169 protein-coding genes, 8 tRNA genes, 1 other RNA gene, 1 pseudogene and 1 other annotated feature are annotated in these 211,086 nt (G+C 54.7%); of the genes and pseudogenes, 122 read left to right on the top strand and 57 right to left on the bottom strand.

Annotated features, from left to right (window positions below):
• Together JWF83_RS24150 and JWF83_RS24145 are read right to left on the bottom strand one after the other, a co-directional pair.
• A partial coding sequence (locus tag JWF83_RS24150) for a DDE-type integrase/transposase/recombinase (protein WP_413647923.1) occupies nucleotides 1-773 on the bottom strand: 773 nt, incomplete at its 3' end.
• A gap of 135 nt (nucleotides 774-908) precedes the next feature.
• Nucleotides 909-1,808 (bottom strand): LysR family transcriptional regulator ArgP, encoded by a 900-nt coding sequence (locus tag JWF83_RS24145; RefSeq protein ID WP_413653039.1) that lies wholly within the window; start codon nucleotides 1,806-1,808, stop codon nucleotides 909-911.
• 194 nt (nucleotides 1,809-2,002) lie between these two features.
• On the opposite strand from JWF83_RS24145, the gene rpiA reads away from it, so the two are divergent.
• Together rpiA and serA are read left to right on the top strand one after the other, a co-directional pair.
• On the top strand, nucleotides 2,003-2,662 hold the full coding sequence (gene rpiA / locus JWF83_RS24140) for a ribose-5-phosphate isomerase RpiA (protein WP_413653038.1): 660 nt from the start codon (nucleotides 2,003-2,005) through the stop codon (nucleotides 2,660-2,662).
• 321 nt (nucleotides 2,663-2,983) lie between these two features.
• Nucleotides 2,984-4,222: a phosphoglycerate dehydrogenase gene (serA, locus tag JWF83_RS24135; RefSeq protein WP_413653037.1), complete on the top strand. Its 1,239-nt coding sequence runs from the start codon at nucleotides 2,984-2,986 to the stop codon at nucleotides 4,220-4,222.
• Between the two features lie 39 nt (nucleotides 4,223-4,261).
• Here serA and JWF83_RS24130 read toward each other — a convergent pair whose 3' ends face one another.
• The 3 genes from JWF83_RS24130 to zapA form a co-directional block, all read right to left on the bottom strand.
• Nucleotides 4,262-4,852, bottom strand: coding sequence for a 5-formyltetrahydrofolate cyclo-ligase (locus JWF83_RS24130; RefSeq protein WP_413653036.1), 591 nt, complete (start codon nucleotides 4,850-4,852; stop codon nucleotides 4,262-4,264).
• A gap of 65 nt (nucleotides 4,853-4,917) precedes the next feature.
• A non-coding RNA gene (gene ssrS, locus JWF83_RS24125) (6S RNA) lies at nucleotides 4,918-5,101 on the bottom strand.
• Between the two features lie 40 nt (nucleotides 5,102-5,141).
• Nucleotides 5,142-5,471: a cell division protein ZapA gene (zapA, locus tag JWF83_RS24120; RefSeq protein ID WP_017803516.1), complete on the bottom strand. Its 330-nt coding sequence runs from the start codon at nucleotides 5,469-5,471 to the stop codon at nucleotides 5,142-5,144.
• 171 nt (nucleotides 5,472-5,642) lie between these two features.
• Between zapA and JWF83_RS24115 the strand changes: the two genes are divergently transcribed.
• The 4 genes from JWF83_RS24115 (at nucleotide 5,643) to ubiI (ending at nucleotide 9,962) form a co-directional block, all read left to right on the top strand.
• Nucleotides 5,643-6,221 carry a YecA family protein gene (locus tag JWF83_RS24115; RefSeq protein WP_413653035.1) on the top strand — a complete coding sequence of 193 codons (579 nt, stop codon included), beginning with the start codon at nucleotides 5,643-5,645 and terminating at the stop codon, nucleotides 6,219-6,221.
• 78 nt (nucleotides 6,222-6,299) lie between these two features.
• A complete protein-coding gene (gene pepP / locus JWF83_RS24110; RefSeq protein WP_413653049.1) occupies nucleotides 6,300-7,571 on the top strand; it encodes a Xaa-Pro aminopeptidase in 1,272 nt (423 codons plus the stop codon).
• A complete protein-coding gene (gene ubiH / locus JWF83_RS24105) occupies nucleotides 7,568-8,746 on the top strand; it encodes a 2-octaprenyl-6-methoxyphenyl hydroxylase (RefSeq protein ID WP_413653034.1) in 1,179 nt (392 codons plus the stop codon). Before pepP ends, ubiH begins: the two co-directional genes overlap by 4 nt.
• Nucleotides 8,747-8,759: 13 nt before the next feature.
• Nucleotides 8,760-9,962, top strand: coding sequence for an FAD-dependent 2-octaprenylphenol hydroxylase (gene ubiI, locus JWF83_RS24100; RefSeq protein WP_413653033.1), 1,203 nt, complete (start codon nucleotides 8,760-8,762; stop codon nucleotides 9,960-9,962).
• Here ubiI and JWF83_RS24095 read toward each other — a convergent pair.
• The gene (locus JWF83_RS24095) at nucleotides 9,901-10,857 is read right to left on the bottom strand and encodes a hypothetical protein (protein ID WP_413653032.1); all 957 of its coding nucleotides are present in this window, start codon (nucleotides 10,855-10,857) and stop codon (nucleotides 9,901-9,903) included. The two genes, ubiI and JWF83_RS24095, sit on opposite strands and share 62 nt — an antisense overlap.
• 406 nt (nucleotides 10,858-11,263) lie before the next feature.
• On the opposite strand from JWF83_RS24095, the gene gcvT reads away from it, so the two are divergent.
• The 5 genes from gcvT to trhA all read left to right on the top strand — a co-directional run bounded on the left by gcvT (nucleotide 11,264) and on the right by trhA (nucleotide 17,352).
• Nucleotides 11,264-12,361 (top strand): glycine cleavage system aminomethyltransferase GcvT, encoded by a 1,098-nt coding sequence (gcvT, locus tag JWF83_RS24090; protein ID WP_413653031.1) that lies wholly within the window; start codon nucleotides 11,264-11,266, stop codon nucleotides 12,359-12,361.
• Nucleotides 12,362-12,390: 29 nt separating this feature from the next.
• Nucleotides 12,391-12,777 (top strand): glycine cleavage system protein GcvH, encoded by a 387-nt coding sequence (gene gcvH, locus JWF83_RS24085; RefSeq protein WP_413653030.1) that lies wholly within the window; start codon nucleotides 12,391-12,393, stop codon nucleotides 12,775-12,777.
• A gap of 73 nt (nucleotides 12,778-12,850) precedes the next feature.
• The gene (gene gcvP, locus JWF83_RS24080; protein WP_413653029.1) at nucleotides 12,851-15,724 is read left to right on the top strand and encodes an aminomethyl-transferring glycine dehydrogenase; all 2,874 of its coding nucleotides are present in this window, start codon (nucleotides 12,851-12,853) and stop codon (nucleotides 15,722-15,724) included.
• Between the two features lie 64 nt (nucleotides 15,725-15,788).
• Nucleotides 15,789-16,532: an SDR family oxidoreductase gene (locus JWF83_RS24075; RefSeq protein WP_413653028.1), complete on the top strand. Its 744-nt coding sequence runs from the start codon at nucleotides 15,789-15,791 to the stop codon at nucleotides 16,530-16,532.
• A gap of 166 nt (nucleotides 16,533-16,698) precedes the next feature.
• A complete protein-coding gene (gene trhA / locus JWF83_RS24070; protein WP_413653027.1) occupies nucleotides 16,699-17,352 on the top strand; it encodes a PAQR family membrane homeostasis protein TrhA in 654 nt (217 codons plus the stop codon).
• 41 nt (nucleotides 17,353-17,393) lie between these two features.
• On the opposite strand, the gene ygfZ is transcribed toward trhA, so the two are convergent.
• Nucleotides 17,394-18,374, bottom strand: a complete 981-nt coding sequence (ygfZ, locus tag JWF83_RS24065) for a tRNA-modifying protein YgfZ (RefSeq protein ID WP_413653026.1) — start codon at nucleotides 18,372-18,374, stop codon at nucleotides 17,394-17,396.
• Nucleotides 18,375-18,605: 231 nt separating this feature from the next.
• On the opposite strand from ygfZ, the gene sdhE reads away from it, so the two are divergent.
• The gene (gene sdhE / locus JWF83_RS24060; RefSeq protein ID WP_413653025.1) at nucleotides 18,606-18,872 is read left to right on the top strand and encodes an FAD assembly factor SdhE; all 267 of its coding nucleotides are present in this window, start codon (nucleotides 18,606-18,608) and stop codon (nucleotides 18,870-18,872) included.
• Nucleotides 18,853-19,263, top strand: a complete 411-nt coding sequence (locus JWF83_RS24055; protein WP_413653024.1) for a protein YgfX — start codon at nucleotides 18,853-18,855, stop codon at nucleotides 19,261-19,263. Before sdhE ends, JWF83_RS24055 begins: the two co-directional genes overlap by 20 nt.
• Before the next feature lie 83 nt (nucleotides 19,264-19,346).
• Here JWF83_RS24055 and fldB read toward each other — a convergent pair whose 3' ends face one another.
• On the bottom strand, nucleotides 19,347-19,865 hold the full coding sequence (fldB, locus tag JWF83_RS24050) for a flavodoxin FldB (RefSeq protein WP_413653023.1): 519 nt from the start codon (nucleotides 19,863-19,865) through the stop codon (nucleotides 19,347-19,349).
• Between the two features lie 76 nt (nucleotides 19,866-19,941).
• Here fldB and xerD point away from each other — a divergent pair, with 76 nt between their 5' ends.
• The 7 genes from xerD (at nucleotide 19,942) to JWF83_RS24015 (ending at nucleotide 27,539) form a co-directional block, all read left to right on the top strand.
• Complete coding sequence (xerD, locus tag JWF83_RS24045) at nucleotides 19,942-20,859, top strand: site-specific tyrosine recombinase XerD (protein ID WP_413653022.1); 918 nt, start codon at nucleotides 19,942-19,944, stop codon at nucleotides 20,857-20,859.
• Nucleotides 20,860-20,893: 34 nt separating this feature from the next.
• A complete protein-coding gene (gene dsbC, locus JWF83_RS24040; RefSeq protein WP_413653021.1) occupies nucleotides 20,894-21,598 on the top strand; it encodes a bifunctional protein-disulfide isomerase/oxidoreductase DsbC in 705 nt (234 codons plus the stop codon).
• A gap of 6 nt (nucleotides 21,599-21,604) precedes the next feature.
• Complete coding sequence (recJ, locus tag JWF83_RS24035; protein WP_413653020.1) at nucleotides 21,605-23,335, top strand: single-stranded-DNA-specific exonuclease RecJ; 1,731 nt, start codon at nucleotides 21,605-21,607, stop codon at nucleotides 23,333-23,335.
• A gap of 179 nt (nucleotides 23,336-23,514) precedes the next feature.
• Nucleotides 23,515-24,613 (top strand): peptide chain release factor 2 gene (prfB, locus tag JWF83_RS24030; protein WP_413653019.1). Its coding sequence is split into 2 segments (ribosomal slippage): nucleotides 23,515-23,589 and nucleotides 23,591-24,613, totalling 1,098 coding nucleotides; the frame shifts between segments, so codons are not numbered across the junction.
• A gap of 9 nt (nucleotides 24,614-24,622) precedes the next feature.
• The gene (gene lysS, locus JWF83_RS24025) at nucleotides 24,623-26,146 is read left to right on the top strand and encodes a lysine--tRNA ligase (protein ID WP_413653018.1); all 1,524 of its coding nucleotides are present in this window, start codon (nucleotides 24,623-24,625) and stop codon (nucleotides 26,144-26,146) included.
• Nucleotides 26,147-26,322: 176 nt separating this feature from the next.
• On the top strand, nucleotides 26,323-26,844 hold the full coding sequence (locus JWF83_RS24020; RefSeq protein WP_413653017.1) for a cupin domain-containing protein: 522 nt from the start codon (nucleotides 26,323-26,325) through the stop codon (nucleotides 26,842-26,844).
• Complete coding sequence (locus JWF83_RS24015) at nucleotides 26,844-27,539, top strand: amino acid racemase (protein WP_413653016.1); 696 nt, start codon at nucleotides 26,844-26,846, stop codon at nucleotides 27,537-27,539. The genes JWF83_RS24020 and JWF83_RS24015 overlap by 1 nt, the downstream gene beginning before the upstream one ends.
• 53 nt (nucleotides 27,540-27,592) lie before the next feature.
• Here JWF83_RS24015 and JWF83_RS24010 read toward each other — a convergent pair whose 3' ends face one another.
• A complete protein-coding gene (locus tag JWF83_RS24010) occupies nucleotides 27,593-28,219 on the bottom strand; it encodes a serine protease (RefSeq protein WP_413653015.1) in 627 nt (208 codons plus the stop codon).
• 494 nt (nucleotides 28,220-28,713) lie between these two features.
• On the opposite strand from JWF83_RS24010, the gene JWF83_RS24005 reads away from it, so the two are divergent.
• On the top strand, nucleotides 28,714-29,877 hold the full coding sequence (locus JWF83_RS24005; RefSeq protein WP_413653014.1) for an MFS transporter: 1,164 nt from the start codon (nucleotides 28,714-28,716) through the stop codon (nucleotides 29,875-29,877).
• On the opposite strand, the gene JWF83_RS24000 is transcribed toward JWF83_RS24005, so the two are convergent.
• On the bottom strand, nucleotides 29,874-30,794 hold the full coding sequence (locus JWF83_RS24000; RefSeq protein WP_413653013.1) for a LysR family transcriptional regulator: 921 nt from the start codon (nucleotides 30,792-30,794) through the stop codon (nucleotides 29,874-29,876). The two genes, JWF83_RS24005 and JWF83_RS24000, sit on opposite strands and share 4 nt — an antisense overlap.
• Nucleotides 30,795-30,909: 115 nt before the next feature.
• Between JWF83_RS24000 and lysA the strand changes: the two genes are divergently transcribed.
• On the top strand, nucleotides 30,910-32,163 hold the full coding sequence (lysA, locus tag JWF83_RS23995) for a diaminopimelate decarboxylase (RefSeq protein ID WP_413653012.1): 1,254 nt from the start codon (nucleotides 30,910-30,912) through the stop codon (nucleotides 32,161-32,163).
• A 67-nt stretch (nucleotides 32,164-32,230) separates the two neighbouring features.
• Here the strand turns inward: lysA and JWF83_RS23990 are convergent, their stop codons facing one another.
• Nucleotides 32,231-32,548, bottom strand: coding sequence for a PTS lactose/cellobiose transporter subunit IIA (locus JWF83_RS23990; protein ID WP_413653011.1), 318 nt, complete (start codon nucleotides 32,546-32,548; stop codon nucleotides 32,231-32,233).
• 185 nt (nucleotides 32,549-32,733) lie between these two features.
• On the opposite strand from JWF83_RS23990, the gene JWF83_RS23985 reads away from it, so the two are divergent.
• The 6 genes from JWF83_RS23985 (at nucleotide 32,734) to JWF83_RS23960 (ending at nucleotide 37,845) form a co-directional block, all read left to right on the top strand.
• A complete protein-coding gene (locus tag JWF83_RS23985) occupies nucleotides 32,734-34,068 on the top strand; it encodes a PTS sugar transporter subunit IIC (RefSeq protein WP_413653010.1) in 1,335 nt (444 codons plus the stop codon).
• Between the two features lie 11 nt (nucleotides 34,069-34,079).
• On the top strand, nucleotides 34,080-35,507 hold the full coding sequence (locus tag JWF83_RS23980; RefSeq protein WP_413653048.1) for a glycoside hydrolase family 1 protein: 1,428 nt from the start codon (nucleotides 34,080-34,082) through the stop codon (nucleotides 35,505-35,507).
• Nucleotides 35,508-35,517: 10 nt separating this feature from the next.
• Nucleotides 35,518-35,835 carry a PTS sugar transporter subunit IIB gene (locus tag JWF83_RS23975; protein ID WP_413653009.1) on the top strand — a complete coding sequence of 106 codons (318 nt, stop codon included), beginning with the start codon at nucleotides 35,518-35,520 and terminating at the stop codon, nucleotides 35,833-35,835.
• 117 nt (nucleotides 35,836-35,952) lie between these two features.
• Complete coding sequence (locus JWF83_RS23970) at nucleotides 35,953-36,726, top strand: FCD domain-containing protein (RefSeq protein ID WP_413653008.1); 774 nt, start codon at nucleotides 35,953-35,955, stop codon at nucleotides 36,724-36,726.
• Nucleotides 36,726-37,208 (top strand): GNAT family N-acetyltransferase, encoded by a 483-nt coding sequence (locus JWF83_RS23965; RefSeq protein ID WP_413653007.1) that lies wholly within the window; start codon nucleotides 36,726-36,728, stop codon nucleotides 37,206-37,208. Before JWF83_RS23970 ends, JWF83_RS23965 begins: the two co-directional genes overlap by 1 nt.
• 31 nt (nucleotides 37,209-37,239) lie before the next feature.
• Complete coding sequence (locus tag JWF83_RS23960) at nucleotides 37,240-37,845, top strand: YitT family protein (RefSeq protein ID WP_413653006.1); 606 nt, start codon at nucleotides 37,240-37,242, stop codon at nucleotides 37,843-37,845.
• Nucleotides 37,846-37,858: 13 nt separating this feature from the next.
• On the opposite strand, the gene galR is transcribed toward JWF83_RS23960, so the two are convergent.
• On the bottom strand, nucleotides 37,859-38,872 hold the full coding sequence (galR, locus tag JWF83_RS23955) for an HTH-type transcriptional regulator GalR (RefSeq protein ID WP_413653005.1): 1,014 nt from the start codon (nucleotides 38,870-38,872) through the stop codon (nucleotides 37,859-37,861).
• A 225-nt stretch (nucleotides 38,873-39,097) separates the two neighbouring features.
• Between galR and JWF83_RS23950 the strand changes: the two genes are divergently transcribed.
• The 13 genes from JWF83_RS23950 (at nucleotide 39,098) to JWF83_RS23890 (ending at nucleotide 64,309) form a co-directional block, all read left to right on the top strand.
• On the top strand, nucleotides 39,098-41,386 hold the full coding sequence (locus tag JWF83_RS23950; protein WP_413653004.1) for a molybdopterin guanine dinucleotide-containing S/N-oxide reductase: 2,289 nt from the start codon (nucleotides 39,098-39,100) through the stop codon (nucleotides 41,384-41,386).
• 304 nt (nucleotides 41,387-41,690) lie between these two features.
• The gene (locus JWF83_RS23945) at nucleotides 41,691-43,406 is read left to right on the top strand and encodes a penicillin-binding transpeptidase domain-containing protein (RefSeq protein WP_413653003.1); all 1,716 of its coding nucleotides are present in this window, start codon (nucleotides 41,691-41,693) and stop codon (nucleotides 43,404-43,406) included.
• 469 nt (nucleotides 43,407-43,875) lie between these two features.
• Nucleotides 43,876-45,012: an efflux RND transporter periplasmic adaptor subunit gene (locus JWF83_RS23940; protein ID WP_413653002.1), complete on the top strand. Its 1,137-nt coding sequence runs from the start codon at nucleotides 43,876-43,878 to the stop codon at nucleotides 45,010-45,012.
• A gap of 10 nt (nucleotides 45,013-45,022) precedes the next feature.
• Entirely contained in the window at nucleotides 45,023-48,154 is a 3,132-nt protein-coding gene (locus JWF83_RS23935; protein WP_413653001.1) for an efflux RND transporter permease subunit, read from the top strand.
• Nucleotides 48,144-49,571 (top strand): efflux transporter outer membrane subunit, encoded by a 1,428-nt coding sequence (locus tag JWF83_RS23930; protein WP_413653000.1) that lies wholly within the window; start codon nucleotides 48,144-48,146, stop codon nucleotides 49,569-49,571. The genes JWF83_RS23935 and JWF83_RS23930 overlap by 11 nt, the downstream gene beginning before the upstream one ends.
• Before the next feature lie 143 nt (nucleotides 49,572-49,714).
• Nucleotides 49,715-50,953 (top strand): MdtA/MuxA family multidrug efflux RND transporter periplasmic adaptor subunit, encoded by a 1,239-nt coding sequence (locus JWF83_RS23925; protein WP_413652999.1) that lies wholly within the window; start codon nucleotides 49,715-49,717, stop codon nucleotides 50,951-50,953.
• Nucleotides 50,950-54,129 carry an efflux RND transporter permease subunit gene (locus JWF83_RS23920; RefSeq protein WP_413652998.1) on the top strand — a complete coding sequence of 1,060 codons (3,180 nt, stop codon included), beginning with the start codon at nucleotides 50,950-50,952 and terminating at the stop codon, nucleotides 54,127-54,129. The genes JWF83_RS23925 and JWF83_RS23920 overlap by 4 nt, the downstream gene beginning before the upstream one ends.
• Nucleotides 54,126-57,224 carry a multidrug efflux RND transporter permease subunit gene (locus JWF83_RS23915; protein WP_413652997.1) on the top strand — a complete coding sequence of 1,033 codons (3,099 nt, stop codon included), beginning with the start codon at nucleotides 54,126-54,128 and terminating at the stop codon, nucleotides 57,222-57,224. Before JWF83_RS23920 ends, JWF83_RS23915 begins: the two co-directional genes overlap by 4 nt.
• Before the next feature lie 6 nt (nucleotides 57,225-57,230).
• Nucleotides 57,231-58,655 (top strand): efflux transporter outer membrane subunit, encoded by a 1,425-nt coding sequence (locus JWF83_RS23910; RefSeq protein ID WP_413652996.1) that lies wholly within the window; start codon nucleotides 57,231-57,233, stop codon nucleotides 58,653-58,655.
• Between the two features lie 80 nt (nucleotides 58,656-58,735).
• Nucleotides 58,736-60,286, top strand: coding sequence for a methyl-accepting chemotaxis protein (locus JWF83_RS23905; protein ID WP_413652995.1), 1,551 nt, complete (start codon nucleotides 58,736-58,738; stop codon nucleotides 60,284-60,286).
• A 145-nt stretch (nucleotides 60,287-60,431) separates the two neighbouring features.
• Nucleotides 60,432-62,588, top strand: a complete 2,157-nt coding sequence (aas, locus tag JWF83_RS23900) for a bifunctional acyl-ACP--phospholipid O-acyltransferase/long-chain-fatty-acid--ACP ligase (protein WP_413652994.1) — start codon at nucleotides 60,432-60,434, stop codon at nucleotides 62,586-62,588.
• Nucleotides 62,585-63,793: a lysophospholipid transporter LplT gene (gene lplT, locus JWF83_RS23895; protein WP_413652993.1), complete on the top strand. Its 1,209-nt coding sequence runs from the start codon at nucleotides 62,585-62,587 to the stop codon at nucleotides 63,791-63,793. Before aas ends, lplT begins: the two co-directional genes overlap by 4 nt.
• Nucleotides 63,794-63,868: 75 nt before the next feature.
• Complete coding sequence (locus tag JWF83_RS23890; RefSeq protein WP_413652992.1) at nucleotides 63,869-64,309, top strand: hypothetical protein; 441 nt, start codon at nucleotides 63,869-63,871, stop codon at nucleotides 64,307-64,309.
• A 37-nt stretch (nucleotides 64,310-64,346) separates the two neighbouring features.
• Here the strand turns inward: JWF83_RS23890 and JWF83_RS23885 are convergent, their stop codons facing one another.
• The 4 genes from JWF83_RS23885 to mutH form a co-directional block, all read right to left on the bottom strand.
• Entirely contained in the window at nucleotides 64,347-65,387 is a 1,041-nt protein-coding gene (locus tag JWF83_RS23885; protein WP_413652991.1) for an NADP(H)-dependent aldo-keto reductase, read from the bottom strand.
• Between the two features lie 163 nt (nucleotides 65,388-65,550).
• Nucleotides 65,551-65,766: a YgdI/YgdR family lipoprotein gene (locus JWF83_RS23880; RefSeq protein WP_413652990.1), complete on the bottom strand. Its 216-nt coding sequence runs from the start codon at nucleotides 65,764-65,766 to the stop codon at nucleotides 65,551-65,553.
• Between the two features lie 119 nt (nucleotides 65,767-65,885).
• Entirely contained in the window at nucleotides 65,886-66,596 is a 711-nt protein-coding gene (locus JWF83_RS23875) for a TerC family protein (RefSeq protein WP_413652989.1), read from the bottom strand.
• A 68-nt stretch (nucleotides 66,597-66,664) separates the two neighbouring features.
• A complete protein-coding gene (gene mutH, locus JWF83_RS23870; RefSeq protein WP_413652988.1) occupies nucleotides 66,665-67,351 on the bottom strand; it encodes a DNA mismatch repair endonuclease MutH in 687 nt (228 codons plus the stop codon).
• A gap of 687 nt (nucleotides 67,352-68,038) precedes the next feature.
• Between mutH and rppH the strand changes: the two genes are divergently transcribed.
• The 13 genes from rppH (at nucleotide 68,039) to JWF83_RS23805 (ending at nucleotide 86,776) form a co-directional block, all read left to right on the top strand.
• Entirely contained in the window at nucleotides 68,039-68,566 is a 528-nt protein-coding gene (rppH, locus tag JWF83_RS23865; protein ID WP_413652987.1) for an RNA pyrophosphohydrolase, read from the top strand.
• 12 nt (nucleotides 68,567-68,578) lie between these two features.
• Complete coding sequence (gene ptsP, locus JWF83_RS23860) at nucleotides 68,579-70,825, top strand: phosphoenolpyruvate--protein phosphotransferase (RefSeq protein ID WP_413652986.1); 2,247 nt, start codon at nucleotides 68,579-68,581, stop codon at nucleotides 70,823-70,825.
• A 219-nt stretch (nucleotides 70,826-71,044) separates the two neighbouring features.
• Nucleotides 71,045-71,917, top strand: coding sequence for a prolipoprotein diacylglyceryl transferase (gene lgt / locus JWF83_RS23855; protein ID WP_413652985.1), 873 nt, complete (start codon nucleotides 71,045-71,047; stop codon nucleotides 71,915-71,917).
• A 6-nt stretch (nucleotides 71,918-71,923) separates the two neighbouring features.
• Complete coding sequence (gene thyA, locus JWF83_RS23850) at nucleotides 71,924-72,718, top strand: thymidylate synthase (RefSeq protein WP_413652984.1); 795 nt, start codon at nucleotides 71,924-71,926, stop codon at nucleotides 72,716-72,718.
• Between the two features lie 196 nt (nucleotides 72,719-72,914).
• On the top strand, nucleotides 72,915-73,388 hold the full coding sequence (locus JWF83_RS23845; RefSeq protein ID WP_413652983.1) for a prepilin peptidase-dependent protein: 474 nt from the start codon (nucleotides 72,915-72,917) through the stop codon (nucleotides 73,386-73,388).
• A complete protein-coding gene (locus tag JWF83_RS23840; protein ID WP_413653047.1) occupies nucleotides 73,379-73,930 on the top strand; it encodes a prepilin peptidase-dependent protein in 552 nt (183 codons plus the stop codon). Before JWF83_RS23845 ends, JWF83_RS23840 begins: the two co-directional genes overlap by 10 nt.
• Complete coding sequence (locus JWF83_RS23835) at nucleotides 73,927-74,361, top strand: DUF2509 family protein (RefSeq protein ID WP_413652982.1); 435 nt, start codon at nucleotides 73,927-73,929, stop codon at nucleotides 74,359-74,361. The genes JWF83_RS23840 and JWF83_RS23835 overlap by 4 nt, the downstream gene beginning before the upstream one ends.
• The gene (locus tag JWF83_RS23830; RefSeq protein WP_413652981.1) at nucleotides 74,351-74,656 is read left to right on the top strand and encodes a prepilin-type N-terminal cleavage/methylation domain-containing protein; all 306 of its coding nucleotides are present in this window, start codon (nucleotides 74,351-74,353) and stop codon (nucleotides 74,654-74,656) included. The genes JWF83_RS23835 and JWF83_RS23830 overlap by 11 nt, the downstream gene beginning before the upstream one ends.
• 109 nt (nucleotides 74,657-74,765) lie before the next feature.
• Nucleotides 74,766-78,134, top strand: a complete 3,369-nt coding sequence (gene recC, locus JWF83_RS23825; RefSeq protein WP_413652980.1) for an exodeoxyribonuclease V subunit gamma — start codon at nucleotides 74,766-74,768, stop codon at nucleotides 78,132-78,134.
• A gap of 155 nt (nucleotides 78,135-78,289) precedes the next feature.
• Nucleotides 78,290-81,181: a pitrilysin gene (ptrA, locus tag JWF83_RS23820; RefSeq protein ID WP_413652979.1), complete on the top strand. Its 2,892-nt coding sequence runs from the start codon at nucleotides 78,290-78,292 to the stop codon at nucleotides 81,179-81,181.
• Complete coding sequence (gene recB, locus JWF83_RS23815) at nucleotides 81,178-84,723, top strand: exodeoxyribonuclease V subunit beta (protein ID WP_413652978.1); 3,546 nt, start codon at nucleotides 81,178-81,180, stop codon at nucleotides 84,721-84,723. The genes ptrA and recB overlap by 4 nt, the downstream gene beginning before the upstream one ends.
• Nucleotides 84,717-86,552, top strand: a complete 1,836-nt coding sequence (recD, locus tag JWF83_RS23810; protein ID WP_413652977.1) for an exodeoxyribonuclease V subunit alpha — start codon at nucleotides 84,717-84,719, stop codon at nucleotides 86,550-86,552. Before recB ends, recD begins: the two co-directional genes overlap by 7 nt.
• Nucleotides 86,553-86,560: 8 nt before the next feature.
• Entirely contained in the window at nucleotides 86,561-86,776 is a 216-nt protein-coding gene (locus tag JWF83_RS23805; protein WP_413652976.1) for a hypothetical protein, read from the top strand.
• Nucleotides 86,777-87,084: 308 nt separating this feature from the next.
• Here JWF83_RS23805 and argA read toward each other — a convergent pair whose 3' ends face one another.
• Nucleotides 87,085-88,431, bottom strand: coding sequence for an amino-acid N-acetyltransferase (gene argA, locus JWF83_RS23800; RefSeq protein WP_413652975.1), 1,347 nt, complete (start codon nucleotides 88,429-88,431; stop codon nucleotides 87,085-87,087).
• 214 nt (nucleotides 88,432-88,645) lie between these two features.
• Between argA and amiC the strand changes: the two genes are divergently transcribed.
• The gene (gene amiC, locus JWF83_RS23795) at nucleotides 88,646-89,896 is read left to right on the top strand and encodes an N-acetylmuramoyl-L-alanine amidase AmiC (RefSeq protein WP_413652974.1); all 1,251 of its coding nucleotides are present in this window, start codon (nucleotides 88,646-88,648) and stop codon (nucleotides 89,894-89,896) included.
• 121 nt (nucleotides 89,897-90,017) lie between these two features.
• Here the strand turns inward: amiC and JWF83_RS23790 are convergent.
• The 3 genes from JWF83_RS23790 to JWF83_RS23780 all read right to left on the bottom strand — a co-directional run bounded on the left by JWF83_RS23790 (nucleotide 90,018) and on the right by JWF83_RS23780 (nucleotide 90,357).
• Nucleotides 90,018-90,094 (bottom strand) — tRNA-Met (locus JWF83_RS23790).
• Between the two features lie 62 nt (nucleotides 90,095-90,156).
• Nucleotides 90,157-90,233: transfer RNA gene (locus tag JWF83_RS23785), tRNA-Met, on the bottom strand.
• A 47-nt stretch (nucleotides 90,234-90,280) separates the two neighbouring features.
• Nucleotides 90,281-90,357, bottom strand: a tRNA-Met gene (locus JWF83_RS23780).
• 207 nt (nucleotides 90,358-90,564) lie between these two features.
• On the opposite strand from JWF83_RS23780, the gene mltA reads away from it, so the two are divergent.
• Both mltA and tcdA read left to right on the top strand, forming a co-directional pair.
• Nucleotides 90,565-91,716 (top strand): murein transglycosylase A, encoded by a 1,152-nt coding sequence (mltA, locus tag JWF83_RS23775; RefSeq protein ID WP_413652973.1) that lies wholly within the window; start codon nucleotides 90,565-90,567, stop codon nucleotides 91,714-91,716.
• A gap of 94 nt (nucleotides 91,717-91,810) precedes the next feature.
• A complete protein-coding gene (gene tcdA / locus JWF83_RS23770; RefSeq protein ID WP_413652972.1) occupies nucleotides 91,811-92,617 on the top strand; it encodes a tRNA cyclic N6-threonylcarbamoyladenosine(37) synthase TcdA in 807 nt (268 codons plus the stop codon).
• Here the strand turns inward: tcdA and csdE are convergent.
• Nucleotides 92,614-93,051, bottom strand: a complete 438-nt coding sequence (gene csdE, locus JWF83_RS23765) for a cysteine desulfurase sulfur acceptor subunit CsdE (RefSeq protein ID WP_413652971.1) — start codon at nucleotides 93,049-93,051, stop codon at nucleotides 92,614-92,616. The genes tcdA and csdE overlap by 4 nt on opposite strands.
• Nucleotides 93,052-93,053: 2 nt before the next feature.
• Nucleotides 93,054-94,259 carry a cysteine desulfurase CsdA gene (gene csdA, locus JWF83_RS23760; RefSeq protein WP_413652970.1) on the bottom strand — a complete coding sequence of 402 codons (1,206 nt, stop codon included), beginning with the start codon at nucleotides 94,257-94,259 and terminating at the stop codon, nucleotides 93,054-93,056.
• A gap of 210 nt (nucleotides 94,260-94,469) precedes the next feature.
• Here csdA and JWF83_RS23755 point away from each other — a divergent pair, with 210 nt between their 5' ends.
• The 4 genes from JWF83_RS23755 (at nucleotide 94,470) to rlmM (ending at nucleotide 97,600) form a co-directional block, all read left to right on the top strand.
• Nucleotides 94,470-94,694: a YgdI/YgdR family lipoprotein gene (locus tag JWF83_RS23755; RefSeq protein ID WP_413652969.1), complete on the top strand. Its 225-nt coding sequence runs from the start codon at nucleotides 94,470-94,472 to the stop codon at nucleotides 94,692-94,694.
• Nucleotides 94,695-95,058: 364 nt separating this feature from the next.
• Nucleotides 95,059-95,976, top strand: coding sequence for a transcriptional regulator GcvA (locus JWF83_RS23750; RefSeq protein WP_413652968.1), 918 nt, complete (start codon nucleotides 95,059-95,061; stop codon nucleotides 95,974-95,976).
• A gap of 132 nt (nucleotides 95,977-96,108) precedes the next feature.
• Complete coding sequence (locus tag JWF83_RS23745; protein ID WP_413652967.1) at nucleotides 96,109-96,504, top strand: DUF423 domain-containing protein; 396 nt, start codon at nucleotides 96,109-96,111, stop codon at nucleotides 96,502-96,504.
• Entirely contained in the window at nucleotides 96,497-97,600 is a 1,104-nt protein-coding gene (gene rlmM, locus JWF83_RS23740; protein ID WP_413652966.1) for a 23S rRNA (cytidine(2498)-2'-O)-methyltransferase RlmM, read from the top strand. Before JWF83_RS23745 ends, rlmM begins: the two co-directional genes overlap by 8 nt.
• Nucleotides 97,601-97,649: 49 nt before the next feature.
• On the opposite strand, the gene JWF83_RS23735 is transcribed toward rlmM, so the two are convergent.
• The 4 genes from JWF83_RS23735 to queF all read right to left on the bottom strand — a co-directional run bounded on the left by JWF83_RS23735 (nucleotide 97,650) and on the right by queF (nucleotide 101,655).
• Nucleotides 97,650-98,117, bottom strand: coding sequence for a DUF943 family protein (locus tag JWF83_RS23735; protein WP_413652965.1), 468 nt, complete (start codon nucleotides 98,115-98,117; stop codon nucleotides 97,650-97,652).
• Between the two features lie 291 nt (nucleotides 98,118-98,408).
• Nucleotides 98,409-99,164 (bottom strand): flap endonuclease Xni, encoded by a 756-nt coding sequence (gene xni / locus JWF83_RS23730; protein ID WP_413652964.1) that lies wholly within the window; start codon nucleotides 99,162-99,164, stop codon nucleotides 98,409-98,411.
• A gap of 42 nt (nucleotides 99,165-99,206) precedes the next feature.
• Complete coding sequence (gene ppnN / locus JWF83_RS23725) at nucleotides 99,207-100,571, bottom strand: nucleotide 5'-monophosphate nucleosidase PpnN (RefSeq protein ID WP_413652963.1); 1,365 nt, start codon at nucleotides 100,569-100,571, stop codon at nucleotides 99,207-99,209.
• 238 nt (nucleotides 100,572-100,809) lie between these two features.
• Nucleotides 100,810-101,655 (bottom strand): NADPH-dependent 7-cyano-7-deazaguanine reductase QueF, encoded by an 846-nt coding sequence (queF, locus tag JWF83_RS23720; RefSeq protein WP_413652962.1) that lies wholly within the window; start codon nucleotides 101,653-101,655, stop codon nucleotides 100,810-100,812.
• A 121-nt stretch (nucleotides 101,656-101,776) separates the two neighbouring features.
• Between queF and syd the strand changes: the two genes are divergently transcribed.
• The 4 genes from syd (at nucleotide 101,777) to JWF83_RS23700 (ending at nucleotide 104,532) form a co-directional block, all read left to right on the top strand.
• Entirely contained in the window at nucleotides 101,777-102,319 is a 543-nt protein-coding gene (gene syd, locus JWF83_RS23715; protein WP_413652961.1) for a SecY-interacting protein, read from the top strand.
• A 646-nt stretch (nucleotides 102,320-102,965) separates the two neighbouring features.
• On the top strand, nucleotides 102,966-103,295 hold the full coding sequence (locus JWF83_RS23710) for a YqcC family protein (RefSeq protein WP_413653046.1): 330 nt from the start codon (nucleotides 102,966-102,968) through the stop codon (nucleotides 103,293-103,295).
• Nucleotides 103,295-104,074, top strand: a complete 780-nt coding sequence (gene truC, locus JWF83_RS23705; RefSeq protein WP_413652960.1) for a tRNA pseudouridine(65) synthase TruC — start codon at nucleotides 103,295-103,297, stop codon at nucleotides 104,072-104,074. Before JWF83_RS23710 ends, truC begins: the two co-directional genes overlap by 1 nt.
• Before the next feature lie 11 nt (nucleotides 104,075-104,085).
• Nucleotides 104,086-104,532 carry a flavodoxin gene (locus tag JWF83_RS23700; protein WP_413652959.1) on the top strand — a complete coding sequence of 149 codons (447 nt, stop codon included), beginning with the start codon at nucleotides 104,086-104,088 and terminating at the stop codon, nucleotides 104,530-104,532.
• Nucleotides 104,533-104,589: 57 nt separating this feature from the next.
• On the opposite strand, the gene garD is transcribed toward JWF83_RS23700, so the two are convergent.
• Nucleotides 104,590-106,149, bottom strand: coding sequence for a galactarate dehydratase (garD, locus tag JWF83_RS23695; protein ID WP_413652958.1), 1,560 nt, complete (start codon nucleotides 106,147-106,149; stop codon nucleotides 104,590-104,592).
• Between the two features lie 517 nt (nucleotides 106,150-106,666).
• Between garD and JWF83_RS23690 the strand changes: the two genes are divergently transcribed.
• From JWF83_RS23690 to JWF83_RS23660, 7 genes are all read left to right on the top strand, one after another.
• Nucleotides 106,667-108,013: an MFS transporter gene (locus JWF83_RS23690; protein ID WP_413652957.1), complete on the top strand. Its 1,347-nt coding sequence runs from the start codon at nucleotides 106,667-106,669 to the stop codon at nucleotides 108,011-108,013.
• Nucleotides 108,014-108,034: 21 nt separating this feature from the next.
• Nucleotides 108,035-109,372: an enolase C-terminal domain-like protein gene (locus JWF83_RS23685; RefSeq protein ID WP_413652956.1), complete on the top strand. Its 1,338-nt coding sequence runs from the start codon at nucleotides 108,035-108,037 to the stop codon at nucleotides 109,370-109,372.
• A 27-nt stretch (nucleotides 109,373-109,399) separates the two neighbouring features.
• Nucleotides 109,400-110,740: a glucarate dehydratase gene (gene gudD, locus JWF83_RS23680; protein ID WP_413652955.1), complete on the top strand. Its 1,341-nt coding sequence runs from the start codon at nucleotides 109,400-109,402 to the stop codon at nucleotides 110,738-110,740.
• A 48-nt stretch (nucleotides 110,741-110,788) separates the two neighbouring features.
• Nucleotides 110,789-111,559, top strand: a complete 771-nt coding sequence (garL, locus tag JWF83_RS23675; protein WP_413652954.1) for a 2-dehydro-3-deoxyglucarate aldolase — start codon at nucleotides 110,789-110,791, stop codon at nucleotides 111,557-111,559.
• A gap of 27 nt (nucleotides 111,560-111,586) precedes the next feature.
• On the top strand, nucleotides 111,587-112,471 hold the full coding sequence (gene garR, locus JWF83_RS23670) for a 2-hydroxy-3-oxopropionate reductase (RefSeq protein WP_413652953.1): 885 nt from the start codon (nucleotides 111,587-111,589) through the stop codon (nucleotides 112,469-112,471).
• Between the two features lie 75 nt (nucleotides 112,472-112,546).
• Nucleotides 112,547-113,692: a glycerate kinase gene (locus JWF83_RS23665; protein WP_413652952.1), complete on the top strand. Its 1,146-nt coding sequence runs from the start codon at nucleotides 112,547-112,549 to the stop codon at nucleotides 113,690-113,692.
• A gap of 166 nt (nucleotides 113,693-113,858) precedes the next feature.
• Complete coding sequence (locus tag JWF83_RS23660) at nucleotides 113,859-114,293, top strand: DoxX family protein (protein ID WP_413653045.1); 435 nt, start codon at nucleotides 113,859-113,861, stop codon at nucleotides 114,291-114,293.
• 21 nt (nucleotides 114,294-114,314) lie between these two features.
• Here the strand turns inward: JWF83_RS23660 and barA are convergent, their stop codons facing one another.
• Nucleotides 114,315-117,047 carry a two-component sensor histidine kinase BarA gene (gene barA, locus JWF83_RS23655; RefSeq protein ID WP_413652951.1) on the bottom strand — a complete coding sequence of 911 codons (2,733 nt, stop codon included), beginning with the start codon at nucleotides 117,045-117,047 and terminating at the stop codon, nucleotides 114,315-114,317.
• Between the two features lie 195 nt (nucleotides 117,048-117,242).
• On the opposite strand from barA, the gene rlmD reads away from it, so the two are divergent.
• The 7 genes from rlmD (at nucleotide 117,243) to queE (ending at nucleotide 127,972) form a co-directional block, all read left to right on the top strand.
• Entirely contained in the window at nucleotides 117,243-118,559 is a 1,317-nt protein-coding gene (rlmD, locus tag JWF83_RS23650; RefSeq protein ID WP_413652950.1) for a 23S rRNA (uracil(1939)-C(5))-methyltransferase RlmD, read from the top strand.
• Between the two features lie 46 nt (nucleotides 118,560-118,605).
• The gene (gene relA / locus JWF83_RS23645; RefSeq protein ID WP_413652949.1) at nucleotides 118,606-120,840 is read left to right on the top strand and encodes a GTP diphosphokinase; all 2,235 of its coding nucleotides are present in this window, start codon (nucleotides 118,606-118,608) and stop codon (nucleotides 120,838-120,840) included.
• 104 nt (nucleotides 120,841-120,944) lie between these two features.
• On the top strand, nucleotides 120,945-121,727 hold the full coding sequence (gene mazG, locus JWF83_RS23640; RefSeq protein WP_413652948.1) for a nucleoside triphosphate pyrophosphohydrolase: 783 nt from the start codon (nucleotides 120,945-120,947) through the stop codon (nucleotides 121,725-121,727).
• A 223-nt stretch (nucleotides 121,728-121,950) separates the two neighbouring features.
• The gene (pyrG, locus tag JWF83_RS23635) at nucleotides 121,951-123,588 is read left to right on the top strand and encodes a glutamine hydrolyzing CTP synthase (protein WP_413652947.1); all 1,638 of its coding nucleotides are present in this window, start codon (nucleotides 121,951-121,953) and stop codon (nucleotides 123,586-123,588) included.
• A 134-nt stretch (nucleotides 123,589-123,722) separates the two neighbouring features.
• Nucleotides 123,723-125,018, top strand: coding sequence for a phosphopyruvate hydratase (gene eno / locus JWF83_RS23630; RefSeq protein WP_413652946.1), 1,296 nt, complete (start codon nucleotides 123,723-123,725; stop codon nucleotides 125,016-125,018).
• Nucleotides 125,019-125,238: 220 nt separating this feature from the next.
• Nucleotides 125,239-127,125, top strand: a complete 1,887-nt coding sequence (locus JWF83_RS23625) for an acyltransferase family protein (RefSeq protein ID WP_413652945.1) — start codon at nucleotides 125,239-125,241, stop codon at nucleotides 127,123-127,125.
• Between the two features lie 175 nt (nucleotides 127,126-127,300).
• A complete protein-coding gene (queE, locus tag JWF83_RS23620) occupies nucleotides 127,301-127,972 on the top strand; it encodes a 7-carboxy-7-deazaguanine synthase QueE (protein ID WP_413652944.1) in 672 nt (223 codons plus the stop codon).
• Nucleotides 127,973-128,042: 70 nt separating this feature from the next.
• Here the strand turns inward: queE and queD are convergent, their stop codons facing one another.
• Nucleotides 128,043-128,402, bottom strand: a complete 360-nt coding sequence (queD, locus tag JWF83_RS23615; protein WP_413652943.1) for a 6-carboxytetrahydropterin synthase QueD — start codon at nucleotides 128,400-128,402, stop codon at nucleotides 128,043-128,045.
• Between the two features lie 293 nt (nucleotides 128,403-128,695).
• On the opposite strand from queD, the gene cysJ reads away from it, so the two are divergent.
• Genes cysJ through JWF83_RS23600 form a run of 3 tightly spaced genes read left to right on the top strand, consistent with a single transcriptional unit; the run spans nucleotide 128,696 to nucleotide 132,959 of the window.
• Entirely contained in the window at nucleotides 128,696-130,501 is a 1,806-nt protein-coding gene (cysJ, locus tag JWF83_RS23610) for an NADPH-dependent assimilatory sulfite reductase flavoprotein subunit (RefSeq protein ID WP_413652942.1), read from the top strand.
• A complete protein-coding gene (cysI, locus tag JWF83_RS23605; RefSeq protein WP_413652941.1) occupies nucleotides 130,501-132,213 on the top strand; it encodes an assimilatory sulfite reductase (NADPH) hemoprotein subunit in 1,713 nt (570 codons plus the stop codon). Before cysJ ends, cysI begins: the two co-directional genes overlap by 1 nt.
• Before the next feature lie 11 nt (nucleotides 132,214-132,224).
• On the top strand, nucleotides 132,225-132,959 hold the full coding sequence (locus tag JWF83_RS23600; RefSeq protein ID WP_413652940.1) for a phosphoadenylyl-sulfate reductase: 735 nt from the start codon (nucleotides 132,225-132,227) through the stop codon (nucleotides 132,957-132,959).
• A gap of 37 nt (nucleotides 132,960-132,996) precedes the next feature.
• Here JWF83_RS23600 and JWF83_RS23595 read toward each other — a convergent pair whose 3' ends face one another.
• Together JWF83_RS23595 and JWF83_RS23590 are read right to left on the bottom strand one after the other, a co-directional pair.
• On the bottom strand, nucleotides 132,997-133,281 hold the full coding sequence (locus tag JWF83_RS23595) for a YciI family protein (RefSeq protein ID WP_413652939.1): 285 nt from the start codon (nucleotides 133,279-133,281) through the stop codon (nucleotides 132,997-132,999).
• Complete coding sequence (locus tag JWF83_RS23590; RefSeq protein WP_413652938.1) at nucleotides 133,281-134,318, bottom strand: aminopeptidase; 1,038 nt, start codon at nucleotides 134,316-134,318, stop codon at nucleotides 133,281-133,283. The genes JWF83_RS23595 and JWF83_RS23590 overlap by 1 nt, the downstream gene beginning before the upstream one ends.
• Nucleotides 134,319-134,572: 254 nt before the next feature.
• Between JWF83_RS23590 and cysG the strand changes: the two genes are divergently transcribed.
• The 13 genes from cysG to rpoS all read left to right on the top strand — a co-directional run bounded on the left by cysG (nucleotide 134,573) and on the right by rpoS (nucleotide 145,905).
• The gene (cysG, locus tag JWF83_RS23585; protein WP_413652937.1) at nucleotides 134,573-135,988 is read left to right on the top strand and encodes a siroheme synthase CysG; all 1,416 of its coding nucleotides are present in this window, start codon (nucleotides 134,573-134,575) and stop codon (nucleotides 135,986-135,988) included.
• A 9-nt stretch (nucleotides 135,989-135,997) separates the two neighbouring features.
• On the top strand, nucleotides 135,998-136,906 hold the full coding sequence (gene cysD / locus JWF83_RS23580) for a sulfate adenylyltransferase subunit CysD (protein WP_413652936.1): 909 nt from the start codon (nucleotides 135,998-136,000) through the stop codon (nucleotides 136,904-136,906).
• Between the two features lie 11 nt (nucleotides 136,907-136,917).
• A complete protein-coding gene (cysN, locus tag JWF83_RS23575; RefSeq protein ID WP_413652935.1) occupies nucleotides 136,918-138,345 on the top strand; it encodes a sulfate adenylyltransferase subunit CysN in 1,428 nt (475 codons plus the stop codon).
• Nucleotides 138,345-138,953 (top strand): adenylyl-sulfate kinase, encoded by a 609-nt coding sequence (cysC, locus tag JWF83_RS23570; protein ID WP_413652934.1) that lies wholly within the window; start codon nucleotides 138,345-138,347, stop codon nucleotides 138,951-138,953. The genes cysN and cysC overlap by 1 nt, the downstream gene beginning before the upstream one ends.
• 147 nt (nucleotides 138,954-139,100) lie before the next feature.
• Nucleotides 139,101-139,421 carry a DUF3561 family protein gene (locus tag JWF83_RS23565; RefSeq protein WP_413652933.1) on the top strand — a complete coding sequence of 107 codons (321 nt, stop codon included), beginning with the start codon at nucleotides 139,101-139,103 and terminating at the stop codon, nucleotides 139,419-139,421.
• Nucleotides 139,422-139,683: 262 nt separating this feature from the next.
• The gene (ftsB, locus tag JWF83_RS23560) at nucleotides 139,684-140,001 is read left to right on the top strand and encodes a cell division protein FtsB (RefSeq protein WP_413652932.1); all 318 of its coding nucleotides are present in this window, start codon (nucleotides 139,684-139,686) and stop codon (nucleotides 139,999-140,001) included.
• A gap of 3 nt (nucleotides 140,002-140,004) precedes the next feature.
• Nucleotides 140,005-140,715: a 2-C-methyl-D-erythritol 4-phosphate cytidylyltransferase gene (ispD, locus tag JWF83_RS23555; RefSeq protein WP_413652931.1), complete on the top strand. Its 711-nt coding sequence runs from the start codon at nucleotides 140,005-140,007 to the stop codon at nucleotides 140,713-140,715.
• A gap of 10 nt (nucleotides 140,716-140,725) precedes the next feature.
• A complete protein-coding gene (gene ispF / locus JWF83_RS23550; protein WP_413652930.1) occupies nucleotides 140,726-141,205 on the top strand; it encodes a 2-C-methyl-D-erythritol 2,4-cyclodiphosphate synthase in 480 nt (159 codons plus the stop codon).
• Nucleotides 141,205-142,254 carry a tRNA pseudouridine(13) synthase TruD gene (truD, locus tag JWF83_RS23545; protein ID WP_413652929.1) on the top strand — a complete coding sequence of 350 codons (1,050 nt, stop codon included), beginning with the start codon at nucleotides 141,205-141,207 and terminating at the stop codon, nucleotides 142,252-142,254. The genes ispF and truD overlap by 1 nt, the downstream gene beginning before the upstream one ends.
• Nucleotides 142,235-142,996, top strand: coding sequence for a 5'/3'-nucleotidase SurE (surE, locus tag JWF83_RS23540; protein ID WP_413652928.1), 762 nt, complete (start codon nucleotides 142,235-142,237; stop codon nucleotides 142,994-142,996). Before truD ends, surE begins: the two co-directional genes overlap by 20 nt.
• Complete coding sequence (locus JWF83_RS23535; protein WP_413652927.1) at nucleotides 142,990-143,616, top strand: protein-L-isoaspartate(D-aspartate) O-methyltransferase; 627 nt, start codon at nucleotides 142,990-142,992, stop codon at nucleotides 143,614-143,616. Before surE ends, JWF83_RS23535 begins: the two co-directional genes overlap by 7 nt.
• 183 nt (nucleotides 143,617-143,799) lie before the next feature.
• Nucleotides 143,800-144,855, top strand: coding sequence for a murein hydrolase activator NlpD (nlpD, locus tag JWF83_RS23530; protein WP_413652926.1), 1,056 nt, complete (start codon nucleotides 143,800-143,802; stop codon nucleotides 144,853-144,855).
• Nucleotides 144,856-144,912: 57 nt separating this feature from the next.
• Complete coding sequence (gene rpoS, locus JWF83_RS23525) at nucleotides 144,913-145,905, top strand: RNA polymerase sigma factor RpoS (protein ID WP_413652925.1); 993 nt, start codon at nucleotides 144,913-144,915, stop codon at nucleotides 145,903-145,905.
• A 94-nt stretch (nucleotides 145,906-145,999) separates the two neighbouring features.
• Here the strand turns inward: rpoS and JWF83_RS23520 are convergent, their stop codons facing one another.
• From JWF83_RS23520 to JWF83_RS23455, 14 genes are all read right to left on the bottom strand, one after another.
• The gene (locus JWF83_RS23520; protein WP_413652924.1) at nucleotides 146,000-148,405 is read right to left on the bottom strand and encodes an SET domain-containing protein; all 2,406 of its coding nucleotides are present in this window, start codon (nucleotides 148,403-148,405) and stop codon (nucleotides 146,000-146,002) included.
• 324 nt (nucleotides 148,406-148,729) lie between these two features.
• Nucleotides 148,730-151,978, bottom strand: coding sequence for an SET domain-containing protein-lysine N-methyltransferase (locus tag JWF83_RS23515; RefSeq protein ID WP_413652923.1), 3,249 nt, complete (start codon nucleotides 151,976-151,978; stop codon nucleotides 148,730-148,732).
• A 111-nt stretch (nucleotides 151,979-152,089) separates the two neighbouring features.
• Nucleotides 152,090-154,498, bottom strand: a complete 2,409-nt coding sequence (locus JWF83_RS23510; RefSeq protein ID WP_413652922.1) for an SET domain-containing protein — start codon at nucleotides 154,496-154,498, stop codon at nucleotides 152,090-152,092.
• Between the two features lie 182 nt (nucleotides 154,499-154,680).
• Nucleotides 154,681-158,727, bottom strand: a complete 4,047-nt coding sequence (locus JWF83_RS23505; RefSeq protein WP_413652921.1) for a hypothetical protein — start codon at nucleotides 158,725-158,727, stop codon at nucleotides 154,681-154,683.
• Between the two features lie 139 nt (nucleotides 158,728-158,866).
• Entirely contained in the window at nucleotides 158,867-162,835 is a 3,969-nt protein-coding gene (locus JWF83_RS23500; protein WP_413652920.1) for a hypothetical protein, read from the bottom strand.
• Nucleotides 162,836-163,994: 1,159 nt separating this feature from the next.
• On the bottom strand, nucleotides 163,995-166,550 hold the full coding sequence (mutS, locus tag JWF83_RS23495; RefSeq protein ID WP_413652919.1) for a DNA mismatch repair protein MutS: 2,556 nt from the start codon (nucleotides 166,548-166,550) through the stop codon (nucleotides 163,995-163,997).
• Between the two features lie 397 nt (nucleotides 166,551-166,947).
• Nucleotides 166,948-168,099, bottom strand: a complete 1,152-nt coding sequence (locus JWF83_RS23490; RefSeq protein WP_413652918.1) for a porin — start codon at nucleotides 168,097-168,099, stop codon at nucleotides 166,948-166,950.
• Nucleotides 168,100-168,417: 318 nt separating this feature from the next.
• Entirely contained in the window at nucleotides 168,418-169,311 is an 894-nt protein-coding gene (locus tag JWF83_RS23485) for a DMT family transporter (protein WP_413652917.1), read from the bottom strand.
• Entirely contained in the window at nucleotides 169,308-170,675 is a 1,368-nt protein-coding gene (locus JWF83_RS23480) for an amidase (RefSeq protein WP_413652916.1), read from the bottom strand. The genes JWF83_RS23485 and JWF83_RS23480 overlap by 4 nt, the downstream gene beginning before the upstream one ends.
• Complete coding sequence (locus JWF83_RS23475) at nucleotides 170,675-170,887, bottom strand: hypothetical protein (protein WP_413652915.1); 213 nt, start codon at nucleotides 170,885-170,887, stop codon at nucleotides 170,675-170,677. The genes JWF83_RS23480 and JWF83_RS23475 overlap by 1 nt, the downstream gene beginning before the upstream one ends.
• An 11-nt stretch (nucleotides 170,888-170,898) precedes the next feature.
• On the bottom strand, nucleotides 170,899-171,915 hold the full coding sequence (locus JWF83_RS23470) for an ABC transporter substrate-binding protein (RefSeq protein WP_413652914.1): 1,017 nt from the start codon (nucleotides 171,913-171,915) through the stop codon (nucleotides 170,899-170,901).
• 2 nt (nucleotides 171,916-171,917) lie between these two features.
• Nucleotides 171,918-172,754 carry an ABC transporter permease gene (locus tag JWF83_RS23465; protein ID WP_413652913.1) on the bottom strand — a complete coding sequence of 279 codons (837 nt, stop codon included), beginning with the start codon at nucleotides 172,752-172,754 and terminating at the stop codon, nucleotides 171,918-171,920.
• 22 nt (nucleotides 172,755-172,776) lie between these two features.
• The gene (locus JWF83_RS23460) at nucleotides 172,777-173,559 is read right to left on the bottom strand and encodes an ABC transporter ATP-binding protein (RefSeq protein WP_413652912.1); all 783 of its coding nucleotides are present in this window, start codon (nucleotides 173,557-173,559) and stop codon (nucleotides 172,777-172,779) included.
• Nucleotides 173,552-174,469, bottom strand: a complete 918-nt coding sequence (locus JWF83_RS23455) for a carbon-nitrogen hydrolase family protein (RefSeq protein WP_413652911.1) — start codon at nucleotides 174,467-174,469, stop codon at nucleotides 173,552-173,554. The genes JWF83_RS23460 and JWF83_RS23455 overlap by 8 nt, the downstream gene beginning before the upstream one ends.
• A 137-nt stretch (nucleotides 174,470-174,606) precedes the next feature.
• On the opposite strand from JWF83_RS23455, the gene JWF83_RS23450 reads away from it, so the two are divergent.
• Nucleotides 174,607-175,266: a helix-turn-helix domain-containing protein gene (locus JWF83_RS23450; protein ID WP_413652910.1), complete on the top strand. Its 660-nt coding sequence runs from the start codon at nucleotides 174,607-174,609 to the stop codon at nucleotides 175,264-175,266.
• Here JWF83_RS23450 and JWF83_RS23445 read toward each other — a convergent pair whose 3' ends face one another.
• Entirely contained in the window at nucleotides 175,267-177,330 is a 2,064-nt protein-coding gene (locus tag JWF83_RS23445; protein ID WP_413652909.1) for an alpha-amylase, read from the bottom strand.
• Nucleotides 177,331-177,620: 290 nt separating this feature from the next.
• Here JWF83_RS23445 and JWF83_RS23440 point away from each other — a divergent pair, with 290 nt between their 5' ends.
• Nucleotides 177,621-177,959 (top strand): zinc ribbon domain-containing protein YjdM, encoded by a 339-nt coding sequence (locus JWF83_RS23440; RefSeq protein ID WP_413652908.1) that lies wholly within the window; start codon nucleotides 177,621-177,623, stop codon nucleotides 177,957-177,959.
• Nucleotides 177,960-178,009: 50 nt separating this feature from the next.
• Here the strand turns inward: JWF83_RS23440 and JWF83_RS23435 are convergent, their stop codons facing one another.
• Complete coding sequence (locus JWF83_RS23435) at nucleotides 178,010-179,188, bottom strand: alpha/beta hydrolase (protein ID WP_413652907.1); 1,179 nt, start codon at nucleotides 179,186-179,188, stop codon at nucleotides 178,010-178,012.
• Nucleotides 179,189-179,279: 91 nt separating this feature from the next.
• A complete protein-coding gene (locus JWF83_RS23430) occupies nucleotides 179,280-180,170 on the bottom strand; it encodes a dihydrodipicolinate synthase family protein (protein ID WP_413652906.1) in 891 nt (296 codons plus the stop codon).
• A 232-nt stretch (nucleotides 180,171-180,402) separates the two neighbouring features.
• Between JWF83_RS23430 and tam the strand changes: the two genes are divergently transcribed.
• From tam to luxS, 15 genes and pseudogenes are all read left to right on the top strand, one after another.
• The gene (tam, locus tag JWF83_RS23425) at nucleotides 180,403-181,188 is read left to right on the top strand and encodes a trans-aconitate 2-methyltransferase (RefSeq protein WP_413652905.1); all 786 of its coding nucleotides are present in this window, start codon (nucleotides 180,403-180,405) and stop codon (nucleotides 181,186-181,188) included.
• Nucleotides 181,189-181,334: 146 nt separating this feature from the next.
• On the top strand, nucleotides 181,335-181,841 hold the full coding sequence (pncC, locus tag JWF83_RS23420; RefSeq protein WP_413652904.1) for a nicotinamide-nucleotide amidase: 507 nt from the start codon (nucleotides 181,335-181,337) through the stop codon (nucleotides 181,839-181,841).
• 80 nt (nucleotides 181,842-181,921) lie between these two features.
• On the top strand, nucleotides 181,922-182,980 hold the full coding sequence (gene recA / locus JWF83_RS23415) for a recombinase RecA (RefSeq protein ID WP_413652903.1): 1,059 nt from the start codon (nucleotides 181,922-181,924) through the stop codon (nucleotides 182,978-182,980).
• A 373-nt stretch (nucleotides 182,981-183,353) separates the two neighbouring features.
• Entirely contained in the window at nucleotides 183,354-183,863 is a 510-nt protein-coding gene (locus tag JWF83_RS23410) for a regulatory protein RecX (RefSeq protein WP_413652902.1), read from the top strand.
• Nucleotides 183,864-184,001: 138 nt separating this feature from the next.
• A complete protein-coding gene (gene alaS / locus JWF83_RS23405; protein WP_413652901.1) occupies nucleotides 184,002-186,629 on the top strand; it encodes an alanine--tRNA ligase in 2,628 nt (875 codons plus the stop codon).
• Nucleotides 186,630-186,874: 245 nt separating this feature from the next.
• Entirely contained in the window at nucleotides 186,875-187,060 is a 186-nt protein-coding gene (csrA, locus tag JWF83_RS23400) for a carbon storage regulator CsrA (protein WP_026112062.1), read from the top strand.
• Between the two features lie 297 nt (nucleotides 187,061-187,357).
• Nucleotides 187,358-187,450 (top strand) — tRNA-Ser (locus tag JWF83_RS23395).
• A gap of 8 nt (nucleotides 187,451-187,458) precedes the next feature.
• Nucleotides 187,459-187,535 (top strand) — tRNA-Arg (locus JWF83_RS23390).
• 89 nt (nucleotides 187,536-187,624) lie between these two features.
• Nucleotides 187,625-187,701: transfer RNA gene (locus JWF83_RS23385), tRNA-Arg, on the top strand.
• Nucleotides 187,702-187,783: 82 nt separating this feature from the next.
• Nucleotides 187,784-187,860: transfer RNA gene (locus tag JWF83_RS23380), tRNA-Arg, on the top strand.
• 31 nt (nucleotides 187,861-187,891) lie between these two features.
• A tRNA-Arg gene (locus JWF83_RS23375) sits at nucleotides 187,892-187,968 on the top strand.
• A 325-nt stretch (nucleotides 187,969-188,293) separates the two neighbouring features.
• Complete coding sequence (gene yqaB / locus JWF83_RS23370; RefSeq protein ID WP_413652900.1) at nucleotides 188,294-188,860, top strand: fructose-1-phosphate/6-phosphogluconate phosphatase; 567 nt, start codon at nucleotides 188,294-188,296, stop codon at nucleotides 188,858-188,860.
• Nucleotides 188,857-189,288: a YqaA family protein gene (locus JWF83_RS23365; protein WP_413652899.1), complete on the top strand. Its 432-nt coding sequence runs from the start codon at nucleotides 188,857-188,859 to the stop codon at nucleotides 189,286-189,288. The genes yqaB and JWF83_RS23365 overlap by 4 nt, the downstream gene beginning before the upstream one ends.
• 31 nt (nucleotides 189,289-189,319) lie before the next feature.
• Nucleotides 189,320-190,923: pseudogene (gshA, locus tag JWF83_RS23360) on the top strand (glutamate--cysteine ligase).
• A gap of 152 nt (nucleotides 190,924-191,075) precedes the next feature.
• Nucleotides 191,076-191,591: an S-ribosylhomocysteine lyase gene (gene luxS / locus JWF83_RS23355; protein WP_413652898.1), complete on the top strand. Its 516-nt coding sequence runs from the start codon at nucleotides 191,076-191,078 to the stop codon at nucleotides 191,589-191,591.
• Between the two features lie 95 nt (nucleotides 191,592-191,686).
• Here the strand turns inward: luxS and JWF83_RS23350 are convergent, their stop codons facing one another.
• Together JWF83_RS23350 and JWF83_RS23345 are read right to left on the bottom strand one after the other, a co-directional pair.
• Nucleotides 191,687-192,973, bottom strand: coding sequence for an HlyC/CorC family transporter (locus JWF83_RS23350; RefSeq protein ID WP_413652897.1), 1,287 nt, complete (start codon nucleotides 192,971-192,973; stop codon nucleotides 191,687-191,689).
• 25 nt (nucleotides 192,974-192,998) lie between these two features.
• The gene (locus JWF83_RS23345; protein WP_413652896.1) at nucleotides 192,999-193,787 is read right to left on the bottom strand and encodes an inner membrane protein YpjD; all 789 of its coding nucleotides are present in this window, start codon (nucleotides 193,785-193,787) and stop codon (nucleotides 192,999-193,001) included.
• Nucleotides 193,788-193,956: 169 nt separating this feature from the next.
• On the opposite strand from JWF83_RS23345, the gene ffh reads away from it, so the two are divergent.
• The 5 genes from ffh to rplS all read left to right on the top strand — a co-directional run bounded on the left by ffh (nucleotide 193,957) and on the right by rplS (nucleotide 197,482).
• Nucleotides 193,957-195,318, top strand: a complete 1,362-nt coding sequence (gene ffh / locus JWF83_RS23340) for a signal recognition particle protein (protein WP_413652895.1) — start codon at nucleotides 193,957-193,959, stop codon at nucleotides 195,316-195,318.
• 148 nt (nucleotides 195,319-195,466) lie between these two features.
• Complete coding sequence (gene rpsP, locus JWF83_RS23335) at nucleotides 195,467-195,715, top strand: 30S ribosomal protein S16 (protein WP_413652894.1); 249 nt, start codon at nucleotides 195,467-195,469, stop codon at nucleotides 195,713-195,715.
• Between the two features lie 18 nt (nucleotides 195,716-195,733).
• Complete coding sequence (rimM, locus tag JWF83_RS23330; RefSeq protein WP_413652893.1) at nucleotides 195,734-196,282, top strand: ribosome maturation factor RimM; 549 nt, start codon at nucleotides 195,734-195,736, stop codon at nucleotides 196,280-196,282.
• Nucleotides 196,283-196,317: 35 nt separating this feature from the next.
• Nucleotides 196,318-197,088: a tRNA (guanosine(37)-N1)-methyltransferase TrmD gene (trmD, locus tag JWF83_RS23325; RefSeq protein WP_413652892.1), complete on the top strand. Its 771-nt coding sequence runs from the start codon at nucleotides 196,318-196,320 to the stop codon at nucleotides 197,086-197,088.
• 46 nt (nucleotides 197,089-197,134) lie between these two features.
• Nucleotides 197,135-197,482: a 50S ribosomal protein L19 gene (gene rplS, locus JWF83_RS23320; RefSeq protein WP_137230882.1), complete on the top strand. Its 348-nt coding sequence runs from the start codon at nucleotides 197,135-197,137 to the stop codon at nucleotides 197,480-197,482.
• Between the two features lie 943 nt (nucleotides 197,483-198,425).
• On the opposite strand, the gene JWF83_RS23315 is transcribed toward rplS, so the two are convergent.
• Nucleotides 198,426-198,941, bottom strand: a complete 516-nt coding sequence (locus JWF83_RS23315; protein ID WP_413652891.1) for a GNAT family N-acetyltransferase — start codon at nucleotides 198,939-198,941, stop codon at nucleotides 198,426-198,428.
• Nucleotides 198,942-199,279: 338 nt separating this feature from the next.
• Between JWF83_RS23315 and JWF83_RS23310 the strand changes: the two genes are divergently transcribed.
• Nucleotides 199,280-200,359 (top strand): 3-deoxy-7-phosphoheptulonate synthase, encoded by a 1,080-nt coding sequence (locus tag JWF83_RS23310; protein WP_413652890.1) that lies wholly within the window; start codon nucleotides 199,280-199,282, stop codon nucleotides 200,357-200,359.
• 3 nt (nucleotides 200,360-200,362) lie between these two features.
• Nucleotides 200,363-201,484: a bifunctional chorismate mutase/prephenate dehydrogenase gene (tyrA, locus tag JWF83_RS23305; RefSeq protein WP_413652889.1), complete on the top strand. Its 1,122-nt coding sequence runs from the start codon at nucleotides 200,363-200,365 to the stop codon at nucleotides 201,482-201,484.
• A 48-nt stretch (nucleotides 201,485-201,532) separates the two neighbouring features.
• Here tyrA and JWF83_RS23300 read toward each other — a convergent pair whose 3' ends face one another.
• From JWF83_RS23300 to bamD, 6 genes are all read right to left on the bottom strand, one after another.
• A complete protein-coding gene (locus JWF83_RS23300) occupies nucleotides 201,533-202,249 on the bottom strand; it encodes a substrate-binding domain-containing protein (protein WP_413652888.1) in 717 nt (238 codons plus the stop codon).
• The gene (locus JWF83_RS23295; protein ID WP_413652887.1) at nucleotides 202,249-203,301 is read right to left on the bottom strand and encodes an ABC transporter substrate-binding protein; all 1,053 of its coding nucleotides are present in this window, start codon (nucleotides 203,299-203,301) and stop codon (nucleotides 202,249-202,251) included. The genes JWF83_RS23300 and JWF83_RS23295 overlap by 1 nt, the downstream gene beginning before the upstream one ends.
• 108 nt (nucleotides 203,302-203,409) lie before the next feature.
• On the bottom strand, nucleotides 203,410-204,570 hold the full coding sequence (gene pheA, locus JWF83_RS23290; RefSeq protein ID WP_413652886.1) for a bifunctional chorismate mutase/prephenate dehydratase: 1,161 nt from the start codon (nucleotides 204,568-204,570) through the stop codon (nucleotides 203,410-203,412).
• 23 nt (nucleotides 204,571-204,593) lie between these two features.
• Nucleotides 204,594-204,718 (bottom strand) — a sequence feature (Phe leader region).
• Nucleotides 204,670-204,717, bottom strand: a complete 48-nt coding sequence (gene pheL / locus JWF83_RS23285) for a pheA operon leader peptide PheL (RefSeq protein ID WP_413653044.1) — start codon at nucleotides 204,715-204,717, stop codon at nucleotides 204,670-204,672. It overlaps the preceding feature by 48 nt.
• A 97-nt stretch (nucleotides 204,719-204,815) precedes the next feature.
• Nucleotides 204,816-205,148: a ribosome-associated translation inhibitor RaiA gene (gene raiA / locus JWF83_RS23280; protein WP_413652885.1), complete on the bottom strand. Its 333-nt coding sequence runs from the start codon at nucleotides 205,146-205,148 to the stop codon at nucleotides 204,816-204,818.
• Between the two features lie 268 nt (nucleotides 205,149-205,416).
• Complete coding sequence (gene bamD / locus JWF83_RS23275; protein ID WP_413652884.1) at nucleotides 205,417-206,148, bottom strand: outer membrane protein assembly factor BamD; 732 nt, start codon at nucleotides 206,146-206,148, stop codon at nucleotides 205,417-205,419.
• Between the two features lie 129 nt (nucleotides 206,149-206,277).
• Here bamD and rluD point away from each other — a divergent pair, with 129 nt between their 5' ends.
• The 3 genes from rluD (at nucleotide 206,278) to clpB (ending at nucleotide 210,687) form a co-directional block, all read left to right on the top strand.
• On the top strand, nucleotides 206,278-207,255 hold the full coding sequence (gene rluD / locus JWF83_RS23270) for a 23S rRNA pseudouridine(1911/1915/1917) synthase RluD (RefSeq protein ID WP_413652883.1): 978 nt from the start codon (nucleotides 206,278-206,280) through the stop codon (nucleotides 207,253-207,255).
• On the top strand, nucleotides 207,255-207,986 hold the full coding sequence (gene yfiH, locus JWF83_RS23265) for a purine nucleoside phosphorylase YfiH (protein WP_413652882.1): 732 nt from the start codon (nucleotides 207,255-207,257) through the stop codon (nucleotides 207,984-207,986). Before rluD ends, yfiH begins: the two co-directional genes overlap by 1 nt.
• A 115-nt stretch (nucleotides 207,987-208,101) precedes the next feature.
• The gene (clpB, locus tag JWF83_RS23260) at nucleotides 208,102-210,687 is read left to right on the top strand and encodes an ATP-dependent chaperone ClpB (protein WP_413652881.1); all 2,586 of its coding nucleotides are present in this window, start codon (nucleotides 208,102-208,104) and stop codon (nucleotides 210,685-210,687) included.
• Nucleotides 210,688-211,086: the final 399 nt, after the last annotated feature.

Raw genomic sequence — 211,086 nt, 5'->3', positions numbered from 1 at the left:
TTCAGCGAACGGTGCATCCGCTCATGCCGTCCGTTCTGCTCCGGGTGACCTTTCCTGATGCGCTCCGGCAGGATACCCAGCTTTATCAGCCACACGCTGAGCTGGCTCAGTCCGGCGATGCCTGAACCGGCGAAAGGCGCCCCGTTATCCGTACGCAGTACTTCCGGCAGCCCGCACTCCCTGAAGACCTTTTCCAGACAGGCGCGAACGAACACCGTACTTTCCGCCTGGCCAGCCTCGCATGCCAGCAGGTAGCGGCTGTGGTTGTCGGTCAGGGTAAAGGGACGGCAGTAGCTGCGGTCCAGTAGCCGGAAGCGGCCCTTGAAGTCAGCGCTCCAGACCTGATTAACGTGACGGATATCGGTCAGCTTCTGCACGTTGCCCGGTGTGCGTCTGCGCTTTTTACGGTCAGGTATTAAGCCTTCGCGTTTGAGGAGGTCACCGACAGTGCTGCCGGCCGGGACATCAAAGTTTACGTTGTGGTTCAGGAGCCACTGACGGATTTTACTGGCCCCCCAGTCCTGATGAGTGAGCCTGAGGTCGATGAGCTGCCGGGCGACATCGGGTGGGATGCGGTGCGGCTGCGTAAGACGTGCACGGGAACGGTCAGCCAGAGACAGGGGGTCATCGTGCTGAAAACGGTTAAGCCACTTGTATCCGGTTTTACGGCTGATGCCGAACTGGCGGCAAAGGGAAGCAAAAGAATGAGTGCCTGCATGGCAGGCACGGATGAATTCGAGGCGTTGCATGATAACAGTCTCAGTCCAGGGCATAGTGAGTCTCCTCCGCTATGCCAGTTATAACTGTTACCCATGTGCCCGGTCTAAAGTGTTACCCATGTGACCGGTTTGTACCTTTATGCCGCCCGTTCCTGACCCCCGGCTATCTGGAATAAGGCTGCGAGAGGCCTATTCCGTATCCTGACGCAGCACCCGATGGCCGTGAGCCAGTAGGGCATCGGTCACCCGACGCATCAGACGGCTCTCCGGCGCAAAGCGGTGCCAGTAGAGCATCCGGCGCTGCAACAGCCCCGGCGTCAAATCAATCAGCTCGCCGCTGGCCAGCTCCTTTTCGATTTGCAGATGCGGGATCATACAGCAGGTCGACCCCTGGCGCGCCAGTTGTACAAATGCTTCCGACGAGTTAACAATATGACAGGGTACGCTACCCGGCGACAGATCGAAGTTCTGCTGTAAAAAAGCCTGATGCATATCATCAAGGTGGTCAAATGCCACTGCCGGTGCTTTCAGCAGCGCTGAGCGCGTTACGCCATTGGGGAAATAGCGTTCGGCAAACTCTTTCGAGCCGACAAACAGATAGTCGAGTGCGCCCAGTTGATCGACCAGACAGCTCGGCAGCGGCTGCGGCTGAATCGACACGGCGCCCACCACCTCACCACGACGCAAACGCTCCTGAGTACGGGTTTCATCCTCCACCTGCAGGTTCAGCCGCACCGGCGAGTCAGTCAGCACCGTTTTCAGCGCCGGCAGCAGCCAGGTCGCCAGACTGTCGGCGTTGACCGCCAGCGACAGCAGCAGCGGGGTAGTGCCGCCATTTTCGTCACCCAGCCACTCCTCTTCCAGCAGCTCAACCTGGTGCAGCAGCGCCAGCAGCTTTTGCCCCTGTTCCGTCGGACGTGGCGGCACAGTTCGCACCAGCAGCGGCTGGCCAAACATATTCTCTAACTGCTTTATCCGTTGCGATACCGCAGATTGCGTAATACAAAGCTTTTGCGCAGCACGTTCGAAGCCACGCTCACGAATCACCGCATCCAGCGCCTGAAGCGTTCTGTAGTCCGGGCGTTTCATTGTTGTTATCTTCTCCTTCAGGGATGGAACCAGCACTATGCCATAAATTCTGGCGTTTGCCCTGACCTTACTAATCAATCACTTTGTGGGCTGGCTTACAGTCCTGCCAATCAAAACCAACAGAACAGGACATTTTGCGCGATGGTTGCTTTATACTACGGGCACACAGATGCAGCACAGGCATTAAACATATCATGACACAGGATGAACTGAAAAAAGCAGTAGGCTGGGCAGCGCTCGAATACGTACGGCCCGGTACCATTGTGGGCGTCGGCACCGGTTCCACCGCCGCGCATTTTATTGATGCGCTGGGTTCGATTAAACATCAAATCGATGGCGCAGTTTCCAGCTCTGATGCTTCCACCGCCAAACTCAAGGGCTTAGGTATTCAGGTGTTTGATCTGAATGAAGTCGATGCGTTATCGATCTACGTTGACGGTGCGGATGAGATTAACCCACAGATGCAGATGATCAAAGGCGGCGGCGCGGCGCTGACACGCGAGAAAATTATCGCTGCAGTTGCCGATAAGTTTATCTGCATTGCCGATCAGTCAAAACAGGTGGATGTATTGGGTAAATTTCCCCTGCCGGTGGAAGTAATCCCGATGGCGCGTGCTTTTGTCGCGCGCGAACTGGTCAAACTTGGCGGCCTGCCGGAGTACCGTCAGCATGTGCTGACCGATAACGGCAACATTATTCTCGACGTGCATAATCTGCAAATTGTCGATGCCATCGCCCTGGAAAAAGCGATTAATGCCCTGCCTGGCGTCGTCACCGTAGGTCTGTTTGCCAGCCGTGGCGCCGATATTGCGCTGATCGGCACCGCTTCCGGCGTGAAAACTATTGAGAAATGATCTGTCTGGCGTTACGACGCCAGCAGTTATTTCCTGAAAAAAAATATCTTTTCTTCACCTGGCTAAATTTGGTGACTTATGTCACATAAGTTCAGCCGGTTGCGCCATCGTTCTGAGATGGCGATGGCTATCGCTATAATCTGCCGCATTGTTCTGTCTGACGATGGCGCCGTGCTGGCGGCCAGGCAATCGTTTGTATTGCTGCCAGCGTATTTTTTGATATTTTGACAGAAGGCTGGCTTATACCCCCGTTTTTTGCACGCTGAAAGCGGCGGGGGATATATCAGTTACATCTGAAGTCTGCAAAATTAAGGTCGGGAAATGGCAAAGGTATCACTGGAGAAAGACAAGATTAAATTCCTGCTGGTGGAAGGTGTTCACCAGAGCGCGCTGGAAAACCTGCGTGCGTCAGGCTATACCAATATCGAATTTCATAAAGGCGCACTGGATAGTGAGTCGTTAAAAGAATCCATCCGTGATGCGCATTTCGTTGGCATCCGTTCGCGTTCCCAACTGACCGAAGAGATTTTTGCTGCGGCAGAAAAACTGATCGCCGTTGGCTGCTTCTGTATTGGCACCAACCAGGTGGATCTGAACGCGGCGGCGAAACGTGGCATTCCGGTGTTTAACGCGCCTTTCTCCAATACCCGATCCGTTGCTGAACTGGTGATTGGCGAACTGCTGCTGCTGCTGCGTGGTATTCCGGAAGCTAACGCCAAAGCACATCGCGGTATCTGGAATAAGCTGGCGGTAGGTTCTTTCGAAGCGCGTGGCAAAAAGCTCGGCATCATTGGTTACGGCCATATCGGCATGCAGCTCGGCGTGCTGGCGGAAAGCCTTGGTATGCATGTGTTCTTCTACGACATTGAGAACAAGCTGCCACTGGGTAACGCGACCCAGGTTCGTCATCTCTCCGATCTGTTAAATATGAGCGATGTGGTAAGCCTGCATGTGCCGGAAACCCTCTCCACGCAGAATATGATTGGCGCGGAACAGCTGGCGCTGATGAAACCGGGTTCACTACTGATCAATGCCTCACGCGGCACGGTGGTCGATATCCCGGCATTGTGCGCGGTGCTGGCGAATAAACATCTGGCTGGCGCGGCAATTGACGTGTTCCCGGAAGAACCGGCCACCAATACCGAACCGTTTAACTCACCGCTGTGCGAGTTCGATAATGTGATTCTGACGCCGCATATTGGCGGATCCACGCAGGAAGCGCAGGAAAATATCGGGATTGAAGTGGCGGGCAAACTGGCGAAATATTCCGATAACGGTTCAACCCTCTCTGCGGTTAACTTCCCGGAAGTGTCGCTGCCGGTGCATGGCGCTGCCGTCAGCCGTCTGCTGCACATCCATGAAAACCGTCCCGGCGTGCTGACCGCAATTAACCAGATCTTCGCTGAGCAGGGGATTAACATCGCTGCCCAGTATCTGCAAACCACCCCGCAGATGGGTTATGTGGTTATCGATATCGATGCTGCCGAAGATGTGGCGAACAAAGCGCTACAGCTGATGAAGGCGATTCCGGGTACTACCCGCGCACGCCTGCTGTACTGATGCAACGGGCGGCAGAAATGCCGCCCGTCTCTGTTCGGTTTACCACTGCCACAGGTTTGACGGCGTGATCATCGCCGCCAGCGGCACATCCCATTCCGCTACCGGCAGGCTATCCACCTGCTGACAATCATGCGCCAGCCCGACCGGCAAAAATTTTTCATGCTGCCAGTTCTGCAAGGTTCGGTCATAGAAGCCCCCTCCCATCCCCAGCCGGTGTCCGTTATGGTCAAAGGCCACTAATGGCATCAGCACCACCTCCAGCTCGCTTAGCGGCAGCAGATTAAGGATATTCAGCGCTGGTTCAGGAATACGCAGGCGGTTCGGCTGCAGAGGCGTCGTGGCATCGTAGCGGAAAAACAGTAACTGCCCGCGTGCGAAGGGATGCAATACCGGCAGATAAACCTGTTTTTTCTGCTGCCACAGTTTTGCAATCAGCGGACGGGTATTGAGTTCACCATCAACCGAGAGGAACAGCGCGATATGGTTGGCCTGACGGATAGGGGCAAAATTAAGCGCGCGTTCGGCGGCTTGTTCCGCAGCCTGTTGCTGTTGTTCATCACTGAGCGCCAGGCGCAGATGGCGAACATGGGTACGAATATCCTGACGATCTGACAATGAGATGGATGTCATAGGGAACTCGTTGCAGCTAATGGGGGCGCCCGAAGGCTGAAACGGTCTGGCCGTTTGAAGGGAAGGGAATCTCCGAGATGCCGCAGCAGGCTGTAACCCTTGAACCCTTGGTTCAAGGTGAGTATGCCGTCGCAACCATCAGGCTTCTCGGACGGACCGAGCATGCTCACAGGTTACGGAGCGTCACACTCTGTTGGTATGAAATATCGGCTCAGGGGACTGGCCCGCTTGCAAACATCTCAGAGAAAATTTACTTCACCGTCACTGTATCACAGCCAACCATGAAGTGTTATTCGAACTTTGCACCCTGACGATCAGATATGCGACCTTGCTCAAGTAATGCTTGCTCAATGGTCTGTTGCAGCATACGAATACGTTGTTCCATGTTGGCAGCATAGTCGCGTGTTTTGACTTTTTCCTGCGCCAGCTCATGACAAATATTCAATGCGGCAATGAACACCAGTTGCTCGGTATTTGTGACTCTAGTGCGAACTTTTAAATCTTGCAACCGTTGATTGAGGTCTTCCGCAGCCATGTTCAGCGCATCTTGCTGTTCAGGCGGACAATTCACTCTTAATGAACGGCCAAAAATTTGAATATCTACCGGTTGTGCAGACATGCCACCTTCCTGACTGATTACTGCGCCCGCTATTCACCCTTGCCACTCAAGGGCTTGGGAGGGGCGCCACTATATATACCCCAAAGAGAAGAAACAAGCCCTTTCTGGAATCGTCGAGGCACCTGGTGGTAGCATAACACGAACTTATCCTGCCAACGACGATGAATACGTATGTCTATACAGAACACAATGCCGGGTTATGACGCTCTGGCTTCAGCTCTCACACAGCAAGGCGTCGGTATGACGCCAGCGGAAATGCACGGTTTAATCAGCGGCATCATCTGCGGTGGCAGTAAAGACCGCAGCTGGCAAACGCTGGTCCATGATCTGACTAATGAAGGTATGGCGTTCTCTCAGGTGCTGTCCCAGCCGCTGCAGCAACTGCATCAGAGCGTAAGCGAGATGCTGGAAGACGATGGCTTCCTGTTTCAGCTCTATCTTCCCGAGGATGATGACATCACGGTATTCGACCGCGCCGACGCGCTGGCGGGTTGGGTCAATCACTTCCTGCTGGGACTGGGCGTGACGCAACCTAAGCTGGACAAAGTGACCGGCGAGACCGGTGAAGCGATTGACGACCTGCGCACTATCTCTCAGCTGGGTTATGACGAAGATGAAGATCAGGAAGAGCTGGAGAACTCACTGGAAGAGATCATTGAGTATGTGCGCGTTGCGGCGCTGCTTTGTCATGATACTTTTACCCATCAGCAGCCCACTGCCGTTGAGATGAAAAAACCGACCTTACACTAAACCAGGATTTTAACAGGGAGCCGTATTGTGGTTAATCTTTCCGCGTTTTTACAGCGCCGTCAGGCACTGTTAGCCAAAATGGCGCCGGCCAGTGCGGCGGTGATTTTTGCTGCGCCAGAAGCAACACGCAGTGCCGATAGCGAATACCCGTATCGCCAGAACAGCGATTTCTGGTATTTCACCGGTTTTAACGAGCCGGAAGCGGTGCTGGTACTGATTAAAAGCGATGAGACACATAACCACAGCGTGCTGTTTAACCGCGTACGCGATAAAACCGCCGAGATCTGGTTTGGCCGTCGGCTGGGACAGGATGCGGCGCCGGAAAAACTTGGCGTCGACCGTGCTCTGCCGTATGACGATATCCACCAGCAGCTGCACCTGCTGCTGAATGGTCTGGATGTGGTCTACCATGCACAGGGCGAGTATGCCAGCGCGGACAGCATTCTGTTCAGCGCGCTGGATAAGCTGCGCCGCGGCTTCCGGCAAAATCTGCAGGCTCCGGGCACGTTGACCGACTGGCGTCCCTGGGTGCATGAAATGCGGCTGTTTAAATCAGCGGAAGAGGTTGAGATCCTGCGTCAGGCCGGGAAAATCAGCGCGCTGGCCCATACCCGCGCCATGCAGCAGTGCCGTCCGGGGATGTATGAATATCAGCTGGAAGGTGAAATTCTGCATGAGTTTAACCGCCATGGCGCGCGCTTCCCCTCCTACAATACTATCGTGGGCGGCGGCGAAAACGGCTGCATTCTGCACTACACCGAAAATGAATCGCCGCTACGGGATGGCGACCTGGTACTGATTGATGCCGGCTGTGAGTTCCATGGCTACGCAGGTGATATTACCCGTACCTTCCCGGTGAATGGCAAATTTAGCGCGCCGCAGCGCGCGATTTACGACATTGTCCTGGCATCGTTGTCTCGTTCGCTGGAACTGTTCGCCCCGGGCGTCAGTATCCGTGAGGTGAATAACGAAGTGGTGCGTATTATGGTCAGCGGTCTGGTAAAACTCGGCGTGTTGAAAGGCGATGTTGATCAGCTGATTGCCGATGCCGCCCACCGCCAGTTCTTTATGCATGGCCTCAGCCACTGGCTGGGGCTGGATGTGCATGATGTCGGCCATTACGGCACTGCCGATCGCGGCCGCATTTTGCAGCCAGGCATGGTGCTGACGATCGAGCCGGGTCTGTATATTGCACCGGATGCCGATGTGCCTGCGGAGTATCGCGGTATTGGTATTCGTATTGAAGATGACATTGTGATCACCGCTGATGGTAATGAGAATCTTACCGACAGCGTGGTGAAAAATGCCGATGATATTGAAGCGTTAATGGCGGCAGCTAAAGCGTTATGAGCATTATTATCGCAGGCGGAGGTATGACCGGCGCCACGCTGGCGCTGGCGATTTCCCACCTTTCGCAGGGGCGGCTGCCGGTGACGCTGGTTGAAGCCAGCGCCCCGGGAAATGGCGATCATCCCGGTTTTGATGGCCGGGCCATCGCGCTGGCGGAAGGCACCTGTCAGCAGCTGGCGGCGATTAATATCTGGCCCTCTCTGCAGGAGTGCGCCACGCCGATCACCCATGTTCATGTAAGCGATCGCGGGCATATCGGTTTTGTGGCGCTGGATGCGCAGGATTACGCGGTATCCGCGCTGGGGCAGGTGGTGGAACTGCACGATGTCGGCCAGCGTTTGTTTCGTTTGCTAAAGCAGGCGCCAGGCGTCACGCTGCGCTGCCCGTCTGCAGTCACCGCCGTGAATCGTAGTCAGCAGCAGGTGACGGTAACGCTGGACAGCGGTGAACAGCTGGCTGGACAATTGCTGGTCGCCGCTGATGGTTCGCGTTCGCAGCTGGCTGCCGCTTGCGGTATCCAGTGGCAGACGGATGATTATCGCCAGCTGGCAGTGATCGCCAATGTTTCCACCCAGTTGCCGCACCATGGCCGGGCATTTGAGCGGTTTACCCGCGACGGACCGCTGGCGCTGTTACCGATGTCAGGCGGCCGCAGTTCGCTGGTATGGTGTCATCCGTTGGCAGATAAAGCGCGGGTGGATAGCTGGGGCGACGATGAGTTTTTACGCCAGCTGCAAAACGCCTTTGGCTGGCGGTTGGGTAAATTTACCCAGCTGGGGCGGCGGGTTAGTTATCCGCTGGCGCTACAAACCGCGACGCAAAATACCAGTCATCGTCTGGCGCTGGTCGGCAATGCGGCGCAAACACTGCATCCGATTGCCGGTCAGGGATTTAATCTTGGCCTGCGCGATGTGATGTCGCTGGCGGAAACCCTGGCGAGCGCCAGTCGTCAGCAGCAGGATCCCGGCAGTTTTGCCGTGTTGCAACGTTACCATCACCGCCGTCAGCCCGATCGACAAACCACCGTTGCGATTACCGACAGTCTGGTGCGGCTGTTTGCCAACCGCTATGCGCCGTTGGTGGCAGGACGCAATCTCGGCCTGATGGCCATGGACAATTTACCGCTGATGCGCCATATGCTGGCTGAGCGCACGCTCGGCTGGGTGAAGCGTTGATAAGAGGATTTGCATGCAAACATTTGACGTAGTGATCGCCGGCGGCGGTATGGTTGGCCTGGCGGTGGCTTGCGGATTGCAGGGCAGCGGGCTGCGCGTGGCGGTGCTGGAAAAATCCCAGCCGCAGGAGATGGCTGCCGGTGCGCCGCCGGGACTGCGTGTTTCGGCGATTAACGCCGCCAGCGAACGGCTGTTGCAGCATCTTGGCGTCTGGTCTTCGATCCTTGCACTGCGCGCCACGCCATATCACGGTATGCAGGTATGGGATCGTGACAGTTTTGGTCAAATCGCTTTTGATGATGAGCAGCAAGGGATGGCGCACCTTGGCCATATTATTGAAAATCAGGTGATTCACCAGGCGCTGTGGCAGAAAGCCAGCCAGCTGAGTGATATTACGCTGATTGCGCCGACCCGGCTGCAACAGGTGGCATTTGGCGACAATGAAGCTTTTATCACCCTGCAGGATGGCAATATGATGAGCGCCCGCCTGTTGATTGCCGCTGACGGCGCCAATTCCTGGCTGCGTAATAAAGCCGATATCCCGTTAACCTTCTGGGATTATCAGCATCATGCGCTGGTTGCCAATATTCGTACTGAACAGCCGCATGATGCGATAGCGCGTCAGGTGTTTCATGGTGATGGCATTCTGGCTTTCCTGCCGCTAAGCGATGCGCATCTGTGCTCAATTGTCTGGTCACTGGCGCCGCAGGAGGCCACGCGTCTGCAAGCGATGCCCGCCGATCTGTTTAACCAGCAGCTGTCGGTAGCTTTCGATATGCGGATGGGATTATGTCAGGTGGAAAGCGAACGTCAGACTTTCCCGCTTATGGGGCGCTATGCGCGCAATTTCGCCGCCCATCGCCTGGCGCTGGTGGGCGATGCCGCACATACCGTACATCCGCTGGCCGGGCAGGGGGTAAACCTTGGCTTTATGGATGCGGCGGAACTGATTGGCGAAATTAAACGTCTGCAGCAGCAGGGCAAGGATATTGGTCAGCATCTCTATCTGCGTCGCTATGAGCGCAGCCGTAAACACAGTGCGGCGTTAATGCTGGCGGGGATGCAGGGTTTCCGCGAGCTGTTTGCCGGCGAAAATCCGGCGAAGAAATTGCTGCGCGATGTCGGTCTGAAGCTGGCGGATACGCTGCCGGGCGTTAAGCCACGTTTGTTAAAACAGGCGATGGGGCTAAATGATCTGCCCGACTGGTTAAAATAGTTCCGCTGGGGCAGCTAACCACCGATCGCGGGGCGGGATTTATTCCGCCCGGCGTATCGCGTTTCAGGTATTCCCATGCAGGGGCGGGACTTATCCCACCCGGCGTATCGCGTTTCAGATATTCCCGTGTCGGGACGGGATTTATTCCGCCCGGCGTATCGCGTTTCAGATACTCCCGTGTCGGGGCGGGATTTATTCCGCCCGGCGTATTGCGTTTCAGATATTCCCCTGTAGGGGCGGGATTTATTCCGCCCGGCGTATCGCGTTTCAGATATTCCCCTGTAGGGACGGGATTTATTCCGCCCGGCGTATCGCGTTTCAGATATTCCCCTGTAGGGACGGGATTTATTCCGCCCGGCGTATTACGTTTCAGATATTCCCGTGTAGGGGCGGGATTTATTCCGCCCGGCGTATCGCGTTTCAGATATTCCCGTGTCGGGGCGGGATTTATTCCGCCCGGCGTATCGCGTTTCAGATATTCCCGTGTCGGGACGGGATTTATTCCACCCGGCGTATCGCGTTTCAGATATTCCCGTGTCGGGGCGGGATTTATTCCGCCCGGTGTATCGCGTTTCAGATATTCCCCTGTAGGGGCGGGATTTATTCCGCCCGGCGTATCGCGTTTCAGATATTCCCCTGTAGGGACGGGATTTATTCCGCCCGGCGTATTACGTTTCAGATATTCCCGTGTCGGGGCGGGATTTATTCCGCCCGGCGTATCGCGTTTCAGATATTCCCCTGTAGGGGCGGGATTTATTCCGCCCGGCGTATTACGATTCAGATATTCCCGTGTCGGGGCGGGATTTATTCCGCCCGGCGTATTACGTTTCAGATATTCCCCTGTAGGGGCGGGATTTATTCCGCCCGGCGTATCGCGTGACGCGGGATCCATCAATGACAGGACCTGCCTGACCCCCTTTGGTTTGACTTTAGAGACATCGCCCTGTTTTGGGGCACATTTGAAATATTCTAATTTTACCCGGATTTTCACATTATTTTTTCTCATGCATAATCCATTTTGCTAAAGTCATTTTTTATCCCCGCGACTGACAACTGGCCTTATTAATCTGCGTTAATAGCTTTTTGATATTAATTGTGTGCCTTATGGCGCAGTTTTTCAGTGAAAAATTCTGCAGAATCAGCGCGCATCGTTATTGTGCAACCCGGATTCGCCCTCGTATAGCTTATGGTTAATCCGCGCATTCAGTGGTAACTTCAGGGCAAAGGTAACGTTTGCGTTGCACCGTTTTGCCGGTAGGAAGCGCGAATCTACGAACAACTTGCTTATGCACAGGATAGATATGACTCAGCAGACTCCTTTGTTCGAACAGCATCAGGCCTGCGGCGCTCGCATGGTGGATTTTCACGGCTGGATGATGCCGCTGCATTACGGTTCGCAGATGGATGAGCATCACGCGGTACGCAATGATGCCGGTATGTTTGATGTGTCCCATATGACCATTGTCGATCTGCACGGCGTCCGCACCCGTGAATTCCTGCGTTACCTGCTGGCGAACGATGTCGCCAAACTGACCAGGCCGGGTAAAGCGCTTTATAGCGGAATGTTGAACGCTTCCGGTGGCGTAATTGACGATCTGATAGTTTACTTTATGACCGAAGACTTTTTCCGTCTGGTGGTCAACTCCGCCACGCGCGAAAAAGATCTGGCGTGGATTAGTCAGCATGCCGCTGCTTATGCGGTACAACTGACCGAACGTGACGACCTGGCGCTGATCGCCGTACAGGGCCCGCATGCTCAGCAGAAAGCGCAAAGCCTGTTCGATGACGCGCAGCGTCAGGCCGTTGCTGATATGAAGCCATTCTTTGGCGTGCAGTCCGGTGAGCTGTTTATCGCCACCACCGGTTATACCGGCGAAGCGGGTTATGAAATTGCGCTGCCGGTGGCACAGGCTGCCGGTTTCTGGCAGCAACTGCTGGCCGCCGGAGTAAAACCTGCCGGCCTGGGCGCGCGCGATACGCTGCGTCTCGAAGCGGGAATGAACCTGTACGGACAAGAAATGGACGAAACCATTTCCCCGCTGGCCGCCAATATGGGCTGGACTATCAGCTGGGAGCCTGCCGACCGTGATTTTATCGGCCGCGAAGCGCTGGAAAACCAGCGTGAGAAAGGTACCGATAAGCTGGTTGGTTTAATCATGACAGAGAAAGGCGTACTGCGTAATGAGTTGCCGGTACGCTTCAGCGATGACGCGGGCAATCAGTATCAGGGCATCATTACCAGCGGCTCGTTCTCCCCAACCTTGGGCTGCAGTATCGCGCTGGCGCGTGTTCCGGCGGCCATTGGTGATAAAGCAATCGTACAGATCCGCAACCGCGAAATGCCGGTGCAGGTCAGCAAACCTGTTTTTGTGCGCGCCGGTAAGCCGGTCGCTAAATAACCCGTTTATTTTTTCTGGAGAGTGTGGCGATGAGCAATGTGCCAAGTGAACTGAAGTATCGTGATAGCCATGAGTGGGTGCGTAAAGAAGCGGACGGCAGCTATACCGTCGGCATCACTGAGCACGCCCAGGAACTGTTGGGCGACATGGTATTTGTCGACCTGCCTGAAGTCGGCGCCACTTTTGCCGCTGGTGATGATTGTGCAGTAGCCGAATCGGTAAAAGCCGCATCGGATATCTACGCGCCGCTGAGTGGGGAAATCATTGCCGTCAACAGCGAACTGGAAGCCGCCCCTGAGCTGGTTAACAGCGACCCATACAGCGACGGCTGGTTATTTAAGATCAAAGCCAGCGATGAATCTGAACTGGATTCGTTGCTGGATGCCGATGCTTACCAGTCAGCTATTGACGAATAGTCACTCCCCTCTCACCCGCCATGCGGGGGGAGGGAGCAATATTTTCTTATGCCCGATGCAGGATTTACCGCTAATGACTCAGACTCTCAGCCAGCTTGAACACACCGGTGCGTTTATCGAGCGCCATATTGGCCCATCTCAGGAACAGCAGGATGCCATGCTGGCTGCCGTTGGCGCCGCTTCAGTTCCTGAACTGATCGCCTCGATTGTTCCCGCCGATATTCAGTTACCCAGCCCGCCGGCCATCGGTGACGCGTTAACTGAACATCAGGCGCTGGCCGAGCTGAAAGCGATTGCCAGTCAGAATCAGCTGTATAAATCCTGGATCGGTATGGGCTACACGCCGGTGCTCACGCCGCCGGTGATCCTGCGTAATATGCTGGAAAATCCGGGCTGGTACACCGCCTATACCCCTTACCAGCCGGAAGTATCACAGGGCCGTCTGGAAGCGCTGCTTAATTTCCAGCAGGTTACGCTGGATCTGACCGGACTGGATATCGCTTCCGCTTCGCTGCTGGACGAAGCGACCGCCGCGGCCGAGGCGATGGCGATGGCCAAACGCGTCAGCAAACTAAAAAATGCCAATAAATTCTTTGTGGCTGATGATATTCATCCGCAAACCCTTGATGTGGTGCGTACCCGAGCGGAAACCTTTGGTTTCGAGGTGCTGGTTGATAAAGCCGATAAGGTGCTGGATCACCAGGATCTGTTTGGCGCACTGCTGCAGCAGGCTGGCACCACCGGTGAAGTCCATGATTATCGTCAGCTGATTGCCGAATTAAAAAATCGCAAAGTGATCGTCAGCGTCGCCGCCGATTTTATGTCGCTGGTTCTGCTGGAAGCGCCGGGCAAACAGGGAGCGGACATTGTGTTCGGCTCTGCGCAGCGTTTTGGCGTGCCGATGGGGTATGGCGGCCCGCACGCGGCATTCTTTGCCGCCCGCGATGAGCATAAGCGTTCAATGCCCGGCCGTATTATTGGCGTATCCCGTGATGCTGCCGGCAATACCGCGCTGCGGATGGCGATGCAGACCCGTGAGCAGCATATCCGTCGTGAGAAAGCGAACTCCAATATCTGTACTTCGCAGGTGCTGCTGGCCAATATCGCCAGTCTGTATGCGGTGTATCATGGCCCGGTCGGATTGAAACGTATTGCCGGTCGTATTCATCGCCTGACTGATATTCTGGCGGCTGGCCTGAAACGTGGCGGTCTGACGCTGCGTCACAACAGCTGGTTTGATACCCTAACTGTCGAGGTGGCCGACAAAGCGGCGGTACTCGATCGCGCTCTGAGTTTTGGCGGTAACCTGCGTACCGATATCCATCATGCGGTGGGTATTACGCTGGACGAAACAACCACCCGTGAAGACGTGGCGATGCTGTTGGCGATCCTGCTCGGCGATAACCATGGTCAGGATATTGACGCGTTAGATGCGCAGGTGGCGGCTGACAGCCAGTCGATCCCGGCCGCTCTGCTGCGTCAGAGTGCGATTCTGACCCACCCGGTATTTAATCGTCATCACAGCGAAACTGAGATGATGCGCTATATGCACAGCCTTGAGCGTAAAGATCTGGCGCTGAACCAGGCGATGATCCCGCTCGGCTCCTGCACCATGAAGCTGAACGCCGCCGCGGAAATGATCCCCATCACCTGGCCGGAATTTGCCGGGTTGCATCCATTCTGCCCGGCAGAGCAGGCAAGCGGTTATCTGCAGATGATTGGCCAGCTGTCACAGTGGCTGGTACAGCTGACCGGTTATGATGCGCTCTGCATGCAGCCGAACTCCGGCGCTCAGGGCGAATATGCCGGTCTGTTGGCGATTCGTCGTTATCACGAAAGCCGTAACGAAGCGGGCCGTCATATCTGTCTGATCCCCAGCTCGGCGCACGGTACCAACCCGGCGTCAGCACAGATGGCGGGAATGGCGGTGGTCGTGGTGGCCTGTGATAAACAGGGCAATATCGACCTGCACGATCTGCGTCTGAAGGCGGAGCAGGCCGGTGAACAACTCTCCTGCATTATGGTGACCTATCCGTCCACCCATGGTGTCTATGAAGAGACCATCCGTGAAGTGTGCCAGATTGTGCATCAGTTTGGTGGTCAGGTGTACCTTGATGGCGCCAATATGAATGCGCAGGTAGGTATTACCACGCCGGGTTATATTGGTGCCGATGTCTCTCACCTGAACCTGCATAAAACATTCTGTATTCCGCACGGCGGTGGCGGTCCGGGCATGGGGCCGATTGGCGTGAAAGCGCATCTGGCGCCTTTTGTCCCGGGTCACAGCGTGGTGCAGATTGAAGGGGTGCTGACACAGCAGGGCGCGGTGTCTGCCGCCCCGTTTGGCAGCGCCTCTATTTTGCCAATTAGCTGGATGTATATTCGCATGATGGGCGCCGAAGGGCTGAAACAGGCCAGTTCGGTCGCCATCCTCAATGCCAACTATATCGCCAGCCGCCTGAAATCCGCCTATCCGATTCTGTATACCGGTCGTGATGGCCGCGTGGCGCACGAATGTATTCTGGATATTCGTCCGCTGAAAGAGCAAACCGGCATCAGTGAACTGGATATTGCTAAGCGCCTGATCGACTACGGTTTCCACGCGCCAACCATGTCATTCCCGGTGGCCGGGACTCTGATGGTTGAGCCGACCGAATCTGAGAGCAAAATCGAACTGGATCGCTTTATCGATGCGATGCTGTCGATTCGTATCGAGATCGATCGCGTCGCCGATGGAGAATGGCCGGTGGAAGATAATCCGCTGGTGAATTCACCGCATACGCAAATGGAAATCGTCGCTGAGTGGTCGCATCCGTACAGCCGCGAACTGGCGGTATTCCCGGCTGGCAGCGACAATAAATACTGGCCGACCGTGAAGCGCCTCGACGATGTCTTCGGTGACCGCAACCTGTTCTGTTCCTGCGTGCCGATCAGTGACTATCAGTAGTCATTAATTGCAGATTATCGTCATCATGGCCGGGCTTGCCCGGCCTTTTTTATGGGAGAAAAAGATGAAAATTGCTTTGGTGACCGGCGCCAGTCGCGGCATTGGCCGTGCTACGGCGCTACTGCTGGCGCAACGCGGCTATCAGGTGGCGGTAAACTATCATCAGCGTGCGCAGGCGGCTGATGAGGTGGTGCGACTGATTGAACAGGCTGGCGGCAGTGCCTTTAGTGTCCAGGCGAATATCGCTGACGAAGCGCAGGTGATGGCGATGTTCCGGCGCATTGATCAACAGCCGGGGGAACTCAGCGCGCTGGTCAATAACGCCGGGATTTTATTTCAGCAGGCAACGATTGAGCAACTGACCGCTGAGCGCATTAACCGGCTATTCAGCACCAATGTCACTGGCAGCTTTATCTGCTGTCGTGAAGCGATCAGACGTATGGCATGGCATCACGGCGGCAAAGGCGGAGCGATTGTTAATGTCTCTTCTGCGGCCGCCCGGCTGGGGGCGCCGGGGGAATATATTGATTATGCCGCGTCGAAAGGCGCGATGGATACGCTGACCAAAGGCTTATCGCTGGAAGTGGCGGCGCAGGGCGTGCGGGTTAACGGTGTGCGGCCGGGGTTTATCTATACTGAAATGCATGCCGATGGCGGTGAAGCGGATCGGGTCAATCGTGTGGCGCCAGCGATTCCGATGCAGCGCGGTGGTCAGGCGGCGGAGATTGCCAGCGCGGTCGTCTGGTTACTTAGCGATGAAGCATCGTATATCACCGGCAGTATTATTGATGCCGCCGGCGGGCGCTAGAGCGGCGGGCAGAAAATATGTGAGGCGGTTACACTTTAATTTTGGCTTACATGTGTACTCTGAAACTATTCTCAGTTACGCTGTCTCTGTACAAATCTGCGGCACTAAGCCGTTGATGCAGCCAGCTCGTATGGTGGCTTTTGATTCCGGGGGAGATCCTGCCTTTATGACGAATAACTCGCTGGCAGTAGAGGGTTACTCACTGGCTGAAGAGATTGCGAACAGTATCAGCCACGGCCTCGGATGTATCCTGGGTATTATTGGTTTAGTGTTACTGCTTAACCAGGCGATTGATGCGCGCGCCGGGGTGATAGCCATCACCAGCTACAGTGTCTATGGCGGCAGCATGATCCTGCTGTTTCTGGCATCAACGCTGTATCATTCGATCCCGCATCCGCGCGCCAAATACTGGCTGAAAAAACTCGATCACTGCGCCATCTACGTGTTGATTGCCGGCACCTATACCCCCTTTATGCTGATCGCGCTGAAATCGCCGCTGGCACACTGGATGATGGCGGTGGTCTGGAGTCTGGCGCTGGTGGGTATTGTGTTTAAGCTACTCTTCGCGCACCGCTTTCCGGCGATGTCGCTGGTCACTTATCTGCTGATGGGCTGGTTATCGCTGATTGTGATTTATCAGCTGGCGATGAAGCTGTTGCCGGGTGGCGTCTGGCTGCTGGCTGCTGGCGGCATTATCTATACGCTTGGGGTGATTTTTTACGCGGTAGAGCGTATCCCCTACAACCACGCCATCTGGCATGGTTTTGTGCTTGCTGGCAGCTTATGTCACTTTCTCGCCATTTACTTCTATGTGATGTAATCATCGGGCGGGGCATCACTGCCCCGCCGGCGCTGCTGATATCAGGTAATGCTATAAGGCAGTGGCTGAATCGCTAACTTGCCGCCTTCATCACCGTGCACCCGCAGCACGCTATCCGCTTCCAGATCGTTATTCAGTACCGCCTGAACCCAGACTTCGCCATTATCCAGCTGGGTTGCCGCCAGAACAGTCCCGGTGCGACGCCAGTTTTCACCCAGCTGCAATTCCAGTGAGTCACCGGCTTGCGGAACGTGACTGGCGCTGCCCGCCAGCCAGAACAACGCGCGCTTATTCGCGCCGCGGAACTTCGCCCGCGCCACCATCTCCTGACCGGTGTAACAGCCTTTTTTAAAGCTAATTGCATCCAGCGCCTGCAGGTTAGTGGCCTGCGGAATAAACTGGGCGCTGTTCTTGTCATCAATAACTGGCAAGCCCGCTTCAATATTCAGCGCCAGCCATTGCGCGCTGTCATTGAATTGCGCTTCACCCGCCAGTTTTTGCCGGATGGCCTCGGCCTGGGTTGCGCTGGTGACCAGCAGAAAACGCTCGGCCGGGTGGGCAAACCACAGCAGGGTAGTCTCGTCCTGCTGTACCACCGGCGTTGCGGCATCCGGCAGTTGACTAAACAGGCCGGCCAGCGCGCCGCGCGCCTGAAAACCAGCGACGCCAAGCAGCACGGACTCATCGTCGGCGGCAATAATCACTTTCGAGAACACCGCATATTTTTTTAATTCGGCGATCTGCGTCTCTCGCAGGCTGCGGCGCTCAATATAAGCGAAGCCTTCACCGCGATGAAACAGGCGCAGATTACTCCACATCTTCCCTTTGGCATCGCAGTGGGCGCAGGGAAGATGCTGTTCGGCAGTCAGTGTGGTGATATCGAGCGTCACCTGGCCTTGCAAATAACTGACGCTGTCCTGACCCTGTACGGTCGCCAGCGCCCAATCTTCGAGCGAAATCAGCGTGAGCGGCAGACGCGCTGAGGCCACAGGCTGACGGGGCGGTAAAGTAAAGGTTGGCATAGTTATATCCTGAATGGAGGGTTCAAAAGCCATCAATATGTTGCTCATGTTAAAAGAGCCCACTTGCATTGCAACCTGTTTTCAGGCAACGACGCACAAAACGCGTGTTATTCCTGCGTCTGGCTGGCTGCGCTTTGCGTGTTATGCCGCAGAGGCGAAATTTGCGTATCGCGCATTTTGCTTAAAAAGCGCTAAACTAGCGGCCATGTTTGGCTAACTAATGGTTGGAAAATGGATATTAACAACAAAGCACGCGTTCACTGGGCCTGCCGTCGCGGCATGCGTGAGCTGGATATCTCCATTATGCCGTTCTTCGAGTATGAATATGACTCGTTAAACGACGGTGAAAAGCAGGCATTTATTAAGCTGCTGGAGAGTGACGACCCGGATCTGTTCAACTGGCTGATGAATCATGGCGAACCTGCCGATCCCGAGCTGAAACGCATGGTTAAACTGATCCAATTGAGAAACAAACAACGTGGTCCTGTGGCAATCTGATCTGCGTATTTCCTGGCAAGCACAGTGGGTATCACTGTTGCTGCACGGCACGGTTATTCTGCTGCTGTTACTGGCGCCCTGGCCACCCAATTATACCGTGGTGTGGATGGTGCTACTGACACTGGTGGTACTGGAGAGTGTTCGCAGCCAGCGGCGTATTCGTCGTCGCGAAGGGGCGATTGCCCTGCTGAACCAACGGCGTTTGCGCTGGCGCCGGCAGGAGTGGGATATCACCCGGCGCCCGTGGCTGATTGGGCAAAGTATCTTATTGAGCTTGCGGGATAATAAAGGCCAGCGTGAGCGTTTGTGGCTGGTGCGTGACAGTATGGATGAAGCTGCCTGGCGTCAACTGCGGCAATGTTTGCTTAGCGGTACGGCTGATAAGCAATAAATGGCCGCCTGGCCCTGCGGCCAGCACTACGCTGTCCGCGCCAGGATTTGTCCCCGCTCGGGTAACGGCATTGTCGCTGCCCGTTACAGCAGATCGGCCATTTCCGTCAGTACCTGTTCACACCACTGTTCGATGCGTTCGTCGCTGACGTCATACTGATTCACATCGTCCAGCGCCAGGCCGACAAACTGTTTGCCATCGCTGGTGAGCGGTTTTCGGCTGGTAAACTCGTAGCCTTCCAGCGGCCAGTAGCCAATAAAGGTGACGCCCATCGGTGTCAGCAAGTCGTGCAGCATGCCGAGGGCATCAAGGAACCATTCGCCATAGCCGAGCTGGTCGCCCATTCCGTACAGAGCCACCACTTTGCCAGTTAAGTTTAGCGACGGAATATCGCTCCAGACGGCTTCCCAATCTTCCTGCAGTTCGCCAAAATCCCAGGTTGGAATGCCCATAATCAACAGGTCATACTGTTCCATCAGGGTGGGCGAATCATCTTTCAGATTGTGCAGCGTAACCAGTTCTTCACCGATAAAGTCACGCATTTTTTCCGCTGCCATTTCGGTATAGCAGGTACTGGAGCCGTAAAAAAGGCCTATTTTCATGCCGGGAAAACTCATTCTTAATGCAATTAGGCTGATTGTATCAGAACCGGGCAGGGATCAGGCATAATGAGCAGTAATGCTTACTGATAATGAGGCAGCAGTGCAGGATACCGATTTGATCGAGCAATTTCTGGATGCGCTATGGATTGAACGCAATCTTGCGCAGAACACGCTGACATCCTACCGTCTGGATTTGCAGGCGCTGACCGACTGGCTGCAGCATCATGAGCGTTCGCTGCTCAATGCTGAAGCGGTTGATTTGCAATCCTTTCTCGCCGAACGGCTGGAAGGGGGGTACAAAGCCAGTAGCTCAGCGCGTTTGCTGAGCGCTATGCGACGTTTGTTTCAATACCTCTACCGCGAGAAACAGCGCGATGACGACCCGAGCGCGCTACTTTCATCACCCAAGCTGCCGCAGCGTCTGCCGAAAGATCTCTCTGAGGCGCAGATTGAACGTCTGTTGCAGGCGCCGGGTACCGAACAACCGATTGAACTGCGCGATAAGGCGATGCTGGAGCTGTTGTACGCTACCGGACTTCGCGTCTCAGAACTGGTAGGCTTAAATCTGAGTGATGTCAGTCTGCGTCAGGGGGTAGTGCGGGTGATCGGTAAAGGCAATAAAGAGCGTCTGGTACCGCTGGGAGAAGAAGCGGTGTACTGGATCGAGCAGTTTATCGAGTATGGTCGGCCGTGGCTGATGAATGGTCAGACAAGTGATGTACTGTTCCCCAGCAACCGTGCGCAGCATATGACGCGACAAACTTTTTGGCATCGAATTAAGTATTATGCGACGCTGGCCGCTATAGACAGCGAAAAATTATCGCCGCATGTGCTGCGTCACGCCTTTGCTACCCATCTGCTGAACCATGGGGCGGATTTACGTGTCGTACAGATGCTGTTAGGCCATAGTGATCTGTCGACGACACAAATTTATACGCATGTCGCCACCGAGCGGCTGCGTCAGTTACATCAAAAGCATCATCCGCGTGCCTGAGGCGCCGGCGTGAAAGTTAGGATTAAGGACCAATATGAAAAAGCGTTTTATGCTGATATCACTACTGCTTGCGTCAGTCACTGGCGTTGCCCGGGCAGATGATGCGGCAATCCAGGCTTCACTAAAGAAGCTGGGTTTACAGCAAATTGAGATTCAGTCGTCGCCGTTAGCCGGTACTAAAACCGTACTGACTGAAAGCGGCGTGCTATATGTTTCCGAAGACGGTAAACACTTTATTCAGGGGCCGCTGTATGACGTCAGCGGCACGCAGCCGGTGAATGTCACTAATAAGCTGCTGGAGAAAAAAGTCGACGCGCTGACCAGTGAGATGATCGTTTACAAGGCGGCAAAAGAGCAGCATGTGATTACTGTGTTTACCGATATCACCTGTGGTTACTGTCGTAAACTGCACGAACAGATGGCCGACTACAACGCGCTGGGGATTACCGTGCGCTATCTGGCATTCCCGCGTCAGGGGCTGAACAGCCCGACGGAAAAAGAGATGAAGTCGATCTGGTGTACGGCGGATCGTAAGAAATCGTTTGACGCTGCGATGAAGGGTGAAGAGATATCACCTGCCGACTGTAAAATTAACCTTGATGAACACTACAAACTCGGCGTGCTGTACGGTATTCAGGGCACGCCTGCTATTTTGCTGGATAACGGCATCATGGTACCCGGTTATCAGGGGCCGCAAGAGATGAAGCAGATGCTTGATAGTCAGAAACGCGGTGGCTAAGTTTCAGTGAATAAACCAACTCAACTTCGTCGCCGTCAGGCGGCGGACGCAACGCAACTACCGGCAGAACTTCATCCGTTATTGCGCCGTTTGTATAGCCATCGCGGTATACAGCAGGCCAGTGAACTGGAGCGTGGGGCTAAATATCTGCTGCCGTTTCAGTCGCTGAACGGCATTCAGCGCGCCGTCGGGATTCTGCACCAGGCGCTGGCCAGGCAGCAGCGTATTATGATCGTCGGTGATTTTGATGCTGATGGCGCCACCAGTACCGCGCTGACCGTGCTGGCGTTACGCAGTATGGGTGGCCGCAATATTGAATATCTGGTGCCTAATCGTTTCGAAGACGGCTATGGCCTGAGCCCGGAGGTGGTGGAACAGGCGGCGGCGCGCGGGGCGGAACTGATCGTCACCGTGGATAACGGTATTTCGTCGCTGGCCGGCGTGGTTTGCGCGCAGCAGAAGGGTATCCCGGTGGTGATCACCGATCACCACTTACCGGGTGAAACCCTGCCGGCAGCGGAAGCTATTGTTAATCCTAATCTTGTGGACTGCACCTTTCCGTCACGCTCGCTGGCCGGTGTCGGCGTCGCGTTTTATCTGATGCTGGCGCTACGTGCGCATCTGCGTGAACAGGGCTGGTTTGAGCAGGGAATGGCGGTGCCGAATCTTGCCGAACTGCTCGACCTGGTGGCGCTGGGCACCGTGGCGGATGTGGTGCCGCTGGATGCCAACAACCGCATTCTGGTCTGGCAGGGGCTAAGCCGTATTCGTGCCGGTAAATGTCGGCCTGGCATTCGCGCCTTACTGGAGATTTCCGCGCGTGATGCGCGTCAGCTGGCGGCCAGCGACCTCGGATTCGCCCTCGGACCGCGTCTTAATGCCGCTGGCCGACTGGATGATATGTCGGTCGGCGTGGCGTTGCTGCTGACGGAGGACGTGGCGCAGGCGCGCATGCTGGCGCATGAGCTGGATGCGCTGAATCAGACGCGTAAAGAGATTGAGCAGGGCATGCAGGCGGAAGCGCTGACGCTTTGTGACCAGCTGGAACGCAACAGCGACGCATTGCCGCTCGGTATTGCCATGTATCACCCCGAGTGGCATCAGGGGGTGGTGGGCATACTGGCTTCGCGGCTGAAAGAGCGTTTCCATCGCCCGGTGATTGCCTTTGCGCCAGCCGGTGATGGCATACTAAAAGGCTCCGGACGTTCAGTGTCAGGATTACATATGCGCGATGCGTTAGAGCGTATTGATACGCTGCATCCGGGCTTAGTGCTGAAGTTTGGCGGCCATGCGATGGCGGCCGGGCTGTCGCTGCAGGAGGCGCGTTTTGAAGAGTTTAGCCAGCGCTTTGCCGAGCTGGTCGGTGAGTGGCTGGATGCCGACACGCTGCACGGCGTGATCTGGTCTGACGGCGAGTTAGCGGCGCAGGAGCTGACGTTGCCAACGGCGGAACTGCTGCGTGAAGCCGGCCCCTGGGGGCAGGCGTTCCCGGAGCCGATTTTCGATGGCAAGTTTAAATTGTTGCAGCAGCGGCTGGTGGGCGAGCGCCATTTAAAAGTGATGCTGGAACCCCTGGGCGGCGGTCCGCTGCTGGATGGTATCGCGTTTAATATTGATACTGCGCTCTGGCCCGATCCGAGTATCCGACAGGTTGAACTGGCTTATAAGCTCGACGTTAATGAGTTTCGCGGTAACCGTAATGTGCAGTTGATTATTGAACATTTATGGCCGCTATAATTGCGGGTCGCATAAATGCGCCCCCTGGATGCACTGAACACGTCTTTGACGGGTCGCATAAATGCGACCCCTGGATGCACTGAACACGTCTTTGACGTGTTCAGTGCTACAAACCGCGCGGTAATTCAGTTAAACTGCCCCGTTATATTACAGACATTCCTAAATAAAGATTCTTAACCATGTTTGAAATTAATCCGGTAAAAAACCGTATTCAGGATCTCACGGAGCGCAGCGACGTTCTTCGGGGGTATCTTTGACTACGATGCTAAGAAAGAACGCCTCGAAGAAGTAAACGCGGAACTTGAACAGTCTGACGTCTGGAACGATCCGGAACGTGCGCAAGCGCTGGGCAAAGAGCGTTCAACGCTAGAGGCTATCGTCGAAACACTCGACCAGATGTCGCAAGGTCTGGAAGATGTGGCTGGCCTGCTGGAACTGGCGGTCGAAGCCGACGATGAAGATACCTTTAACGAAGCGGTCAGCGAGCTGGATGGGCTGGAGAAAAAACTGGGCGAACTGGAATTCCGCCGCATGTTCTCTGGCGAATACGACAGCGCTGATTGCTATATCGATATTCAGGCCGGTTCCGGCGGTACTGAAGCGCAGGACTGGGCCAGTATGCTGGTTCGTATGTACCTGCGCTGGGCCGAAGCCAAAGGCTTCAAAACTGAAATCATCGAAGAGTCTGATGGCGATGTGGCCGGCACCAAGTCCGCGACACTGCGTATCAGCGGTGATTATGCTTTTGGCTGGTTACGGACCGAAACCGGCGTTCATCGCCTGGTGCGTAAAAGCCCGTTCGATTCCGGTGGCCGTCGCCATACCTCATTTAGCTCTGCCTTTGTCTATCCTGAAGTGGATGATGATATTGATATTGAAATCAATCCGGCAGACCTGCGTATCGACGTCTATCGCGCCTCGGGCGCCGGTGGTCAGCACGTTAACCGTACTGAATCCGCGGTGCGTATTACCCATATCCCGACCAATACCGTGACCCAGTGTCAGAACGACCGTTCTCAGCATAAGAACAAAGATCAGGCCATGAAGCAGATGAAAGCGAAGCTGTATGAGCTGGAAATGCAGAAGAAAAATGCTGAAAAACAGGCGCTTGAAGAAACCAAGTCCGATATCGGCTGGGGCAGCCAGATTCGTTCTTACGTCCTTGATGATTCACGCATCAAAGATCTGCGTACCGGTGTGGAAACACGCAATACCCAGGCGGTACTGGATGGCGATCTGGATCGATTTATTGAAGCAAGTTTGAAAGCAGGGTTATAAGGAACCGACATGTCTGAACAACAACCGCAGGGTGCTGCTGATGCCGCAGTTGAGCTTAACAACGAACTGAAAGCGCGTCGCGAAAAGCTCAGCGCGCTGCGTGACAATGGCGTGGCGTTTCCGAACGATTTCCGCCGCGATCGTACTTCTGACCAGCTGCATGCCGAATTTGACGGCAAACAGAATGAAGAGCTGGAAGAACTGAACATTGAGGTCAGCGTGGCGGGCCGTATGATGACGCGCCGCATTATGGGTAAAGCGTCATTTGTTACCCTGCAGGACGTTGGTGGCCGTATACAGCTGTATGTGGCGCGCGATGATCTGCCAGAAGGTCACTACAACGAGCAGTTTAAAAAATGGGACCTGGGCGATATCCTCGGCGCGCGCGGTAAGCTGTTCAAAACCAAAACCGGCGAACTGTCGATTCATTGTAGCGAACTGCGTTTACTGACCAAGGCCCTGCGTCCGCTGCCGGACAAGTTTCATGGTCTGGCCGATCAGGAAACCCGTTACCGTCAGCGTTACCTCGATCTGATTGCTAACGACGAATCACGCAACACCTTTAAAGTGCGTTCACAAATCATGGCCGGTATTCGCCAGTTTATGGTTGGTCGCGACTTTATGGAAGTGGAAACCCCAATGATGCAGGTGATCCCAGGCGGCGCTTCTGCGCGTCCGTTTATCACCCATCACAATGCGCTGGATATTGATATGTACCTGCGTATTGCCCCGGAGCTGTATCTGAAGCGTCTGGTGGTGGGTGGTTTTGATCGCGTATTTGAGATCAACCGTAACTTCCGTAACGAGGGTATTTCGCCGCGCCACAACCCTGAGTTCACCATGATGGAACTCTATATGGCGTATGCGGATTATAAAGATCTGATCGAACTGACCGAGAGTCTGTTCCGTACCCTGGCGCAAAATGTACTGGGTACTACGGTAGTGCCGTATGGCGATCAGCAGTTTGACTTTGGCAAGCCGTTTGAAAAACTGACGATGAAAGAAGCCATTCTGAAATATCGTCCGGAAACCAATCTGGCGGATCTCGACGATATGGCAAAAGCCTCCGCTATTGCCAGCGCTCTCGGTATCAAAATTGAGAAGAGCTGGGGTCTCGGCCGCGTAGTGACTGAGATCTTCGAAGAGACCGCCGAAAGCCATCTGATCCAGCCGACCTTTATCACCGAATACCCGGCGGAAGTATCGCCGCTGGCGCGTCGTAATGACGACAACCCGGAAATCACTGACCGCTTTGAGTTCTTTATCGGCGGCCGTGAAATTGGTAACGGCTTCTCCGAGCTGAATGATGCAGAAGATCAGGCTGAGCGCTTTGCCCAGCAGGTGAATGCGAAAGATGCCGGTGATGATGAAGCGATGTTCTATGACGAAGACTATGTCACCGCGCTGGAGCACGGTCTGCCACCGACTGCCGGTCTGGGCATTGGTATCGACCGGATGGTAATGCTGTTTACCAACAGCCATACCATCCGTGACGTAATCCTGTTCCCGGCGCTGCGTCCAACTAATAAGTAAGCGGACGCCACGCGCATAACGGTCAGCTGATGCTGGCCGTTTTTTTTGTCTTTTTTGGGCTCTTTACCCTGTGTGCCGGGTTGTAGTAGCTTATAAATGTAACAACCTGTCTACTTCCCCGGGGGGCGCATGACCAGTACCACTTATACCCGTCGCCACAGCGGAGGGGAAATCCGATGACTGTCAAACCTCGCCCCGATTTCATCCGTAACTGGCGTGAACTTGAGGGAGAAGATAATGAACACTATCCCGACAGTGATGAGCTGATGTCGATTAGCGCCACCCTGAGCTATCGGCTCGGCCTGACGCGTATCGGTATTCACCATGAACGTCTGCTGCCGGGCCGGCGGATGTCTTATCCCCACGCTGAGAGCGCCGAAGAGGAGTTCGTCTATGTGCTGGAAGGGCATCCGCATGCCTGGATCAATGGGGAACTGTTTGCGCTGCAACCTGGAGATGCGGTGGCGTTTCCCGCCGGTACCGGCATCTGCCATACCTTTATCAATAACAGCCAGCACGAAGCGCGACTGATGGTGATTGGTGAAGCCAGTAAAGTGGAAAACCGCATCTATTACCCGAAAAACCCGCAGTATGAAGCAAGCCGTGAAGATCGCTGGAGTGATGTACCCGAACAGCAATTTGGCGAGCATAATGGTTTGCCGGATAGCATAAAACCGGCGGGGAAAAAGGGCGCCTGATGAAAACACTGGGACTGATTGGTGGTATGAGCTGGGAATCAACCGTGCCTTACTACCGGATGATTAACCAGGGGATTAAACAGCGGCTGGGTGGCCTGCACTCGGCAAAGCTGGTGCTGTACAACGTTGATTTTCATGAGATTGAACGCTGTCAGTCCAGCGGCGACTGGCCACTGGCCGGGCAGATGCTGGCGGATGCGGCACTGGCATTAAAGGCGGCAGGAGCGGAAGGGATTGTGCTCTGTACAAACACCATGCATAAAGTCGCCGATGCGATTGTGCAACAGAGCGGTTTGCCGTTTTTGCATATTGCTGATAGTACCGCGCAGGCGATTCAACACGCGGGTATGACGCGGGTGGCATTACTTGGCACGCGTTATACCATGGAGCAGGATTTTTATCGGGGCCGGCTGACGCAGTTATCGGGAATTGAAACGCTGATACCTGATGCGGCCACCAGAGAAAAAGTTAATCAGATTATCTTTTCCGAACTCTGTCTCGGGCAGTTTAGTCCGCAGTCACGGCAGTTTTTCCAGCAGGCGATTGCCCGGCTGAAAGCAGAGGGCGCGCAGGGGGTGATTTTCGGCTGTACCGAAATTGGCCTGCTGCTGAATGAACAACAGAGTCCGCTAGCGGTATTTGACACCACGGCGATCCATGCCAGTGCGGCGGTGCAATTTATGCTCGATCATTGAGCATCAATCTGCAGGGGCGGCATTGATGCCGCCCGTGTCAGATAGCGTGCAAATTAAGATTTCAGTGTACTGTCCAGCCAGTCCTTAAAGCGGGAGTAAGGGACATACAGCGCCACATCTTTGTACAAGGTCTTGCCGGTTTTAATATCGTTAATTTCCCGACTATAGCCAACAATAACCCCGCCAATACTGTCATCTGAAGCGTTGTATACCGCACCGCCCGACATACCCTGCACCACACCTGCATTGGCAGCAACCACCACGCAGCTCAGTTTGTTCCAGTTGCTCTTCAGCCCGGTATTCACCAGATTGGTGCCGCTGGATGCCACCGGCATGGCAGAAATAAAACTATATCCATACAGATTTATCCGGTCACCCATTCTGCCGTTGCGAAAGTGAGGCTGCAGACTGGCTTCGCTGTTTTTGTGATAAACCACGGCCAGATCGCATTCCGGATGGTAGGCTTTCACGCGGTACATTGAAAACTTCGCCACGTGCGCTGCGGTAAGGCTGTATTCTGGTGTTAGCGGTATAGTCGTGCCTAATGTGCCAATCCCGAGTATGGTCGGGATCCCGGTCACAGTCATATCAACCCTTTTTTCAGCCTCACTGCTGTACTGATACTTCCCTACTGAGCATCCACTCAGCACAAATAACAATAAGGCTATAATCAGTCGCATTTTTTCTCCCCGACGTTGATTATCAAGCAACGTAACTTTTTTTACCCGGTACATTCCATGTGCAAGGTATCGGCTGAAAGGCCATATTCTTTAAAGCTGAATCTGCACCGAAGCCTAAAGAACTCAGACAGGATGACAATGTTAAATTTGCAAAACGATTAAAACTGGGATCAATCTTAACGCGTAATGTTACGAATGGATAAAGTTTAGAATGGAGATTAGAATAAAAATTCCATTAGCCTGCTATTCAGGCACCCTGATAAAAGTGAATAGTGACTCCTCTTTTTCCGATCGCCAGCGGTCGGGACTGTTGCCTCACAGGCAATACACCCTTGCGCCACGCGGGGTGTAACTGTATTGCCAGCTGTGTTATTAATAGCGTTGTGACAGAGATCAAAATTGTAATAGTGATTAAAACGGCGCTAAAAGCGGTTTTTTTTTCAGAAACATCCTACCTGCAAGATCAAACGATTTATTTTTTTGGAGAATGTGACATGCCTGTTTCATTACTGGCGTTGGCGCTAAGTGCGTTCGCAATTGGTACAACTGAATTTGTCATTATGGGATTGCTACCAGAAGTGGCGAATGATCTTCAGGTATCGATTCCTTCCGCCGGCTGGCTGATCAGCGGCTACGCGCTCGGCGTGGCGATTGGCGCGCCCATTATGGCGTTGCTGACCGCCAGACTGCCGCGTAAGCGTACGCTGGTACTTCTGATGTCGATTTTTATTATCGGCAATATTCTTTGTGCGCTGGCTTATAATTACCATCTGCTGATGCTGGCTCGGGTGATCACTGCCCTTTGTCACGGCGCCTTCTTTGGCATTGGTGCGGTAGTGGCGGCCAGTCTGGTGGCTCCCGGCAAACAGGCATCGGCGGTAGCGCTGATGTTTACCGGCTTAACCCTGGCTAACGTGCTGGGCGTACCTCTGGGCACCTGGTTTGGTCAGTTGTTTGGCTGGCGCGCCACCTTCTGGGCGGTTTCGCTAATTGGCGTACTGGCGTTTATCGGGCTGATTGTCAGTCTGCCGGTTAACAAACAGGAGAAACCGGTCCATCTGGCGAGCGAAATTGGTGCGCTGGCCAACGGTAAGCTATGGCTGTCACTGATGATGACCATGTTTTTTGCCGCGGCAATGTTTGCCCTGTTCAGCTATATTGCGCCGCTGTTGCTGCAGGTGACCGGCATTAGCGATCGGGGGGTTAGCTGGACGCTGTTCCTGATTGGCGGCGGTCTGACGGTGGGCAATATTCTTGGCGGCAAACTGGCGGACTGGCGTGTTTCATTCAGCCTGATATTAAGTTTCTCGCTGATTGCCATCTTCTCGCTGCTGTTTAGCTGGACCAGCCATGCGCTGTGGCTGGCGGAAATCACCCTGTTCCTGTGGGCGATGGCGACCTTTGCCACGGTGCCGGGCCTGCAGATTAACGTGGTGCGCCATGGTAAAGACGCGCCAAACCTGGTATCGACCCTGAATATTTCGGCGTTTAACGTTGGCAACGCGCTCGGCGCCTGGGTCGGAGGCGTGGTCATTGGTGGCGGCTATGGCCTGACGGCGGTGCCGGTAGCGGCAGCGGTGCTGGCAGCCATTGGTTTGCTGGTCTGCCTGATCACCTTCCGTGGTTCACGCGGTCAGCCGCAAACGGTCAACGCTTAAGCCAGTAACGCGTCAAGGCGCTGGCTGAACAGGCTGATATGCTGTTGCAGATGCAGGCTGAAGGCATCCACCAGCGCCGACGCCGGACGATGACGTGGCCGGATTAAGCTGACGGTAAAAGGGACCGCCACACTGAAGCGTCGGATCACCACTCCGCTGTCGGCATAATCGAGCGCCGTCAGCGGATTGACCACTGAGATACCCACCCCCGCTTTTACCATTGCACAGACCGAGGCCGCACTGTGCGTCTCCATCACCATCCGCCGCTGCACGCCATGTTCGGCAAACAGTTGATCCAGCAACTGGCGATAGCTGTCGGTACGCGACAGGCTGATATAGTTTTCGGCGGCGAAATCCTGTGGCTGAAGTTCGCTACGCGCCGCCAGTCGGTGCCCGCGCGGTAATACGCAGACTTCGTTGCGCGTCAGTAGCTCAATGCGATCGGTGCCCGCCGGGGTGAGGGTGGTTTCGGTTAATCCCAGATCGTGACGTTGCGCTGACAGCCACTCTTCCAGCAGCGGAGACTCCTGCGGAATAATATTCAGGCTAAGATCGGGATAGCGCTGCAAGAATGAGTGACACAGCAGCGGCAACAGTGACTGGGAAAATACCGGCAGGCAGGCGACAGACAGCTCGCCCTGACGAAACTGGCGCAGGCCTTCGGCCGCATTAATAATGCGATCCAGCCCGTACCACGAGCGCTGTACCTCTTCAAACAGACGTAAGCCCTGCACCGTTGGCTGCAGGCGTCCACGAACCCGTTCAAACAGGCGCAGGCCAATCAGTTTTTCAAAGCGCGCCAGCTCGCGACTCACCGTCGGTTGTGACGTATGCAGCATCGCTGCTGCTTCTGTCAGATTACCGCTGGTCATCACCGCGTGAAAAATCTCAATGTGGCGGAGCGTAATGGTGGCCATTTTCAGGTTCCGTCGGCTAAAGCCATATCATATTTGCATAGACATGGATTAAACAGATATTTTTCAGCAAGACTGGCCTGTGGCGTAATGGCGCGACAACATCAGGAGAATCGCCATGCCTCGTCCGCTTAATAACACCGAAACCGCACTGAATCACGACCATCTGCTCACTCTGGCACAGCAGTATGATTGCCCGGTCTGGGCGTATGATGCCAGTATTATTCAGCAGCGCATCGCACAGCTGCAGCAGTTTGATATCATCCGCTTTGCGCAAAAAGCCTGTTCCAATACGCATATTTTGCGTCTGATGCATCAGGCCGGTGTCAGAGTGGACTCGGTGTCGCTGGGGGAAATTGAGCGCGCCCTGGTGGCGGGTTTCCAGCCGGGCGGCGATGAGATTGTCTTTACTGCCGATGTGTTTGATACGCCAACCCTGGCGCGGGTGGTGGAACTGAATCTCCCGGTGAATGCCGGTTCGGTCGATATGCTGCACCAACTGGGCGCCGTGTCACCCGGACATCGCGTCTGGCTGCGTGTTAACCCCGGTTTTGGCCATGGTCACAGCCAGAAAACCAATACCGGCGGTGAAAACAGTAAGCACGGCATCTGGCATACCGATTTATCGCTGGCGCTGGCGGCGATCGCGCAGTACGGCCTGCAACTGGTGGGCATCCATATGCATATCGGTTCTGGCGTCGACTACACGCATCTGGAACAGGTCTGTGATGCCATGGTTAATCTGGTGATCGGTTTCGGCCAGGATCTGGCGGCGATTTCTGCCGGTGGTGGTTTATCCATTCCCTATCGTTTTGGCGAAGAGGCCATTAATACTGAACACTATTATGGTCTGTGGAATGCGGCGCGTGAGCGTATCGCCGCGCATCTTGGCCATGCGGTGAAGCTGGAAATTGAGCCGGGACGTTTCCTGGTCGCCGAGTCTGGCGTACTGATATCGCAGGTGCGCGCGGTTAAAGCGATGGGCAGCCGTCACTTCGTGCTGGTGGATGCCGGTTTTAACGATCTGATGCGTCCGGCGATGTACGGCAGTTATCACCATATCTCAGTGATCGCCGGCGATAATCGCCAAATTGATCAGCAGCAGACCATCGCCAGCGTGGTGGCCGGGCCATTATGCGAGTCCGGAGACGTGTTTACTCAGCTGGAAGGCGGCAAAGTGGAAACCCGTGATTTGCCTGCGGTGCAGGTGGGTGATTATCTGGTGTTCCATGATACCGGCGCCTATGGCGCATCGATGTCCTCAAACTACAATACCCGCCCGTTACTGCCGGAAGTGCTGTTTGAAAATGGCCTGCCGCGCGAAATCCGTCGCCGTCAGACCTTTGCCGAACTGCTGGCGTTAGAGGTGTAATGCCAGTCAGGCGGGTCGCCTGAAAGGCGATCCCGCAACCCGTTCAGCGGCGGCAGTGATGCTGCCGCTAGCCAGGCTGACTAAAAATCTCCTTTCTCAGCAACACAATCTCTTCGGCCAGATCGCGGCACAGCATCGCATTCATTAAATGATCCTGCGCATGCACCAGGATCAGCGTCACCGGTACTTTCCCCACCCCTTCATCGGCGCCAATCAGGCGGGTCTGGATATGGTGGGCGGCCTTTGCGGCTTCCACTGAGGCCGCCAGAGCCTCATCTGCGTTCTGCCACTCGCGCTTGCGGGCGAACTGGATGGCGCTCATCGCATGGGAACGCGCCTCGCCGGCATTAATCAGCAACTCCATCATGATTTGTTCAAAATCCATACTTACCTCAGTTATTGGTATGCCAAATAATGTAATTTCATCTTATTGGAATTCCAAAATAGGGTTCCGAGAGATGAATCACAGAAAATTAAATCAAACTGGTTAATTTTGGTATGCCAGGTGAGCGAAGTCTCACCACCAGGCCCATAACAGAATGCTGACCCTTTTACTTTGAGGTATCACTCATGTCTCTACAGGAACGTCTGATCGACTCTCTGGGGAGTTTCGCCACTAAATTCAATAGTTACCGCTATATCATGGCGATCAAGGCATCGTTTATTACCCTGATGCCGGTAATTATTGTCGGGGCCTTTTCCGTATTGATCTCCAATATGGTGCTGGACCCGAAAAATGGCCTGGCGAGTTTCTCCGCGCTCTCTTTCCTTGCTGAACTGAAACCGATTACCACCAGTGTTAACTACGCCACCCTCAGTTTCCTGAATATCGGCGCGGTGTTTCTGATCGGGATTGAGCTGGGCAAGATCAATGGTATTAAGACGCTGTTTCCCGGCTTACTGGCGATTATCTGTTTTATTGCCGTGACGCCAACCACGCTGCAGATGATGGTTGGTGGTCAGATGCAACTGGTGACCGACGTGCTGGCCAAACAGTTCTCTGATACCAAAAGCCTGTTCCTCGGCATGTTTATCGCCATCCTGTCGGTGGAGATTTACTGCCGGCTGGAAAATGTCAATCGCCTGAAAATCAAAATGCCGGATACCGTACCGCCGAATGTCGCAGCATCGTTTTCGGCGCTAATTCCGGCGATTATTACCGTCTCCGCCATTGCCACTCTGGGTTTTATCTTTCACCGCGTTACCGGCATGTACCTCTATGATGCGGTGTACAAAGTGGTACAGCAGCCGCTGGAGTCGGTGGTGCAGAGCCTGTGGGGCATTCTGCTGCTGATGTTTGTTGCCCAGCTGTTCTGGGTGATCGGCATCCATGGCAACCAGATGATCAAACCGATCCGCGAGCCGCTGCTGCTGGGGGCGATTCTGGTCAATATGAATGCCTTCGAGCAGGGCAAAGAGGTGCCTAATATCATCACCATGCCATTCTGGGATGTGTATATGAGCATCGGCGGATCCGGTCTGACTATTGGTCTGCTAACCGCGGTGATGCTGGCCACCAAACGTAAAGAGATGCGCGAAATCGCCAAGCTGTCGTTCGGACCTGGTCTGTTTAATATCAATGAACCGGTGATCTTCGGCATGCCGATTATGCTGAATCCGATCCTGGCGATCCCCTTCATTATCACCCCGCTGGTGACCGGCTCTATTGGCTACTTCGCTACCGTTACCGGTTTTGCCGGTAAGGCGGTGGTAATGGTGCCCTGGACGACGCCGCCGATTATTAACGCCTGGCTCTCTACCGCCGGTTCCATGGGCGCGGTGGTGACTCAGATAGTCTGCATTCTGACCTCGGTGGTGATCTATTTACCTTTTGTCAAAATCGCCGCGCGTCGTGCGCAGGCCGCTGAAGAAAAAGCGCTGCAGCCAGAAATGGCGCAAAACTAACAGGAGCTATGATGAGTAAGGTAACCGTCACCATACCGGATGACTTTATGCTCGGAGCTGCCGCATCTGCCTGGCAAACCGAAGGCTGGAGCGGTAAAAAACCGGGGCAGGAGTCGTATCTCGATGGCTGGTATCAGAACGATCGCCATGTCTGGCATAACGGCTATGGCCCGGCGGTGGCGACCGATTTTATTAACCGCTACCGGGAAGATGTGGCGCTGATGAAAGCCGCCGGGCTGACGCACTACCGCACCTCGATTAACTGGTCGCGCTTTCTCACCGACTACGAAAACCTGGTGGTCGATGAGGAGTACGCCCGCTATTACGACAATTTGATCGATGAGATGCAGCGGCAGGGGATTGAGCTGATGCTCTGTCTGGAGCATTACGAACTGCCGCTGGTATTGCTGGAAAAATATGGCGGCTGGGGTTCGAAAAAAGTGGTGGAGCTGTACACCGGCTATGCGGAAAAAGTGTTTGCGCGCTATGCCAATAAAGTGACGCGCTGGTTCACCTTTAACGAGCCGATTGTGGTGCAAACCCGGGTTTATCTCGATGCGCTGCGCTGGCCGTATGAACAGAACACCGCGAAGTGGATGCAGTGGAACCACCATAAAAATCTGGCGACCGCCAAAGTGGTCAGGCTATTTCGTGAAAAGGGTTATCCGGGCACCGTTGGCACCATCCTTAATCCGGAAGTGACCTATCCCCGATCCACTGCGCCTCATGATCTGCAGGCGGCAGAAATGTACGATCTGTTTTACAACCGGGTGTTTCTCGATCCGGCGATCAAAGGCGAATATCCAGCGCAGCTGATCGCCTTGCTGGCGCAGCATCAGGTGGCGTGGGAGTACGACGCCGCGGAACTGCAGCTGATTGCCGACTACCGCGTCGATGAAGTGGGGATCAACCTCTATTATCCCCATCGGGTAAAGGCGCCATCCCGCGCCTGGCATCCGTCCACCCCCTTCCATCCGGCATATTACTACGAACATTTTGAACTGCCGGGCCGCCGGATGAATAACTCCCGTGGCTGGGAAATTCGGCCGGAGATTATCTTTGATATGGCGATGCGCATTAAACAGGAGTACGGCAACATTCCGTGGTTTGTTGCCGAGAGTGGTATGGGCATCGAAAACGAGGCGCAGTTCAGAAATGCTGACGGACAGATTGAGGATGATTACCGCATCGGCTTTATTGCAGAGCATCTGTATCAGACGCTGAAAGCGCGTGAAGCGGGGGCCAACTGTCAGGGATATATGTTATGGGCGTTTACCGACAATGTTTCGCCGATGAACGCCTTTAAAAACCGTTACGGCTTAATCGAAATCGACCTGGCAAACCAGCGCCAGCGCCGGATGAAGAAATCTGCCCACTGGTATCGCAGCCTGCGAGACAGCCATCAGCTTACGCTGACGCTTGATGATGAATGGAAATAAGGAACTGAAAATGAAACGAATCGTTCTCGCCTGCGCGGCAGGTATGTCGACTTCTATGGTAGTGACCCGTATGGAGAAAGAGGCTACGGCACGCGGTCTTGAGTATCAAATTTATGCTATTGCGGAACAAAACCTGCGTGATGAACTGCAGAATTATGGCAACGAGGTGGTAGTGGTGCTGCTCGGGCCGCAGGTGCGCTTTAAACTTGATGAAAATCGCAAGCTTACCGATAGTTATCACATCCCGATTGCGGTAATTGATTCGGTAGCTTATGGCACGCTCAACGGCGCAAAAGTACTCGATCAGGCGCTGGCTTTGGTAGACTAGGGGCAATATCGTCGCAGATGGGCCAGACGCGGTGCGCTGGCCCGGATAACGTCACACCCCGAAGCGGAAGCGAGTCGGCGATATTATCAACATCGTCAATGGGTTAAGGGTGATTAAGTGGATAAGGGCGCACCTCCGCAAGAGAAGAAGCAGTATCAGGAAATTGGTCACGATCTGCGTCAGCAGATTATTGCCGGCCATTATCCGGTGGGGTCCCGCCTGCCGCCAGAACGTAATATCGCGGAAACCTGGGGCGTGAGTCGTACTATTGTGCGTGAAGCGTTGCTGATGCTGGAACTGGAAGGCACGGTCGATATTCGACAAAGTTCCGGGGTCTACGTAATGCGTATTCCTTCGGAAAGCGGTGATGAAGAAGAGGCGTTTTTCCGCAGCGACGTCGGGCCGTTTGAGATGTTGCAGGCGCGTCAGCTGCTGGAGAGCAATATCGCCGCCTTTGCGGCAAAAATGGCGACCAAAGCCGATATTGAAAACCTGAAGCGCACGCTGGAGCAGGAACAGCGCGCGATTGCGGTAAATGACTACAGCCAGGATAACGATAAGATGTTTCACCTGCTGCTGGCGGGCGCCACGCAAAACCAGATGCTGCTGGATACGGTGAACAGCGTCTGGCGTCATCATGAAAGCAGTCCGCTGTGGCAGCAGTTGCGCAGCCATATTGAAACCCGCAGCTATCGTCTGAAGTGGCTGGGCGATCACCAGACCATTCTGGCCGCCTTGCGGCGTCGCGATGTAATGGGATCCTGGCAGGCGATGTGGCAGCATCTGGAGAACGTCAAGCATAGCCTGCTGGAGCTGTCCGACGCGGATGCCCCGGATTTCGACGGCTACCTGTTTGAATCGGTGCCGATTTTTCAGGGGAAGCTGGTCTGATGGCGCTACGTATTGTTTCGCTGGCCGAGGTGCCGCAGCAGCGCGAGCTGATCACCGACTGGCTGTGGCAGGCGTTTGGCAGTGAAAACAGCCGCGACTTTTTTGCCAGTATTATCACCAGCTGTCTGAGCGGCGCCGATCTGCCGCTGACCTTTGTGGCGCTGGATGGCGCGCAGCCGGTGGGTACCGTCGGCGTCTGGCGCTGCGACCTGATTAGTCGTCAGGATCTGTTTCCGTGGCTGGCGGCGTTATATGTGGCGGAAGAATTTCGCGGTCGCGGCTTAAGCGAGCAACTGCAGCAGCATGTTATCGCCTGGTGTCAGGCACATAATTATCCGGGGATCTGGCTTTATTCCGCCTGTGCTGATTATTATGAGCGCTTTGGCTGGCATTACATTGGTGATGCGCTGGATTATCCGGATAAGCTGGTGCGTCTGTATCATAAAGATATCTCCGTTACGTCGGGGACAGGTGCTGCGTAAAAATATGCGTAATGAGAACAGGAAAGCAGGGATGATGGCGCCATCCATCTCCCATACCGCCATGGATGATGTGTATGGCCTCGCACTCGGGGTGATGTTTATCTCTATTGGACTGAATATACTGCATTTTTCCGGGATGGTCACCGGCGGAGTGGCCGGCATTGCGCTGCTGCTCTCGTGGTTTATTGATAAACCGATCGGCATCCTGTTTATTGTCACCAATATCCCGTTTATGTTTTTTTCCTGGTGGAAAATGGGCAGCGCGTTCACCTTTAAAACGTTAATGGTCAATGTGGCATTAATGGCCGCCTCACTGATCATTCCTGATCTGCTCAAAATAGACTATATCCATCCGCTGTTCTCTTCGCTGGTTGGCGGCACCATTATTGGTATGGGCATCTTATGTCTGGCTCGCCACAACGCCTCGGTGGGGGGCACCGGGGTGATCACGCTGTGGGGGCAGAAAGTGTATGGCGTTAATGCGGGTAAGACGCAAATGATGCTGGATGTCGTGGTATTTTTAATTGCGCTGGTGAAAGTGCCGGGTAACTTACTGCTGTGGTCAATCCTCAGTGCGGTGGCGATGAATGCGATGCTGCTGCGCTGGCATAAGCCGGGGCGCTATTCCGGCGCATAGTTTGGCGGCGGGATCAGTGCTGGCCCTGAGGCGGCGAACCCACCGAATGACGGCGCACCAGCGTCGGACTGAACATATTGGTCACTTCCGGCATCGGCGTGCCATTTGCCAGCGCCAGCGCCAGTGCGGCGGCCTGCTGCGCCATCGTGACAATCGGATAGCGCACCGTGGTCAGCCGCGGGCGCACATAGCGCGACACCAGCACATCGTCGAAGCCAATCAGTGACATCTCTTCCGGCACACGAATGCTGTTATCGCTCAGCACCGCCAGCGCGCCAGCGGCCATTGAGTCGTTATAACAGGAGACCGCAGTAAAGTTTTTGCCGCGGCCGAGCAGCTCGGTCATCGCCTGCTCTCCACCCAGCTCATCCGGTTCACCAAACGCCACTAACCGGTCATTACAGGGCAGATTGTGCTCGCGTAGCGCGTCGTAATAGCCTTTGAGTCGATCTTCAGTATCGGAAATGGTGTGGGTTGAGCAGATAAAGCCAATATGCTGATGACCCTGCTGAATTAAATGGCGGGTAGCCAGCCAGGAGCCATAACGGTCATCAAGGGCGATACAGCGCTGTTCAAAGCCGGCGAGGGAGCGATTAAGCAGTACCATGCCGGGCACCTGCTTCATTAATCCGGTCAGTTCCTCATCCGGAACTTTCTTGGCATGAACCACCAGCGCCGCGCAGCGATGACGCATCAATTGCTCAATCGCCTGGCGCTCTTTCTCTTCATTATGGTAACCGTTACCAATCAGTAAAAAGTTTCCCGTCTGCCAGGCCACTTCATCAACCGCTTTTACCATAGCGCCGAAAAAGGGATCGGAAACGTCACCGACAACCAGGCCTATGGTTTCCGTCGATTGCTGCGCCAGCGCGCGTGCATTGGCGTTTGGATGATATTGCAACTCCTCCATGGCGCTGTTTACCGCCAGTCGGGAGCTCTCACTCGCTTTCGGTGATTTATTGATCACCCGCGATACGGTAGCGACAGAAACCCCCGCCAGTTTTGCAACATCCTTTATGGTAGCCATCTGTTTAGTTACTTCCCGGGAAAACGTTTACACATGAATTCAGTGTTGCGGAAAATGCAGGCTGATTCAAGCTGAGAGAATGCCAGCGGTGTCGCAAAGCGTGAGGAAAGATGCTGCTTTGCACGCGGATTCGCCATAACATGCCCTTTGTCACATAGCGACTGACGGCAAACTAAAAAATGATATGCTGATAGCAGACTTTTTCACCTGCATGCCGGACAGCCTATGACAATTAAGAAAGTGCCACATCTCGCCCACTGGGGCGCATTTACTGCCGTAACCGACAGCGGCAAACTGACCGGCTGTGAGCCTTTTTTTGCCGATCAGGATCCGTCGCCGATGCTTAACAGCATCCCTGAGCTGGTCTACTCGGATAAACGTATCCGTAAGCCGATGGTGCGCCGCTCCTGGCTGAAGTCGCGTGAAAATAGCGATCGCACACTACGCGGGCGGGAAGACTTCGTCGAGGTTGACTGGGAGACGGCGCTGGATCTGGTGGCGGAAGAGAACCGCCGGGTGCGTGACCGTTACGGCGCGGCGGGGATCTTCAACGGTTCATACGGCTGGTCATCCGCCGGGCGTGTTAACCATGCGCGCACCCTGGTACGCCGTTTCTATTTTAGCGGCGGCGGCGGCGTTGATCAGCAAGGCAACTATAGCTGGGGCGCGGCGCAATTTTTCCTGCCGTATGTGATTGGCACCTATATGCCGCTCACCGGCCGTGTTACCGACTGGCCGAACGTCGTGGAACACTGCCAGCTGTTTGTCGCCTTTGGTGGCCTGGCGCTGAAAAATGCGCAGGTGGCTTCCGGCGGCGCCGGACAACATAGTCTGAAACCGGCACTGCTGAAACTGGCGGAAAAAGGGACGCCGGTGATCAATATCAGTCCGATGCGTGACGACTGTCCGGAATTTGTTAACGCCGAATGGATCCCAATCCGCCCGAATACCGACGTGGCGCTGATGCTGGCGCTGGGTTATGAGATTGAACGCCGTGGTGCGGTGGATAATGCATTTCTGCACAGTCACTGCGTCGGTTACCGCGAGCTGCGCACTTATCTTACCGGCGCCAGCGATGGCATTGCCAAAACGCCGGAGTGGGCCAGCGCGATTACCGGGGTACCGGCGACGCGTATTGCGCTGCTGGCGCAACAGTTGATCGGCGTGCGCAGTTTTATTACCTGTTCTTACTCGGTACAGCGCGCACATCGTGGCGAACAGCCGTACTGGATGATGATTGCGTTATCCTCAATGCTCGGCCAGCCCGGCTTAGCAGGCGGCGGTTTCTCCTTTGGTCATGGCTCGATGAATAGCGTCGGTAATCCGCGCGTGGAGGCGCCGGCGCCGTTAATGTCGACCGGTCCGAACCCTTCCGGGCTCTCGATTCCGGTGGCGCGCATCAGCGATATGCTACTCAATCCAGGCCAGCCGTATACCTTCCAGGGGGCAACCCACCACTACCCTGATATTCACCTGGTTCACTGGGCGGGCGGTAATCCGTTCCATCATCATCAGCAGCTGAACCGACTGGTGGCAGGCTGGCAGCGACCGGACACGGTGATTGTACAGGATATTGTCTGGACCCCGGCGGCGCAGATGGCTGATATCGTACTGCCGGTAACCACCACGCTGGAGCGCAATGATATCGGTGGTTCATCACGCGATCGTTACGTATTGGCCATGCATCAGGCGATTAAACCGCAGCATCAGGCGCGTAACGACTTCGATATTTTTGCCGATATTGCCGATCGCCTCGGCTATCGCGATAAATTCACCGAAAATCGTAATGAAATGCAGTGGATTGAGCATCTTTATCAGCAATGCGCCGTAGCCCATGCCAGTAAAGGCATACAGTGGCCGGAGTTTGCCGAGTTCTGGCAGCGTGGCTTTGTTGAGATCCCGCAGGGGGATAAGCCGTTTATCTTTATGGAAGCGTTCCGTAACGATCCCGTTGCCAACCCGATCAAAACCGCCAGTGGCAAAATCGAGCTGTTCTGCCAGACCATTGCCGGTTATCAGCTGGATGATTTTGCCGGACATCCGCAGTGGCAACCGCCAAAAGAGTGGCTGGGCGCGGAGATCAGCCGCGATTACCCGCTGCATATGATCTCGATTCAGCCGGGTGACCGTCTGCACAGCCAGCTGGATGCCACCCCGACGGTGCAGGCGAATAAAACCGCCGGACATGAAACGTTGTGGATGCACCCGCAGGATGCCTCCACACGTGGCATTAGCGATGGCGAGGAGATAAAAGTCAGTAACGCGCGCGGCGTGATGCTGGCCGGTGTACGCCTGACCGACGGCGTGACGCCGGGCGTGGTGCTGATCTCCACCGGCGCCTGGTTTGATCCGGGCTTTGGTAAAGCGCAGTGGCAACCGTACGATCGCGCCGGCAATCCCAATGTATTAACGCTGGATATCGGGACTTCATCGCTGACCCAGGGGCCGAATGCCATGAGCTGCCTGGTAGAGGTCGGGAGGATGACCGACGCAAGTATGACGGGTATTGCATAAGAACCTAATAATCACATAGCTGGTTACACTTTGCGGTTAACTGTTGCGAATCAGTGATAGCCGCCCATCAGCCGGACTTGCTAGATTTTAAGTCCCAGAGGTATTGATGGGTGAACATCAAAATTTTTTGCTTGATTACACCAACCTGCGCAGATGCGCAGGTTTTTTTTTGCGCTGAAAATGGTGCTAAATTAGCCGCCAGCGGGGGAGGGAATCACGAAATGAAACACAGTTTTCCTGTTAACTTCTCATCCTATTCTTTATAACTCTCAGTTAGTTATCATGAAAAAAACAGCGATGCCATATGCCGCGACTTAAAAAAATTCTGGGTAAAGATCAAATTAATGCCTCGTTTAACCCCTTTCGCTTCCGTTTAATCTGCCTGGGGGTATTGAGTTGTATGGTGCTACTGCTGGCGCGGGTGGCCGATCTGCAGCTGATTAATCATCCGATGCTGGAGCATGAGGCCGATCAACGCTCTCTGCGCACCATAACGCTGCCGACCAGCCGCGGCACCTTGCTGGACCGCAATGGCGAAGCGCTGGCGCTAAGCGTGCCCTCCCGCGATATCATTGCCGATCCGCAACGCGTACTGGAAGCGCACCCGGATTTTTCCGGCGCCAGGTGGCAATATCTCGCCAATGCGCTAAATATGTCGCCGGATCAGATCGCTGCGCAGATTAATGCCAATCCGCAACGCCGCTTTCTCTATCTTGGGCGCAAGATCGAACTGGGTATCGCCAAAGATATTACCCAGCTGCATCTGAAAGGCATCTCCACGCTGTATGACGACAGTCGTTTCTATCCGATGAGTGAGGCTACTGCGCCGCTGCTGGGAATTGTCGGTACCGATAATAAAGGGCTGAACGGGCTGGAGAATGGTTATGACAAAGTTCTGCAGGGCGAACCGGGTCATGAGCAATATCGTCAGGATGGCGATGGCAATATTATTGCGATGATCGACTATCAGCCGCCGCAACAGCCGCCAACAGTGCAACTGAGTATTGATAAGTTCGACCAGTACACGCTGTACACCAAATTGCGCGACGGCGTGCTGCTGAATAAAGCGGATTCCGGCGCGGCGGTGCTGATTAAGATCGACACCGGGGAAATCCTCGCTATGGCGTCCTACCCATCGTTTAATCCCAATAATTTTGCCGATGTGTCGCCCGCGCAGATGCGCAATTCGGCGATTAATGACAGCTTTGAACCTGGCTCAACGGTGAAGCCGCTGGTGGTGATGGAAGGGCTGGAGCGTAAGCTGGTGCGTCCGGACTCGGTGCTGGATACCACTCCTTACCGGGTCAATGGGCATCTGATTCGCGACGTTGGCCACTGGCCGCGTCTTACCATGACCGGTATTTTGCAGAAATCGAGTGATATCGGCGTATCGCATATTGCGCTGGCCATGCCGGCACAGGTGCTGGTGAACACCTTTAACAGCTTTGGCCTCGGTAAACCGACCGGACTGGGGTTAAGCGGTGAAAGCGTCGGCTACTTCCCGTTGCATCGTCAGCGCTGGGCGGACATTGAACGCGCGACCTTCTCCTTTGGCTATGGTCTGCGCGTGACGCCGCTGCAGATAGCACGTGAGTACGCGACGCTCGGTTCATACGGCATCTACCGGCCGTTATCGATTACCCGGGTTACGCCGCCGGTGTTGGGCACGCGGGTAGCGAATGCCGAAACGGTAAAAGCGGTGGTGCATATGATGGAGAGCGATGCGCTGCCGGGCGGCAGCGGGGTGCGCGCCGCAGTGCCGGGTTATCGTCTGGCAATTAAAACCGGTACCGCCGAGAAAATGGGGGCGGAAGGGAAATATGATGGTGGCTATATTAACTATACCGCCGGGGTTGCTCCCGCCAGTAACCCGGAGGTGGCGCTGGTGATTATGATTAACCATCCGACCGCCGGCGATCACTTTGGTGGCTCGGTTGCCGCGCCGGTATTTGGCAATGTTATCGGCGCGGTCCTGAAGCATATGAATATCGCCCCGGATGCGATATATGGCCATGGTTAAATTTACGGCTGGTGCAGATTATGGGGACAGGCGGCATAAATGCCGCCCTACGGTGTTTTAGGTAACTCCCGCCATCAGATAATTCCCAATAAAATCAAACTGTAACAACATGGCGAATTATTCACACCTGGTTTCACTTCGACGGACTCATTTGCTTTTTAGCGCTGGTCTCTACCGCGGCGGACTGCGAGGATAAAAGTCCCAGAGGTATTGATTGGTGAAAATGCAATCTATCCCGGTAGATTGACACCCTGTTCTGTTGCACCAACCCACGCAGCTGCGTGGGTTTTTTTTGTCTTTCAGCCCCTGTTCTGCACATTTCCCACACATTTCCCCCAGACGTAGTGTTTCGCAAATAAGCTTTACGCAAACTTAACACCGCCGCTTTGACGACCAACTTATAATGATTTTTTTTGAGAATGATCATTCTCGGATTTTTTCTATAATAACGTCAAATCGAGAGTTCACCATGCAACGTAAGCTCCTCTCCGCGAGTTTGATTTTTTTGCTGGCCGCCTGCGACCAGAGTTCATCACCAGGCTCCGCACCACAAGTTACCGAAGTTGGCGTGGTCACTATCAAGGCTGAACCGGTCACTCTGATGACCCAACTGCCAGGGCGCACCACCGCCGTAAGAACCGCTGAAGTTCGTCCCCAGGTGAGCGGCATTATCATTAAGCGACTGTTTACTGAAGGGGGCGAAGTCAGCGCCGGTCAGCCACTGTATCAAATCGATCCTGCCAGCTATCAGGCGGCTTATGACAAAGCGCAGGCGACGCTGACCAATGCCAATATGCTGGTGAAACGCTATAAACCGCTGGCGGAGGCTCATGCCATCAGTGGGCAAAGTTATGATGACGCGGTTGCCAGCGCGAAAGAAGCTCAGGCCGATCTGGAAACCGCCCGGGTCAATCTTAACTACACCCGGGTGCGTGCGCCGATCTCTGGCCATATTGGCCGCTCTCTCTCCACCGAAGGGGCGCTGGTTACCAACGGCCAGACCAGTTACCTCACCACTATCCAGCAGCTGGATCCGATCTATGTCGATGTCAGTGAATCGTCACAGGATTTGCTGCGTCAGCGCCGTGCGCTGGCAAGTGGTCAGCTGACGGCGGCCGGAGACAACGCCGCCGCCGTGAAACTGACGCTGGAAGATGGTTCCGAATACAGCCAGCAGGGCAAGCTGCAATTCTCGGAAGTCACGGTCACGGAAAGTACCGGGACTGTGACCATGCGCGCCGCGTTCCCGAATCCACACAATGAACTGCTGCCGGGTATGTTTGTTCACGCCAGCTTCCCGCAAGGGATTGCCGGGCAGGGGCTACTGGTGCCTCAGCAGGCGATTAGCCATGACGTGAAGGGTAAACCCTGGGTCTATGTTCTGAACAGTGACAGCACCGTGGCGCAGCGCACCATCACTACCGGCGAGATGATAAAGGATAAGTGGCTGGTGACCTCCGGACTGAAAGTAGGCGAAAAAGTGGTTATCAATGGTCTGCAGTCGATCCGCAACGGCGTAAAAGTTAACGCCAGACAGAGCGACGGCGACAGCAGCAGCACCCAGGCAACTGCCAACCTGACCACCACCGATCCATCAGCACAATAAGGGAAAGCAGATGTCGAAGTTTTTTATCGAACGCCCTATTTTTGCCTGGGTGGTGGCGATTATTGTGATGCTGATCGGCGGACTTTCCATCCTCTCCCTGCCGGTTAATCAGTATCCTAATATCGCGCCGACGGCAATTTCCGTCAGTGTGACCTATCCGGGCGCCAGTGCGGAAACCACGCAAAACACTGTGGTCCAGGTCATTGAACAGCAGTTGAGTGGGATTGATAACCTGCGCTATATCGAATCGCAAAGTAACAGCGACGGGAGCGCCAGTATTATTGTCACCTTCGATCAGGGCACCGATGCGGATATTGCGCAGGTTCAGGTGCAGAATAAGGTGTCGCTGGCCGAGTCGCAGTTGCCGACCGAGGTGACGCAGCAGGGCATCAACGTGCGTAAATATCAGGCCAACTTTATGATGGTGGTCAGCCTTAGCTCGCAAGACGGCAGGCTAAGTAACGGCGACCTCGCTAACCTGCTGGTCTCGAAACTGGAAGATCCTATCTCCCGTACCAAAGGGGTGGGCGACTTTATGGTCATGGGGTCCGAATACGCGATGCGTATCTGGCTGGATCCGGCAAAACTGTATAAGTATCAGCTGATCCCCAGTGATGTCAGTACCGCCATTACCCAGCAAAACGTGCAGATTTCCTCCGGTAAACTGGCGGGGCTGCCTACCGTGCCTGGGGCGAAAACCAGCGCGACCATTATTGGTAAAACGCGTCTGCAAACTGCCGAACAGTTTAAAAATATCCTGCTGAAAGTGAACAGCGATGGTTCCCAGGTGCGTTTAAAAGACGTGGCTAATGTTGACCTTGGTCCGCAGGATTACAGTATTTCCGCCACCTTTAATGGCAAAGCCTCTGCGGGTATCGCCCTGCGTCTTGCCAGCGGCGCTAACCTGCTGGATGCCACTTCCGCCGTGCGTGAGACGGTTAACAACCTCAAATCCAGTCTGCCTGATGGCGTCAATGTCGATTTCCCGTACGACACCTCGCCGGTGGTCAGCACTTCGATTGAAGAGGTAGTGAAAACGCTGTTTGAAGCGATTGCGCTGGTGTTTGTGGTGATGCTGGTATTCCTGCAGAACCTGCGCGCCACGCTGGTGACCACCATGGTGGTGCCGGTGGTACTGCTGGGCACTTTCGGCATTCTTGCCGCCTGTGGTTACTCGATCAATACCCTGACGATGTTCGGCATGGTGCTGGCCATCGGTCTGCTGGTGGATGACGCCATTGTGGTGGTGGAAAACGTCGAGCGCGTGATGCACGAAGAGCGGCTCGATCCGAAACAGGCCACCATCAAGTCGATGTCGCAGATCCAGGGGGCATTATTTGGTATTGCGCTGGTCCTGTCGGCGGTGCTGCTGCCAATGGCGTTTTTCAGTGGTTCTACCGGGGTTATCTACCGTCAGTTCTCGATCACCATTGTTTCGGCGATGGCGCTGTCGGTGCTGATGGCGCTGACTTTCACCCCGGCGCTGTGCGCCACTCTGCTTAAATCCAGCGCTGCTGAGCATAAAACTACCGGTCTGTCTGGCTGGTTTAATCGCAAATTTGACGCCGGCACGCTGCACTACACGCAGGGGGTGGGAACGGTTATTTCACGGCGCAATCTGTTCCTGGCGATCTATTTTGTGCTGGTGGCGACGACCGGTTATCTGTTTACCCGGGTGCCGACCTCTTTTCTGCCGGCAGAAGATCAGGGGGTGATGATGATGCAGGTGACCTTACCGGCCAATGCTTCAGCGGAGCGTACCCAGCAGGTACTGAATGAGATGAGCAGTTGGTTGCTGAAGAACGAGTCAGCCAGCGTCAGTTCGGTGTTTGCGGTCAACGGCTTCAGTTTCTCCGGACGCGGTCAGAGCAGCGCCATGGCGTTTGTGAAGTTAAAAGACTGGAGCCAGCGCGGCAGCGAACAATCGGTTGAGAAGCTGGCGCAACGCTCAATGGCGCACTTTGCCACGCTGAAAGATGCGAAGGTATTTGCGCTGGTGCCGCCAGCGGTAATGGAGCTGGGTAACGCCACAGGTTTTGACTTCTTCCTGCAGGACACCAAAAACCAGGGCCATGACCAGCTGATGGCGGCGCGTAACCAGTTTCTGCAAATGGCCGCTCAGGATCCGCGTCTGACCGCCACCCGTCCGAATGGCATGGAGGATGAGCCACAGTATCAGCTGATTATTGATGATGAACGCGCTCGCGCGCTTGGGCTGAGCCTGGATGATATCAATGACACCCTGTCGGCGGCCTGGGGGTCAAGCTACGTAAACCAGTTTATGTACCAGGGGCGCGTGAAAAAGGTCTATATCCAGGGGAACGCCGGTGCGCGCGTGACGCCGGAAGATCTGAATAAATGGTATTTCCGTAATACCAGCGGCGAGATGGTGCCGTTCTCCGCCTTTGGTAGCGGCCAGTGGGGCTATGGTTCACCACGCTTTGAGCGCTTTAACGGTGTCTCCTCGGTCGAAATTATGGGTTCTCCGGCCAGCGGCTATAGCTCCGGCGATGCGGTGACGGCAGTAAAAGAGATTGCCGCGAAATTACCTGCGGGCTACACGGTATCCTGGCATGGCGTCTCGTATGAAGAGCAGATGTCTGGCTCGCAAACCCCGGCACTTTATACCCTGTCGATTCTGGTGGTGTTCCTCTGTCTGGCTGCGCTGTATGAAAGCTGGGCGATCCCCTTCTCGGTACTGCTGGTTATCCCGCTGGGGGTACTGGGTACTATTGCCGCGGTGCTGTTGCGCGGTCTGGAAAACGATGTGTTTTTCCAGGTGGGCTTGCTTACCACCGTCGGGCTGGCGGCGAAAAACGCCATTCTGATCGTCGAATTTGCCAAAGAGTTGCACGAAAAAGAGGGCAAAGGGCTGGTTGAGGCCGCTGTTGAAGCGGCGAAAATGCGTATTCGTCCAATCATTATGACCTCGATGGCCTTCGTACTGGGGGTGCTGCCGTTGACGTTATCGCACGGCGCCGGCGCCGGTAGTCAGCACTCGATTGGTACTGCGGTCGTCGGCGGTATGATCACTGCGACTTTCCTTGCCATCTTCTTTGTGCCGATGTTCTACGTGGTGGTTGCCCAGCGTTTTGCCGGCAAGAAAAAAATGAATTCTGAGGTTAAAAACAATGCTGAATAAAACGTCTTCGTGGGGCAAATTCCCGGTTAAAAACCTCGCGCTGATAATCACCTTACTGTTAACCGGCTGTAGTTTGCAGCCTGCTTACCAGCGTCCGGCGCTGCCGGTGGATGGCCAGTATGCACCGACAAGCGGGCAGCAGCCGGGTAATGGCGCTGATATGGCCTGGCAGAACTTCTTTACCGATCCGGTAATGAAGCAGCTGATCACTCTGGCGCTGGAAAATAACCGCGATTTACGTGTGGCGGCACTGAACGTGGAAGTCGCACGTTCGCAAGTCCAGATCGATCGTGCGGCGCTGTTGCCGACGGTGGATCTCTCTGCCAGCCAAACGGCGACCCATCTGCCTGGCAATCTGTACAGTACCAAAAGCTCCGGACCGGTGACCTATCATCAGTTCGATACCAGCCTTGGCGTCACCTCATGGGAACTGGACTTCTTCGGTCGCTTGCGTAGCCTGCGCGATCAGGCGCTGGAGAGCTATCTGGCCACCGACGCCACCCAGCGCGCGACGCGTATCAGCCTGATTTCTGAAGTGGCATCCGGCTATCTGTCACTCTGCTCGGATAATGCGCTGCTGAAACTGGCGCAGGACACGGTAAAAAGTCAGCAGACGACCTACGATTTGACCAAACGCAGTTACGATGCCGGCGTCAGTAGCGATCAGGAGCTGGCGCAGGCGGAAACCTCGGTGCGCAGCGCGCAGGCGGATGTTGCCTCCTACAGCCGTCAGGTGCGGGTAGATATCAATGCGTTAACGCTGCTGGTGGGCACCCGCCTGCCGGGTAATCTGTTGGCCAGTGCTGAACTGAATAAAGCGTGGAATTTCCCGCCGACGCCGGCAGGTTTACCGTCTGATCTGCTGACGCGGCGGCCGGATATTATCTCTGCCGAGCATACGCTGAAAGCGGCTAACGCCAATATCGGCGCGGCGCGCGCGGCTTTCTTCCCGAGCATCAGTCTGACGGCTTCCGGCGGTTCGTCCAGCAGCAGCTTAGGCCATCTGCTGGAGGGCGGCACCGGCGCCTGGTCGTTTGGCCCGTCGATCAGCCTGCCAATTTTCGACGGCGGGGTGAATCAGGCCAATCTTGATGTGGCGCAGGCGGAAAAACGCATTGAAGTGGCGAACTATGAGAAAGCCATTCAAACCGCGTTCCAGGAAGTGGGGGATGCCCTCGCCGGTGAGGATACCTGGAAAGATGAGCTGAAAGCGCGTCAGCAAGATCTGGCGGCTAATCAGCGCTATTTCCACTATGCTGAAATTCGCTTCCATCAGGGAGTGGATAGCTATCTTAATGTGTTGGTGGCGCAGCGTTCACTGTATAGTGCGCAGCAGACAGCAATTACTGCGCAACTTGGCCAGCTAAACCAGCAGGTCACTCTGTATAAAGTGTTGGGTGGCGGCTGGAAGTCTTGATTGCTTGCATAATCCTTACACTCTGCGCATAGAAATTAATCGGCAATACAGATGATAATGTCTCGCAATTATCTGTGCTGATGTTGCGGATCGGGTTTACCCGATCCGTATTCGAGCTTTGTTTACCTGATTAAAAGAATCTCATGACCTTCACCGCAAAAAAATCCCTGTTTCGCCGCATCCTGCCGGTTGTGATCCTGTTATTGATTATTGCTGCGCTGGCATACCGTTTCTGGCCTTCCGGTCCGCAGATTGCCGGCGGTGCGCCGGGTGGACCCGGCGGCCCTGGCGGTCCCGGTGGTCCCGGAGGAATGGGGATGATGGCCGGTGTCAGCACGCCGGTGCATAGCGGCATGGTCACCGTCGCTGATGTTCCGGTTTATCTGAATGCGCTCGGCACCGTGATCCCCAATGCCAGCGTGACGGTCACCAGTCGGGTGGATGGTCAGCTGATCAAAGTGCTGTTTACGGAAGGGCAGAAAGTAAAAGCAGGACAGCTGCTGGCGCAAATCGATCCGCGCAGTTACCAGGCGACGATGGCGCAGTATCAGGGCACGCTGGCGGAGAACCAGGCGTTGCTGAAAAGCGCTGAACTGACGCTGACGCGTTATCAGAAACTGTATGCGCAGGATTCACTGGCGCGCCAGGATCTGGATAGTCAGATCGCCACCGTCGGCCAATATCGCGGCACGATCAAGGCTGCGCAGGCACAGATCGACGCAGCAAAACTGGATATTGAATTTGCCAGCATCACCTCGCCAATCAGCGGTCGCGCCGGTTTACGCCTGGTCGATGCCGGTAATATGGTGCACAGCAGCGACACCACCGGTATTGTCACCATCACACAAACCCAGCCCGCGGCCGTCACCTTTAGCGTGCCGCAAAGTTATATCCCGCTGCTGGCAAAAGCGCTGCATAACGGCCAGACGCTGCCGGCCACCGCGTTTGACCAGGACGGCAGTACTGCGCTGGAGCAGGGCGTGGTGCAGTTTATGAGTAACGAAATCAATACTGATACCGGCAGTGTGGCGCTGAAAGCGACCTTCGCCAATCAGGATGATGCACTCTACCCGAATCAGTTTGTTAATGTACGGCTGCAAACCGCGACGCTGAAGCAGGCGACGGTGATCCCGGCGCAGGCGTTACAGCTGAGCAGCGACGGCAACTTTGTCTATGTGATCAATCAGGACAACACCGTCAGCCGCACCGCAGTAAAAACCGGCCCGACCTTTGGGGAAGATCAGCAGACCATCCTTTCCGGCGTGAAAGCCGGGCAGCGGGTTGTCACCGAGGGTATCGATCGTCTGACCAACGGCAGTAAGGTTACGCTGGTCAGCACACAGCAAACCAAAGCAGCCGGCGGGAGCGCGCAGGCGCAATGAATCCTTCCCGCATCTTTATTGAACGCCCGGTAGCGACCATTTTACTGATGGTGGGGGTACTACTCTCCGGGCTGTTTGCTTATCGTTTTCTTTCCACCTCGGCTTTGCCGCAGGTGGATTACCCAACCATTCAGGTCACCACTCTCTATCCCGGCGCCAGCCCGGATGTGATGGCATCTTCGGTGACCGCGCCGCTGGAACGCCAGCTTGGACAGATGGCGGGACTCAGCCAGATGACCTCCAGCAGCTCCAGCGGCTCGTCGATCATTACGCTAAAGTTCTCACTGGAACTGTCGCTGGACGTGGCGGAGCAGGAAGTCCAGGCGGCGATCAATGCCGCTGATAGTCTGCTGCCGGACGATCTGCCGAACCCGCCCACCTATAAAAAGGTCAATCCGGCCGATAGCGCGGTAATCACCCTGGCCGCGACCTCAGATACGCTGCCGCTGACCAAAGTGCAGGATCTGGTTAATACCCGTATTGCGCTAAAGCTCTCGCAAATCTCCGGCGTCGGTATGGTGACGCTGGCAGGCGGGCAGCAACCGGCGATCCGCGTGCAGATGGATCCACAAGCGCTGGCGGCGCATGGTCTGACGCTGGAAGACGTTAACACGCTAATAAGTAACAGTAACGTCAATGGCTCAAAAGGGGGCTTCGATGGTAAATACCACTCGGTCACCATTGATGCTAACGATCAGCTACGTACCGCCAAAGAGTACGGCAACCTGATTCTGACATATCAGGATGGGGCGGCGCTCCGGCTGCGCGATATCGCGCAAATTTCAGAAGCGGCGGAAAATAGCTACCAGTCGGCATGGGCCAATCACAGCCCGGCGATTGTGATTAGCGTCCAGCGTCAGCCGGGCGCCAATGTGATCTCGGTGGTGGATAATATCAAAGCCCAGTTGCCGAAACTGCAGGAGGCGTTGCCGGATGGCGTGAAGGTGCAGATTTTATCCGACCGTACCCAGACCATCCGCGCGTCAATCAGCGACGTGCAGTTTGAACTGATGCTGTCGATTGCGCTGGTGGTGATGGTGACCTTCCTGTTCCTGCGCAATCTGGCGGCGACGCTGATCCCCAGTGTGGCGGTGCCGCTGTCGCTGGTGGGCACCTTTGGCGTGATGTATCTCTGTGACTTTAGCCTGAATAACCTGTCGCTGATGGCGCTGACCGTGGCGACCGGCTTTGTTATTGATGATGCCATCGTGGTGGTGGAGAATATTTCGCGGCGGCTGGAAGCCGGGGAAACTCCGATGCAGGCGGCATTAAAAGGGTCGGCGCAGATCGGTTTTACCATTATCTCCCTGACTTTTTCCCTGATTGCGGTGCTGATCCCGCTGCTGTTTATGGGCGATGTGGTCGGGCGTCTGTTCCGTGAGTTCGCCATTACGCTGGCGGTTGCGATTCTGGTTTCCATGCTGGTGTCCTTAACCCTGACGCCGATGCTGTGTGCTTATCTGCTGCGCCATATTCCGCAACATCGTCAGACACGTTTCTATCGTAAAGGCGGCGAGTTCTTCGATCTGCTGGTGCGCGGTTATGACCGGATGCTGACGGTGGTACTGAATCATCAGCGCCTCACCCTGCTGGTGGCGCTGGCAACACTGGTATTTACCGCGTTGCTGTATCTGGTGATCCCGAAAGGCTTTTTCCCGGCTCAGGATACCGGGCTGATTCAGGGGGTTACCGTCGCTTCGCAGGATGTCTCGTTTGGCGAGATGGCAAAGCGTCAGCAACGGCTGGCCGATATTATTCTGCAGAACCCGGCGGTGGATAGTCTCTCCTCGACGGTAGGGATTGACGGCAACAACACCAGCCTGAATAGCGGTCGTCTGCAAATCAATCTGAAGTCATTTGATCAGCGCGATCAGCGCGCCGATGCGATTATCGCCGAACTGAAGCAGGCGACACAGCAGGTACCGGGTATTCAGCTGTATATGCAGTCGTCGCAGGATTTAACCGTCAATGACCAGGTGACGCCAAGTCAGTATCAGTTCACCCTCGATGACGCCGACAGTGAAAATCTGGTGCAGTGGTCGCCGCAACTGGTGGCGGCGTTGCAGCAGCGTCCGGAGTTTAATGCCGTCGTCAGTAATCTGCAGAATCAGGGGCAGGTGGCGTGGGTCGAACTGAACCGCGATGCGGCGGCGCGTTACGGTATCACCGCGGCTGACGTCGATACCGCACTTTACAATGCCTTTGGTCAGCGCCTGGTATCGACCATTTTCACTCAGGCGAATCAGTATCGCGTGGTGCTGGAGGTGCAGCCGAAGTATCAGCAATCCCCGGCGTCATTTGACGATATCTGGCTGGCGAGCAGCGCCTCTTCGACCAGCAGCACCAGTAGTACCAGTAGCACCAGCAGCAGTACCAGTACCACCACCAGCACATCATCGACCAGCAGCGGCATGGTCCGGCTGACGGCGATTGCAAAAATCCAACAGCGCAGCGGTTCGCTGGTGCATATGCGTCTGAACCAGTTCCCGGCGGTCACGGTCTCTTTTAACCTTAACGATGGCTATTCGTTAGAGCAGGCGCAGCAGGCGATCGCCGATATCAGTAAGCAGCTGGCGCTGCCCGCCAGTATCACCCTGCGCTACCAGGGCGAAGCGGCGGCGTTTCAGAGTGCCACCGGCAATACCCTGTGGTTAATTCTCGCGGCCTTGCTGACTATGTATGTGGTGCTCGGCATTCTGTATGAGAGTTTTATCCATCCGGTTACCATTCTGTCGACACTGCCATCGGCAGCGGTAGGGGCGCTGTTAACTCTGATGCTGGCGGGTACGGAATTCAGCCTGATCGCGCTGATTGGGGTGATCCTGCTAATCGGCATTGTTAAAAAGAACGCCATTATGATGATCGACTTTGCGCTGGAAGCGGAGAATAAGCAGCATCTCAGCCCGCGCGAAGCGATTCATCAGGCCTGTCTGCTGCGTTTCCGTCCGATTATGATGACCACCATGGCGGCGCTGCTCGGTGCATTGCCGCTGATGCTGGCGCAGGGCTCGGGCGCGGAGTTGCGCCAGCCGCTCGGGCTGGTAATTGTCGGCGGTCTGATCTTCAGCCAGGTGCTGACGCTCTTCTCCACCCCGGTGATCTACCTGATGTTTGACGGTTTTTCACAGCGTGGTAAGCGCTGGCTGCGTAACACGCAACAGCGGAGAGACGAATGAATATCGTCAAACTGTTTATCTTCCGGCCGGTTGCCACCCTGCTGTTAACCCTGGCGCTGCTGTTGCTTGGTCTGCTGGGTTACCGGCTGTTGCCGGTGGCACCGCTGCCGCAGGTGGATTTCCCAACGATTATGGTTTCCGCCAGTCTGGCTGGCGCCAGCCCGGAAACCATGGCGGCGACGGTGGCAACCCCACTGGAACGCGCGCTGGGGCAGATCGCCGGCATTACCGAAATGAGCTCCAGCAGCTCACAGGGATCCACCAATATCATTTTGCAGTTTGAACTGGATCGCGATATTAACGGCGCCGCGCGCGATGTGCAGGGAGCGATCAATGCCGCGCGCAGTCTGCTGCCAAGTAGCATGGCGTCGCTGCCGACTTACCGCAAAGCCAACCCGTCCGATGCGCCGATTGTGATGCTGGCGCTTACCTCCTCGACCGTCAGCAATGGCGAGCTGTACGACCTTGCCTCCAGCAAAATTAAGCAAAAAATTGCTCAGGTGAAGGGGGTCGGTGAAGTTTCGCTGGTGGGCAGCGCCTTACCGGCGGTACGTATCGATCTGCAGCCGCAGCAGCTGAGCCATTTTGGCGTCTCACTGGATACCGTACGCAGCGCCATCGCCAACAGCACCACTAATCTGCCGAAAGGGATGCTGGAAGGGAATAACCAGTCGTGGGTAGTGGACAGTAATGGCCAGCTGGACAGCGCCAGCCAGTACCGCAATCTGGTGGTGAGTTATCAGGACGGTCGTGCGATCCACCTCAATGATGTGGCGACGGTCTATGACTCGGTGGAAGACAAATATAATGTCGGTTACTACAACCAGACGCCATCGGTGATGCTGGGCGTAACGCGCCAGGCCGGGGCTAATATGCTGGAAACCATTGATGATATTAAGGCGCAGTTGCCCGCCCTGCAAAAGGATCTGCCGGGTGGTGTCAGCCTGAAGATCGTGGTCGATCGCTCACCGAATATTCGTGCCTCGCTGTATGACACCGAAGAGACTCTGCTGATCGCTATCGCGCTGGTGATTGGCGTGGTATTCGTCTTTCTGCGCGATCTGCGGGCGCTGGCAATCCCGGCGCTGGCGCTGCCGGTATCGTTAATCGGCACCTGCGCGGTGATGTATCTGCTGGATTACAGCCTCGATAACCTGTCGCTGATGGCGCTGATTATCGCGACCGGCTTTGTGGTCGATGATGCGATTGTGGTGCTGGAAAATATCACCCGCTATATCGAAGAGGGCCTGAGTCCGGTGCGCGCCTCGCTGAAAGGGGCGCAGGAAGTCAGCTTTACGGTACTGTCGATGACACTGTCGCTGGTGGCGGTATTTATTCCGATTCTGCTGATGGGCAGCATTGTCGGTCGCCTGTTCCGCGAGTTTGCCGTCACGCTAACGGTATCGTTAATCATCTCGATGCTGGTATCCCTCAGTCTGACGCCAATGCTCTGCTCACGCTTATTGCGCCGCAAGCCGCCAGTCTCCGCGCGGCCCCACCCGCTGTATCAGTGGATAGAAAACCGGCTCAATGCGCTGCTGGCGGCCTATGCCCGCGCGCTGAACTGGGTGATGCGTCATCAGCGCCTGACCATGTTCAGCCTGATCCTGACCATCATTCTCAATATATTCCTTTACTCGGTGGTGCAGAAAGGCTTCTTTCCCAATCAGGATACCGGTTTGCTGATGGGCATGCTGCGTGCGGATCAAAACGTCTCGTTTCAGGCGATGGAACCGAAGCTGAAGACCTTTGCTAAAATGATTCAGCAGGATCCGGCGGTGGATGGCGTGATGTCGTCCATCGGCAGCGGGGCCTTTGGCTCGCGTAACAGCGCCAACTTTTTTGTCCATCTGAAGGATTTCGATCAGCGTGATGCTACCGCCAGCGAAGTGGCTAACCGGCTCAGCGCGAAAACCCGCAATATTCCCGGCGTCGAGCTATTCCTGATGGCCGCGCAGGATATTCATATCGGTGGCCGCAGCGCTAACGCGCAGTATCAGTACAGCCTGCAGGCGGACGATCTCGATACCCTGCGCATCTGGACGCCGAAAGTGAAAGCGGCGCTGGAGAATATCCCACAGCTGACCAGTGTCGACTCCGATTCGCAGACCGGCGGTCAGGAAGTGATGATCACTATTGATCGTGAACGTGCGACCCGGCTGGGCATCAATGTACAAATGGTGGATACCCTGTTGAATAACGCTTTCAGCCAGCGGCAGATCGCCACGCTATATCACACGCTGAATCAGTACCATGTGGTGATGACGCTGGATGCGGCTTACACCCGCGATCCGGCGCTGCTGGAGCAGCTGTTTGTGATTAATAGCAATGGCGATCAGGTACCGTTGTCCGCCTTCGCCAGCTTTAGCGGCGGCAATGCGCCGCTGTCGGTGGCCCATCAGGGGCAGTCAGCGACCAGCACTATCGCCTTTAACCTGGCGGATGGCGTTTCGCTGCAACAGGCGCAGACGCTGATCAAAGCGGCAATGGCGCAAATCGGCCTGCCGGATACGGTACAGGCAAGCTTCCAGGGCACAGCTAAAGCCTTTGCCGCGCTGACGGCGTCGATGCCGTGGCTGATTCTCGCCGCGCTGGCGGCGGTGTATATCGTGCTGGGGATGCTGTACGAGAGCTATATCCATCCGCTGACCATTCTCTCAACGCTGCCTTCCGCCGGGGTCGGGGCGCTGCTGTTACTGTTGCTGACTAACACCCAGCTGACGGTGATCGCCCTGATCGGTATTTTGCTGTTAATTGGTATCGTTAAAAAGAACGCCATTATGATGATCGATTTTGCGCTGGCAGCCGAACGCCAGCACGGTATGACGCCGCAGCAGGCGATTACCCAGGCCTGCCTGATGCGTTTCCGTCCGATTATGATGACCACTCTGGCGGCTTTTTTTGGCGCGCTGCCGCTGGCATTGGGCAGCGGCGGCGATGCCGATCTGCGCAGCCCGCTGGGGCTGGCCATCGCTGGTGGCCTGGCGTTAAGCCAGTTACTTACTCTGTTCACCACGCCGGTGGTGTACCTCTATCTTGATCGCGCCAGCCGCGCCACTAAACGTCAGTGGCAACGCCTGCGCCATGCTGAATAATTTGTGATGAAAACCAATATAGCGATATTACCTGCGTTAATTATGGCTCTGCTGCTGAGCGGCTGTGCCGTTGGGCCTGACTATCAGCGTCCGTCAGCGGCGGTGCCGGCCCATTATAAAAACGCCAAAGGCTGGCGCGAAGCGACGCCGCAGGATCACCTCGGCAAAGGCGCATGGTGGGCGGTGTATAATGACCCGACGCTGTCGGGCCTGCTCAGCCAGGTTCGTATCTCCAACCAGAATGTGGCGCAATACGAAGCGCAGTATCGCCAGGCGCTGGCGCTGGCGGCGGAGTCGCGCGCCGATCTGTTGCCGACGGTCACCGGCACCGCCAGTTCAACCCGCAGTGGCAGCAGTAGTACCAGCAGCAGCGGCAGCGTTCAGCAAAGCGTCAGCAATAGCCATTCGCTGCAGGCCAGCGCCAGCTGGGAGCTGGATCTGTGGGGTAAATTGCGGCGTACGCTTGAGGAGAATCGTGCCAGCGCCGATGCCAGCGCAGCTGAGCTGGCCAATATCACCCTGAGCGCGCAATCGACGCTGGCGCAGGATTACTTCCAGTTACGGGTGATGGATCAGCAGATTGCGCTGTATCAGCAGAGCGTTGCCGCCTATCAGCGCTACTTGCAGGTAATTGAAAATAAATATCAGGCCGGATCGGAATCCCGCGCCACTCTGGCGCAGGCGCAAACGCAGCTGGAGAGCGCCCGCGCCTCAGCCCTCGATCTCAGCTGGCAACGCGCGCAGCTGGAACATGCCATCGCCATGCTGATTGGCAAAACCCCGGCGGAATTTAGTCTGCCGGTTGCAACGCTGGCCGCCAGCTTGCCGCCGATCCCTGACGCGCTGCCGTCGCAGCTGCTGCAGCGCCGCCCGGATATCGCCTATGCCGAGCGCAATGTGGCGGCCGCCAATGCCGCGGTCGGCGTGGCGATTGCCGGTTACTATCCGGACTTAACCCTGAGCGCCAGCGGCGGTTTTTCCGGTTCGGCGCTGCATAACCTGGTTTCGCTGCCGAATCGTGCCTGGTCGCTGGGGCCGGAACTCAGCGGCACACTGCTTGATTTTGGCGCCACCTCAGCGAAAGTTGATCAGGCGCGCGCCGCTTATGATGCCAGTGTCGCCAGCTATCGCCAGGCGGTGCTGACCGGTTTCCAGGAAGTGGAAAACTATCTGGTGGAGCTGAATACTCTGCAAACAGAAGTGCTGGCGCAGCAGCGTGCGGCCGAGGCGGCAAAACAGTCAGCCCGGGTTACCTATAACCAGTATCAGGCAGGCATGATCGATTATCTCGATGTGGCCAGTACTGAGAACACCAGCCTGAGCCAGCAGCAGAACCTGTTGTCACTGCAAAGCACTCAGTGGGTAACCAGCGTTGAACTGATTGCGGCATTGGGCGGCGGCTGGAGTGCAATATCGTTAGCGGAGAAATAATTTCGTTGTGACTAAAGGTGATTCACATCACGCCGATAGATACAGCTGTGAGTTAATTCTGTTAACCGGGTGCTGTCACAATGAAAAACATTTCAATACGAACGGGTTTGTTGTCACTGCTTGCTCTGATGACCACGCTGTTGTTAATTGTCAGCGTGATGGGAATGGTGGCGATTAACAAGAGCTATCAATCACTGCTTGCCGTGAATAATACTCAGGGCGTGCAACTGGGTAATCTGGCCAGCAGTAACACCAATATGCAACGTATCCGCGTAGTTGCCTCGCTGGCGGTGCGTAATATCGAACTGAATAAACTTGATGATGGCGCCTCGGCGGCGCAGCGTGCCGCGACTTATGCCGATACTGCCGATCGGGAGCTCCAGCAATTCTTTGCCGCAGTGAAGGGCGATGAGCGTGCTGAGGCGCTGGCGCAGGAGATTAACAAGGCCTACCAGGATTATCGCCAGCAGGGATTAAATCCGATGATTAACGCGCTGAAACAGCGCGATCTGAAGACCTACTACGCGATGATTGATAGCCAACTGCGTCCGCTGGGTATCGCTTTTGATAAAGCGAATAAAAATTTCTTCGATTTTGCCCAGAACGTCGGGCAGCAGCAGCTGGAGAATGCCGGCAGCGACAAGACCATGATGATGGTGATGATTGCCTGTTGCGTGGTGCTGACGCTGGTGCTGATGATGCTGGCATGGATGGTGATGCGCATGATGCTGATTAATCCATTGCATCAGGCGGTCAGGCTGCTGGAGTATATCTCCGAAGGCGATCTTACTCAGCCGATCCCGGCAGCCAGCGCCAACGAACTGGGCCGCCTGAATGCCGGTCTTGGCGTGATGCAGCAGTCGCTGGTGGCTTCGGTATCGCGGGTACGGGATGCCAGTATGCAGATTGAAACCGGCAGTACCGAGCTGGCCAACGGCAACGATGATTTATCGCGGCGTACCGAAATGTCGGCCTCTTCACTTGAGGAGACGGCGGCCAGTATGGAACAGCTTACCTCCACGGTGAAACATAACGCCGAAAATGCCAAACAGGGCCATGAACTGTCGGAGAGCGTTTCTTCTACCGCGCAGTCGGGCAGTAAAGTGATGCTCGACGTGATGGAAAATATGAAAGAGATCGCCCGCAGTTCCGATCAGATTGCCCATATTCTGACGGTGATTGATGGCATTGCTTTTCAGACCAATATTCTCGCGTTGAACGCCTCGGTAGAGGCCGCGCGTGCCGGTGAGCAAGGACGCGGCTTTGCGGTGGTGGCGAATGAAGTGCGGGTGCTGGCGCAGCGCAGCGCGCAGGCGTCGAAAGAGATTCATGAGCTGATTTCCAATTCCCGCAACCGGGTGGAAACCGGCACGCTGCTTACCACCCGCGCCAGTGAGACGATGAATGAAATTGCCGGGCAAATTATTAATATTAATGTGCTGATGCGTGAAATTGCCATTGCTTCGAAGGAACAGAGCCTCGGCATCGATCAGATCAATCTTGCCGTCAACCAGATGGAAGATGTGGCGCAACAGAACGCCGCGCTGGTGGAACAATCGGCAATGGCCACCCGTTCGCTGGAGGAGCAAACCCAGCACCTGGTGCAGGCGATGGCCTCATTTAAACTGTAGTGAGCAGGCGGTCAGCGGGCATAATCCGCTGACCGCAGATGATATCAGCAGTAATAATTTCACCGTTTTGACTTATCGCGCATTGAGTTACGTCGCCATATCCTGCATCGTGATACGCAATATCTCTGGATGCTAAGGAGCTGGCATGCTGTTTTCGTTGTTCCGCTGTTTATTTCGCCTGATGTACCGCGCTGAACTGCGCGGCGATATTGCTGCGTTGTATAAAGAGCGGGTGTTGATCACGCCAAACCATATGTCTTTCCTTGATGGCGTGTTGCTGGCGGTGTTTCTGCCGGTTAAACCGGTGTTTGCCGTCTACTCCTCCATCAGTGAAAAATGGTATATGCGCTGGCTGAAATCGGTAATCGATTTTGTCCCCCTCGATCCGACTAAACCGATGGCGGTAAAACATCTGGTGCGCATGATTGGCCAGGGGCGTCCGGTGGTGATCTTCCCGGAAGGGCGCATCACGGTGACCAGCTCACTGATGAAAATTTATAGCGGCGCCGGTTTTGTCGCCGCGAAGTCGCAGGCGACGGTCGTGCCGCTGCGTATCGAAGGCGCGGAATATACCCCTTTCGGTCGTCTCGGCGGGGTGTTTAAACGGCGTCTGTTCCCGCGTATTACCCTAACGGTGCTGCCCGCCACCTCAATTCCGATGCCCGATGCGCCGCGTGCCCGTGATCGCCGCATTCTCGCCGGTGAGCATTTGCATCATATAATGATGGAAGCGCGGATGGCGGTGCGCCCGCGCGAAACGCTGTACGAAGCCTTTCTCAGTGCCCGCACCCGCTATGGCCATGGCAAAAACTGCATCGAAGATATCAACTTTACACCAGACAGCTATAACGGCCTGCTGAAGAAAGCGCTGGGGGTGGGGCGAATCCTCGAACGTTATACGCAACCGGGCGAATATATCGGCCTGCTGCTGCCGAATGCCACGGTGACCGCTGCGGCCATTCTCGGCGCGTCGATGCGCGGCCGTATTCCGGCGATGCTGAACTATACCGCCGGTGTGCAGGGGTTAAGCAGCGCGCTAAAAGCAGCCGAAGTGAAAACCGTGTTTACCTCGCGCCAGTTCCTCGAAAAAGGCAAACTGCAACATCTGCCGCCAGGTATTAGCCAGGTACGGTGGATCTTCCTCGAAGATCTGAAAGATAGCGTGACGCTGCAGGATAAACTGTGGATCCTCAGCCGCCTGCTGCTGCCGCGCAGCGCGATGCTGGCGCAGCAGCCGGAAGATGCGGCGATGGTACTGTTTACTTCCGGTTCGGAAGGTAACCCGAAAGGGGTGGTGCACTCGCATAAAAGCCTGCTGGCAAACGTCGAACAGATTCGTACCGTTGCCGATTTCACCCCGCGCGACCGCTTTATGTCGGCACTGCCGCTGTTCCATGCCTTTGGTCTTACCGTGGGGTTATTGGCGCCGTTGATGACCGGCGCCGAAGTGTTTCTTTATCCCAGCCCGCTGCACTATCGCATTGTCCCGGAGCTGGTATATGACCGCAACTGTACCGTACTGTTTGGCACCTCAACCTTCCTCGGCAATTACGCGCGCTTTGCCAATCCTTATGATTTTGCCCGTCTGCGTTATGTGGTGGCGGGCGCCGAGAAACTGCAGGAGAACACCCGCCAGGCCTGGCAGGACCGCTTTGGCATTCGCATTCTGGAAGGTTATGGCGTAACGGAATGCGCGCCGGTGGTGGCGATTAACGTGCCGATGGCGGCACGACCGCACAGTGTCGGACGTATTCTGCCGGGAATGGACTCGCGGCTGATTGCCGTACCGGGCATTGAGCAGGGGGGCCAGTTGCAGCTGCGCGGGCCGAATATTATGAAAGGTTATCTGCGGGTTGAGCGCCCTGGCGTCCTTGAGGAACCGCAGGCTGATAACGGCGAAGGGCAGCTGGAAGCCGGCTGGTATGATACCGGCGATATTGTCAGCTTTGACCAACACGGTTTTTGCCAGATCCAGGGACGAGTGAAACGCTTCGCAAAAATTGCCGGTGAGATGGTATCGCTGGAGACCGTAGAGCAAATTGCGCTGAAAGCGTCGCCAGAGAAGCAGCATGCGGCATCGATGAAAGCCGATGGCAGTCGCGGCGAAGCGCTGGTGCTGTTTACCAGCGACAGCGAACTGACGCGCGAACGGCTGCTGAGCGCGGCCCGTGAACTGGGCAGCCCGGAACTGGCGGTCGCGCGCGATATACGCTTTATGAAACAGTTACCACAGCTGGGTAGCGGCAAACCGGATTTTGTTACCCTGCGTAAAATGGCAGAAGAAGAGGCGCATACCGCATGAGCAATACCCTGACCGACGAACAACCGCTACTGTCGCGAGGCATGATGGCGGTCATCGCCGCCCAGTTTCTCTCGGCGTTTGGCGATAACGCACTGTTGTTTGCCACGCTGGCAGTGATTAAAAATCAGCTCTATCCGGACTGGAGTCAGCCGGTATTGCAGATGGTATTTGTCGCGACCTATATCGTCCTTGCGCCTTTTGTCGGACAGATTGCCGATAGCTTTGCCAAAGGGCGGGTGATGATGTTCGCCAACGGGCTGAAGTTGTTGGGAGCACTGGTGATCTGCTTTGGTTTTAATCCGTTTATCGGTTACAGCCTGGTGGGCGTTGGCGCGGCGGCCTACTCGCCAGCGAAGTATGGCATTCTCGGCGAAATCACCAGTGGGGAAAAACTGGTGAAGGCCAATGGCCTGATGGAGGCGTCCACCATTGCGGCGATCCTGCTGGGATCGGTCGCGGGTGGCGTATTAGCCGACTGGAGCCTGCTGGCGGCGTTGATCGCCTGTGTGCTGGCCTATGGCCTGGCGGTGGCGGCTAACCTGTTGATCCCGAAACTGGCGGCCGCACGCGCCGGACAGAGCTGGCATCCGCTCCGCATGTCGCGCAGTTTCTTCCATGCCTGCCGGGTATTATGGCGCAACGGCGAAACCCGCTTCTCCCTGGTGGGCACCAGTCTGTTCTGGGGCGCGGGTGTAACGCTGCGTTTTCTGCTGGTGTTATGGGTCCCGGTGGCGCTGGGCATCAGCGATAACAAAACTCCGACCCTGCTGAATGCGATGGTGGCGGTTGGCATCGTTATTGGCGCCGCCGCCGCCGCCAGGCTGGTGACGTTAAAAACCGTCGGGCGCTGTATGCCTGCCGGGGTGCTGATCGGTGTGGCGGTGGTGGTGTTTGCCGTACAGCACAGCCTGCTCAATGCTTATCTGCTGCTGGTGATTATCGGGATTCTCGGCGGTTTCTTTGTGGTGCCGCTGAATGCGCTGCTGCAGGAGCGTGGGAAAGCGACGGTGGGGGCGGGTAATGCCATTGCGGTGCAGAATCTCGGCGAGAACAGCGCGATGCTGATAATGCTCGGACTCTATTCGCTGGCAATTAAGCTGGGTGCGCCTGCGGTGGCGGCCGGGATCGGTTTTGGCGCGCTATTTGCGATCGCTATTGCGGTGCTGTGGGGCTGGCAGTTAGCGCAAAAAAGAAAGATCGGGTAAATTATCGCCACGGGCGCATTTATGCGCTCCGTTGGCCCACGGTTCCACTGGAGTTTTTTTGAAAAGGATAATCAAATGCTAAACAAAATCTTTCTTCTTGCGCTGTTATCTGTGGTCTCTCTAAGCGCGGTATCGGCCGATGCCCCACGTCCTGAAGTGGCGGAATCAGTCAAGGCCTGGACCGGTAATGAAGGGGTCAGGGTGTGGACTCTGCGTTATGGCAAGCGTGCGGATAATAAAGCACTGGTGCAGATCACCCATGCCGATCATGACTGGGACCAGAAGATACAGCTAATGGACGTGGAGAACAAAGGCGATCGTCGTGACTACAGTGTCAATGTCGATGGCAAAAAGTTTGTGGTACTCAACCTTAATAACGCCAACTCCGGCGAACTGACGCTGCCGGGTGAGGGCGTCAGCCGTCCGATCTCCTACAGCCAGTTACTGTCCGATGAGGGCAATGCGCAGTACTTGCTGACTGATTATCTGAAACAGGAAGGCAAGTTGCCGCAGTGATCGTCACGGGAGCCGCTAATGGCTCCCGTCCTGGTTTTTACGGCGCCGGATAGGTATAACGGCGATGAATCGCTTCCAGTCCCTGCATTACCTCTTCATTTAGCGTCAGATTAAAACTGTCGATATTGATCTGCAGCTGTTCCAGCGTGGTGGCGCCTAACAGTGTACTGGCAACGAAAGGTTGCTGACGCACAAACGCCAGCGCCATCTGCGATGGATCGAGATGGTGCTTTTTCGCTAACGCCACATATTCCGCGATCGCCAGTTGCGCCTGCTCACCGCTGTAGCGGGTAAAGCGGCTGAACAGCGTATTACGCGCGCCGACCGGTTTCGCCCCATGCAGATACTTACCACTCAGGGTGCCAAACGCCAGGCTTGAATAGGCCAGCAGCTCGACGCCTTCATGCTGGCTGATCTCCGCCAGATTCACTTCAAAACTGCGGTTTAACAGGCTGTAGGGGTTTTGAATGGTGACAATGCGCGGCAACTCATGCTTTTCCGCCAGTTGCAGATAACGCATCACGCCCCATGCGGTTTCATTCGAGACGCCGATATAGCGGATCTTGCCGGCGCGTACCTGTTCATGCAGCGCTTCAAGCGTCTCCAGCAGGGTGACCGGGACGCTGGCATCGCTGTATTCATAGCCCAGTTTGCCAAAGTAGTTGGCCGGACGCTGTGGCCAGTGCAACTGATACAAATCGAGATAATCGGTGTTCAGGCGTTTCAGGGAGGCTTCAAGCGCGGTGCGAATATTTTTACGGTCCAGCGCCTGCTGTGGGCGAATCGAGGCATCATTGCCGCGTGACGGCCCGGCCACTTTTGACGCCAGTACGATTTTATCGCGGTTACCGCGCGCTTTGATCCAGCTGCCAATATAGCTTTCGGTCAGACCCTGGGTTTCCGGGCGCGGAGGCACCGGGTACATCTCTGCGGTATCAATCAGGTTGATACCGGAACTTAAGGCCAAATCCAGTTGAGCATGGGCGTCGGCTTCGCTATTTTGCTCACCAAACGTCATGGTTCCTAACCCCAGCGTGCTGACTTCCAGTGTGCTATGGGGGATACGGTGATATTGCATTTGCCGGCTTCCTTTTTTCATTATGGAAAGGTTAAATCCTGGTTGCAGCTTTTTTGACTATAACCGCGCTGGCGGAGAGGGGGAAGAGGGGATTTAGTGGGAAATGCGCAGGAAAAGCCCGCTGCAGCTTTGCAAAGCGTGCAGCAGGTAAAATTCACGAGGATTAACGCTCTATAATGGTGGAGACTTCATCGCTGTTGATCTGCAACTCATGCCCTGACTTATCAATATATTTTACCAGTCCGGTCTCTTTATCGATAACGGGTTTGCCTTCGGTCATAATCATGCTGCCATCTTTGGTCGCCATCACGTAATCAGTGCTACAACCGCTTAGCAGCAGCGTTGCAGCGATCGCGGCTGCACTTAATATCCACTTCATCCATGCTCCTCCCCGGTTTTCTCTTCAGTTTACCAGTGTAGTAATAAACCTTTTACCGCGAGGCGTTAATCGCATGATTCTGAATTGTTATGGCGAGCACAGCTCGCCATTGACAAGGATTACAGCGGGTTTTTCTTATTACGCATCAGGTTCAGGCTCTCTACCGCCATTGAGAAGAACATGGCGAAATAAATGTAACCTTTTGGTACATGAACGTTAAAGCTTTCGAGGATCAGGGTGAAGCCAACCAGTATCAGGAATGCCAGCGCCAGCATTTTCACCGATGGATGGCGGTCAACAAACTCTCCTACCGCTCTGGCGGCAAACATCATCACGCCGACGGCAATCACGACCGCGGCCATCATAATAAACAGGTGATCGGAGAGACCGACGGCGGTAATCACTGAATCGAGGCTGAAGATAATATCCAGCAGCATAATCTGCACAATGGCGCCAAAGAAGGTGTGCACATTGGTTTTATGCTGTTCTTCACCGCCCTCAATGGTTTCATGGATCTCCATACTGGATTTCCACAGCAGGAATAGACCACCAAATAGCAGGATCAGATCGCGCGCCGAAAAGGAGTGGTCCATTAGCGTGAACAGCGGGTTAGTCAGGCGAATAACCCAGGCAATCGACGCCAGCAGTGCTAAACGCATCAACATGGCACCCGCAAGGCCCAGGCGTCGCGCTTTGTTCTGTTGATGTTTTGGCAGCTTAGACACGACCAGCGAGAGGAAAATAATATTATCAATACCGAGAACGATTTCCAGAATGGTTAGGGTTCCGAGCGCTAACCAGGCATTGGGATCTGCAATCCAGTCAAACATTGTGCCAGTGCATCCTAAACGAAAGTTAAACGGTGATTATACCGATCATTGACAGCGGCGGGGAAAATTTAAAGTAAAAAGTGCCGGGCCAGCAGCGGGCCGGTAAAGGTTTTCTTCAGATAAAAACCACGCGGCAGGGTCATAATCGGCTGACCGTTTTCACCAATCCCTTCGGTCAGTGCTTTGCTGTTGGCGGCTTTCGGGCGAATTTGCAGTACTTCGCCATGACGCGCGGTGATGCGCTCCACCTGACCAAGGACAATCATATCCATCAACTCTTCCCAGTCGCGTTGCAACTGCTGCTCCTCGGCGGCGTCTGGACTCCACAGCAGCGGGGCGCCGACCCGACGTGCGGCCAGCGGGATCGCCCGGTCGCCTTCAACCGGGATCCATAACACCCGGGCCAGTTTGTGGCGCACATGACTGGTCTGCCAGGTGACGCCACTGTTGCCGGTGAGCGGCGCGACGCAAACAAAGGTCGTCTCCAGCGGACGCCCGAGGCTGTCTACCGGGATGGTTTTCAGTTCAATGCCAATGGCGGCAAAGTCCTGTTCCGGCTTGCTGCCGGCACTGGCGCCGAGATGAATTTCCAGCAGTGTGCCAACCCAGCCTTTATCGCGTTTCAGGTCCGCCGGCATCGGTAATTGTGCTTTCAGTGCCAGTTCAGCCAGCGTATAGCCCGCCAGGGCCTGCGCACGCGCCAGCAAGGCGGCCTCATCTTCCGGCGGAAGAACAGGCGGAAAATCAACGGCCATAATAATTCCTGCGCTGAAGGTTAAAAAACAATCAGTTATGACGCAAGCCTGTTGCCGCGCCCCATCTAATGTGTAAAACAGCAATAATAGCATGATTACACGTGCTTTTTTATTTCATCCGCCGACCAGGGTTATTCACACCAGGCCGGGTTTTCCCAGCTTGTCATCGACAATGAACAGGATCTGCACCCCGGTTATCCACAGAAATGTGGGATAAGTCGCTTTTTAAAGGAATACTGTTTTGATTTACAGCCTTGACGACCGGGTGTTTTGCGCGAACAGCGCTTTTTGTGCGTAACTTACTGGCATAATCTGTGGATAAAAAGCGCAGCGTTCGATCTTTCGCCAGTTACCTGAACCGGGGGGATTTGCGGGGCGGAAACTTGCGGGAAAGCCTGTGATCAACTTTATCATCAGATTGATTCGTATAGCTTAATTTCTGCAGCGAAAAATGCTTTTTGCGCCGTCGCAAAAAGTTTTCCCCGGCTATGTACCGAGTTCTGCACAAAGCTATCCACAGAAAACGTGAATAAGATCGCGCTTTTCGGGGGGTATCTGTTCATAACTTTGATGATATCTGTGAGTTATCCCATTGTTATCCGTTGTTCACAGCCGCAACCAGTGGTTTACCGTCTGTAAGGAGTATGAAACAATCAGAACATCCGAGTTTTAGTTTGAGGTAGTCCGGTGATCGATGATGATGGCTACCGCCCGAATGTTGGTATCGTAATCTGTAATAAGCAGGGACAAGTGTTGTGGGCCAGGCGTTATGGACAACACTCCTGGCAGTTTCCTCAGGGAGGGATTAATCCTGGTGAAACTGCGGAACAGGCGATGTACCGCGAACTTTTCGAAGAAGTTGGTTTACACCGGAAAGACGTCCGTATTCTTGCTTCTACCCGTAACTGGTTACGCTATAAGTTGCCAAAACGTTTGGTGCGTTGGGACACAAAGCCGGTTTGTATCGGCCAGAAACAAAAGTGGTTTCTTCTGCAGTTGATGTGTAATGACGCGGATATCAATATGCAAACCAGCAGCACGCCGGAATTTGATGGCTGGCGTTGGGTGAGCTTCTGGTATCCGGTGCGCCAGGTGGTTTCTTTTAAACGTGATGTCTACCGCCGCGTGATGAAGGACTTTTCTGGCGTGGTAATGCCGTTGCAGGAGAGTTCTGTGCAGCGCAATGCGCCTGCTTATCGACGGAAAAGAGGTTAAGCCACGCAGATTATGCTCACTCAGTTGCGCGATATTGTTGAGAAAGTAGCGGGGGCTCCGCGCATAAATGAGTCGCTCGAGATCCTGGTTAACGAGATTTGCCTGGCAATGGATACTGAGGTCTGCTCGGTTTATCTCGCTGACCATGATCGCCGCTGTTACTACCTGATGGCAACGCGCGGGCTGAAAAAGCCGCGCGGGCGCACGGTCACGCTTGCATTTGACGAAGGGATCGTCGGTCTGGTCGGTCGCCTGGCTGAGCCGATTAACCTTGCGGATGCGCAAAAACACCCCAGCTTTAAATATGTGCCGGCGGTTAAGGAAGAACGTTTTCGCTCTTTCCTTGGCGTGCCGATTATCACCCGCCGTCAGTTACTTGGCGTACTGGTGGTACAGCAGCGTGAACATCGTCAGTTCGACGAGAGTGAAGAGTCCTTTCTGGTTACCCTTGCCACGCAAATGGCAACCATCCTGTCGCAGTCGCAACTTCACCAGCTGTTCGGCCAGTTCCGACAGACGCGTATTCGCGCACTGGCGGCGGCGCCGGGCGTAGCGGTGGCGCCGGGCTGGGTCGACACCACTCAGCCGTCGCTCGATCAGGTTTCTGCCGCTTCAACGCTGGATACCCATCGTGAACGCGAACGTCTGCAACTGGCGATGGCCGAAGCCTCAAGCGAGTTTCGACGCTTCAGTAAACGTTTCACCGCCAGCGTGCAGAAAGAGAGTGCGGCGATCTTCGATCTCTATTCGCACCTGCTGAGCGATGCGCGGCTGAAGAACGACCTGTTTGCCGAGATCGATGCCGGATCGGTGTCCGAATGGGCGGTGAAAACCGTTATTGAGAAATTTGCCGCGCAGTTCGCCAACCTGCAGGATACCTATCTGCGCGAACGTGCCGGCGACCTGCGGGCTCTCGGGCAGCGCCTGCTGTTTCATCTCGACGATAGTCTGCAGGGCACCAATGCCTGGCCGGAACGTTTTGTGCTGGTGGCCGATGAGTTAACCGCTGCCACGCTGGCGGAGCTGCCGCAGGATCGTCTGGCGGGGGTGGTGGTGCGCGATGGCGCGTCCAACTCTCATGCCGCCATTCTGGTGCGCGCAATGGGCATTCCGACGGTGATGGGCGCCGATATTCAGCCGGAGTTGCTCAATAAACGCTTACTGATCGTCGATGGCTATCGCGGCGAACTGCTGGTCGATCCTGAGCCGGTGCTGGTCCAGGAGTATCAGCGTCTGATCAGCGAAGAGAACGAGCTGAGCAAGATGGCGGAAGATCTTGTTGAGCAGCAGGGCGCGCTGAAAAGTGGTGAACGGGTGCAGGTGATGCTGAATGCCGGTCTTAGCGCCGAGCATGAGCAGGCGCTGGGTAGCTGGGTGGATGGCGTCGGCCTGTACCGTACCGAAATCCCGTTTATGCTGCACAGCGGCTTCCCTTCGGAAGAGGAACAGGTCGCGCAGTATCAGGGGATGTTGCAGCTGTTCCTGAATAAGCCGGTAACCCTGCGTACGCTGGATATCGGCGCCGATAAACAACTGCCCTATATGCCGATTAGCGAAGAGAACCCTTGCCTCGGCTGGCGCGGCATCCGCCTGACGCTCGATCAGCCGGAGATCTTTCTGGTGCAGGTCCGGGCGATGCTGCGCGCCAATGCGGCGACCGGCAATCTCAGTATTCTGCTGCCGATGATCACCAGCATTGAAGAGATTGATGAAGCGAAACGGCTGATCGAACGTGCCGGTCACGAAGTGGCGGAAATGTTGGGTTACGCCATTCCGCAACCGCGCATCGGCATTATGATCGAAGTGCCGTCAATGCTGTTTATGATCCCGCACCTGGCGGGGCGTATCGATTTTGTCTCGGTCGGCACTAACGACTTAACCCAGTATCTGCTGGCGGTGGATCGCAATAATACCCGGGTCGCGAGCCTGTACGACAGCCTGCATCCGGCGATGCTGCATGCCCTGCAGAGCATCGCCTTACAGGCGGAACGCGCGGGAATTGAACTCTGCCTGTGCGGCGAAATGGCGGGCGACCCGATGTGTGTGGTGCTGCTAATCGGTCTGGGCTATCACCATCTCAGTATGAACGGTCGGAATGTGGCGCGGGTAAAATACCTGCTGCGCCATATCGATCGTGAAGAGGCGGAAAAACTGGCGGAACACAGTCTGCTGGCGCAGACCGCGAGCGAAGTTCGCCAGCAGGTCGCGGCATTTATGGAGCGTCGTGGTCTGGGGGGCTTGATCCGCGGCGGTCGTTAAGCATAGCCGCGCCCGGTGAAAGCACGTTTGGGAAAAGGCTTTATTAAAGTTTACAAGTTCCGGACCCCGCATTAATTCGGGCTGTGATATGATTCGCAGCCTTAATTACCCTTCGTACAGGGCTGCACGGTAGCAAGAATACGAAAGGTAAGCGCTTGTGCGCACTGGTGTAATCATTCAGCCGCCCATCGTTCGGGGCAGAAAATTTTATGGTGAAAGATGAATAACGGCTACCTGACGTTCCCTCAATTCGACCCGGTGATCTTCTCTATCGGGCCGGTTTCTCTTCACTGGTACGGCTTGATGTATCTGGTGGGTTTTGTCTTTGCCATGTGGCTGGCGGTACGCCGGGCCAATAAACCAGGCAGCGGCTGGACGAAAGATGAAGTTGAAAACCTGCTGTATGCCGGTTTCCTCGGCGTGTTCCTCGGTGGGCGTATTGGCTATGTGTTGTTCTACAATATGCCGCTGTTCCTCGATAACCCGCTGTATCTGTTTAAAGTCTGGGATGGCGGTATGTCATTCCATGGTGGTCTGCTGGGTGTGATCGGCGTGATGTTCTGGTTTGCGCACCGCACCAAACGCAATTTCTTCCAGGTGGCGGATTTTATTGCTCCGCTGATCCCGTTTGGTCTCGGCGCCGGTCGTCTGGGCAACTTTATCAATGGCGAACTCTGGGGCCGCGTGGCGCCTGATTTGCCATGGGCGATGCTGTTTCCGGGCTCACGCAGCGACGATATGGTACTGGCGGCGACGCATGCGGAATGGCAGCCGCTGCTGGCTACCTACGGCGTGCTGCCGCGTCATCCGTCCCAGGTGTACGAACTGCTGCTGGAAGGGGTGGTGCTGTTTATCATTCTCAACCTGTTTATTCGCAAACCACGGCCGATGGGCGCCGTCTCCGGCCTGTTCCTGATTGGCTATGGTGCGTTTCGTAGCTTTGTCGAGTTCTTCCGCCAGCCGGACGCGCAACTCGGCCTGTTCGATGGCGTGATCAGTATGGGGCAGATTCTGTCGGTTCCGATGATTCTGGCCGGTGTGATTATGATGATTTGGGCGTACCGTCGTCGCCCGCAGCAACAAATTTCGTGAGGAAAAATGAAACAGTATCTGGATTTAATGCAGAAGGTGCTCACTGAGGGCACCGCGAAAAACGATCGTACCGGAACCGGCACGCTGTCGATTTTCGGTCATCAGATGCGTTTCAACCTGCAGGAAGGCTTCCCGCTGGTGACCACCAAGCGCTGCCATTTACGCTCGATTATTCATGAGCTGCTATGGTTCCTGCAGGGGGATACCAATACCGCTTATCTGAAACAGCACAACGTCTCAATTTGGGATGAGTGGGCGGATGAAAACGGTGATTTAGGCCCGGTCTACGGCAAACAGTGGCGTAGCTGGGGCGCGGCCGATGGCCGCCAGATCGACCAGATCAGCAAAGTGCTGGAGCAGCTGAAACAGGATCCGGACTCACGCCGTATTATTGTCTCTTCATGGAATGTTGGCGAACTGGATCAGATGGCGCTGGCTCCCTGCCACGCATTTTTCCAGTTCTATGTCGCTGACGGCAAGCTCTCCTGCCAGCTGTATCAGCGCTCCTGCGACGTGTTTCTTGGTCTGCCGTTTAATATCGCCAGCTATGCGTTGCTGGTGCATATGGTGGCGCAACAGTGCGATCTGGCGGTAGGTGACTTTGTCTGGACCGGTGGCGATACCCATCTGTACAGCAACCATCTGCAACAGACCGATCTGCAACTGTCGCGTGAACCACGCCCGTTACCGAAACTGGTGATTAAGCGTAAACCCGCATCAATTTTTGATTATCGTTTTGAAGACTTTGACATCGAGGGTTACGATCCTCACCCGGCGATTAAAGCCCCGGTAGCCATTTAACCGCGGGTCGCGGTGGTCAGTCACTGACCACCGCGCATCGCTGCCTGGTCCCGCGATCCCCCCGCGGGTAAATCCGCGATCCACCTCTGAAACGGCATGTTACTGACGGCAACGGCGTCAGTTTTATTTCGCGCCATGCCGATAACGGCGTCACTGCCGCTGGCATCCTGTGTTACGCCCGCTACTCTCTCTGGTTATGAAAAACCACAATACGCAAGGCTATACCTTGCCGGAACTGCTTATGGTACTGGTGATTGTTGGCATTCTCGCTGCCAGCGGCATGGCGGGCTGGTTGCGCTGGCAACAGCAGCAACGACTGGCGCAGACGGCACAGCAGATTCACTCCTTTCTGCATCAGTTGCGCGCCTGGTCTCACTGGCACAATAGCGAACAGGTATTGTGGCTGAAAGCGGGGGATCGCTGGTGTCTCGGCAGTGGCGTTATGCCGGACGCCGCCTGTGAGACCGGGCGCCGCGATCAACTAATTGCCCCTCATCCTGATGTGCAGGTACTGAGTCTGACGCCGGGCATGGGCTTTTACGGTAAACGTAACGCGGCGCGTGCCGGTCATATTGAGTTGGCTAATGCTGCGGGTTCCGTACGCATTATCGTTTCAGCGCGGGCGCGTATTCGCCGCTGCAACGGTGAACATCAGGATAACTGCCAGTGAGAGCGCCAGGGTTCAGTCTGATCGAGATGATTATCGCTATGGCGATCGGCGGTGTATTGCTGTTGGGGGCGATGCGGCTGTTGCCGCAACTACAGGGGCAGAATCGGCAATTGCTGGCGCAGTTACAGCTTGATGAAGAGCTGCAGCAAATGATGATGACGCTGGAAAAAGCGCTGCGGCGCGCCGGTTACTGCCATGGTCAATGTGGCGGCGAAGGGCTGCAGATTGCCGCAGGCGGGCAGTGCGTGCTGATCCAATGGGATGAAAATAGTAATGGTCGCTGGGAAGCGCCCGGCGATGAGGAAAGCGAGTTTTATGGTTATCGCCTGCGCAATAACAGTCTGGAAATGCAGCGCGGCGTCAGTAGCTGTGATGGCGGCGGCTGGGAGCGGCTTTCCGACCCGCAGAGCGTCATCGTGACCCGGTTCCAGGTACAGCGCGACAGCCGCATCATTAAACTTACCCTGAGTGCTTACACCCCGACATTTCCCGGGCGTATACAGGTGCTGGAACAGTGGGTACGCGGAATGAATTTGCCATGAGCCGACAACAGGGAAGTGGGGTATTGAGTATGGTGGTGGTGGTGCTACTGCTGGGGACCGCGCTATTGAATGCTACGCGCCAGCAGCTGGCGTCGGCGTTAACGCTGGTGGCGCACGAACGGCAGCATATTATCGATTTTTATGCCGCGCAGGCGGCGCTGGCCTGGGGCAGCAAACTCTCCTGGCCGGCAAGCCACGGCTGGCAGTGTCAGACTGAGCCGCAACAGCAGTGGCGCGCCTGCCTGCATCGCGTTGAGCCAGCGCGCGGATTACTGCGCGGCGAGCATCGTGGCTCTGCGCTTCCCGCGCTGGCACTCTGGCAGTGGGTGCAGGCGGATCCAGACGAACCTGGGGTGCGTCCGCTGGCTCATGGCTGGATTGATTTCTGTCCGCTGGCCCGGCTGGCGGAGTGCGCGCCCGATGCGCGCTAAGCGGCAGCGGGGCTTCAGCCTGCCGGAAGTGATACTGGCGCTGCTGCTATTTAGCCTTAGTTTAACCGCGCTGTTGCACTATCAGCGGGTACTGACCGAAGGTTTTGCCCGACAGTGGCAGCAGCGTCAGGCCTGGCGTTACGCCGCACAGCGCATTGAAGGCCATGTGGTTGACGGCTGGCAGACACAGCTGCTGGTCCAGAGTGGGCCGGGTGGTTGTCAGTTACTCAGCGCGCAGGCCAGCGGACCGCTGGGAGGTGAGGCGCGGCTGACCACGCTGCGCTGTGAACCCTGAGGGGCACCGTTGTGCCTGAAATGCGCTATCGCGCGTTTGCATCGGGGGTTATCCGGGTTACAGTGTCAAGGCCAGCGCGGCGTATTCGCAGGATTGAACGGGAGCAACGATGTTTACGGTTTACCACTCCAACCAGCTTGATTTATTGAAATCGCTGGCGGCTTATCTTATTGAAAACCAACCGTTACGCGATCCTTTTCAGTCTGAAGTGGTGCTGGTGCAGAGTCCGGGGATGGCGCAGTGGTTACAGATGTCGCTGGCTGAACATTTTGGCATTGCCGCTAATATTGAATTTCCTCTGCCCGCCAGTTTTATCTGGGAGATGTTTGTCCGCGTCCTGCCCGACATTCCTGCAGAGAGCGCCTTCAATAAAGCCAGTATGAGCTGGAAACTGATGACGCTGCTGCCGGAGATGCTGACGCGCCCGCAGTTTACCGCCCTGAGTCACTATCTCACCGATGACGATGATAAACGTAAGCTGTTTCAGCTGGCGGCGAGGGTCGCCGACCTGTTTGACCAGTATCTGGTTTACCGTTCTGACTGGCTGAACCGCTGGGAAAAAGGTGAGCTGATTGAAGGGCTGGGTGAGGCGCAGCAGTGGCAGGCCCCGCTATGGGCGGCGCTGGTGGAGTACACCCGGCAGCTTGCGCAGCCGGAATGGCACCGTGCCAACCTCTATTCACGTTTTATCACCCGGCTGGAGCAAGCCAGCGAGCGTCCGGCTGGCTTGCCGGATCGGGTATTTATCTGCGGCATCTCGGCCTTGCCGCCGGTCTATTTGCAGGCGCTGCAGGCGCTGGGCAAACATATTGATATCCATCTGCTGTTTACCAACCCCTGTCGCCATTACTGGGGGGATATCCAGGACTATGGTTTCCTGGCAAAGTTGCAAAGTCGCCGTCGCCGCCACTTTCAGCAGCCGCGCGAGAGCGGCCTGTTTCGCGATGCGGATAACGCGTCACTCCTGTTTGATGCCGCAGGCGAGCAGCAACTCAGTAATCCGCTGCTGGCCTCCTGGGGTAAATTAGGACGCGATAACCTGTTTTTGCTGGCGCAGATGGAGGCGCAGGAGGTTGATGCCTTTGTCGATATCAGCGCGGATTCATTACTGCACGCGGTGCAGCGCGATATGCTGGAGCTGGACGATATGGCGGTGATTGGCGTCACCGCCGAACAGCTGGCAAGCAGTGCGCAGAAGCGGCGGTTACAGCCGGATGACCGTTCGATTGCGCTGCATATCTGTCACAGCCCGCAGCGCGAAGTGGAAGTCTTGCAGGATCGTCTGCTGGCGATGATGGCGGATCATCCGCAGCTTTCCCCGCGCGATATTATTGTGATGGTCGCCGATATCGACGCCTATACGCCGTTTATTCAGGCGGTGTTCGGCAATGCCCCGGCGCAACGCTATCTGCCGTTTGCTATCTCCGATCGGCGCGCCAGCCAGGCTCATCCGGCGTTGCAGGCATTTCTCAGCTTACTCAGCCTGCCGGACAGCCGTTTCGCCAGCGAAGAGGTGCTGGCGCTGCTGGAAGTTCCGGCGCTGGCGGCACGCTTTCATATCGATGAGCCGGACCTGCGTCGCCTGCGGCAATGGGTCGCCGGGTCCGGTATTCGCTGGGGACTGGACGACGATAACGTGCGTCAGCTGGCGCTGCCAGCCACCGGGCAGCACACCTGGCACTTCGGCATCACCCGCATGCTGTTGGGTTACGCGATGGCCAGTGATTCCGGCGACTGGCAGGGTATTTTACCGTATGACGAATCCAGCGGCCTGATTGCCGAGCTGGCGGGTAACCTGGCGGAGCTGTTGATGCAGCTTAACCACTGGCGTCAGCGCCTGTCACAGCCACGCGTGCTGCAAGAGTGGCTGCCGCAGTGCCGCCAGCTACTGGATGATTTCTTTGCTGGCGATGCGGATACCGAAGCGGCGCTGGCGCTGATTGAGGAGCAGTGGCAGCAGACGGTGACCTATGGTATTCAGGCGCAATACCAGCAGGCGGTACCGCTGACGCTGCTGCGCGACGAGCTATCGTCGCGACTCGATCAACAGCGTATCAGCCAGCGCTTTCTCGCCGGTCCGGTCAATTTCTGTACCCTGATGCCGATGCGCTCCATCCCGTTTAAAGTGGTGTGCCTGCTGGGAATGAATGACGGCGTATATCCGCGTACCTTACCGCCGCTGGGCTTTGATTTAATGAGCCAGCAGCCGCGCAAGGGCGATCGCAGCCGTCGCGATGATGACCGCTATTTATTCCTTGAAGCGCTGCTGTCGGCGCAACAGCAGCTGTATATCAGTTATATCGGCCGTTCCATCCAGGATAATAGCGAACGTTACCCGTCGGTGCTGGTCAGCGAATTAACGGATTATATAGCACAAAGTTTTTGCCTGCCCGGCGATGAAACGCTGGATGTTGACAGCAGCGCGCAGCGGGTGCAGGCACATTTGCAACATCTGCACAGCCGCATGCCATTTGCCGCAGAAAACTTCGCTGAAGATGCCGAATTCCGTAGCTTTGCCGCCGAATGGCTGCCGGCTGCCAGCGGCAGCGGCGAGCCGCACCCACCGTTTATGCAGCCGCTCGGGGCGCTGGAGCTTAGCGAGCTGAATTTCGAACAGCTGATACGCTTCTGGCGTCATCCGGTGCGCGCTTTCTTTAGCATGCGGCTGGGGGTCAGCTTCAGTCTTGAAGAGACCGAACTGCCCGATGCCGAGCCGTTTGAACTCGACAGCCTCGGGCGCTACCAGATTAATGCGCAGTTACTCAATGCGCTGATCGATGGTCAGGATGATGACTGGCTGTTTAATTACCATCGTGCTGCCGGTGATCTGCCATATGGCGCCTTTGGCGAACTATTCTGGCGCGCGCAACGTGACGAGATGGTCACGCTGGCTGAACAGGTTCGCCAGCAGCGCCGGCAGAGCGAAAGCCGGGAAATTAATCTGCAGATTGGCGCGGTACAGCTAAGCGGCTGGCTGCCCCAGGTGCAGGATGATGGTTTACTGCGCTGGCGCCCGGGGGTACTGAATTTTAATGATGGCCTGACGCTGTGGCTGGAGCATCTGGTGTATTGCGTGATGGGTGGCGGCGGACGCAGCCGGATGTATGGACGTAAAGAGAGCCAGTGGGCTTTTGACGCCATTGCCCCGGAGGCGGCGACAGAGTGGCTGGCGCGTTTTATTGCCGGTTATCGCCACGGGATGTCAGTACCGCTATTACTGTTGGCAAAAAGCGGTGGCGCCTGGCTGAACGCCTGTTATGACGAAAAAAACCAAACTCTGTTGTCTGATGATGCCAGCCAGGCAAAAGCGCGGGTCAAACTGTTGCAGGCCTGGCAGGGGAATTATCAGCTGGAAGGCGAGGGGAGCGACCCCTGGCTGCAAAGGCTATTCCGCGTGCTGGATGAGGATTGCGTACGGCAAATTTGCGCTGAAGCAGAGAACTGGCTGCTGCCGTTGCTGCGTTATAACCAGCCCTGAGCTGTAAACAATGCGGACATCAGGCCGGTCATCATGTAGTGTTACTTTGTAACGATTTTACTTTTTGGTGGTACTTATTTGCCGTGTTGACACAGGCACGGTGAAAATTAGAGTTAAGAGCCTGTTCCGCCAGGCGCTATTGTTGAGGGGTTTGAATGCGCAAGCACGTTGTCTGGATCACGAGTCTGTTTATTTGCTTTACCTTCTGGAGTGATGTTTCGCAGGCGGCAAATGGCTGGCAGCCGATGGCTGAAACCATACGTAAAAGCGCAAAGGACCCGCGTCAGTACCAGGCAATCAAACTGGAAAATGGCATGACGGTACTGCTGGTGTCTGACACGCTGGCGCCGAAGTCGCTAACCGCGCTGGCGGTGCCGGTCGGTTCGCTGGAAGATCCGGATAGTCAACTGGGGCTGGCGCACTACCTCGAACATATGGTGTTGATGGGTTCTAAGCGCTATCCACAGCCTGATAATCTTGCTGAATTTCTTAAGAAACATGGCGGCAGCCACAATGCCAGTACCGCTTCGTATCGCACCGCCTTCTATCTTGAAGTGGAAAATGATGCGCTGGAACCGGCCACCGATCGTCTGGCGGATGCCATCGCCGAACCCCTGCTGGATCCGCTGAATGCCGATCGTGAACGTAATGCGGTTAATGCGGAACTGACCATGGCGCGTTCGCGTGACGGATTGCGAATGGCGCAGGTGGGAGCGGAAACCCTGAACCCGCAGCATCCGGGCGCACGTTTCTCCGGCGGCAACCTCGAAACCCTGCGTGATAAATCCGACAGTAAACTGCATCCGGCGCTGACCGCTTTTTATCAGCGTTATTACTCGGCTAATCTGATGAAGGCGGTGATTTACAGTAATAAACCCCTGCCCGAAATGGCGCGGATTGCAGCGAATACCTTTGGCCGCGTAGCAAATCGTCAGGCGACCGTGCCGGAGATTAGCGTACCGGCGGCAACCGAACAGCAGAAAGGCATTATCATTCACTATGTGCCGGCGCAGCCGCGTAAGCAGCTAAAAATTGAATTCCGCATCGGGAACAACAGTGACAAATTCCGCAGTAAAACCGATACCCTGCTCGGCTATCTGATCGGTAATCGCAGCAAAAACACGCTGTCGGACTGGCTACAGAAACGTGGCCTGGCGGACTCCATCAGTGCCGGTGCCGATCCAGTGATCGACCGCAATGGCGGCATTTTCTCTATCTCGGTGTCGCTCACCGATAAAGGGCTGGAGAATCGCGATCAGGTTGTCGCCGCGGTATTCAGCTACCTTAATCTGCTGCGCCAGGGGGGCGTTGATAAACGTTACTTTGATGAAGTCGCGCATGTGCTGGATCTCGATTACCGTTACCCTTCGCTCACCCGCAATATGGACTATATCGAATGGCTGGTGGATACCATGTTACGGGTGCCGGTAGAGCATACGCTGGATGCGCCTTACATCGCCGATCAGTATGATGCGCCGGCGATTGAACACCGTCTGCAGGGCCTGACGCCAGAAAATGCGCGGATCTGGTATATCAGCCCCAATGAGCCGCATAATAAAATCGCCTACTTTGTTGAAGCGCCGTATCAGGTGGATAAAATCAGCGCGCAGCGCTTTGCCGACTGGCAGAAACTCAGCGCTGATATTCAGCTGTCAATGCCGGTGCTCAATCCCTATATTCCGGACGATTTCACTCTGATCCCGGCTGGCAGTGAACGCCGGGACCATCCGCAACCGTTGATCAATGAACCTGGTTTGCGCGTGTTTTATATGCCCAGCCAGTACTATGCCGATGAGCCAAAAGCGAATATCACGCTGGCGCTGCGCAATAAAGCCGCGATGAGCGGCGCACGCAACCAGGTGCTGTTTGCGCTAAATGATTACCTGGCCGGGGTGGCGCTTGATGAACTCAGTTCGCAGGCATCGGTAGGGGGCATTAGCTTCTCCACCAGTGAGGACGATGGCGTTATGTTTAGCGCCAGCGGTTTCACCCAGCGGTTACCCAAACTGCTGAGCACTTTACTGGCTGGTTACGCCAGTTTTACCCCCGATGATGCTCAGCTGGAGCAGGCGAAGTCGTGGTATGCCGAACGCCTGGATTCCGCGGATAAAGGTAAGGCATTCGAGCAGGCGATTCAGCCGGTACAGATGCTATCACAACTGCCTTATAGCGAACGCGGCACGCGTCGTGCGCTACTGCCGTCGATTACGCTGCAGGAGCTGCTTGACTACCGTAAGCAGTTGCTGGAAAAAGCCACGCCGGAAATGCTGGTGGTGGGGAATATGACCGCCGACGCGGTCAGCTCTCTGGCGCGCGATGTACGTGCGCAACTGCAGTGCAGCGGTGAAAGCTGGTGGCACAGTGAGTATGTCGCCATTGAACAGCCGGTGCTGGCAAATATTGAAAAGACCGGCAGCAGCACGGACTCGGCGCTGGCGGCGGTGTATGTTCCGCTCGGCTATGCTGAGTATCAAAGCCTTGCCAGCAGTGCGATGTTGAGCCAGATTGTGCAGCCGTGGTTCTACAATCAGTTACGAACCGAAGAGCAGCTTGGCTATGCGGTGTTTGCTTTCCAGATGCCGGTTGGGCGTCAGTGGGGCATTGGTTTCCTGTTGCAGAGCAACAGCAAGCAGCCGGCCTTTTTGTTACAGCGCTATCAGGCATTCTACCCAACGGCGGAAAAACGCCTGCGCGCGATGAGCAAAGAGGATTTTGCCCAGTATCAGCTGGCGATGATTAACGAACTGAAACAGCGGCCACAGACGCTTGATGAGGAAGCCGGGCGCTTTACCAAAGATTTTGACCGGGAAAACTACCGTTTCGACACGCGTGAAAAAGTCATTGAGCAGGTCCAACAACTGACGCCTGAAGGGCTGGCGGACTTCTTCCACAATGCGGTAATAAAACAGCAGGGTCTGGCGCTAATGTCGCAAATTTCCGGGACGCAGCATGAAAAAGCAGAATATGCGCAAGCTGAGGGCTTTAAAACCTGGGAAAATGTCTCCAGTTTGCAGCAATCTTTACCGGTAAAGAGTGAGAAAAAATGACTAATCCGATTCCGCAACGGCTCGATCCGTTAACTCTGCCACTGGCTGGCGAACGGTTGATTGAAGCCTCTGCGGGAACCGGTAAAACCTTTACCATCGGTGTGCTCTATCTGCGTCTGTTGCTGGGTCTGGGGCAGCAGGCTGCTTTTCCGCGCCCGCTGTCGGTAGAAGAGATCCTGGTGGTGACCTTTACCGAAGCCGCCACCGCCGAGCTGCGCGGACGTATTCGTAGCAATATCCATCAGCTGCGCATCGCCTGCGTGCGCCGCGTGACTGACAATCCGGTGCTGAAACAGCTGCTGCTGCAGATCGACGATCTGCCACAGGCGGCGTCAATGCTGCTGGCGGCGGAACGGCAAATGGATGAAGCCGCTATCTTCACCATTCATGGTTTTTGCCAGCGTATGCTGAATCTCAATGCATTTGAATCCGGCATGCTATTCGAACAGCAACTTATCGAGGATGAACATACGCTGCGGCGGCAGGCGACCGCCGATTTCTGGCGCCGCCACTGCTATCCGCTGCCGCTGGCGATTGCCCGGGTGATTGCCGCGGAATGGAGCGGACCGGACGCTTTGCTGTCGACGCTGTCGCCCTGGTTGCAGGGTGAGTCGCCAACGCTGAAATATCCCCCGGCGCTGGATGAAACCCTGAGTGAACGTCATGCCAGACTGATTGCGCGTATCGATCGGCTGAAAGCGCAATGGCGTCAGGCGGCGCCGGAGCTGCTGGCGCTGATCGCCGACTCCGGCGTTGATAAGCGCAGCTACAGCAGCAAACATCTGCCGAACTGGCTGGAAAAAATCGGCCAGTGGGCGCAGGAACAGACGGAGAGCTACAGCCTGCCAAAGGATCTGGAGCGTTTTACGCAGAGTACGCTGACGGATAAGACCAAAAAAGGTGAGGCGCCGCAGCACGCACTGTTTGCGGCGATTGAACAGTTTCTTGCGCAACCGCTGTCGCTGCGCGACCTGGTGATTGCCCGCGCCCTGCAAGAGATCCGCTTTGCCACGCGTCAGGAAAAACGACTGCGCGCGCAGCTGGGCTTTGACGATCTGCTCAGCCGTTTTGACGAGGCGCTGCAGCAGCCCGCGGGTCCGCTGCTGGCCAGTACCATTCGTAACCGTTATCCGGTGGCGTTAATCGATGAGTTTCAGGATACCGATCCACAGCAATACCGTATTTTCCGCACGCTGTATGTCGGCCAGCCGGAAAGCGCGCTATTACTGATTGGCGACCCGAAACAGGCCATCTATGCCTTTCGCGGCGCCGATATTTTTACCTATATGAAGGCGCGTTCCGAAGTGAGCGCGCACTATACGCTGGACACCAACTGGCGCTCATCTCCGCCGATGATTGCAAGCGTTAATCAGCTATTCACCCGGCTGGATAACCCTTTTCTGTTTCAGCAGATCCCGTTTCTGCCGGTGCAGGCTGCGCCTGCTAATGCGGCGCTGCGCTTTACTATCGATGGGCAGCAACAACCGGCGCTGCGTTTCTGGTTACAGCCGGGTAGCGGGGTGGGCGTCAGTGAGTATCAGCAGTTTATGGCGCGTCAGTGCGCGGCGGAGATCTGTCACTGGCTGACCGCCGGCCAGCAGGGAACGGCGTTGATCGGCAAAGGCGAGGAGATGCGCCCGGTGCAGGCTTCGGATATCACCATCCTGGTGCGCAGCTATGGCGAAGCGGCGGTGATGCGTGAGGCGCTCAATGGCCTCAATATCCCTTCAGTCTACCTTTCCAATCGTGAGAGCGTGTTTACCACCCCGGAAGCGCGTGAACTCTTATGGCTGCTCCAGGCGGTACTGGCGCCAGAACAGGAACGTACCTTACGCAGCGCGCTGGCGACCAGCATTCTTGGCCTTGATGCGCCTACCCTTGATGCGCTGAGCCAGGATGAGCGCGCCTGGAACCAGCTGGTGGATGAGTTTGCTGACTATCGCCAGCTGTGGCTGAAACGCGGCGTCTTGCCGATGCTGCGCGAACTGATGGTGAAACGTCATATCGGTGAAAATCTGCTGCTCTCTTCCAGCGGCGAGCGTCGTCTGACCGACTTACTGCACCTGGGGGAACTGTTGCAGGAGGCCGCTTCCCAGCTCGACAGTGAACCTGCGCTGGTGCGCTGGCTGGCGCAACAGATAGCGCAACCCAACAGTCAGGCGGCCAGCCAGCAGCTGCGGCTCGAAAGCGATCGTCATCTGGTACAGATTGTCACCATTCACAAATCGAAAGGGCTGGAGTATGCACTGGTATGGCTGCCGTTTGTGGCTAATTTCCGCGAGGCCGCACAGGGCATTTACCACGATCGTCACACCTTTCAGGCATTGCTCGATCTGCAGGGGGATGACGAGAGCCAGCAGTTAGCTGAGCAGGAGCGGCTGGCGGAAGATTTACGCCTGCTGTATGTGGCGCTGACCCGCTCAGTCTGGCACTGCAGTATCGGTATTGCGCCGCTGGTAAAAGGTAATCGCAAGAAAGAGGGCGGCAGCGATCTGCATAAAAGCGCCGTTGGTTTTTTACTACAGCGCGGCGAGGAGGCTGATAGTGAGCAGTTGCTTACTTTTCTGCAGCAGCTGAGCAGTGAAGCAATTGCGCTGACCTGCGCCGGGACCAGCGATCACCGCGCATGGCAACCAGAAGAGCCGCAACCGCAGCAGCTTAGTAGCCGGCAGATTACCCGTACGCTGCGGGATGAGTGGCGCGTAACCAGCTATTCCGGCTTACAGCAGCATGGTCCGGCGATGGCGCTGGATCTGGTGCCGCGTTTTGATGTGGATGCCGCCGGGGAAGCAGGTCAGGTAAGTGAGCAAGCACTTACCCCACACAGCTTTCCGCGTGGGGCATCGCCGGGAACCTTTTTGCACAGCCTGTTTGAAAATATTGATTTTACCCAGCCGTTGCCAGCAGAGTGGTTACAGCAGCAATTGCAGCAGCAGGGTTACGACCAGATGTGGTTGCCGGTGTTGGAACAGTGGGTTAACCGCATCCTTAATACGCCGCTGGATGAAAGCGGCGTCAGCCTCAGTCAGTTGCAACCGCAACACAAGCAGGTGGAGTTACAGTTTTATCTGCCTATCGGTGCTCTGCTTACGGCGTCCGGGCTGGATAAACTGCTGCGAAAGTACGATCGGTTATCGGCACGCGCGCCGGCGTTAAGTTTTCATCAGGTGCGCGGCATGCTGAAAGGGTTTATCGACCTGGTATTCTGCTGGCAGGGTAAATACTATCTGCTGGACTACAAATCAAACTGGCTGGGCGAAGAGAGTGCGGCCTATACGCCGGAAGCCATGGAGCAGGCGATGATCGCTCATCGCTACGATTTGCAGTATCAGCTGTATACGCTGGCGCTGCACCGCTATCTGCGTCACCGGCTGGCGGATTATGACTATCAGCGCCATTTTGGCGGCGTGCTGTATCTTTTTCTACGCGGCGTTGATGGCAGCGCCAGTGAGAATGGCGTGTTTCGCACCCGCCCATCGCTGGAGTTTGTTAGCGAGCTGGATCAGCTGTTTGCCGGCAGTACAGGGGAGGCGGCATGTTAATCGGGCTATTGCGCCAGGCGGTGGAAAAACGGCTGATGCGCACGCTGGATGTGCAATTCGCCCATATGCTGGCCGACGAGTCACAGCCTGCGCTGATGCTGGCGGCCGCCTGGATCAGCGCGGAAGCTGGCGAAGGCCATGTCTGTCTGCCGCTCGCCCAACTGACGGAATCTGCGTTGTTTGCCGGTCGTCACCCGGAACTGGCGGCGGCAATCTGGCAGGCCGCTGGCGCACCGGATGACTGGCAGACTCTGTTATTAAACAGTGCAGCGGTAAGCGATGGCTCACTTGCTACGCCGCTGGTATTGCATCAGCAGCGGTTATATCTCAACCGGATGTGGCAGGGGGAGGGTAAGGTGGCGGAATTTATCGCTACCGAGCCTGTGGCTGAGGTTGCTGATAGCAGCGTGCTGCGTGCGGTGCTGGATCAGCTCTTTGGTCAGCAGCCGGAAGACTGGCAGAAGGTGGCCGCTGCGGTGGCGATCACCCGCAAGATCTCGGTGATCTCCGGTGGTCCCGGCACCGGGAAAACCACCACGGTGGCAAAATTACTGGCGGCCCTGATCCGTCTGACCCCTGGCGCGCTGCGCATCCAGCTAGCCGCGCCGACGGGTAAAGCGGCGGCGCGTCTGACCGAATCGCTGGGCAAAGTGCTGCCAGACCTCGGGTTGAGCAGTGAAGAGCAGCAAAAATTTCCGGCTGAAGCCACCACTCTGCACCGTCTCTTGGGGGCGCAGCCTGACAGTCTGCGCATGCGCTATCACGCGGCCAATCCGCTGCATCTTGATGTGCTGGTGGTGGATGAGGCGTCGATGGTGGATTTACCGATGATGGCGAATCTGATTGCCGCACTGCCAAAGCAGGCACGGGTGATTTTCCTCGGCGACCGCGATCAGCTGGCGTCGGTGGAAGCCGGGGCGGTATTGGGGGATATCTGTCGCTGCGCCGAAGCCGGTTATAGCGTGGCGCGCGCGCAACAACTGACGCAGCTGACCGGCTGCCAGGTTGCGGGACGGCATGATGAACAGGCTTCCGCAGTGCGCGACAGTATTTGCCTGCTGCGCAAAAGTTACCGTTTTGACCAGAAGTCGGGGATCGGTCAGCTGGCGCTGGCGGTAAATGCCGGCGATCTGCGACGCGCCGATGCGGTATTTGCCGCCGGATTCACTGATATTGCACGCCACCCGCTTGCCAGCGCGGAACAGTATCAACAGCTGTTAAGCGACTGTGTGGCCGGTTATCGCCCCTGGCTGCAACTGGTGGCACAGCAGGCGCCGGCCCAGCAGGTGATGGCGGCGTTTGCGCGCTACCAGTTACTCTGTGCGCTGCGTGAAGGGCCGTTTGGCGTGGTGGGATTAAACGATCGCATCGAGCTGATGCTGCAACAGAAAGGACTGATCCAGCGGCCGCCAGCGGCCAGCGGTAAATGGTATGCCGGCCGCCCGGTGATGATTGCCCGCAATGACCGCACTCTGGGGCTGTTTAATGGTGATGTTGGCATTGCGCTGCGTGATGAAGAGAACAACTTAAAGGTGTTCTTTTCGCTGCCGGATGGCAGCATCAAAGCGGTGCAGCCCAGTCGTTTACCGCCGCACGATACGGCTTTCGCCATGACGGTGCATAAATCTCAGGGATCGGAGTTTGAACATACCGCCCTGGTGTTACCCAATCATTTTCTGCCGGTGCTGACCCGTGAACTGGTTTATACCGCCATCACACGTGCGCGCCGCCACCTGACGCTATACGCCGATAATAACGTGTGGAGTAAAGCGGTGAAAATGCGTACGCAGCGGCGTAGTGGCTTGCAGGAGCGGCTGATCGGGCAGTGACAGGGGATATGGCTGCGGGCGGCGAAAACGCCCGTCGGTTAAGCTGCGGCCAGCAGTTGCTCTTCCGGGTGCTCGGGGAGATACAGGCGCTGGCGACGCTGGCGACGCTGGCCTGCTCGCCGCCAGCGCGGATCCGGAGCGCCAGGTTCCGGCTGTTCAGTTCACTGGCATTCGCCACCAGCCCGGAATCTGCCGCGATTCTGCCGCAACCCTCCAGCCATTGAGCGACTTCGGCCCAATCCCATAGCGGCGACTGGCCGCTAATCCGCTGAACCGGATGAGGAAAATCGCCTTTGCCGCGCGCACCGTCTTTCAGCATGGTGATGGCCTGCCACGCCAGTTACGGCAGACAACCAGCGCACTGCTGCCGATGCGCTAAGATTACGGGATTAAATGATTTTATTTTTCGCGAAAGATCAGATAGCTATGTAAATATTTTCAGCGGCGGCGGGGAAGAAACGCGATAGCGGCTGGCATACAAGTTATCTCCGCGCTAATCATCGCGGAGATAACCGGGCGGTGACTGTCGTGACTAACGCAGGTCCGCCATCAGCACTTTCGATCGACGCTGATAGTTATACATCTGTTTTTTACTTTCCGGCAGCAGTTCAATATCCACCGGCGTAAAGCCTCGTTCCTGGAACCAGTGAATACTGCGGGTGGTCAGCACAAATAACTTTTTCAGCCCCATCTGGCGCGCCTGCAGCGCAACACGCTGTAATAAGGCCTCACCGCGCGAAGAGCTGCGATAATCAGGGTGCACCGCCACACAGGCCATTTCACCAATCTGTTCTTCCGGGAACGGATAGAGGGCGGCACAGGCGATAGTCAGATTATCGCGCTCGATAATGGTGAACTTGTCGATCTCCATTTCCAGCTGCTCGCGTGAGCGCCGCACCAGAATACCCTGTTGCTCCAGCGGACGGATCAGTTCCAGAATACCGCCGATATCGTTGATAGTGGCGCGACGGATCTGTTCAGCCGACTCCATCACAATTTGCGTACCGATGCCGTCGCGGGAGAAGAGCTCCTGCAGCAGCGTGCCATCTTCCTGATAACTGATCAGGTGGCAACGACGGACGCCGCTACGGCAGGCTTTTACCGCGCCACGCAGAAAGCGTACCGTGCCGGAGAGATAATCGCCTTCGGTTTCCTGGGCTTCAATCAGTGCCTGGGCATCGTTGGGGAACAGCTCAGAGATAATATTGCCATCCTGATTGGTGACCCCCTGCTCTGAGCAGAAACCAATCATCTTTTCCGCTTTTAATTTAATTGCCAGCTGGGTGGCCACCTCTTCCGATGTGAGGTTAAAGCTTTCACCCGTGACTGACACCGCCACCGGCCCCATCAGCACGATGGCGCCGCTGTCGAGTTGACGATGGATCGCCTCTTCATCAATCCGGCGGATGCGTCCGCTATGGCAATAGTCGATACCATCATCAATGCCCAGCGGCTGAGCAATAATAAAGTTGCCGCTCACCACATTGATATGCGCGCCCTGCAGTGGCGTATTATTCAGGCTCATCGACAGACGGGCGGTGATATCCAGCTGTAAACGGCCGGCAGCCTGTTTCACCAGCTCTAACGACTGCGCATCGGTAACGCGGGTATGCTTATGATAAATCGGCTCGAGTTGATGCTCAGCCAGGTTGGCGTCAATTTGTGGACGCGCGCCGTACACCACCACCAGGCGAATGCCCAGGCTATGTAACAGGCCGATATCATTGACGATGCTGGAGAAGTTTTCATGCTCGATCGCTTCGCCACCGAGCATGATGACAAACGTTTTACCTCGGTGCGCGTTGATATAGGGAACGGTATGGCGAAAACCCTGAACCAGTTCGGTACTACGTTCCTTCACGGCAAACCCTCTTTGCATGTTTATTCGAAATTTTTGTATTTTTATTCTTTTATCGCCTCTGATGCAAGAGGCAATTATCCTTACTTATCACCAGTTACGTCAGATTCTGCAGTCTAATTCTCTGCATTTATTCGCTTTTTCCGGGTGACAGCGACTAATCGATTCGATAAAGTTTTTGCCATATTTTTATTTTTGGCTGTTTTTTGCACCTGTCACAGTAATCCGGAGCGGCATGACCGAATCAAACTCTCTCCTCAGTCGACGCCGATTGTTACAAAGCGCTGGCGCGGTTTGGCTGCTTAGCGTCAGTCCGGCGGGTATCGCCGCCAGCAGCCATGTGGTTGCGGTGCGTATCTGGCCCTCATCGACCTACTCGCGCTTAACGCTCGAATCGAACGTTCCGCTTCAATATAAACAGTTTGCCTTAAGGGATCCTGAACGGGTGGTGATCGATATCGAAAATATCCATCTGAATCACGTGCTGAAAGGGGTGGGTTCGCTGGTAGCGGCCCATGATCCCTTTATTAAAAACGCCCGTGTCGGACAGTTTGATCAGCATACCGTGCGTCTGGTGCTGGAGCTGAAACAAAACGTCGCCGCGCGCATTTTTACCCTGCCGCCGATTGCCGGCATCAAAGATCGTCTGGTGCTGGATCTCTATCCGGCGCAAGCCCCGGTGGAGGATGATCCCTTGCTGGCATTGCTGGAAGATTACAATCAGAGCGATCTGGCGCTGGAACAATCGCAACCGCGCGAAGCGCCGCTGCCGGGTAAAGCCGGACGCGATCGGCCAATAGTGATTATGCTCGATCCGGGACACGGCGGCGAAGATTCCGGTGCGGTGGGGAAAAATAAGACGCGGGAGAAAGATATTGTGCTGAAGATCGCCCGGCGTCTGAAGGCGATGATCGATAAGCAGCCCAATATGCGCGCCTATATGACGCGTAATGAAGACGTGTTTATTCCGTTAAAAGTTCGGGTGGCAAAAGCGCGTAAGCAGCGTGCCGATCTGTTTGTATCGATTCATGCTGATGCTTTTACCAGCCGCGCTGCACGCGGCTCCTCGGTGTTTGCCCTTTCCACCAAAGGGGCGACGTCGACAGCGGCGCGTTTTCTGGCACAAACGCAGAATGAATCGGATTTGATTGGCGGTGTGAGTCGCAGTGGCGATCGCTATCTCGATCACACCATGTTCGATATGGTGCAGAGCCTGACGATTAATGACAGCTTGAAGTTTGGTAAGGAGGTATTGTCGCGGTTGGGGCGGATAAACCATTTGCACAAGCGCACGGTCGATCAGGCCGGATTCGCGGTGTTAAAAGCACCGGATATTCCGTCGATTCTGGTGGAAACCGCGTTTATCAGTAATCTTGAGGAGGAGCGCAAGTTACGTACCAGCGCTTTTCAGCACCAGGTCGCTGAATCCATTCTGGCCGGGATTAAGGCTTATTTCGCCACCGGGGCGGCGGTCGCCAGCAAATAGAGCGACAACAATAACGGCGGCACTAACGCCGTCGGTGTCGGGGATCAACGCAGAAAGGATCATCGCGGGAAATCTGGCGAACGCCAGAAACAAAAAAACACCCTTGCAGGTGCTTTAAAATTGGTTGCGGGGGCCGGATTTGAACCGACGACCTTCGGGTTATGAGCCCGACGAGCTACCAGGCTGCTCCACCCCGCGTCCGTGTTGCTGTCGCTTCCGTCACGACAGGTACTGCTACTATCACAATCGCTGTTGCGAATTGGTTGCGGGAGCCGGATTTGAACCGACGACCTTCGGGTTATGAGCCCGACGAGCTACCAGGCTGCTCCATCCCGCGTCCGTATTCTAACATTTACTTCTTGTTTCGCAATCAGTTATGCGAATTGGTTGCGGGAGCCGGATTTGAACCGACGACCTTCGGGTTATGAGCCCGACGAGCTACCAGGCTGCTCCATCCCGCGTCCGTGGAAGCGCACTATACTCTCCGCGCGTTTTGATGCAACCCATTTTTGCAGAAAAATGATTTAAATACCGTCTGTTGTCGAATTTGCCCGCCAACTGCTGATTTGTTGCACAATAGCTCCGACCCTTTTTTTAGTGATACATTTAAATCTGCCTGGGCCTTTGTTAGGCTTCGTGTTGGATTACTGGCGAGATAAGAGAAAGCGATGAAAGGATGTTGGTCAAAGTATGTAATGGCAGGCGCGTTACTGGCGCTGTTGGCGGGATGCTCATCTAAACCAACCGATCGGGGACAACAGTATATAGATGGTAAGCTGGATCAGCCGCTGGAGCTGGTGAATCAGCCAAATGCCAAAGGTCGTCCGGTCAATGGCAGGGATTTTGCCGATCAGGTCGGCGCCGTTAAAGTGGCTTCTCCCGGGTTGTTCACTCGCCAGAACGGAACCTACAGTGCCATTGAAGGCTGGCTGATCGCTGGCGGTGATACCCGTCAGTTGCGCCAGTTCGGACTTGATGCCTTCCAGATGGAGGGGGTTGATAACTACGGTAACGTCCAGTTTACCGGTTACTACACGCCGGTGATTCAGGCGCGCTATACCCGCCAGGGTGAATTCCAGTATCCGCTGTACCGTATGCCCGCGCGCAGTAAAGGACGCAAATTGCCAAGCCGTGCCGAGATCTACAGCGGTGCGCTTGATGAGCGTTATGCGGTGGCTTACAGCAATTCACTGATCGACAACTTTATAATGGATGTACAGGGCAGTGGCTACGTCGACTATGGCGATGGCCGGCCGCTGATGTTCTTTGGCTATGGCGGTAAGAACGGCCATGGCTATCACAGTATCGGTAAAACATTGATCGATCGCGGCGAAGTAAAACGTGAAGACATGTCGATGCAGGCGATCCGCAAATGGGCGGATGAACATAGTCCAGCTGAAGTGCGCGAACTGCTGGAAACTAATCCGTCGTTTGTCTTCTTTAAGCCAGAGAATTATGCGCCGGTGCGCGGCGCCAGCGCGGTACCGCTGGTAGCGAAAGCCTCGGTGGCCGCTGACCGTTCATTGATCCCGCCCGGCACCGTATTGCTGGCAGAAGTGCCGCTGCTCGATAATAACGGTAAATTTACCGGTAAGTATGAGATGCGGGTGATGGTGGCGCTGGATGTTGGCGGGGCGATTAAAGGCCAGCATTTTGATATCTATCAGGGTATCGGGCCGGATGCCGGGCATATGGCGGGCTTTTTTAACCACTATGGACGCGTCTGGGTATTGCGTAGCGCGCCGGGTGCCGCAGGCACGCTGTTTAGCGCCAACCAGAACAGTACTAATAATGGTTCAATGCTAAGCATGAGCCAGTAAGATAACGCGCAGACAAACCGCCGGGCGGCATTAAGGCCGGCGGTGTTGATAACCATGCCGATCCCGTTTTATCGATTTTAACCAGGGCAGATTCATGATTTCTCTTTCCGACGCCTGGCGCCAGCGCTTTGGCGGCACCGCACGTTTATATGGTCAGGATGCGCTGCAGCTGTTTGCCGGGGCGCATATCTGTGTCATTGGTATTGGTGGTGTCGGCTCCTGGGCGGCAGAGGCGCTGGCGCGCACCGGTATTGGTACCATTACCCTGATTGATATGGATGATGTCTGTGTCACCAATACCAACCGTCAGGTGCACGCCCTGCGCGACAATGTGGGCAAAGCGAAAACCGAGGTAATGGCGCAACGTATTTTGGCCATCAACCCGGAGTGCCGGGTGATTTGCGTCGATGATTTTATTACCGCCGGGAATACCGCTGAACTGATGAGCGGCGGTTTTAGCTATGTAATTGATGCTATTGATAGTGTGCGCCCGAAAGCCGCGCTGCTGGCATGGTGTCGTCGCAATAAAATTCCGCTGGTGACCACCGGCGGCGCGGGCGGGCAGATCGATCCGACGCAGATCCAGGTAGCCGATCTGGCGAAAACCATTCAGGATCCACTGGCAGCCAAACTGCGTGAACGGCTGAAGCAGGATTTTGGCATCGTCAAAAACAGTAAAGGTAAGCTGGGGATTGACTGCGTGTTCTCAACCGAAGCGCTGATGTACCCGCAGCCGGACGGCACGGTATGTGCCTCGCGCAGCACTGCTGAAGGCCCGAAAAAAATGGATTGTGCCGCCGGTTTTGGCGCGGCGACCATGGTGACGGCAACCTTTGGTTTTGTTGCCGTTTCCCATGTGCTGAAAAAGATGATGGCGAAGGCTGCGCGCCAGCAGGGTTAAGCTACCGCGCGGCTGACAGCCTCCGCCAGCGCCTGCAGCCCGCTGCTGCGTGAGCTGCTTAACTGTTGGCGCAGGCCAAGCTGATCGAATAGTGTCAGCGGATCCTGCGTCCGCAGCGCAGCGGCGGTTTGTCCTTCAATTGCGGTCAACAGTACCGCCAGTAATCCGCGCACAATCCGGCCTTCACTGTCGCCATAGAAGTGCAGGGTGCCATCTGCCAGCTGTTGATGGCCAAGCCAGACGCGATTTTCACAGCCACTTAACTCAATTTGTCGGTTTTTCAGTTCTTCCGGCAGCGGCGGCAGCTGTTTACCCAGCAAGATCAACTGACGATAGCGATCTTCCCATTGATGAAAGGCGGAAAATTTCTCCTGCAGGTTTGCCACGGTAATGACATTGCCAAACGGATGTGGCGCCAGCGCGACTGAAGTCATGATTAATCTGCCAGTAAGTTAATTGCGGTATGCACGGCGGCGATCAGCGCCGCGACATCCTGTAGGCTATTATAAGGGGCAAATGACGCACGCACGGTACCACTGACGCCGAGCGCTGCCATCAGCGGTTGAGCGCAGTGCTGTCCGGCGCGCAGCGCAATGCCGCTTTCGGCCAGTAACGTCACCAGATCGCTGTGATGAACCCCGACGATATCAAATGACAGCACGCTGGAGCGACTGCTGCGATAGCTGCGAAAACCAGCCAGTTCGGCCAGACGCTCTTCAGCCAGGCTGGCCAGGCCACAACTCCACTGTTCGGCGGCGCTAATATCGATCTCCGTCAGCCACTCCAGCGCGGCGCTCAGGCCGATCACGCCGGCAACATTTGGCGTGCCGGCTTCGAAACACCAGGGTGCCGGTTGCGGCGTAAAACCGGCAAATGACACGTCGGTCAGCATCTTGCCGCCACCCTGTAATGGCGCCATCTCCGCCAGTAACGCTGGCTTCGCGTACAGCGCGCCAATACCCATCGGGCCGTAGAGCTTATGTGCCGAAAAAGCGTAGAAATCGATATCCAGCGCCTGGACATCCGGCGGATGATGCACCACACCCTGTGCGCCATCGATCATCACCGCGGCGCCAGCGGCATGGGCCAGTTTAATTGCGCGCGCGATATCCGGGCAGCCGCCGGTGACATTCGACATCTGACCCAGCGCCAGCAGGCGGGTACGTGAATTCAGTAACTCAGGCAGGTATTCCACATCCGGCAGACGATTTTCATCCAGCGGCCACTCAATCACTCGCGCACCGGTTTGCTGCGCCAGCATCAGCCACGGAACCAGATTCGCATGATGCTCGGCGACACTGACAATGATCTCATCACCCGCCGCGAGTCGGGGGCGCAGATAGCTTTGCGCGACCAGATTGATGGCGTCGGTGGTGCCGCGCGTCCAGACAATGGCCTGTGGCGAAGCAGCATTCAGCAGTTCGGCAACCTGGTTGCGGGCATTTTCATAGCGCCCGGTAAGCTGGCGCGCCTCAGCAAACTGGCTGCGATGTACCGTGCCGGCGCTGAGACTGTAGAACTGGCGCGTGGCTTCGATCACCGTCTGTGGTTTAAGGGCGGTGGCAGCACTATCAAGATAGATACCCGCATCGCTAAGTGCAGGAAACTGCTGGCGAAACTGCGCCGGATTAAAAGACTTCATACTGTTCTCGTGGTGATCTCGCTAATTCACAGATTCGGATATAACTGAATTCAGGGCGTTAAACTGGCAAAGCCGGGAAAGTGCGTTATGCTAATTATTGCACGCTTTAGACTATTACCCGCATAAGATGCTGCGACTTTCCGAAGATACTGCTTAATCTTCTGGCTCAGGCGGGTGGTTTATCGCAACATATCTGCAAGGAGATACAAAATGAAAAAATTCACCGCAGTACTGGCCGCATGTGTCATGACCTTTACCCTGGCAGCCTGTTCCAGCAATTACGTGATGCACACCAATGACGGCCGCACCATTGTTGCCGAAGGCAAACCTGTGGTTGACACAGATACCGGTATGATCAGCTACAAAGATGCGAATGGCAACAAGCAGCAGATCAATCGTTCTGACGTGAAAGAGATGGTTGAGATGAACCAGTAGTAACATTCGGCTAAAAAAAAGCACCGCAATTGCGGTGCTATGTAATATCACTATGGACAGACAGGATAAATCTACAGGAATGAAAAGGGTAGCCAGGCTACCGGATCCGCAAAGTGTCAGATCAATTGCAAACACAACATCACGACCACAAGCCAAAAGCCCCGCAAAATTCCGCGATTTCTCGCACAAATTCTGAAAAACTTTTCGTTCCGGCTCTGGAAGTGCGGCAACTATAGGTATTTGCTGGAGCTTCCTCAACGGACAATTTATAATGTCTCGGATAAAAAAATCTAATACGTAACTCTCTGTGTCAATATGCATTGCCGAGTTACGCCCGGTTGTTACAGAAAACATTGCGGAAACCATGTCAAAACGTCTTCCTCCCCTTAATGCGCTGCGCGTTTTTGATGCAGCGGCGCGGCATCTCAGCTTTACTAAAGCGGCTGAAGAACTGTTTGTGACCCAGGCTGCGGTGAGTCACCAGATAAAATCATTAGAGGATTTTCTTGGGCTTAAGCTGTTCCGCCGCCGCAATCGTTCGCTGTTGCTGAGCGAAGAGGGGCAAAGTTACTACCTGGATATCAAAGAAATTTTCTCAGCGATCAATGACGCTACGCGTAAGCTGCAGGCGCGCAGCGCCAAGGGGGCGCTGACTGTCAGTTTGCTGCCCAGTTTTGCTATCCAGTGGCTGGTTCCACGTCTTTCCAGTTTTAATACCGCTTATCCGGGGATTGATGTGCGTATCCAGGCGGTGGATCGCGATGAGGAGAAGCTGGCCGATGATGTGGATGTGGCGATTTTCTATGGTCGCGGCAATTGGCCTGGTCTGCGGGTAGAGAAGCTATACGCCGAATATCTGCTGCCGGTTTGCTCACCGCTGCTGCTTACCGGCGATAACCCGCTAAAAGTCCCTGCCGATCTGGAAAAGGTCACGCTGCTGCATGACGCGTCGCGTCGTGACTGGCAGTCCTATACCCGTCAGTTGGGCCTGCAACATATTAATGTGCAACAGGGACCGATCTTTAGCCACAGTGCCATGGTGCTACAGGCGGCGATCCATGGCCAGGGGGTGGCGCTGGCTAATAATGTGATGGCGCAAACCGAGCTGGAGGCAGGGCGTCTGGTTTGTCCGTTCAATGATGTTTTAGTCAGTAAAAACGCTTTTTATCTGGTTTGTCATGACAGTCAGGCAGAACTGGGTAAAATAGCCGCCTTTCGCCAGTGGATCCTGGCAAAAGCCGCGAGCGAACAGGAGAAGTTTCGCTTTCGCTACGATCACTAATAATGACGATACCTGGTGTTTATCCGCCGGGGAATACCGGATGGCGGCAGCGATTAACGGCCCGCCTGCGCTGTTCCGGAGGCTCCTCTGCAGGGATATATCCGGCGCATCAATTGTTTCGAGGAATGCCTGATGTCCAGTCGTGCAATGTTGATTTTTTCTGCGATCAGTGGATTTGTCTTCGTGATGTTTGGGGCATTTGGTGCCCATGTATTAAGCCAGTCACTGGGCCCGCAAGAGATGGCGTGGATCCATACCGGTCTGGATTATCAGGCGTACCATACACTGGCAATCCTTGGTCTGGCGGCAGCGATGCTGCGCCGTGCCAATATCTGGTTTTACTGGAGCAGCGCGTTTCTGGCGCTTGGCACCGTATTGTTTAGTGGCAGCCTCTATTGTCTGGCGCTGTCGCATTTGAAAATGTGGGTCTGGGTTACACCGGTTGGCGGCTTCTGTTTCCTTATCGGCTGGGCATTGATGTTAACAGGCGCACTGCGTCTGAAGAAAAGGGCAGATCGCCATGAATAAAGTGTTGTTGTATTGTCGCCAGGGCTTTGAGAAAGAGTGTGCGGCTGAAATTACCGCTAAAGCGACCCAGCGCGAAGTATTTGGCTTTGCGCGCGTTAAGGAAGACTCCGGCTACGTGCTGTTTGAGTGCTATCAGCGTGAAGACGCCGACAAGCTGATTCGTGAACTGCCGTTCAGTGAGCTGATCTTTGCCCGTCAGATGATCGTGGTGGGAGAACTGCTGCGCGATCTGCCGCCGGAAGATCGTATTACGCCGGTGGTTGGAATGCTGACCGGGGCGATCGAGAAAGCCGGCGATCTGCGTGTCGAAGTACCGGATACCAACGAAAGCAAAGAACTGCTGAAGTTCTGTCGTAAGTTTACCGTGCCGTTGCGCGCCCGTTTGCGCAGTGAAAATATCCTGCTGAATTATGAGACGCCAAAGCGTCCGGTGGTGCATGTATTTTTTATTGCCCCGGGTTGCTGTTATGTTGGCTACTCCTATGCGGATAATAACTCGACATTCTTTATGGGTATTCCGCGCCTGAAGTTCCCGTCGGATGCACCAAGCCGCTCTACGCTGAAACTGGAAGAAGCGTTTCACGTCTTTATCCCTGCCGATGAGTGGGATGAGCGTCTGGCCAGCGGGATGTACGCGGTCGATCTTGGCGCCTGTCCCGGTGGCTGGACTTATCAGCTGGTACAACGCAGCATGATGGTAGAGGCGATTGATAACGGTCCGATGGCTCCGAGCCTGATGGACACCGGCCAGGTAACCCATCATCGTGAAGATGGCTTTAAATATCGTCCTGTGCGCACCAATATCTATTGGGTGGTGTGCGATATGGTGGAAAAGCCGGTGCGCGTTGCCAATTTGATGGCGGAATGGCTGATAAACGGCTGGTGCCGTGAAGCAATTTTCAACCTTAAGCTGCCGATGAAAAAGCGCTATGAAGAGGTTTCGCAGAATCTGGCGATGATCCAGCAGAAGCTGAAGGAAAATGGCATTAATGCGCAGATTAATGCGCGCCAGTTATATCACGATCGTGAAGAGGTGACGGTGCATATTCGTCGTATCTGGAGCGCCGTCCCGGGGCGACGCGACGAACGCTATTAACTACGATAACCAGGGTAGCAGATGCTATCCTGGTTTATTTCCGGCCGATTTAATACACCTGATAAAGCTCATTACTGCCGGCGGGCTGGCGATACTCTCTGGAGTCGATGCGGTTATAATCCATGGTGAATACCACACAACCGCTATTAGCACTCCTGACCCGCAGCACCGGATGGTCTTTGCGAATGCAATTGCTCTGGTTTTTCATATCTGAAAAGCAGAGTAATTCATTGTGGTTGTCAGCGGTGAAATCTGACGTATAGTCCGACTCGTAAATAAACCATGTGTAGTCCCCCGTCGTCGCCGGTATGCCACTTTTTTGCTGCAGCATTAACTGATGCTTACGCCACCATTGTATGCGTTCAGCGTCGCTGGCAGGAAAGTTGTTGACCACAACCACGGCGGAGTCTGCAGTGATACGGTGTATTCCGTGTATTTTAGTCGGTAGAATTAACAGCCAGATCAGCGCAGGCGCCAGCAGGATGGCGGAAATAAAGTAATTTTTGTATGCATTCAAATTATTATCCTTTTACCTGACCTTGTACTGCTGGTCAGTTGTGTCATCCTTGATATGCTTTGTCTGTATTTTATGAGCAGGGTCTGAGTTTTTTATTATTGGAAAAGTGTGATGTTAATCAGATAATATACAAAAAATGCCGCCAATGAAATAACTGTAGCAAAATTAAATATAGGGGGTAATTAATTATTACCCTGTAATTTAAATTAAATGAATTAATATTTTAAGATATTAAATGAATATTATTGTCTGCCCGGTTTACTTTCGCTTACCGGGCAGTCACTGTCGAGGTTATGCCTGATAGCGGAGTTCTTTCAGATTGCCATCCAGCGTTAAATCCGTTTTCAACGTGGCCACCTGCTGGCAGATAAAGGCCATTTCACGCTGCTGTTCCAGCTTTTTGCGCCACTTTTCTGGCACTGCCGCCAGTTGCTGATAAATTGCCGCCAGTGAACCGAACTCCAGCAGTAGCTGGCTGGCGCTCTTGGGGCCAATACCGGTAACGCCGGGGATTTTACTGCTGCTGATACCTGCCAGTCCCCAGTAATCGGTAAGTTGCTGTGGCGTCACACCAAACTCTTTGGCGATAAATGGCATATCCAGCCAGCGCTTTTGAAAGTAGTCACGAATAAAAATCGACGGCGCTAAGAGCTGACAGTAGCCTTTATCGGTCGAGACAATGGTTGCCTGATGACCGCCGGAAGCCACTTTAACCGCCAGCGTCGCCGCGAGGTCATCCGCCTCGTCACCGGGCGAGGTCCAGCAGCTGACGCCTGCGGCGGCAAAGGCCGCGCGCAACAGCGGCATTTCCGCCTGCAGATTGTCCGGCATCGGTGGACGCCCGGCTTTGTAATCGGGCAGCAACTGATGCCGCCAGCCGTCACGGCGTTCGTCGTCGTCGAATACCGCCACCACATGTGTCGGACGCGTATGCAGCAACAGCTGCTGCAGCGCCTGAATACAGGTCTGCTGGCAGGGTGAACCCTGCACGGCATGAATGCGACGGATCAGGTTCAGTGCATCAACAATTAACAGATGATTAGTCATAAGCTCAAAGGCAGAGCGGCACTGATGCCGCTCTGTAGCAGGTTACTTAATGATTTCATAACAGGGGATATAAGCGGTACCCGGCAGCTTCATACGATGCTGAGCGACAAATCCCTGTAGTAAATCGTCCATGCGGTGCATCATTTGCGGATCACCATGCAGTTTGTAGCGGCCCTTCTCCTGGATCTCGCGAATGCCCATCTCTTTCACATTGCCGGCAACGATACCGGAAAACGCCCGACGCAGTGCCGCAGCCAGTTGCTCCGGCGGCTGATTAGGGTAGAGATTAAGGTTAGCCATATTTTCATGGGTCGGGATAAAAGGAACCTGCAGCTCCGGCGCGATACGAATCGACCAGTTAAAACTGTAGGCATCGCCCGTTTCCCGGCGGTACTCTTTTACCCGTGGCATGGCTTTTTTCATCTGACGCGCCACTTCAGCGGCATCATCAATAATGATGGTGTAGTAACGCCGCGCCTCTTCCCCGACGGTATTAACGATAAACTCGTCCAGCACGCGGAAGTAGTCGGCGCTCTCTTTCGGCCCGGTAAGAATCAGCGGCAGCACCTGGTCATGGTTTTGCGGATTCATCAGAATACCCAGCAGATAAAGGAACTCTTCAGCCGTACCGACGCCACCCGGGAAAATAACGATGCCATGGGCCACACGCACAAAGGCTTCGAGACGTTTCTCAATATCCGGCATGATAATCAGTTCATTGACCAGCGGGTTAGGCGGTTCAGCGGCGATGATGGATGGCTCGGTCAGACCGATAAAGCGACCCTCTTTGTAGCGCTGCTGCGCATGGCCAACCGCTGCGCCTTTCATCGGCGCTTCCATTACCCCCGGACCACAGCCGGTACAGATATTCAGTTCGCGCAGGCCAAGTTGGGCGCCGACGCTGCGGCAATACTGATATTCCGTGGCGTTAATCGAGTGACCGCCCCAGCAGACTACCGTATTCGGCTCTTCACCGATATGCAGGGCGCGCGCGTTGCGCAGGATCGAGAACACCAGGTTAGTGATATGGATGGAGTCTTCCTGGTTCAGATGCTGGAAGCGTTCAGCATGGGTTATCTGTCCGCTGACAAATAAAATATCGCGCAGTACCGCAAACAGGTTGGCCTGAAGCGAGCGGATAATGCGGCCATCGACAAACGCCTCTTCCGGCGGGTTGATCAACTCCAGTTTTACCCCGCGTTCGCGGCGCAGTACGTTGATATCAAAGCTTTCAAAACGGGAGAGCAGCTCATGGCTACTATCGGTTTGACTTCCGGAGTTAAGCACGGCGAGTGAGCAATTGCGGAACAACTGATAGAGGTCACTACTGGCTGTGCGCTTCAGCATGTCGACTTCCAGTTGCGAGAGCAAATCCATCGAGCCAAGAGGGCTAATATGTGTAATCAAGTGAACTCCTTTACATCAGACGGGCGGCATAAAGGCTGCCCCTACGTGAAACGGGCGGGATAAATACCCTCCCTACGTCGGCGTATCTGAAACATTGTAGGGGAGCCATTAATGGCTCCCGAGGTTCCTGTGGTTGCTGCTTTTCTGCCATTAGCACCGATGCCCAGATTAGCGTTGTCTGCCACGCTTTCACAACTGATTCCTTAACCGGCTGCGCAGCCTGCGAGATATCTCGCAATTACTGACGAACCAGCCGCGAATGTGACGGTGAAAAGTCAGTGTTGGTGCGCCATGGGTTGATATCCAGCCCGCCACGGCGGGTATAGCGCGCATATACCGATAGCGTCTGTGGCTGGCAGAAGCGCTGGATATCATTGAAAATACGCTCCACGCACTGCTCATGAAATTCGTTATGATGGCGGAAGGAGACCAGATAGCGCAGTAGCGCCTCACGATCGATACGCGGCCCACGATAGCGGATCTGCACGGAACCCCAGTCAGGCTGATTGGTGATCAGACAGTTTGATTTCAGCAGATGACTGACCAGCGTCTCTTCCACCACTTCCGGCGTGGTGGCGTTGGCCAGATAACCGGCATTGAACTGGTAGTTATCAATAGTAATGTCCTGCTCATCAATGCAGGTACCGCTAAAATGACCCATCGGCTGGCCTTCGATTTCCTGCAGACGGAACAGCGCCACGCTGACATCGCCCTGCGCGCAGACTTGCAGATCGCGCTCAAGGGTCTGACGCACTTCTCCCCAGTCGGCGAACGGCGTCTGGTTAAAACTGTTCAGGTAGAGTTTAAAGCTCTTCGATTCTATCAGATTCAGGCTGTTGGCATTCAGTACCACTTCGCCGACGGCTACCTGCGGTACGCCTTTGCTGTTGAGCCACGACAGTTCATACAGGGTCCAGATATCGGCACCGTTGAAAGGCAGGCTGTGCGGATAGAGTCCCAGCGGTTCGCGGTTCATACTACGCGGAACGGCCTGCAATAAACTGGCATCGTAGTTATCATGATATTCTGTCGGTTTACCTAAGGTCAGGCCATGTAAAGCCTGATGCTGATCGTTTATAGACATACTGTTACCTTAATTGCCCGCTCCGCAGGCTTAACTGTCGAATCCGCTGAAACGGTATCATTTTCGCCGCTGCAATGGAGTGTAAGTGTAACTTAGCCAGCCAACAGTGAGAAAATTAAAGATGGAACAGACCACGCAAGCGTTGCAAGACTTCACCGCCCGGTATTGTGCGCTCTGGCAGCAACAGTGCGGTCATCTGCCCGCCAGCGAAGCGCTGTATGGCGTAGCCTCTCCCTGCGTGGCGGAAACGGTCGCCGGGGTGATTTACTGGCAGCCGCAACCCTTTAGCCTCGCCAGAAACCTCGATGCGGTGGAACGCGCGCTCGATTTGCGTATTCAGCCCGCCGCGGTCGATTTTTACACCACGCAATTTGCCGGTGATATGACCGCGCAATTCGCCGGGCGTGAATTAAGCCTGGTGCAGGTATGGAGCGAAGCGGATTTTGTCCGGGTACAGGAGAATCTTATTGGTCATCTGGTGATGAAGCGACGCCTGAAGCACTCCCCGACGCTATTTATTGCGACCACTGCCTCAGAATTAGAGGTAATTTCACTGTGTAATTTAACTGGCGAAGTGATTCTCGAACAACTGGGTACCAAAAAACGTGAAATGCTGGCGCCATCGCTGGCTGAGTTTCTTACGGTAATACAAGCTGTTAGATAAAGCCTTTGCGATATCACCCTATTTTTATGTGAGATATCTCTTACAAGGGATGTAAGAGATCACCAGAAAATCCATCTCATTATTTCCCGTCTCAAATGTGAAAATATTGTAAATCATGAGGTTAGGGGGAAAAGGCTATTTTATGCTGTGTAAGACGTATCCATAAATACTATTACTACCTTGTTTGCTTATCAGCATCTGGCAGAATGCACCACATCAGAACGGAAGCTGTGGATTGGATGGCGTCAGGATGATGTCACTTCAGGATGAAGCGGAATACACATCAGGACGATGTACGGAAGGCTTCAGGATGAAGCAAGGATATCTCCGGATTGAGATATGGACACCTCCAGGAAGGAGAATGAGAGCCACGACAGGATGATGTGGTGGGCCAGGATGCCAGAGGAGACAGAAGCCGGGATGGCTTAGGGCGTCAGGATGATGCACAGGACAAGTTTTCAGGGATGAGCAGGGAGCACTAAAGTAGCTGGAGCGCTGCAAACGAACCGGGAGCACTGTTTTAACAGTGCTCCCTTTTTTTTTGCCGGCGGCAAAAATGCCGCTGCTACGCACAGAACGCTTGCTGCCGATGATTTACAACAGCCAGAATGGTATTCTTGCCGCCCATTTTGATAAGAGGTCGCCGATGAGCCGTGAACAACAGCTGCGCCAGCGTTTGCTGGCCGTGGCACAGGTGATGCAGGACAACGGACTATGGCAGGGCAGTGCGCCAGACACTGCGGCGTTTAACAGTACCGAGCCTTTCTGCGTTGATACCATGCTGCCGCTGGAGTGGTTGCAGTGGGTACTGCTGCCGCGGATGCTGGCGCTACTCGACAGTAATGCCCCGTTACCGAAAAATTTTGCCGTCGCGCCTTATTATGAAGTAGCGCTGGAAGCGAATGTCTGCGGACGGGTACTGCTGCTTAGCCAGCTGCAATCGTTAGATGATCTTTTTGCGGATAGCGCCAACTGATGCTGGAGATTATTTATCAGGATCAGTACCTGGTGGCGGTAAATAAACCCGCAGGCTGGTTGGTGCATCGTAGCTGGCTCGATCGCAAAGAGAAAGTCGTGGTAATGCAGACGGTGCGTGATCAGATTGGTCAGCATGTGTTTACTGCGCATCGTCTCGATCGCCCGACCTCTGGCGTGCTGCTGATGGGGCTGTCGAGTGAGGTGGGGCGGCTGTTGTCGCAACAGTTCGAACAGCATCAGCTGCAGAAAACCTACCATGCCGTGCTGCGCGGCTGGCTTGACGGTGAGGCGCGGCTTGATTATCCGCTAACCGAAGAGCTGGATAAAATTGCCGATAAATTTGCCAGCGGCGACAATGGCCCGAAGGCGGCGCTTACCGATTATCGTTCTGTCGCACAGGTAGAGATGCCGTTTGCCATTGGTCGCTATGACTGCGCGCGTTATACGCTGGTTGAACTGCAACCCCACACCGGGCGTAAACATCAACTGCGTCGTCATATGTCCCATTTGCGCCACCCGATTATCGGTGACAGCGCCCATGGCGATCTGAAACAGAACCGTGGCGCGGCGCAATATTTTGGCTGTCAGCGCCTGATGCTACATGCCAGCAGCCTCGCCCTGACCCATCCGGTCACCGGTGAAGCGCTGGTGATCCGTGCCGGTCTCGATGAGGTGTGGCAAAAAATGATGCTGCAGTTTGGCTGGCAGCATTGTCTCCCTGATGTTCCCAGGGTTGAGTTTGTCGCAGCGGCAGGTCAGGATAGTGCATCAATTTAAGGAGATAACTTATGGCGCAGGTGGGTATTTTTGTCGGCACCGTTTACGGTAATGCTCTGCTGGTGGCGGAAGAGGCCGAGCCGGTGCTGCAGCAGGCCGGGCATCAGGTGACAATTTTTGAAGAAGCCAGCCTGGATGACTGGCGGCAGTATAGTGATCAGGTGGCGCTGATTATCACCTCCACCACCGGCCAGGGCGATTTCCCGGATAGCATTGCCGCCCTGTTCCATGCGATTAAGGATCAACTCGGTCACCAGCCGCAACTGCAATACGGCGTGATTGCGCTGGGTGACAGCAGCTACGAAAATTTCTGTGGTGCGGGGAAACATTTTGACCAGCTGCTGCAGGAGCAGGGAGCGACACGCATTGGTGAATTGCTGACTGTCGATGCGACGGAAGATGCGGAACCGGAAACGGTGACGACCCCCTGGGTCGAAGCCTGGGCGAAACTGATTTAATGATTATGACGCCCCCGGGTCAGGCCCGGGGGCGTCATTGACGGCTGTCGTTGTTTCTCAGGTAATCGGCGCCGGGTTAAATACCGCCAGCGCATTGCGGATGCCCCAGCGATCGGACCAGGTCTGTTTTCTGCCGCTGGCAATATCCAGAATCAGCTCAAACAGTCGCCAGCCCACTTGTTCAATGGTCTCTTCGCCGGTGGCGATAGTCCCGGCGTTGATATCCATTAAATCGTGCCAGCGTTCTGCCAGCGCGTTACGCGTTGCCATTTTTATTACCGGAATTGCCGCCAGCCCGTAAGGGGTGCCGCGCCCGGTGGTAAATACCTGCAGCGTAATACCGGAAGCCAGCTGCTGCGTGCCGCAGACAAAATCACTGGCTGGCGTCGCGGCGTAGATCAGTCCGCGTCTGGTGGGGCGCTGACCGGGTGACAGTACTTCGACAATCGGGCTGCGTCCTGACTTGGCGATTGACCCCAGCGCTTTTTCCACCACATTCGCCAGTCCGCCTTTCTTATTGCCCGGTGACGGATTGGCGCTGCGGTCGGTTTTCCCCTGATTGAGATAGTCGTCATACCACGCCATCTCCTCCAGCAACCTTTTGCCTACCGCCTGATTAATCACGCGCGGAGTGAGCAGATGAATGGCGTCGCGCACTTCGGTCACTTCGGAAAACATCACTGTTGCGCCGCAGCGTACCAGCAGATCGGAAGCAAAGCCGACCGCCGGGTTGGCGGTCACGCCGGAAAAGGCGTCACTGCCGCCGCACTGCATGCCGACAATCAGCTCTGATGCCGGACACTCTTCGCGCTGACGCTGATTAAGCCGCTGCAAATGGCGTTCGGCAACCTGTAAAATTTCCTGCACCATCGCCTGAAAACCGACCAGCTTTTCATCCTGCAGACGAACGATATCGTGATCGTCGAGCGAGATGGTCTGCACATCATCGGTGCCGGTCAGCAGTTTTTCCGGCTGCAGTTTTTCACAGCCGAGACTCACCACCATCACTTCGCCGCCGAAATTAGCGTTCAGCGCCAGGTTATGGATAGTGCGGATCGGGACCACCGCCGCCGGCGCATTAATCGCCACGCCGCAGCCATACAGGTGATTAAGCGCCACCACGCCATCAACATTCGGATAACGTGGCAGCAGTTCGCGCTCGATAATATTGACCACATAGTCGACCACCCCCGCCACACAGTGCACGCTGGTGGTGATACCCAACAAATTACGCGTGCCGACGCTGCCATCGGCGTTGCGATAGCCAAGGAAGCTGTATCCTTCCAGCGGCGGCAGTGGTTCAGGGACGCGATTAGCCAGAGGCAGGCTGGCCAGCGGCGGAGCTTCGGGCAACGCCACCAGTGACTCATCAATCCAGCTGCCACGCGCAATATCGCGCAGCGCATAACCAATCACTTCACCGTAACGAATAATATTGCCACCGCTGGCGATATTATTTAACGCAACTTTATGTCCCTGGGGAACATGCTCAATTAATTGTAAACCGCAGCTAAATGTAGTGCCTGCAGGCAGGCCGTTATTATTGACTACAATTGCTACGTTATCCGTTTCGTGCACTTTAATATAAAGTGGGACTTCATCGGTTATATTATTCATTGCTCTAATGTCCTGATTATATCTGCCGGGACAGGATTCCAGTAAACGCTACATCACTACGACATCAAATCTATTTGCTGAGTAAAAGTATATGTTGCCGGGTTGCCGGCGACACTATGCAAATGTCGCTGTTTAAGCAGCGATTCCCCCTTTGTTTCGTGCAAAACGCCAAAGGCAAGAGAAGGTGCTCACAAACAAAAAGCCGTTAAACGGCAGTGTGCGCCATTTCGGCGTGAAAAAACCAATTCCGTGAGCCGCCACGCAGTGTTCTGTGCATACGCCATAAAAAACAGCTTAAAACACCCTGAATGTCATGCAATGTGCTGGTGTGCCGCCCGGGCCGGCTTCTTATACTGATGCCAGTGTTGAAAAGTTAGGTTATTCGCCACGCTACGTCATCAAAGTATTTGCTAATCATTCAGTCGCAGTGTTTAACCCAACGTCATTCTGATAGCCAACATCAGGTGTCTGCCGTTCAGAATGGAAGTAGCTAACCGCTCTATTTCAGGAGTGCATCATGAATTCTGTCAGCCAGGCCGCGAGCGCAGTACAGAAAAGAACTAACGCGCGCTATTGGATAGTGGTGATGTTATTTATCGTCACTTCATTTAACTATGGCGACCGTGCCACGATCTCTATTGCCGGTTCTGCAATGGCAAAAGATATCGGGCTGGATCCGGTCGGTATGGGCTATATCTTCTCTGCATTCTCCTGGGCGTATGTTATCGGCCAGATCCCCGGAGGCTGGTTGCTGGACCGGTTCGGTTCGAAACGCGTCTACTTCTGGAGCATCTTTATCTGGTCGCTGTTCACCCTGTTGCAGGGTTTTGTCGACCTGTTCAGCGGATTCGGCATCGTTGCCGCGCTGTTTGCACTGCGTTTTATGGTCGGTCTGGCCGAAGCGCCATCCTTCCCTGGCAACAGTCGCATTGTGGCGGCCTGGTTCCCGGCGCAGGAGCGTGGTACGGCGGTCGCGATCTTTAACTCGGCGCAATACTTCGCCACGGTGATTTTCGCGCCGATTATGGGCTGGCTAACCTCCGAAGTCGGCTGGGCGCATGTGTTCTGGTTTATGGGCGGTCTCGGTATCATCCTCAGCTTTGTCTGGCTGAAAGCGATCCACGATCCCAATGACCATCCTGGCGTTAATCAGGCCGAACTGGAATATATGGCGCAGGGTGGCGCGCTGATCAATATGGATCAGAAGAAACAGACGCACAAAGTCAGCTGGAATGAAAAGATGTCGCAGATCAAGCAGCTGGTCACTTCACGCATGATGCTCGGTATCTACCTCGGCCAGTACTGCATTAACGCTTTAACCTACTTCTTTATCACCTGGTTCCCGGTCTATCTGGTACAGGCTCGCGGCATGTCAATTCTGAAAGCCGGTTTTATCGCCTCGATCCCCGCGATCTGCGGCTTCCTTGGCGGCGTATTGGGCGGGGTGATCTCCGACTGGCTGATGCGTAAAACCGGTTCGCTGAATATTGCCCGTAAGACACCGATTGTACTCGGCATGTTGTTATCGATTTCGATGGTGGTATGTAACTACGTCGATACCGAATGGGTGATTGTGTTCTTTATGGCGCTGGCATTCTTCGGTAAGGGCATCGGTGCGCTGGGCTGGGCGGTGATGGCGGATACCGCGCCGAAAGAGATTAGTGGTCTCAGCGGCGGCCTGTTCAATATGTTTGGTAACGTCTCCGGTATTGTCACCCCGATTGCGATTGGCTACATCATCGCCACCTCCGGTTCCTATAACGGAGCGCTGATTTACGTCGGTATCCATGCTTTTGTCGCGGTACTGAGTTATCTGGTGCTGGTCGGTGATATCAAACGTATTGAACTGAAAGTGAAAGCCTAAGCTTAAGGATCAGGAGTAAGCATGAACACGCAAAGTACCCCGGTGATCACCGAGATGAAAGTTATTCCGGTGGCTGGTTATGACAGCATGCTACTGAATATCGGCGGCGCCCATGGCGCCCACTTTACCCGCAATATCGTGGTGCTGACCGACAGCGCCGGCCACACCGGCGTTGGTGAAGCGCCGGGGGGCGAAGTGATTTATCAGACGCTGGTGGAGGCCATTGATCAGGTAAAAGGGCATGAAGTCGCGCGGATGAACCGACTGGTGCAGCAGGTGCATCAGGGTAACCAGTCCGCGGACTTTGATACCTTTGGTAAGGGCGCCTGGACGTTTGAACTGCGGGTTAATGCGGTGGCGGCACTGGAAGCGGCGCTGCTGGATCTGCTCGGTCAGTGCCTGAATGTCCCGGTGGCGGAACTGCTGGGGCCGGGCAAACAGCGTGATGAAGTGACGGTGCTCGGCTATCTGTTCTATATCGGCGACCGTGAAAAAACCGACTTGCCGTATCTGCGTGGCGAAAACGCCAGCCACGACTGGTATCGGTTGCGCCATCAGGCGGCGATGGACAGCGCGGCGGTGGTGCGTCTGGCGGAAGCGGCGCAGGACAAATACGGGTTTAAAGATTTCAAATTAAAAGGCGGCGTGCTGCCGGGTGAACAGGAGATCGACGCGGTTAAAGCGCTGAAACAGCGTTTCCCCGCGGCGCGGATCACCGTTGACCCGAACGGCGCCTGGCTGCTGGATGAAGCTATCGGGCTGTGTAAAGGAATGCAGGGGATCCTGACCTACGCGGAAGATCCCTGCGGCGCTGAACAGGGCTACTCAGGGCGTGAAGTGATGGCGGAGTTCCGTCGCGCCACCGGTTTACCGGTAGCCACCAATATGATTGCCACTAACTGGCGTGAGATGAACCATGCGGTGATGCTAAATGCGGTGGATATTCCGCTGGCCGATCCGCACTTCTGGACCTTAAGTGGCGCAGTGCGCGTGGCGCAGCTGTGTGATGACTGGGGCCTCACCTGGGGCTGTCACTCCAATAACCATTTCGATATCTCGCTGGCGATGTTTACCCATGTCGGCGCGGCGGCCCCGGGTAAACCCACCGCCATTGATACCCACTGGATCTGGCAGGAGGGCGATCAGCGCCTGACCAAAGAACCCCTGCAGATCCGCAACGGCAAGATTGCCGTACCGGATAAACCAGGATTAGGCATTGAACTGGACTGGCAGCGGCTGGAGCAGGCGCATGCGCTCTATAAAACGCTACCTGCCGGCTCGCGCAACGATGCGGCCGCCATGCAGTATCTGATTCCAGGCTGGAAATTTGATCGTAAACGTCCGGTGTTTGGACGTTAAATCGGCTGATTTACAAGGATAATTATCATGAGTCAACAAAGTGCGACACCCATTATCAAATCACTGCAGGTGATCCCGGTCGCCGGGCACGACAGTATGCTGCTGAATCTCAGCGGCGCCCATGCGCCATTTTTTACCCGCAATATCGTCATTATTAAAGATAACTCCGGTAATACCGGGGTGGGTGAGATCCCTGGCGGCGAGAAAATCCGCAATACGCTGGAAGAAGCGGCGGCACTACTGACCGGCAAAAGCATTGGCGAATACAAGAACCTGTTGAGCCTGGTGCGGCAGACCTTTGCCGACCGTGACGCCAGTGGCCGCGGCAACCAGACCTTCGACCTGCGTACCACCATCCATGTGGTGACCGGCATTGAAGCGGCACTGCTCGACCTGCTGGGCAAGCATCTTGGCGTTAATGTCGCCAGCCTGCTGGGCGATGGTCAGCAACGCGATCGCGTAGAGATGCTTGGCTATCTGTTCTATATCGGCGATCGCCGCAAGACCTCGCTGGCGTATCAGAGCCAGAGCGATGAGCCGTGCGACTGGTATCGCCTGCGTCACGAGGAAGCACTCAGCCCGCAGGCGGTGGTGCGTCTGGCGGAAGCCGCGTATGAAAAATATGGCTTTAATGATTTCAAACTAAAGGGCGGCGTACTGGCGGGCAGCGAAGAAGCGGAAGCCGTCACCGCACTGGCAAAACGTTTCCCTCAGGCGCGTATCACCCTTGATCCTAATGGCGCCTGGTCGCTGAATGAAGCGATTGGCCTTGGCAGGCAGCTGAAAGGCGTACTGGCCTATGCTGAAGATCCGTGCGGCGCGGAACAGGGCTATTCCGGACGCGAAGTGATGGCGGAATTCCGCCGCGCCACCGGTTTGCCAACCGCGACCAATATGATTGCCACCGACTGGCGCCAGATGGGCCATACCCTGTCGCTGCAGTCGGTGGATATTCCGCTGGCGGATCCACACTTCTGGACCATGCAGGGCTCAGTGCGCGTCGCGCAGATGTGTAACGACTTTGGTCTTACCTGGGGCTCGCACTCTAATAACCACTTTGATATTTCGCTGGCGATGTTTACCCATGTGGCGGCTGCGGCGCCGGGCAAGATTACCGCCATTGATACCCACTGGATCTGGCAGGAGGGCAATCAGCGCCTCACCAGGGAACCATTACAAATTAAAGGCGGTATGGTGCAGGTGCCACAGCAGCCGGGTCTGGGCGTCGAACTGGATATGGATCAGGTGATGAATGCCCACGCTTTGTATCAGAAACATGGTCTTGGTGCCCGCGATGATGCGCAGGCGATGCAGTTCCTGGTGCCGGACTGGCGTTTCGATAATAAACGTCCTTGCCTGGTGCGCTAAACCATCTGGCTTTATGCACCGCGTGAAGCCACATTCACAGGAGTCACTATGAGCAATACAAATTATCCTAACCGTTTTCGTCAGCGTCTGCTGAGTGGTGAAACACTGATTGGCAGCTGGTGCGGGCTGGCCAACCCGGTGACCACCGAGGTGTTGGGACTGGCTGGTTTTGACTGGTTGTTGCTGGATGGCGAACACGCACCCAATGACATCACCACTTTTGTGCCGCAGCTGATGGCGCTAAAAGGCAGCGTCAGCGCGCCAGTAGTGCGGCCGCCGACCAATGAACCGGTGATTATCAAGCGTCTGCTGGATATCGGTTTTTATAATTTTCTCATCCCGTTCGTCGAAACCGCAGAAGAAGCGCTGCGCGCCGTGGCATCGACACGTTATCCACCGGCTGGTATTCGCGGCGTTTCGGTATCTCATCGCAGCAATATGTACGGCACCCTGCCGGACTATAACGCCACCATCAACGACAACATCAGTGTACTGGTACAAATCGAGACCCAGCTGAGCGTCGACAATATTGATGCCATTGCCGCAGTCGACGGCGTGGACGGTATTTTTGTCGGCCCGGGCGATCTCTCCGCGGCCCTGGGTTATCTCGGCCAGCCGTCGCATCCGGAAGTGCTGAAAGTGATCAAGTATGTTTTTGAGCGAGCTAAGGCGGCCGGCAAAGCCAGCGGCATTCTTGCCCCGGTAGAAGCGGATGCGCGGCGTTACCTGGAGTGGGGCGCGGGCTTTGTGGCGGTAGGTAGTGATTTAGGCGTATTTCGTGGCGCAACTCAGGCGCTGTGTGACCGTTTTAAAAAATAACTGACAAAGGTTAAGGGGAGAAGCGTGATGAAAATTGGATTTATTGGCCTTGGCATTATGGGCAAACCGATGAGTAAAAACCTGCTGAAAGCGGGTTATAGCCTGGTTGTACGCGATAATAACGTCGAAAGCCAGGCTGAGCTGGTGAATGCCGGGGCTATCGCCGCGCCAAGCGCCAAAGCGGTAGCGGAACAGTGCGACGTGATTATCACCATGCTGCCGAACTCGCCGCAGGTGAAGCAGGTAGTACTGGGCGAGGACGGTATTATTGACGGCGCGAAGCCAGGTACCGTGGTCATCGATATGAGCTCCATCGCGCCGCTGGCCAGCCGCGAGATCCATGCCGAGCTGGCGAAGAAAAATATCGGCCTGTTGGATGCGCCGGTGAGCGGCGGCGAGCCGAAAGCTATCGAAGGCACGCTATCGGTGATGGTCGGCGGCGATAAAGCGCTGTTCGATAAGCACTACGACATTATGAAAGCGATGGCCGGTTCCGTGGTCCATACTGGTGATATTGGCGCGGGTAACGTCACCAAGCTGGCGAATCAGGTGATTGTGGCGCTGAATATTGCCGCGATGTCTGAAGCGCTGACGCTGGCGACTAAAGCTGGCGTGAATCCGGATCTGGTGTTTCAGGCGATCCGTGGCGGGCTGGCCGGTAGTACGGTGCTGGAAGCCAAAGCGCCGATGGTGATGGATCGCAACTTTAAACCGGGTTTCCGCATCGATCTGCATATTAAAGATCTGGCTAACGCGCTGGATACCTCACATGGCGTTGGCGCGCAACTGCCGCTGACGGCGGCGGTGATGGAGATGATGCAGGCGCTGAAGGCTGATGGTATGGGCACCGCCGATCATAGTGCGCTGGCCTGCTATTATGAAAAATTGGCGAAGGTTGAGATTTCCAGATAACAGGACCCTTCGGCGTCTGAATGGCGCCGAAAAGTTTGCTTTCTTTCGGCCAGCTAAACAGCGTTCGGAATATCTATGAAAATAGTAATCGCACCGGATTCATACAAAGAGAGTTTATCCGCCTTACAGGTCGCGACGGAGATTGAAGCGGGGTTCCGTGACATCTTCCCCGATGCGCAGTACGTCAAACTGCCCGTTGCGGATGGCGGCGAAGGTACGGTTGAAGCGATGGTGGCGGCGACACAGGGAAAGATCGTCAGGCTAAACGTGACTGGCCCGCTGGGTAAGCAAGTTGAAGCATTCTACGGTCTTTCCGGTGATGAGAGCTGTGCGTTTATCGAAATGGCGGCAGCCAGCGGTTTAGAGCTGGTGCCGGCGGCGCAGCGCGATCCGCTTATCACTACCTCATGGGGCACCGGAGAACTGATCCGCAACGCACTGGATAACGGGGTAAAACATTTTATTATCGGCATCGGCGGCAGCGCCACCAATGATGGCGGTGCCGGCATGGTCCAGGCGCTTGGCGCGCGTTTGCTGGATAACCAGGGCCGGCAAATTGGTTATGGCGGCGGCAGTTTAAATGATCTTGCCAGCATTGATATCAGCCAACTGGATGGTCGTATCGGGCAGTGTCGTTTTGAAGTTGCCTGCGACGTCACCAATCCGTTGACCGGTGACGAAGGCGCATCGGCCATTTTCGGTCCGCAGAAAGGGGCGACGCCGGAGCTGGTGATCCAGCTGGATCAGGCGCTGGCGCACTATGCGCAGATCATTCAGCGCGATCTGGATATTGATGTGCTGCATGTGTCCGGCGGCGGAGCCGCGGGCGGGATGGGGGCGGCATTACATGCGTTTTGCCATGCCGAATTGCGTCGCGGTATTGAGATTGTCACCGAAGCGCTGGGGCTGGATGCGCTGGTGAAAGACGCCACGCTGGTGATTACCGGTGAAGGGCGCATCGACAGCCAGACCATTCACGGCAAAGTGCCGATTGGCGTGGCGCAGGTGGCGAAGCGCTACAACAAACCGGTGATCGGTATTGCCGGTAGTCTGACCGAAGATGTCGGTGTGGTTCATCAGCACGGCATCGATGCAGTATTTAGTGTGATCTACAGTATCTGTACGCTGGAAGAGGCGCTGGATAATGCCGCTGCCAATGTGCGGATGACGGCGCGGAATATCGCCGCCAGTATGGCGATTGGCCGTAGTTTTGTTGATTAAACACAGTTCAGGACCGCTTAAACGCACCGGCGGGATCATTCCCGCCACCTGCTGTTGCAGCTGACGGCCGGCTTTATTGATATCGAACAAATATTCGGCTGATTGTCGTATGCGCAAACATCAGGAAAGGTAATATAAAACCACAACTCTGGTGCGAGATAATATGATGATAACTTCCCTGCTTTCCGCTTTTAATCAGCGGGTTAACCATGCTGAACTGGCTAAACTCCTGCTGCGTTTATCCCTTGGCGGCTTACTGTTTTTCCATGGCTGGCATAAGCTTATGGTTGGCACCGCCGGTATTCAGGGCATGCTGACCGCCCATGGCCTGCCCGGTTTTATCGGTTATGGCGTGTTGATCGGCGAAGTTGTCGCGCCGGTGATGATTATCCTCGGCATTCTCTGCCGTCCTGCCGCGCTGGTGATTATTGGCACGATGGTGGTCGCCTGGTTACTGGCGGCGGTAGATAAAACCTTCCAGCTCGACGCCGTCGGCGCCTGGGCAATCGAGAGCATTGCCTTCTATGTGCTGATGTCGCTGGTACTGCTGTTCCTTGGCGGCGGCCGCTATTCGGTAATGAAAAATCCCGACTGGCGCTGAGCAGCGCGCCTGCTGCCGGCGTTACTGCTGACGTAATACCGCGGTCGCCATTCTGGCGACATTGTCCATTTCATCCAGCAGCTCCAGCAGTTCCGGCTCGATATCGGCGATCCCGCTATCGAGCCGCAGATGATGTTCCAGCTGCTGACACAACTGCTTCAGGCGCGGCACGCCGCTGTAGCTGGCGCTACCGTGCAGCTTATGAATCATATCGCGCAGGCCGAGGTTCTGATTATTGCTCAGGCTGTGCTCCACCTTTTCCCGCACTTCCGGCAGAAAATCGATCAGCATCTGCAGCAAATCGCGCGCCAGATCGGTTTTATTCGCCGCCTGGCGTAGTGCCAGCGGCCAGTCGAGGGATGGCGACACCGGTTGCAATACCTCGGTCACTTCCGGCTGAATGCCTGGAGAATAGCGCGCCAGCAGATGGCTGAGCTTCACCTCATCAATCGGTTTGGCCAGATAATCATTCATCCCGGCCTTAATTAACCGTTCGCGTTCACCATCAATCGCATGGGCGGTGACCGCCACAATCGGGGTATTAATATGTTGCGGCAGTTCGCGAATCATTTCACTGGCGCGGATGCCGTCGATTTCCGGCATCTGAATGTCCATCAGGATAATATCCAGCTTTTGCGCGCGCGCCTGTTGAATCGACTTCTCGCCGCTGTCGCACAGTACGATATGGTCAACCTGCTCTTCCAGTAGCGCCCCGATCAGCTTCAGGTTGGCCGGGTTATCATCCACCGCCATCACGGTCAGCGGCAGACGGGTGCGCGCCGGCAGGTCATATAATTTACGCGCCAGCAGATCCTGCAGCACCGGCATCAGGCGGGTCATGGATACCGGTTTAATAATGCAGCCGTCTACGCCGCGCGCCTTCAGCTCTTCCGCGTAAACCTGCATCTGGCAGGGGAGCGCCATAATCAGACAGTCGGCACGCTCCAGTAACGGAGTGAGCAATTCATCGGAAATATCCTGATTCTGGCGCTGCATCACCGGGATCCCCATTACCAGCACATCATAGTGATCTTCGCTCAGTTCGCTGATGGCGGTGCTGTAACTGATATTCATCGGCGTGGCGCTCAGCATATCCAGCGTGGCCTGTGCCGCCGCCGGGTTAGCCTCAACATACGCCAGCCGTTTACCCTGCAGGCAATCAAGCGCGCGCGGGTCGCTGGCCGCATTCGGGTTCAGCTCAAGGTTAACGTGGAACCAGAAGGTGGAACCATGGTTAAGGCGGCTGTGGAAAGAGATATCGCCGCCCATCTCTTTTACCAGTTTTTGCGTAATCACCAGCCCTAAGCCGGTGCCGCCATGGCGCCGCGAAATACTGGCGTCCGCCTGACGAAACGCCTGGAATAGCTGTGACTGCTGCTTCTCCGAAATGCCAATGCCGGTGTCATGCACCTGCACCTCCAGTTCAACTTTGTTGTTTCCCTGGGTGCGTTTTTCAATGCGGATATCGATATTGCCGCGCTCGGTAAACTTGATGGCATTACCCAGCAAATTGGTGACGATCTGCTGCAAACGCAGCGGATCGCCAATCACGTTATCGGCGACATCGCTCTGGATATTAATCGTCAGCTCCAGCCCTTTCTCATGGGCCGCCTGCGCCAGCAGTACCACGGTCTCATCCAGGGTGGCGCGCAGCGGGAACGGGATGGTTTCCAGCACCAGTTTGCCGGCTTCCAGTTTGGAAAAGTCGAGAACGTCGTTGATGATGCTGAGCAGGTTATTGGCCGAGCGCTCAATGGTGTGCATATAGTCGCGCTGCGTGGCGTTCAGCGGCGTTTTTAGCGTCTGGCGGGTAAAACCAATTACGCCATTTAACGGCGTACGCAGTTCGTGCGACATATTGGCGAGGAACTCTGATTTAATCCGCGCCGCTTCCTGAGCGCGTTTTTTGGCTAAATCCAGCTCGACGTTCTGTATTTCCATCTGTTCAAGGGTTTCGCGCAGATCGGAGGTGGCCTGATCGATATTCTGTTGCATCTCTTCGTGATAGGCGGTCAGCGACATCGCCATCGAGTTGATACCATTTTTCAGCACATCCAGCTCGCCGAGCATATAGCCTTCCACCCGGCTGTCGAGCTGGCCGCGGCGGATGCGGTCGACGGTGCTGACCATATTGCGAATCGGCCCGGTAACATCACGCATCAGACGGTAGGCAAACAGCATAGCGATACACAGGCAAAACAGCAGCAGCAGGGTGGAGATAAACACCTCTTTGTACTGCTGTAACCGCACCGATTGCAGATCCAGTTCGATCGCCACATAGCCCAGCGGATTGCCGGTGGGTTTGGCATTGCGCCCGGGCGACTCATCAGGATAGTAACTTTCGGAGACAATCGGCGTACGCAGGATCATACTATCGCCGCGGCGTTCAATGGCGATGGAGGTCGGCAGCTGTTCGCCGTTGGCGACGCGCAACATCTCCTGATTAAGCTGGTAATTTGAAGTCACAAACAGCTGGTTGTTATCATCAAATACGGTAATGGCGCGTACAATCTCCGAGTGACGCCGGTGCAGCAGACTAACCAGCTGACGTACCGATTCACGGCTATGGAATGTCATGCCGTATTCACTGGCAACCGCCAGCGGTTCGATAATATTGGCACCGGCGTCCACCAGCTGGCGCTGCAGTTCGTTATAGCGATGAACGACAAAAAAGGTACTGAGCAGCAGACCGATCAGCAGCGTCGGTGCCAGTATTAAAATCATCATTCGCGCCCGCAGGCTGTATTTGGTCATGGATTTCCAATATGCGACAATGGCCCCGGTCATTGAACTTGCAATTGCGTTAGCGGCGTCCACTCAGCCGATCGGGATGCGTTCCCTTGCTGCAAATCCAGTGACCCGGGCTATACATAATTCTACGCCGTAGCTGCGGGTACGCCGGTACTACCCGCACGCCGTATCTACGAATTCAGAGACTTAAATTTAATAATGGCGCAATTCTACTCTGCAAAACGGCGCGTGACGACCCGCCAGACGATTACTGTCACTGTTCATGACCTCGATCCCTTTGGCCAGGGGGTGGCACGCCACCATGGTAAGGCGCTATTTATCAGCGGTGCGCTGCCAGGTGAGCAGGTTGAGGTGGAGATCAGCGAAGACAAACGCCAGTTTGCCCGCGGCAAGGCGCTGCGCATCTTAACCCCGAGCGCCCAGCGCGTGCAGCCGGAGTGCGCGCATTTCAGTCAGTGCGGCGGTTGCCAGCAGCAGCATGCCGCGCTGGCGTTACAGCAGCAAAGTAAAGCCGCCGCGCTGGCGCGTATGTTAACGCGGGAAAGCGGGCGTGAAGTCGCGGTGGATGAAATTATCAGCGGCAGTGCTTATGGTTACCGCCGTCGCGCGCGGCTGGGGCTGAATTATCTGGCGAAGAGTCAGACGCTGCAGATGGGTTTTCGTCAGGCGGGAAGCAACGAACTGGTCAATATCAGGCAATGCCCCATTTTGAAGCCCGAACTTAATGCGCTGATCGCGCCGCTGCATGCCTGCCTGAGCAGTTTGCAGGCGGTGCGGCGTCTCGGTCATCTGGAGCTGGTGCTGGCGGATAACGGCCCACTACTGGTTTTACGCCACCTTGACCGCCTGGCTGCCGCCGATCGGCACAAACTGGAACAGTTTTCGCATAAGCATCAGGTAGCGCTGTTTCTTGTCGCGGAGAGTGACAGTCTGGAGCAGGTCAGTGGTGATATGCCTTTTTATCAGACGGATAGTTTAAAACTGACTTTCAGCCCGCGTGATTTTATTCAGGTTAATGACCAGGTAAATCAGCAAATGGTGGCGCAGGCGCTAAACTGGCTGGATCTGCAAGGTGATGATCGGGTGCTTGACCTGTTTTGTGGTATGGGCAACTTCACATTGCCGCTGGCAAAGTTGGTACAAAATGTCACAGGTGTGGAAGGTGTTGCAGCATTAGTTGCTAAGGGCGCGTATAATGCGCAACTGAATAACCTGAAAAATGTGACATTTTTTCAGCATAATCTGGAAGAAGATGTCACGCGCCAGCCATGGGCGGCGCAGGGATTTACTAAAGTGTTACTGGATCCCGCGCGCGCGGGGGCGGCGGGTGTGATGCAACATATTATCAAACTTGCGCCACAACGCGTTGTCTATGTTTCCTGTAATCCGACTACACTTGCCCGTGATAGTCAGGCGTTACTGACATCCGGCTACCAATTGGAAAGGGTCGCGATGCTCGATATGTTCCCACATACCGGTCATCTTGAGTCCATGGTGCTATTTAGCAAAACTTAACCCCGGGGGATTAGCTACCCGCGCGGGGGCTTTGCCAGGAGAGGATATGGTTGCGGTAAGAAGTGCACATTTGAATACGGCTGGCGAGTTTGCTCTCGACCAATGGATCACCAGTTTGGGGATCTCTAACCAGCAGTCATGTGAACGACTGGCCGACACCTGGCGCTATTGTGAAGCCGCCACCAAAAATCATCCCGATCAGGCGCTGCTGTTGTGGCGCGGTATCGAGATGGTGGAAATCCTGACCATGCTGAGCATGGACAATGACAGCCTGCGCAGCGCGCTGTTATTTCCGCTGGCGAACGCAGACGTGGTGTCGGAAGAGACGCTGGAAGAGACCTTTGGTAAAGGCATCGTTTCGCTGGTGCACGGAGTGCGCGATATGGATGCCATTCGCCAGCTGAAAGCGATTCATAACGACTCGATGGCGTCGGAGCAGGTGGATAACGTCCGCCGCATGTTGCTGGCGATGGTGGAAGATTTCCGCTGCGTGGTCATTAAGCTGGCGGAGCGGATTGCGCACCTGCGCGAAGTGAAAGATGCGCCGGAAGATGAACGCGTACTGGCGGCCAAAGAGTGTACCAATATCTATGCGCCGCTGGCGAACCGTCTCGGCATTGGTCAGCTGAAATGGGAGCTGGAGGATTTCTGCTTCCGTTATCTGCATCCGGATGAATACAAACGCATTGCCAAATTGCTGCACGAGCGGCGCATCGATCGTGAACAGTATATTGACAGCTTCGTCGATAACCTGCGCAAAGAGATGGCGAAAGAGGGCGTTAAAGCTGAGGTCTATGGCCGGCCGAAACATATCTACAGTATCTGGCGCAAGATGCAGAAAAAATCGCTGGCGTTCGATGAGCTGTTTGACGTGCGCGCGGTGCGGATTGTCGCCGAGCGTTTGCAGGATTGCTATGGCGCGCTGGGTACCGTGCATACCCTGTATCGCCATTTGCCAAGCGAATTCGATGACTATGTAGCCAATCCGAAGCCGAATGGCTATCAGTCGATTCACACCGTGGTGTTAGGGCCGCAGGGCAAAACCGTCGAAATTCAGATCCGTACCCGCCAGATGCATGAAGATGCCGAGCTGGGTGTGGCGGCGCACTGGAAGTACAAAGAGGGGCCGGGCGTCAGCCAGGCTCGCGGCGCTTCCGGGCATGAAGAACGTATCGCCTGGTTACGTAAACTGATTACCTGGCAGGAAGAGATGGCGGATTCCGGCGAGATGCTGGATGAAGTGCGCAGCCAGGTATTTGACGATCGCGTCTATGTGTTTACGCCGAAAGGGGATGTGGTCGATCTGCCTGCCGGATCGACGCCGCTCGACTTCGCCTACCATATTCACAGTGATATCGGTCATCGCTGCATCGGCGCCAAGATTGGCGGCCGCATTGTGCCCTTTACCTATCAGCTGCAGATGGGCGATCAGATCGATATTATCACCCAGAAACAGCCAAATCCGAGTCGCGACTGGCTGAATCCTAACCTCGGTTATGTGACGACCAGCCGTGGACGCTCGAAAATACACGCCTGGTTCCGTAAACAGGATCGTGACAAGAATATTATTGCCGGTCGCCAGATCCTCGATAGCGAGCTGGATCATCTGGATATTAGCCAGAAAGAGGCGGAGAAACTGCTGTTGCCGCGTTATAACGTCAACAGCATGGATGAACTGCTGGCGGCGATTGGCGGCGGTGATATTCGCCTTAACCAGATGAGCAACTTCCTGCAGTCGAAGCTGAATAAACCCAGCGCCGAAGAGGAAGATCGCAAGGCGCTGCGCCAGCTGACGCAAAAAACCCAAACCAGCAGCCCGCGCAGTAAAGAGAGCGGCCGGGTGGTGGTGGAAGGCGTCGGTAATCTGATGCATCACATTGCCCGCTGCTGTCAGCCGATCCCCGGCGACGAGATTATCGGTTTTATCACTCAGGGACGTGGTATTTCTATCCACCGCGCCGACTGCGATCAGCTGGCGGAGCTGACCTCCCATGCGCCGGAACGTATTGTCGAGGCGGTATGGGGCGAAAGCTATTCCAGCGGTTATTCGCTGGTGGTGCGGGTTACCGCCAACGATCGCAGCGGATTGCTGCGCGATATCACCACCATTCTGGCGAATGAGAAGGTCAATGTGCTGGGTGTCTCCAGCAGGAGCGACACCAAAAAGCAGCTGGCAACCATCGATATGGACATCGAAATCTATAATCAGCAGGTGCTGGGCCGGGTGCTGGCGCGACTGAATCAGGTGCCGGATATTATTGACGCCAGGCGATTGCACTGATGTTGCGGACGGTATAAATGCCGTCCCGGCACGCTATCTGGTGACATAACCCGCGGGGCCATTGCCGGCTCCGCTGCCAAACTCATTTATCCTCAAGGAATTGCATGAACGCTCTCGATCGCCTGCTGGGCATCATGAAAACCCTGCGCGATCCGCAGAACGGTTGCAGCTGGGATCGCCAGCAAAGCTACGCCACTATCGCCCCCTACACTCTTGAAGAGACCTATGAAGTGCTTGACGCTATTCAGCGTGAGGACTTCAGCGATCTGCGCGATGAACTTGGCGATCTGCTGTTTCAGATCGTGTTTTACGCCCAGATGGCCAGTGAAGAAGGGCGCTTCAACTTTGATGATATCTGTCATGCCATCAGCGACAAAATGGAGCGACGCCATCCCCATATCTTTGGCGATGCAACCGTGGCGAACAGCGAACAGCGGCGGGGGATCTGGGAGCGGACCAAATCGGCGGAGCGCGCCGGAAAACAGCAGCACTCGGCGCTGGATGATATCCCTGATGCGCTGCCAGCCTTAATGAAGGCAGATAAAATTCAGAAACGCTGTAGCGCCGTTGGTTTTGACTGGAACTCGCTCGGGCCCGTGCTGGCAAAAGTCTACGAAGAGATTGATGAAGTGATGGACGAAGCGCAGCAGGCGGTGGTGGACGAAGATAAGCTGGAAGAGGAGATCGGCGATCTGCTGTTTGCCACGGTGAACCTGTCGCGTCATCTGGGTAAAAAAGCCGAAACCGCATTGCAGAAAGCCAACCGCAAATTTGAACGTCGTTTCCGTCAGGTTGAACAGATTATCGCCGCACAGGGGCTGGCAATCGGGGAGGCTACTCTTGAACAGATGGAAGCCGCCTGGCAGCAGGTGAAAGGGCGCGAATAGCCGACCAAATTATCGCTTGATTCGATTCAGCAAAATAAAAATATCCTCTGTTCTTATGACCAAAATCAATCTGGCTCACGGGTTTGTCGGCTAATTTAGCCGATAAATACGTTGGCGCGCACACAACCGGAAAGGATCAATTGTCGGGTCAGGGGGTTTCGGGTATACTGTTTTCCCGTCCTGGTTATTCCATCGTCTTTAAACCTAAACTCTCAGGTTCAGCATGACAACGAATTATATTTTTGTGACCGGCGGGGTCGTATCCTCTCTGGGCAAAGGCATTGCCGCAGCCTCCCTGGCAGCTATCCTCGAAGCTCGTGGTCTTAACGTGACCATCATGAAGCTGGACCCGTATATCAACGTGGATCCAGGTACGATGAGCCCTACACAGCACGGTGAAGTCTTTGTTACCGATGACGGTGCTGAAACCGATCTGGATTTAGGTCACTACGAGCGTTTTATCCGTACCCGGATGACACGCCGCAATAACTTTACCACCGGTCGTATCTACTCCGAAGTGCTGCGCAAAGAGCGCCGCGGTGATTATCTCGGCGCCACCATTCAGGTGATCCCGCATATCACTAACGCCATCAAAGAGCGCATTATCGCGGGTGGTGAAGGCCACGACGTGGTGCTGGTGGAAATCGGCGGTACCGTGGGTGATATCGAATCACTGCCGTTCCTCGAAGCGATTCGCCAGATGGCGGTTGATGTTGGCCGTGAGCATACACTGTATATGCATCTGACGCTGGTGCCGTACATGGCGGCAGCGGGCGAAGTTAAAACCAAGCCGACCCAGCACTCCGTTAAAGAGTTGCTGTCGATTGGTATTCAGCCAGACGTACTGATTTGCCGTTCCGATCGTGCGGTTCCGGCCAACGAACGGGCGAAAATCGCTCTGTTCTGTAACGTACCGGAGAAAGCGGTAATTTCTCTGAAAGACGTTGATTCTATCTATAAAATTCCAGGCATGTTGAAATCACAGGGCCTTGACGATTATATTTGTAAACGATTCAGCTTGAGCGCGCCGGAAGCCAACCTCTCCGAATGGGAGCAGGTGATTTATGAAGAAGCTAATCCGGGCGGCGAAGTAACGATCGGTATGGTCGGCAAATATGTCGAACTGCCGGATGCCTACAAATCAGTGATTGAAGCACTGAAGCATGGTGGCCTGAAGAACCGCGTTACGGTGAACATTAAGCTAATCGACTCGCAGGATGTTGAAACCCGTGGTGTCGAATTACTGAAAGATTTGGACGCTATCCTGATCCCAGGCGGTTTTGGTTATCGCGGTGTGGAAGGTAAGTTGATGACCGCCAGGTATGCGCGCGAAAACAACGTACCTTACCTCGGTATCTGCTTAGGTATGCAGGTGGCACTGATGGAGTTCGCCCGCAACGTCGCAGGCATGGAAGGGGCTAACTCCACTGAATTTGTGCCAGACTGTAAATATCCGGTAGTTGCGTTAATCACCGAATGGCGTGATGAAGAAGGCAATGTTGAAGTACGCTCTGAACAGAGCGATCTGGGCGGCACCATGCGCCTTGGTAGTCAGCAGTGCCAGTTGATGGAAAACAGCCTGGTGCGTCAGATGTATGGTTCTGACACCATTGTTGAACGTCATCGTCATCGCTATGAAGTGAACAATATGTTGTTGAAGCAAATCGAAGCTGCTGGATTACGTGTGGCGGGTCGCTCCGGGGATGACCAGTTGGTCGAGATCATTGAGCTCCCGACCCATCCATGGTTTGTTGCGTGTCAGTTCCATCCGGAATTTACCTCAACACCTCGTGACGGGCACCCGTTGTTTGCCGGCTTTGTTAAAGCCGCAAGCGAGTACCAGAAGCGTTTGGCGAAATAATCGAACAGCGCGCTTTTGCATCGTAAAACATTTCGGGTTGCAGCCACTAGCGCCGCAGCCGGAAAGATGAAGGGAAGTGCGTTGTTTGTCTGAGTCTTAGCTTACTTAGCTTAACTTGTACTGAGGAAAATCTAATGTCCAAAATCGTTAAAGTCATCGGTCGCGAAATCATCGACTCTCGTGGAAACCCGACTGTTGAAGCTGAAGTTCACCTGGAAGGCGGCTTTGTTGGTATGGCTGCTGCGCCATCAGGGGCTTCTACCGGCTCTCGTGAAGCGCTGGAACTGCGTGACGGTGACAAATCTCGTTTCCTGGGCAAAGGCGTAACTAAAGCCGTTGCAGCAGTAAATGGCCCAATCGCTGATGCGGTTAAAGGCAAAGATGCGAAAGACCAGGCAAACATCGATAAGATCATGATCGAACTCGATGGCACTGAAAACAAATCTAAATTCGGTGCTAACGCCATTCTGGCCGTGTCTCTGGCTGCTGCTAAAGCTGCCGCTGCCGCTAAAGGTATGCCGCTGTATGAGCACATCGCTGAACTGAACGGTACTCCGGGTAAATACTCTATGCCACTGCCAATGATGAACATCATCAACGGTGGCGAGCATGCCGACAACAACGTCGACATCCAGGAATTCATGATTCAGCCAGTCGGCGCGAAAACGCTGAAAGAAGCCATTCGTATGGGTTCTGAAGTGTTCCATACCCTGGCAAAAGTACTGAAATCTAAAGGTATGGGTACTGCGGTTGGTGACGAAGGCGGCTATGCGCCTAACCTGGGTTCTAACGCCGAAGCACTGGCTGTTATCGCTGAAGCGGTAAAAGCAGCGGGCTACGAACTGGGTAAAGACATCACCCTGGCGATGGACTGTGCTGCGTCTGAATTCTACAAAGACGGTAAGTACGTTCTGGCTGGCGAAGGCAACAAAGCCTTCACTTCAGAAGAGTTCACCCACTTCCTGGAAGACCTGACCAAACAGTATCCAATCGTTTCTATCGAAGACGGTCTGGATGAATCTGACTGGGCGGGCTTTGCTTACCAGACTAAAGTTCTGGGCGACAAAATCCAGCTGGTTGGCGACGACCTGTTCGTTACCAACACCAAGATCCTGAAAGAAGGTATCGACAAAGGTATCGCTAACTCCATCCTGATCAAATTCAACCAGATCGGTTCTCTGACCGAAACTCTGGCTGCGATCAAAATGGCGAAAGATGCTGGCTACACTGCGGTTATCTCTCACCGTTCAGGCGAAACCGAAGATGCCACTATCGCTGACCTGGCGGTAGGTACTGCAGCTGGCCAGATCAAAACCGGTTCTATGAGCCGTTCTGACCGTGTTGCTAAGTACAACCAGCTGATTCGTATTGAAGAAGCGCTGGGCAGCCGTGCGCCATTCAACGGCCTGTCAGAAGTTAAAGGTCAGTAATCAGTGACTCCGGCGCTTATCCTGTGGATAAGCGCTCAGTAAAATCTGAAAAGCCTTATGTTTACATAAGGCTTTTTCTTTTATTGTGAAATGTTATCAGTAAGTTAGAAGTAAAAATAACCCTCTCACTCTTTGTCCTATTTATGTTAAGTCTCGCCTTTATCGTCAGGCATGTGTAAGTATTACGTAATAAACTGTAATTTTACGGAAGGTTTACCTGATGAAATATCGTGCAGATATTGACGGCCTTCGGGCGCTAGCAGTACTGCCTGTTATTGCCTACCATATGGGGGTCCCCATTATTTCCGGTGGTTTTACCGGGGTGGATATTTTCTTTGTTATTTCTGGGTACCTGATCTGTGGCATTATTTGGCAGGGGGCGATAAAAGGGGAATTTTCATATCTCGATTTCTATAAGCGGCGTTGTTTGCGCATTTTGCCTCCGCTATTTGTGGTATTAATCACGACTCTGTTATTTGGCTATCACCATTTGTTACCAACTCAGTTTACAGATTTGGGTAACAGCGCTATTGCCACAACACTATTCTCCTCCAATATTTTCTTCTGGTCACAAGTGGACTACTTTGCCGGGCCAGCTGAGCTGAAGCCTCTGCTGCATACCTGGTCGCTGGCGGTGGAAGAGCAATTCTATATTCTGTTTCCTGTCGTACTGTTGCTGGCTGTGCGCTGGTGCCGTCAGCGAATAACCCAGATGATGTTGCTGATTATTGCCGCCTCTTTCCTGCTCAGTATCGCTGGCGTATTAAAGAAGCCTGATTTTACTTTCTACATGCTGCCTACCCGTGCCTGGGAGCTGGCTATTGGTGGTCTGATTGCTGTTTCCTCCCTCGAAACAAAGGCCAGCACGCTGCGCATGCAGACCCGGCATCTGATCAGCATTACCGGTCTGGCATGCATACTGTTTGGTTTCTTTTGGTTGGATAGCAGTAAACCTTTCCCTTCATGGAATGCGTTATGGCCATGTGTTGGTAGCTTTCTGATAATTCTGGCTGGCCGTGACGCTGCCATTAATCGCCTGCTGGCGTTAAAACCCGTTGTCTATATCGGCATGATTTCCTACTGCCTCTACCTTTGGCACTGGCCGATTATTGTTTATGCGAAGATGTTTTTTAATTTTAGTGAAAATACGCGAGACTTTGCCATCATTGCGACAACTTTTGCATTGGCGATCGCTTCCCGTTATCTGATCGAAATTCCTTTCCGCTACAAACTTTCGGCACTACATCCGACAGGGATTGTTACCGCGTCCGTCGCCGGGTTGGTAGTCCTGGGGGGGGCAACTTTTTATGTCGGGCACTTTAATAATCACTCCGGCCAGTTTTCCACAGAAGCGCTGACGCTGGCCAAGTTCTCTCAGTATCACGGCACTGAGGAATATTATTATCAGTTTCGTGCCGGCAGTTGTTTTATTGATGGCAATAATGAAGAAAAGGATAAATATAATCGTGATTTCTGTCTTAAAACTTCAGTAACGGAAAAGAACTACTTGTTGATCGGTGACAGCCATGGTGCCCATCTGTGGCGTGCGCTCAGTATTGCCGCCGGGCAGAATGTCAATCTGATGCAGGCGACATCTGCAGGTTGTAAGCCCGTGAATCAGCAAAAAATCAATAATAAATGCACAGAGTTGATGGAATATGTGTATCGCCAGTGGGTGCCGAATCATAAGTTGGATGGCGTGATTATTTCCGCACGCTGGTTACCAGAAGATATGGCGCAGCTGCAAGTAACCCTAAAGGAACTGAAAAAGAATACCCCTAATATCATCGTAATGGGGCCGACGGTGGAGTACAACGAACCACTGCCGGACCTGCTGGCCTATCAGCAAAATGGACGACAGGACTTGGTAGCTAATTCAATCAATAAGCATATTAAAGCTATCGATCACCAGGTACAGCAGGTCGCCAGGCAGCAGCAAGTGGGATATATCTCGGTATACAATATCCTGTGTCCGAATGATATGTGTCATGCGCTGGCGTCCAATGGTCAGCCCAGCGCTTTCGATTATGGTCACTTTACCCTTAGCGGAGCAAATGATGTGGCGCGTCAGGCGATGATGCAGATGCACCAGGATAAATTTATGTAATCCCGGCGGCTACGGTTTGCTGAGCAGCTGATATTGCCTTCAACCCTCTTTCTTTTTGTTAGCTGTGAGCATAAGCGTAAAGTGCTCTTGTGTTTTTCTAACAATGATATTTGGCGCAACTGTGGTGATCTGCCATAATCTGCGCCCTCTGATTCCACCCGCTAGCGAGAAAGTGATGCAGTACCCGATTAATGAGATGTTCCAGACATTGCAGGGCGAAGGGTTTTATACCGGCGTACCGGCAATTTTTATCCGCTTGCAGGGATGCCCGGTTGGCTGCAGCTGGTGCGATACCAAACATACGTGGGATAAGCTGGCCAATCGGGAGACGTCGCTGGGCGATATTCTGGTGAAGACCGTTGAGAGTGATGCCTGGGGCCCGGCAGATGCCGGTGCGCTGCTGGCGATGATTGCTCAGCAGGGCTGGACTGCACGTCACGTGGTGATTACCGGCGGTGAGCCGGCTATCTATGATTTGACGCCGTTAACCCTGCAGCTGGAAGCCGCAGGCTATCGCTGCCAGATCGAAACCAGCGGCACTCATGAAGTCCACTGCTCGGCCAACAGCTGGGTGACGGTTTCACCGAAGGTGAATATGCGCGGCGGCTATGATGTGCTGGCGCAGGCGTTAACGCGTGCCGATGAGATTAAGCACCCGGTAGCGCGTCAGCGTGATATTGCGGCGTTAGAGGCGCTGCTGGCGACGCTGAGCGACGCTAAACCGCGCATCATAGCGTTACAGCCGATCAGTCAGAAAGAGGATGCCACTAAGTTGTGTATTGAAACCTGTATTGCGCGCAACTGGCGCTTATCGATGCAAACCCATAAGTATCTGAATATTGCCTGATCAGCACCATTCCCGTAGGGGCGGCATTAATGCCGCCCGTGCCAATGGCATGCACCATGTACCAGGCGCATCAACCGCGATAGACACAGCCGGCAGTACAGGTCTCTTTTACCAATACCGCACTCAGTTCCGGCAGCGCTGGTTTCATCCGATCCCAAATCCATTTTGCCAGCACTTCGCTGGTCGGATTCTCCAGACCAGCGATATCGTTAAGATAATAGTGATCAAGGCGATCGTATAACGGCTTAAAAGCCGCCTTCAGCTCAGCAAAATCCATTACCCAGCCGGTATGCGCATCCACTTCGCCGGTGATTTCAATGCGCACTAAAAACGAGTGCCCATGCAGACGACCACATTTATGGCCTTGCGGTACATTCGGCAGGTGGTGCGCGGCTTCAAACTGGAAATCTTTAAAAAGCGTGGTTGCCATTGTTACAGTCTCAATCTCATCAAAAAACCGACGAAGTCTAACGGAAAACACCTTTTTTCGCACCCGTTTCGCGCCTGCCTGCGTCAACAACTTTCTTTCAGGAAATTGCTGATGAGTAACCTGCTGATTATATTTGTTTTTATTAATCTGTTTTGCTGTTAACCCTTACCCGAAAAACCACTTAGTCATTTTGGTTATTTATTATTTCCAACGCTTATTTAATGGTTATTATGTCACTCGGTAACCTACCTCATCTTATGTCCCGGACCACAGACACTGGAATTTTCAACGTAATGACGACTCAGGCTCCCCCAGGTAATCTGCTTCCGCTTAACCCGGAGCAACTCGCACGCTTGCAGGCGGCGACAGGTGATTTTTCTACCACGCAGCTGGCATGGCTTTCCGGCTACTTCTGGGGAATGGTCAATCAGGCTCCGGCGACTGCCGCCGTTAGCGCCTCTGCGCCGGCAGCGAGCGCGGCCATCACCGTGCTTTCCGCTTCGCAGACCGGTAATGCGCGTCGCCTGGCGGAACAGCTGCGCGATGATCTGCTGGCGGCCAAACTGAACGTCAATCTGGTGAATGCCGGGGACTACAAATTTAAGCAGATCGCGCAGGAAAAACTGCTGGTAATCGTCACCTCCACTCAGGGGGAAGGGGAGCCGCCGGAAGAGGCGGTAGCGCTGCACAAATTTCTGCTGTCGAAGAAAGCGCCAAAATTGACGGATACCGCTTTTGCGGTATTCGGCCTCGGCGATACTTCTTACGAATTCTTCAGCAAGGCGGGCAAAGATTTTGACGGCAAGCTGGCGGAGCTGGGCGGTAAACGCCTGCTGGATCGCGTGGATGCCGACGTAGAGTATGCCGAAGATGCGCGCAAGTGGCGCCAGCAAATTGTTGAAGTGCTGAAAGCGCGCGTACCTGCCGAATCGCCGGCGGCGGCGGCGGTGACCGCCAGCGGCAGCGTCAATCAACTGGACAGCTCTCCTTACAGCAAACAACAGCCGCTGGTCGCCAGTCTGGCGCTGAATCAGAAGATCACTGGCCGTAATTCCGACAAAGACGTGCGCCATATCGAAATTGATTTAGGCGATTCCGGGCTACGCTATCAGCCGGGGGATGCGCTGGGTGTCTGGTATGAAAACGATCCGGCGCTGGTCCGGGAGCTGACGGAATTGCTCTGGCTAAAAGGTGATGAGGCGGTGGTAGTCAACGGCGCCACGCTGCCGCTGGCAGAGGCCCTGCAGAAACATTTTGAGCTGACGGTCAATACGCCGCAGATCGTCGAAGGTTTTGCCCATTTGTCGCGCAATGAAACCCTGCTGGCGCTGGTATCCGATAAGGCTAAACTGCAGCATTATGCTCAGAGCACGCCGATTGTTGATATGGCGCGCCAGGCGCCTGCCGAGCTGCATGCCGAACAACTGATTGAACTGCTGCGTCCGCTGACGCCGCGTCTCTACTCCATCGCCTCTTCACAGGCGGAAAGCGAGACTGAAGTCCATATTACGGTTGGCGCGGTGCGCTATGAGATTGATGGCCGTCCGCGCAGCGGTGGGGCATCAGGCTGGCTGGCCGACCGTCTGGAAGAAGAGGGCGAGATTCGGGTGTTTATCGAGCATAACGATAACTTCCGTCTGCCTGCCAACCCGGAAACACCGGTGATTATGATTGGGCCCGGTACCGGTATCGCGCCGTTCCGCGCCTTTATGCAGCAGCGTGATAACGAGGGTGCCGGCGGCAAGAACTGGCTGTTCTTTGGCAACCCGCACTTTACCGAAGATTTCCTCTATCAGGTGGAATGGCAGCGCTATGTGAAAGATGGCCTGCTGACTAATATTGATTTAGCCTGGTCGCGCGACCAGCAGCATAAAGTTTACGTACAAGATAAGATCCGCGCACAAGGTGCGCAAGTGTGGAGCTGGATTCAGGAAGGCGCGCACATTTACGTCTGCGGCGATGCCAATCGTATGGCAAAAGATGTTGAGCAGGCATTACTGGAAGTGGTAGCCGAACACGGTGGCATGGACATCGAAACGGCTGACGAATTTTTAAGTGAGCTGCGCATTGAGCGCCGTTATCAGCGAGACGTCTACTAATGAGCGAAAAACATCCTGGACCGTTGGTCGTTGAAGGTAAACTGACCGACGCCGAGCGTCTGAAAAAGCAGAGTAACTATCTGCGTGGCACCATCGCTGACGATCTCAACGATGGCCTGACCGGCGGTTTCCGTGGTGACAACTTCCTGCTGATCCGTTTTCACGGTATGTACCAGCAGGATGACCGTGACATCCGCGCCGAACGCGCCGAACAGAAGCTGGAGCCGCGTCATGCGATGATGCTGCGCTGCCGTCTGCCGGGCGGCATTATCACCCCCACCCAGTGGCTGGCGATTGATAAATTCGCCAGCGACAACACCATTTATGGCAGCGTGCGCCTGACTAACCGTCAGACCTTCCAGTTTCACGGCATCCTGAAGGGCAATGTGAAACCGGCGCACCAGATGCTGCACGAAGTCGGACTGGACGCGCTGGCGACCGCTAACGACGTTAATCGTAACGTACTCTGTACCTCGAATCCGGTTGAGTCAGAACTGCATCAGGAGGCTTACGAGTGGGCGAAAAAGCTCTCCGAGCATCTGCTGCCGCAGACGCGCGCTTATGCGGAAATCTGGCTGGATCAGGAGAAAGTCGCCACCACCGATCAGGAGCCGATTCTGGGTGAAACTTACCTGCCGCGTAAGTTTAAAACCACGGTGGTGGTGCCGCCGCATAACGATGTTGATCTGCACGCCAATGATATGAACTTTATCGCTATTGCCGAGAAGGGCAAGCTGGTGGGCTTTAACCTGCTGGTCGGCGGCGGTTTATCGATTGACCATGGTAATAAAGCGACTTACGCCCGTACTGCCAGCGAGTTTGGTTTTCTGCCGCTGGACAAGACGCTGGCAGTCGCGGAAGCGGTGGTCACCACGCAGCGTGACTGGGGGAATCGTACCGACCGTAAAAATGCGAAAACCAAATACACCCTGGAGCGCGTCGGCGTCGAGACCTTTAAGCAGGAAGTGGAGCGCCGTGCCGGCATCACTTTTGCTCCCATTCGTCCGTACGAATTCACCACCCGCGGCGATCGCTTTGGCTGGGTGAAAGGCATCGATAAGAAATGGCATCTGACGCTGTTTATTGAAAACGGTCGTCTGCTGGATTATCCCGGCCGCGCGTTAAAATCAGGCATCGCCGGGATTGCTAAAATTCATCCGGGTGATTTCCGTCTGACCGCTAATCAGAACCTGATTGTGGCCGGCGTGCCGGAAAAACTGAAAAGTAAGATTGAAGAGATTGCCCGCAGTCATGGGCTGATGGAAAACGTTACCGCCCAGCGCGAAAACTCAATGGCGTGCGTATCGTTCCCCACCTGTCCGCTGGCAATGGCCGAAGCCGAGCGCTTCCTGCCTGACTTTGTCACTAAGGTCGAAGGGCTGATGAATAAACACGGCGTCGGCGAAGAGCACATAGTGCTACGCGTTACCGGTTGTCCGAATGGTTGCGGCCGTGCCATGCTGGCTGAAATTGGTCTGGTGGGCAAAGCGCCGGGGCGTTATAACCTGCATCTTGGCGGCAACCGCATCGGCACACGTATTCCACGGATGTATCGTGAGAATATTAATGAAGAAGAGATCCTCGCGAGCATTGATGAACTGGTCGGGCGTTGGGCGCAAGAGCGTGAAGCCGGTGAATGCTTTGGCGATTTCACCATCCGCGCTGGCGTGGTGAAGCCGGTGCTTGATCCGGCGCGTGATTTCTGGGAATAACGGAGGCGATAATGTCTGTATTCGATCTCGCAGCACTGAACGACATGCCGAAAGTTGAGCGTGTAATGGCGCTGGCGGAAGTCAACACCCGGCTGGAAAAGCTGTCTGCTGAACAGCGTGTCGGTTGGGCGCTGGAAAATCTGCCGGGTGATTTTGTCCTGTCATCCAGCTTTGGCATTCAGGCGGCGGTATCATTGCATCTGGTTACCCGCCAGAAGCCAGACATTCCGGTGATCCTTACCGATACCGGTTATCTGTTTCCGGAAACCTATCAGTTTATCGATGCGCTAACCGAAAAGCTGGATCTGAACCTGAAAGTGTTCCGCGCTGAGCAGTCAGCGGCGTGGCAGGAAGCACGCTACGGCAAACTGTGGGAACAGGGTGTGGAAGGCATCGAGAAATACAACCAGATTAACAAGGTTGAACCGATGAACCGCGCGCTGGCCACCCTCGGCGGCCAGACATGGTTTGCCGGTCTGCGGCGCGATCAGTCCGGCAGCCGTGCCCATCTGCCGGTGCTGGCGATCCAGCGCGGCGTATTTAAGATCCTGCCGATCATCGACTGGGATAACCGTCAGGTGTATCAGTATTTGCAGCAGAATGGTCTCAGCTATCATCCGCTATGGGATGAGGGCTATCTGTCGGTCGGCGATACCCATACTACGCGTAAATGGGAGCCGGGTATGGCAGAAGAAGAGACCCGCTTCTTTGGCCTGAAACGTGAGTGCGGCCTGCACGAAGGTTAATTATCACCGCGGGGCGCATCAATACGCCCCGTTGTTATTAGATGCCGACCAGCGCATTAAACTGTTCTGAGGCGCGTGTCACATTCACTTTGGTCACCTCATAGTTCGCCACCGCAACAAAAGGATCTTCCGCCAGAATGCTATCCAGACGCGGGCGATCGATATCTTTTGCCACGATTACGCCGCCGGTGCGCGGATCTTTGCGTCCGGCGGCGATAAATACCCCGGCGGCAAAGTAGCGATCCAGCCACTCAATATGGGGCTGCAGTAAGCTTTCGACTTCCGCCACCGGACGGTGATAACTCAGATAAACAATGTACATTACGGCTCCTTTTTCTTCTGCACCGGCGGGTTCGCCAGTTCGCTAATCAGTGGCAACAGGATTTTCACGCTGTCGCGGCTGCGCTGCGTAATGCGCCCCGGCAGCCAGCGATCGATATAACTGAGATTATCACGCTCGGTTTGATGGCGACTAATGCCCTGCGGGAAATGACCCGAGATGCGTCGTTGCTGCCAGCCATCCTGGTTACCCAGCGTCCAGTTGGCGGCACGCACGTTCAGCAGCGGAAAACCAGCGCTGTCAAAGCTATTCACTGCCGGATAGTCACTGTTTACCGCCTGATGGCTGTCGACACTAATACCATAACCGCGGGCGATGGTCAGGGCACGGTCACGTGTCTGACGCGCGACCGCGGCCGGGGTTTTGCTGCCGCTGTTAAAATAGAGCTTATCGCCAACGATCAGGCTGTCGAGATTAATCACCAGCAGGGTGTTTTTCTTCTCTTCAGGCTTCATGCGCGCCAGGTAGTCCTGGCTACCGTGCTGACCAATCTCCTCGCCGCTCAGCGCCACAAAGCGAATGCCATAATGCAGCGGCAACTGGCTCAGGCGCTGCGCCAGCTCCAGCATCACGCCAAGACCGGCGGCATTATCGTCCGCCCCCTGTAAGCGCAGGCCACCGAGATTGCGCTGAACATCGGCGTCGCTTAGCGGACTCCAGGTATCAAGATGAGTGACCACCAGGATTTGCTGCGGCACTTTCCCTTCACGCGCGGCAATAACCGAAGTGCCGGTAACGTTACGCCAGACGGCGCTGCCATCTTTGTGCAGGTACTGATAGCGGGTATGAAAATCGCGTTTGTCGCTGTGGTAACCCATCGCGCTGAACTGCTGCTGCAGATAGTCTGCGGTCAGCAACTCCGCCGGGCTGCCGATCATCCGGCCCGGGAACCAGGTGGCGATATTGCGTAACTGTTGTTCAGCCTGCTTGCCGACGGGGAGCTCCGTGGCGCTAACGGGTAAAGCGATAGCGCTACTGAGCAGCGCGGCCAGCAGGCACATTCGTAGGGGGGAGAACATTTCAGGATCCTTAGGCGTCATCCGATGGCGCACCAGCGAAATTTTTTACCGCACTAGTATGAAATTGTGATCGCAGTCAGACAATTACATTCGCTCTGAAACCTGCTGAATATCATCTGTTAAGCACATTTTGTTATCAGCTTAGCTATGGCGTTATTCCATTCGGTAACTACTCATTCCAATAAGTAATTTCGTCTGAGGGAAGCAGCAGACGTATAGTCCGTTAACTTTCTGTTATTTTCGATAAGGTCGACGTGGACTATCTTCCGATTTTTGCCGATCTCAAGTCTAAACCGGTACTGGTGGTGGGCGGTGGTGACATTGCGGCGCGCAAAATTGAATTGCTGCGTCGTGCAGGCGCTCGGGTACAAATTGCCTCCCGCGAATTGTGTGCAGAGCTACAGGCGTTAGTTGAGATTGACGAAGTCGAATGGCTGGCAACCGCTTTTGACGAAGCACAGCTCGACAGCGTGTTCCTGGTGATTGCCGCCACCGATGACAGTACGCTTAACGGCAGGGTATCTGCGGCGGCTAATCTGCGCTACCGGCTGGTGAATGTGGTTGATGATCAGCCGAAATGCTCCTTTATCTTTCCTTCGATTGTCGATCGCTCACCGCTGGTGGTGGCGATCTCTTCCAGCGGTACTGCACCGGTACTGGCGCGTCTGTTGCGTGAAAAACTGGAGGCGTTACTGCCTGCTAACCTCGGGCAGATGGCGCAGATTGCCGGTGAGTGGCGCGACAAAGTAAAGCAGCGTTTTAACAAGATGTCTGACCGTCGCCGCTTCTGGGAACGTGCCTTTAACGGCCTGTTCGCCAGTCAGGTCGCTGCCGGCAATGTTCAGGGCGCGCGACAGACGCTGGATGAGCAACTGGTCAATCCGGAGAAAACCCAGGGCGAAATCGTGCTGGTCGGCGCCGGACCGGGAGATTCCGGTCTGCTGACGCTGCGCGGCCTGCAGGTTATGCAACTGGCGGATGTGGTGCTGTATGACCACCTGGTCAGTGATGACATCTTAGATTTAGTCCGGCGTGATGCCGACCGTATCTGTGTCGGTAAGCGTGCCGGCGCGCATTCCGTGCCGCAAGAGGAGACCAACCGTCTGCTGGTGGAACTGGCGCAGCAAGGCAAACGTGTGGTGCGCCTGAAAGGGGGCGATCCTTTTATTTTTGGCCGCGGCGGCGAAGAGCTGCAGGCGGCGCAGGCGGCGGGTATCCCGTTCCAGGTGGTGCCGGGCGTCACTGCGGCCGCCGGGGCGACGGCGTATGCCGGTATTCCGCTGACCCATCGCGACTACGCCCAGAGCGTACTGTTTGTTACCGGTCATTGCCGCAGTGACGGCGATGGTACCGACTGGCCGACCCTGGCGCGCGCGCGCCAGACGCTGGCAATTTATATGGGCACCGTGAAGGCGGCAGAAATCAGCCAGCAGCTGATTGTCCATGGCCGCGATGCTAACACTCCGGTGGCGGTGATTGGCCGCGGCACCCGGCAGGACCAGCAGGTTTTGACCGGCACGCTTGAACAGCTCGAAGAACTGGCGCAACGCGCCCCAACGCCAGCGCTTTTGGTGATTGGCGAAGTCGTCAATCTGCATGCGCAGTTGGCCTGGTTTCAACATTCAGCACAGCAGGCCGGACGTGAATCCGCCGTTGTGAATTTGGCTTGAGGAAAGATTATGGATCAAAAACGACTCACTCATCTGCGTCAGCTGGAGGCGGAGAGTATCCATATTATCCGCGAAGTGGCGGCGGAGTTCTCTAACCCGGTGATGATGTACTCCATCGGTAAAGATTCATCCGTGATGCTGCATCTGGCGCGGAAAGCCTTCTATCCGGGAACCCTGCCGTTCCCGCTGCTGCATGTTGATACCGGCTGGAAGTTTCGCGAAATGTACGAGTTCCGTGACCGCATGGTGAAAAGCATTGGCGCCGAACTGCTGGTGCATCGCAACCCGGAAGGGGTGGCGATGGGGATCAATCCTTTTGTCCACGGCAGCGCCAAACATACCGATATTATGAAAACCGAAGGGCTGAAGCAGGCGCTGAATAAGTGGGGCTTTGACGCCGCTTTCGGCGGCGCGCGCCGTGATGAAGAGAAATCACGCGCCAAAGAGCGTATCTACTCGTTCCGCGACCGTTTCCACCGCTGGGATCCGAAAAACCAGCGTCCGGAGCTATGGCATAACTACAACGGCCAGATTAACAAAGGTGAAAGCATTCGTGTTTTCCCGCTGTCGAACTGGACCGAACTGGATATCTGGCAGTACATCTTCCTGGAAAATATTGAGATCGTTCCGCTGTACCTGGCGGCGCCGCGTCCGGTACTGGAACGTGACGGTATGCTGATGATGATCGATGACGACCGTATCGATCTGCAGCCTGGTGAAGTGATCGAGCAGCGTATGGTGCGTTTCCGTACCCTCGGCTGCTGGCCACTCACCGGCGCCGTAGAGTCTGAAGCCCGGACTTTGCCGGAGATCATCGAAGAGATGCTGGTATCGACCACCAGCGAACGTCAGGGACGCGTGATTGACCGCGACCAGGCCGGCTCAATGGAGCTGAAGAAACGCCAGGGTTATTTCTAAGGAGCTGCCAGATGAACAACGTTATTGCACAACAAATTGCCGATCAGGGTGGGGTGGAAGCCTGGTTGCACGCGCAGCAACATAAAAGCCTGCTGCGTTTTCTTACCTGTGGCAGCGTCGACGACGGGAAAAGTACGCTGATTGGTCGCCTGCTGCACGATACCCGGCAGATTTATGAAGATCAGCTCTCTTCACTGCACAATGACAGCAAACGTCACGGTACTCAGGGGGAAAAACTCGATCTGGCGCTGCTGGTGGATGGTCTGCAGGCGGAGCGTGAGCAGGGGATCACCATTGATGTGGCGTATCGCTATTTCTCTACCGAGAAGCGTAAATTTATTATCGCAGATACCCCGGGGCATGAGCAGTACACCCGTAATATGGCTACCGGCGCCTCTACCTGTGACCTGGCGATCCTGCTGATCGATGCGCGTAAAGGCGTGCTGGATCAAACTCGTCGTCACAGTTTTATCTCCACCCTGCTGGGGATCAAACATCTGGTGGTAGCGATCAATAAAATGGACCTGGTGGAGTACCGGCAGGAAACCTTCGAGCAGATCAAACAGGATTACCTCGATTTTGCCGCCCAGCTGCCGGACGATCTGGATATTCGCTTTGTGCCACTGTCGGCGCTGGAAGGCGAAAACGTCGCGGCGCCGGGCGCAGCGATGAACTGGTACAGCGGTCCGACCCTGCTGGACCTGCTGGAAACCGTTGAAGTGCAGCGGGTAGTGGAACAGCAGCCGATGCGCTTCCCGGTGCAGTATGTTAACCGCCCGAATCTCGATTTTCGTGGCTATGCCGGTACCCTGGCATCCGGTACGGTGCAGGTGGGCCAGCGGGTGAAAGTACTGCCATCCGGCGTGGAGTCGACTATTGCCCGTATCGTCACCTTTGATGGCGATCTGCAACAGGCGGCTGCCGGTGAAGCGCTGACGCTGGTGCTGAAAGATGAAATCGATATCAGCCGTGGCGATCTGCTGGTGGCCGCCGATGCTGAGCTGAAAGCGGTGCAGGGCGCATCGATTGACGTGGTGTGGATGGCGGAGCAGCCATTATCGCCAGGTCAGAGTTATGACGTTAAAATCGCCGGCAAGAAAACCCGGGCGCGTATCGAAAAGATTCAGCATCAGGTAGAAATTAACAGCCTGACGCAGCGTGAAGTGGATATTCTGCCACTGAACGGTATCGGGCTGGTGGACGTCACTTTTGATGAACCGCTGGTGCTGGATGCCTATCGGCAGAACCCGGTGACCGGCGGAATGATCTTTATCGATCGTCTGAGCAACGTCACCGTAGGCGCCGGGATGATCCGCGAGCCGCAGCATGATGTGGCGCAGAACCGCACCGATTTCAGCGCCTTCGAGCTGGAGTTAAACGCGCTGGTGCGTCGTCACTTCCCACACTGGGGCGCGCGCGATCTGCTGGGTGGTCAGTAATGGCCGCCGCACATGATGAAAATGTTATCTGGCATGCGCACACGTTAACGCGTGCGCAGCGGGAAACGCTGCATGGCCATCAGGGCGTGGTGTTGTGGTTTACCGGGCTGTCCGGTTCGGGTAAATCCACGGTGGCCGGCGCGCTGGAGCAGGCGCTGCATCAGCATGGCGTCAGTACCTATCTGCTGGATGGCGATAACGTGCGCCATGGCCTGTGCCGCGACCTCGGTTTTAGCGATGACGATCGCAAAGAGAATATTCGTCGCGTCGGGGAAGTGGCCAAACTGATGGTCGATGCGGGTCTGGTGGTGCTGACGGCGTTTATTTCTCCCCATCGTGCTGAACGTCAGATGGTGCGCGATCTGCTGGGTGAAGGGCGCTTTATTGAGGTGTTTGTCGACACGCCTCTCGCCATCTGTGAAGCGCGCGATCCGAAGGGTTTATATAAAAAAGCCCGTGCCGGAGAACTGCGCAATTTTACCGGTATCGACGCGGTTTACGAGGCGCCGGAGCAGGCTGAAATCCGGCTGGATGGCGAACAATTGGTAACAAAATTGATAGCGCAATTGTTAGACGTACTGCGTGGCCGCGATATTATCAATTCCTGAGATAGTTACGGTATACCCATTATTCTTCAGGGCGGGATCGGTAGGGGAGCCATGCATGGCTTCCGCTGCAAAAGGGTTCCCGCAGCCTGAATAAGAAGGGGTGTCAAACGCCAGAGAGCGTGCCGACAACGCGTCAACAGGATACTTATGCAGAACGTTACCCCCATGCTTGCTCGTAAAGATGAACGTGACCAGGACGAACACTCGTGGTCCTTCCCCGGTGGGGTCATTGGCTTTGTGTCATACTGGCTCGCCCTGGCGATCCCGTTTCTGCTGTACGGCTCTAATACGCTGTTTTTCTTCCTCTACACCTGGCCTTTCTTCCTGGCATTGCTGCCGGTTTCGGTATTAATTGGCATCGCTTTTAGCCTGCTGCTGCGTGGCCGGCTGGTCTGGACCTGTATTGCCACGGTGCTGGCGGTGATTTGTCTGTTCTGGTTGCTGTTCTCGTTTCTCACTGGCTGGTAAGGCGCTCCCCGCGGTTTGCGCCTGGTGAGTATGTTTCGCCGCGTTACAAATCTTTGCTGAGCCAGCCGCATCACCGCTGACGATTAACCCTGTTCTGAATCTTCCCCCTGGCCGCTAACCCCCCCCCCCTGTTTCACCGGCAAAGACGATAGCCATTTGCAGAACTTTTGTGCGTGATTCTGATAAAGCTACTCAATTTCGCCTGTAGAGTGGAGTCGGGCCAAAAGTTATGGGATGATTGAGCCGTTTTTCAGGGGGCGTGATGGGTAAACTGACGCTGTTGTTACTTGTTCTATTAGGCTGGCTGCAATATTCGCTCTGGCTGGGCAAGAACGGCATTCATGATTATACGCGCGTCAGCGATGACGTCGCGGTACAGCAGGCGAATAACGCCAAACTAAAAGCGCGTAACGATCAGCTCTTCGCCGAAATCGATGATTTGAATGGCGGTTCGGAGGCGATTGAGGAACGCGCACGTAGCGAGCTGGGCATGATTAAACCCGGCGAGACTTTCTATCGCCTTGTGCCGGATCAAAACCGACGAAACGCGCAACAGGCAGCTCAAAATCAACAACGATAACGAATGACCAATATGGCAGGTTCCTTTCCCGAGATTATCGCCGTGGTTCCCGCGGCCGGTATCGGCAGCCGTATGCTGTCTGACTGTCCGAAACAATATCTGACCATTGGCACGCAAACCATTCTCGAACACAGTATTGCCAGCCTGCTGGCGCACCCGGCGGTGACGCGCGTTATTGTGGCGCTCAGTGACGATGATGTGCAATTTCAGCAACTGGCCATCGCCCGCGATGCGCGCATTACCCCGGTTACCGGTGGGCGCCAGCGGGCAGATTCGGTGCTGGCGGGCTTACAGGCAGCCGGCAACGCCGAATGGGTGCTGGTGCATGACGCCGCGCGCCCCTGTCTGCATGCAGACGATCTGGCGCGCCTGCTGGCGATTGCCGCTACCAGCCGCGTCGGCGGTATCCTCGCCGCGCCGGTGCGCGATACCATGAAGCGTGCCGAACCAGGTAAAGCAGATATTGCGCATACCGTGGATCGCGATGCTTTATGGCATGCGCTGACCCCACAGTTTTTCCCGCTCGACCTGCTGCGCAGCTGTTTGCTGCGCGCGCTCAATGAAGGTGCCACTATTACCGATGAAGCCTCGGCTCTGGAGTATTGTGGTTACCATCCGCAACTGGTGGAAGGGCGTAGCGATAATATTAAAGTCACGCGGCCTGAGGATCTGGCGCTGGCCGACTTCTATTTGACTCAATTACATAATAAATAAGGAGCGCAAAATGCGTATCGGTCACGGTTTTGATGTCCATGCTTTTGGTGGCGAAGGCCCGCTGATTATCGGTGGTGTGCGAATTCCTTATGAAAAAGGTTTGCTGGCGCATTCGGATGGCGATGTGGCGCTGCATGCGCTGACTGACGCGCTGCTCGGCGCTGCGGCGCTGGGTGACATCGGCAAACTGTTTCCTGATACCGATCCGGCATTTAAAGGCGCGGACAGCCGCCTGCTGCTGCGTGAGGCCATGGCGAAAATTCAGCAAAAAGGCTATCGACCTGGCAATGTCGATGTGACCATTATTGCCCAGGCGCCGAAAATGCTGCCGCATATTCCCCAGATGCGGATTAATATCGCGGAAGATCTCGGCATCCATATGGATGATGTCAATGTCAAAGCCACCACCACCGAGAAGCTCGGTTTTACCGGGCGCGGTGAGGGTATCGCCTGTGAAGCGGTGGCTTTGCTGATTAAGGTTAACGCCTGATGGATATGCTGAATCTGAGCTGGCTGCATGGCAAGCCGACGGCGCGCGGTAAGCTGAAAGCCAATCCGGAAGATTTTATCGTGATTGAAGATCTGGGTTACGGCCCGGATGGCGAAGGCGAGCATCTGCTGGTGCGTCTGCGCAAAAATGGCTGTAACACGCGTTTTGTCGCCGATGCGCTGGCCAAATTTACCGGCATTCCGCCGCGCGAGGTCAGCTTTGCCGGGATGAAAGACCGCCATGCGGTCACCGAACAGTGGTTTTGCCTGCGTCTGCCCGGCAAAGAGACGCCGGATATGTCCGCTTTTGATCTCGAAGGCTGTGAAGTGCTGGAAAGCGCGCGCCATAAGCGCAAACTACGCACTGGCGCATTGCAGGGCAATGCGTTTAAGCTGATTCTACGTCAGATTAGCGATCGCGCTGCGGTTGAGCAGCGTCTGACGCAGATTAGCCAGCTGGGCGTACCTAACTATTTTGGCCTGCAGCGCTTTGGCCGCGGCGGCAATAACCTGCTGCAGGCACGGCGCTGGGCGGCGGATGAAATCCGCGTGCGCGAGCGCAGTAAGCGCAGTTTTATGCTGTCGGCGGCGCGCAGCGCGATGTTTAACCAGGTGACCAGCGATCGGCTGGCGCAGCAACACTCTCTGTGTCAGGTCATGGCCGGCGATGCCTTGCAACTGACCGGTCGCGGCAGCTGGTTTGTCGCCGAAGCGGCTGAACTGGAGACGCTGCAGCAACGGGTCGATCAGCATGAGTTGCGGATTACCGCGCCGCTTCCTGGCCGCGGTGAGTGGGGAAGTCGTGATGCGGCGCTGGCATTTGAACAGCAGTGCCTGGCGGCAGAGGCAGAATTGATTACACTGCCTGAACGCGAAGGTGTCGAAGCGGCACGCCGCGCAATGTTAGTTATCCCGCGTGAACTGCGCTGGAACTGGTGGGATGATGTTACGGTAGAACTGAATTTCTGGCTGCCAGCCGGAAGTTTTGCCACCAGCGTAGTACGTGAAATCCTGGAGCTGGAAGGTGACGATGCGGATATTGCTGAGTAATGATGATGGTATTCATGCGCCGGGTATTCAGATTCTGGCGAAGGCCTTGCGTGCGTTTGCTGAGGTGCAAATTGTTGCGCCCGACCGCAATCGCAGCGGCGCCTCAAATTCACTGACGCTGGAAACGCCGTTACGTACCTTCTCCTATCCTAACGGCGATATTGCGGTGCAGATGGGAACGCCAACGGATTGCGTCTATCTCGGCGTTAATGCGCTGATGCAGCCGAAACCGGATATTGTGGTATCCGGAATTAACGCCGGGCCTAACCTTGGCGATGATGTCATCTACTCCGGCACCGTTGCGGCGGCGATGGAGGGGCGCCATCTCGGTTTACCGGCGCTGGCGGTATCGCTGGACGGGCATCAGCACTATGAAACCGCAGCGGCGATCACCTGCAACATCCTGCGCGCCCTGCAGCGAGAACCGCTGCGCACCGGGCGGATTCTGAATATCAATGTACCGGATCTGCCGCTTGACCAGATTAAAGGCATCCGGGTTACCCGTTGCGGTAGCCGTCATCCCGCCGATCAGGTGATCCCGCAGCAGGATCCGCGCGGTAATACGCTCTACTGGATCGGCCCGCCGGGCGATAAGTTTGATGCCGGCCCGGATACCGATTTTGCCGCGCTGGATGAGGGCTACGTTTCGCTCACCGCGCTACATGTCGATTTAACCGCGCATGGTGCGCAAGATGTGGTCGCCAGTTGGTTAACCAAAGCCGAGGTTGATGGGGAATGGTGAGCAAACGTATTGATACGTTGCTGGAACAGTTACGCCAGCAGGGCATTGAAGATGAGCGTTTGCTAAAGGCAATTGAAGAGGTGCCGCGCGAACGTTTTGTCGATGAGGCGTTTGAACATAAAGCCTGGGAAAACGTGGCATTACCGATTGGCTCCGGTCAGACCATTTCGCAACCGTATATGGTGGCGAAAATGACCGCCCTGCTTGAATTAACGCCAACGTCGCGGGTGCTGGAGATTGGCACCGGTTCCGGTTATCAGACGGCGATACTGGCGCATCTGGTGGAGCATGTCTGCTCTGTCGAGCGCATTAAAGGTTTGCAGTGGCAGGCCAAGCGCCGTCTGAAACAGCTTGATTTGCATAATGTCTCTACCCGTCACGGCGATGGCTGGCAAGGCTGGCCGTCGCGCGGGCCGTTTGACGCGATTATTGTTACCGCCGCGCCGCCCGAAATTCCGACTGAACTGATGTCGCAACTGGATGACGGCGGCATAATGGTGTTGCCGGTAGGGGAAGAGCAGCAGGTGCTGAAACGCATCCGGCGTAAAGGTGGCGAGTTCGTGGTCGATACTGTAGAAGCGGTGCGTTTTGTCCCGCTGGTAAAAGGCGACCTGGCTTAAAGCCGCACGCCATCAGCCATTGTCAGCATTTCTACACAACTGATTAATGGCACGGTGGTGTTGATGTTGTTAGTATCGTTAGTAATTTCTGCCAGTTGCCGCTTGCGGCCAGACGCCACGCTTTGCGTGTGTCGCCGGGTTTGAACCGGTAACTGGTTACAGTTTTGCCGTCACGGGGGATAGATGAGCACGGGAAGCCCAGGATTTAAATTGAGCCGTATTGCGGCAGTTTCGCTGGTTGGTTTTTGGTTGGCGGGTTGCTCTAACAACAACTCTGCACAGGCTCCTATCAGCAGCGTTGGCGGTGACTCAGGTATGATGAGTAGTCGTTCATCCGGCGGCAGGATGTTATCGGGAGGAGCAGCCCCCGTCACCTCAATCGGCTCAGCGGAGAGTAACGTGCAGACGCAAAATGGTCGCATCGTTTACAACCGCAGTTATGGGAAGATTCCGAAAGGTAGTTACAGCGGCGAAACCTACACGGTGAAACGTGGCGATACCCTGTTCTATATTGCCTGGATTACCGGCAATGATTTCCGTGATTTAGCCCAACGCAATAATGTCACAGAGCCATACAGTCTCAATGTGGGCCAGACTTTGCAGGTTAGTAACGGCTCCGGATCATCGATTACTGGCGGCAATTCCATTACTGTCGCGGATGCCACCCAGGGCGGCGTTCCGGTGCCGCCGGCCGCGACGCAAATTAAATCGTCAACGGTTGCACAACAACCGGTTATTACGTATTCTGAAGATTCTGGTAAATCAAGTGGAGGCAAGATGTTGCCTTCAGCGGGAACAACTGTTGCAACGACAACAGCCCCGGTTATCGCTCCGACAGTCAGTAGCACCACAAATAGCTCCACTCCGGTGGGAAGCTGGCGCTGGCCTACTGATGGTAAGATTATCGACAACTTCTCTGCCTCCGAAGGCGGCAATAAAGGAATCGATATCGCGGGTTCACGCGGACAACCTGTCGTATCAACTGCCTCCGGGCGTGTGGTATATGCAGGGAACGCCTTACGTGGATACGGTAATCTGATTATCATCAAACATAACGATGATTACCTGAGTGCATATGCGCACAACGACACAATGCTGGTTCGCGAGCAGGAAGAAGTTAAAGCGGGTCAGAAGATTGCGACGATGGGCAGCACCGGTACCAGTTCAGTTAGATTGCATTTTGAAATTCGTTACAAGGGGAAATCCGTCAACCCGTTGCGTTATTTACCGCAGCGATAAACCGGCAGAACCCTAAATCTGGTGTTCTGCCCTGGGAATCACGGGTAGGAGCCGCTTATGAGCCAGAATACGCTGAAAGTTAACGAGTTACACGAAGACGCGGAATTCGACGAGAACGGAGCTGAGATTTTTGACGAGAAGGCTCTTGTCGGAAACGAACCTGGTGATAATGAGTTAGCTGAAGAAGAGTTGATGTCGCAGGGTGCGACACAAAGAGTCCTGGATGCGACGCAGCTCTATTTAGGAGAGATTGGCTATTCTCCGCTTTTAACGGCAGAGGAAGAAGTTTTCTTTGCTCGCCGTGCGCTACGTGGTGACATTCCATCTCGTCGCCGGATGATTGAGAGTAACTTACGCCTGGTGGTGAAGATTGCCCGTCGTTACAGCAATCGAGGTCTGGCGCTACTGGACCTGATTGAAGAAGGTAACCTCGGCCTGATCCGCGCCGTAGAGAAGTTTGACCCGGAAAGAGGGTTCCGTTTCTCTACTTATGCCACCTGGTGGATTCGTCAGACTATTGAACGGGCGATTATGAATCAAACCCGGACCATTCGTCTGCCGATTCATATCGTTAAAGAACTGAATGTTTATCTGCGTACAGCGCGTGAACTTTCCCATAAGCTTGATCACGAGCCGAGTGCGGAAGAGATTGCTGAACAGCTTGATAGACCTGTTGATGATGTCAGCCGTATGCTGCGTCTCAATGAACGTATTACGTCAGTCGATACCCCGTTAGGCGGTGATTCTGAAAAAGCGCTGCTGGATATTCTGGCCGATGAGAAAGACAACGGTCCGGAAGACACCACGCAAGACGATGATATGAAACAAAGCATCGTTAAATGGCTGTTCGAACTGAACGCCAAGCAGCGTGAAGTACTGGCTCGTCGTTTTGGCCTGTTAGGCTACGAAGCGGCAACGCTCGAAGATGTGGGTCGCGAAATTGGTTTGACCCGTGAGCGTGTACGTCAGATTCAGGTTGAAGGTCTGCGTCGTCTGCGTGAAATTCTGCAGACTCAGGGACTGAATATCGAAGCGTTATTCCGGGAATAAGCTTTGAGTGACATAAGTGAATGCGAAAGCGGTGGCTGATACCCACCGCTTTTTTATTGCCTGCGTTTCAGCGCGGGCGGTCGGCAGAGATAGGCTATCCGCTGCTGTCCGGCGTATGCGCTTCAGGTTCGGTTTTTACCGCAAACGGGTGGTGATGTTGCAGTGAATAATAGCGGCCATAGTCAGTTAACAACTCTTCCCCGGCGCGGATATTGCGCCTGGCAATAAACGCAATAATGTTATGGCCTGCTTTCACCGCGACGACGTTATTGTTTGCCGATGCCAGCACTTTTCCTTCCGCCGTTACCTCTGCGGTATTCAGAAACGCCATATAGCCTGTCAGCAGATGACCGCCAATTCCGGCGCTAACCATCAGCGGTTTTTTCTTCTGCCCGCCTTCCTTTCGCCGTGCTCGTGCAGCGCGTAATTCAAATGAATAGACCGGGAAATTTATATCGGCGTTTTTGACTGCCGCGTCATACTCTTTTTTATTGCGGTACACCACGCCAGAATAGATGCCCAACATGGTCCCGGCCGGAATATCGGTTAGCGCAATCAGCCCGGTGCCCAATTCCGGGCGTGCAAAATCAACATGCAACGCATAATATCCCTGCTGTTTAATCAGCTCGTGGAGGGTGCCATGCTGCGCAGCGTGCACATGGGCCCGCATCTGTTGTGACGCCCGTTCGCCAGCCGCCGGACTGAGTTTGAGATCGGGCGGCAGCTTATTCAGTTTCAGGGTTTCGACCTCCACCTCTGCCAGCAATTCACGCAGCGGCCCCTGTTCATATCCGAGGGCTATGCGTTCATCTTCTTTGGCTATCAGCACCGGCAGGCGTTGCAGGACGCGGAGCTGTTGCGAGTACCAGAGCGTCAGCTCGGAATCGTTATCCGCTTCCTGTTTGATGGTGATTTCCGTCTCGCCTGATGCTCCGCCTTTCTTCTTATGACGAAATTTACTTATGGTTTGATACAGCGTATCGGGACGGACATCAAACTGAACCGCAATTCTGTCGATGCTGATTTTCAGCGCCTTTAGCTGCGGCTCATGTTTCAGGCAGAGACGGGCAATGGAACTGACCGTCACCTTGCCGTCAGGCTGAAATTCACTGAGCCAGTTTGCCGCCGCAGGCGTCAGCACCAGCAGCGCGGCTTTCTTTCTTCGGCGCAATTCCGCCAGCTTCTTCGCTAAGGCGCCGACTGGCAGCGAAAAATGTTCCGCCAGCTGAAAATCGCTGATTTCGTGCTGTTTAATCTGCCGCTGCTGCTGCATACAGAGCCGGGCAACCGTATCAGGGGTGATATCGCCCGGCAGCTTAAGCTGCTCAAGCCACTGCTTTTGCTCCGCGCTCAGCCTCATCGACTGGTACTGCAGAGCTTTCTGCTGCAATTTGCGTATCTGATATTTCAGCACATTTTCTGACACGCCGTGGTACAAAATCAGATCTTCCCGACAGAGCTGGTTCTGTTTTAACGCCTCCTGCTGGTCAAGGCAGAAGCGGGCAATCTCCACGGCAGAGACTTTTCCTTGCGGGTCACGGCGCCATGGCCACTGGTCAAGCCACGTACGGGCTTTGTCAGTCAGTATGCGTGGTGGAATGCTCTGTTGCTTGCAGAGCCTGCCGATCTGTTTTTTTAGCGAGTAAACATTTATCTGGTGAAATGCTGCCAGATCGTTGACGATCACCCCCTGAGCCTGCAGCAGGGGCTGCTGGTTAAGCCAGAATGCGGCGATATCCACTATTCTCACTTTGCCATCTTCGTTCCGGCGCCAGCAACAGGTCTTAAGCCATTTTTCGGTTTCCGCGGTCAGAAGATATCCCTGACCAGAGGCGCCATGCCTGACCTCACGTATCCGTTTCTGCAGGCTGTGCAGTTTTATGGCGTGAAATTTTGCCAGCTGTGCCTGAGTAATACCGAACCGGATCAGCTCTGCTTCCTGCTGGCAGTAAAATTGCGCAATCGACCGGCCTCTGGCTTTTCCGGAGAACGGTTTTTTCAGCGCATGTCGTTCCAGCCATAGCTGTTGTTGCCCGTTAAGTGGTTCAACCGGCAGGATTTCTCTTTTCAGTCCGGCGATGGTGATCGTCAGCGATTTTGCTGAGATGTTAAACCGGCCGGCCAGCAGTGCCGGCGTAATACCCAGCCGGTTAATCTCTGTTTCATGGTCTGTAAAGATCTTCGCCACCTTTAGCACCACCACCTTACCCAGCGCGTTGCGTGGCGCGGGTTGTTGCTGTAGCCATTGCTCTGCGGCCGCTGTCAGCTTGTCAGCGGCTGGCTGGTCGGCGATGTTTACCCTGCTGCCGCTCAGGGGGTCGACCGGCGGCAGGCTGGCTTTATTCTTTTTCAGCGTGCGCTGATGTTGCGAAATGACGTTGCTGTGGCGCGCCGCATGATCTTTTGCCCGCTGCAGCAGCGAACGTTTTCTGAGCAGGGCGGAGGGTGATGCGGCGGGTTCGGCATTCATCCCGGCAGCGGGCTGGAGGGTGGCTGACAATAAGGCAGAAAAATTCGGCGGCGATCTGAATGCGGATGGTGGCGGCGGGTAAAAAAATACGGCAGGGGGATAGTGATTCGCCGGCGGGAGAGGTGCAGGGTACAACAGCGGTTGCGCGCTAAACTGACGGTGGCGCTGATAGCTCGCCGCTGGTAGTGGCAACGCGGCAGTTAAGGACGTCAGCGAGGTCAATGCTATCTGGCTATTGCCCGCCTGGGCTAACCCTGCTATGTGGGTTGCGCTGACAGAGGTGGCAGCAGTGGCTGTCACTGGGCAGCGGGACAGGTCGCGATTGATTATGCTTTCCATGCATTTCTCCGGACATTAAGTTGGCGGTATCAGGTTTACCAGCTGCGTACGTAAATCGGCGCTGGCCTGCCATATAAAGTTTTTTATCCCGCTACGCAGCCACTGGCCGTATTGTCGGATCAGCGCAGCTGAGGGTGGTGCCGCTTCCCGGGCCAGTAACGCGGTGGCGGCGGCTTCCGTCATACAGAAACCTGAACGCGGAATGGCCTGAAAATAGTTATCGCCACCGGAGATGACCTGAAAGGATTTTCCATCCGGCATCAGGGCAAAACTGACATTGCCGCCCGCCGGTAACCAGCAATGGTAATGATTTCTGCCATTATTCTGAATAACCGCCAGCGGGCGGGTTGATTGCAATGCTACCGTCGGTTCTGTGATCTCGCCGCTGGTCGAATCAATAACCCGGATAATAATATTATCCCGGTCAGTGATAACCAGGCAGGCGTTCTTCTGGCGGAATAAAGTACTTTGCGCCATCAGGCGTGGCATAATTTCAAATGCCGGTGCGGTCCAGCTTTCCGCACGATCGATATTATCAATCAGCCATACCAGGGGCGGATATTCATCCAGCGGCAGCATATCCGCCGGTTCTGGTTTAACCCTGAGTGGCCGGTGGATGCCGACATAATAATACTGGCCATAATCGGTTAATAACTCCTCTCCTGCGGCAATATGCCGATTGGCAATAAACGCAATAATATTTTTTCCTGCTTTTACCGCAGTGATATTATTCTTTGCCGAAGGAAGAACCCTGCCATCCGTACCGATCTCCGCAGTATTTATATAGGCCATATAGCCGTTACGCAGCTGGCCGCCGATGGCGGCATTTACCTGCAGTGACTTTTTTCTCTGTTGGCCTTGTTTGCGCCGGGCGCGCAGGGCCTGTAACTGGAAAGAATACATCGGAAAATTACTGTCGGCCTGTCTGGCGGCATCAGTGAACTCCTGCTTATTGTGGTATACCACCCCGGCATACAGCCCGACCATGGTGCCTTTCTCCAGCGCAATTTTCGCCACCAGGCCGGTACCTAATTGCGGGTACTGAAAATCAACCTGCAGGAAAAAATAGCCCTCCTGCTGAATTAACTGCTGTAAGGTGCCATTTTGCGCCGCGCATACGTGCTGGCGCAGCTGCTGCGTCGCCTTTTTGCGCTGCGCCGGCGTCAGCTTCAGGTCTGATGGCAATGGATGAAAACTGAGGGTGCCGGCATGGACCCCGGCCAGCAATTCGCGCAGCGGACCCTGTTCATATCCCAGCGCTATGTGCTCATCTTCTCTGGCAATCAGCACCGGCAGACGCTGAAATGCCCGTATCTCTGGCGGATACCATGGCCTGACGTCGTGATCGGCATCCGCTTCCTGTTTAACTGTCACCTCTGCCGGCGGCTGTTTCTGTGTCGCCGCATCTTTGCTAAAAAATATTTTATGGGTCATGGTGGTATAATTGACATCGTAGTACACCGCCAGACTCGCCAGGGTGATATGGAGTTTTTTTATCTGCGCTTCATTTCGCCGGTAAAATTCGGCCACGCTGTTTGCTGCAACCACCCCGTGCCGATCGGTTTCCAGCGTGTGTCCGGCAAGCCAGATTTCAGCCGCGACAGTCAGTTTCAGATCGCCGGATTTAATCATCAGTTCACTGATGTTTCTTGACAGGTACTCAGGTCGAAAGCCATACCAGAGCGCCAGACCGCTTTTACTGATACTCAGCCGTTGTATCTCTGTTTTGTGCTCCAGGTAGTACTCGGCGACCTCCCTGGCGGTTACCTGAGTATCCGGAGTTTTCTTCAGCGAGGTGCGCTTCAGCCATGTTTGCGCCTGTGCGTTTAGCTTTAAATCATGGCGGGCATACGCGGTATTGATTTTGTTGATCTTAGCGTTTAATGCACAAGGTGTTTGCTGATGATAAATTGCCAGGTCATCGCGGGTTATGTGGTTTTTTTTTAGCTCGGTTTTATTATCAAGATAGAATTTTGCAATGCTCTCCAGCGGGATTTTACCGTCCTTATCCGCCGGAATAGTGTATTTCTGCAGTTTTTCAATGATCTCATCGGTTATCTCCCGGGTCCCTCCCTCGCGGCTCTCTTTGATATAACGAATGCGCGTCGACAGTGAACCCGGTGTGATATCATAGAGATCGGCCAGCGCGCTCAGGGTGATTTTAAATTGTTTAATTTTGCGGTAATTATCGAGATAGAATGACGCCAGCATGCTGATTTTTACTTTGCCATTTTTAATCTTCTCCAGCTGATGCTTGCTCAGCCATTTCTCGGCCGCCACTGACAGTTTGCGGGCGATGCTCTTCTGCCCGGGCTTTAATTCATTTATTCGCTTGTTTAATGTCGTGGTTTTTATCTGGTTCGCTGCTGCCAGGTGGGCATAAGTAATATTATAATCGGCAAGTTCTGCTGCCTTATCATAATAAAATTTTGCCACATCCCTGACGGTGACCTTGTCGGCTTTGCTGGCGCTAACCGGATTTTTTTCCAGCCAGTTTTGTGCCTGTACACTGAGTTTCTCCAGCGGTAGCGGGGTTCTTTTAAGGCTGCCAATGATGGTGGACAGAGTAAGCCTTTTCAGATGGTAGTGATCGGCGAGCAGATTACGCGTAATACCCAGTTTGCCGAGCTGTTCTTCGTTGGCGATAAACAGTTGCGCCACCTTCAGCGCCTGTATTTTCCCGCGTGCGGTCTTGGCTACCGCATGTTGTGTCAGCCATTTCTGCGCCTGCGCACTCAGGCCACCCGCGCAGGTCTCCGGCCCGGCTGACTTTTTCTTTTTTGCTTCACTCGCTTCACTCTCCTTTGTGGCGCACGGCGATATGGCGGCATGGATTTTTTGCGCGATTTGCTGGCTGAGCGGGATTTTATGGTTTTGCAGCGATAAATTATCCCTTGCCAGCTGATGCAGTTTTCGCTCTGTCGCCGGATTGCCGCTAGCGGACCGCCGCTGACAGAGACTTTCGCTGACTGGCAAAACGGCGGTGAAAGCCGGCGGTAATGCGGGCTCAGGTTGTGGTCGCAAAGGTAATCCAATGTCCCGGTGAATGGTTGTTCGCTCTGGCGCTGAGCGCGCGCCTTGCGCGGTCAATGGCGGGAGGGAGCGAACCACCGGTTGTTCTGCCGCCGGAGGAATGTTGATAGCGGGTAAGCGGCTGTTAGTAATCCGGGTTAGCTGTGGCAGGGTTTTGCTGTGGGAAGAGTATCTCCTGAGGTTATCGCAACTTGTTATCGCGGATGAGACAATATTATTTGTTCTTTCCATGGATTTCTCCTTGCGGCAATCTTAATCAGTATTTCCATTATGATAACAACGCTCAGCGAGCCGGCTCACCTGCGGGTATCTGCCGGTTCAGTGGTGTCAGTACTGTCGGTATTAATCGCTGTCACTATCACTGCCCATCGGTTCCTGTTTGATACTCACCGGTTGGTGTTTTTTAACGCAATATTTAGCCCCGTAATCGGTTAACAGCACGCTGCCTTTTTTGATCTCGCAGGTCGTGATAAAGGCGACAATATGATGTCCGGCTTTGACCGGAGTGACATTATTGGCCGCTGAATGTAGTACTTTGCCACTGGCCGCTACGCTGGCAGTATTGATATGGGGAGAAAGCCCGGTGCGTAAATGACCGCCAATCGCTGATTTCACTTTAGCCGGGCGTTTATTTTTTCCGTCAGCCTTTTTTCGTGGGCGTGTACTGTGGTATTCAAAGGCATATAGGGGGAAACTACAGTCAGCCTCTGCGGCGGCTTTCTCATATTGCTCATTAGTGGTATAGACAAAACCTGGATAGGGTTCCAGTATAAATCCTGGCGGCATATCTTTCGTGGCGATCACTCCCCAGCCTAATTCCGGCTGTTCTTCATCCCGGTATAACGCATAGTTTCCCTCCTGTTTAATTAGCTGATTCAGCGTGCCATTCTGGGCTGCCTGTACCAGCATTTGCAGACGCTGCCGGGCTTCGCCGCGGTAAGCATGCAGTGCGGCAGGAAATTCAGTAAAGTTAAGCGTGTCGATATTTACCGTCGCCAGCTTTTCCAGTAGCGGCCCCTGCTTATAACCCAGAGCAATCAGTTCATCTTCGGGTTGCATATGCAGCGGAAATTCTTTCTGAAATAACAGCGATAACGGATACCACGGGCCGACACCCTCATCGGCATCCGGATCCGGTTTGGCGGCCGTTGTCACCTGCTGCGCCAGCGTCGGTTCCGCTGGTGGTTGCCGGGTGTATATCCGGTAAGTCAGGGCGCCATAAGTAACCTTAAAGTGCGCCGCCAGCATGGTGAGAGTAATGTTAAAATGCTTTATCTGCTGATAATGCTGCCGGTAAAATTCGGCAACGCTTTTCGCCAGCACCCGTCCGTTTTTGCTCTGCTTCAGCCGCTGCCCGCTAAGCCAGATACGGGCTGCTGCGCCGGGTTTTAAGCTCAGGCTTTCTATTTTACTGATGTGGTAATTTAGCTGGTTGACGCGCAGGGAAAAGTAGATATTCAAAGCTTCGCGGGTGATTTTTTGCTTTTTGAGTTCCTCACGGTTATTAATATAGAATGCTGCCACTTCTGTAGCCGGAGTATTACCTTCGCTATCCTGCGGCAGTGAAGTTTTATCCAGAAAGTTAACCACTTCATCGGTTAATTCCCGCCTGGTGGAAGTCGGGATGCTGGCTTTTCTTATTTCATGTATGCGCGACCATAGTGCTTTAGGTGAAGTATCATACTTCTCTGCCAGCGCCGGTATGGTTATTTTTAACTCTTTCATCGTGCGGGTGTTGTTCAGGAAAAATCTTGCCAGATCGGCATTTTTAACTTCTCCGTTCTCATCCCGATCTGGCGGGGTATATTCCAGCCAGGTTAGTGCAGCCTCTGATAATTTACGACATCTCCCTGCAGAATGTGCATTTAATGCATAAATGCCTTTCTTCAGAGAGTTATGGTCTATCTGGTATGATTTCGCCAGATGAGCAGAGGTGATATTGAGCTGAGCCATTTCTTCCGACATAAGAAGATATTGCCTGGCAATCTCTTTTATGGTCAGCGTTTGCTCTTCATCAGGGATCATGCGGTTATTTTCAAGCCACTTCTCTGCTTGTGGCGTCAGAGCGGGTAATGGCAGACTGTTTTTCTTTTCCAGGGCTACCATGGTGGAAATGGTAGTGATGGGAATATGGTAGATCCCGGCAAGATGGCTACGTGTGATGCCATAGTGGCGCATCTGATCTTCATGTTGGATAAACAGCCTGGCGACATCCAGTGCCTGGGCTTTCCCCAACGCGTTTTTCGATAGCGGCAATTTCTCCAGCCATTGCAACGCTTCCGGGCTTAATATGCGCTGAGATTTGGCGCCACGTTTTTTTTGGTTTTTTATCCGTTGCTGCGCATAAGCCAGTAGCGGGCCGCCACGGGATGTTGATACTGACGGCACTGCTGCTGGCTGGTTGTCGGTGGCGGCAGCGGCAGCTATCGCTGGCAAGGGAATGCTCGCCGCGGCGGTTAGCATGGTTGCCGGCCTCGCTGGCATTGCAAAAGAGGGCGGCTGACCGCTGCTGACAGCGGCATGGCATCTTTTCCCTGGCGGCAGCAACGGACTATTATTGGCCAGAGGTTTCGCTAACTGGCTCTGCGCCTGGCTGCAGGCTGGCGTCGCAGAGGGTAACAGCAGACGGGTCAGTGTCGGGAATAATTCACTATTTCTTACCGCGGTAGTGGGTAAGCCGGCCTTTCCTGATGCATCACCGATGACGTTAGGTGCGTAGTGCACTAAAGCAGGGTGGTTTATTTTTTCCATTCGTTTCCCCGGTATTCGTCCCGCTGTTTTTTACGCGGGCTGCCATATTTTCCGCCGCCTGCATCATATTGCGAACGCACTATTTGTTTCAGCAATAGATAGCATCGGCGTATTAACTGAGAGCGGCAGAGCGTATAAAGGCAGGTTTTACGCCACTCCCCTCACAGGTTTTATGCGCCGATTTATCTGGTCTCGCTTATCGGGGCGGCCAGCTCTGCCAGGGCCTCAGGTGACGCCTGCAGGATAAACTTTTTAATTTTCCGGCGTAGCGCCTGCCCGTGCTTAGCGATAGTTTGTTCTGACAGAGGGGGTCTTCCCCGCTCCAGCAGCGCGGTGGCTGCCGCCTCGGTCATACAGAAACCTGAGCGGGCGATCGGCTGCAGGCGGTTTTCGCCGCCGGGCGTTACCTGGAAATCCGCCGCCACCTGGCTGAAGCTGACATTGCTACCTTTTTTTACTGACAACCAGCAGTTGTAATGATGATCGTCATCATGCTGCATGACCGCCAGCGGGCGGCGTGACTGCAGCGCCTCTGCCGGGGAGACCGGCTGCCCGCTCAGGGAGTCAGTGACCTGAATAATCGTTCCTTGCCGGTCAGTAATCACCAGGAGGGCTTTTTTATTGCGGAATAACGGATTTTGCGCCATCAGTCGCGGCAGCGCTGCAATGGCGCTGTCCACCCAGGCATAGGGGTTATCAATATTGCTGGCCAGCCAGATCAGCTGCTGCTGGCCGGTCATCGCGGGATCTTTTTTTATCAGCACCGGCTTATGCTGCTGCATAAGATAGTGCGGGCCATAATACAGGCGCAGTTTCTGCCCTTTTTTTACCGGCTGGTTGGTTATCAGGGCAATAATATTATGTTCAGCCTTAACGACAATAAGGTTATTGTCTTTCGAGGCCAGTGCTTTCCCTGTTTTCGACGATTTTGCCGTATTGATAAATACCGCCGGTCCGGTTTTATATCTGCCATCAATCCCGGTGGTAACAACGCGTTTACTGTGAATGGCTTTATCGTCTTCGTCGGTCAGCGGGCGGGAGTGGATTTCAAAGGCATAATCCGGGAAGCTGCTGTCGGCAGCAAAGGCAGCCTGATGGTAAGCTGCTTCATTCTCATACAGAATGCCGGAATAGATGGCCAGCACAAACCATTGCGGCAGATCTTTCAGCGCTATCTGTTCCCAGCCCAGCTGTGGGTTTTCTTCATCACGGAACAGGGTAAAATAGCCCTCCTGCTGCATCAGCGAGTAGAGGGTGCCGTTCTGTGCCGCCTGCACCAGCAGCCGACAGCGCTGTTCTGCAGCATTCAGCCGGGCAGCGTTACGCTTCAGCCGCAGTGGCGCCGGAGGGTCAATAAAACTGACCGTATTGATATCCACGCTGGCCAGCTTTTCGCGCAACGGACCCTGCTGATGGCCCAGCAGGATCAGTTCATCTTCTGGCGGGATCTGTACCGGCACATCCGCATAGCCGGCACTGCGCTGCCGCAATCCCTCATTCCACACCGTTACGTCATCAGCGGCGTTACTATCAGGCTCCTGCTTAATGGCGATATCTGCTGAGACGGCGGTTGTCGCTTCTCCTGCCGCCCTGATTAATGCCAGCTTTCTGCTAAAAGTAACTACATTAAAGCCAAAATATCTGGCTATCTGTAACTCGCTAATTTGCAGCTGATTGATCTGCTGTGAGTTCTCTGCACAGAACGTTGCCACCGACGCCGCGCTGATATGCCGCTTTTGTTTCTGCTTTAGCTGCTGCTTTAGTCCCTCGAGGAACATTATCGCCTGCGGTGTCAGCATCATTGTCGCTAACCTGTGCTGCTCCTGGAATAGCGTTTTCTGGCTCCATACCCGTTCGGGAGACAGGCCAAACAGGCCGGACAGGGACCCGATGCTGATACCCAGTGATTTTAACTGATCCTTATGCGCCAGCCAGTACCTGGCAGCAGCATCAATGGTCCCCTGTCCGCCTTTTCGCTGGCTTAACGGGTGTTGCGCCAGCCATGTCTGCGCCTCTGCTGTCAGCTGCTGCGGGGCGTTATGGCTGGTGCTGCTCATTTTTAAACAGCCCATGCGGGTGATAAGAATCGGCCAGCTGATTTTGTAGTGTAAGGCGAGGTTTTTAATGCTGAAGTTTTCGATATGGCTATTAAGTTCTTTTTTCCGCGCCAGGTAAAAAACCGCCAGTTCATCTGGCGCCACTTTGCCGGATGGATTCTTTACTGGCCCATGCTTCTTCAACCATGCAATACCTTCGGCGGTCAGTTTCGACTCTTCCAGCTGGCGTATCCAGCTGTATAGCAAGCGGGTTGATATGCCATAGTGCGCAGCCAGACTGGGGACAATATATTTCTTACCTTTAAAGCTCTTATTGGCGTGATACAGCTCTGCAACATCTTTGGCTTCAGCGTTATCCTTCTCCGGACCATGCTGCTGCAGCCATTTAATTTCTTCCGTGGTCAGTTGCCGGCTTTCACACTGCGGTATCCAGTTATAGATTGAGGTACTGGCTACCTTGTAGTGCCCGGCAAGTACCGGAACACTGATCTTTTTATCCTTTGTGCGCTTCATGGCAATATAGAGTTTTGCAATTTCTTTGGCTGTCAGGCTCTGTTTTTGTGGCTGGTACTCTTCAAGGCATTTACTCTCTTCCGCGGTCAGCTTTGCCTGCGGCTTTTCCGCGCAGATATCCAGTTTTTTTATCTCAGTGGTCAGATCCTTAATCCTGACTCCGTGGTACAGCGCCATATCTTCACGGCTGATACGGTTTTTTTCTAAGACTTCCTGCTGTTCAAACCAGCGTTTTGCCACCACCGCTACCGCTACGGGTTCATTTTCCTGCCGCTGCCAGTTCAACTGGTCCAGAATCTTTTTGCTATTATCCGGAAGCATTCGGTGGATATTATCTTTTCTCTGACTTAATCGGTTGATATATCTGGAAAGCGGTCCGTAATTCACATCGAGATAGGTGGCCAGATCTTTTACCGTGATTTTTCTTTTTGTTAGCTGTTGTCGCCAGCTGAAATAGAAAGCGGCGATTTCCACTGAAGGTACTTTGCCGTATATTCCCGGTTGCCACGGGAACTGATCAAGCCAGCCTCTTTTTTCTGCCGCCAGCGTATTGCTGTAATGCGGCAATATGTTTTTCTGCGCGCGGATGAGCGTTTTCAGATTATGCAGCTGTATGCCATGTAATGCCGCCAGATGGGCGTCGGTGAGCTTAAGGCTGGTCAGTTCCGCCTGGTGAGCAACATAGAGTTTTGCCACCGCTTTGGCATGAGATTTTACCTGCGGGATGGTTTCTGCCGGATGTTTCGCCAGCCACTGCTGCTGGTTGGCATCGAGTTGTGCTATCAGGAGCCTCTGTTTCTTCAGTTCAGTGATGGAAGTGTTCAGCGATTCAGCTTTAACCTGATGAAACGCAGCCAGCTGCCACAGGGTAATGCCCAGGCGATCAATTTCGGTTTTATGATCGACAAATATTTTCGCCACGCTCTGCACCATCACTTTGCCAAATGGACTGACCTGCGCCGGATATTTTTCGAGCCATTCCTGTGCTGTTGCCGACAAATGTTGCCGGTTTTTTGCGCTGATTTGCCGTGGTTTTTTGGCTTTGCTGGGGATGTCGTCTTCAGCGCTTTCGCTCTCTTCAGCTACCGCTAAAAGCTGCATATCTGACGGACCCGGCGACGGTTCGGTTGTGTCACTCACGGCAGGGATCAGGTCGCGGAGATTCTGAGCCGCCGCGGCTGAGGTTGATAGCCGGGTATGGGCGCCGTGTGGCAATATGATCGCCGCGTTTTTGGCCTGGGCGCGGGCAAAAGCATGCAGCGCTCCGCCAGTGGTGGTTTTGATCCGCACGGCAGTTGCTGACGCTGAGCTGGCTGGCGGCAGATAATGAAAGCCGGCATCCACCGGCGGTGGAAGTCTTACCCGCAGAGGTAACGCCAGCGCAGCGGGCTGTTGTAACAGCGTTGCCGGATGATATCCCTCTTTCCCGCTCGCCGGGGCTGTTGCCAGTGGGTTTTTATAATTCTGTAACCAGGCAGCAAATTCACCGGGGGATTTGCTGCCTGGTTGCGCGGAATCCGCCGGTACCGCGGTTACCGTCAGCGGCAGCGTTAATATGCTATTACTGATATTGTGCGGGATGGCTAATGCTTTGTTTGCCACGTGGCGAGACGGGGCATTATTCCGCTGCAGTGCGGAGCTATTATCGACTTTTGGCATGCCGCTCTCCATGGGCTATTTCTGCTTATTCAGCGACAGATAGAATTAACAGGATGCCAGCAACGGGCAGTGTGATAAATATAAGTGAAGAGCGATAGTTAATCTTATCGCTTCTTTCCTGGCACACTGCTGCCGGGATTTATTGTCCAACCTTTTTTTCCAGCCGGCTACGGATATTGACGTCCGCCTGTTCGATAAACGCTTTAATTTCTGCGCGCAGCGCCTGCCCATTTTTATGCATCGCCTGCGCGGTACGGCCTCTGACTCCCCTGGACCGTAAAGCACTGGCGGCAGCCTCTGTCATACAGAAACCAGAGGGGGAAATCGCCTGCAAGCGGTTGCCGCAGCCTGCCGCGACCTGATAACTGCTGCCATCAGCCATCAGTGAAAAACTGACGTTGCGGAACGGCGCCCACCAGTAATTGTAATGATTGCAGCCGTCATTCTGTATCACTGCCAGCGTCCGGCGTGAATTCAGCGCCTCTTCCGGCTCTATAATATCGCCGGTGGCGGAGTCAATGACCCGAATAATAACCCCGCTGGCATCAGTGATAACCAGACAGGCATTTTTTTTGCGAAACATCGCGCTTTGCGCCATCAGTTCGGGCATCATCTCAAAAACCGGATCGCTCCAGGCATCCGGCAGGTCAATATTTTCCATCAGCCAGTTCAGCTGTGGATAGTGATCCAGCGGCACCGTTACTTCCGGATCGGTTTTAATTATCACCGGATTATGCCGGACGACGTAATAGTACTTACTATAATCAAGGCACAACTCTTCATTTGCTTCTACCGCGCGCCCGGTCATAATGACCAGAATATTATGTTCGGCCTTTACTGCCAGCAGATTATTCTTTTCCGACGCCAGTACTCTCCCGGTCTGTGATATTTCCCCGGTGTTGGCAAATATCATATCCCCTAATCGTACATGGCCACCAATCCCCGAGGTCACCATCTGGGGTCTTCTCCTGTGAGTACCGGCTTTTTTTCTGCTGCGTCTGGCACTGGTCTCAAAGAAATACTGCGATAGCGTGATGTCGCCCTTTTGGACCGCCTGCTGGTATTGCGTCCGGTTGGCATAGGAAACGCCGCGGTAAAAATCCAGCACCAGTCCTGGCGGCAATTTTTTTTTCGCAATCAGTCCGGTTCCTAATTCAGGATGTTGTTCATCCACGATTAAAGCATAGTGATTATCGGCTTTAAGCCGTGCATCTAAGGTTCCGTCCTGCGCCGCGGTGACCAGCTGACGAAGGCGGCGGGTGGCAGAGGCGACAATCGCCCGGTTGCGCTGCAGTGAGGGTGGGAACTGAATAAAATTAAGGGTGCCGGCATCGATAGTCGACAGTAATTCGCGCATCGGTCCCTGCTCAAGCTCCTGCGCAATTGCGGTATCTTCCGGTGGTATCAGCACCGGCCGGTTTCTGTTTTTAAAGCGCAGCGACGGGTCATTGACCATCCGGACTTCAATAGCAGTATCCGGTTCCTGTTTAATGACGGCTTCTGAGCCGGTTGCGGCGGTGGCTTCCTGCTCCGGCGGCGGTGAGGTTACCGTCGGTAGTTGTTTGATTTTTTTGCGTGTTTTTGATATCGCCTGGCTTAGTGAGGTGGGGGGGATATCAAAGCGTTGAGCGATGTGCACTACGCTGATGCGGTGTTGCTGGATCTGCTGTTGCTGCTCCAGACAATGGCGGGCAATGGTGACAATATTTACCTTGCCGCTTAACTGAAGCCGCATATTGCTAAGCCACTGCTGCGCCTCTGACGTCAATGACTGCTGCGATACTTTGAGGATTTTTTTTTCTTCGGCCAGTACCCGTATCAGCGTTTCAAAATTAAGGCCGAAACGTTTGGCGATCTGATAGTCGCTGATCCCCAGTTGCTTTAGCTGCTCCTGATGCTTTATGCACAACCGTGCCACAGCCGCGGGGCTGGCGTGCTCTTCATCATCATCATCATACTCTTCTTCCTGCTCCTCATTTTCGCTCTCCTCCAGCTTCAGGTTATCAAGCCATTTTTGCGCTGCCGGTGTCAGTTGCTCTGTCGCTAATCTCTGTTCCGCCTTACGTCGGGCGATCAGCGCCGACAGGCTTGAGGGGTGTACGCCGGTACGGGTAGCAAAGCTCCAGACACTGATCCCCAGTGACTTTAACTCAGCTTCATGCGCCAGCCAGAGATCGGCCGCGGCAGGATTGCTGATTTGCGGGTTTGCGTCTGCGGGTAAATGCCGGGTAAACCATTGAACGGCTTTCTCCGTCAGTACCGGGGTCTTACTGTTGCTTTTACTTCTTAATATATCGATACGGCTAATCAGCGCGGAGTAGGTGACTTTGTAGTGCAAAGCCAGGTTCATCAGGCTGAAGTTTTTCAGGGCGCTTTTCAGTTCCTTTTGATTCGCCAGATAAAACGCCGCAATATCCTCCGGCACTGCTTTTTCGGATGGCCCGTTGACGTTAAGCCAGTTAATTTCCTCTCCTGTCAGTTTTGGCCCTTCCAGCTGATATATCCATTTATATACTGAGCCGCTGGGGATACCATAGTGTGCGGCAAGGCTCAGTACCGGAATTTTCTGTTGTTTTAACTCTTCACTGGCAATAAAGAAATCAGCAATATCCCTGGCCTGGATATGGTCTCCCTGCGGCCCATATTTCTCCAGCCACTCTTTTTGTACTTCACTGAGCTTTGGGTTGGTGCCCTGTGCCATCTTCTGTCGTTTGCGTATATTATAAAGCAGGTCTTTAAACGGAATATGGTGGTAGTTGGCCAGATCTTCTTTGGCAATATTATTTTTTCTTAACGCCTGCTGCTGGTCAAACCAGAACTGGCCAATATAATCCAGCACCGCGTTGCCGTCCTGGTCTCTTCTCCAGCGCTGCATATCCAGCCATTGTCTGGCTTTATCGGTTAATATCCGCTTCTTCGCTGCGGTTTGTTGCCTGAGCCTGCTGACCTCCTTTGCCAGCATGTCGACTTTTACGTCGTGGAATAACGCCAGATCCTTGAGAATGACTCCCTGTTCTTTCATCTCCTGCTGCCGGGAAAGAAAGAAAGTGGCGATTTCGCTTATGGCGACGTTGCCGTCAGCGTCCTGTTGCCAGTCAATGTCAGCCAGCCAGCTTCTGTTCTCCTCTGTCAGGGTATGAACCAGACCTGCCTGCTGATTCCGCACATCGCGTATCCGCTTCTGCAGGCTGTCCGGTGGGGTTCCGTAGAATTCCGCCAGCTGTGCTGAACTTATCCCGGTGCTCACCAGCTCCGCTTCCCGCGCACAGTAAAATTTTGCCACCGCTTTGCCTGTCGCCTTCCCGGGAGGGCTGGCTTTCATCAGGTTGGCATTCAGCCAGTTACGCTGTCTGGCGGTGAGTTCCGGTATCGGCTGGGTGGTTCGTTTGATTTTATATACCGTTGCCTCCAGAGATTCAGCGGCGATGTCGTTAAACAGCGCCATCTGTTTTTGTGTGATATTTAGCCGCTTAATGACTTTTTCATTATCGATATAAATTTGCGCCGCGTCCTTAACGACCACCCTGCCAAAAGCATTTTTGGGCGCCCGATGGTTTTCAAGCCACTGCCGGGCTTTGACGGTCAGCGTCTTCAGCCCGGCCGGTTCTGTGGCTGCTTCCGCTGCCGGCGGCTGTTTGCGGTTTTTTTTCGCCTGGCTGGCGGCGTTATTTCCCGTCTGCTGGTGATGCCGCTTAGCCATCAGTACGCAGGTCGTTTTATATTTTTCATCCAGCTGACTGATATCCAGCGTCAGCGATTCTGTTAGCAGCAACATGGCATGGGCATGAGCAATTGCATCGGATAGCTGTTTTACCGTCACCGGATTTTCCGTGCAGGCTTCTGTTGGTGGGATGTTTTTATCGACCAGCGAGAAGAACAGGCTGGAAAGCTGCTGTTGTACCTGCGGTGAGGTATTTTCCAGTAAGGTATCTGCAGGTAACGCGTCGGAAAGGGTTTGCAGACCGCTAATGCGTTTGGGGCTTTTGCGTGGTGTGGACGCTATTTCTGCTAACGCAGTACTTAATTGCTGGTTAGTTCGCGCTGTATTCGATGCGTCGTCGGCTGCGGCGGCAGAGGAAAGCAGGGCAGGAGAGGTATCTTCTGCCATAAGCTGGATTATTTTTAATTTACTACTGTTTTGCACCGGGTGTTTTTTGGCATAACAGTGCAGCGGTCGGTTTTCTCCTGGCCAGATAGCAGCATTGGCAATATTAAGCGGCGCCGGGGGGCAGTGGTCCGGTTTGCGGGCTGTTGCTGAGCAATCCGCGGGTGGAGCCGTATAGTTTGGCCGGCAGGTGATGTCGCGGCGAGGGAGGTTTTCCGCTGAGTATGCGAATGCGGCGGCGCATAATAACTGTGGCGGGGAAGCGTTTTTTTGCGCGATGAACTGGCTTATTTCTGGCAGGGGGCGATGTAATAAGCTGCTCTGGTGCAATACCTGTGAGCTATTGCTGGCGCTTGTCACCGCTTTCAGGGGGACATCGCTATTGCGGCGGCGGACAAGACGATTTGCATCTTCTGACCGGGATATAGAATTATTACTGTTGTTATTATTTACACCATCCATGTCTTTCTCCTTTCTATCACTTTTCATGATTTTTTCATCAGGAGATTGTCATATTATTTTATTGCCAGATAACATAATCCGCTCATTCTGAGACCGATGGACTGATAGCAGACAGGGAAGGTGAGAGCGGTGATTAAGATCAGCGCTTTTTATCAGGGGGCGGAGGGGGGCCGGGCAGCTGAACCGCTTTTTAAATCGCTACCGTTATATCCATCTTTTCAGCACGTCATAACTGAGTTGATAAAAATTAGCCAGTTGCTGCGCGGTAATACCAGGCATGGACCGCCGATGCTTGCTTCGATAGTAGAAGCCGGCGACATTCCGGCTTGTGCCGTTATGCGGCATAAAGTTTTCCCTGGGCCATTGAGCCTGGGCTGAGTTCCGGCGTTGGCGGCGCTACCCCGCCGGGTAAGCCGGGTTAATAGATAGCATTTATCAGATCTTTATATTCAAAACCGTAAAACAGGGCTATGTATTCTATCCTGATACCGAGTTCGTAAAAGCTTTTTTCAGGCTGTTTATATAGCGAGGCGACGCTCATTCATTCAGGATGACCATCAGGGGATTTATCTGGCGGAAGTTGCTCAAGCCATTTCAGTCCCTCTGATGAGAGATTGTCTTGTAGCGATTTTTTAGATAACTCTCAAGCGGGTCGCATGGGCGGAAATAAAGCCACCGGCAGTGCCGGTGGCCTGAAACATTATACCAGTGACTTCAGCCGGTAGATCCACTCCAGCGCCTGACGCGGTGACAATGAGTCCGGGTCCAGCGCTTCCAGCGCTTCAACCGCTGGTGAGCTCTCGGCCACCAGCAATGGCAGCTGGGCGCCATCGGTGCTGGAGGCGGCCGCGCTACCTGACAGCGCTTCCAGCTCTTTCAGCTTCTGTCGTGCGCGTTTAATCACATCCTTCGGCACGCCGGCCAGTAAGGCTACCGCCAGACCATAACTCTTGCTGGCGGCCCCTTCCTGCACGCTGTGCATAAAGGCGATGGTGTCGCCATGCTCAATCGCGTCCAGATGGACATTAACCACCCCTTCCATTTTCTCCGGCAGGGTGGTCAGTTCGAAATAGTGGGTGGCAAACAGCGTCATCGCCTTAATGCGGTTCGCCAGACTTTCCGCGCAGGCCCAGGCCAGCGACAGGCCATCATAGGTGGAGGTGCCGCGACCAATTTCGTCCATCAGCACCAGACTGTATTCCGTGGCATTATGCAGAATATTAGCGGTTTCGGTCATCTCCACCATAAAGGTAGAACGGCCGGAGGCAAGGTCGTCCGCTGCTCCGACGCGGGTGAAAATACGGTCGATGGGGCCGATAATCGCCTGTTCCGCCGGAACAAAGCTGCCGATACTGGCCATCAGCGCGATAAGTGCCGTCTGACGCATATAGGTACTTTTACCGCCCATATTCGGGCCGGTGATGATCAGCATGCGGCGCTGAGGCGACAGGCTCAGCGGGTTGGCAATAAACGGCTCTTTCAGCACCTGCTCTACCACCGGATGACGTCCGCCGGTTAACTTAATGCCGATTTTATCGCTCAGCTGTGGACGGGTATAATTCAGCGTCCAGGCGCGTTCCGCCAGGTTGGACAATACATCCAGCTCCGCCAGCGCGGCGGCACTGAGCTGCAAGGCTTCCAGATGGGGCAGCAACAGGTCAAATAGCTGTTCATATAACCCTTTTTCCAGCGCCAGCGCTTTCCCTTTCGACGTCAGCACTTTATCTTCGTACTCTTTCAGTTCCGGGATGATATAGCGTTCCGCATTTTTCAGCGTCTGCCGGCGCACATAGTTAATCGGCACCAGATGACTCTGCCCGCGGCTGACCTGAATATAGTAGCCATGCACCGCATTAAAACCGACTTTAAGGGTATCCAGACCCAGTTTTTCGCGCTCGCGAATTTCCAGACGATCAAGATAATCGGTGGCGCCATCGGCCAGCGCCCGCCACTCATCCAGTTCGGCATTATAACCGGGGGCAATGACGCCGCCGTCGCGCACCAGCACCGGCGGTGAGTCGATAATGGCGCGCTCCAGCAGATCACGCAGCTCATCAAACTGCCCCATCTGCTCGCGCAGCGTCTGCAGGTGCTGTACTTTGCCCGGCTGCAGCTGCGCACGTAACTCAGGCAACTGCTGGAAAGCGTGACGCATGCGCGCCAGATCGCGCGGCCGTGCGGTACGCAGGGCGAGTCGCGCCAGAATCCGCTCTAAATCACCCACCTGGCGCAGTGCCGGTTGCAGTTCCGCCGCGGCCTCCTGAAGCGCTTCAATACTTTCCTGGCGATGATTGATCATCACCGCATCACGTAGCGGCATATGGAGCCAGCGTTTCAGCATGCGGCTGCCCATTGGCGTCACGGTGCGGTCCAGTACCGAAGCGAGGGTATTTTCACTGCCGCCGGCGAGGTTTTGCGTGATCTCCAGATTGCGCCGCGTCGCGGCATCCATAATGATGCCGTCCTGCTGGCGCTCCATGGTCAGAGAACGAATATGTGGCAGGGAGGTGCGCTGCGTGTCTTTAACATACTGCAGCAGACAACCTGCGGCACGCAGCGCCATATGCGCCTGCTCCACACCAAAGCCGCTCAGGTCGCGGGTACCAAACTGCATATTTAACTGCTGGCGTGCGGTATCGGGTTCAAATTCCCATAACGGGCGCCGCCGCAGGCCGCGACGATGGTCGATCAGCTCCATCGCGGCAAGATCTTCCGGGTAGAGCAGTTCGGCAGGGTTGGTGCGTTGCAACTCCGCCGCCATGGTCTCTTTATCCGTCGGTTCCGCAAGGCGAAAACGGCCCGAGCTGATATCGAGGGTGGCGTAGCCAAAACCGCGCGGGCCTTGCCAGATGGCCGCCAGCAGATTGTCCTGCCGCTCCTGCAACAGTGCTTCATCACTGATGGTGCCGGGGGTTACAATGCGCACCACTTTACGTTCAACCGGACCTTTACTCAGCGCCGGGTCGCCGATCTGTTCACAGATAGCCACCGATTCCCCCAGCTGCACCAGTTTGGCCAGATAGTTTTCTACCGCATGGTAGGGGACGCCGGCCATCGGGATGGGTTCACCGGCGGAAGCGCCTCGTTTAGTGAGCGAAATTTCCAGCAGCTGCGAGGCGCGTTTGGCATCGTCATAAAACAGCTCGTAGAAGTCGCCCATCCGATAAAACAGCAGAATATCGGGATGCTCTGCTTTCAGACGAAAGTACTGCTGCATCATTGGGGTGTGGGCATCAAGTTTTTCTGTACCAGTCATAGGGTTACCAGCTTCAGTCCGTTGAAAGTAAAGTTAGTTGTGATTTTGTTGTCATCATTAGGCATCACAGAGTCTCGTTAAAAATCAGTCAATCTGGCGCTGGCTGCGTTCAGGTTGCAGCCGGGCTGACATATTACCTAATGCCAGCAGGCTATCGGTGCTTTTGCACCGGCTATACTAGCCCAGCGGGCAATCGGCTGTCACAGCTAAAAACGGAAATCATACCGTAAAAATCAGATGTAACCGGAAGTGGGGTTGCGGAGGGATAAAGCTAATATGGACCGGCAACATCGCTGCGCATCAGGTTGGGGTATGGCTGATAGGTAGCTTAGTTCTGACTGGTAAGTTAAATCATCGACGGCTAATACAGCGCCCCGGATGCGAGGCGCTATGATCATCAGAAGTCGTAACGCAGACGCACCAGGGTCATATCACCCAGGTTGTCGGTGCTGGAGGTCAGCACATGTTCCACATCGGCGCGGAAGCCGTAGTCGAACTGGAAGGTAACACCGACACCGTTATCAATACGCTGATAATCACGGCCAGTGGCGTATTCCAGACGGTCGCCCATAAAGTAAGGCATCACAGATTTCAGCGCATACTGGCCAACCGGGACAGTATAGCCAGCCAAATACTCAATGCCCCAGGCATCACCGGCAAAGTAGTTGTTAACATCAACTTGTTTGGTGGTCAGGAAGTTGCTGTACCAGCCGCCGCCAAAGCTCAGCGTCCAGTTGTCTGGTTTCCAGCTCAGCGCGGTACCAATAATGTTCTGGTCGTACTCTTTGCTGCTGTTATCTGAAGGATCACGCATTTCCGCCTGGGTGTAGTTCCACGCGGTACCCCAGCTGAGATCTTTGGTCAGATGATAATCAACACCCAGCGAGCCGCCGCCTTCACGTTTGTAGCGCAGACCGTTGCCCGGCAGATATTCATCATCGCTGAACAGATAGGAGACGTAGACGTCAGCGTCGCCAAAGCTATTTTTGTACTTCAGCATATTGCGTGAACGGTAAGAACCGTCGTAGTCGCCATTAATACCGTTACCTGGTGCCTGCGCCACCATGTCGTAATCCCAGATATCGGTTTTCGCGCCTACCACATCATAATAGGTACTGTTTTGCTTACCATAGGTCAACTGGCCCCAGGTTTTACTTTTCAGGCCGGTATATAACATACGGCGGCTGGTATCATTGGCGCCATCGGCGTAATGCTGATCCCAGTCAAACAATGCCGGAATATTAACACCCAGTTCATAATAATTTATCCAGCTGATATCATCGAATAGATAATAATCACTGGCAAAGCGGAAACGGGTGCCGCCATCAAAACCATTACGTTTATATGAACCATTATCACCGCCGCCTGTCATATTATTGAACTGAGGACGGATGCTGCCACCAACGGTAAAGTTGAGGCGGCTCAGCGGGTCTCCCGCCTGTGGATCCTGTTTTAACAGGGTTATCTCAGCATGTGTTGCAAACGAGGTGCTGCCTACCACCAGGGCTAAACCAATCACCTGGCTTAAAACGCGTAATTTTATTGCCATTATTATACCTGCTTAACTTTGCCACAATTAATAACGCACCGGCGTTAATCTTTTTTATTTAGCGGAAAATATTCCGCCCTCTCGCTTATACTCCTGTGAAAGGAAAAGTAATTAGCAAAATGCGCTTACGCACATTATGCTAAAAATAGCACTTTTAGAGTTTGGGTTATTTAAAATATAAAATTAGGGAAGGTAAAATATGCGGAATAAAATATGAGCAATAATTTAACTTATATCATTGTCCCGGCAGTATCGTTGCGTGAGCCCAGCTCTCAGGCATAAGCGGGATTTGGCTGCGCGGATAGCGTCACCCGCTTATCACAAACTCGTTTTACCTTTACGCCACAGGTTGTGCCGCAATAGCCAGGGATGCGCCACCGCAATAAAAATGCCGCTGACGATCAATCCGGCCCCCCACAGTTTGCCCTCATCAAGTTTCTCACCCAATATCGCGACGCCCATCAGCATCGCCAGCGCCGGACTGAGCAGCGACCAGGGGAGGATCTGATTAACCGGATACTTTTTTAACAACCAGTACCAGAGCGAGTAGGCCAGCAGTGAGGAGCCAAAGGCACTGTAGAGCACGCCAAGCCAGCCGCGCCAGCCAGCCGACAGCAGTGAATGCAGTTGATGATGTTCGGTGAGCAGCGAACTGAGCAATACCCATGGAATAGCAAATAGTGACAGCCAGCCAGTCATCGCCAGTGGCGCGATCGGCGGTGAGCGCTTAATCAGAATATTGGTGCAGGCCCATCCGCTGGCGCTGACCAGCAGCAGAGCCGGACCGTGCCAGGAGAGCAGAGAGGGGCTGCCGGACAATACCATCACCCCGGCCACCGCCGCGCCGACGCCAATAATCTGCCGCATTGCGAGCTTCTCTCTCAGCCAGACGGCTGCCAGCACCATCGCCATTGGTGTTCCCATTTGTACCAGCACCGCCGCGCTACCGGCATCGGTATACTGCATGCCGAACAGTAGCAGGGCAAAGTGCACAAAACCAAAGGTGAAGGCCAGCAGGCATAGCAACGGCATCTGCTGGCGCGGTAGGGGATGAAATGGCACCAGCACTGCCGCCACAATGATAAAGCGTAACAACAACATCAACAGCGGCGGCAGTTCCATCAGGCCAAATTTCATCGCAATAACGTTGAATGCCCAGCCTGAAACTATTACCAGTAGGATCAGCACATCCTGAAAGGTGAGTTTTTTCAACGTCCGGCCATAACCGGTGTGCGCCGGTGATAGTCGCTTTCCTGCTGGAAACGGCTGGCGATAGCCATCAGTTGCTGCTCGCGGCCATCCGCGCCAATCAGTTGCATACCAATCGGCAACCCCGCATGATCAAACCCGGCGGGAAGACTCAGGGCAGGCAGCGCGGCAAGACTGGCCAGCGCGTTAAAACGCATATTGCCGGTGAGTACGCTGTCATCCTGATCGCCGATACGGACCTGGGTCTGACCTTTCAGTGGCGCGGTAAACGGCAGCGTTGGCGTCAGGATCACGTCGACCTGGCGGAACATTTGCAACATCTGCTGCCGCAGACCGGTGCGATAGCGCTGCGCCTGTAAATACTCCACTGCGCTGATCCCCAGCCCGGCTTGCAGCAACAGACGAACATCCTCACCATATTCATCGGCGCGATCCGCCAGCCACGCCGCGTGCAGTGCGGCGGGTTCGGCCAGATTGATTAACACCAGGGCGTTAACTGCCTGTTCCAGCCCGGTAAACGACAGGGTTTCACACTGCGCCCCGGCGGCACGGAACCACGCCACTAACTCATGATAAGCGCGCGCGACATCCGGTTGCACCGCTTCGCTATATTCACCCAACAACCCGAGCCGCAGGCCGCGCAGATCGGGCAGCGTGGTTGCCAGCGGGTCGCCAGTTAGCGCGCTGAACATCAGCGCACAGTCTTGCGCATAACTGGCAATTGGCCCGACGGTATCGAGGCTGGAAGCCAGCGGGAAAATGCCATCGGTGGCAATACGTCCCACGCCAGGCCGTAGCCCGGTGACGCCGTTCATCGATGCCGGCAGACGAATAGAGCCGCCGGTATCGGTACCGAGGGCGCCAAGCGCACTGCGTACTGCCGCCGCCACGCCGGAACCGCCGCTGGAGCCTGCCGGAATGCGCTGCGCATCCCAGGCGTTTCCGCTGGCGCCATAGTGCGGATTGTTGGTGGTACCGCCCCAGGCGAACTCATGCATATTGGTGCTGCCAATAATAATCGCTCCCGCCTGCTTCAGCCGCCGCACTACGCTGGCATCCTGCTCTGCCAGCGACCCGGCGAGGATCTGGCTACCGGCGTGCATCTCTTCCCCGGCCAGGGCGATATTGGCTTTGATGGCAATCGGCATTCCCTGCAGCGGCCCCAGATCGTAACCCTGTTCCAACATCAACTGGCTGGCCAGCGCCACCTGGCGTGCCTGATCAATATAGAGTGTGTTAAAGGCATTGAGATCGCGCGTGGCGACTTCGCGCGCCAGGCAGGCTTCCAGCAGTTCCGGAAAACTGAACTGCCGGGCGCGCACCCGGCGTCCGGCTTCGGCCATGGAATATTGCAGAATATCTGCCATCAGCACCCCTCCGTATCTGGCGTCACCGGTGGATGCAATGGCGAGACCCAGGCATTGGCCGACAGCAGCGTCGGCGGAAAATGGCGCGCGGCAAAGGCGGTGACCCCGGCCGCCCGTTGTGCACAATCGGCCAGCAACGGTAGCAATAAGGCGGCATCCGCCGGGCAGTAATGGTTAATCAGCGCCAGTCGGGCAGCAATTTCGTCAGTCATCGCCGTACTCCTTACTTAGTGCCCATTGCGTCAACGGCCTGTTTCGCTTTGCTGGCCAGTTCGCTATTGACGTTATTTTCATAAGAGGTGGCGGCCGAAGGATAAGCTTTGATGTTTTTGGCATACAGCGAGATATTCATGTTGTTATCCCAGGCTTGCTTCGACACCAGTACGTTTTCCGGATAGCCTTTGGCATCGATTTCACGCTGTACCGCTTTCTTCACCAGCTCCACCGGCAGGTTCGGGAAGTATTTGTGCGCAATTTCCACCGCCGAATCCGGATGACTGTAAATAAAACGTGATGCCTGTTCAAAAGCGGTAACCACGCCCTGAGCCGCCTGCGGGTTTTTATCAATATACTGTTGAGTGGTGGTCAGGCTGGAGAAGGCGAACGGATACCACGACTGGGCGGCAGAGAAGGAGTAAACCGCATGCAGGCCATTCTGCTGCTCGGCCATGCTCACCTGTGGCTCCACGGCCAGTGCATAGTCGGCGCGGCCTGCCGCCACCGCCGGGATCTCATTGCCAATCGCCACATGCACCAGTTTGACCTCTTTCAGGTTCTGCTGCTTGATCAGGTAACTCATAAACGCCCAGGTCGTATCGGGCTGTGGGCTGGTGACGACGCGTTTACCGGCGAGATGGGCCAGATTATCCTGCAGCGGCGTGTCGTCTTTGCCGAAGATAAACACGGTTGGCGCATTCTGTATCCCCGCCACCACCACGCCATTACCGCCATTCTCGCGTGATTTCGGCACAAACACCGGATCCTGAATCGAGAAGTCGGCTGAGCCGCCAATCACCGCGGCCCAGGATTGCGCGCCGCCCCCGCCGGTACTGATTTTTACTGCCACGCCCTGCTGCTTAAAGAAGCCCTGCTCCTGCGCCACATACAGCGGCAGGTACAGCAGTGACTGGAAAGCCTGGTTGATGCGAACCGGTGTGTCGGCGGCCAGTACCGACTGCGCGCAGAGCGCAGCCAGCAACGGAACAGCAGTGTACATACCGCGTAAACGAAAAGTTTTCATGTTTATTTCCTGTCCCAGGAGAGAAGAAGGCGTTCAATAAACGCCACCAGAGCGTTGAAACACAGCATCATCAGCATCACCAGCACGATGCCAGCCAGCACGATGTTCATACCAAAATTGGAACTGCCGAGCAGGATCATGTGCCCGACGCCGCTGTCTGAGGAGATGTACTCCCCGACAATGGCGCCCACCAGCGCAAAGCCGACGTTAAGACGCATCCCGGACAGCACCCAGAGCATGGCCGAAGGCACCACCAGCTTGAGAAAAATGGTGCCGCGTCCGGCATTGAAAGAGCGCAGCAGGTTGATCAGGTCCGGGTCGGTACGTAACGCACCTTTATAGGAGGTGGTTAGCGACACCACCACGCAGGAAAATGCGACGATGACCACTTTGGAAAGCATTTCCGTGCCAAACCAGATAATGGTGATGGGGGCGACGGCGAGCACCGGGATGGCGCCAATCGCGGCGATAAATGGCGCGACCAGATCGGAAATAAAGCGTGAATACCACAGCAGCAGGCCGAGTACCGATCCGCCAATGGCGCCGACAGCAAAGCCAATCAGCGTTTCCAGGGTGGTGACGCGAATATCTGTCAGCATCTCCCCGGACTGGAATCGTGTTTGTAATACCTCCCAGACCTGTGACGGGCTGGAGAATAAAAAGGCATTGATCTTGCCGCCGCGTACTCCCAGTTCCCAGCCGGCCAGCAGAGCAACGACGATAGCGATCTGCAGGATAATCAGGGTGTATTGTCGCGCGCTCTGGGAGCGGAAAAAAGCTTCACGCGGCCGGCGTCCGGCTGCGCCGGGCACGCTCTGGCGTGATGAAACGCTGTTCATCTCCATGATGTCCTCATATCAGTCAGTTTACAGGGGTGGGCTGAGTGCCAATGCTGCGCCAGATACGTTCGTAATATTCATTGAAGCGTGGCGACAAGCGCCGTTCGGGGATCAGCAGGCTATCGGTATTGAGGTCAACGTGGATCTCCTGGACAATTTCACCAGGATGCGCCTTCATCACATAGACGCGGTCGGAGAGGGTCACTGCTTCTTCGATATCATGGGTAATGAAAATTACCGTCTTTTGCTGCTGCTTGACCACGCTGAGCAGTTCGCTCTCCAGGGCAATTTTCAGCGGATAGTCGAGCGCCTTATAAGCCTCATCCATCAGAATAATCTCCGGGTTGGTCACCATGGTTCGCATCAGCGCTACGCGCTGACGCATGCCGCCAGAAAGCTGGGCGGGATATTTCTTTTCGTAGCCCTGCATGTGATACAACTCGAACAGCGCCATGGCGCGTTCGCGTGCTTCGCTTTTCGGCGTGCCGCGCACTTCCAGACCAAGCATCACGTTATCCATCACGGTGCGCCACGGGAACAGCAGGTCTTTCTGCAGGACGTAACCCAGTTCTGGTGAGGGGCTGCCGGTGGTTTCGCGATTTTTCAGCAGAATACTGCCGCTGTCGGGCATCAGCAGGCCGGTAATAATATTAAACAGCGTTGATTTGCCGCAGCCGCTGGGGCCGACAAAAGAGACGAACTCATTGCGCTGCGCATGAAAATTCAGATTGCGCAGAATATCCACCCGGCCACCCGCTATGGGGTAACTTTTGTGGATACCTGCCGCTTCCAGTACTTTACTCATCCTGACCTCCTGCAACTGGCGTATAGCAATGCTGTACGGTAAGCGGCGAAGGCGGTGCCTTCACCGGCACATAATCTTTCAGAAAGTGATAGCCGAGGTAGTCAGCGCTGCGACTGCGCTGAATTGCCTGACGGATATTGACCGTCGCCAGCGCCATGCCCTCGCGATCGCCGCTGTCGGCGATAATCTCTCCCAACGGATTGATGATGCGGCTGTGGCCGTGATAGTGCAGGTTGCCGTGCTGGCCGCAGAGATTGGATTCAATCATCCAGCACTGATTCTCCAGCGCGCGCACCCGGCCAAACAGGGTGTAACTGTCGACCATCGGATCGGCATCTCCGGCGCTGCCATCCCCGGCATAGCCCCAGGCGGTAGGCATAATCATGATGTCTGCGCCCTTCAGCGCCAGCTCGCGGGTGCTTTCCGGGAACACTTTGTCGTAGCAAATCAACATACCGATACGGCCAAGCGGCGTGTCAAAGACCGGGAAATCGTTGCCGGGGTAATAAACATGTTTTTCATCCCCCGGCTGGTGGACTTTGCGGTAGGTGCCCAGCACGCCATCCGGTCCGAGCAGCACCGCACTGTTAAACAGAACTTCGCTATGTTCGGGGTGACGCTCGGTCATGCCAAACACCAGGTGCAGATTAAGACGACGCGCGTGCCGGATCAGGGTTTGTACACTTTCCCCCTCGTCAATCACTTCAGCATGCTCCATTTGCCAGCACACCGCTTCGCGGCTCCAGTTGAGGGTATCAGGGAGATAGCCCTGCAGGATTTGCTCCGGAAAGACCACCAGTTGCGCACCGGCCTGCGCCGCCCGTTCCAGCCAGCGCAGCAGGTTGGCAAGATTGCGCGACTTGTCGTAATACGCGGGCAGGGTGATGCTGGCGAGGGTTATCTCTGACATCGTCGTCTCCAGTTAACTTTTTTTTAAACTGCTATTAACCGGTAGCATTTGCTAATATTTTTTTCTTATGGGAGAAAAATTATCATATGTGATAATTTTATCCTGACCTGCTCGCTCACGGAGGAATGCCCGTCATCATGAAAACCCCAAAACAACATGAGACCACCGGGCTGGGTGCGGCCCTGACCAGTGAAAAAGATTTTGGCCTGCGGATTAAGGCAATTCGTATGACGCGCGACCTGACGCTGGAACAGGTGGCGGAGATGAGTACCGTCTCAATTTCCACCCTGTCGAAGATCGAAAAAGGGCAGGTGTCGGCCTCATTCGATACCATTGCCAAAATTGCCGGCGCTTTTGATTATTCGCTGGCAGAGCTGTTTGCCGGCGAATTACCCGGGCAATCTGCACCGCCGCTGACCGTACAGGGACGACGTACCTTTACTCTCGGCGGCAAAGGGCTGATGTTTGCCAACCCATGGTTTCGCTATGAAGTACACGCTTCCGAACTGCTGGTTAAGGGCATGATCCCGGTGATTATGTCGATTGTGACGCGCGAGGTGCCGCCCCCCGACGCCTGGTCGCAGCATGAAGGTGAGGAGTTTATTTATGTCCTGGAAGGAAAAGTGACTCTGCATACCCGCCTGTATGCACCGCTGACGCTGGTTGCTGGTGACAGCGCCTACATTGATAGCACTATGGCGCATACCTTTGTGGCAGAGAGCGAGACGCCAGTGCGTCTGCTCTCCATTTGTCAGACGGAGAAACTGGATCTGACGGGCGTCGCGTCGCCGAACTAATCACGGCTGCCGATCGCCAGCCCAGACCACCATCACCCTATCGCTGGCGGTCTGGCGACTAAAGGCGTAATAACCGTTATCCGGCTGTGATTGCTGCACACCGGTGCCGATTGCCGGATGGCGCGCGCGGAAACTCCCCAGCTTCCGCCAGTGCTCCACTAATGCGCCTTTACTGCCGAACAACTGCTGCCAGTTCATATCCGAACGGGTTCCCTGTAGCGGATCGGAGCCGGTAGCGCCAAACTGGCGGCCGCTCTCATCACCATAGTAAATCTGCACCGCGCCGGGAGCTAATAACAGCAGGTCGGCGGCACGCTGCTGCAACGCCAGCGACTCTCTGGCATCGCTGACAAAAAATAACCGGGTGTCGTGCGACGAGAGATAGCTGAGGACGTTAAAGTTTTGCAGTTTGTCCGCCATCTGCTGATAAATACCGTCAATCTGCGCAAAGCAGTTCAGCGCCTGCGCCGCCTGATCCTGAAAATCAAAGTTAATCATCGCGTCAAAGCCATGCTGATAATAATCACTCATCATTACGCCATGCCCCCAGGCTTCACCTGTCATCCAGAAGGGCTGGTTATCGGGCGCTTTATCCGGATTAGCGGCTTTCCATGCGGCCAGCGCCGCGCTGGCCTGCTGCTTAAGTTGCGCCAGCGTCGCTTTATCGACATGTTTTGCGGTGTCGACCCGAAAGCCATCAATACCGTAGTCGCGCACCCACTGGCTGAGCCAGTGGGTCAGGTAGTCGCGGGTGGTGGCACCGGGGATCTCACGGGCATCGCTGTCTGGCTTATGGCGATAAAACAGCGGCAGGCCGCTGGGTTGTGGCGCTTCGGTTTTAATATCCGGCAGGAAGGCCAGCGACATGCTGAGATCGTCATAGCCCGGCGCATCGTAATCACCAATATCGCTGCGGATCCAGTTTTTCCCCCACCAGTTACGCCAGCCGGTCTGGTCCGAGAAATTAATGTAATCATTAAAGCTGTGCCAGTTCTGACCGACGCCTGGCTGCCAGTCGCCCCAGTTTTTCCCCAGGGTTTTTTCGATCTCCGCTCCCTGCAAATAGAGTGAGCCAAACTGAAAATGCTGCATATCGCTCAGGGTGGCATAACCCACATGGTTGACTACCACATCAAACAGAATGCGCATACCGCGCTGATGCGCCTGATCCACCAGGTTGCGTAAATCCTGTTCATTACCCATATTGGCGTCGAGCCGCGTCCAGTCGAGCGCGTAGTAGCCATGATAAGCATAATGCGGGAAATCCCCCTTGCTACCGCCGCCGATCCAGCCGTGGATCTGTTCCAGCGGTGAACTGATCCACAGGGCGTTAACCCCCAGCTGTTGCAGATAATCCAGTTTCTGCGTTAATCCGGCCAGGTCGCCGCCATGGAAGGTAGCAATCTCCTGCTGACCATCACTGCGCCGGCCATAACTGTGATCATTCGCCGGATTGCCATTAACAAAACGATCGGTAAGTACGAAATAGACGGTGGCATTGTGCCAGCTAAAGGGCGCGTTTTGTTGGGTGGCGGCGGATTCCAGCAGCAGTAACCCCCCGCTGTTTGCCGCCGGTTGCAGAGTGATTTTGCCGCCGCTGACCGTGGCGGTTTGCCCGGAGTAAAAGTCGCGTACGCTCTCTCCTTCGTGGAAAGTGGGGCCGACCGCCACGCTTAGCGGCTGACCATTCCAGCGCGGACAGCTCTGGCTGGCGCTGCCGGCATTTACCTGCTGCGGACTTTTCAGGCTCAGTTGCAGCGTCGGTGTGCCGCTGCGGGTATCAATCCGCACCTGATAGTCACCGCGGCGAAACTGGCGCCAGCTGACGGGCGGCTGACTGGCGCACGGTTGTAGCGACAGCGTTTGATTCAGTTTTACCGCGCCTGCCGGCTGCCAGCACTGTTGCTGCTGCCAGAGCTGTAGCGGCTGCTGTCCCGCCGGCAGCGTGGCGCTGCTGGTAAATAGCCCGTCGCCGGAAGCGGTGAATGGCGGAAAGTTTACCAGCGTCCAGTCGGCAAAAGCGGCTGGCGCCAGTAATAACAGCGTCAGGGGCAGATGTTTCATTGCGCTCCTTAGTGGCCTGAGTCAGGGGATCTCTTTCTGTTATGTTGCATCGGCCAGTGGCAAATAGCCTCATCCTGCCAGCCACGATCGGGGGAGGAGAGAACCGGAGGAGAAGATAAGCTGTTGTAGAATAAGTATTTCAGCCGCTGATGGTAGGGTGACAATCATTTCTGCCGATTGTCGGGCTGTTCTTCCGCTACTTAAACAGTGTAAAATGTATGCTTATAAAGATTGTGGTTGATGATTCACAAGGCTTTTCATTTTATTTAATTCAATTTTAAGGGGTTAAGGTGCAACAGCTACCAAACTGTCCGAAATGTAATTCCGGGTTCACCTGGCAGGAAGGGGAACAGTTGAACTGCCCTGAGTGCGGCAATGAATGGTCGGCCAGCGCCGAGTCTGTCGCGGAAGAAGGGCTGGTGGTGCGTGATGCCAATGGTAATTTGCTGGCGGATGGCGACTCAGTGACGGTGGTTAAGGACCTGAAAGTTAAAGGCAGCTCATCCACCCTGAAAATCGGCACCAAAGTGAAAAGCATTCGCCTGGTCGAGGGCGATCACAATATTGACTGTAAAATCGATGGTTTTGGCCCGATGAAGCTGAAATCAGAGTTTGTGAAAAAAAGCTGATTGCGCTCTGCGTCGCCGCCGGTGCCTTGTTATCTGCAACGGCAGCGACCTTATCTTGCCGCCGCTACGGGCTGTATCACCTGAGCCATAATCTGATTTTGCCAGCTAAAATAAGGGTTCCATGTCAGGCGCGCATGGATCTTGCCGCTTTCGCGATACCCCCAGTCTGAGAACCACACCGGCGCCCCGGCGCGACAGGCCTGATAATCCGTCTCTGTTTGTCCATTTTCACATATTCGATCGCTGCCATGTTCGCCATACAGCGGGTTGTCCGGCGCAAACAGCACCGACATATGCGAAAACTGGCTGATATGCTGCTGGGGCAGGCGATCAGGACGTATCAGGACGCGTGACGAGAGTACCGGTGATGCAGGTTTATTGCCGTACCAGATCAGACGGCTGTCAGGATGGGTAAACGTGCTGTCGAACTGGCTGAGAAAGCTGATGGTCGCCAGTACCGAATCGTGCTCTGTCAGTACCATTAGCGTGGGTTTGCTGTAACCGTTGCGACTCAGCAGCTGCTGCACTGAGGCGCTGGTGCGATAAAACTGCGCAAAGCCATTGGTTGGTACCATCATATAGCGTGTCGCCCGTTGTTGCGGATAGCCCGGACGGGGTTCGCGCAGCCAGTCGGTAAACACTGCCAGTAACGGGGTGACAAAATCGAAGCTGACATTGGATTTTATCGCCGGTGAAAACAGTAACAGGCCGGCCACCTGCGGATGCTCAATACCATATTCCAGCGCCAGATTGCCGCCGGTGGAAAAACCGCCAAGCCAGACCTGCGCCACATCCCGTTGCAGAATGGCCGCCTGCTCATTCACCACCCGGCGCCAGTCGTCTATTGAGACGCCGATCAAATCCTCCGGGCGGGTACCGTGGCCGGGCAGCAGTAGCGTGCGTACCAGAAATCCCTGGCGCGCCAGTTGCGGGCCAATATCGCTAAATGAGCCTGGCGCGTCTCCCAGCCCGTGGATCAGTAGTATCCCTTTTGCCGCTTTGCCGCCTGGCGGTCGCCACTCCTGCGGCGTATTCCAGGTTAACTCCTGCTGACGGTTGCCACTCTGAAAGTGGCGGTGCTGTAGCACCCAGCGGGTGGTGTCGCGCTGATAGTCGCTAAAGGTTGCCTGCCCAACGGGCGGTAGCGAAGAGGGGCGGGAGGCACAGCCGCTGAGCGTCAGCAGCCAGACCAGAGCGAGGATCGCAGCCAGTTTTAATCGTAACGTCACAGAGCATCCCTGAGGATAAAGTATTGCGCCAGCAGGCAGCATAACCGTAACCGGCTATTACTGCCTTATGCTTGTGACGGCGATAAACAGATTAACTGGCGAACAAACTATCCAGCGCCTGACATTGCTGCTCGCTAAGGGTCGCGCCATAGTTGCGCGATACTGGCGTCATATACTCATACTGGCGGGCAACGGCGGTTTTAATGGCGGTGACAAAATCGTCGCCAATGGTGTAAATCGCCATCAGTTTGCCAATCTGCTGTTGAATTCGCGTCAGTTGCGCTAAATCCTGCGCTTTCCACGCCTGCATGGCGCGGGCAAACAGCTCGGGCACCAGATTATTCAGGCCGCAAATCACCCCGGCGCCGCCCGCCAGCAGATTTGGCAGCAGATACTCATCGTAACCCGAAAGCACCGCGAAATCGGGACGCACTTTTTTTGTTTCTTCAATCAGCTGGCGGTTATGTGACAGACAATCCATGGTGTCTTTAATGCCGATAAATTTCGGCAACTCCGCCGCCAGCTCCGCCACCAGGCTGGCGTCCAGATCGCAACCGGTACGCGCCGGGAAGTTATAGGCAAACCACTTGCCCGGCAGGCGCTGATCCAGATCGCGGTAGTAACTGAGTAGCTGTTGGCGCGTCTGACCAAAATACCAGGGGGGTAATATCATCACCGCATCGTACCCGGATTGATCGGCCAGTTGCGCCAGTTGCAGCATATCGCCGACGCAGGTGCTGGAAACATTGGCGACCATCGGCAATGTGGACATGGCGCGCGCTTCGCGAATCAACAACAGGCGCTCCTGCTGGCTCAGTGAGGCGAACTCGCCGATACTGCCCATCAGTAACAGCGCATCAATCCCGGAGGCGGTCAGGCGGGAAAGGTGCTGCTGCAACGCATTCAGATCAAGATTGCCATGCTGGTCGAATGGGGTAACGGAAGGGCACCAGACTCCGTTAAATAGTGCTTGTGTCGGCATAATAGGCTCCGCATTCTCTGTATTAAAAATGAAACATTGTTTTAATTTACTGGTCAATTATCAGTGATGCCATACTTGCCATGGTGATAACCCGACGCGGTTCTCATTTTTGACTTTTGTCGCCGGCGGGTGTTTTCGTGCTATTGGCTGTGCGCGGGCTGAACTTCATCGGTTAGCGCTTTTCATAAATGTCGCCAACAGGAATCTGTTTAAGCTTAATTGCGAGGTGCGCATGAAAGAGTGGAACCCTGAACTTTATCGACAGTTTGAAGCAGAAAGAACGCGCCCGGCGCTGGAGCTGCTGGCGCGTATCCCGGCAATTGAGGTCCATGCCGCCATCGATCTTGGCTGCGGCCCGGGTAACAGTACGGAGCTGTTATGGCGTGCCTGGCCGCTGGCGAAAATCACCGGACTGGATAGCTCACTGACGATGTTGCAGCAGGCGCAGCAACGTTTACCTGATTGCCATTTTATCGCGGCAGATATTCGCAGCTGGCAGGCATCGCCGCCGCCGCAGGTTATTTTTGCCAATGCCTCGCTACAGTGGCTGGGCGATCATCCACAGCTGTTTCCCCACCTGGTCGCGCAACTGGCTGATTACGGCGTGCTGGCGATACAGATGCCCGATAATCTCGATCAGCCGAGCCATCGCCTGATGCGCGATGTTGCCGCCCGCCCGGGCTGGCAGGCAAAAATCGATAACTCAGCGGCGGAGCGCAAAAAGCTGCTGAGCGCGGAGCACTATTACGATTTACTGAGCCTGGCGGGTTGTCACGTGGATATCTGGCGCACCACTTACTATCATCTGATGCCTGATGCGGCGGCGATTATTGACTGGCTGCGCGCTACCGGACTGCGTCCATTCCTCGCGTCGCTGAATGAGCGCGAACAGCAGGACTTTTTGCAAGACTATCTGACGGAAATCACTCAGGCGTATCCGCCGCAGGCCGATGGCCAGCTGTTGCTGGCGTTTCCGCGGCTGTTTATGGTGGCGCAAAAGCGCCAGGCGCGCGCCTGACCGTTGCCGCTGCCGGCCATCCTCTTCAGCTTCTGAAGGCAGCGCGCAAAACGACAATCTCTGCCGCCGCTGCGGATGAAAAGTGCTACGCTTTGCCCGCCATTTATTGCTAACGTTGCACTTTATCTGCAGCCAGGATCATCGATATGACCGACGACCAGTTAAATCAGCTCAGTGCCGCCGTGGGGGCACGATTGCAACGTTCTCATGCCACTGTCACCGCCGCCGAATCCTGTACCGGTGGCTGGATTAGTAAGGTGATTACCGATATTGCCGGCAGCTCGGCGTGGTTTGAACGCGGTTTTGTCACTTACAGCAACGAGGCCAAGCAGCAGCTAATAGGCGTAAGTGCGGCAACACTGGAACAGTGGGGCGCCGTCAGTGAACCGGTGGTGCGGGAAATGGCGCTGGGCGCGCTGCAGGCCGCGCATGCGGACTATGCGATCGCGGTGAGCGGCATTGCCGGACCGGATGGCGGCAGCGCCGATAAACCGACCGGCACCGTCTGGTTTGGCTTTGCCAGCGCCCGGGGAGTGGTGGCCCGGCGGCAACTTTTTGCCGGTGACCGCGAGGCGGTGCGCCGTCAGGCAACCGCTTATGCCCTGCAAACGCTACATGACGATTTTCTCGAAAATAAACTTGATACTGTATGACCATACAGTATAATCACTGTCATTCGTATTACAGCAAAGCAACCTCGAGTGTGCTTTACCCTGCATGATTAGGAGTGGAAATGGCTATTGACGAAAACAAGCAAAAAGCACTGGCAGCCGCGCTGGGCCAGATTGAGAAGCAGTTCGGTAAAGGCACCATCATGCGCCTGGGTGAAGACCGCTCAATGGACGTGGAGACCATCTCTACCGGTTCGCTTTCACTGGATATCGCACTGGGTGCGGGCGGCTTGCCAATGGGCCGTATTGTTGAGATCTATGGCCCGGAGTCTTCAGGTAAAACCACGCTGACGTTGCAGGTGATTGCCTCCGCCCAGCGTAAAGGTAAAACCTGTGCCTTTATCGATGCGGAACACGCACTGGATCCTATTTACGCTAAGAAACTGGGCGTTGATATCGATAATCTGCTCTGCTCGCAGCCGGATACCGGTGAGCAGGCGCTGGAAATCTGTGATGCGCTGGCCCGCTCTGGCGCGGTTGATGTCATTATCGTCGACTCCGTCGCCGCTCTGACGCCGAAAGCAGAAATTGAAGGTGAAATCGGTGACTCCCATATGGGCCTTGCGGCACGTATGATGAGCCAGGCGATGCGTAAACTGGCCGGTAACCTGAAACAGTCGAATACGCTGTTGATCTTTATCAACCAGATTCGTATGAAGATTGGCGTGATGTTCGGTAACCCGGAAACCACCACTGGCGGTAACGCGCTGAAGTTCTACGCCTCAGTGCGCCTTGATATCCGCCGTATTGGTGCGATTAAAGAGGGCGATAATGTGGTGGGCAGCGAGACCCGCGTGAAAGTGGTGAAAAATAAAATTGCGGCGCCATTTAAGCAGGCTGAATTCCAGATTATGTATGGCGAAGGTATCAATATTTACGGCGAGCTGGTTGACCTCGGCGTGAAGCATAAGCTGATTGAAAAAGCGGGTGCATGGTACAGCTACAACGGCGATAAGATTGGTCAGGGTAAAGCAAACTCAGGCAACTTCCTGAAAGAAAACCCGGCAGTGGCGAACGAGATCGAGCAGAAACTGCGCGATATGCTGCTCAACAACCCGGTTGAAAAACCTGAGTTTGTCGCTGAAGTGTTTGAGAACGAAGCCAGCGAAGAAGATTTCTGATCCCGGCCAGCATCGTAAGGGTGGTATTGTAAGGGTGGCATCGTAAGGGTGGCATCGTAGGGGCGGCATTTATGCCGCCCGTTCAAATGATTTGCACCAACCCTACATCACCCCCCAACCCTACATCTCCCCCAACCCTACATCTCCCCCCAACCCTACATCCCCCCATCCCAAACCTCAATTACCCCGACCCTCTATCACCGACGCGTGGCTAACCACCTGAATTCTCCCTGCCTCTCGCGCATTATCCTGCTGTTTCTGTTAGCCACCGGCTAACTTTCTTTGTTTCTCAGCGCATTTCTCGTTACGCTCTGCTATTCAGGCAAGCGATCGCCTGATTCTGTATCACCAGATTTTTATTGTCCGGAGTGTTATGTCTGAAACCACCACCGACCGTAATCAATATGCTCGCCTGCTTGACCGCGCAATGCGCATTCTGGCAATGCGCGATCACAGCGAAGCCGAATTTCGCCAAAAGCTGACGCTCTCTATGCAGCGTAGCGCGCGTTTTCGTCAGGAAGAGATCCCTGAGATTGCCGAAGAGGATATCGAAAAAGTGGTAGCCTGGTGCTATCAGCACGACTGGCTGGATGATAACCGTTTTGCCGAACGCTTCGTTGCCAGCCGCAGCCGTAAAGGCTATGGTCCACAACGCATCAGAATGGAGCTGGGGCAAAAAGGGATTGGCCGCGAGCTGATCGACACGGCTTTCGATGCCGCCGCCATTGACTGGTCAGCGCAAGCCTTTGCGATCGCCGAGCGTAAGTTTGGTTTACCCTTCCCAACAGACTGGAAGGAAAAAGCCAAAGTGCAGCGTTATTTGCTGTCGAAAGGCTTCTTTATGGAAGATATTCAGGCCATTTTCAGAAATTTTGACAATTGACCTCCGATGGGATTTTACTTCGTACTGAAGAAAATTTATCTTATTCCCACTTTTTGTTCGTGTATCTCCGGTCTGCCAGACGGTATGTCCGCATCGTAAGATGCACGAAACGTTCGTTAGCGTGATTCCAGGATAATTATGAGCAAGAGCACTGCTGAGATCCGTCAGGCGTTTCTCGACTTTTTCCATAGCAAGGGACATCAGGTTGTAGCCAGTAGCTCCCTCGTGCCCCATAACGACCCAACGTTACTGTTTACTAACGCCGGGATGAATCAGTTTAAAGACGTTTTCCTTGGACAGGATAAACGTAACTATTCGCGTGCGGTAACATCGCAGCGCTGCGTTCGCGCGGGTGGTAAACATAACGATCTCGAAAACGTTGGTTATACCGCACGTCATCACACCTTCTTTGAAATGCTGGGCAACTTCAGTTTTGGCGACTACTTCAAGCAGGAAGCCATTGCCTTTGCCTGGGAACTGCTGACCGGTGCGCAATGGTTTAATCTGCCGAAAGAGCGTTTGTGGGTCACCGTTTACGAGACCGATGACGAAGCGTTTAATATCTGGGAAAAAGAAGTGGGTGTGCCGCGAGAGCGCATTATCCGTATCGGTGACAATAAAGGCGGTGCTTACGCGTCAGATAACTTCTGGCAGATGGGCGACACCGGCCCTTGCGGCCCTTGCTCCGAGATCTTTTTTGACCATGGCGACCATATCTGGGGTGGCCCTCCAGGTTCGCCGGAAGAAGATGGCGATCGCTATATTGAGATCTGGAACATCGTCTTTATGCAGTTCAACCGCCAGGCTGATGGCACCATGCTGCCGCTGCCAAAACCGTCGGTGGATACCGGTATGGGGCTGGAGCGCGTTACCGCAGTACTGCAGCACGTTAACTCCAACTACGAAATCGATCTGTTCGCCGAACTGATCAAGTCGGTTGCGGAAGTGACCGGCGCTACCGATCTGAGCAATAAATCGCTGCGCGTCATTGCCGACCATATCCGTTCTTGCGCCTTCCTGGTCGCTGATGGCGTGATCCCTTCCAACGAAAACCGTGGCTATGTGCTGCGCCGTATTATTCGTCGCGCAGTGCGTCACGGCAATATGCTCGGGGCCGATGGCACCTTCTTCTACAAGCTGGTTGCGCCGCTGATTGCGGTGATGGGCAGCGCAGGCGAAGAGCTGAAAGCCCAGCAGGCACAGGTCGAGCAGGTACTGAAAACGGAAGAAGAGCAGTTTGCCAAAACCCTTGAGCGGGGTCTGGCGCTGTTGGATGAAGAACTGGAGCAGCTGCAGGGCGATACGCTGGATGGCGAAACGGTCTTCCGTCTGTACGACACCTTTGGTTTCCCGGTGGATTTAACCGCCGATGTCTGCCGTGAGCGTAATCTGAAAATTGATGAAGCCGGTTTTGAACGCGCAATGGAGCAGCAGCGCCGTCGCGCGCGTGATGCCAGCGGTTTCGGGACTGACTACAACAACGTTATCCGTATTGATTCAGCCTCGGCCTTTAAAGGTTACGAGCAGCTGGAACTCAAAGCCGCGGTAACGGCCATCTTTGTGGATGGTCAGCAGGCTGATGAGATCGCTGCCGGTCAGGAAGGGGTGATTGTTCTGGATGAGACGCCGTTCTATGGTGAATCTGGTGGCCAGGTGGGTGACACCGGTGAGCTGAAGGGCAATAACGCGCTGTTTGCAGTGAACGATACGCAGAAATATGGTCAGGCGATTGGTCATATAGGCAAGCTGCTTTCAGGACATCTGCGTGTCGGTGATCGTCTTGATGCTCAGGTGGATGAAGCGCGTCGCGCCCGCATCCGTCTGAACCACTCGGCAACCCACTTACTGCACGCTGCATTGCGCCAGGTACTGGGCAATCACGTCGGTCAGAAAGGCTCACTGGTTAACGATAAATACCTGCGTTTTGACTTCTCTCATTCCGAAGCGATGAAGCCAGAACAAATTCGCCAGGTGGAAGATATTGTCAACGCACAAATTCGGCGTAATCTGGCAATAGACACCAATATCATGGAACTGGAAGCTGCCAGGGCGCAGGGTGCGATGGCGCTGTTCGGCGAGAAGTATGATGATCACGTGCGTGTGTTGAGCATGGGTGACTTCTCTACCGAACTGTGTGGTGGTACTCACGCCAGCCGCACCGGTGATATTGGTCTGTTCCGCATTACCTCTGAATCAGGTACGGCGGCAGGTGTGCGACGTGTTGAAGCCGTCACCGGTGAAGGCGCGCTGGCGCAGATACATGCCCAGAGCGAGCAGCTGCAGGATATCGCTCAGCTGGTGAAAGCCAATAACAGCAACCTGAATGAGAAAGTGCGTTCGGTGATTGAACATGTTCGTCTGCTGGAGAAAGAATTACAGCAGTTGAAAGATCAGCAGGCTGCGCAGGAGAGTGCTTCTCTGAGCAGCAAAGCAGTAGAAGTCAAAGGGGCGAAATTGCTGGTCAGTGCACTCAGCAATGTTGAACCTAAAATGCTGCGCACAATGGTAGACGATCTGAAGAATCAACTTGGTTCGGCAATCATTGTGCTGGCAACAGTGGTAGATGGAAAAGTATCCCTGATTGCCGGGGTGACAAAAGATCTTACCGACCGTGTTAAAGCGGGTGAGCTGGTTGGCGAGTTAGCGCAACAGGTTGGCGGTAAGGGTGGCGGACGCCCTGATATGGCTCAGGCCGGCGGTACGGATGCTCAGGCGCTGCCTGCTGCCCTGGCCGGCGTTGAGGCATGGGTTGCTGCAAAACTGTAACGATAAAAATGCCTCGCTGGAGTGTGCCCGGGACGTTTTTTCCCGGTGCTTTCCAAGCGGGGCGCACCCTGTAATCATAAAGTCAGGTTGATGCAGTGTATTTCGGCTAAACTAAATATCAGCAGAATGTATTGGCGTGAAGATGCACATTGATGTATTTGTCATAGTCTACGTTCAGCGTTATATGATGGATATGGCCGGGAGCCTCACGAACCCGACTCTTTTAATCTTTCAAGGAGCAAAGAATGCTAATTCTAACTCGTCGAGTTGGTGAAACCCTCATGATTGGTGATGAGGTGACTGTAACGGTGCTGGGGGTTAAAGGTAACCAGGTCCGTATCGGTGTGAACGCCCCTAAAGAAGTTTCGGTGCATCGCGAAGAGATCTATCAGCGCATCCAGGCCGAAAAAACTCAGCCAACGAGTTACTAACGGATCCAGCGCCTCGCTGTTGATAGCGAGGCGCTACCGCTTTGTCTTAATTCCCTTCTGTTTCCTGTTCTGCCTCTGGCGCGTCACTTTCTCTGTTTCCGCAAATTCCCCCGCGTTTTTCTGTTGATAAATCACTCTTTTTGTCGTCAAAGTCGCCGGATTGCCTGTGATTTGTGCAATCAGGCAATTAGCGGGAAAAAATGGTTTGACTTATAAGTGCGGGAAAGTAATATGTGCGCCACGCAGTGCCGATGAGCGGAAACAAAGTTCAGCAGCACAGTTCGCAAGAACGCGTATGGTGAGGTGGCCGAGAGGCTGAAGGCGCTCCCCTGCTAAGGGAGTATGCGGTCAAAAGCTGCATCGAGGGTTCGAATCCCTCCCTCACCGCCATTACTGATGCATCCATAGCTCAGCTGGATAGAGTACTCGGCTACGAACCGAGCGGTCGGAGGTTCGAATCCTCCTGGATGCACCATCTGATGTGATTGACAGTATTCGATATCGTGTTAGCAGCGCGTATCACGGTGAGTAGTTGGCACCCTGCGTTATACAAGAATTAGTAATGCATCCATAGCTCAGCTGGATAGAGTACTCGGCTACGAACCGAGCGGTCGGAGGTTCGAATCCTCCTGGATGCACCATATTCAATAAGTTTGTCCGCAAGCATCCTTATAAAGTATTCCCTCAGGTTCGTCGTATTACCTCCCTAATTGCTTTTCCGATGCATCCATAGCTCAGCTGGATAGAGTACTCGGCTACGAACCGAGCGGTCGGAGGTTCGAATCCTCCTGGATGCACCATCTAGAGTTTCTCCCCAATTGCTTTCCCGATGCATCCATAGCTCAGCTGGATAGAGTACTCGGCTACGAACCGAGCGGTCGGAGGTTCGAATCCTCCTGGATGCACCATCTCCTGTTTTATTTCCCGTAATTCGCCACACTGCCCGATCCTGCGCGCGCCATAACCATACCTTTTCCGTTATTGGTATTCCTGACCGGTGAAAAAGCCGATTTATGATTGCGGCTGAATGCTAACTATGGCGAATTTATCATCGACACCGGGTGCGCAAACCTGGCAGAAAGCGCGGAATAAAGCACATTCTGGTCACCTCACCTTTATCTGATTTATAAAATCCCCAATGCTTTCAAAGCATTTGCTGTTAAGTACCAACAGCGACAACCCGGGGACTTTACGATAAAGTAGGTGCTGGTTGATACGATGCCTGGAGAGAGAATGTACGATCGGTATGACGGCTTGATTTTCGACATGGACGGCACCATTTTGGATACGGAGCCGACGCATCGTAAAGCCTGGCGCCAGGTGCTGGCCCGCTACGGCATGACCTTTGACGAAACCGCCATGATTGGGCTGAATGGTTCTCCTACCTGGCGCATTGCGCAGTTCATTATTGCCAGTCATCAGGCGGATCTTGATCCTTATCTACTGGCAGCAGAGAAAACCGCGGCGTTGAAAGAGATGCTGCTGGATTCAGTACAGCCGCTGCCCCTGGTTGAGGTGGTGAAGGCGTATCACGGACGGCGTCCAATGTCGGTCGGTACCGGCAGTGAACACGCGATGGCGGATATGTTGCTGCGTCATTTAGGTATTCGCGACTACTTTGATGCGCTTGTCGGCGCCGATGATGTTGAGCGCCATAAACCTGAGCCGGATACGTTTCTGCTCTGTGCCCGGCTGATGGGGGTCGAGCCGACGAAGTGCGTGGTATTCGAAGATGCTGATTTTGGCCTGCAGGCGGCAAAAGCCGCCGGCATGGATGTTGTTGATGTCCGTTTGCTGTGAGTGAGTGGCTGACTTACGGCTCGTTGTTTGCCAGTAGCTTTCTCAGCGCCACGCTGCTTCCTGGCAGCTCTGAAGTGCTATTGGTAGCTTTACTGATTACAGGGCAGTCATCAGTGATTGGGTTGATTTTTATCGCCGCATTGGGGAACACACTCGGCGGTTTGACAAATATTTTCCTTGGTCGCTTACTGCCGCGCAAAAATCAGCAGGGACGATGGCATGACACAGCAATGACGTGGTTGCATCGGTTAGGTCCTGCAGCACTGTTATTCAGCTGGTTGCCGTTAGTCGGCGATCTGCTCTGCGTTATGGCTGGCTGGCTGCGCTTCTCGTGGCTGCCAGTGGTGCTGTATTTAGCTATCGGTAAAACACTACGTTACATAGTGGTTGCGACCGCAACATTACAGGGCATGGAGTGGTGGCATTGATTCTCGCTGATTCGAGGCTACGGTTAACCTTATGCTAAACAATAATAAATTTTCTCTGAGCGGGAGGTCAATTTGATCCCGGACGTATCACAGGCGCTTTCCTGGCTGGAAGCGCATCCCAACGCGTTAACTGGCATTGGCCGCGGTATTGAACGTGAAACACTGCGCGTCAGGCCAGATGGCCGTCTGGCAACCACCGGACACCCTGACTCTCTTGGTGCGGCGCTGACCCATAAATGGATTACCACCGATTTCGCCGAGACGCTGCTCGAATTTATTACTCCCGTCGATCAGGATATCGATCACCTGCTGGCTTTCCTGCGTGATATCCACCGTCATGTCGCGCGCGACCTTGGTGAAGAGCGTATGTGGCCGTTTAGCATGCCGTGCTTTATTGATGGTGGTGAAGATATTGAGCTCGCACAATACGGGCGTTCAAATATTGGCCGGATGAAAACGCTATACCGCCAGGGGCTGAAACATCGCTATGGCGCGCTGATGCAGACCATCTCCGGCGTACATTATAACTTCTCACTGCCACTCTCTTTCTGGCAGGAGTGGGCCGGGGTAACAGATGCAGAGAGCGGTAAAGAGGCTATTTCTGACGGTTACCTGCGACTGATCCGCAACTACTACCGCTTCGGCTGGATTATTCCCTATCTGTTTGGCGCCTCGCCGGCTATCTGCTCCTCGTTCCTGCAGGGTAAAGAGAGCAACCTGCCATTTAAGCGTAGCGAGAAGGGCATGCTGTATATGCCATATGCCACATCGTTGCGTCTGAGCGACCTGGGTTACACCAACAAGTCGCAGAGCGGCCTTGGGATTACCTTTAATAATCTGCCTGATTATGTCGATGCGCTGAAGAAGGCGATTAAAACACCGTCGCCGGAATATGCGAAAATTGGCGTAAAAGACGCGCAGGGTGAATATCTGCAGCTCAATACTAATGTGCTGCAGATTGAAAATGAGCTCTATGCGCCGATTCGACCTAAACGGGTGACTAAATCGGGTGAAGCGCCTTCCGACGCGTTGTTGCGTGGCGGCATTGAATATATTGAAGTACGCTCGCTGGATATCAATCCTTTCTCACCGATTGGCGTTGACGCCAACCAGGTGCGTTTCCTCGATCTTTTCCTGATTTGGTGTACTCTGGCAGATGCGCCGGAAATGAGTAGTGATGAGCTGCTCTGCACCCGTAAAAACTGGAATCGCGTGATTCTGGAAGGGCGTAAACCGGGGCAGACTATCGGCATGGGGTGCGAGGCAGCCCAGGAACCGCTGATTGATGTCGGCAAAAAACTGTTCCGCGACCTGCGTCGCGTGGCGGAAACTTTAGATGGTAGTCAGGGCGATCATCATTATCAGGAAGTATGCGATCAACTGGTGGCGTCATTTGAGGATCCTGAACTGACCTATTCCGCGCGCACGCTGCACGCCATGATGGCCAATGGTATCGGCGGGGCAGGGTTAGCGCTGGCGGAGCAGTATCGCCATTTGCTGACTGAAGAGCCTTTAGACGTACTGACTGAAGAACAATTTGCTGAAGAGGCGCTGCGTTCCCGTGCCAGTCAGCAGCAGATTGAAGAGAGCGATACGCTGAGTTTTGACGAGTTCCTCGCCAGTAAGGCGGGCTAGAAAAGAAAAAGGCCACATCATTGTGGCCAAATTAACATCTCTGTTGTCAGGGATGATGATAACAAAATGCGCGTCTTTCACTAAGTAAGACGTACGGCGATAAGAAAAGTTTCATCGTTCTAAAAATATTTTCTAAAACAGGAGGTGACAATATGCCACTGCTGGATAGCTTTACCGTCGATCACACGATTATGGCCGCACCTGCGGTACGCGTTGCAAAAACCATGAATACGCCACATGGCGATGCCATCACCGTTTTTGACCTGCGTTTTTGCAAGCCGAACAAAGAAGTGATGCCAGAGCGTGGTATTCACACGCTGGAGCACCTGTTTGCCGGTTTTATGCGTAACCACCTCAACGGCGACGGTGTGGAAATTATTGATATCTCGCCAATGGGTTGCCGTACCGGTTTCTATATGAGCCTGATTGGCACGCCGGATGAGCAGCGTGTGGCCGCCGCCTGGAAAGCGGCGATGGCTGATGTGCTGAAAGTGACTGACCAGCGTAAGATTCCGGAACTGAACGAGTATCAGTGCGGAACGTACGAAATGCACTCGCTGGAGGAAGCACAGGAGATCGCACGTCATATCATCGATAGCGATATCCGCGTCAATCACAATGACGAACTGGCGCTGCCAAAAGAGAAACTGCAGGAATTACACCTGTAGGGGCGGTACCTCTGCCGCTATCGGCGGCGGAAGTTTAATGGCTCCGCTGGGGCCGGTGTTGTCGGGGCGGCATTGTGATGCCGCCCTTATTTATTTCAGGAACCCACGGATTCCTTCAGCGGCTGATGCGGCGTAATTCTGATCTGCTTAACCATATTTTCCTGCACATCAAGAATATCAATGTTGTAATTGCCCACTTTTACCGTGGTGCCGGCTGAGGGGATCTCTTCCAGCGCCTCCAGCAGCATGCCATTGACGGTGCGCGCTTCCTCTTCCGGTAATGTCCAGTTAAAGGCTTTATTCAGTTCGCGCACGTTGGCGCTGCCTTCAATCAGGACTGAGCCATCATTTTGCGGCACCACTTCTTCTGCCAGCGTCGGCGACATCGAGGTGGTGAAATCACCGACGATCTCTTCAAGGATATCTTCGATGGTAACCAGCCCTTTAATATCGCCATACTCATCGACCACCAGACCCGCTTTCTTCTTGTTGCGCTGGAATTTCACCAGTTGCACATTCAGGGGCGTGCCTTCCGGGACGTAATAGATTTCATCAGCGGCGCGCAGCAGGTTCTCTTTGGTGAACTCTTTTTTCTCGGTCATCATGCGCCAGGCTTCGCGCACCCGCAGCATACCGACAATATCATCCAGCGAGTCGCGATAAAGCACAATACGCCCGTGCGGCGAGTGGCTGAGCTGACGAATAATCGATTTCCAGTCGTCATTGACGTTGATACCGACAATCTCATTGCGCGGCACCATAATATCGTCAACGCTGACCTTCTCCAGGTCCAGTACCGACAGCAGCATATCCTGATTACGGCTCGACATCTTCGAGCGGGATTCATAGACGATGGTACGCAGTTCATCTTTACTCAGCGCGGCGCTAATCGCCCCGTCAGTCTTCATCCCGACCATATGCATCAGCAGGCGGGTAATGGTATTCAGCAGCCATACCAGCGGCATCATCACGATTTGCAGCGGTCCGAGCAGCACGCTGCTGGGAAAAGCCACTTTTTCCGGGTAGAGCGCGGCAACCGTCTTCGGCAGGACTTCGGCAAACACCAGCACCACAAACGTCAGTACCCCGGTGGCAATGGCGACGCCGGCGTCGCCATACAGGCGCATACCGACGATAGTTGCCAGTGAGGAAGCAAGAATATTGACCAGGTTATTGCCGATCAGCACCAGACTGATCAGGCGATCGGGACGGCGCAGCAGTTTCTCAACGCGGCGCGCGGCGCGATGGCCATTCTTCGCCTGATGACGCAGACGATAACGGTTGAGCATCATCATCCCGGTTTCCGAACTGGAGAAGTAGGCGGAAATCAGGACCATAATGATCAGGGTGATAATCAGGGTGGTGGTTGAAACATGTTCCAACGCGGAAATTCCTTGTGGTGAAAGGTCAGGACATGAGGTGCTGCAGTATGCGACTGCCAAAGTAGGCCATAGTCAGTAATAACGCGCCGCCACAGTTAAACCAGACGACACGCCGACCGCGCCGACCCTCATGGTAATGGCCCCAGAGCAATACGATATACACAAACCAGGCGAGAATCGACAGCACGGCTTTATCGACATTCTCCTGATTAAACAGATCCTGCATATAGAACAGGCCGGTGCAGAGTACCAGCGTCAGCAGCACCACACCCACCTGGGTAATGTGAAACATTTTACGCTCAATCACCATCAACGGTGGCATATCGTGACTGAATGCCAGTTTTTTATTTTTCAGTTGATAGTCAATCCACGCCAGCTGCAGCGCATAGAGCGCCGCGATAATCAGCGTTGCGTAAGCCAGCAGCGCCAGACCGATGTGGATCATCATGCCGGGGGTGGTTTCCAGATGGGTGATAAACGCATTAGGAACAAAAGTGGCAAACGCGAGGTTAATCAGCGCGAAACTATAGACCAGCGGCAATAACAACCAGCCGCGGTTGCGTGAGGCCACAATGGTCATAATGGTACAAATCAATAAGCTGACCAGCGATCCGATATTCAGCAGACTAAGATTCTGACCTCCCTCCATGGCGAAGATGCGCTGTTGCAGCGCAATGGCGTGCGCCACCAGCGCCACACCGGCCGAGAGAACCGCCAGACGCCGCCATGCGCTGTTCTTGCGTAACAGGCTGGGGATGATCAGGGCAAGGCTGATTGAGTAGGCGAGAAGCGCCAGAATCGCGAAAACGAACATAGATGTTGTCAGGTACCGGCCAGTGAATAAAAACAGCAGTATAGCGCCAGCCGCAGCTTGCACCAAACGTTCTCATCGTCGATTGCAGAGATCGTCATCGCTTCGTGTTATAATCCGCCGAATTGTGTCGCCTGGGCGACCTCTCTTATACGACGTTGAGCGAGAGACAATGTTTGATAATTTAACCGATCGTTTGTCGCAGACCCTGCGCAATATCAGTGGCCGCGGAAGGCTGACCGAAGAGAACATCAAAGAAACCCTGCGCGAAGTGCGCATGGCGCTGCTGGAGGCGGACGTTGCCCTGCCGGTAGTACGTGATTTTATCAATCGCGTCAAAGAGCGCGCGGTAGGTCATGAAGTGAATAAAAGCCTGACACCAGGTCAGGAGTTCGTCAAGATCGTCAGGAACGAACTGGTGGTGGCGATGGGTGAGGAAAATAACACCCTGAACCTCGCCGCTCAGCCGCCGGCCGTCGTGCTGATGGCCGGCCTGCAGGGTGCCGGTAAAACCACCAGCGTGGCGAAACTGGGTAAGTTCCTGCGCGAAAAGCATAAAAAGAAAGTGCTGGTGGTGTCGGCCGACGTTTATCGTCCGGCGGCAATCCGTCAGCTGGAGACCCTGGCGGAACAGGTGGGCGTCGATTTTTGTCCGTCCGACCTTAGCCAGAAGCCGGTAGATATTGTTACCGGCGCGCTGCAACAGGCAAAACTGAAATTCTACGATGTGCTGCTGGTGGATACCGCCGGTCGTTTACACGTCGATGAAGCGATGATGGACGAAATCAAACAGGTGCACGCCGCGATTAATCCGGTGGAAACCCTGTTTGTTGTCGATGCCATGACCGGCCAGGATGCGGCGAATACCGCCAAAGCCTTTAATGAAGCCCTGCCGCTGACCGGCGTGGTGCTGACCAAGGTTGACGGTGATGCGCGCGGCGGTGCGGCACTCTCCATTCGTCATATTACCGGCAAGCCGATTAAATTTATGGGCGTCGGTGAAAAAACCGATGCTCTGGAGCCATTCTACCCGGAGCGTATTGCTTCGCGCATTCTCGGTATGGGCGATGTACTGTCGCTGATTGAAGATATCGAAAGCAAAGTAGACCGCGCACAGGCGGAAAAACTGGCGACCAAGCTGAAAAAGGGCGACGGTTTCGATCTTAACGACTTCCTTGAGCAACTGAAACAGATGCGCAATATGGGCGGTATGGCCAGCCTGATGGGCAAACTGCCCGGTATGGGACAGCTGCCTGACAATGTGAAGTCGCAGATGGATGACAAAGTTCTGGTGCGAATGGAAGCGATGATCAACTCCATGACGCGCAAAGAGCGTGAGAAGCCAGAAATTATTAAAGGTTCGCGTAAGCGCCGTATTGCGACCGGTTCCGGTATGCAGGTGCAGGACGTAAACCGCTTGCTGAAGCAGTTCGACGACATGCAGCGTATGATGAAAAAGATGAAGAAAGGCGGCATGGCGAAGATGATGCGCGGCATGAAAGGTATGATGCCTCCGGGATTCCCTGGTCGCTGAGTGGGTCCGAAAGATGCTGGCGTGAAAGCATAGTAAGCTTTAGATTGCTTTTTGCGCCAAAATGAGTAAAATTTTCGGGCTTTTTATATTGCACCCGGGCCCCGCCCCTCGCTGGGGCCCGGGTGTTTTATTAACTAAAGAGGATGTTATGGTAACAATTCGTTTGGCACGTCACGGCGCTAAAAAGCGTCCGTTCTATCAGGTAGTCGTCACTGACAGCCGCAATGCACGTAACGGTCGCTTCATCGAGCGCGTAGGCTTCTTCAACCCGATCGCTACTGGTCAGGCTGAGCCACTGCGTCTGGATCTGGACCGTATTGAGCACTGGGTTGGCCAGGGCGCAACGCTTTCTGATCGCGTTAACGCGCTGATCAAACAAGCAAAAAAAGCAGCTTAATCTGTCACGGTGGTCAACATGAGCAAGCAACTCGCCGCAAAAGCCCCTGTTAAGCCGCTTATACTCGGCAAAATGGGTGGCGCCTACGGTATCCGTGGTTGGCTCAAAGTGTTTTCCTCCACCGAAGACGCCGAAAGTATTTTTGACTATCAGCCGTGGTTTATCCAACGTGCGGGTCAATGGCAGCTTATCGAGCTGGAAGGCTGGAAGCGCCACAATCAGGACATGATCATCAAAGTCAAAGGCGTTGACGATCGTGATGCTGCGGGAATGTTCACCAATTGCGAAATTGTGGTTGATTCCGAGCAGTTGCCAGAGCTGGATAGTGGTGATTATTACTGGAAAGACCTTATCGGTTGCCAGGTTGTCACTACCACCGGCTATGAGCTGGGTAAAGTCACTGAGTTGATGGAAACCGGTTCAAACGATGTTCTCGTCGTCAGGGCTAACCTGAAAGATGCATTCGGTGCGAAGGAGCGGTTAATTCCGTTTCTTGATGAACAGGTTATCAAGAATGTCGATCTCACTACCGGCACCATTGAAGTAGATTGGGATCCTGGTTTTTGACCTCCGAACACAGCGGTAAGCAGGCGGTACCATCAATGTGGATTGGCATAATTAGCCTGTTTCCAGAGATGTTTCGCGCGATTACTGACTACGGAGTAACGGGTCGGGCAGTAAAAAATGGCCTGCTCAGCATTCAGAGCTGGAGTCCTCGCGACTTCGCTCATGATCGGCACCGTACCGTAGACGAACGTCCTTACGGCGGCGGACCGGGAATGCTAATGATGGTGCAACCTTTACGGGACGCCATCCACGCAGCAAAAGCGGCGGCAGGAGAAGGTGCCAGGGTGATTTATCTTTCACCTCAGGGGCGCAAACTTGACCAGAATGGCGTTTGCGAACTGGCGACGCATCAGAAGTTAATTCTGGTGTGTGGTCGTTATGAAGGGATTGATGAGCGTGTAATCAAAACCGAGATCGACGAAGAATGGTCGATTGGCGATTACGTACTCAGTGGTGGCGAACTGCCAGCAATGACCCTGATTGATTCAGTATCCCGGTTTATTCCCGGCGTACTGGGCAAACAGGCTTCAGCCGAAGAAGATTCATTTTCGGATGGTTTGCTGGATTGTCCACACTACACCCGCCCTGAAGTGTTAGCCGGGATGGAGGTTCCGCCAGTTTTACTGTCGGGCAACCATGCCGATATTCGCCGCTGGCGCCTGAAACAGTCGCTGGGCCGTACCTGGCTTAGAAGACCTGAACTTCTGGAAAACCTGGCTCTGACTGAAGAGCAAGCAAGGTTGCTGGCAGAGTTCCAACGGGAATTCTCCAGGCACCAAAACGATGATACGGAAGGTAAAGCGTAACGCTGCCTCCTTAAATATCAGTTTACCCAGGATAAGAGATTTAATTATGAGCAACATTATTAAGCAAATTGAACAAGAGCAGATGAAACAGGACGTACCTTCATTCCGTCCGGGTGACTCGGTGGAAGTGAAAGTATGGGTCGTTGAAGGTTCTAAAAAACGTCTGCAGGCATTCGAGGGCGTGGTTATCGCTATTCGTAACCGCGGTCTGCACTCTGCATTCACTGTTCGTAAAATTTCCAACGGCGAAGGTGTTGAGCGTGTATTCCAGACTCACTCACCGGTAATCGACAGCATTGCTGTTAAACGTCGTGGCGCCGTGCGTAAAGCCAAACTGTACTACCTGCGTGAGCGTACTGGTAAGTCTGCTCGTATTAAAGAGCGTCTTAGCTAAGATACAGCTTGCGCTGCATCCAAAAGTTAATAGCAAACAAGGGGTTGGCCGATGTGCCAGCCCCTTTTTTTTTACCGTTCCGCCAGCCGGTTGGGGGAATATCTGAACCCCTGCTGTACGGGAACCATTAATGGCTCCCGTCCCGATGGCGGCAGTAGTGCAAACCATTGATACGGGCGGAATAAATCCCGCCCCTACGGCAGAATACCTGGCCCCAGCTGTAGGGGAGCCATTAATGGCTCCCGTCCCGATGGCGGCAGTAGTGCAAACCATTGATACGGGCGGAATAAATCCCGCCCCTACGGCAGAATATCTGAACCCCTGCTGTAGGGGAGCCATTAATGGCTCCCGTCCTGATGGCGGCAGTAGTGCAAACCATTGATACGGGCGGAATAAATTCCGCCCCTACGGCAGAATATCTGAACCCCTGCTGTAGGGGAGCCATTAATGGCTCCCGTCCTGATGGCGGCAGTAGTGCAAACCATTGATACGGGCGGAATAAATTCCGCCCCTACGGCAGAATACCTGGCCGCTGCTGTAGGGGAGCCATTAATGGCTCCCGTCCCGATGGCGGCAGTAGTGCAAACCATTGATACGGGCGGAATAAATCCCGCCCCTACGGCAGAATACCTGGCCCCTGCTGTAGGGGAGCCATTAATGGCTCCCGTCCTGATGGCGGCAGTAGTGCAAACCATTGATACGGGCGGAATAAATCCCGCCCCTACGGCAGAATACCTGGCCCCAGCTGTAGGGGAGCCATTAATGGCTCCCGTCCCGTCTTGAACGTCAAGCTTTGCGTCCCATGGCAGTCAGTCACCGCTGATACAGCGTACGGTAATCGGCACTGAGGGGCCTGGGGCTGATGCTAATGGGCTATCGCCGTTGCGGGTGGAAATGTGACTGGCTAAACGCCACCTCACGCGCGGCGGAGCGGCTGGAAAGCCTATTCCGCCCGGCGTAAATGGTAGATGGCGGTATTTACCGGGCCGCTGTCGAGAATAATCAGGCCGTAACGCAGATCGATAAATTCAGCGCCGCTGGCTACCGCCACCGCACGGCTCGCCAGGTTCGCTTCCGCCGCCAGAATTTCGATGGTGTTAATCTGCGGATGCCGGAAGGCCAGTTCCGTGAGTTGCCTGACCGCCTGACGTGCAATACCCCGGCGCTGCTGACTGCTGCGTACCCAGTAACCGATGGCGGCAAGGCTGGTGTTATCCTGCGGGTAGCGTAGTCCGGCGCCCCCTAATAACTGACCTTTATCGTCGTAAATGCCCAATTCATCGGCTTCGCCTTTCTCCCGCTGCATATGCGTAAAGGCGAACCATTGGCGCGCTTCTTTTTTATTGTAACCAGCGTGCGCCCATACCATCCACGGCAATAAGCTCTCCAGTGATTCATTAATTGCCGTCGCAAATGCGCCGGCATCCTGCATGGCAAAAGGGCGAAGGTGAATATTCATTGGCAGCTCCTGGCTGGTCTCTGCGGCTTTACAGCATAAAACGATGCTCACAGGATTGCGATCTTTGTGCAGGTAACGGATTTTACGGCGGTTTTTCACCCTTGCGCCGCAAAGCGTTGCCATTGAATGTAAATATAAGTGTACACAAATCATTTACCATGGTTAAATTTATCTATATGATTTATATAATTTTAATTGAATATTATTGACCGATTTATTATTGGTGGTAAATAAAGTGTACATCTATGGATTGCGGGCTTTACGTTCTGTGATAAAGTAGCTGCAACCTCATTGAGGATCATGACGAACGCATAAACGAGTGAGTAAGGATCAGGATCATGCAAAAAGACGCGCTGAATAATGTTCATATTGCCGATGAACAAATATTAATTACTCCGGAAGAACTGAAAAAACAGTTCCCGTTAAACACCCAGCTGGAAGCGCAGATTTCCGCTTCACGTCAGATCATTTCTGACATTATTAGCGGTAAAGATCACCGCTTACTGGTGGTGTGTGGACCTTGTTCGATTCACGATCCTGAAGCCGCGTTAGAATATGCCCGTTCTCTGAAAAATCTCTCTGAACAGTTGAAGGATCAGCTGTATATCGTTATGCGCGTCTATTTTGAAAAACCCCGTACTACCGTCGGCTGGAAAGGGTTGATCAACGATCCTTATATGGATAACTCATTCGATATGGAAGCGGGTCTGCATATTGCACGTCGCCTGCTGCTGGATCTGGTGGCGATGGGGCTGCCGCTGGCGACGGAGGCGCTGGATCCTAACAGCCCGCAATACCTCGGCGATCTGTTTAGCTGGTCAGCAATTGGCGCGCGTACCACTGAATCGCAAACGCACCGCGAAATGGCTTCTGGTCTGTCGATGCCGGTTGGGTTTAAGAATGGTACTGACGGCAGCCTTGGCACGGCAATTAATGCGATGCGGGCAGCGTCGATGCCACACCGTTTTGTCGGTATCAACCAGGCGGGCCAGGTTTGCCTGCTGCAAACCCAGGGTAATCCGGATGGCCATGTGATTTTACGCGGCGGTAAAGCGCCGAACTACGGCCCGGAAGACGTTGCGCAGTGTGAAAAAGAGATGCTCCAGGCGGGACTCCGTCCATCCTTGATGATAGATTGCAGTCATGGCAATTCAAACAAAGACTTTCGTCGTCAGCCGGGCGTGGCTGAGTCTGCAATTGCGCAGATTAAAGATGGCAACCGTTCGATTATCGGTCTGATGCTGGAAAGTAACATCAACGAAGGCAATCAGTCATCTGAACAGCCACGCAGCGCCATGCGCCACGGTGTTTCCGTTACTGATGCCTGCATCAACTGGGAAACTACCGATACGCTGCTGCGTGATATTCATCAGAGCCTGAATGGGGTGCTGACGGCGCGTCTGTCACAAGAGGTTTAATGTATGGTGGCTGAACTGACCGCGCTACGCGATCAAATCGATGAAGTTGATAAAACGTTGCTCGATCTGCTGGCCAGACGACTGGAGCTGGTTGCTGAAGTCGGCGAAGTAAAAAGCCGTTACGGATTACCGATTTATGTCCCGGAACGCGAAGCTACGATGCTGGCTTCGCGGCGTAAAGAGGCGGAAGCACTCGGCGTGCCGCCTGATTTGATTGAGGATGTTTTACGCCGGGTAATGCGTGAATCCTACTCAAGCGAGAATGAAAAAGGCTTTAAAACCCTGTGTCCCGGGTTACGTCCGGTAGTGATTGTTGGCGGCAGGGGACAGATGGGCCGGCTGTTTGAAAAGATGCTAACCCTGTCGGGCTATCAGGTGCAGATCCTTGATAAAGGTGACTGGGATCAGGCGGAAAGCATGCTGAGTAATGCCGGTATGGTCATTATCAGCGTACCGATCCATCTGACAGAGCAGGTGATTGGCGAACTGCCGAAATTGCCGGATGACTGCATCCTGGTGGATCTGGCGTCGGTAAAAAATCGTCCGCTGCAGGCGATGCTGGCGGCACACAGCGGCCCGGTATTGGGTCTGCACCCGATGTTTGGTCCGGACAGCGGCAGCCTGGCAAAACAGGTTGTGGTGTGGTGTGACGGTCGCCAGCCGGAAGCGTACCAGTGGTTGCTGGAGCAAATTCAGGTATGGGGCGCACGGCTGCATCGTATCAGTGCAGTAGAGCATGACCAGAATATGGCGTTTATCCAGGCGCTGCGTCACTTCGCCACTTTTGCTTATGGTCTGCATCTGGCGGAAGAGAATGTACAACTGGAACAGCTGCTGGCGCTGTCGTCACCGATTTACCGCCTTGAGCTGGCGATGGTCGGGCGTCTGTTTGCGCAGGATCCGCAGCTGTATGCCGACATTATTATGTCTTCCGGTCGTAACCTTGAGCTAATCAAACGTTACCATCAGCGTTTTGGCGAGGCGATTAAGTTACTGGAGCAGGGCGACAAGCAGGCGTTTATCGACAGTTTCCGTCGCGTTGAGCACTGGTTTGGTGATTATGCCAAACGTTTCCTGGTGGAGAGTCGTACCCTGTTGCGTCAGGCTAATGACAATCGCTTGTAATAAATCCACGGGCGGCATTGCGGCCGCCCATGCTGCAGATCGCCGCTGTTATTGATTAAACCCCGCCGTTTGCAGCAGATGCTGCGCTTCTTCACTTAACAGAAACTGTGCCAGTGGCTCCGCCGGTGGCCGGCAGAGTGCAAAACCGTAGTCTATGGCTGGCTGATAGCGCTGAGGAATCGCAAAGACCCGCAGCGCCGCGTCAGTGCGTAATTCCGGCAGATAGCTGGCATAACCGAGAAACAGCTCGGCACGATGATTAGCAATGATCCAGCTGGCGGCAAGTTGTCCGGCAGGAACCGGCAGACTTTCAGCCCCGCCCACCAGACTTAATGCGCGCGCTTTCAGGCTGTTGCCGACGCCCGGATGCTGCTGCTCAATACGATCAAACAGTTGCCAGCTGTAATCGCCGGAGGGATCGCTGCGCGGCGTGGAGGTAGCCAGCCGCAGCTCTGGTCGGGTGAGCAGCGTCAGCCAGTCGTCGCCAGGATTAACCCTCGCCGCCTGCGCCGTCAGGCAGAGGCGATTATGGGCAAATACCGCCACCTGCAGAGCATACCCCTGCTGTTGTAGCGCCTGTGGATGGGCCAGATTGGCTGAGGCAAACAGATCACAACCTTCGCCGCTGAGAATCCGCTGACGCAACAGTCCGGCGGGTGCGAATGCCGTTTCCACCTCAATGCCGCTTTGCTGGCGGAACAGGGCCATCAGCGCTGGCCATACCTTACGCAGGCTGCCAGCTGCCAGCACCCGCAAGCCGGACATTATGGCGCCCCGTGATAATCGGTGCGGTAAAAACGCTGATACCAGTTTTGCGCCAGCTTCTGCATATCAATATCGGCAAATTTTTCCGGATAGAGTTTTTTCGCCATCCACAGTTCACCCAGACCAAGCGCTTCAGGCATCGGATAACCCCATGCTTTAGCATATTCCGGCATCAGATACACCCGATGCTGTTTCACCGCATCGATCGGCTGCCACTGCGCGGCGCTGGTAATCTGCGCCGGTACTTCCGGATAACGATCCTGCACAAAAATGACCTGTGGATCCCACGCCAGCACCTGCTCCATTGCCACTTGCTTAAAGCCTTTGACCGTCGCGGCGGCAACATTGAGCGCACCGGCATGAGCCATCATCAGACCGGTATATTTGCCGGAGCCGTAGGTCGTAAGTTCGGGATTCGCCATATAGACGCGAATGCGCTGCTGCGGGGGAATATCTTTTAAGCGCTGAGCGATCAATGCACGCTGCGCAAATGCGGCCTGGATTAAGGCCTCGGCCTGTTGCTGACGGTTGACCACGCTGCCAATCAGGCGGATACCCTCTTTCAGCCCCTGGTCGTAAGCTTTATCTTCATCCTGCAACGAGGGGTTAAGCTGCGCCTGCTGTTGCTTATCGCCTGAGCGCAGGGAGATGGCGATCACCGGGATGCCCAGCTGTGAGATTTGAACGATCATCTCCTGCGGCGCGTAGTTGGTGACAAATACCACCTGCGGATGTAGCGCAACCAGCTTTTCCGGATCGACATGGGTTAAATCACCCAGCAGCGGCACGCCGTTTAATGCCGGTACCAGGCGCTGATAGTTATCGCCCAGTTGCTGCTTCCAGTTGCTGAGAATACCCACCATGGTTTGTGTGGCGTCGAGCTGGACCAGCAGATTAAGCGTCTGATGCTGTAGCACCACAACGCGATCGACCCGATCAGGAATCGTGACCTGGCGACCTAGCTGGTCAGTGACCTGGCGCGCGGCCAGTGAGGAAAAGGAAGTCGCCAGCAGAAAAAACAGCACCGCGAAGTGCTTTACTCGTATAGACATGATCATCACCTTATCGTTATATACTTTATGATATAGCGATAAGCGAAGCGGGTAAATCACTGTTTGGCGCGAGGATCGGTGTGCCTGGCGACCGATCCTCAGCGGCGATTATTGCGGATCCACCGGTACGACATTTTCGCTCGGATAGCAGCCGAGTACTTTCAGCGAGCGGGTAATGGCGCTCAGTTCGCGCAGCGCCTGCTGCATCTCTTCAGAACGCAGGTTGCCCTGCACATCGATATAAAACATCTCTTCCCACGGGTTGCCATTAATCGGACGTGATTCGAGTTTGCTCATAATCAGATTGTGCTGACGCAGTACCAGCAGCGCTTCGACCAGGGCGCCGGCCTGCTGGCCAGTGGCCATAATCAGCGTTGTTTTTGCCGGTACCTGCGGCGATACTTCTACCGGTTTTCGCGCCAGAATAATGAAGCGGGTAATGTTCTGCTGTTGGTTCGCCAGATCGCGTTCCAGTACCTGCAGGTTATACAGCTCGCCACCGGCTTCACTGCCCAGCGCTGCGGCTTTCGGCGTGTTGAGTGCGGCAACTTTCTCCATCGCGGCGGCGGTACTTTCGGTGTATTCAATTTTCCAGTGCGGGAAGCGGTTAATAAACTGGCTGCACTGCTGGAAAGGTTGCGGATGGCTGTATACCGTTTCAATCTGCTGTAAATCGGTACTGCCGGATACCAGTACACAGTGATTAATCGGTACCGTCATTTCGCCGACCAGCGACAGGCTGGTTTGCTGCAGCAGGTCGTAGACATCATTGATGGAGCCGGAGGTGGTATTTTCGATTGGCAACACCGCATAATCGGCCTGACCGGTCTCTACCTGCCTGATAATGTCATGAAATTTCAGGCAGCCACTCTCAATAAAATGTTCGAAGTGACGTGCCGCATAGCGACGTGCGGCCAGGTGGGAGTAAGAACCTTTCGGACCGAGAAAGGCGATACGCGCCGACTGGACGTTGGTCTGGTTAAGCTGTTTTTGCAGTAATGCCTGCTGGGTCAGAACCGAATCTTCAATGATTTGCTGGAACAGGCGGGTGATGTAGTGAGCATCAAGCTGGTGCTGCTGGCCGACAGTAATCAGATGTTCCAGCAGATCACGCTCACGATCGATATCGCGAATCGGTCGTTGTGTGGCCATTTTGGCTTTTGCCACTTCAATTGCCAGCCCGCGACGTTCAGCCAGCAGCATTAATAATCTTTCATCAACGGCGCTGATTTTATCACGCAGAGCCAACAGAGGGTTTTCGGTGTTCATTAATCGCTACCTGTCAGATATCCAAAAAAAAAGCCTCCCGCTTGGGAGGCTTTGTTGTTCGTCTTCGCATTCATTCTTACACGACGAATTGCCTCCCAATCAGGGGAAGGTAAAAAAGAATGCGAAGAAGAACGGCTGCTGTTTCATGGTGGTTTCCATCATCAGTAAGCGTTTACAGTAACCGCTGTAATTTATCACTGTCAATAAAAAACGCGCCCGCAGGCGCGTTGTTGCTGTTTAACCTTTTACTCTTCATCAATCACGCTGGCATCTTTGACGCTGGCACCAGCGCGGCGTGCTTCGCCTTTATGCTGAACTTTATTCAGCTGACGCTCCAGTTTGTTAATCAAATCGTTGATCGCCGCGTACATATCTTCATTTTTTGCGCTGGCAATCAGAGGCCCATTCGGCGTGTTAATCGTCGCGTCAGCGACAAATTCTTTTGGCTCTTTCGACAGAACGATATGCGGATTTATCAGATGGGTTTGCCACTTTTCAAGCTTGGCGAGACGGTCCTCGACATGCTGGCGGATTGCCGCCGTGATTTCCATTTGCTTGCTGGTAATGTTCAGAACCATGGTACTTACCTCTCTGTCATTTCCGTCTTGGTGAGTCCAGCATAGCGCGAAAAAGCCCGCGATGTGTGCTTCAGATCGCGAAAATTTGTCACTTTTTGTCAATCAACAAAAATCTGTGAAATGGTCGGATAAATACGCGTGAAGGGCTTGCCGCTGCGGTGTTTAGCGGGCATTATTGATGAGTTAACCCGGCCGGGAAATCTCAAATGTGATGTTTTTTCAGCCAAAAAAATGGCAGCCTGCAGGCTGCCATTTTTGATCCCGATAATTACGCCTGATTAGTGGCGATAATTTTTGCTATCTTCTCGGCTTCAGCATTTAACTGCAGCTGGCGGTACGCATTTTCCATCAACGGCAGGGCAGTTCGTGTCGCCTGCGTATCCGGATAATCCTTCATCATCTGTTCTACGCGATTAACCACAGCGACATAAGCACCACGCTTAGTATAGAATTGCGCCACGGAAAGCTCATACTTAGCCAGACGATCTTTCAGATACACCAGGCGTTTGTGCGCATCAGCGGCATACTGGCTGTTTGGATAGCCGCGCAACAACTGGGTGAAGTCACGGAAGGCATCGCGTGCATGTTCAGGATCGCGGTCTGATCGATCAACACCAAAGAAGCCCTGCAGTGCTGAATCATCCAGAGCCATATCCGTCAGACCCTTCATATAAATGACATAGTCGATATTTGGATGGGTCGGATTCAGGCGCATAAAGCGATCGATGGAAGCCTGAGCCAGTGGTAAATCGGCATTTTTATAGTAAGCGTAGATCAGATCTAGCTGAACTTGCTGGGAGTAAGGGCCGAACGGGTAGCGGTTATCTAGCGCTTCCAGTTGCGTTATTGCTCCTTTAAAGTTACCGTCCTGCAGTTTTTGCTGGGCCGTAGCGTAAAGCTCAGATGGTGGGCTGTCAGGAACCACATCCTTGGAGCTGGAACAACCAACCAGTGCCAGGCTCAACGTGGCTGCAGCCACCAGATATTTCATACGCGTCATGACGATTTGATTATCCTCAAGTGTTATTGCGGAAGCTGTCCGTTAAGCTCCCTTTAGTGACCAGGTACGATAGCACATTATATTAAACGGCATCGCCGTGAAAACCCAACGTTAACGAAGAAGCTGTTTATGGCACAACTAGTACAACTCACCGCAACGGTGTCCGAATCACAACTCGGACAACGCTTAGATCAGGCTTTAGCGGAAATGTTCCCTGATTATTCACGTTCTCGCATAAAAGAGTGGATCCTTGACCGTCGGGTGATGGTTAACGGCAACGTGATCGATAAGCCGAAAGAAAAAGTGCTGGGTGGCGAAAAGGTCGCTATCAATGCCGAAATTGAAGAAGACGCGCGCTGGGAAGCCCAGGATATCGCGCTGAACATTGTTTATGAAGATGACCATATACTGGTGATTAATAAGCCGCGTGACCTGGTGGTCCACCCCGGCGCGGGGAATCCTGACGGTACGGTACTGAATGCCTTGCTGCATTATTATCCGGCAATCGCCGATGTGCCGCGTGCGGGCATTGTGCATCGTCTGGATAAAGACACCACCGGTTTGATGGTGGTGGCGAAAAGCGTACCGGCGCAGACCCATCTGGTGGAGTCACTGCAACTGCGTGAAATCACCCGTGAGTATGAAGCGGTCGCTATCGGCAATATGACGGCGGGCGGTACGGTTAATGAGCCGATTAGCCGTCACTCCACCAAGCGCACCCATATGGCGGTGCATCCGATGGGGAAACCGGCCACTACCCACTACCGCATTATGGAGCATTTCCGTGCCCATACGCGGCTGCGGCTGCGGCTGGAAACCGGTCGTACCCATCAGATCCGTGTGCATATGGCGCATATTAACCATCCGCTGGTGGGCGATCAGCTATATGGCGGTCGTCCGCGTCCGCCGAAAGGCGCATCCGAGGCGTTTATTACCACCTTGCGTCAGTTTGATCGTCAGGCACTGCACGCTACCATGCTGCGCCTCTATCATCCGATCACCGGCATCGAAATGGAGTGGCATGCGCCATTACCACAGGATATGGTCGATTTAATCGATGCGCTGAAAGCCGATACCGAAGAATTTAAAGATCAGATGAACTGGTGATGAGCGAACTGATTATTCCCGACTGGCCTGCGCCGGCCAATGTCCGCGCCTGTTCCACCACGCGTGCCGGAGGCGTAAGTCGCGCCCCCTGGGATGCGCTGAATCTGGGTTCGCATGTGGGGGACGATCAGCTCGCGGTTCAGGCTAACCGCGAACGTTTGCTGGCGATGGCCGGTTTACCCGCGATGCCGGTCTGGCTGGATCAGGTGCATGGCACTGATGTTCTGCGTCTGAACGGCAGCGTGCCGCCGGTGTTGCGTGCGGATGCGGCCTGGACCGATCAACCGGCGGTAGTTTGCGCCGCGATGACAGCGGACTGTTTACCGGTGCTGTTCTGTTCGCAGGACGGTAAACAGGTGGCGGCGGCTCATGCCGGATGGCGCGGGCTGCACGCCGGCGTGTTAGAAGCGACGCTGGCCGCTTTCTCTTGTCCCCCGGGCGATATTCATGCCTGGATGGGGCCGGCGATCGGTCCCGCGGCTTTTGAGGTGGGGAGTGAGGTGTTTGCTGCCTTTGTCTCTCACCATCCACAAGCCGCGCTGGCATTTAAGCCATCTGGCGAAAAGTATTTTGCCGATATCTGGCTGCTGGCACGTCAGCGCCTGGAGGCGCAGGGCGTGCGTTCCATCAGTGGCGGCGGGCGCTGCACTCTGACGCAAAGCGAACAATTTTTCTCCTATCGACGTGATGGTATCACCGGCCGCCTGGCAAGTTTGATCTGGCTGATATAACCTAGTGCCTCAAGACGATCCAGATAGCGTGTTTTTTCACCTATAAATTCAGGTCAATAACCTTGAAAAATTTGAGGGATGACCTCATCTAATCTCCAGTAGCATTTTGACCTGTATGGGAGGAATTATGCGTCTGGATCGTCTTACTAACAAATTCCAGTTGGCTCTCGCCGACGCCCAGTCACTCGCTCTCGGGCGCGACAACCAATTTATTGAACCTCTGCACCTGATGAGCGCCTTGCTCAATCAGGAAGGCGGATCGGTTCGTCCGTTACTCACCACGGCTGGCGTTAATGTCGCTGCGTTAAGCACCGGCATTGAGCAGGCGATTAGCCGTTTACCCCAGGTAGAAGGCACCGGCGGTGATGTTCAGCCTTCAGCCGACCTGGTTCGGGTACTCAATCTTTGTGACAAGCTGGCGCAAAAGCGTGGCGACAACTTTATATCATCTGAATTATTTGTTCTGGCAGCACTCGACTCGCGCGGCTCGGTGGCGGATTTACTGAAATCTGCAGGCGCAACCAGCGACAAGCTGACCAATGCCATTGAGCAAATGCGTGGAGGGGACAGCGTGAACGATCAAGGGGCTGAAGATCAGCGCCAGGCTTTAAAGAAATATACTATCGACCTGACCGAGCGTGCGGAACAAGGCAAGCTTGACCCGGTTATTGGTCGTGACGAAGAGATTCGCCGCACCATTCAGGTACTGCAACGCCGAACCAAAAATAACCCGGTGCTGATTGGTGAACCTGGCGTGGGTAAAACTGCGATTGTTGAAGGTCTGGCGCAGCGCATTATTAATGGTGAAGTGCCGGAAGGGCTAAAAGGCCGCCGCGTGCTGTCACTGGATATGGGCTCGCTGGTGGCGGGGGCGAAATACCGCGGTGAGTTTGAAGAGCGTCTGAAAGGGGTGCTGAGCGATCTGTCAAAACAGGAAGGCAACGTCATTCTGTTTATCGATGAGCTGCATACCATGGTTGGCGCCGGTAAGGCCGACGGCGCGATGGATGCCGGCAATATGCTGAAACCGGCGCTGGCGCGCGGTGAATTACACTGTGTCGGGGCCACTACCCTTGATGAATATCGCCAGTACATCGAAAAAGATGCCGCGCTGGAGCGTCGTTTCCAGAAGGTGTTTGTCGCTGAGCCGAGCGTTGAAGACACCATCGCGATTCTGCGTGGGTTAAAAGAGCGCTATGAACTGCACCACCATGTGCAGATCACTGACCCGGCAATCGTTGCGGCGGCTACCTTGTCGCATCGCTATATTGCCGATCGTCAGCTGCCGGATAAAGCCATCGACCTGATTGATGAAGCCGCGTCCAGCATTCGTATGCAAATTGACTCGAAACCGGAAGCGCTCGACCGTCTGGAACGTCGTATTATTCAGCTGAAGCTGGAGCAGCAGGCGCTGAAGAAAGAGTCGGATGATGCCAGTGTTAAGCGTTTAGATATGCTGGAAGAGGAACTGGCGCAGAAAGAGCGCGAGTACTCAGCGCTGGAAGAGGAGTGGAAAGCTGAGAAAGCGTCACTTTCCGGTACCCAGACGATTAAAGCCGAACTGGAACAGGCCAAGCTGTCACTTGAGCAGGCGCGTCGCGTCGGCGATTTGGGCAAAATGTCTGAACTGCAGTATGGCCAAATCCCGGAACTGGAAAAACAGCTGGCGTCAGCCACCCAGTCAGAAGGTAAGACCATGCGTCTGTTACGTAATCGCGTAACCGACGTTGAGATTGCCGATGTGCTGGCGCGCTGGACCGGTATTCCGGTCGCACGCATGATGGAAGGCGAGCGTGAGAAGCTGCTGCGTATGGAGCATGATCTTCACCACCGGGTAATTGGTCAGGATGAGGCGGTTGAAGCGGTATCAAATGCCATTCGCCGTAGTCGCGCCGGGTTAGCCGATCCAAACCGTCCGATTGGCTCGTTCCTGTTCCTCGGACCAACCGGGGTGGGTAAAACGGAGTTATGTAAGGCGCTGGCGAACTTCCTGTTCGACAGCGACGATGCGATGGTGCGTATCGATATGTCGGAATTTATGGAAAAACACTCAGTGTCGCGTCTGGTTGGGGCGCCTCCGGGATATGTCGGTTATGAAGAGGGCGGTTACCTGACGGAAGCGGTACGTCGTCGTCCTTATTCCGTCATTCTGCTCGACGAAGTTGAGAAAGCGCATCCGGATGTATTCAACATTCTGTTGCAGGTGCTGGATGATGGTCGGCTGACTGACGGGCAGGGCAGAACCGTTGACTTCCGTAACAGCGTAGTGATCATGACCTCGAACCTGGGTTCCGATCTGATTCAGGAACGTTTTGGTGACCTGAACTACGCCGAGATGAAGGATATGGTGATGACGGTGGTGGGGCATCATTTCCGCCCAGAGTTTATTAACCGTATTGATGAGCTGGTGGTATTCCATCCGCTGGGTGAACAGCATATTGCTTCAATTGCTAAAATCCAGTTGCAGCGTCTGTATCAGCGTCTGGAAGAACGTGGTTTCAGCATTCATATCTCTGATGAGGCAGTGAAGCTGATTGGCGAAAATGGTTACGATCCGGTTTACGGCGCGCGGCCATTAAAACGTGCCATCCAGCAGCAAATTGAGAACCCGCTGGCGCAACAGATTCTGTCTGGTGCGCTGATCCCAGGGAAAATGATTGAGATGGATGTGCAGGATGGCCAGATCGTGGCCCATCAATAAATCGATGTCACAGTTTAAAACGGGCCGTAAAGGCCCGTTTTTGTATGTTAATCACACAATTTATGACCTTTGTTACCCTGGTTGCATAAAAAACAGGCACCCGAACAATTAATTGCATTTAATACTTGTCACCCGTCAGGAATTGCCTATAATGCGCCTCCACTGACCCGGAACAACGACTTAGCAGTCGCCGATTCAGGAAGAGGAAAGTGAATAAATCCTTGACTCTTTAGCGGTGAAGCGTAATATACGCAGCCCGCGCCACAGAATATCGTGGCACTGCTCTTTAACAATTTATCAGACAATCTGTGTGGGCACTCGCAGGGTTGATATCGCAAACCATCTCCGGATGGAAAAAATTTGAAATATCAAGTCTCAAGAGTGACTACTATATTCATT

The organism is Pantoea sp. B65 (genome assembly GCF_047308185.1).
Classification (GTDB): Bacteria; Pseudomonadota; Gammaproteobacteria; order Enterobacterales; family Enterobacteriaceae; genus Erwinia.
Note: the sequence above shows the minus strand (reverse complement) of the source record. Positions and strands in the feature narration are given on the sequence as shown.

Bases quoted from the DNA above. Each gene is read 5' to 3' on its own strand.
- JWF83_RS24145 (WP_413653039.1), bottom strand. From the start codon at position 1,808: ATGAAACGCCCGGACTACAGAACGCTTCAGGCGCTGGATGCGGTGATT.
- rpiA (WP_413653038.1), top strand. From the start codon at position 2,003: ATGACACAGGATGAACTGAAAAAAGCAGTAGGCTGGGCAGCGCTCGAA.
- serA (WP_413653037.1), top strand. From the start codon at position 2,984: ATGGCAAAGGTATCACTGGAGAAAGACAAGATTAAATTCCTGCTGGTG.
- JWF83_RS24130 (WP_413653036.1), bottom strand. From the start codon at position 4,852: ATGACATCCATCTCATTGTCAGATCGTCAGGATATTCGTACCCATGTT.
- zapA (WP_017803516.1), bottom strand. From the start codon at position 5,471: ATGTCTGCACAACCGGTAGATATTCAAATTTTTGGCCGTTCATTAAGA.
- JWF83_RS24115 (WP_413653035.1), top strand. From the start codon at position 5,643: ATGTCTATACAGAACACAATGCCGGGTTATGACGCTCTGGCTTCAGCT.
- pepP (WP_413653049.1), top strand. From the start codon at position 6,300: ATGGCGCCGGCCAGTGCGGCGGTGATTTTTGCTGCGCCAGAAGCAACA.
- ubiH (WP_413653034.1), top strand. From the start codon at position 7,568: ATGAGCATTATTATCGCAGGCGGAGGTATGACCGGCGCCACGCTGGCG.
- ubiI (WP_413653033.1), top strand. From the start codon at position 8,760: ATGCAAACATTTGACGTAGTGATCGCCGGCGGCGGTATGGTTGGCCTG.
- gcvT (WP_413653031.1), top strand. From the start codon at position 11,264: ATGACTCAGCAGACTCCTTTGTTCGAACAGCATCAGGCCTGCGGCGCT.
- gcvH (WP_413653030.1), top strand. From the start codon at position 12,391: ATGAGCAATGTGCCAAGTGAACTGAAGTATCGTGATAGCCATGAGTGG.
- gcvP (WP_413653029.1), top strand. From the start codon at position 12,851: ATGACTCAGACTCTCAGCCAGCTTGAACACACCGGTGCGTTTATCGAG.
- JWF83_RS24075 (WP_413653028.1), top strand. From the start codon at position 15,789: ATGAAAATTGCTTTGGTGACCGGCGCCAGTCGCGGCATTGGCCGTGCT.
- trhA (WP_413653027.1), top strand. From the start codon at position 16,699: ATGACGAATAACTCGCTGGCAGTAGAGGGTTACTCACTGGCTGAAGAG.
- ygfZ (WP_413653026.1), bottom strand. From the start codon at position 18,374: ATGCCAACCTTTACTTTACCGCCCCGTCAGCCTGTGGCCTCAGCGCGT.
- sdhE (WP_413653025.1), top strand. From the start codon at position 18,606: ATGGATATTAACAACAAAGCACGCGTTCACTGGGCCTGCCGTCGCGGC.
- fldB (WP_413653023.1), bottom strand. From the start codon at position 19,865: ATGAAAATAGGCCTTTTTTACGGCTCCAGTACCTGCTATACCGAAATG.
- xerD (WP_413653022.1), top strand. From the start codon at position 19,942: ATGCTTACTGATAATGAGGCAGCAGTGCAGGATACCGATTTGATCGAG.
- dsbC (WP_413653021.1), top strand. From the start codon at position 20,894: ATGAAAAAGCGTTTTATGCTGATATCACTACTGCTTGCGTCAGTCACT.
- lysS (WP_413653018.1), top strand. From the start codon at position 24,623: ATGTCTGAACAACAACCGCAGGGTGCTGCTGATGCCGCAGTTGAGCTT.
- JWF83_RS24020 (WP_413653017.1), top strand. From the start codon at position 26,323: ATGACTGTCAAACCTCGCCCCGATTTCATCCGTAACTGGCGTGAACTT.
- JWF83_RS24015 (WP_413653016.1), top strand. From the start codon at position 26,844: ATGAAAACACTGGGACTGATTGGTGGTATGAGCTGGGAATCAACCGTG.
- JWF83_RS24010 (WP_413653015.1), bottom strand. From the start codon at position 28,219: ATGCGACTGATTATAGCCTTATTGTTATTTGTGCTGAGTGGATGCTCA.
- JWF83_RS24005 (WP_413653014.1), top strand. From the start codon at position 28,714: ATGCCTGTTTCATTACTGGCGTTGGCGCTAAGTGCGTTCGCAATTGGT.
- JWF83_RS24000 (WP_413653013.1), bottom strand. From the start codon at position 30,794: ATGGCCACCATTACGCTCCGCCACATTGAGATTTTTCACGCGGTGATG.
- lysA (WP_413653012.1), top strand. From the start codon at position 30,910: ATGCCTCGTCCGCTTAATAACACCGAAACCGCACTGAATCACGACCAT.
- JWF83_RS23990 (WP_413653011.1), bottom strand. From the start codon at position 32,548: ATGGATTTTGAACAAATCATGATGGAGTTGCTGATTAATGCCGGCGAG.
- JWF83_RS23985 (WP_413653010.1), top strand. From the start codon at position 32,734: ATGTCTCTACAGGAACGTCTGATCGACTCTCTGGGGAGTTTCGCCACT.
- JWF83_RS23980 (WP_413653048.1), top strand. From the start codon at position 34,080: ATGAGTAAGGTAACCGTCACCATACCGGATGACTTTATGCTCGGAGCT.
- JWF83_RS23975 (WP_413653009.1), top strand. From the start codon at position 35,518: ATGAAACGAATCGTTCTCGCCTGCGCGGCAGGTATGTCGACTTCTATG.
- JWF83_RS23965 (WP_413653007.1), top strand. From the start codon at position 36,726: ATGGCGCTACGTATTGTTTCGCTGGCCGAGGTGCCGCAGCAGCGCGAG.
- JWF83_RS23960 (WP_413653006.1), top strand. From the start codon at position 37,240: ATGATGGCGCCATCCATCTCCCATACCGCCATGGATGATGTGTATGGC.
- galR (WP_413653005.1), bottom strand. From the start codon at position 38,872: ATGGCTACCATAAAGGATGTTGCAAAACTGGCGGGGGTTTCTGTCGCT.
- JWF83_RS23950 (WP_413653004.1), top strand. From the start codon at position 39,098: ATGACAATTAAGAAAGTGCCACATCTCGCCCACTGGGGCGCATTTACT.
- JWF83_RS23945 (WP_413653003.1), top strand. From the start codon at position 41,691: ATGCCGCGACTTAAAAAAATTCTGGGTAAAGATCAAATTAATGCCTCG.
- JWF83_RS23940 (WP_413653002.1), top strand. From the start codon at position 43,876: ATGCAACGTAAGCTCCTCTCCGCGAGTTTGATTTTTTTGCTGGCCGCC.
- JWF83_RS23935 (WP_413653001.1), top strand. From the start codon at position 45,023: ATGTCGAAGTTTTTTATCGAACGCCCTATTTTTGCCTGGGTGGTGGCG.
- JWF83_RS23930 (WP_413653000.1), top strand. From the start codon at position 48,144: ATGCTGAATAAAACGTCTTCGTGGGGCAAATTCCCGGTTAAAAACCTC.
- JWF83_RS23925 (WP_413652999.1), top strand. From the start codon at position 49,715: ATGACCTTCACCGCAAAAAAATCCCTGTTTCGCCGCATCCTGCCGGTT.
- JWF83_RS23920 (WP_413652998.1), top strand. From the start codon at position 50,950: ATGAATCCTTCCCGCATCTTTATTGAACGCCCGGTAGCGACCATTTTA.
- JWF83_RS23915 (WP_413652997.1), top strand. From the start codon at position 54,126: ATGAATATCGTCAAACTGTTTATCTTCCGGCCGGTTGCCACCCTGCTG.
- JWF83_RS23910 (WP_413652996.1), top strand. From the start codon at position 57,231: ATGAAAACCAATATAGCGATATTACCTGCGTTAATTATGGCTCTGCTG.
- JWF83_RS23905 (WP_413652995.1), top strand. From the start codon at position 58,736: ATGAAAAACATTTCAATACGAACGGGTTTGTTGTCACTGCTTGCTCTG.
- aas (WP_413652994.1), top strand. From the start codon at position 60,432: ATGCTGTTTTCGTTGTTCCGCTGTTTATTTCGCCTGATGTACCGCGCT.
- lplT (WP_413652993.1), top strand. From the start codon at position 62,585: ATGAGCAATACCCTGACCGACGAACAACCGCTACTGTCGCGAGGCATG.
- JWF83_RS23890 (WP_413652992.1), top strand. From the start codon at position 63,869: ATGCTAAACAAAATCTTTCTTCTTGCGCTGTTATCTGTGGTCTCTCTA.
- JWF83_RS23885 (WP_413652991.1), bottom strand. From the start codon at position 65,387: ATGCAATATCACCGTATCCCCCATAGCACACTGGAAGTCAGCACGCTG.
- JWF83_RS23880 (WP_413652990.1), bottom strand. From the start codon at position 65,766: ATGAAGTGGATATTAAGTGCAGCCGCGATCGCTGCAACGCTGCTGCTA.
- JWF83_RS23875 (WP_413652989.1), bottom strand. From the start codon at position 66,596: ATGTTTGACTGGATTGCAGATCCCAATGCCTGGTTAGCGCTCGGAACC.
- mutH (WP_413652988.1), bottom strand. From the start codon at position 67,351: ATGGCCGTTGATTTTCCGCCTGTTCTTCCGCCGGAAGATGAGGCCGCC.
- ptsP (WP_413652986.1), top strand. From the start codon at position 68,579: ATGCTCACTCAGTTGCGCGATATTGTTGAGAAAGTAGCGGGGGCTCCG.
- lgt (WP_413652985.1), top strand. From the start codon at position 71,045: ATGAATAACGGCTACCTGACGTTCCCTCAATTCGACCCGGTGATCTTC.
- thyA (WP_413652984.1), top strand. From the start codon at position 71,924: ATGAAACAGTATCTGGATTTAATGCAGAAGGTGCTCACTGAGGGCACC.
- JWF83_RS23845 (WP_413652983.1), top strand. From the start codon at position 72,915: ATGAAAAACCACAATACGCAAGGCTATACCTTGCCGGAACTGCTTATG.
- JWF83_RS23835 (WP_413652982.1), top strand. From the start codon at position 73,927: ATGAGCCGACAACAGGGAAGTGGGGTATTGAGTATGGTGGTGGTGGTG.
- JWF83_RS23830 (WP_413652981.1), top strand. From the start codon at position 74,351: ATGCGCGCTAAGCGGCAGCGGGGCTTCAGCCTGCCGGAAGTGATACTG.
- recC (WP_413652980.1), top strand. From the start codon at position 74,766: ATGTTTACGGTTTACCACTCCAACCAGCTTGATTTATTGAAATCGCTG.
- ptrA (WP_413652979.1), top strand. From the start codon at position 78,290: ATGCGCAAGCACGTTGTCTGGATCACGAGTCTGTTTATTTGCTTTACC.
- recB (WP_413652978.1), top strand. From the start codon at position 81,178: ATGACTAATCCGATTCCGCAACGGCTCGATCCGTTAACTCTGCCACTG.
- recD (WP_413652977.1), top strand. From the start codon at position 84,717: ATGTTAATCGGGCTATTGCGCCAGGCGGTGGAAAAACGGCTGATGCGC.
- JWF83_RS23805 (WP_413652976.1), top strand. From the start codon at position 86,561: ATGGCTGCGGGCGGCGAAAACGCCCGTCGGTTAAGCTGCGGCCAGCAG.
- argA (WP_413652975.1), bottom strand. From the start codon at position 88,431: ATGCAAAGAGGGTTTGCCGTGAAGGAACGTAGTACCGAACTGGTTCAG.
- amiC (WP_413652974.1), top strand. From the start codon at position 88,646: ATGACCGAATCAAACTCTCTCCTCAGTCGACGCCGATTGTTACAAAGC.
- mltA (WP_413652973.1), top strand. From the start codon at position 90,565: ATGAAAGGATGTTGGTCAAAGTATGTAATGGCAGGCGCGTTACTGGCG.
- tcdA (WP_413652972.1), top strand. From the start codon at position 91,811: ATGATTTCTCTTTCCGACGCCTGGCGCCAGCGCTTTGGCGGCACCGCA.
- csdE (WP_413652971.1), bottom strand. From the start codon at position 93,051: ATGACTTCAGTCGCGCTGGCGCCACATCCGTTTGGCAATGTCATTACC.
- csdA (WP_413652970.1), bottom strand. From the start codon at position 94,259: ATGAAGTCTTTTAATCCGGCGCAGTTTCGCCAGCAGTTTCCTGCACTT.
- JWF83_RS23755 (WP_413652969.1), top strand. From the start codon at position 94,470: ATGAAAAAATTCACCGCAGTACTGGCCGCATGTGTCATGACCTTTACC.
- JWF83_RS23750 (WP_413652968.1), top strand. From the start codon at position 95,059: ATGTCAAAACGTCTTCCTCCCCTTAATGCGCTGCGCGTTTTTGATGCA.
- JWF83_RS23745 (WP_413652967.1), top strand. From the start codon at position 96,109: ATGTCCAGTCGTGCAATGTTGATTTTTTCTGCGATCAGTGGATTTGTC.
- rlmM (WP_413652966.1), top strand. From the start codon at position 96,497: ATGAATAAAGTGTTGTTGTATTGTCGCCAGGGCTTTGAGAAAGAGTGT.
- xni (WP_413652964.1), bottom strand. From the start codon at position 99,164: ATGACTAATCATCTGTTAATTGTTGATGCACTGAACCTGATCCGTCGC.
- queF (WP_413652962.1), bottom strand. From the start codon at position 101,655: ATGTCTATAAACGATCAGCATCAGGCTTTACATGGCCTGACCTTAGGT.
- syd (WP_413652961.1), top strand. From the start codon at position 101,777: ATGGAACAGACCACGCAAGCGTTGCAAGACTTCACCGCCCGGTATTGT.
- JWF83_RS23710 (WP_413653046.1), top strand. From the start codon at position 102,966: ATGAGCCGTGAACAACAGCTGCGCCAGCGTTTGCTGGCCGTGGCACAG.
- truC (WP_413652960.1), top strand. From the start codon at position 103,295: ATGCTGGAGATTATTTATCAGGATCAGTACCTGGTGGCGGTAAATAAA.
- JWF83_RS23700 (WP_413652959.1), top strand. From the start codon at position 104,086: ATGGCGCAGGTGGGTATTTTTGTCGGCACCGTTTACGGTAATGCTCTG.
- garD (WP_413652958.1), bottom strand. From the start codon at position 106,149: ATGAATAATATAACCGATGAAGTCCCACTTTATATTAAAGTGCACGAA.
- JWF83_RS23690 (WP_413652957.1), top strand. From the start codon at position 106,667: ATGAATTCTGTCAGCCAGGCCGCGAGCGCAGTACAGAAAAGAACTAAC.
- JWF83_RS23685 (WP_413652956.1), top strand. From the start codon at position 108,035: ATGAACACGCAAAGTACCCCGGTGATCACCGAGATGAAAGTTATTCCG.
- gudD (WP_413652955.1), top strand. From the start codon at position 109,400: ATGAGTCAACAAAGTGCGACACCCATTATCAAATCACTGCAGGTGATC.
- garL (WP_413652954.1), top strand. From the start codon at position 110,789: ATGAGCAATACAAATTATCCTAACCGTTTTCGTCAGCGTCTGCTGAGT.
- garR (WP_413652953.1), top strand. From the start codon at position 111,587: ATGAAAATTGGATTTATTGGCCTTGGCATTATGGGCAAACCGATGAGT.
- JWF83_RS23665 (WP_413652952.1), top strand. From the start codon at position 112,547: ATGAAAATAGTAATCGCACCGGATTCATACAAAGAGAGTTTATCCGCC.
- JWF83_RS23660 (WP_413653045.1), top strand. From the start codon at position 113,859: ATGATAACTTCCCTGCTTTCCGCTTTTAATCAGCGGGTTAACCATGCT.
- barA (WP_413652951.1), bottom strand. From the start codon at position 117,047: ATGACCAAATACAGCCTGCGGGCGCGAATGATGATTTTAATACTGGCA.
- rlmD (WP_413652950.1), top strand. From the start codon at position 117,243: ATGGCGCAATTCTACTCTGCAAAACGGCGCGTGACGACCCGCCAGACG.
- relA (WP_413652949.1), top strand. From the start codon at position 118,606: ATGGTTGCGGTAAGAAGTGCACATTTGAATACGGCTGGCGAGTTTGCT.
- mazG (WP_413652948.1), top strand. From the start codon at position 120,945: ATGAACGCTCTCGATCGCCTGCTGGGCATCATGAAAACCCTGCGCGAT.
- pyrG (WP_413652947.1), top strand. From the start codon at position 121,951: ATGACAACGAATTATATTTTTGTGACCGGCGGGGTCGTATCCTCTCTG.
- eno (WP_413652946.1), top strand. From the start codon at position 123,723: ATGTCCAAAATCGTTAAAGTCATCGGTCGCGAAATCATCGACTCTCGT.
- JWF83_RS23625 (WP_413652945.1), top strand. From the start codon at position 125,239: ATGAAATATCGTGCAGATATTGACGGCCTTCGGGCGCTAGCAGTACTG.
- queE (WP_413652944.1), top strand. From the start codon at position 127,301: ATGCAGTACCCGATTAATGAGATGTTCCAGACATTGCAGGGCGAAGGG.
- queD (WP_413652943.1), bottom strand. From the start codon at position 128,402: ATGGCAACCACGCTTTTTAAAGATTTCCAGTTTGAAGCCGCGCACCAC.
- cysJ (WP_413652942.1), top strand. From the start codon at position 128,696: ATGACGACTCAGGCTCCCCCAGGTAATCTGCTTCCGCTTAACCCGGAG.
- cysI (WP_413652941.1), top strand. From the start codon at position 130,501: ATGAGCGAAAAACATCCTGGACCGTTGGTCGTTGAAGGTAAACTGACC.
- JWF83_RS23600 (WP_413652940.1), top strand. From the start codon at position 132,225: ATGTCTGTATTCGATCTCGCAGCACTGAACGACATGCCGAAAGTTGAG.
- JWF83_RS23595 (WP_413652939.1), bottom strand. From the start codon at position 133,281: ATGTACATTGTTTATCTGAGTTATCACCGTCCGGTGGCGGAAGTCGAA.
- JWF83_RS23590 (WP_413652938.1), bottom strand. From the start codon at position 134,318: ATGTTCTCCCCCCTACGAATGTGCCTGCTGGCCGCGCTGCTCAGTAGC.
- cysD (WP_413652936.1), top strand. From the start codon at position 135,998: ATGGATCAAAAACGACTCACTCATCTGCGTCAGCTGGAGGCGGAGAGT.
- cysN (WP_413652935.1), top strand. From the start codon at position 136,918: ATGAACAACGTTATTGCACAACAAATTGCCGATCAGGGTGGGGTGGAA.
- cysC (WP_413652934.1), top strand. From the start codon at position 138,345: ATGGCCGCCGCACATGATGAAAATGTTATCTGGCATGCGCACACGTTA.
- JWF83_RS23565 (WP_413652933.1), top strand. From the start codon at position 139,101: ATGCAGAACGTTACCCCCATGCTTGCTCGTAAAGATGAACGTGACCAG.
- ftsB (WP_413652932.1), top strand. From the start codon at position 139,684: ATGGGTAAACTGACGCTGTTGTTACTTGTTCTATTAGGCTGGCTGCAA.
- ispD (WP_413652931.1), top strand. From the start codon at position 140,005: ATGACCAATATGGCAGGTTCCTTTCCCGAGATTATCGCCGTGGTTCCC.
- ispF (WP_413652930.1), top strand. From the start codon at position 140,726: ATGCGTATCGGTCACGGTTTTGATGTCCATGCTTTTGGTGGCGAAGGC.
- truD (WP_413652929.1), top strand. From the start codon at position 141,205: ATGGATATGCTGAATCTGAGCTGGCTGCATGGCAAGCCGACGGCGCGC.
- surE (WP_413652928.1), top strand. From the start codon at position 142,235: ATGCGGATATTGCTGAGTAATGATGATGGTATTCATGCGCCGGGTATT.
- JWF83_RS23535 (WP_413652927.1), top strand. From the start codon at position 142,990: ATGGTGAGCAAACGTATTGATACGTTGCTGGAACAGTTACGCCAGCAG.
- nlpD (WP_413652926.1), top strand. From the start codon at position 143,800: ATGAGCACGGGAAGCCCAGGATTTAAATTGAGCCGTATTGCGGCAGTT.
- rpoS (WP_413652925.1), top strand. From the start codon at position 144,913: ATGAGCCAGAATACGCTGAAAGTTAACGAGTTACACGAAGACGCGGAA.
- JWF83_RS23515 (WP_413652923.1), bottom strand. From the start codon at position 151,978: ATGGAAAGAACAAATAATATTGTCTCATCCGCGATAACAAGTTGCGAT.
- JWF83_RS23510 (WP_413652922.1), bottom strand. From the start codon at position 154,498: ATGGAAAAAATAAACCACCCTGCTTTAGTGCACTACGCACCTAACGTC.
- JWF83_RS23505 (WP_413652921.1), bottom strand. From the start codon at position 158,727: ATGCCAAAAGTCGATAATAGCTCCGCACTGCAGCGGAATAATGCCCCG.
- JWF83_RS23500 (WP_413652920.1), bottom strand. From the start codon at position 162,835: ATGGCAGAAGATACCTCTCCTGCCCTGCTTTCCTCTGCCGCCGCAGCC.
- mutS (WP_413652919.1), bottom strand. From the start codon at position 166,550: ATGACTGGTACAGAAAAACTTGATGCCCACACCCCAATGATGCAGCAG.
- JWF83_RS23490 (WP_413652918.1), bottom strand. From the start codon at position 168,099: ATGGCAATAAAATTACGCGTTTTAAGCCAGGTGATTGGTTTAGCCCTG.
- JWF83_RS23480 (WP_413652916.1), bottom strand. From the start codon at position 170,675: ATGGCAGATATTCTGCAATATTCCATGGCCGAAGCCGGACGCCGGGTG.
- JWF83_RS23475 (WP_413652915.1), bottom strand. From the start codon at position 170,887: ATGACTGACGAAATTGCTGCCCGACTGGCGCTGATTAACCATTACTGC.
- JWF83_RS23470 (WP_413652914.1), bottom strand. From the start codon at position 171,915: ATGAAAACTTTTCGTTTACGCGGTATGTACACTGCTGTTCCGTTGCTG.
- JWF83_RS23465 (WP_413652913.1), bottom strand. From the start codon at position 172,754: ATGAACAGCGTTTCATCACGCCAGAGCGTGCCCGGCGCAGCCGGACGC.
- JWF83_RS23460 (WP_413652912.1), bottom strand. From the start codon at position 173,559: ATGAGTAAAGTACTGGAAGCGGCAGGTATCCACAAAAGTTACCCCATA.
- JWF83_RS23455 (WP_413652911.1), bottom strand. From the start codon at position 174,469: ATGTCAGAGATAACCCTCGCCAGCATCACCCTGCCCGCGTATTACGAC.
- JWF83_RS23450 (WP_413652910.1), top strand. From the start codon at position 174,607: ATGAAAACCCCAAAACAACATGAGACCACCGGGCTGGGTGCGGCCCTG.
- JWF83_RS23445 (WP_413652909.1), bottom strand. From the start codon at position 177,330: ATGAAACATCTGCCCCTGACGCTGTTATTACTGGCGCCAGCCGCTTTT.
- JWF83_RS23430 (WP_413652906.1), bottom strand. From the start codon at position 180,170: ATGCCGACACAAGCACTATTTAACGGAGTCTGGTGCCCTTCCGTTACC.
- tam (WP_413652905.1), top strand. From the start codon at position 180,403: ATGAAAGAGTGGAACCCTGAACTTTATCGACAGTTTGAAGCAGAAAGA.
- pncC (WP_413652904.1), top strand. From the start codon at position 181,335: ATGACCGACGACCAGTTAAATCAGCTCAGTGCCGCCGTGGGGGCACGA.
- recA (WP_413652903.1), top strand. From the start codon at position 181,922: ATGGCTATTGACGAAAACAAGCAAAAAGCACTGGCAGCCGCGCTGGGC.
- JWF83_RS23410 (WP_413652902.1), top strand. From the start codon at position 183,354: ATGTCTGAAACCACCACCGACCGTAATCAATATGCTCGCCTGCTTGAC.
- alaS (WP_413652901.1), top strand. From the start codon at position 184,002: ATGAGCAAGAGCACTGCTGAGATCCGTCAGGCGTTTCTCGACTTTTTC.
- csrA (WP_026112062.1), top strand. From the start codon at position 186,875: ATGCTAATTCTAACTCGTCGAGTTGGTGAAACCCTCATGATTGGTGAT.
- yqaB (WP_413652900.1), top strand. From the start codon at position 188,294: ATGTACGATCGGTATGACGGCTTGATTTTCGACATGGACGGCACCATT.
- luxS (WP_413652898.1), top strand. From the start codon at position 191,076: ATGCCACTGCTGGATAGCTTTACCGTCGATCACACGATTATGGCCGCA.
- JWF83_RS23345 (WP_413652896.1), bottom strand. From the start codon at position 193,787: ATGTTCGTTTTCGCGATTCTGGCGCTTCTCGCCTACTCAATCAGCCTT.
- ffh (WP_413652895.1), top strand. From the start codon at position 193,957: ATGTTTGATAATTTAACCGATCGTTTGTCGCAGACCCTGCGCAATATC.
- rpsP (WP_413652894.1), top strand. From the start codon at position 195,467: ATGGTAACAATTCGTTTGGCACGTCACGGCGCTAAAAAGCGTCCGTTC.
- rimM (WP_413652893.1), top strand. From the start codon at position 195,734: ATGAGCAAGCAACTCGCCGCAAAAGCCCCTGTTAAGCCGCTTATACTC.
- trmD (WP_413652892.1), top strand. From the start codon at position 196,318: ATGTGGATTGGCATAATTAGCCTGTTTCCAGAGATGTTTCGCGCGATT.
- rplS (WP_137230882.1), top strand. From the start codon at position 197,135: ATGAGCAACATTATTAAGCAAATTGAACAAGAGCAGATGAAACAGGAC.
- JWF83_RS23315 (WP_413652891.1), bottom strand. From the start codon at position 198,941: ATGAATATTCACCTTCGCCCTTTTGCCATGCAGGATGCCGGCGCATTT.
- JWF83_RS23310 (WP_413652890.1), top strand. From the start codon at position 199,280: ATGCAAAAAGACGCGCTGAATAATGTTCATATTGCCGATGAACAAATA.
- tyrA (WP_413652889.1), top strand. From the start codon at position 200,363: ATGGTGGCTGAACTGACCGCGCTACGCGATCAAATCGATGAAGTTGAT.
- JWF83_RS23300 (WP_413652888.1), bottom strand. From the start codon at position 202,249: ATGTCCGGCTTGCGGGTGCTGGCAGCTGGCAGCCTGCGTAAGGTATGG.
- JWF83_RS23295 (WP_413652887.1), bottom strand. From the start codon at position 203,301: ATGTCTATACGAGTAAAGCACTTCGCGGTGCTGTTTTTTCTGCTGGCG.
- pheA (WP_413652886.1), bottom strand. From the start codon at position 204,570: ATGAACACCGAAAACCCTCTGTTGGCTCTGCGTGATAAAATCAGCGCC.
- raiA (WP_413652885.1), bottom strand. From the start codon at position 205,148: ATGGTTCTGAACATTACCAGCAAGCAAATGGAAATCACGGCGGCAATC.
- bamD (WP_413652884.1), bottom strand. From the start codon at position 206,148: ATGACGCGTATGAAATATCTGGTGGCTGCAGCCACGTTGAGCCTGGCA.
- rluD (WP_413652883.1), top strand. From the start codon at position 206,278: ATGGCACAACTAGTACAACTCACCGCAACGGTGTCCGAATCACAACTC.
- yfiH (WP_413652882.1), top strand. From the start codon at position 207,255: ATGAGCGAACTGATTATTCCCGACTGGCCTGCGCCGGCCAATGTCCGC.
- clpB (WP_413652881.1), top strand. From the start codon at position 208,102: ATGGGAGGAATTATGCGTCTGGATCGTCTTACTAACAAATTCCAGTTG.